A 230,686-nucleotide genomic window follows, 5' to 3' on the forward strand; every position below is an offset into this window, starting at 1 on the left:
GCGGTACGCGAGCTGGGTTTAAAACGTCGTGAGACAGTTTGGTCCCTATCTGCCGTGGGCGCAGGATACTTGAGAAGAGCTGTCCTTAGTACGAGAGGACCGGGATGGACGTACCTCTAGTGTTCCAGTTGTTCCGCCAGGAGCATTCGCTGGGTAGCTATGTACGGAAAGGATAACCGCTGAAAGCATCTAAGCGGGAAGCCTCCTTCAAGATTAGGTATCCCCGGGACGCAAGTCCCCTGAAGGCCCGTTGTAGACCACAACGTTGATAGGCCGGGTGTGTAAGCGCAGCAATGCGTTCAGCTGACCGGTACTAATCGGCCGTGAGGCTTGACCATAATTTATTTCCGAGCTTTATTCATACGGGGGTGGTAACCCCACCCCCACTATCTACCCCTACTCAATCTCGATCAATGCAATTGACTTAGATACATTTATACCGTTTCTCGGTGGCTATGCCGAGGGGGTCACACCCGTTCCCATCTCGAACACGGAAGTTAAGCCCCTCTGGGCCGATGATACTGCACGGGTAGCTGTGTGGGAAAGTAGGTCGCCGCCGGGATTTTTTCCAACCCCCCTGGTCCTCTACGGATCAGGGGGGTTCTTTCGTTCGGTCATCCGATCCCCACCCCTTCTGCCCAAACACCGCCACCGCACAACCCCCTCCCCCTACTCCCCGCATGCTCCACAGCCGGCACGCCGGCCAACACCGATCTCACGAAATCGCAGCGACAGGCTGTCATACGTGAGCAAACGCCCCGTCAGCAATTCTCCGACTCCCAGCAGGTGCTTCAATGCCTCTGTCGCCTGCAACGAGCCAATCACCCCTGGTAATACCCCCAAAACTCCGGCGCGGGAACAACTGGTCGCTATCTCTGGCGGGGGCTCTTCCTCGAAGAGGCATCGATAGCATGGCGATCTGTGGGGATGAACCGTCATGGTCTGCCCCGTGTAGCGCAGGATCCCGCCGTGCGAGAAGGGAGTGCCCGCATGGACGCATGCATCGTTGATCAGGAACTTTGAGGCAAAGTTGTCGGTGGCATCGATGACAAAGTCATAGTCTGCAAGGATGGTCCGGAGAGTTGCCTCGTCTACTCTTACCGGGTACGTGCGGACCTGGACGTCTGGGTTCAGTTCATGCACGGCGTCACGGGCTGATTCGACTTTGAGGCGGTCTATACCGGCAGTAGAGTGAAGGATCTGGCGCTGGAGATTGGAGAGTTCAACCCGGTCCGAATCGGCGATTCCGATGGTTCCGACGCCGGCGGCTGCCAGGTAATAGGCCGCCGGTGAGCCGAGGCCGCCTGCGCCAATGATGAGCACCTTACCGTTAAGGAGTTTTTCTTGTCCCTCCGGGCCGACTCCTTCCAGAATGAGATGCCGAGCATATCGCTCCTGTTGGGTACTTGTGAGCATACGGTCACCTTGAATGTGATGTAAAAAAAGCCCCACCCGTTCAGAGGTGGGGCCTTGAGTGCTGACGAAGCGGTCAGGCCGGTCGCGTCTCTGCCATAATGGGGACAAGGTATGACTTTATCTTGCGGAGAGCGGCCTCTTCGATTTGGCGAACCCGCTCGCGGGAGATCGAGAAGCGATCAGCGATATCTTGAAGGGTGAGCGGAGAATCCGCTGTCACTCGCTGCTCGATGATAAAGCGCTCCTTCTCGTTGAGCTTGTCGAGAGCTCCGGCAATATGCTGCTTGAGCAGTTCGGACTCCTGAAGCTCAGCCAGGGAGTCCTCCTGGTTCTGCCGCTCGTCGGCCAGTGTTTCGAGGATGGTGAGCCCGTCGCCGTCCTTGATTTCTGCGTCGAGGTAAAAGTCGCCGCGCATCCTCTGGTCCATTTCTAGAATCTCGGATTCTTTTACGTGGAGCGAGGCAGCCGTTGCTTCGATGTCGTCCGTACCCGTGAGTCCCTTGATCGCGTTTTTGGCTTGATTCAATTTGAAGAACAGTTTTTTTTGTGCCTGGGTCGTGCCTATCTTCAGAAGGCTCCATGCCGAAATGATGTGGTTCTGAATATATGCGCGAATCCACCAGACCGCATAGGAGATGAGACGTATCCCTTTGTATGGATTGAATTTGCGCACTGCCATCATCAGGCCGATGTTGCCTTCCTGAATGAGGTCGAGCATTTTCAAACCATAGGAGCGATACTCGAAGGCAACCTTGACAACGAACCGAAGATTCGAGGTGATGAGGGTATGGGCTGCCTCCAGATCTTTCTCCTCGTAAAATTTAACCGCAAACCGGTATTCCTCATCGGGAGTGAGGACGGGAAATTTTCTGAGTTCTCTCAGGTAGACGGTCAGGCTGTCCGCAACAACAGGCAAGCTCATTGACATGTAACGCGCCTCCCAGGGTGATTATTTTAGCACTCAGTGTGCCCGAGTGCTAATAATGTAACAAGGAGGGTGCCAAAAATCAAGCTGGTAGCGACCCATTTCTCTTTCTATGCGTGATATTCCCGTTGGTGAACGATGGGGTGCTGGATGCCTCCGGTGGAAATGCCGTGAGCGATCAGCCTCATGGCTGACAGCGCAAAACATCTTGCCGCGCCTGGGATGCTGTGATAAACCGATTTATATAAACTGAGCCGACGCTTGGCGCCGGCTAACGGAGGTCCTGAGGATGGAAATCAGAGTTGCACCACTTCCCGCTGAGCAGAAGAAGCAAAAGGCCACCGACGAAACAGCTCTTGGCTTTGGTCGTCTATTTACCGACCGGATGCTTGTTGCCGAATGGAAGGTCGGGCAGGGCTGGGTCGATGCGCGCATTGAGCCCTATGCTCCGTTTTCGCTGGATCCTGCCTGTGCGGTATTTCACTATGCCCAGGAAATTTTCGAGGGACTCAAGGCCTATAAGTGGTCCGATGGTTCCATTGCGCTTTTCCGCCCCGAAATGAATGCCCGGCGCTTCAACCATTCTGCGGAAAGGCTCTGCATGCCCGAGGTGCCGGAAGATCTCTTCGTCGGCGGCATCGAGCAACTGGTGGCACTCGAGCGTGACTGGATTCCGGCGTCTGAGGGAACCTCCCTGTATATCCGCCCCACCATGATAGCCGTGGAGCCGGTACTTGGCGTAAAGCCTTCCGACCATTACTACTTCTATGTGATTCTGTCGCCGGTGGGAGCTTACTATGCTGCGGGATTCAACCCGGTAAAGATCATGGTGGAAGACACGTATGTGCGCGCCGTGCCCGGCGGCACCGGTGAAGCCAAGACCGGCGGCAACTACGCATCGTCGCTCAAGGCCGGCCTCGAAGCGAAGAAGAAGGGATTCGACCAAGTCCTCTGGCTCGACGGCGTCCACCGCCGCTATATCGAAGAGGTGGGGGCCATGAACATGCTGTTTGCCTACGGCAAGACCATAGTCACCTCTCCTCTCACGGGCACCATTCTGAACGGCATAACCCGCGATTCGGTTCTGAAGCTGGCCGCGAGCCGCGGTTACACCATCGAAGAGCGGTTGATCGACGTGAACGATCTCATGGCCGATATCCGAGCCGGCAAGGTGACCGAGGCCTTTGGCAGCGGCACTGCCGCTGTCGTCAGCCCCGTCGGCATCCTGGCGTACAAGGACGAGAGCGTGACTGTGGGCGACGGTGGCGTCGGGCCGATCACCCGGGAACTCTATGATGCTCTCACCGGCATCCAGACGGGTCGAATCCCCGACACCTTCGGCTGGATCCGCAAGATTTCCTGATTGTGCCAGGGAAGGCGGAGGGCGGCGGTAACGCGCCTTCCGCCTTTTCATAACATTCATGTTGCCATGGCGAATGAGGAGATTGCTCCGGACACCCCAGCAAAGGTCACCATGAAACGGAAGCCCGAAGCCAACAAGCTCTGTCTTTCCTGTCGCCGCCCGTGCAAGCAGGCCGCCGCGGTCGTCATCTCCTCCTGCCCCCGCTACTATCCCGGCCCCAAGATCAAGCGGGAGAACTGGAAGCAGTTGGAGTTCGATCTCATTTCTTCCCTCTAGCGTTCCATGTGGCGGGTTCCTGCTCGAAGCTGCCGCCCTTGTAGTCACTGCCGGCAGGGCGGCCTCTTGACAGGGCTTGGCTCTGCCCGCGTCGCCGCGCCTTGGCGATGGCCACGATCCCCCGCAATTCCTTCGCAGGACTAACCGTACGGGATACGAGCGGTCTCTCGGCTTTCTCCCCTGAAAACCCTTCCTTCCCTTCCTTGACATCCTCCCGGTGCGTGCCTATGTTTTTCCTGAAGCAGGAAAGGAGAGCGCCCAATGATCAGACCCGAGAAAATGACCATAAAGACCCAGGAGGCCCTGGCCGGAGCCCAGCAACTGGCCGCACGCCAGGGTAACGGCTCCATCGAGCCGGAGCACCTTCTGGTCTCGCTCCTTGAGCAGGAAGGGGGGCTCATTGCCCCGATCATCCAGAAAGTGGGAGGGGCGCCGGCCGCGCTGCGGAGCACGGTGGATGCGCTGGTGAAAAAGCTTCCCCAGGTGAGCGGGGCCACGGCCCAGGCCTATCTTTCGCCTGCTCTCAACCGGATACTCGATGCGGCCCAGCGTGAAGCCGATGCCATGAAGGATGAATTCGTTTCCACCGAGCATCTTCTCCTCGGCTTCTTTGCCGAGCGGCAGTGCGCGGCTGCCCGGGCGCTCCTTGATGCCGGAGTCAGTCGGGATAACGTTCTGGCGGCCCTGGTGGAGATTCGCGGCGGCGAGCGGGTTACCGACCAGAATCCCGAGGATACCTATCAGGCCTTGACCAAGTATGCCCGCGATCTGACCGACCTGGCCCGTCAGGGAAAGCTGGATCCGGTTATCGGCCGCGACGACGAGATCCGGCGGGTGCTCCAGGTGTTGTCGCGGAGGACAAAGAACAATCCGGTCCTGATCGGCGAGCCCGGGGTGGGCAAGACCGCCATCGTGGAGGGGCTTGCCCAGCGGATCGTCTCCGGTGATGTGCCCGAGACCCTCAAGGATAAACGGCTCGTTGCCCTCGACATGGGGGCGCTCATTGCCGGTGCCAAGTATCGCGGCGAATTCGAGGAGCGCCTCAAGGCGGTCATCAAGGAGGTTGCCAAGTCCGAGGGCAGGGTCATCCTGTTTATCGACGAGCTTCACACCCTGGTCGGGGCCGGTGCAGCCGAGGGGGCAATGGATGCGTCCAACATGCTCAAGCCGGCGCTTGCCCGGGGAGAGCTCCACTGCATCGGCGCCACGACGCTCAATGAATATCGCAAGTACATCGAGAAGGATGCGGCCCTTGAGCGGCGGTTCCAGCAGGTCTATACCGGCGAACCGTCGGTGGAGGACACTATCGCGATCCTGCGAGGGCTCAAGGAAAAGTACGAGAACTATCACGGCATCCGGATCAAGGACAGCGCCATCGTCGCGGCCGCTACCCTGTCGGACCGCTACATCACCGACCGCTTTCTCCCCGACAAGGCAATCGACCTTATCGATGAGGCTGCCTCGCGCTTGAGGATAGAAATCGATTCCATGCCCACGGAAATCGATGAGGTGGAGCGGAGAATCATTCAGCTGGAGATCGAAAAACAGGCCCTGCTGCGGGAGAGCCAGGATCCCCACGCCCAGGAGCGGCTGAAAAAACTCGCCGACGAACTGGAGGAGCTCAAGGCCAAGTCGGCCGAGCTCAAGGGACACTGGCAGCGGGAAAAGGACATCATCGGCCGGGTAAGCTCGCTCAGGCAGCGCCTCGAAGAGAAAAGGGACGAGGCGAAGAAAGCCGAGCGTGAAGGCAACTTGGCCCGGACGCCGAGATCCGCTACGGCGAGATCCCGGCCATCGAGAGGGAGATCGACGACAGAAGTGCGGAGTTGGAGGATATCCGCAAGGAAGGAAAGATGCTGCCGGAAGAGGTGGATGGCGAGCTGGTGGCCGAGATTGTCGCCCGGTGGACCGGCATTCCGGTTTCCCGCATGATGGAAGGCGAGGCGGACAAGCTGGTGCACATGGAGGACCGGCTGAAAACCCGAGTCGTCGGCCAGGATGAGGCACTCGTGCTGGTGGCAAACGCCATTCGCCGGGCCCGGTCCGGTCTCTCGGACCCCAACCGGCCCATCGGCTCGTTCCTGTTTCTGGGGCCCACCGGCGTCGGCAAGACCGAAACCGCCAAGGCCCTGGCGGAGTTCCTGTTCAACGACGACCAGGCCATCGTTCGCATCGACATGAGCGAATACCAGGAAAAGCACACCGTTGCCCGGCTCATCGGCGCCCCGCCGGGCTACGTGGGATACGAAGAGGGGGGGCAGCTTACCGAGGCGGTCAGACGGCGACCCTATTCCATCGTCCTCTTCGACGAGATCGAGAAGGCACATCCGGAGGTTTTCAACGTGCTCCTTCAGGTACTGGACGACGGGCGGCTCACCGACGGACAGGGGCGCACGGTCGACTTCCGCAACACGGTCATCATCATGACGAGCAACCTTGGTTCCCAATGGATTCAGCAGTACGGTTCCAGTGACTACGCGCGCATGAAGGCCATGGTCACCGAGACGCTCAAGGAGGGATTCAAGCCCGAATTCCTCAACCGGATCGACGAGGTCGTGATCTACCACGCGCTTCCCCTTGAGCAGATCAAGAAGATCGTCACTATCCAACTGGAATACCTGAAGCGGCGGCTCGCTGACCGGCACATCTCCCTTGAAATGAGCGACAAGGCCCGGGAATACCTGAGCCGCGAGGGATATGACCCGGCTTACGGCGCCCGGCCCCTCAAGCGGACGATCCAGCGGAAGATTCAGGACCCGCTGGCCCTGGCACTCCTGGAGGGAAAATTCCAGGAGGGGGATACGGTCAGGGTCGACCTTTCCGTGTCAGGAGAAGAGCTTGTCATCACAAAGAAATAGCATTGCCACCGATTATGGCGTGTCGGCGGGCTTCGTTCCTGAAGCCCGCTTTTTTTGTTTCCGGGAACTGTGTAAGGCGTTACTATGGTCGGTATCTGATTCGGCGAGGTGATGAGCGTGGCCGCACGACGGATATGCAGGGCGGCAGGGATCTTTGCGGCAGTCGTTGTTCTGCTTTCCGTGAGTCGGCCGGTGGTGGCAGGCGGCGCCGGAGAGGGGGGCGGTGAGGGGTATGCCGCCCTGCGGCAGCGTGTGGTTCAACGCTTTGCCGGACGGATGCCGACCCAGTGGGGGGAGGCGGTTACTGGTGTCATTACGCATCTTCGGCCTGGCAAGAGGGAGGTCGCCCTTACCCTGGACGCCTGCGGAACCGCCCGGGGCAAAGGGATCGACAACCGCCTCATCGCCTTGCTGGAACGGGAGGGAATCCCGGCAACCCTGTTCGTCAGCGGCCGCTGGATCGAGGCGAATCCCGGCGAGTTCAGGCGACTGGCCGCGAACCCCCTGTTCGAGATCGCCAATCATGGCGACCGGCATCGCCCCGCCTCGGTAGTGGGACGGTCGGCCTACGGCATCGCCGGCACGGCCGGCATCGCCGAACTGGTTGACGAAATTGAGCTCAATGCCCGGCGCATCCAGGATGTGACCGGTCGGAGACCCGGGTTCTTCCGTTCCGGGACCGCCTACTATGACGAGGTTGCCGTGGAGGTCGCCGGTGTTCTGGGGCACCGAGTGGCTGGCTTTTCGATTCTAGGGGATGCCGGGGCAACCTTCTCTTCCGAGCAGGTCCGGCAGGCATTGCTGGCAGTCGCTCCCGGCGATGTGGTCATTCTCCATATGAACCATCCGGAGGGCGGAACCGCCGCCGGCGTTGAGGCTGCGCTCCCCCTGCTGCGGGCCAGGGGGGTGCGGTTCGTGACCCTCTCGGAAGGCACGGGTGACTGAGGCGGTTTCTCCTTGTGTTGACCGTACGTTTGTCTTACAAAAAACTTTTCATTTCCCCACAGGCGGAGACGACATGAAGAAACTGACGCTCAAGGCCCCGGCCAAGGTCAATTACCGCCTCGATGTTCTGAGGCGGCGCCCCGACGGCTACCATGACCTGCGGATGATCATGCAGCGGATAGATCTCTGTGACGTTATAGAGATTTGCCTTTCGGACAAACCCGGTATCCGCGTTGTCTGCGGACGGAACGGGGTGCCCGACGGCCCCGGCAACATTGCCTGGCGTGCCGCTGACGCCCTGCTCGCCCTGTCCGCCGACAAGCCAGGTATTGATATTGCCATAACCAAAAGGATCCCGGTGGCGGCCGGTCTCGGTGGCGGAAGCAGTGACGCGGCGACGGTGCTCATGGGGGTGAACGAGCTGCTGGGACTGGATCTGCCCGAGAGCCGCCTACGGGAGATCGGCGTCGCGCTCGGCGCGGACGTGCCGTTTTTCATCTTCGGCCGGACAGCGCTTGCCGAAGGGATCGGCGAAGAGTTGACCGCCATCGACCAGGTGCCTGCCGCCTGGATCGTGGTGGTCAATCCCAATGTTCCCGTCTCGACGGCATGGGTCTACCAAAATTTGCAATTGACAGGGGAAGCCGCCAGGGTTACAATTCCTCGCTTCTTTGAGAATGTCGCGGATGTCTGCGCGATCCTCTCCAATGACCTTGAGTCGGTCACTATCCCCCGCTACCCGGTTATCGGCGAGATCAAACGGGAACTCCTCGTTGCCGGGGCGCTCGGCTCGCTCATGTCGGGGAGCGGGCCAACGGTTTTCGCCCTCTTCGATGATGAGGGCGCAGCCGTCCGCACGGCCGAGGCGATGCGCGCGCGGGGATGGTTCGCCGAAGCGGTCAGGACAATCTGAGCGGAGCCGTGCCGGGTACGTGCAAGCCCGACAGGCACGGCGCATACGACACAGTGGGGTGTCGCCAAGCGGTAAGGCACCGGATTTTGATTCCGGCATTCCAAGGTTCGAATCCTTGCACCCCAGCCACGTTACCCACTCATTTCCATCCGGCGTCCGGTGGAAATTATTTTTTGTGGCAAGGCAACGGTCATGAATCAGAAAATCAGGGTGTTCAGCGGCAATTCCAACCGGGGCCTGGCGGAAAGCATCTGCGCCAACCTGGGTCTTCCCCTCGGCAAGGCCAACGTCAAGACCTTTTCTGACGGCGAGGTCATGGTGGAAATCGGCGAAAATGTCCGTGGACGTGATACCTATGTGGTGCAGTCCACCTGCGCCCCCACCAATAACAATCTCATGGAGCTCCTCATCATGATGGATGCTCTGAAGCGTGCTTCTGCGGCCACCATCACGGCGGTGGTCCCCTATTACGGCTATGCCCGGCAGGATCGCAAGGTCGCTCCCCGCACCCCCATCACCTCGAAGCTGGTGGCCGACCTGATCACCACCGCCGGCGCGGACCGGGTGGTAACCGTTGATCTCCACGCGGGGCAGATCCAGGGATTCTTCAATATCCCCGTAGACAACCTCTATGCCGCTCCGGTCATCCTCGAGCACCTCAAGCAGCGCTTTCCCGAGAACTCCATCGTGATGGTTTCCCCCGATGCCGGCGGAACCGAGCGGGCACGGGCCTTTGCCAAGCGTCTCGGCTGCACGTTGGCGGTCATCGACAAGCGCCGGACCGGGCCCAACGTGGCCGAAGTGATGCATCTCATCGGCGATGTGGCGGATAAGACGGCCATTATTCTCGACGACATGATCGACACGGCGGGAACGCTTACCCAGCTGCCCGCGCGCTCAAGGAGCACGGCGCCAAGACCATTTATGCCTGCGCCACCCACGGTGTTCTCTCCGGCCCGGCCATAGAGAGGATCAATAATTCCGACATCGAAGCGGTAGTGATAACCGACACGATTCCCCTCGGCGACAAGGAGCAGCAGACCAGCAAGGTAAAGGTGCTGTCCGTGGCCAATCTCCTGGCCGAGGCAATCCGGCGGATCCATGAGGATGAATCCGTAAGTTCGCTGTTTGTGTAATCTGGCGATCGTAACGTAACGACTGATACTGGAGGATGTATGGAACAGAAAACGATGAGCATAGAACTGAGGGAGGGGAGCGGCAAGGGCGTCGCCCGCAAGCTCAGGGCCCAAGGCGTCGTGCCCGGCGTGGTTTACGGCAAGGGTATCGATCCGGTTTCCGTCAAGGTCGCGGCCAAGGACCTCGCTGCAGCCATCGCCGGTGAGGGAGGCGTCAACAGCCTTATTACCCTGGCGGGAGGAGGCAGCCTCAGCGGAAGCACCGTCATCGTTGCCGACATGCAGCGCAATCCTTTGCGGGGCGATTTCCTGCACGTGGACTTCCTCCGCGTTTCGCTTGACGAAAAGGTGAAGGTGCATGTGCCCGTAGTCGCGGTCGGAACCTGCGCCGGCGTCAAGGAGGGCGGCATGCTCGAAGTGGTGACCTACTCCCTTGATGTTGAGTGCCTTCCCGCTGCGATTCCCGAGGCCATCAACGTCGACGTCACCAATCTTGCCATTGGCCACACCATTCACGTGAGCGGGCTCGTCCTGCCCGCAGGGGTCAAGGTGCTCAACGACCCCGAGACACCAGTGGTGAGCATTCACGGAAAGGCAAAGGAAGAAGCTCCTGCGGCGGAGTAAACCCGCCGCAGGGCTTCACGCCTCGTCGACCACATGGCAACAAAGCTGATCGTCGGGCTGGGGAATCCCGGCCCGAAATACCTATGGACCCGCCACAACGCGGGTTTCATGGTTTTAGACCGCCTTGCCCACGCCATCGGCGCATCGGTTGCCAGGAAGAGTTTCTCCGGCGTCTTCGGCGAGGCGGCCTGGCACGGCGAGCGGCTTCTCCTGCTCAAGCCCCAGACCTACATGAATCTCTCCGGGCGCTCGGTGGCCGAGGCGCTCCGTTTTCACAAGCTTCCGCTTACCGACACCATCGTGATTCATGACGACCTCGACATCCCCTTCGGCCGCGTCAAGGTCAAGGAGGGGGGTGGGCACGGCGGGCACAACGGCCTTCGTTCCCTTGTGCAGGAGCTTGGCGGAGCAGGCTTTGTCCGGGTGAGAGTCGGGATCGGCAGGCCGGTCCATGGTGATGTGGTTAATTACGTCCTGACCAATTTCAGCCAGGGAGAAATGGCGGATCTTGCCCACCTGCTCGACGGCACCCTCGACCTCCTGGAGTCGCTCTTGACTGCCGGGCTCCCCAAGACCATGAGTCTGTACAACAACAAGGATCTTCTGGCCCCCTGACAGCCAGGGGTGCGGACCTCCTCCCCAAGGAAGGATACACATGGGTTTCAACTGCGGTATCGTGGGACTGCCCAACGTGGGAAAGTCGACCATCTTCAATGCCCTCACCTCGGCGGGAGCCGAGTCGGCCAACTACCCCTTCTGCACCATCGACCCCAACGTCGGCATCGTGCAGGTGCCGGATGTGCGGCTCGACCGGTTGGCGGAGATCGTCAACCCCGAGCGCATCCTGCCGACCACCATCGAGTTCGTCGACATCGCCGGCCTGGTCAAGGGTGCCAGTCAGGGGGAGGGTCTCGGCAACCAGTTTCTCGGCCATATCCGCTCCGTGGATGCCATTGTCCACGTGGTGCGCTGTTTTGAGGACGAGAACGTGGTGCACGTGAGCGGCAGCGTCGATCCCCTGAGAGATATCGACATCATCCAGACCGAGCTGGCTCTTGCCGACCTGGACAGTGTCGACAAAAAGCTACAGCGTGTCGAAAAGCAGGCAAAAGGCGGCGACAAACGGCTCAAGGAAGAAAGTGAATTCTACGCCCGCCTCAAGGCGGCCCTGGAACAGGGGGTCCCCGCGCGCCACGCCCAGGTGGCCGACGAAGAACTCCCCTGGCTGCGGGACCTCCATCTGCTGACCGACAAGCCGGTGCTCTACGTGGCCAATGTGGCCGAGGACGACCTTGACGGCGCGCACCCGGCGGTGGCCAAGGTGCGGGAGCTGGCCGAGCGGGAGGGGGCGCGGGTAGTCACCATCTGTGGCCGGATCGAGCTGAGATCGCCGAGCTGGACGGGGATGAAAAAAGGGTGTTTCTCGGGGAGATGGGGCTTGCGGAGTCGGGGCTCGACCGCCTGATCCGCATGGGCTACGAACTGCTCGGGCTCATCACCTATTTTACCGCAGGCAAGAAAGAGGTCAGGGCGTGGACCATCCCGGTCGGCACCAAGGCGCCCCAGGCGGCAGGCGTTATCCATACCGATTTCGAAAAAGGGTTCATTCGGGCCGAAGTCATTGCCTACGCCGACTACATCGCGGCGGGCGGCGAGTCCGGGGCCAAGGAAAAAGGGCTCATGCGGCTCGAAGGAAAGGAATACGTGGTTCAGGATGGCGATGTCATGCATTTCCGGTTCAACGTCTGACCGGCGCGCGATTGCGGTGATGCGGGAAATTCTCCTTGAACTTCAAGGCGTTTTGTAGTACACAATTACTTTTCCACTGCAGCTCAGGCTGCAACTCCTTGCTCCGGCTGAAGCCGGGGCTACCAAACCGTGAGGAGGAAGTAGAATGGTCAGGATGTATGAAACAATCGTGATCGTCCAGCCGGAACTCGGCGACGACGAGCTCAAGGGGCTCACTGCCAAGGTGACGGACATCATCGGCTCCTTCAAAGGGGTTCTTCACCGCCTTGAGGACTGGGGTGTCAGAAAGCTTGCCTATCCGGTGAAAAAGAGTGCGCGGGGTCGGTATTACTACATCCGTTTCGACGGCGACGCACCTCTTATCGCCGAACTGGAACGGCGCCTGCGTCTTGATGACAAGGTGCTGCGCTATCAGAGCGTGAAGCTTGAAAAAGAGGCCACCGCTCCCGCACCGAAGGCCGCGCCCGTCGAGAGCGCTCCTGCAGTCGAAGCCGAATAAGCATACGGAGGATCACATAGATGAGCGAAGAAAGAACCGAAAGACCTGAAAGAACCGAGCGGCCCGAAAGACCTCAGCAGCGGAGCGGCGGCCCGAGGAAGAGAAGACCGTTCCAGCGCAGGAAGGTATGCCGCTTCTGCGCGGACAAGACCCTGGTGATCGACTATAAGGACCCCCGCGTCCTCCGTTCGTTCATTACCGAGCGCGGCAAGATCGTTCCCCGCCGCATCTCCGGCAACTGTTCAGCCCACCAGCGGGAGGTCACCGAGGCGATCAAGCGGGCCAGGAACATCGCCCTGATCCCGATCGCGTCGACCCACGTCATCGCCTAAGCGTCACGGGAGATGGAGAACAGTCTCAGGGGCACCCTGCTCGATATCGTCAAAGGGTGCATCGCAACGGCGGCGCTCTTCATCGCCTACCTGGAACTTCCGGTCATCGGCATGCTTGCGGGGGCGGCCGTACCGCTCCCGCCCTGCTCTATGATCTCAAGCGGGGCAGATGGCCCGGCATGGCTGTCGTGCTGGCCTCGGCGCTCATATTCATGCTGATTGCCGGCCCTGCGGGAGCCCTCCTGTATGTATTGCAGGCGGGCATTTTTTCCCTGGCATTGCCGCGTTTCCTCGCCATGGGCGGGGGGGCCGCGCGGGCTCTCGCATCGGCCGTGGCCGTAACGGTGGCGGTCATTACCGTCGCAGCGGTCGGCTACGGGATCACCCGCGGTGTCACCATCGAGGGGCAGGTCGCCGAGTCGTTGCAAACCAGCATATCCCAAGCGGTCCAGCTCTATGAGAAGAGCGGCGTGAGCGGCACCGATCTCGACGAACTGCGCGAGGGGATGGATCGGGCCGCCAAAACGCTTGCGCAACTCTATCCATCGCTCTTTATCGTGGGGATTACCCTGGCCGGGGGGCTGAACCTGCTGCTGCTGCAGCGGTTCGGGCGCCGGCTGGGCTTTGCGGTGCCCGGGGGCTCCTTCGGAACATACCGGAACCCCGACCATCTGGTCTGGCTGCCGATTTGTGCGGGGTTTGCCCTGCTGGCCGGCCACGATGTGGTGACGGCCGTAGCGCTGAACGTGCTGGTCCTGACCGGTTTTCTCTACTTCATTCAAGGGATGGCGATCATCATTCATCTGTTCGACCGCCATGCCGTACCGGCATTTTTGAGGTATCTGCTGTATTTCCTGCTCTTCGTGCAGGCGTATCTGGTCGTAGCGGTGGCGTTGTTCGGGCTGTTGGATCTCTGGGGCAACTTCCGCAGACCGCGAATCCCAACAAACCTGTAAAACAGGCTAGGAGGAAAGACATGCAAGTCATTCTGAAAGAAAACGTAGAAAATCTCGGCCACATCGGCGACATTGTCAAGGTTGCACCCGGTTATGCCCGCAACTATCTGATACCCCGCAATTTTGCCATCGAAGCAACCGAAAAGAACGCCAAAGCCCTTGAGCACGCCAAACGTCAGCTGGAGTACAAGCGCAACAAGGTCCTCGAACAGGCCCGGGTGCTTGTCGCCAAGATCGAGGGGGTGAGCCTGAGTATTTCGCACCAGGCAGGGGAAGAGGGCAAGCTCTTCGGTTCGGTCACGAATATGGAGCTCGCTGAACTGCTCAAGGCCCAGGGCGTCGAAATCGACCGGAAGAAGATCGTGCTTGCCGAACCGATCAAGCATGTGGGTGAATTCATTGCCGTGGTAAAGGTCCACCCGGAGGTTACCGCCAACCTGAAGGTCGTGGTGACCAAGGCTGAGTAGCAACCACACCTGATAACGCAGCCGACGAAACGGTCTCCCCTGGGAGACCGTTTTTTTTGTGTTCCCTTGCACGCAGTAGTCATGCGGTTGCCCGTGCCGTGAGGTGCCGACTGAACGAGAGACGCATGGAGTGGGGCGGCCTCCCTGCCCGTCACGATCATACGCAAAGAGGGCCTGCACCCTGTTCGGATGCAGGCCCTCTTTGCGTTCTACTTCAGGCGAGAGTTACTTCTTTTTCTTGTCTTTCGCCGGAGCTGCCTTGGCGGGCTCCCCCTTTGCCGGGGCTGACCAGCGGTTCAGGTCGTGGGCGATGCTGTGGCAGTCGCCGCAGGTGCCGAATTTGGCCATCATCGGCGCGGGGTGCGGAGTGCCGTGGCAGCTCTGGCAGGTCGGCACCATCTTATGCTTCTCCTGGTGGCAGTACACGCAGGCGAGGGACTTGTGCTTGGCGGTGCTGGCGCTCAGGAGGTCGACGGCTTTTTTGTGACAGGCGCCGCAATCCTTGTTGGGCACTTCCTTGCCATAGACGACGTTCTTGGGCATGTGAGCCTTGTGGCACTTCTTGCAGTCTGCCTGGGTCTGCTCGGCATAGTGCGGCTTGTGGCACTGGGTGCAGGCCGGGATTTTGCCGTGGACGTTGTGGCAGGTGGAGCAGTAGAGGTTGGTGTGCTTGCTCTTGAATTCCTTGAGCTGCGTGATCTGCTGGGAGTGGCAGGTCAGGCAGGGGTCGGTGATGTTGCCCGACAGAACGATGTTAAGCGGCGTGTGGGGATTCGTGTGGCACCCCATACAGTTTGCCAGTTCGTAGTGCTTTTTGCCGCTGTGGCACTGGCTGCACTGGGGAATGTTGTTCTTGGACTGGGGACGGTGGCCGGCATGGCAGTCGAAGCAGGTGATCTTCTTGTGACCGGCACCGGCGCTGGCCACATCTGCCGGGGGCTGGGTGTGGCACTTGACGCAATCGTCCTGCACCAGTTTGGCGGTGGCCTGAGCAGCCTGGGAGTCGGGTGTCCCCAGGCAGAGCATTGCAGCCAGGGCCAGGGCCGACACGGCAATGAGCCTGATACGTCGTACAGCGTTCATCGTTCCTCCTTTGTGCGTTTGGCACGAATAGTATGTGCTCCGCTTCCGGGCGGAAGAGAGCGTGAATCGCGGGACAAACCCGGAGCAAGCCAAGAGAAAAGCGGGGAGATTATGCCATTTCTGGGGGGCACAGTCAATTAGAAAAAGGTAATTCTGAGAGGGGTGAACCCATTGAAATCGCAAAGAAATAACGCTATGAGGTCTTTATGGTTACACTGAGGGCTGTGTTTCGGTTGAAAAAGGGGTGCGTGGGCGGGCGTATCCGGCCGCGTGCGGTTCAGTCGGGACTGCAGGCAATGTCACGAAGGAGATCATGCCACGAAAGAGGTGCCATGGTCGGCAGGTGCAGGATGAAAGCAGGCGGAAGAGGCGCATGAACGATCAGCTTCCGGCCGGTGGCGGGATGGATGAGGGAGACCCGAAAGGCGTGGAGAAGGTGGCCCGGATACCCCGTCAACAGGGTTCCCCGGTAACGGCGGTCGCCCCGCACCGGGTGGCCGCTGGCGGAAAGATGCTTGCGGATCTGGTGCATCCGTCCGCTGGTGGGGGTGACGAGGACGAATGAGGCAGCCGTATCGCGGGCAAGGGTGCGGAAGGCCGTGTGCGCGTCCTTGCCGTCAAGGGGGGTGTCGATGGCGCCCGCGTCGGGCAGGTTGCCGTCGGCCACTGCCAGGTAAAGCTTGCCGAGGCCGTCTTCCTTGACATAGCGTCCCAGCATGCCGGCGCTGGAGGAGCTTTTCGCCAGGATCGTCGCTCCGGACGTGCCGCGGTCCAGGCGGTTGACCGGCCGCAGTTTCACCGGGGTGCCGCGCCCAGCCATGAAGTGTTCGGCCAGTTCGACCAGGTTTGCCTCGCCGGCCTCGGCCGTGCGATGGACCGGCAGACCGGCAGACTTGTTGACGATGACGCAGTAGTCGTCTTCCCACAGGATGTCGAGTTGGGGTCTGGCGGCGGCAAGGAACTGGCGGGTGCGGTCGCTTTCCTTGAGGGTTGCCGTATTGCCGGTGGCAAGGATGGTGTCGGGAGCGACGGTTCCGCCACTGATCTTCAGGTGCCCGGCTGAAATGAGTTTCCTGATATAGGAGGAGGGGGCCGCAGGCAGGAGGTTGCGCAGAAAACTCTCGGCGCTGCGGCAATGATCGATGTCCGTTATCTGATAGGTGAGCATGGGGCGAGTATACATGGGCCATGTACGAGCATGCAAGGTAAACGGCAGCCGGGGGCGGTCGCCCGCCCCCGGTTCGACGGGTGGTTCAGTTGCCCTTCTTGGCGGCAAGATAGTCGACAATGGTCCGGGCGATGAGGTCCGAGGAGTTCCGGTCATTGTTGAAGGCCAAGTGGTAGAGGCTCAGGTCGCTGATGTCGCGGTCGAGGAAGTCGCGGATGAAGCGGTCGCGTTCTTTCTGTTTCCGCTCCACCAGGTGTTCCGCCTCCTGGAGCGGCAGTTTCGCCCTGCGGGCGATGGAGCGGACTTTGTACTCATGGGAGGCATAGATGCGGAAGTGGAAGCAGTTCGCCATGCTCTGGGTGATGACGGTGCTTCCGCGTCCGATGAGAATCACGTTGCCGGCGTCAGCCAGCGAGACGATCTGGTCGCAGAGGATGCGGAAGTAGTCCCGCTCGCTTTTCCACTGGGGCGAGAGCGTGGCGATCATGTCGTCCAGGAAGCGGGGACGATGGCCGAGGGAGCTGAAAACCTCAGTGGAAACATCGAGGTGTTTCGCCGCCTCCTCCAGCAGCCCTTTGTCCATGATTATCCATGGTTCCCCCGACTGCCGGTCCAGTATCTCCTTCAGGCGCTCGGCCATGGGAAAGGCTTCGCAGCCGAACTCCCGGGAAATGGTGACCGTCGGCCGGGTTCTCCCTTTTTTTCTCCCCTCCGATTCGTCCTTCATGCGGCGTGTGACTTCCAGCATTCCGGCGATTCTCTGTTCGATGGACGGCACAAGTAGTTTTTCCGGCATGGCCTCCTCCTTTCGGGCGCCGATTCGGTGACGCCGCTCCAACAATCACGGCCCTCTGGTACTAATTGTGCCCTTGCCCGGAACGGAGTCAAGGGGTTGAGTCGACGTCTTATTGTGGGATACTTGAATGCCATGGGCGGGCAGGAGCGATCCGGCCCGCTGATGCCGGCCGAAGAGGGGGGGACCGTTAATGCGTTACAGTGGTTGGGGAATGAGGGTTCATGCTGTCCTTGCCGCGGCAGTCGTGGTTCTGTGTGTGGGCTCGGTGGCCGGGGCAGCGCCGAAGGTTCCCGAAAAGCTCGTGTACGAGTTGTCGTGGGCCGGCGTCCCGGTCGGCACGGCCACCCAGGAGGTTGCGGATGAGGGGGATGTCCGCACAATCGTCTCCACGGCCCGGTCCAACGACTGGTTGTCGGTCTTTTTCCCCGTGGAGGACCGGATCGTGAGCAGCTACGACCGGCATCGGGCGCCCTTCCCCGGCCTGGCCCGCCACTACCGGCTCCAGACCCGGGAGGGGAACCGGCGGCGGGACCGGGAGATCGTGTTCGAACAGGAGCGCGGAGTGGCCCGGTTTACCGATCACAAAACCGGAGAAAAGGTGAATATCCCTATTCCGCTCGACACCATCGACGTGTACGGCAGTTTTTACTACGTGCGCTACCTGCCCCTTGAGGTGGGCACGTCCCACCACCTGAATATCCTTGACAGCAAGCGCCAGCGACTTATCGAGGTGCGGGTCCTGCGCAAGGAAAAGCTCAAAACCGTGCTCGGCGAAGTGGAAACCATCGTCATCCAGCCACTGGTCTATTCGGAGGGTGTGTTCGAGGGAAAGGGGACGGTGCACATCTGGCTCACCGATGATGAGCGGCGCATTCCGGTGCGGGCGCGAACCAGGGTCACGGTGGGGAGCGTGACGGCAACGCTGGTGGAGAGGACTCCTGGAAAGTAAGAGACAGGGAGGAAGCACCGGGAAGGCAACCGGGATCAGTCCACGGGGCTGAGGGGGAGAGGGCCGAGGATGTCTGCCGGGAGTTCGGGCGGGTAAGCCATCCGGGCAGCTCTGTGGTGATGACGGATTGCGCGATAACAGTTGATGGCGTTGCAGTTCGCAGGCAAACTCTCAACGGAGAATAGAGGCCAAGGACTGGAGACGCTTGAGCCAGCCAGGGCATGGAGAAGCGCCAATACACGTCCCGGCCGGCCTGGGGAGCCCGGAAAGCTCCGGACGGTGCCGGAGGCGGAACGCAAGCCCCTGGATGAGATCGTCCACGACGGGAAGTATCAGGTGTCGGTTCAACGCCGCACCGCAGCGGGCGAAGAAAAGGCGTGGAGGACAATCTCCACGCCTTTGTCTTCCATGGTTGTCGATGAGGATGATCAACCCATGCGGAAATGGCCCACCATCTGTTTGAGCTCTTCGGAAAGCGCCCGGAGGCGGTTTGCCGCCTCGGCTGATTCCTGGGCTTCCCTGGCCGTTTCTCCCACCACCTGGGTTATCGCGTGGATGTTGTTGCTGATCTCCGTCGTGGTTGCGGTCTGCTGTTCGGCCGCGGTGGCGATCTGGCTCACCTGCTGGGCGACGGAATCGATCTGGGCCTTGATCTCGGCAAGGACGGCTCCCGACTCGCCCGCCTTCTGGGTACTGTCCTGCACTATGGTGACACCGTGGTTCATGGACGACACTGCCGCCGAAGTCTCCTGCTGGATGGACTTGATCATCTGGCTGATCTCTTTGGTGGCCCTGGTTGTCCTTTCCGCCAGGGCGCGAACCTCGTCGGCCACCACGGCAAACCCGCGCCCCTGCTCACCGGCCCGGGCCGCCTCGATGGCGGCGTTCAGCGCAAGGAGATTGGTCTGGTCGGCAATGTCCTCGATGGTTCCCACGATCTCTCCTATCTGGTCGCTTCGGGTGCCGAGGTTCGCCACGCTCTGGGCCACATCCCGGACCTGGCCGTATATGGCGTCCATTGCTTCAACCGTTGCCATGACCACGGACGCGCCGGAATCGGCGGATCCATTGGCCTTGCCGGCACTTCCGGCCGCCAGGGCGCAGTTGTGGGCGATTTCGAGGGACGTGGCAGCCATCTCCTCACTGGCCGTTGCCACGGTACCGGCCTGTGACGCCACCTCTTCCGCCCCGGTGGCGATCTGGATCGCCACTCCCTGCAACTGACCGGCGGCAGCGGCCACCTGGTTCGATGCGGCAATGACGTGTACCAGGGTGGCGCCCATCCCTTCGAGCATCGTGTTGACCGAGCCGGTCAGAAGGTCGATTTCATCCTTTCCGCCTCCCTTTTGCAACCGTACGCCGAGATTGCCGCCAGCCGCCTGGGCAAGGACCTCCACCGCCTGCTCAAGTCGTGCCAGGGAGCGCGTGACAAGGATTTTGATCAATGCCGCCGACAGGGCGATGAATATGAATACCAGGCCGCCGACAATCCAGGCGAGGCGGTTGAAGGAACTCATGAACTCACTTTCCTTGACACCGACGTAGAGTACGCCGATGGTCTTGCCGCTGGCATCCTTGATGGGATCATAGGCCGTGAAATAGGGGGTGCCGAGGATTTCCGCCTTTCCCCGGTACGGCTTCCCTTCCTTGAAGATGGCATCATGGGCCGGCCCCTGCAGGGCCGTCCCGACGGCCCTGCTTCCATCGGCCTTGAGCACGTTCGTGGAAACCCGCTTGTCTCCCATGAAGATGGTTGCCGTTCCTCCGCACAGCTCTTTCAGTTTGTCGGGGAGCTCGAAGTTGCCGCTGACCCCGTAGTCGCCAACCTTCAGGGTACCGCCCACCACGGTCCACTCCTTGCCCTTGTGCTCGAGCAGCTCCCAGAAGGTCTTCATCCGGCTTTCCTGGGACTCCGTTGCCAGTTTCGACATGTCCCGGTGAAGGATCGACATAACGACGACACTGGTGATTACTACCGATACGGCGAGAAGAGATGCGCAGATGAGGGAAATTTTCGTGCTGAGTTTCATGGCAAGCCTCCCGATCGTATCCCGTGGAGTCGTTTTGAGCCTGCTCTGATGGTCCGGGAAGGGGGAGCCGTGCATTCTCCAACGGTTTATGCATACTTATCGGCACGGCTTGCAATGCCTTGAGGGTTTTTTATGAAAGATTTTTTATATTGTTTTGTGTGTGAATTAGGGGGACAAAAGGAAAAAGGCGCGGAGAGCGGGCTCCGCGCCTTTTCTGCTGGTGATTCGTGACGGTGCTACTGACCCAGGGCTGCCTTGAGGTCGGCTTCCACCGTGGTGATGGGGCCCAGGTTGAAGTTCTCAACCAGGAAGTTGAGGACGTTCGGGGTGACAAAGGCCGGGAGGCTGGGGCCGATCTTGATGTTCCTGATCCCCAGGTGGAGCAGCGACAGGAGGATGACCACCGCCTTCTGCTCGTACCAGGAGAGGATCATGGACAGGGGCAGATCGTTCACGCCGCAGTTGAAGGCGTTGGCCAGAGCCAGGGCGATCTGGAGAGCCGAGTAGGCATCGTTGCACTGGCCGATGTCCAAGAGCCGCGGAATGCCGCCGATGTCGCCGAACTCGAGCTTGTTGAAGCGGTACTTGCCGCAGGCCAGGGTCAGAATGACGCAGTCCTGGGGCACCTTCTCGGCCAGTTCGGTGTAGTAGTTGCGGCCCGGCTTGGCGCCGTCGCAGCCGCCGATGAGGAAGAAGTGCTTGATGGCGCCTGCCTTCACTCCTTCGATGACCTTGTCGGCAACGCCGAGGACGGCGTTGTGGCCGAAGCCGGTGAGGATTTCCTTCTCCGGCGCATCCGCCAGCTCGGGGCACTCAAGTGCCTTGTTGACGACCTCGGAGAAGTCCCAGCCGGAGATGTGCTTTACGCCGGGCCATCCCACCTGGCCCCAGGAGAAGAGGCGGTCCTTGTAGGAGTCGGCCGGCCGCTGGATGCAGTTGGTGTTGAAGATGATGGCGCCGGGGAAGTGGGGGAATTCCCTGGCCTGATCCTGCCAGGCGCCGCCGAAGTTGCCGTAGAGGTGCGGATACTTCTGCTTCAGGCCCGGATAACCGTGTGCCGGGAGCATCTCGCCGTGGGTGTAGATGTCGATCCCCTTGCCGGCGGTCTGCTTGAGGAGTTCTTCGAGCATGCGCAGGTCGTGGCCCGACACGAGAATCCCCTTGTTCCTCCGGGTGCCGGTGGGCACCTTGGTGGGGACCGGATGGCCGTAGTTATCCACGTGCCCCTCGTTCAGCATGCCCATTACCGTGATGTTGAGCTTGCCGCACTCCATGGAGAGTCCGACGAAGTCCATGAGCCCCTTGGCGGGGTCGGCGGTGGCTGCCATGGCCTTGTGGAAGAAGGCGAAGACCTCTTCGTTCTTCTTGCCGAGGATGTAGGCGTGGTCGGCGTAGGCCGCCATTCCCTTGAGGCCGTAGATGAGGATCTCGATGGCGGAGCGCACGTCGGCGTCGGTATGGTGGGTGTTGATGCCGTGCTCGAGTCCCTGCTTCACGAGCCCTTCGAGATCGCCGGCGATGACCCAGGCGGCGGGACCGTCAGCGACCGCCGGGGCGTGGCCGCCGTTCTTCTCGCGGTAGGCGGTCTCATAGAGGGACTTGGCCTTTTCCTTCATGTCGTAGCAGGTGCGGAGCTTGCCCGCGAGGCTGACCGGATCGAAGTCCACGTTGGTGACGGTGGTGAAGAGCCCCTCGATCATGAAGAGGTCGATGGCCTCGTCCCTGGCGCCCAGCTCGCGGGCCTTGTCCGCGTAAATGGCGAGCCCCTTGAGCCCGTAGAGCATCAGATCCTGCAACGCCGCGACTTCGGGATTTTTCCCGCAGACTCCCATGATCTCGCAGCCGACGCCCTTGGCGGCTTGTTCGCACTGGTTACAGAACATTCCCATTTGTGTTTCCTCCTTGGTAGTTGGTTGTGTTCAACGGATCGGTACTGGGTAACTATAGCCGCGATCCGCCGGTTTTCAATGGTGCGTGTTTCTTTGATATCCCAGCGGCAGGCTGATCTCCTTGACGTGGGTCAAGGTTTGCATCTTTGACGGGCACGCGGCCGCGGCGTTTTCGGGTTGACAAGGACACCGCGAACTTCATAAAGTTAAGCCATGTGTTCGGGAATTATTCGCATCGTCTCTCTCCTCATCCTTGTGGCGGCCTTGCTCGTCTGTTCCGGCATTGCCGAGAGCAGCGTGTTCGCCACGGACATGCCGATTGCGGATACGTGCTGCCCCGTGCAGCCCCAGGAGCAGGACACGGACCGGGACACCATGCCGGTGCCCTGCTCCGATGCCGCGTGCGCCTGCCCGTCGTGCCTTGTGGCCGACGAGCCGACGCGGCACATTCCTTCGATTCCCCATACAGAGGGATGCTGCGGCGCCGTTGCCGTGCGCTCCCTGCCGCCGTCTCCCGTTGCGCCCCCCATAGAGTATCCCCCCGAATCGGTCTGATTTCCTCCCTTCTCTGGTAGTGCCGTCAGTACTATCGCCGGGCCGCCGTCCGTCGTTTCGTCCGTTCGTTCGCGCACGGTTCGGGGCGGTGGCGCGTCCGGGGCGCCATGGTGCGTCCGACTTTCATGTCCATTCAAGGAGATCAGAAAATGCGCAAGAACATGCTTATGGCTGTGACGATGCTCGTACTGGCGCTGGGTGCCCTTACCCTCACCGGCTGCAACGAGCAGATATTCAACGTGAACGACGTGGCCTCGGACCCCACGGCCTATACGGGCACCATCACCATCGCCGGGGTCATGGGGGGGACGTCGCAGGAGGACCGGACCGTCTTCGGCATCATGGATCTGAAGGAACTGGCCTGCACCACGCCGGGCTGTAACAAGATTTTCATCCCGATCCGCGCCAACGGAACGGTTCCCGCCCTGGGCGACGAGGTGCGGGTGACCGGCAGCTTCCGGACCGAGCCGGGCGGTCTCATCTTTGTGGCCGAAAAGATGAAGGTGGTGAAGAACCACAAGATCGGAGGGTAGATGAACATCACGAAACTGGTGGTTAAGAACATCACCCGCCGGCGGGGGAGGTTCGTGTTCACCCTCCTGGGCATCACCATCGGCATCGCCTCCTTTGTGGCATTTCTGGCCCTGGGGGGCGGGCTCAAGGAGGAGGTGCGGCGCGAGGCGGCCGCCCTGGGGGCGAACCTGGTGGTGACCCCCAAAGGGTCGTGCGCCTATGAGCAGGTATCGATTCTCACCGGCGAGCAGCTTCCCTCAACCATCACCATGGAGGAGGTGGGCCGGGTCGCCGCCATCCAGGGGCTCACGGCGGTGCCGGTCCTGACCGAGAAGACCGCCATCCGGAATCGTCCCGTGGGGGTGGCCGGCGTTCTTCCCGACGCCATGAAGCCGTTCAAGGGGTGGGAGGTGCGCAGCGGAGAGTATTTCGCGAACAACGACGAGCGGGTCGTCGTGGTCGGCGCGGCCGCGGCTGAATCCTTCGGCCTCAAGCCCGGCGACGAGGTGACCATCCGCGGGACGCGGCTGCCGGTAAAAGGCGTGCTGAAGGAGACCGGCAGCAAGGATGACACCACCCTGTTCCTGGCCCTCTCCGTGACCCAGGAGCTCTTCAAGGCCCCCGACAAGGCGTCGTTCGTGGCGGTGAAGGTGGACGACCTCTCCCGGACCGACGACTACATCATGAAGATCAAGGAAACGGTGAACGCGGGGGTCGTGTCGGACAAGCAGATGCTCAAGTCGGTCCTGGGCATCATCGGCACGGTGAACGTGACGCTCCAGTTGATCGCCGCGATATCGGTGCTGGCCGCGGCTTTCGGCATCGTCAATACCATGATGACCGCAACGTACGAGCGGCGGCGCGAGATCGGCATCCTCCAGGCCATCGGGGCGCGGCGCAGGGAAATATTCGCCATTTTTCTCATGGAGTCCGGATTCTACGGCCTCCTGGGCGGCATCTGCGGCGTCGCGGGCGGCCTGGCGGCGTCGGTCCTGGTCGGACCCATGGTAAATCAGAATGCCTTCCTGGCCTTTGTGAAGGGCAATGACCCTGCGGCGGTCCTGGACCCGAAGCTCATGGTCGGCTCCGTGGCCTTCTCGGTGGCGGTTGCCTGGTGGCCGGACTCTATCCCGCGTGGCGCGCCGCGCGGCTCACCCCAGTGGAGGCGATCAGCATGAGTGACGCAATCATCCGGACGGAAAACCTGACCAAAACGTACGGCTCCGGCCAGGTCACCACCCATGCCCTGCGAGGGGTGAGCCTGGAGATCCCGCGCGGCGCGTTCTGCGCTATCGTGGGGCCTTCGGGGCACGGCAAGAGCACCCTCATGCACCTGGTGGGAGGGCTCGATCGACCCTCGGCCGGCCAGGTGGCCGTGGACGGCATCGAGCTGACCGGTCTTGCCAACAGTGACCTGGCGCGGTTGCGGGCCGAAAAGATCGGCTTCGTGTTTCAGTTCTTCAACCTGTTGGGCAGCCTCACGGCCGAGGAGAACGTGGCGGCGGCCATGATGTTTGCGGGCATCCCGGAAAAGCGGCAAAAGGAACGAGCCCGGGAATTGCTGGAACTGGTGGGGCTCGAGGAGAAGCTGGGCGCGCTGCCCCGCCAGCTCTCCGGGGGGCAGCAGCAGCGCGTGGCCATTGCCCGTGCCTTGGCCAACGACCCCGACATCCTCCTCATGGACGAGCCCACGGGCAACCTGGATTCGGCCGCAGAGGCCGAGGTGCTGGCGGCCGTGGCTGAGCTCCACCGTCAGGGGAAGACGGTGGTGATCGTTACCCACAACCCGGAGATCGCCCGCCAGGCCCAGATGGTGGTGGAGATCAGGGACGGCCGGCTGGCCTCGGCCTGATGGAACGTGTGCCGCATGACCGTGCGGACGGCCCGCCCCCGAGAGGAGGCGGGCTTTTTTTATGCCTCAAGGTATGGTAGTTGTGCTTGGTAGGACATGAATCGCGCCTGTCCCGGAACGGCATCCCGGGGCAGACGGTGGTCAGGGGAGGGGCGGAATGGGTGAAGAGCAGGAGCGGTGGGACCAGCGCTACCTTTCGGATGAGTGTCTGCTGGGGGAGCGGCCGTCGCGGCTTCTTGCCGAGTGGATCGATGAACTGAAGCGGCTCTGTCCCGGCCGGCGTGCCCTGGACATCGCCTGCGGCGAGGGGCGGAACAGCATCTTCCTGGCCCGGCACGGGTTTGCCGTCACCGGCCTCGATATCTCACCCGTGGGGCTGGACAAGGCCCGGCGCTGGGCGGGGCGGGAGCGGCTCTCCATCGATTTTCGGCTGACGGATCTTGAGGGGTATCGGATCACCGGAACCTACGATCTGATCATCAACTTCAATTTCCTCCTTCGGGACTTGATTCCCCACGAGGTGGCGTCCCTTGCGCCGGGCGGGATGCTCATCTTCGACACCATCCTCCAGTCGCCCACGGCGCCGGTGCCCCACAAAAAGGAGTATCTGCTGCAGCCCGGCGAACTGGCGCGGCTGTTCGCCCCCTTCCCGGGGACCGTTCTCTACCACGCAGAATTTCCCGACGATGCCACGCCCACGGCAAAGCTCATCTTCCGGAATACGCCGGGCGTGCAGGCTGACGGGTAACGGGAGGGCGGTGCGGTGCGGCTTTTGACATGGCAGAGCTTTCTGCCACAATTATCAGTATGCGGTGACTTCAAAGGGGTGTGAACAGCTCATGAAACTGTGGCACAAGGTGGCAATCGGCGCAGGCGCATGCAGTATCCTTCTGATCGGCTTCATCGGCCTCATCCTGCCTGGAATCGTGAAAACACGGGCCATGGAGGGAGTAGAGGCGGCCACCGGCCGAAAGCTCCTAGTGGGAGACGTTTCCATCAACCCGTTCACCTGGACGGTGGAGGTGCGCGATGTCAGCTTTACCGAGCCCGACAAGACCACGGTCTTCGCCTCTTTCAGCAGCGCGCGGGTCCAGGTGAGCCCCGCCTCGATCTTCCGGATGGCTCCCGTGGTCCGCGAAGCCCGGCTTTCGTCCCCCCATGTCCGGCTCGTGCGCGTGGGGCCCAACACCTACAACTTCTCCGACCTGCTCGGGAAAAAGAAGGCCGAGCCCAAGAAGGACGAGGGGCTGCCCCGCGTTTCCCTCAACAATATCACCATCGCCAACGGCTCCCTTGATTTTCTGGACCAGGGGGAGCGGATCATGCGGCGCCACGAAGTGCGGCGGCTCGATCTGGGCATTCCGTTTCTCAGCACTATCCCCTATTTTGCCGACCGCTACATAACCCCCCGCTTCAGCGCCCTGGTCAATGATGCCCCGGTGCGGGCCGAGGGAAAGCTGCGCCCCTTTGCCAAGGCGGCCGAGTACGATCTCAACGTGGACCTGCGCGACCTGGCCATCAAGCGCTTTGCATCCTATATCCCGGCCGAACTGCCGATTCTGGTGCAGGACGGAACCCTGTCCACCACCCTCGGCATCACCTACCGGGTTGCCGAGGGAAAAGATCCGGACCTGATGGTTTCGGGCTCGGCGCGGCTGGTCGGGGTCAAGGTCGCCGAGCACGGCGATGTGCCGCTCCTGGCCCTGGCCGGGCTGGAGGCCCGCCTGAACCGCGCCCGGGTGCTGGCCGGGGAGTTTCCCCTGTCGCTGGTGACCCTGGAGCGTCCCGAGATCCATCTGGCGCGGGACGCAGCAGGGACATGGAACCTGCAGCGCCTGGCCGGGAAAAAGAAGGCGGTACCGGCCGCCGCGGAAAAGCCTGCGCCGCCGGGCCGCAAGCCGCTCGTGTCCGTGGCCGAGTTCCGTCTGGCAGACGGTGCGGTGCACCTGGACGACCGCCTTCCCGCCGGCGGCTTTGCCGCCCGGGTGGAAAAGATCGCCATGACCGTCAAGGGTTTCTCCACCGCGCCGGGCACGGCTGCCGACTGCACGCTCTCTCTTGCCACCGGCCGGGGAGAAGAGGCGCGGGTGGAGGGGCGCGTCACCCCCGACCCGCTGGCGCTGACCGGCACCGTCCAGGTGGCCGGCATCGACCTGGGGGCCTACTATCCCTATCTGAGCCCCTACCTGACGGCCCCGGTGACGGGGAAGCTCGACGCGGGCGCGGATATCGGCTTCAGCACGCCCGACGGAGTCCGGGTGGACAAGGGACGCATCCGCCTCGCCTCGCTCAGGGTGCCTTTCGAGGGCAAGGATGGAGCCCGTCTGGCCGAGGTGGCCGGTGAGAATATCGCGTTCGTGCAGAAGGACGCCACCCTGACGGTGGGCGCGGTGCGGCTGCGTGACGGTGAGGTCCGGTTCTCCCGCAACGGGAAGGGAGAGTGGTCTCCCCTCACGCTGGTGCGGCGGCCCGGGCCGGCGCAGACCCGGCCGGCGGCCCGGCCGAAGGAAGGCACTGCCGCTCCGTTCCGCTATCGCATCGGTGCGGTGAGCCTTGCGGGCCTCACTGCCTCGTTCACCGACGGCACCATCGAGGATCGTCCCACCTTTACCCTGCGGAGGATCGCGGCGGGAGTGGAAAACCTCACCGGTCCGAAATTCGGCCAGATACCCTTCCGCTTTGCCGCCCGTTACGGCAAGGAGGGCGAACTCAGGACAACGGGCAGGGTCCGGCCCGAGCCCCTCGCCCTCAACGGCAACGTGACCATCAGGCAGCTTCCCCTGACCGATTTCGATTACTATCTGCCAAAGAATCTTCTCGCCATCCTGGCCGACGGCACCCTCGACACCGCCATGGCGGTCAGCCTTGCCCGCAGCGGCGGCAAGCTGACCGGGAGCTTCGCCGGCGGGCTGGGGGTCCGCTCTTTCTACCTGCTGGACGGTGACGGCGAAGACCTGCTCCGCTGGGAAAGCCTCCAGCTCGACAAGGTCAAGGGGAGCATCGACCCCTTCACCCTCGACATCCGCGAGGTGGCCCTCAACCAGTTCTACTCCAAGATCGTCATCGATCCGGATGGCCGCCTCAACCTCCAGAAACTCTTCACCCCCGCACCGGAACCGGCTGAGGGGGCGGCAAAGCCGGAAGCCGTCGCGGCAGCGGCGCAGCCGGCTCCGGCTCCGGAGACGCCGGCCCGGCAGCGGGCCATCACCATCGGTGCGGTCACCATGCAGGCGGGGACCCTCGACTTCAGCGACAGGCACATGCCGAAACCCTACGCCACCACCTTCTACAACCTGGGCGGCCGGGTGAGCGGCCTCACGTCGGAGGAGAGCAAATTTGCCGACGTGGACCTGCGGGGGAACCTGGAGAATCACTCCCCGATCAGCATCACCGGCAGGATCAACCCCCTGCGCGACGATCTCTACGCCGACATCAAGGTGCGGTTCACCGACATCGAGCTCTCGCCCATGACCCCTTACTCCGGCACCTACCTGGGGTATGCCGTGGACAAGGGGAAACTCTTCCTGGACCTCCAGTACACGATCCAGAACAAGCAACTCAATTCCGAGAACAAGGTCTTCATCGACCAGCTTACCTTCGGCAACCGGATCGAGAGTGACAAGGCCACGGGCCTGCCGGTGCGTCTGGCAGTGGCATTGCTGAAGGATCGCAAGGGTGAGATCCACCTGGACCTGCCGGTCACCGGCCGCACGGACGATCCCCAGTTCAGTGTCTGGCGGGTGGTGCTCCAGATCCTGAAAAACCTGCTGGTGAAGGCGGCCACATCCCCCTTCGCGCTCCTGCAGTCCGCCTTCGGCGGCGGCGCCGACCTGAGCGTCATCTCCTTCGGCTACGGTTCGGCGGAGCTTGCCCCGGCGGAGCAGGACAAGCTCCGAAAAATCGCCCAGGCCCTGGCCGATCGCCCCGCCATCAAGGTGGAAGTGGCCGGCTACGTGGAGCGGGACAAGGACGCCGAGGGATACCGGTCCGAGTTGTTGAGGCGGAAGGTGCGGGCGGAGAAGTTCCTGGAGATGGTGAAGAAGAAGCAGAACAAGCCGGGCGATTCGGCCGAGGCGATGGCCGTGGCGCCGGAAGAGTACGAGCGGTTGCTCACGGCGGTCTACAAGAAGGAGAAGTTCCCCAAGCCGCGCACCATCATCGGTACGGTGAAGGAACTCCCCGAGGCGGAGATGACCAAGCTGATCCTGGCCAATACGGTGGTGGGCGATGCCGAGCTCAAGACCCTTGCCGACGAACGGGCCGCCGTGGTCCGCACTTTCCTGGTGGAGCAGGGCAAGCTCGATTCGGCCCGGGTCTTCCAGAAGAGCGGCGACATCTTCAAGCGCCCCGATAAGCAGGGCGAACGGGGCGCCCGGGTGGAATTCAGCGCAACCGTTGACTGAGGGGCAACGAGGGGGTGGCCGGGGATACGGCCGCCCCCTTTGTTGTCGAGCCCGGCAAGGCCGCAACCTGCTTCGATGGATCTCTTTCATTGGGCCCGCCGCACCTGATAGGGGAATTCCGGGGTGAGGGGTAGATGGTGATGGGGATAACGGGCTGATGTTAATGATGCCTTTGCGGCGCTGGGGAGCGTTGTCTCTCCCTGTTTTCCCGTTTTCGTCTGTCGCCCGTTGGCACGAAACTATTTTCTCTCTTCGTATTTGGATGATTTACGGCCAGGAGTGTGTTGTTTCATAGTTACGCTGTTGACAATAGTAAAATTTATGGTAGCGCGAGGAGCGCACGAAGCCGATGATGTCAGTGCTCCGAGAAAACATGTTCAACCTGTTCATGCAGCATCTTCCCGGGATCTCCTTTATCAAAGACCTTGCCGGACACTACCTCTATGTCAATGACCAGTGGAAGCGGCTTGTGTCGCCGGACCCCGCCGAAGCGCAACCAGGAGGGGCTGACGGGAATGCGTGCGCACGGCAGTTCGAAGAGAACGGCCAACGGGCCATTGCGGAAGCGGCCGGCATCCAGACCGTGGAAACGGTGCAGGCCGAGGACGGTGCTCACCACTGGATCATGAGCGAGTTCCCGATCCGTGACGAGCAGGGCGAGGTCGTTCTGCTGGGCGGGATCGGTTTCGACATTACGCGTCGTTTGCGTCTAGAGGAAGAGCTGAATATCTACCGGGAGCAGCTAGCGTCCCTTGCGGTGGAGCTTGCCGTTGCCGAGGACCGGGAGCGCAGCCGCATCGCGGGCGAACTTCATGACCAAGTGGGCCAGAATCTCTTCCTGGCGGGGCTCAAGCTCGGTTCGTTGAGGAGCGCCTCTCTTGCCGAGGATGACCGCCGCGTGCTGGAAGAGATCAGGCAACTCGTCAGCGGCGCCCTGCAGGATATCCGCTCGCTGACCTGCCAGCTCCGGCCGCCGCTCCTTGCCCATGGGGGGCTGGTTGCTGCCCTTTGCTGGCTGGGGGAACAGTTTCGGGAGGATTTCGGGCTGCAGGTGGAGGTATTCGATGACCAGCAAGAGAAGCCACTCTCCCATGAGGTCAGTTCCACGGTCTTCCAGGTCGTCAGGGAGTTGCTGCTGAACATTGCAAAGCATGCTTCGGCCCCGCGGGCGGCCATATCCGTCACGACGGAGAGCGGTGCCATCACCATAACCGTTGAAGACGGGGGCGTAGGGTTCGACGTTTCCTCCGTGAGCCGTAACTGCGGCAAGAGCGGCGGCTTCGGCCTCTTCAACGCCCGGCAGAAGATCGAATACCTGGGCGGGGTGCTGACGGTGCAATCGGAACCGGGCCGTGGCACCCGTACCGTCATCCGTCTGCCGCTGAGGGGAGAGGGTGGCAGCACCACGCTGGGCGCCCAGAGAGGGGCACCGTGATGCTGCGGGTACTGTTGGTCGATGATCACCGGATCGTGCTGGAGGGGCTGCGGGCTCTCGTGAGCGAGCATTCCGATCTGGAGGTCGTCGGGGTTGCGTGCGACGGGGCAACGGCCATCGAGCTCACCCGGAAACTTCGGCCTGACGTGGTGGTGATGGACATAGCGATGCCCGGCATGAACGGTATCGAGGCCACCCGCCGTATCGTGGCGGAATTCTCCCGCACCCGGGTTCTTGTCCTGTCCATGGAGTCGGAGCGGCGGTTTGTCCTGGATGTTCTCAGGGCCGGCGCCCAAGGCTATCTGCTCAAGGACTGCAGCCAGGACGAACTGGTTTCGGCCATCCGCCACGTGGCCGCGGGCGAGCCCTACCTTGGGCCCCGGATCACCGAGATGATCATACGGGCCTACATGGAACGGATTCCCGATGATTCCCTCCTGACCCATACCCTTCTATCCCTCCGCGAGCGGGAGGTGCTGCAACTGATTGCCGCCGGCAAAAGCACAAAAGAGATCGCCTTTGCCTTCGGGGTGAGTCTCAAGACCATCGAGACCCAGCGCCATAGCATCATGAAAAAGCTCAATCTTTACAGTGTCGCGGAACTGACCAAGTACGCCATTCGCGAAGGGCTCACCCCGCTCCGCTGACCAGAGCCGCACCGTTCCCATCCCTGCTTTGGGGTTTTTCGAAATCCCACCTCGCAATCCGCTGATAGAGAAATCATCCCTCCAATCCGAATACAACATACAGAGAATGTGCGACGCCCCGGCCGACACGGGGCATTCCCATGATGTGACCACGTGTGGCTTGCCAAGCCTGCCCATGGTCCGGCCCCGGCACCCGCTCATCTTCTTCGCTCCCCCATTCCGGAGGGGAGATGGTGTGACGGCGTGTGCACCCGGCGCCATCGGGAACAACGCGGATCCCGCAACAACACCCAACAAGGAGGCAGCGCATGAAGTGGTTCGAGGACCTCAAGGTTTCAAGCAAACTGGCCGTATCATTCATGGTGGTCGTACTCCTGGCGGCTTTTCTTGGAATCTTTTCCATATTCGAGCTGTCACGAGTCAATGAGACGGGAACTGACATGGCTGAGAACTGGATCCCCAGCCTTAACGCAATATCGGCCATGCAGTTGGATTTCGCCAGCTACCGCCGTCTTGAGCTGCAGCACATCGTTGAGATGGAGAGTGCCGGGCAGAAAGCGTACGAAGAGAGAATGGCAGGGCTCGTCAAGAGTATTGCCGAGCACCAGAAGGAATACGAACCATTGCTGGCAACGCCGGAAGAGAAGCAAATGCTTCAGGAGTTCAGCACAAAATGGCAGGAATACCTGAATGAAGGCAAACCGATCATCGAACTGTCCCGGCAGAATAAAGCCCAGGAAGCAGCCGCCCTCCTGAATGCAAACTCGCGCAAACTGTACAACGAAGCCGGAGCCCTGATCGACAAGCTCAAGACGCTGAATACGCAGGAGGCCAAAGATGCCAGCGCGCGTGGCGATAAACTCTATGCTTCGGCGCGCATCATGATCGCCGGCGCTCTGATTGCCTGTATCGTCCTTGCGGTAGTCATGGGGCTGGTCATTACGCGGGTGCTCCTCAGGCAGCTTGGCGGTGAGCCGACGGCGATTTCCGATATTGCCAACCGGCTTGCGGATGGCGATTTGCGCATCGCTTTCGATACCACCGGCAAGGCGGAAACAGGCGTGTATGCGGCCATGCACAACATGGTCGAGAAGCTGAAGGGAGTGGTAGCTGACGTGAAGAGCGCAGCGGACAACGTGGCCGCCGGCAGCCAGGAGCTCTCCTCCAGCTCCGAGGAAATGAGCCAGGGTGCCACCGAGCAGGCTGCTGCTGCCGAAGAAGCCTCCAGCTCCATGGAACAGATGAGCTCCAACATCCGGCAGAACGCCGACAACGCCACCCAGACCGAAAAGATCGCCCTCAAGAGCGCCGCCGACGCCAAACAGGGTGGCACGGCCGTGGCCGAAACCGTCGTGGCCATGAAGGAAATCGCCTCCAAGATCTCGATCATCGAAGAGATCGCCCGCCAGACGAACCTGCTGGCCCTGAACGCGGCCATCGAAGCGGCCCGTGCCGGCGAACACGGCAAAGGGTTCGCCGTGGTAGCGGCCGAAGTCAGAAAGCTTGCCGAGCGGAGCCAGAAGGCGGCGGGCGAGATCAGCGAGCTGTCTGCCTCAAGCGTTCAGGTAGCGGAAGAAGCCGGCGAGATGCTGACGCGGATCGTGCCGGACATCCAGCGGACCGCGGAACTGGTGCAGGAGATCAGCGCCGCGTGCAAAGAGCAGGACACGGGCGCTGAGCAGATCAACAAAGCGATCCAGCAGCTTGACCAGGTGATCCAGCAGAACGCCAGCGCCAGCGAAGAGATGGCCTCCACCAGCGAAGAACTGGCCAGCCAGGCCGAACAACTGCAGGCAACCATTTCATTCTTCCGGACCGATGATCGTGGCGCGTCGAGCCGGAGTGCGGCCCGTCGGCCCGTTGCCAAGAAAAAGGCAGCAATCCCTCATCTGGGTCACGGCACATCCAACGGCTACCATGCCGAGCCAGCGCCGCCGCGAAAAGTAGCGGTAGGCGGCGGGGTGGATCTGAACCTGGACACCGATCACCTGGACGACCAGTTCGAGAAATTCTAGGAGAGAGCGATGGCACACGCAGACACAACAGAAACGCAGCAGTACCTGACCTTCACCCTTGCCGGGGAAGTATTTGCGGTGGACGTGGCCAAGGTACGGGAGATACTGGAATGGAGCAGCATCACCAAGGTTCCGCAGACGCCCGGATTCATGCGCGGGGTGATCAACCTGCGCGGGAGCGTAGTGCCGGTAATCGACTTGCGGCAGAAGTTCGGGATGCCCGAAACCGAGCGCAGCATCGACACGTGCATCATCGTAGTCGAGGTGGAGACGGCAATGGAGACGCTGGTACTGGGGATGCTTGCCGACTCGGTGCAGGAGGTGTTCGAACTGGAGGGAGGGAACATCGAGCCTGCGCCCCGTATCGGGACGAAGCTTGACACCTCGTTCCTGAAGGGCATGGGGAAACACGGCGATGCGTTTCTCATGATCCTGGACATCGACCGGGTGTTCGGGGAGGACGATCTGGCCGGGCTGGCCGCGGCAGGGGAGGCGGCTGCCTGAAAGACATCGGGACGCCACGACTGCCGAGCAGGCTGTGTTGATGGGCAACGTCAAAGCCGGCACCGCTTCGAACGGTGCCGGCTTTGACGTTGGTGTGGCAATGATCTCTGGGAATCTTCATCGGCCTTTGGCCGGCCGGATTCACGTCATGTTCCAGATCGTCATTTCCAGAATATCCTTCCAGCTCTTGCCGATTTCCGAGACCACCGTCGGCTCGAAGCCGCAGTGCATCATGCACTGGGCGCAGCGGGGATCCTTGCCCACGCCGTAGCGGTCCCACTCGGTCTTTTCCATCATCTCCCGGAAGGTGGGGTGATGGGTGTCGGTGATGAGGTAGCAGGGCGCCTTCCACCCCAGGGGGTTGCGCGTGGGATTGCCCCAGGGGGTGCACTCAAGCTGTTTCTCCCCCTTGAGGAAGCGCAGGTACATGGGGGTCGACCAGAAGCGAAACCGCTTGCTCATCCGGTAGACTTCCTCGAACTTCTTCTGGATCTCGCGCCGCTGGAGGAAGAGGTCTTCACCCACGGCCTCGTAGTCGAAGCCCGGCGCCACGAGGATGCCGTCCACCCCTAGTTCGGTCAGGAGCGAGAAGAGCATTTCGATCTCCACCAGGTCCGTGTCCTTGAAGATGGTGGTGTTGGTGCAGACCCGGAACCCCATGGCCTTTGCCTTTCGAATCCCCTCGATGGCCACCTTGAAGGTCCCCTTGCGTTCCAGGATCCGGTCGTGGGTCTCTTCCAGGCCGTCCATGTGGACGTTCAGGTAGAAGTTGGGGTGAACCTTGATGTTTTCCAGGGCCTTTTCCAGCAGCAGGCCGTTGGTGCAGAGGTAGACGTGCTTGCCCCGGTCGAGCACCTCCGGGATCAGTTCGTAGATGTGGGTGTAGAGGAACGGTTCGCCCCCGGTGATGGTGACCACGGGGGCCGGGCATTCGTCCACGGAGCGGAGGCATTCCTCCAGGCTCATCATCTGCTGGATGGTGTCGGCATACTCGCGGATGCGGCCGCAGCCGGAGCAGGCCAGGTTGCAGAGGTGGGTCGGCTCCAGCATGAGGACCAGGGGAAACTTCTCCACCTTGTTGAGCTTGTTGCTGATGATGTATCGGGTCAGGTCGTAGTTGAGTCGCCAGGGAAAGCGCATTGAACGGCAATTCCTTTCACATGTATGTCTGTTTCGTCATGGTCGGGGCAGGCTGGAGGCCAGGGGCCTCGTGAAAAGCCGGATCATTTGACCATCGAGAGAGCGGGCGCCGAGGCCCCCTTTGCCGCCAGGAATGCCTCGGTCGCAGCGGCGATGCCGGCGGCGTCGATGCCCAAGTCGGCACGGAGCTGCGGCTGGGGACCCTGCTCCACGAACCGGTCGGGGATGCCGAGCCGCTTCACCCGCACGCCGGTCATCCCCTCGTCGGCGAGGAGTTCGAGCACTGCGCTGCCGAAGCCTCCCTGCAGGGCGTTTTCCTCAGCGGTGATGATGCAGCCGGTCCGGCGGGCCGCCCGGAGGATCAGGTCCCGGTCCAGGGGCTTGACGAAGCGGGCGTTGATCACCATGGCCCGGATTCCTTTCTCCGCCAGGGTCCGTGCCGCCTCAAGGGCGGGCAGGACCGTGATGCCAATGGCAATGATGGCGACGTCGTCTCCTTCCGCCAGGGTTTCGCCTGTGCCGATGGGAATCTCCCGGAGCTCCTGGTCCAGGGGGATGCCATAGCCGGCACCGCGGGGGTAGCGCAGGGCGATGGGGCCGTCGTGGGACACGGCGGTCTTGAGCATGTGGCGCAGTTCGTTCTCGTCTTTGGGCGCCATCAGGGTCATGCCGGGCAGGTGCCGCAGGTACGACAGGTCGAAGACCCCGTGGTGGGTGGGGCCGTCGTCGCCCACGACCCCCCCCCGGTCCAGGGCGAAGACGACCGGCAGGTTCTGGAGGCAGACGTCGTGGAACACCTGGTCGTAGGCCCGCTGGAGGAAGGTGGAGTAGATGGCGGTCACGGGACGGAAGCCTTCGGCCGCCAGCCCCGCCGCAAAGGTGACGGCGTGCTGCTCCGCGATCCCCACGTCGAAGAAGCGCTCGGGGAACTCTTTCGCGAAGCCCGTAAGGCCGGTGCCGTCGGGCATGGCCGCGGTGATGGCGACGATTTTTCCGTTTTCCCGGGCCAGTTGCGCCAGGGTATCCCCGAAGATGCCGGTATAGGAGGCTGCCCCCGGTTTGCCGCCGGTGGTTTTGCCGGTGGCCACGTCAAAGGGGCCGACCCCGTGGAATGCGGACGGGTTCGTCTCCGCCGGGGCATACCCCTTGCCTTTGGTGGTCATGACGTGGACCACCACCGGGCCATCCAGTCCCCGGGCATTCTCGAACACCTCCAGAAGCTGGGGCAGGTTGTGGCCCTGGATGGGGCCGATGTAGTCGAAGCCCAGGGCCTCGAAGAGCATCCCCGGGGTCAGGAACCCCTTGAGGGAGTTCTCGGCCCGGCGGGCGAACTGGAGGATGTCCTTGCCGATGGCCGGGATGTTCTGCAGCAGCCCCTGGACCTCCTTCTTCAACTCGCGGAAGTAGCTGCCCGTGAGCTTGCGGGAGACAAAGGAGGAAAAGGCCCCCACGTTGGGGGAGATGGACATCTCGTTGTCGTTGAGCACGACGATGAGGTTTTTCTTCAGGTGCCCCGCCTGGTTGAGGGCCTCGAAGGCGATGCCGCCGGTCATGGAGCCATCGCCGATGACGGCTACCACCTTGTTGCTTCCACCCCGCAGCTCCCGGGCCATGGCCATGCCGAGCCCCGCCGAGATGGAGGTGGAGGAGTGCCCGGTGTCAAAGGCATCGTGGGACGATTCACTCCGCTTGGGGAAGCCGCTGATGCCGTGGTACTGGCGCTGGGTGTGGAAGCGGTCGCGGCGGCCGGTGAGGATCTTGTGGGTGTAGGCCTGGTGTCCCACGTCCCAGACGAACCGGTCCGTTGGCGAGTCGAAACAGTAGTGGAGGGCAATGGAGAGTTCGACCACCCCCAGGTTCGAGGCCAGGTGGCCACCGGTGCGGGATACGGTTTCCAGAAGAAAGGCGCGGATCTCCTCGGCCAGAGCCGGGAGTTGGTCCCGCGGGATCTTTTTCAGATCGGCGGGGCAGGTGATTGTGTCGAGCAGCGTGGACATGCGTTACCTCCCGGCCGAGGGCAAAGGGAATCCTTCGCCTTCGGCCTCAGTTCACCGGGCATACCCGTTGGCGCGGAACCACTCCACGGCCCTGCGCAGGCATCCACGGCGGGACGGCGTTGGAGCCCCAGCTCCTCCGTCGCCTTGGACGATTCGAAGAACATGAATTTTTTGGCCATCTGCACCCCTGCCAGCGGGATGAGCGGCTCTTTACCCGTGAGCCTGGCCAGGGCCTCGTTCACGTAAGCGGCCATGAGGATCGGGGCGTGGGGGAGACGCACCCTGGGCGCCGGAATCCCCGTGAGCGTGGCCAGCAGGGCGAAGATCTCCCGCAGGGTCAGGTTCTCGTGCCCCAGGATGTACTTTTCGCCGACCCGGCCGTGCCGCGCCGCCAGCAGGTGTCCCCGGGCACAGTCCTCCACGTCGATGATATTGAGGCCGGTGTCCAGGTAGGCGGGCATCTTCCGGTTCAGGAAGTCGACGATGATCTTGCCCGTGGGGGTCGGTTTCACGTCGTGGGGGCCCACCGGCGTGGAGGGATTCACGATCACCAGCGGGAGGCCCCGGGCGATGAACGCCTCCGCTTCCCGCTCGGCCAGGAACTTGCTCTTTTTATAGTGGCCGACCATGTCGGCGAAGGTGACCGGCGTCGTCTCGGTGCCGGGGGTGCCGTTGCCGGGGTTGCCGAGGGTCCCCACGCTGCTGGTGTAGACCACCCTGGCGATGCCGCGCCGCAGGGCCGCCTCCAGGATGTTGCGGGTGCCGTCCACGTTGGCCGCATACATGGCTGCCGGCGTGCGGGTCCAGAGCCGGTAGTCGGCGGCGGCGTGATAGAGAACCTCGCAGCCGGCAAGACCGTGTTCCAGCGCCTGCCGGTCCCGGAGATCCCCTTCGCAGATCTCCACGTCGAGCCCCGCGAGGTTTCGGCGGTCGGAACCCGGGCGGGCAAGCACCCGCACGTGGCAGCCGTCCTTCAGCAATTCCCGGACGATGCTCGCCCCTATGAAACCGGTCGCGCCGGTGACGAAAACCTTCATAGTGCCTTCAAAACTGATGTAGGGGCGGTTGGTGAACCGCCCCTACGCGTAATCCACTTACTTGTCGAGGCTGTCAGAGCCCTTTGTCCGCAAGCGCCCGGTAGCGTCCCAGCGCCATGAGCGGGAAACAGTTCCGGTAGATGTGGTACTTGATCATAAAAAACTTCGGGAAGCCCGTGCCGGTGAAGGCGTCCTCGTCCCAGGTCCCGTCGGGCTTCTGGGTGTCGAGGAGGTACTGGACGCCCCGCACCACGGACGAGCTTGCCACCTCGCCTGCGGCAAGGAGCGTGAGAAGGCCCATCCGGTCTGTGACGCCGTGCTGGGGCCGGTGCCGGCCAACCGGGGATCGATGTACGACTCGCAGCATTCGCCCCAGCCGCCGTCCTCGTTCTGGTGCGACATGAGCCATTCCACTGCCTTGCGGATCCAGGGCTGGCTCATGTCTTCGCCAAAGGCGGCAAGGCCGGACATGACCGACCAGGTCCCGTAGATGTAGTTGACCCCCCAGCGTCCCCACCAGGGGCCCTCCGGTTCCTGGGTCTCGCGGATGAACTTCAGCGCCCTGACCCCTGCGGGGTGGTCCTTGGGGTAGCCGTAGGTCCCCATGAGCTCCAGCATGCGGCCGGTCAGGTCTGCCGTGGGGGGGTCGATGAGGGCCTCCAGGTCGGCAAAGGGGATCTTGTTGAGGATGTGCTTGGTGTTGTCCTTGTCAAAGGCCCCCCAGCCGCCGTTCTTGCTCTGCATGCCCAGGCACCAGGCAATGCCGCGGGTGATGGTATCCTCCTTGGCCCGCTGGTCCTTTACCTTCACGTTTTTGATGGCCATCATGACGATGCCCGAGTCGTCCACGTCCGGGTACCAGTCGTTCATGAACTCGAAGGCCCAGCCGCCCGGCTCCAGATCGGGGCTCTTGATCTTCCAGTCGCCCGGCCTGCGGACTTCGCGGTCCAGAAGCCACTGGGCCGCCTTGGAGAGGGAGGGGTGATCGGTGGGAACTCCCGAGTCGACCATGGCCATGAGGCCCAGGGCCGTATCCCATACCGGCGAGACGCAGGACTGGAGGACCAGTTCGTCGTCACCCTCGATGCAGAAGTTGGCCAGGGCCTGAAGCCTCTGGCCACGGCCGGATGGTCGTTGGCGTAGCCGAGCACGTGGAGCGCCAGCACCGAGTTGAGCATGGCGGGCTGGATGCCCCCCCAGTCGCCGGTGGGCTCCTGGTGCTCCAGCACCCACTTCTCGGCGATGGCCATGGCCTTTTTCCGGCCCGGTCGGATGGGGCTCGCCTCGTATACCTTCAGCACGTGGTCGATGCCGATGAAGATGTTCTTCCAGGTGAGGATGCCGTCTTCCTTGGTAAAGGTATAGTCCGTGGGCCGCGGGGGGCGCACGTAGAGCTCCTGCACCCGGGCCCAGGGGGGCAGTTTGCGCACCGGCCGCTCCGCCATGACGATGGCGAGGGGGATGATGGTTGCCCGCGACCAACTGGAAAACTCGTACATGTTGAAGGTGAAGCCGGTGGGGAGCAGCATCATCTCGATGGGCATGGAGGGAACCCCCAGCCAGGAGAACTCGCCGAACAGGGCAAGGAATATCTTGGTGAAGACCCGCGCCTTGAGGATGCCGCCATGCTCCAGGATGAACGCCCGGGCCTTGCTCATGGCCGGATGGTCGGCCGGGTAGCCGGCGAGCTTCAGGGCGAAGTAGGCCTCGATGGTGGTGGAAAGGTCGCCGGGGCCGCCGTGCCACAGGGTCCAGTAGCCCGCCGTGGTCTGCTGGCGGAGAAGGTAGTTGGCCATCTTCCGCTCTTTTTCACGGTTCACCAGCCCCATGAAGTGGAACAGCATGATGTATTCGGCGGTTATGGTGACGTTGGACTCCAGCTCGGCCCACCAGTAGCCGGCAGGGAGCTGCTCGCGGAAGAAGAATTCCTGGGTCCGCTCGATGGCGATATCGAGGGGGCTCGATACCGTTGATTCCTTTTTTTTCCAAATGGTAGCGGGGAGGTGATGTATTTTCCCCGACTTGCGTGCGGCGATAGTGCCGACTGTTTCCCGTGCTGCATCATTGAACGACGTGAGTGCATGCGAAATGGGATTTTTTGAAATTTTCATCCCGGCTCTGCTCCTTGGGCAATGCATCTGGATATCGGCCCGCCAACCGTGGGCAGCCAACAACAATCGGTGTTTAATATCACAGATTTAACATAAAATACACCGTTTTCAATGCTTACTGGCCTCCGTGCTGGCGAGGCTGCCGCCCCGGGCCCTACGGCACGAGACGATTGCGCCCGTCGGGTGGGCTATGGTATCGTGCCGAGGTTTTGGCATGTGGGGAGGAGTTCATGCAGCACACAAACGACAGAAAACGTTTTACAGGGCTTTTTGGCTTCGTCGCACGCCATCCGCGCCTCGTTCTCGGGGTGTCGCTCCTGCTGGCGGCGCTCTCGGTGCTCTACACCTGGCAGGAGATGCGCTTCCTGACCGGCCGCGACGACCTGATGCCGAAGAACGCGCCGTTCCAGCAGGATTACCGCGCCAACCGGGCGGAATTCGGCGACCGGGAAGAGATCGTCGTGGTCATCGAGAGTGACGATCAGGCCGGGGCCTCGGCCTTTGCCGAACGCTTGGCCGCAGACCTCTCGGCCGACCGGACGCGCTTCCGTGACGTCTTTCACCCCAACGGCCTCCCCTTTTTCCGGGAGCACGGCCTGCTGCTCCTTCCCCTGAACGAGCTGCGGTCGCTCCGCGAAAACCTCGCCCTGGCCGAGCCGGTGCTGAAGGACCTCGCCGCGGCGCCGTCGGTCCAGACCCTCTTTACCCATCTTACCACACGCATGGACGTTTACACGGCGGCGGCCGATTCTTCCGCCGGCCACGACCGGGAACGGGCGGGACTCGTCTTCATGCTCGACAAGCTGGGAGGCGGCATTGCCTCCTTTGGCGGCGGCAAAGGCTCTTTTTCCCTTGAAGAGGTCTTCCTCGGGGGAGACTCGGCACTGGCCCGGGCCCAGCGGATGCAGATCGTGACGGTCAGGCCGGTGCGGGATGTCGCAAGCTTCGTTCCGGCCGAAGAGGCGATCCGCGTGGTCCGCGCCCGGGTGGCGGAACTCAAGGCCCTCCCCGAGTTCGCCGGCGTGACCGTGGGGCTCACCGGCACGCCGGTCCTGGAGTACGAGGAGATGGCCACCAGCGAGCGGGACATCACTCTGGCAACGGGTCTCTCACTGGCCCTGACCGTGGTCCTCCTGCTGGCGGCTTTCCGGGGGGTGTTGAACGTGGCGGCCGCCATGGTTTCCCTGGTGGTGGCCATCTGCGTCTCCTTCGGCGTGGCGACCCTGGTGGTCGGGCACCTGAACATCCTTTCCATGGTCTTTGCGATCATGCTGATCGGCATCGGCATCGAGTACGGCATCCAGGTAGTGCTCCGCTACCAGGAAGAGCTGGGGCTCGGCGCCGCTGAACTGGATGCCGTGAACACGGGGCTCGGCCGGAACATGCTCGCCATTGTCATGGCCGCCGCCACCACGGCCGCGGCGTTTTTCACCTTTACCTTCACCGATTTCCGGGGAATTGCGGAGCTGGGGATCATCGCCTCCCTCGGCATTGCGGTCTGCGTGGCCGTCACCTTCACCACCCTGCCCGCGGCCCTGGTCCTTCTCGTGCCGCTGCGCAAAACGAGGGAGGCCGAGCGGGAGATGCGCGCCGCCAGCCTGCTGAGGCGCTCGCCCCGGTTCGCGCGGCTGGAGGCGTTTCTCTTCGGCCATCCGCGGATCATCGTGGGGATCACCGTTTTGCTCTGCCTCGCTTCGCTCTATCCGCTGGCCGATACCCGCTTCGACTACAACCTCCTTAACCTGCAGGCCCGGGGGCTCGAGTCGGTGGAGTATGCCTACAAGCTTATGAGGAGCAGGGAGAACGCGGGCTACTTCGCCGAAGTGACCGCTGCGACGCCGGCCGAGGCCAGGATGCTCACGGCCCGCCTGGAGCAGTTGCCGACGGTCGACCACGTGGTGAGCCTCCTTACGTTCGTTCCCGACGATCAGGATGCCAAGCTCCGGGAACTGGCCGCGCTGCGGGAAGAACTGGCCGATGTGAAACCGGTTCCCTACGAGGAGGATCTGCGGGTCATGGAACTCCCCACGGTGTTCGAGAAGTTCCGCACATCCGTGGAGCGGTTCAAGGGACGGCTCGACGCGGAAAAGAGACCCGAGGCCGCCCGGGTGGGGGCCTTCCTCGCCACCCTTGACCGGTTCTTTGCCACCCTTGAGAAGGAAAAGGACCGCAATGCCCTCGGCATGCTCCGGGATTTCCAGGGGGGGATGCTCGCCTCGTTCCCGGAACAGATCCAGCAGCTCACGGCAAGCCTCGCCGCCCGGCCGGTAACCGAGGCAGACGTGCCTCCGCAACTCAGGGAACGCTTCGTGGGGAAAAACGGCACCTATCTGCTCCAGGTGGCGCCCCGGCAGGAGATTTTCGAGCGCGAGCCCCTGAAGCGGTTCCTGGACCAGGTGCGCAGCGTGGCTCCCCGGGCCAACGGCGAGCCGGTCATGGTCTACGAATCCATGACCATCATGCGCGACGCCTACCTGCGGGCGTTCGTCTATGCCTTCGGCGCAATCGTACTGATCCTGTTCATTACCTTCCGCAGCCTGGTCTATACCCTGGTGGGGCTCGTGCCGCTGGTGGTGGGGATGCTCCTCATGGTGGGGGGCATGTGGCTGGCCGGCATTCCCTTCAACTCTGCCAACATCATCGTGCTGCCGCTCATCCTCGGCATTGCCGTGGACTCGGGGATATACATCATCAACCGCTTCCGCCGGGAAGAGGGGGACGCCGCCTCGGTCATCATGAGCAGCACCGGCCTGGGCGTCATCTACAATACACTCACCATCATGGCGAGCTTCGGCGCGCTCATGGTGGCCCGCCACCAGGGGGTCTTCAGCATCGGGGCAGTCATGAGCCTGGGCATGGTGGCCTGCCAGACCGCGTTCATCCTGGTGTTGCCGGCGGTGCTGACTCTGGTGGGGAAGCGTAGTGGCTAGGGGGCTCAGCGGTGCGGTCCCGCTGGCGCACTTCTTCCTGCGCGAGCGGGTGAAGCCGGGGGACCGGGTGGTCGACGCAACCTGCGGCAACGGCCATGATACCCTCTTTCTCGCTGCGCTGGTGGGGCCGGTGGGGCGGGTCTGGGCGTTGGATATCCAGGACGCGGCCCTGGCCGCCACGGCGCAGCGGCTGGAAGCGGCCGGATGCGGGGCGCGGGTGGAGCTGGTCAACGGCGGTCACGAGCGGCTGGCGGAACTGGTGCCCGGCCCGGTGACCGCCGTGGTGTTCAACCTGGGATTTCTGCCCGGCGCGGAGAACGGCACGATCACCACCCCGGCGACCACCGGGGCGGCCCTGGGCCAGGCGGCGGAGTTGCTCCTGCCCGGCGGCATCGTTACGGTGGCGGTCTATACCGGTCATCCCGGCGGGCCGGAAGAGGAGGCGGTCGTGGACGCCTGGGCCGCATCCCTGCCGCCGGCGTGCTTCAATGTCTGGCGTTGCCGCCAGGGCAACCGTTCGTCAGCCGCACCCTATCTGGTGGTGGCGGAACGCCGCGCCTGAGCGGCCGTCCCTTCATCCTCCCGCCCGCTTGACGGTGAACCCCCGCCGCGTGAGCTCGGCTACCAGGAGGTCGGCATGATCGCCCTGGATCTCCATGCCCCCCTCCTTCACGGTGCCGCCGGTGCCGCAGCGGCGCTTGAGCTCACCGGCAAGCTCCCTGACCCCCGCCTCGTCCAGGGGAACTCCCGTGATCACGGTTACCGTCTTGCCGCCCCGCCCCTTTGTTTCGCGTCTGACCCGCACAATGCCGTCTCCGGCCGGTGCCGCGCCCTTTTTCCGGCAGGAGCAGGCTGCAACCGGCTTGCCGCAGCCCGGACAGATCCGGCCATGCTCAGACGACCAGACAAGGGTGGCGCCGGACGAGCTTTTCCCTTTCATTGTCCCCTCCTCCCCGAAACACGCCGGCCCAGGTCCCGGCCAGCCTTGAAGCCCAGCAGCGCCAGGGGCCAGGCATGCCAGAACAGATCGAAGATGTCGATGGGACGCGACAGGGTCCCGGCCGACAGCATCCGGATCTTCTCGACCAGGTGCGGCTCCGGCAGGAAGGGGGCCATGCCCAGGATCAGGGCGAGAGGGATCAGGACAGGGTACGTCATGAGGTGTTTCATGGATTGACCTCGTTCATGTGGTGTTGTGTCCCGCTTCAGGCAGACGGCACGGAAATGCCCCGGTCGGCGAGGAACCGACTAACCTCGTCCAGCCGGGGCGCTCCCCGCTGGGCACCCAGGTGAAGGCATGAAAGGGCAGCGGCGGCCGATGCGAAGACCACCGTCTCCCGCAACGGCCATCCCTTGATGAGCCCGAACAGGTAGCCTCCGTGAAAGACATCGCCAGCACCCGTGGTGTCCAGGGCTGCAACGGGAAACGCCGGCACGTGGCAGGTCGTCCCGCCGTGCCGGGTGAGGCTTCCCCGGTCGCCCCGGGTGACGGTGACCGCCGGCGGGCCGAGGCCGTCGGCCAGCCGCGCGAAGTGCTCCTCAGACCCGTTCCAGCCCAGGTCGAGAAAGAACTGTTCCGCTGCCACCAGGTAATCGCAGAGTCCCGCCAGCTCCCGCATCCCCGGGCGCATCCGGCCCGCGTCCACCATGATCGGAATTCCCCGGCGCCGGGCCTCCCGGGCCCCATGGAGGGACGCCTCTTCCATGAGCCCGTCCAGGTGGAGGAAGGCGCTGCCGGACCAGAACTGCTCCTCAAGTTCCGCAGGGGACAGGGGAGCGCCGGTGGGGCGCTGCCAGACGATGGTCCGCCGCCCGCCGGTCCGTTCGACCATGATGAAGGCCCGCTGGGAGGCGGCTCCCGGCCGGGTCAGCAGGCCGGACACATCGATTCCTTCCTGGCTGAGTCCGTTGCGGATCAGCGTACCCGCGGCATCGTCCCCCACCACCCCGGCAAAGCGGCACCGCAGGCCCAGCCGGGCCAAGGCCACCAGGGCCGTGGCCGCCGGTCCACCCCCCTGTTCCTCCCACCGGAGGGTCTCCGTCTTGCTGTCGGGCAGGGGGAACTCCCCCACCTCGGTCAGCGTGTCCCAGCAGCATTGTCCCAGTCCTGTCACCACCATTTTGCCGCTCCGTGAGTAGGCGTCCATTGGATAGAAGAAAATAACCCTTAAAGATTAAAACTGTTTACAGCCTTGTCGCGAATAATTTACAGTTGCAAACTTATGCTATTTAGACGTGGTAAAACCTCTTTTTTCGGAGCACGGAATGAATTGCGAACGCCTTGCCCTGATCCTTGAAACCGCCACCGACGGTTTCTGGGATTGGGACCTGCGCGCGGACCGGCTGGAGCTGAGTGAGGGATACCGCACCCTTATCGGCTACCCTTCGGGCCATACCGTTTTCAACAGCGCATTTATCGAATCGATCGTTCATCCTGACGATCGGCCCGCATGTGTGCCGGTCATCAGGGAGCTCATGGATGGGAGCCGCATCTCGGCCACCCTGGAATACCGCATCCTGCGGGGTGACGGCGCCACCGTGTGGGTCCAGGCGAGGGGGACCGCCGTGGACCACGATGACGCCGGCCGCCCGGCCCGGATGGTGGGGACCATCTTCGACATTACCGCCCGCAAGCGGAGTGAGGAACAGCTCGTCCTGATGGGGGCGGTGGTTGATGATGCCACCGACGAAATTTTCTGGGTGGACCGCCAGGGGCGCCTGGTGTACGCCAACCGGGCCGCATGCGGGAATCTCGGCTATTCCCGGGAGGAACTCCTTGCCATGAGCATCAGCGACGTGGACCCCCTGGTCCCTCCCGGCCGCTGGCCCACCATGTGGGAGACGGTGAGGCTCCAGGGCGGGTTCGTCATGGATTCGTTCCACCGGACACGGGACGGCCGCGACATTCCCAAGGAGGTGTCCGTCAAATACGCGAACGTCAGCGGCCGCGAGATCGTCTACGGCTTTGCCCGGGACATCAGCGAGCGGAAACGGGTGGAAAAGGCCCTGCGCACCAGCGAGCACCGGCTACGGATCATGGTGGAGCACCTGCCGGCCGGTGCTGCCCACCGGGAGGAGAACCGGCTCCTGGTCAACCGGGCCGTGGAAGAGATAACCGGCTACCGCCGCCATGAACTTGACACTCTGGACAAGTGGTTCACGACCCTCCACGGCGAGCAGGCCGCAGAGGTCCGCGCCGTCTATGAGGCGGACCGCGCGGCGGGCATGCGCTTCCCCCGCATCATGCCGCTCAGGCGCAAGGACGGCACGATCCGCCACATTGAATTTTTCGGCTACCAGTACGAATCGGGCGAGGTCTGGCTCCTGCACGACGTCACCGACCGCCGGGCCGCCGAGGAGGAAATCCGCCGCTTAACGCCGACCTGGAAGCGCGGGTCCGGGAGCGCACCGCCGACCTGGAGTCGTTCTGCCACTCGGTCTCCCACGATCTGCGGGCGCCGTTGCGGCATATCGCCGGTTACGTGCGGATTCTCCAGGACGACTACCGGGACCGCCTCGACGACACCGGCCGCCACTGCCTGGCGCGCATCGGTCGGGCCGCGGTGAACATGGGTGAACTGGTGGATGGGCTCCTGAGTCTCTCCCACGTCTCGCGGGAGGACATCCAGCGGCGCAGCATCAGCCTGAGCGCGCTGGCACGCGCGGTGGCGCGCGATCTGGCCGAGCGGGAGCCGGACCGGAAGGTGGACCTTGCGGTTGCCGACGGGATCAATGGTTCCGGCGATCCGCGCCTGCTCAGGGTTCTGCTCGAAAATCTCCTGGGCAATGCCTGGAAGTTCACGGCGCGGGTCGAACGGCCCAGGATCGAGTTCGGTGCGGAGTCACGCAACGGGCAGAACGTCTATTTTGTCCGCGATAACGGTGCCGGCTTCGATATGCGCTATGTTCACAGGCTGTTCGGCTCCTTCGAGCGGCTCCACGGCCCCGATGAGTTCTCCGGCACCGGCATGGGGCTGGCCATCGTCCGCCGGATCGTGGAGCGCCACGGCGGCATGGTCTGGGCCGAGAGCGAGATCGGCCGGGGGGCCACCTTCTCGTTCACCCTCGGCTGACGCCCCGTTCCACCAGTTCGGCCAGTTCTTCCAGGCTTGCCACTGCCAGGTCGGTGAACTGGGGCCAGTGGAACGCGCGCGTCCGGTCCACGTGCACCGTGAGCGCCCCCGCCGACCGGCCGCACTGGAGGTCGAAGAGGTAATCCCCCACCATAACCGCGGACCGCCCGGTGGTCCCCCAGGAGTCTGTCAGGCGGAGGATGCCGTCCGGTTCGGGTTTGGGAAGGGCGTCATGGCGTCCAAGGATCCGGTCGGCGGGAAAGTACCCCCCCACGCCGATGCTTTCCAGCACCCGCAGTGCCACCTGCCGCGTATTACGGGTTACGATCCCCATGCGCACACCGCGCCGGTCCAGGGCCTCCACCAGGCGCCGGGCCCCGGCGGACGCCTCGGCCCGGCCCGCCAACTCGATCTCGATTTCGTCCAGAGCTCTGTGGAGGCGCCGCGACTCCTCCTCGGGCAGAGCATCAAGGTGGCCGAGGATGTCGCATCCCTCCGGCACCCCCAGGGCGGCCCGGATGGCGGCAAAGTCGTGCACCGGCTCCGTCAGGGTGCCGTCCATGTCGAATATCCAGTAGGGGCGCGCCAGAAGGTCCGGCACGACCTGCTCGGATCGCCGCTCGTCAGTCATCGCCCATCCCCCGGCTGCTGAACCCGGTCAAGCACTGCCTCCAGCAGGGCCGCGCTCTGGGCGAGCTGGCCATAGGCCTCCTCCGGGGTCATGTCTCGGTTCTCCCGCCGCATCCGTTCCGCCAGCCGGCGGGAGCCTTCGGCGACCCGCGCAATCTCCCGGGCCAGGTCCGCTTCGAAACTCTCCCTGCCCAAGGCCACCGGCGCCATGAGCCGCTGGATGCGCCCCACGTTCCGGAGCGCGGTTTTCTCCACGATGCCGTCGTTTCGTTCGTGGCGCTTCCGGTTGAAGTCGTCGTAGGGGGTGTTGTGGAGGGGCATGGAAAGGTCCGCCAGGTAGTGGGCCGCGTAGGCCAGGTGGTATTCGGCGTATTTCCCCTCGCGGCTGGCGCGCTCGTATCCCCGGAGCGCGGCGATGATGGCGCCGTAGAGATGGCCCTCTTCATCGGAGGGATCGTTGTAGCGGGCAATCTGGCCGAGGACCGTCCCGGCGGTCACCGTCTCGCCCCGGTTGCAGTAGTGGTTGCGCTGCTCGATGTTTCCCCCCTTCTGCTTGGCGATATCCGGCCCGGCCGCGTTGTACCACTTGTGGTAGCCGGCCGCCCGGGCGACTGCCAGGTGGGTTTCGTCGTGCCAGGCATGGGCCGCGCCCGCGGCGGCGGCCAGATGCCCGGCAAGCGCCGCGGCGATGATGCAATGATGACGTCCCATTATTCTTCCTCCGGCGGCATCCGGTCCGCCGCCCGGTCAATGGTAGCAGAAGATCGGGGAAAAACAGAGGGCCAAAATGGGGTACACTTGTCAGGCGATGGAACGTGGATACCAGTGCGAGGAGGTTGTCATGCCGCTCAGGGGAAAGGTTGCCGTGGTCACCGGGGGAGCCCAGGGTATCGGCAAGGCGGTCGTGAAGACACTGATGGACAAGGGGTGTGCCGTGATCATGGCCGACACCGATTGGGAGGCCGGGGAGGAAACGGCCGCCGGGTTCGCCGGGCTCGGCCGGGTGCTGTTCGTTCCCGCGGACGTGGCCCGGGAGGATGATGTGCGCATGCTCGTGGAACGGGCGGCGTCGCGCTTCGGCAGGCTGGACATCCTGGTCTGCAATGCCGGCGTCTTCCGGAGCGTTCCCCTGGAGCACTGCTCTCTGGACGAATGGCAGCGGGTGATCGCCACCAACCTGACCGGCGCCTTTCTCTGCGCGAAACATGCCGCCCCGCACCTGGCCTGCCACGGCGGCAGCATCGTCACCATTGCCTCCACCAGGGCGCTCATGTCCGAGCCCGACACCGAGGCCTACGCCGCCTCCAAGGGGGGGCTGGTGGCGCTCACCCATGCCCTGGCCGTCTCCCTCGGCCCCGGCGTGCGGGTGAACTGCATCTCTCCCGGCTGGATCGAGACCTGCGAATGGCAGAAGGCGAGCCGTCGCCGGCCCGCGGCACATTCGGAGGAGGATCGGAGCCAGCACCCCGCCGGCCGGGTCGGCACGCCGGAGGACGTGGCATCCCTGGCGGCATGGCTGGTCTCGCCCGAGGCGGGATTCGTCACCGGCGCCAATTTCGTGGTGGACGGGGGCATGACGCGGAAGATGGTGTACGTGTAGGTCTCAGCCGATCTCCACGATCTTCCCCCCGGGCAGGAGCCGGAAGAGGTGACCGCGCCAGCGGACCCGGTTGCCGGCGAAGGAGAGGGCCCAGGTGGCGAAGGAGAGGACGTCGCGCAGGGGGAGGAGCCAGAGCCAGCGGGGGAAGATGCCGTCCCGCAGGTACCGGCGGCTGAAGGCGAGGGCTACCAGGGCGCGGGTCAGGTAGAGGAGGAGCACCGCCCCCCAGCCGGTGGCGGAACAGCCCGACACCAGGAGCGCCAGGCAGGCCAGGGGGACGGGCTGGGTGATGCCCGAGCCCAGGTAGCCGCCGGGGCGCGAGACCCGCATGGTGCGGCACCAGCGGAGCTGGCGGGAGAGGATCGTGGACAGGTCCTCCCGGTGCATGACGCTCTCCACGAAACAGTCCGACAACTCCAGCCGCCAGCCGGCCCGGTGGATCTTGTTGCCCAACTGGTAGTCGTCGGCCAGGTAGTGGACCAGGGCCGGGAATCCGCCGATGGACTCCAGGGCCGCCCGCCGCACCGCCATGGAGGCGCCCAGGGCGAAGGAGAGTCCTTCCAGCCGCTGGGCGACCATGACGTTCGGCACCATCTCCACCGTGAACCCCATGGCCTCCAGGGCCGTGGCGGCGCCCCGCACGCCGGGGCTCCGGTACAGGGAGGTGACGAGCCCCACCGCCGGGTCGGCGAACGGCGCGATCACCTCCCCCAGGTAGGCGGGGGAGACGCGGATGTCGCTGTCGCAGACGATGAGGATGTCGTGCCTTGCCCGGGGGAAGGCGTTGATCAGGTTGGAGACCTTGTAGTTGGGGCCATGGATGGTGCCGTCCACCACCAGATCGATGTCACGGTCCGGAAACTCGGCCATGAGGCGACGGATCACCGGAATGACCGGGTCGTCGGCCGAGGCGCAGGCAAAGAGCATCTGCCACTGCCCGCCGTACTCCTGGCGGCAGAAGGAGGCGAAGTTCTCGAAGCTCTCCGCGTCCGTCCCCTTCACCGGCTTGAGGATGGTCACCGGCGGGGTGTGCCCCGGCCGGGGACGCTGCCGGCCGAACCAGACCCGGGCGCAGGCGAGGGCCAGGAGCCCGTAGGCCAGGGGCGGGAGAACGGCGAGGAGGGGAAGCAGGGTGTCGGGCGTCACGGGAACCTCTCTGCTGCGCGCCAGTAGCGTCCGGCGCGGCAGGGCTATTCTCTCCATCTGGGCCGATTATGCAACCCCTTTTTCCCCTGCGGAGCGGTTTCGACGGCATACGTTGCACGGTATGCCGTTTTCGTTTACGATGCACCGGCAATGAGCCGGACCCGGCAGTCGCGGGAACGGTGTCACGGGAGCGGTCACGGTTGACTGATACGAACTCAGACATACGCATTGCCGGCATCGAGCCGGGTATCCTCTCCTCGTTCATCATCGAGCTGAATATCCTGAGGCGGGCGGTCTCGGCCTACCCGAAGGGGCATCCGGCCATCCGCTCCGCGGCGGAGAAGGTCGCCGGCCAGACGGATCTGCTCCTCGCCGGCGAGGAACGCGCCACCGTGGGCATCGCGCGCGACACCATCCTCTTCGCTGGCCACCCCCTGGATCGCCGGAACCTCGTGTTCCGCGACCTGGCCCGGTTTCTCTCCGAGCGGGGGCTCACCCTGCTTACGGTGAAACGGGGCGTCTCCGCCGACGAGTTGATCCGGTTCTGCACACTGCTCGGTCTCCGGCGCGACGAGATCCGCCAGCGGGGCGGCCTGGGGCGGCTGATGAGCGAGGATGCCATCCTGGGGCTCGAGGTGACGGGGCTCGATTACGGCCTGTTCCACGTGACCGAGGACGAGCGTATTGCGGCCCCCGCGGCCGATCAGGACGACCTCTCGCTCTGGGAGCGGTACGTGCGGGGGATGCTCGACGGCACCCTCGACCCCTTCGGCACGGTGACCGGGCATCACGGCACCCTGGCGCCTGAGGAACTGGCCCGGCTCATGAACGGCTGTCTCGGCGGCGCAGCGGAGAGCCGGCAGAAGAGCTACGATGCGGTCATTACCGCGTTTCTCCGCAACGTGCGGGAGGCCGAGCAGGGGCCGGGATGCGACGAGAGCCAGACGGCCCGCCTGGCCGAACTGGCCGAGTTGCTCACCCCCGAGTTGCGCCGCCAGTTCCTGGGCAGTGCCTTTGCGGCCCTGGCGCGCCATCCCGCCATGGCGGAACGGGTTGCCGCGGCCCTGTCCGACGGGGCGGTCATGGAGGCCTTCACGGGCCTGACCGAGCGCGGCTCATCCATCCCTCCCGTACTGCTCGATCTCTTTCAGCGTTTCGGCCTGGCCGATCCCTCTCCGGCCGCCGGCGCGGCCCCGCCGTCCCACCCGGCCGGGGCGACGGAGATGGCGCGCCGGCTGGAAACCGTTCTGCGGGAAGGGGACAGCCGGTCCTTCGTTCCCCAGCCCTATGAGGACGACCTCTCCCGCTTGACGCGGGCAGGGGCGCAACGGGTTGTGCTCCCCGAACTGGAGCCCCTGCGGCTGGAGCTGGAATCGGAAAACGCGGCGGTCAAGACGGGAGAAGTCATCATGGAAATCATCCGCCTGGAGCCCGGCGGAGCCGACCCCTTTGCGTCGAACCTGGCAGAGCTTGCCGAGTACTACCTGGCCACCGGAGACTTCGGTTCCCTGGGGGGGCTGTTCCTGCGCATCCACGTTCTGGAAAAGGCCGGTGCAGGCGCTGCCCTGCGGGAGGCGATCGGCGCTCCCGCCTTTGTGGCGGCCCTGATCGACGCGCCCGCCATCTGGGGGAAAGTGCGCCACGGCGAGATCCGGCAGATCATCTCGCAGATCGGTCCGCCCTGCGTGACGCCTCTGCTGGACCGGCTGGCGGTGGAGGAGTCCATAACGCTCCGGCGCTGGTACATGGACTGCCTGGTGGGGCTCGGCGCCGCGGCCGGCGCTGCCGCCGTCGCCCTCCTGGAAGACGGCCGGTGGTACTTCGTGCGAAACCTCCTGGTACTTCTCCGGCAGCTCGATTACTCGGCCGGCGCGGCATCCGCCAGAAAACTGCTTGCGCATCCCCATCCCAAGGTGCGCCAGGAGGCGGCCCGCACCCTGCTCGGATTCCGCGATCCCCAGGCGGAGCAGTGGCTTCTCCGCGGGCTGGAAAGCTCCGACCGCGGGACCCTGCTCATGGCGGTGCCGTTGGTGGACGGTAATGCGAGCCGGCGGGTCCGGGCACAGGTGATCGAACTCCTGCGGCGCGGCGGCGCTGCCGCCGATCCAGAGGTGCGCTGCGCCACGGTCCGGGCACTGGCCGAGACGGGGGATCCCGCAGCCCTGCCGGAGCTGGCGCGCATTCTGGGCAGCAGGAGCCTGCTGCGCGCCGCGGCCCTCAATCAGGTGAAGCTGGAGGTGGTCCGCTCGCTCCCCCGTTTCCCGGGCCAGGAGCCCCTGCGCCTGCTGCGCGAGGCTGCGGCTGCGGTCGGGGGCGAGATCGCCGGTGCAGCGCGGGCCGCGCTCAGGCTCGCCGAAGCGAGGGACCGATGAACGAAGCGACGCGCCAACGACTGCTCGGGGCACTCAGGTCGCTGGTTACGGCCATTTCCGGCGCCGCCCTCTACGCGGCGCAGCATCCCCGCGTCACCCTTCTGCGCTCCGAGGCGTTCGCAGAACTGTCAGCGGCCCTCGAAGCGGAGGAGTCCCTGTCGCTGGTGGTCATTGACGGCGAGATCCTGATGGAGGGAACGCCCCTCGATGGGGGGCTGTTTCTGCAGCGCCTCGCAGGGATGCTCACGTCCCGGGGGATCGGGCACCTCAAGTTCCTGCGCGGCGTGACTGAAGAGGAACTGGCGGTCCTGGCAGCGGTTCTCGCCGGGGCGGGGGCTGCGGGCGGCGAACTCCGTTCGTCCCCCCACGTGCGGTTCGGCCGGGTCGAGGTCCGTTATTCCGGGGGCACGGACGGCGACGGCTCCGTCTCGGGCCTGCCCGCCTTGGAGATCGGCCGTTTCATGGAACTGTACGAAGGGGTCGTCCGCCACCGGCGCAGTCATGTGGCCGGCCTGGCCGACCTGGTGGCGGGCTTCATCACCGCCCTGCGCGAGCAGGCCAGCCCCCTGGCGGCCCTGGCCCCTTTGCGGGACGTTGACGAATATACCTTCACCCACTCGGTGAACGTCTGCGTCCTCAACCTGGCTCAGGCCATGGCCCTGGGCATCGAGGGGCCGCTTCTGCAGGAAATCGGCATTGCCGGCCTGCTCCACGACATCGGCAAGATGTTCGTCCCCCCCGAGATACTCACCAAGCCGGGACAACTGGATGATGACGAGTGGGCCGTCATGCGCCGCCATCCCCTCATGGGGGCCCGCTGTCTGGCTGAAACACCCGGCGTGCCGCGGCTTGCGGTGGTTGCCACCTTCGAGCACCACCTGAAGCACGACCTCTCCGGCTATCCGTCCGTTGCAGACGGCTGGCGCCAGAGCCTCTGCAGCGAGATGACGACCCTTTCGGACTTTTTCGATGCCCTGCGCACCCGCCGCGCCTACCGCGATTCCATGGAACTCCGTCAGATAGCCGGCCTCCTGCTGGAGAAGCGGGGCCGGGAGTTCCATCCCCTCCTCACCCGCAACTTTCTGCTGGTCCTGAGCCGGCTTGCCGGCTAATCCCCCACCTTCAGCAGCGCCATGCAGATGTCGTCGCCGGACGGCACCCCCCCCGTGAACATCCGCAGCCGTGCCAGGATGGCGTCGAGGAACTCCTCCGGCTCGCGTTCGCGTTCCTCCTCCACTGCCCGGGCGAGTCTGGCCGTGCCGAATAATTCCCCGCCCGGACCGGTCGCCTCGGTGATGCCGTCGGTGTAGAGCAGCAGGATGTCTCCGGCGGCCATGGGGACTTCCTGCTGCTCGTACTCCACAAGGGGGTGGACGCCGAGGATCAGACCCTCCGCGTCGATCTGGCGGCATTCCCCCCGGCGGCGGCAGACCAGGGGAGGGCTGTGGCCGGCGCTGGCAAAGGCGAGGGTGCGGGTGGCGGGGGAGTAGGAGGCATAGAAGAGGGTGATGATGAGCTCTGCCCGGGACAGGTCTTCATGGAGCAGCGCGTTGAGCGAGCCGACGATCCGGGCGGGTGTTCCCCCCGCATGGACCAGGGAGCGGATGACGCTCCGCAGTTCGGTCATGATGAGGGCCGCGCCGACGCTGTGGCCGGACACGTCGGCGATGACCAGGTCGAGGGAGCCGTCCTCCCGGGGAAAGAAGTCGTAGTAGTCGCCCCCCACGTGGGCTGCCGGCACCCAGCGCCCCGCGCACCGGCAGCCCGGCACGGGCGGCGGTATCTCCGGCAGCAGCGACCGCTGGATCTGGCGGGCCAACTGCATGTCGCAGGCGAGGCGGGCGTTCTCCAGCAGCGCCTCCTGGGCCTGTTTCCGCTCGGCAATGTCCTGCTTGATGGCAATGAAGCAGCGGATGGCTCCCCGCTCGTCCCGCACCGGCGTGATGGTCTGTTCTTCCGGGTAGAGGGAGCCGTCCCGGCGCCGGTTGATCATCTCGCCGTGCCAGACCGTGCCCGCGCGGATGGTGTGCCACAGGTCGCGGTAGAACTCCTCGCCGTGCACGCCGGAGTTGAGGATGCCGATGCCGCGGCCCGCCACCTCGTCCAGAAGGTAGCCGGTCAGGCGGGTAAAGGCGGGGTTGGCCCAGATGATCCTCCCTCCGGGTCGCAGATGACGATGGCATTGGCAGCCGCCTTCAGGGCCACGGTCTGGATCTGGCGGGTCAGTTCCCCTTCCTTGCGCTCGGTTATGTCGGCGATGAGTCCGTCGTAAGCCGTGAGCCGGCCCGCGTCGTCCCAGGTGGGGACGATGGTGTTGCGCACCCAGCGGACTTCGCCGTCTTTGCGGACGATCCGGTGCTCGAGGGTCACCACTCCCTTCCTGGCCTCCAGTCGGGCGATGCTGGCCAGCACCCGGTCCCGGTCCTCATCGTGGATCATCTCGTACCAGAGGGTGGGGCGGGTATCGTATTCGTCGCACGTGTAGCCGGTCACGGGCAGGCATCCCTGGCCGTGGGAGGTGCGGGTCACGTGCCCCTCCGCCAGTTCCACGGTGTAGGTGTAGTTGGACACGGCAGCCACCAGCCGCCGGTAGCGCTCCTCGCTCCGGGCCAGGGCCTGTTCGGCCTCCCGGCGTTTGCGGCGCACTTCCGCCTCCTGCAGCTCGCGGGCGATGGCCGGCACCAGCCGGGAGGTGCTTCCCTTGATGAGATAGTCGTTGGCCCCCGCCTTCATGGCGGCCACCGCCGTTTCCTCGCCGATCTTGCCCGACACCACGATGAACGGCAGATCCTCCTCCCGCTCGCGCCAGAGCCGCAGCGCGTCCATGCCGCTGAAGCGGGGGAGGACGTAGTCCGAGAGGGCCAGATCCCAGTCCCGCGCCGCCATGGCCGCAACCATCTCGGCGGCGGTCTCCACCCGCACATGATCGGGCTCGTATCCCCCCTTGCGGAGTTCCCGCAGCACCAACAGCATGTCGTCTTCGGAGTCTTCGATGATCAGAACGCGGAGTGGAATGCCCATGGCGCGCCTCCTGGTGCCCTGTCCCGGAGATAAGGTCCCGGTTTCATAGTGTACTACGGGTTGCAGGGGGGGCAAGGGGGCGTCGACGGGCAAAAATAATCAGTGCCACCACAAATGCGTTCAAGAAAATTTCCGTTGTGCCGAAAAGAGTTACATGAGTTGAGACTATGTTATCGGCATTGGAGAACATCATGAAATCATTGCAGGCGGGGTGTGTATCTGCGGTACTGGCAGCCATCTGCATTGCGACGCCGGCCGGAGCCTTCCATTCGGGCGGTGCGGCCCAGTGCGAGGGGTGCCACACCATGCACAACACGAGCGAAGGCGCCGCCATGACCGGTTCGAGCGCCCGCTTTCAGAGCGGCCCGTTCCTTCTCAGGGGATCGGACCAGAGCTCTGCCTGCCTCAACTGCCATCAGCAGGCCGGAGACACCGGTCCCACCTCCTATCACGTCTCCACTGCCGAGAACGACATGCCCGTGGGGTCGCCGCCGCTGCAGCTCACCCCGGGTGGCGATTTCGGCTGGCTGAAAAAATCCTATTCCTGGGCTCCCGCGCCGGGCTCAGCCTCGGTGGGGATTCGCGGCGAACAGCATGGCCACAACATTGTCGCCCTCGACTTCAACTATGTGGCAGACACCACCAATATCAACGCTCCGGGAAGCTCCACCCCCTATCCGTCCGACAGCCTCCACTGTTCCAGTTGCCACGATCCGCACGGTACGTACCGCATAGTGGAGAACGGGGTCCAGGCCACGAGCGGCAAGCCGATCAGGGGGTCCGGCTCCTACGGTTCCCTCCCCGACGCGGGGTCCGCCGTGGGTACCTACCGGCTCCTGGCGGGGGTCGGCTACAAACCCAAATCCCTGGCCGGCGGCCCGGCCTTTGCCCACGCAGCGCCTTTTGCGGTGGCGCCCGTCGATTACAACCGGTCCGAAGAATCCAGCGACACCCGCGTTTCCTACGGCAAGGGGACCTCTGCCTGGTGCACCAACTGCCATGCCCTCATGCATTCTGCCCCCGGTTCTTCGCTTCACCCGGCCGACAAGCAGCTCGGCGACGTGGCCCAGACCTACAACGCCTACCGCAAGACGGGCAGTCTGGACGGCACCGTTGCCACGGCCTATCTCTCCCTCGTCCCGTTCGAGCTGGGGGATGTGACCGACCTCACGGCCCTCAAGGAGGCAACCGCCACCACCGCCGGCCCGGCCGCCACGGACAAGGTGTCGTGTCTTTCCTGCCACCGTGCCCATGCCTCCGGCTTCAGCCATATGACGCGGTTCGCCATCGACTCCAACCACATCACCGTGGCCGATGCCTCCGGCAATGCCATCTGGCCCGATCCGGTCATGAACCCCTCCCAGGCCCAGGGCCGGACCGTGGCCGAGACCCGGCAGGCATACTACGGGAGGCATCCGCAGGCGTTCTCCCCCTACCAGCGTGTGCTCTGCAACAAGTGCCACGCCAGGGACTGATATTGAGTGTCCGCACCACACTGGAAAACGCGAAAGCGGTTGAGTCAAGGGGCTGGCCAGTAATGGCCGGCCCCTTTTTCTGTCGCTGGCGCACCTCCGGAAGGTGGCCTTTCCCTCCTGTCCGACCCTCCTTCTGAACCCTCCGTTCCCCCGTATCTGTTTAACGTGCAAGGAAAATAAACAAAGCCAGTGCAATTGAAGCGAGATGGATATTAAACTACAGTGTTTGCGGTTATTTGGTTATTATTAAATTTTTATCACATGTTGGTATCCAATTTGCTATTTTATGAATGACCTTACTGCGTGCGTGGGGTGTTGGCAAAGGGGGTGTCGTGTAACGCATTGATTTTGCTCAAGTCCCTGCGTTTGAAAGTTATTGTCAATCGGTATGTTGTCGTAATTTTGACTTTCCGTGCAGTAGGTGTCAGTTATTTAGCGTAGCGTTCACATAGTATTACGGTAGTTGTGGGTAGTGAGGTTACTGTGAATACGCGATCTTGGAAAATAGCGATGATGTGGTGCTCGGTGGTGTTTGCGGGTATTTCACCGGTCCTGACCGGCGTGGGCGAAGTCCGGGCCGCCATCCAATGCTACCAGTGCCACGGAACTGCGGCAACCAGTGACTATCGCCCGGAAGACAGCGCGTTCCGGACTATCTCCACCGGAGGATTCAAGGGAAATCACCGGACTCACATGGCAAGCAGCGCCACGGCAGACAGTTGCACGGTCTGCCACGGCACGAGCGGCTACCAGGCAAGCCATCGCGACGGTACCATTGCCATCGCTTCCAACATTAATGCGTCACCGGCCGTCGGCACCTACAGCCGCGGCACGTCCTTCGCCCAGAGCGCCTCGGCGGTGCCGGGCACCTGCAGCAACGTCAACTGCCATTTTGAAACCGTAACGCCGGTCTGGGGCAGCCCGCCCCTTGCCTCCACCGCCGATTGCGGCACGTGCCACGGAAGTGCGCCGGCCACCGGCAGCCATCCCGTCGGGGGGAGCAGGCACGGGGCCTATTACGGTACCGGTACCTCTTCATGTGGTAAATGCCATCCCGACCATGGGGCCAAGGAGGGGGCGGCCCGTTTTGCCCATGCCACCAGCGCCGGCCGGGACCTGCAGGTCAGCTTCGCTGCCGCGCCGAACAATGGCAGCGGCAGCTATTCCGGGCCGGTAAACGATTACCTGCCGAGTCAGAGCACTGTCTTCGGCACCTGCTCCGGCACATACTGTCACAGCCCCGGCACCAAGTCGTCGGCATTCGACGCCCCGAACCAGGCCGCAGCCTGGGGGGGAAACCTTGCCTGCAACGGATGCCACAAGTCCGACCGCTCTTCGGGCTCGGCCATGGCCAGCGGCAGCCACCGGGCCCATGTGGACGGCTTCGGGCTGGGCTATACCACGGTCAGGTGCGTCAGGTGTCACGCTGCCACCGTCACCCCGGCCATGGCCATCGGCACCTACGGCAATCATGTGAACAAGCTGGTCAACGTGGCGTTCGACAGCACCACAACGGCGGTGAACGGCACCTACGGCGGGGTGCCGTCTCCCATGGCCAAGGCCCCGGGCAGCGCCTACGGCAGTTGCACCAACGTCTACTGCCACTCCAGCGGCCAGGGAAACAGCGGCACCTGGCCGCCGACCTATACGACTCCCACCTGGGGATCCGCCGCAACGGGGCAGTGCGGCACCTGTCACGGCATCAACGGCGCAACCCACAGCGGTTACGGCACGCCGACCATCATGAACTCGGGCAGCCACAGCAGGCACCTGGCCTATACCTTTGGCATTGCCAGCAGCGAAACCCGCTGCGCGGCCTGTCACGCCACCACCCTGACCGGATTCAACCCCACGGCCTGCAGTTCAGCGGTCTGCCACAACCGGATCAGCCAGAAACACGCCAATTATGAAGTCAATGTGGGATTCCCCGACTACTACGGCGCCACCGCTGCCTACGGCGGCACACCGAAGCCGGGTGACGGCTACGGCTCGTGCACGAATATCTACTGTCACAGCGATGGCCGGGACACCCCCCACTACGCCCAGACCCCCCTGGCCTGGGGCGGCGCGTCCCTGGGCTGCACCGGCTGCCACGGAAGCGCCACGGCACCCCAGGACGGCAGCGGCGGCACCACCCTGTCGGGCAAGCATGCCGCCCACGTGAACAATGCGGCGATCTTTGGCACCAATAACAGCCTGGGGTGCGTCAAGTGCCACAACAGGACCGTCAGCGGCAACAGCACGCTCCATGGGACCACCGGCACCCAGTACCATGTCAACAAGACCCGCGACTACTATGGGACCATGGCCGGCAGCTACAACTCCGGCACAAAGGTCTGCAGTAACGTGTACTGCCACAGTTCGGGCCAGGCCACACCGGTCTACCGGGCCGTGGCCGCCTGGACCAGCGCCACCGGCTACGGCTGCAACGGCTGCCACGGAGCCGACAGCGCCTTCGCGGCAGCGGCAGGCGAGCCCAACTACGCCAACGGCGGCGCCGGAACGGCCACGGCCAACAGCCACCAGCGCCACGTGGCAAGCCTCGGCATTACCGCCACCACGGGCTGCGCCGCCTGCCACTGCCGGACCGTGGACGCAGCCGTTGCCAACAAGCTGCGCAACTACTCGACCCTGCACCTGAACCAGGCGCGCAACGTGGCCATGAAGGCCATCAACGGCAAGTCCGGCACCTATGACAGCACCGCCAAGACCTGTTCGGCCACCTACTGCCACGGTACCTCCCCGTCGCCGGCCTGGGGGGGATCCACCGCCTGCAATTCCTGCCACAGCGCCCGGGCCACCGATGCCCACTGGGCAGCCAATTCCGCCCACAAGATCCACTGGGAGGGGGCCAATCTGCCCTCTTCCTATGCCATGGCGCCCGGCAACGGCACCGGCGACGCGGCCACCTACCGGTTTGCCTGCTCGTCCTGCCATTCCCCCGCCGGCGGCTCGGCCCATGCAGGCGGCGCTCTGGCGGCAAGCCAGGCGGCCCAGGTCTATTTCGGCTATTCCGCGGCAGGCGTGCGCGGCAGCTACTCGGGAACCGGCACGGTCTACAGCAATGACAACGGGTTCAACTGGACCGCCGGTTCCTCCGGCTGCACCGCCACCTACTGTCACTCCGGCGGCGCCGGCCAGGCCGGCCGTTCGGCAGTTGCCTGGAGCACCGCCAACAAGAGTTCCTACAGTTGCAACCTGTGCCACGGCAATGCCGCTGCGCCCGCCAATGACTGGCGGCGCGGCGCCCCCCTCTATGCCTCCGGCTCCATCACCTACAGGGGACAGGCAAAGGGGAACGCCCATGGCGTCCACATCACCGCAAAGACCAGCCTCCCTGCCGTCTCCATGCAGTGCGCCAACTGCCACGCGGCCACGACCGCCTCCAGTACCTCGATCTCCGACAAGCGCAAACACCTGAACAAATCCTACGATGTGTCTCCCGGCGGCACCTTCCGGGACGGTGACAACACCGCCAACTCGACAGTGGTCACTGTCGCCTACAGTTACAACGCCGCGGGGAGCAGATGCTCCAACGTCTCCTGCCATCCGGTGGGACTCGACGTGACCACCACGCCGTCCACGCCGCTGGAGCGGGCCACCAGCACGGTCACGTGGAACACTTCCTACAAATGCACCGACTGCCACAACATCCCCATGCAGGATACCGATACCTACCATCATGCCATGTATGATTACGGCCGGACCTATCCGACCACCATCCCCGACGGCAGCGCCACCGGCGGCACCAACTACACCAGCCGGACCTGCACCATGTGCCATGTGGATCACACGATCTTCAGCCCCGATCTCAACACCAACAGTGCCGGCCGGTCCTACAACCTGAGGACCGCCATCGGCTCAACGCCCACCACGACGGCAAACTTCACCAATTCCGACTACAGCGCCTCCGGCGGCGGTATCTGCATCAGTTGCCATGCCACGGAGCGAACCAAGTCCACGGTACGGCGCAAGCAGGAAACCAATGCCACCAGAACGCCGCCCGTCACCCTGGCCAACTACTCCGGGTCAGCCCACCAGTACAACGTACCGGCCAGCTTTTTCAGCGACGGCAGCCGGTTCCAGGGCAACTGCTCCAAGTGCCACAACGCCCTGGTCAACGAGACGTCGGTATTCATGAGCTATACCGGCTCCGGCGATTCCTTCGGCAATCACAACAGCGGCATCCGGCGGCTCCAGGGCTCCCTCGGCGCAACAGGGGGCGAGGTGGCCGAAGAGCAGATCTGCTACCGCTGCCACAGCCTGTCCGGCGATGCCGACCCGGGGGGTGGTCCTCCCAAGGCGGTTGCCGACAAGGACTACTACGGGGTGGCGTCCATGAGCCTGGCGTCCCAGGACATCTTTGCCGCCAACCGCGATTTCCGGGCCGCGAACCCGACCTACAGCCTCACCAGCAAGCTGTACTTCAAGCCGGCCGCGGCCGAGACGCCTGCTGAGGCCATGCCGAATCAGCACAATACCGGCGATTCCTTCAGCGGAGGCACCTGGATCGGCCGCGCCATGTCCCCCTGGGAAACCACGGTCGCCTACGAAACCAAGGACCAGGGCACCACCCTGGAGGGCACCAGCTACTGGCGCATGGTCACCTTTACCTCGCCCGCGGTCTACAGCACCACCACCGTCCCCGCCGGCACCTGGATCATCAACCTCTACTGCCGCGAGTCATCAACGGCCCAGAACGCCAGGATCAGGTACATGGTCTACAAGTGGAACAACCCTGCCGATACCATGGGAGCCACCATCATCGCCAGGGGGACCTATGCCACCGAGCTTTCCACTGCCAGAGCCCCCGGCACCGTGCGCCAGATACCGGTGAACGTGGGCGCCCTCACCCTCAACGCAGGGGAGAAGATCGTGGTCGATCTTTCGTTGGAGACGACAACCACGAGCACCAACGGCTACACCGCCTCATTTTACTTCGGCAGTCACGCGCCCAGCGAGCTGACGCTGCCCGGCAGCGTGGCCTGGAGCTACGCCGACCCCGGCGCCCCTGGCTACGGCCACGCGACCCAGCACTATTCCGGCATCCATCTCCCCTCGCGCCAGAATGAAACCCTGGCCTACATCGCCCGGAACAGGCACATCGAGTGCGTGGACTGCCACAATCCCCACGCGACCCGCAACGGGCTCCACGGCGATTACGGCATTGCCACGGGCGGAAGTTCCACTACCCTGGTCAACAGCGACAAGAACTGGGTGCCCAACCAGTGGGTCGATGCCTACATCAATATCATCTCGGGCTCCGGCGCCGGCCAGACGGTCACCATCAGCGGCAATACCGCCACCACCATCACCGTGTCCGGGTGGACCGCGCCGGCCAGCGGCAGCGTCTACCGGATCATCACCAACAACAATGCCGTGTCCCGGAGCCAGCGCGGCGTGTCCGGCGCCAGTGTCAGCTATTCCGGGAGCTGGACCAACGGCACCTATACCATGGTGAGCGAGGCCGCCTACGAGTACCAGATCTGCTTCAAGTGCCACGCCGCCACCGATCCGGCCACCAATACCCTGCGCTACTGGAACGTGACGTCGCCGTCGCTGGGGGCGGCCCGCTGGACCAACATCGGCCTGGAGTTCAATCCCAACAACGCCTCGTACCATCCGGTGATCCAGCCATTGCCGTCCACCGGCAACCGGCGGCTGACGACGGCAGCCCTGACCGGCGGCTGGCAGCCGGGCGAGGTGATGACCTGCTCCGACTGCCACGGCAGGGATACCAGCACCTCGGCCACGGCCCAGGCCCCCACGGTTCGACCGTCAAGTGGCTGTTGACGGGCATGTACCAGAACTGGCCCTTCACGTCTGCGGCGGCCAACGGCACCTCCTCCGGCGGGACCCTGCTGGCCGGAACGGGCACGGCCACGCCACCGGCCAACAACTTCTGCTTCAACTGCCACACCTGGGCCGCGGGCGGCTACGGTCACACCAAGTCGTTGGGCGGACACAGCAGGCCCTGCGTCAACTGCCACATCAGGGTCCCCCACGGGGGCAAGGTGCCGCGTCTCCTGACCGGGGGCAACGCTCCCTCGCGGTACAAGCCCGACGGCAACGGCGGCGCCTTCTCCGGCTCCTACCTGACCAGCGCCGTCCTGCCGGCCAGTGGTTATATGGGGGCCAACAATGTCAGCTGTTCCTCCATCTGCGGGGGCAAGCACACCGACAACAGCACAAAGGCCTATTCCTGGTGATGGGGAGTGGGTTCGGCGGATACCCCGGCGGGGCAACGTCCGGGGCGCGCGGCAGGAGCGCCGCCAGCTCCGGGCGGGTGCGTCCCGGCATGGTCCTGCTGGCGGTTGTGCTGGCAGTTTGCTCTGCCTGCACCATGGGCGATACCGGCGAGATCGAGGCGGCCATCCGCCGCTACAATGACCTGCTGGTCCAGGGCTACCGGACCCAGAACATGAATCTCCTCATGGAAGTCACCACCCACGAGCACGCGCTGAAGCTCTATCACCACATGGCCGCCCTCGGCGAGGGCCAGTTGCGGATGGAGTCGAAGCTCAAGAGAATCAGGTTCCTGAATGTCGAACGGCGCGGCAGTTCCGAGACAATGGTGGAAACGGAGGAAACCTGGGACTTCACCCATTACCGGATGGCCACCAACGAAAAATACGCCGAGGAAAAGGATTTCATCTACCGCATGGGATATGTCCTGAACAAAGAGAACGGCCGCTGGCTCATCACCGGGGTGAACACCATCAGCGGCACCAGCACCAATAATGTGGTCCCCTGGCCGGTGCTGGACCGCAAGGGGAGGGTCGTCAATCAGGCGCCCGGCGGCGCCCAGGGACGGCACCCCTGACCATGGAGCGGATCGAGCGGTTTTTCCTGGCACGCGGCACCGTCATCAGCCTCATTCTCCTGGCGCTCTGCGCCATTGCCCTGGCAGCGTTCATTCCTCAGCGCTTTCTGACCCCGCCCGAAGAAATGCAGGCGTGGCAGTCGGCCCACCCGCTGCTCTGCCGTTGGAGCAACCTGCTGGGCCTGCACCGCATCTACACGCATCCCGGCTTCGCCTTATCCTTGCCGGCGGAACGATCTCCCTTGCCCTGTCCACCCGGCATCAGGCGCTCGCCGCATGGCAGCGCACCGTGCTTCCCGCCGGCGGCATGGCCGGGGACCGGCGCTTTTCCGTTGCCCGTACGCCGGAGGAGGTTTCCCGCCTCCTCATGGCCAACGGGTTCATCGGCCAGGGCACATTCGATGGGGAAATCCGGCTGGTGCGCCATCCCTGGGGGTACTGGGGCAATACCCTGCTCCATTTCGGCATGGTGCTCACCATTGTCGCTTCGCTGTGCATCGCCCTGACCCAGCAGCAGGGAGTGATACATCTGGCCGAGGGAGCCATCCACTACCCGTCCCAGCCCCTGCTGCGAGAGGAGCATGGGCTCCTGGCCGGTCCGCTGCACCTGCCGGACGCCGTGCGGCTCGACCGGGTCGCGTACCGCTTCGGCCCGGACCTCGCCGTACGGGAGCTGGCCTCGACCCTGACCTTTCTGTCCGATAACGGCGTTGCCGAAACAGAGACCGTTGCCATCAACCGTATTCTCAACCACCGGGGCATCCGCTTCTATCAAGGGGTGGAGTTCGGCCATGCCTTTTTCGTGGAGGTGACCGGGCCGACAGGAGAGCAGAAGGTGTTCCAGCTCCAGTTCATGCATCCCGACACGCCTGACCTGCCGAGCTATAACGATTTCCGGAACCTGCTGGGCGACGGTTTCCTGGTGCGGGCCAAGTACCTGGTGGATGGGGAGGGAAAGGGCTTCGACCGGGTCAGCCCCCTGCTCACCCTGCGCCTGGACCGGGACGGACGGGAGGTGGGCCGGCTTCCCCTGCAGCCGGGCGGTGAGGGGGCCATCGGGCAGTATCGCTTCCGGTTGCTGGGCTTCGCCCCCTGGTCGCGGCTGATCATGGTGAACGTAACCGGAATGCCCCTGATATTTGCGGGTTTCTTTGTCATCTGTCTGGGCGGTGTCCTCCACTATTTCACCCCGCCCCGCCAGGTATCGCTTGCAGGAGGGGCCGCCGGCGGCACGGCGGTGTCCTGGCGGGCGGCGAGATTTTCCGGATTCTACCGGGATGAACCGGATTCGTTGAAACGGATGGTGAACGGCGGGGGAGCGCATGGCTGACCAGGCATCGGTATACGTGGCAATGAACTGGCTGGCGGTCTGCTGCTACGTGGCGGCGACCGTCCTCAATGCAAGCGGCATCATCTTCCGGAAGGCCGTGGTGGAGCGCCGCAGCTACTGGCCCCTGTGGCTGGGGCTGGCCCTGCATTCGGCCTCACTGGTCTACTGGTGGCGGGTTGTCGGTCACGGCCCCTACATGGCCCCCAGCGAGGTGCTGCTGTCGGACGCATGGATCGCCATGGTGCTGTTCCTGGGCTTCCAGCGGGCTTTCCCGCGCATCCGGCCGGCCAGCCTCATTGTCGTGCCGCTGGTGTTCCTGATGGTGGCGTTGGCCAATTTCTACAACCCCGGCATCCGCTCGCTGCCGCCCACCTTCAGCAGCATCTGGCTCGTACTGCACATCTCGTTCTACAAAATCGCCCTCGGCGCCCTGATCATCGCCCTGGCCTTTTCCATTTTCTACCTGCTCAAGGCCCGGCCCACCCCTCCGGACTGGCTCAAGCGCCTGCCGGACCTGGAGGATCTCGACCTCCACGCCTACCGCTTTGCCGGCTTCGGCTTCATCTTCTGGGCGATCGGCATGCTGGCCGGGTCCATCTGGGCCTACCGGTCGTGGGGGCGGTACTGGGGGTGGGATCCGGTGGAGACGTGGTCACTCATGACCTGGCTGATCTTCGGGACCTATCTGCACCTGCGTCGGTTTTTCCGCATGAGCGGCCGGATGGCGGCCTGGTTTTTCATCTTCGGTTTTGCCGTGGCCGTGGTCGCCCAGTTCGCCTCGTCCCACATGGGGACCTCCATCCATTCCGAGTATTTTCAGTAGGGGAGCAACGGTTGGCTGGGGGGCCGCCGCCGCGGGCATCCTCAGGCCGGCGAAGAGAGCTTGAGCCCGATGATGCCGGCGACGATCAGTGCAACACTGATCAATCGGGCCGGGTTGGCCGGTTCCCCGAACAGCACGATCCCCAGGAGCACGGTGCCAACGGCGCCCACCCCCACCCAGACGCTGTACGCCGTGCCCACCGGTAGCGTCCTCATGGCGATTTCCAGCAGCCAGAAACTGGCGACCATTGCCAGCACCGTCAGCACCGTCGGCCAGAGCCGGGTGAACCCCTCCGTGAATTTCAGCCCGATGGCCCAGCCCACCTCCAGCAGCCCAGCGAGAACAAGGATTACCCACGTCATGATGTCGTCCTTTCCGATTCGTGGGGTCGTCCCCGTGGATGTTCGGGCGGCGGGGCCGTCCCCGCCGCCGGTCAGTCAGTGCGTCGCCGATGTGGAGCAGAGATTGAGGACCAGCACGCCGGCAATGATCAGCAGAATGCCGAAGACCGCCGGCAGATCGAGCCGCTGCCCCATGAAAGCCCAGGCAACCACAGCGACCAGCGCCGTTCCCAGGCCGGACCAGATCGCATAGGCAATGCCGACCGGGATTGATTTCAGCGTGAGCGACAGGAAGTAGAAGGCAGAGGCATATCCCGCGACAACCACGCACGACGGCCAGAGCCTGGTGAACCCTTCGGCCGACTTGAGCGCGGATGTCCCGGCAACCTCACTGATGATCGCCACCAGCAGATACAGCCATTTGTGCATGGGGTCGAGACCTCTTTCTCATGGTTCAGGGAAGGACTGGCGGGGCCATGGCGGGCCTCCCGGAGTGCGCTAGTGCTTCCTGCGGCCACCTGCCATGTCGATAGAAATATGAGCCGCCGGCCCTCTCACGCTGAACACCTTGTAGCACACCCTCCGGCGTGCCGCAAGGCTCCGGTCCCCCGGCGGCGGGAAGGGCTTGTTGTGCTGCCTGTCACGGCTTTTTTCAGTGGGGGCGCGCGGTGAAGGAGTAGCGCCGGGCCACGGAGGCGGTGTTGTGGAGGGTGGCCAGGAGCGCGGGGTCGTTGCCGAGCCCCTGGGGTGCGACGCTGTCGCGCAGGATCTGGAGCGCACCCAGGAGCGGGGCGGCTTCGGTGCTGGCAGTCACGCGGTCGTCTTCGCCCAGGGCGGCGATCAGGTCGGCCAGTCCCTTGTACTCCCTGGCTTCGGCGAGGTTGCCAGCGGCCAGGGCGGCCAGGTGGTCGAAGTAGACGGGGGCGATGGCCGGTGCGCCCGTGACGATGGCCAACTGGGTCAGGAGGGCCCGGTAGGCGGTCTGTTCCCCCTCTCCGCCCACCAGGGTCTCGTGCTCGTGGAGCGGCAGGCTGGTGCGGATGAGGCGGTAGACGTTGACGAAGCGCAGCCCCCGGCGCGGGGTGGCGCCGGCATGGGGGGCCAGTTCGGCCATGAAGGCGGTTTCGTGGGAGGTGAGGGCCATGGTGCGGGCCTCGTGCTCGTGGAAGGACTCCTCGCCGGTGTCGGGCTGCAATGTCGCTTCGGGGAGCGGAGTTTCCACCGGTGCCGCGGTGGTGGTTGCTTCAGTCACGGCGGGCGTCTGCTCTGTCGATGGTTGGGGCGAAGACGCCGGCGGGGCGGCGTCCGGGGCCGGTTCGGGCGGCACGGCTGCCCGGTCGGCCTGGGCTGCGGACTCGGCCGCCACGATCCCCTTGATATAGTTCCGGCAGGCGTCGGCATCCATGGCGCGCACCCAGTAGGGGAGCTGGAAGATCTTTTCCAGGTAATCCTGGGACGAGGCGGCCCGTTCCCGGTCGGAGTTGTTGGGGGCGGTGCGCCGGTCGGCGGTGTCGTGCCGCGCCTCGCCGGCGGGAGCGCCGGCACGGACGGGGGCCGTGGCGCCGGTGCCGGGGATGATGACGGTTTCGGCCAGGAGCTCCGGGTAGACCTCCTTGAGGGAGCGGGAGACCCAGCGGGCATCCACGGCCACGACCACCACGAAGAGGGGGAAGCAGAGGAGCAGGTGGATGGCCTGGAGAACCTCCACGACCTTTTCGGGGGGGCAGCGGTCCAGGTCGTCGATGTAGAGGATGATCCGCTCGAACAGGCGCAGGGATCGACGTCGAAGGTGGTGGAGGCCCGGAGGCAGCGGTTTCCTCATCGGTCAGCACGTCGCCGGAGCGGGCGATGAGTTCTTCCACCCTGCGGACGTAGTCGAGCCGGGCGCGCTCGTATTCCTCGGCCAGCTCCCGGTCGTGCTCGGCGTCGGCCATGAGCTGGGCCAGTTGGCCGAAGTCCTTGCGGATGGTGGCGATGATCCCCAGGTGCTTGGCGTAGTCCCCGCTGACGACCTTGTCGCGGATAAAGGCATTGAGCCGCCCCCGGGCCGTGGCCCCCTGGAAGTCGCGGGCCGCGTCGGCGGCGCGGCGGTCGGCCTCGGCCAGACGGCGCTCGGCCTGCTCCACATCGCTCCTGAGCCGGGCTGCCTCGCGCTCGGCATCGGTGAGCAGGGCCGCTTCATTGCTGTTCTTCCTGAATTCCTCGGTCCGTTCGGCAATGGCCGTTTCCAGGTTGGCGCGGAAGCCTTCAAGGGTGTCCAGGGCGGTGGCGGTCCGTTTGAGGGCCGTGCCCGCGAACCCGGCCACGGAGGCCATGACCGAGGAGAGTCCCAGAACGGCGCTGTTCACCTCTTTCAGCCAGGAGAGCACCTCTGTCCGCCCCAGGATGTCCCGGAACCAGACCACGCTGACCGGCGCCGCAACGAGGACCAGGGCCAGGGCCGCCAGCCACCGGGGACGGCCGAGCATGGCCACGGCGTTCCGCCCCAGGGTCCGGGCCCGTCCGGCCTGGGTGGCGGTTTCCTGGAGCACTTCGCTCAACTGCCGGGCCGAAGCGGAGAGTTCCGGCACTCCCAGGGCCTTGCCGGCGCGGTCGATGGTCTCGCGCGTCTCCGGGTCCCTGCCCAGGGTCGCGCCCACGGCGGTCCAGAATTCGCCTGTCGTTGCCACGGCCTGGCGGGCCAGGGCCGTCTCGAATCGGGCCCGGACGGTTTTAAGGTTTTCTTCGGCCTCCTGGCGCTGGCGGCGGCGGAGCACCAGTTCGTCCATGGCCTCCAGCCTGAGGGTGCGGGAGGTGGAGAGGTGGTCGAAGAGGAGGTCCACGGTCTCGTTGGGGTTTTCGGGGCGTTCCTTGAGCCAGCGATCCAGTTCGGTGAAGATGTAGTCCACCAGGCTGGCCCACAGGTTGGATTCCACGTAGTGCCAGGCATTGAAGCGGATCTGGACGATGTTGCCGTGGAAAGGTCCGTCGCTGTCCGCGTCCCGGGAAATCCGGGCCACGTGCTCGTGCATCAGCTTCATGAAGAAGGTTTTGCCCGAGCCCCATTCGCCGAATACCCCGATGGAGAGGGGCGGGCGGATGGCGCGGCCCGCGGCGAGGCGGGCAAAGGCCCGGGCCTCCTGCCGCACGTCCATGAGGTCCGTGGCCGAGGTGGGGTCGTCGGCAGTGAACCGGGCGATGAGGACGTCGGGTCCGGCGCTGACGGGCGGGACGGGGGCCGCGGCGGCAAAGCTCTTGAAGGTGGTGCCGGCGAGGGGCGGCTCCGAGGAAGGCGCCTCCGTTGCCTGTTCCAGGGCCAGGGAGACCCAGGTGGAATCTTCGGACGGGAAGGTCCGCTGGAGGAAGTCGAGGGTGCTGCGCTGCCAGGCGGCGATGTCGGCTCCCCAGCCGATGAGCTGCTTTCTGTGGTCGTCGGAGAGGCGGAAGGCGAGGGCCGCCAGCAGGTGGCGCGTACCCATCCGGCGGGGCTCGGCGCCGTCGCGGGTGGCGATGCCCAGCGCCGACGCGAGGATGTCGCGCACCGACGAGGAGTAGAACTCCCTTGCTTCGGGCAGGGTGCCGGTGGCTGCCTGCTCCTCAATCTTGGGGCGCACCTCCTCGGCGGTGCGTACCAGGTCGGCGATGGCCTCGGCCCGTTCCCCCGTCTCCCGGGCGTAGCGCGAGAACCAGGCGCCGGTTTCGTCCTCCACCAGGATGGCCCCCACGAGGATGGACGTGAAGTTCACCGGCGTGCCGTCCCCCCTGATGGCGCCGGCCCATGCGGCAAGGCGCATGAGCCGGTCAAGGGACGGTTCGTAGGTCGCACTGGGAGGGAACGGCGTCAGAGAGGCTGATTCGGGCCTGTCCATGGGACGCTTTAGCGGTGCCGGTCGAGGTCAGCGATTCCTGCCGCCGCCGGCTCCCATCCCCTTGCCGGCAGGTCCCATGCCCGCCGGGCCCATGCCTCCGCCCGGCACCGGCGGCTCGTCGGGAAGGGTCAGTCCCCGCTCCCTGGCCCGCTCTTTCATCCGCTCATGGTGCTCTTTCCGGATCTTGTCGCGCTCCTCCGCGGTCTTTGCGGCGTGCACCCGGGCCCGGTACTCGGCCCGTTCCTTCTTGGTCATGAGCTGGCTGCCGTAAATCCGTTCCTGCTCCTTTGCCTCGGTCCGGACGTTCTCCTTGATCCGCTCCCGGACGCGCTCCTGGTCCGTTGCCGGCGCCACACCGGCGGAAAGCGACAGTGCCCCCCCCACAACGGCTACGATCAGAGATTGTTTGTTCATGGCTGACTCCTTTCCTTCAGTGCTTTGGCTCAGCGGAAACCAGGAGCGGAATCGCCCCAACCACAAGGCCGACGCTCTTCAGTACTTCAAGAATGGCGGTCAGGTCGACCCGTGGGGAAGTTTGGTCTGACTGTTGCGTCTTTCAGTGCATGGGCATGCTCGTATTGCACCGGAATGCCGGGCGCCCCCACTAAGTTGCCGGAGGGGCGCCCGGCGGTTCAAGCCGGCTTCAGGTCGTTGCATATCCTCACCGGCCACAGGGCTTCGCGCCAGTGGGGGCCGCCCGGCGTGTAGGTCCTGTCCTGGACGCGGAGCTTGAAGACGTACACGCAGCACTCGCCCCGGGGCAGGAGCAGGTCGGCCGGGACCGGGTAGCCCACCGATGCGCTGCAGAGCGGATCGATTGCCCGCAGGTCGAACTGGGCCAGGGTGCCGAAGACCGCAGCGGGGAGCGGGTTGGCAGGGTCGCAGGGGGTGCAGGAGGTGCCCGGATCGCCTACGCGGTTCGTGCCGAAGAAGCAGGGGCTTCCCATGCTCCAGGAAACGGGGATCTGGACTTCGGTTCCCCCCTGCTTGCTCACCTTGACCCAGTAGAAGTCGAAGTTGTCGTTGGGCCGGGTGAGGGGGAGGGCAGGGTCAATGTACTCGTCCCATGCGATGCCCGAGAGCGGCAGGTTCCAGGGGACTCCGCAGTCGGGCGGGGTGGCGAAGCTGCTGACGCGGATATCGGCGCAGCGGGGCACCGCGTCGATCCGGATCATGGCGCAGATGGGCTTGTTGTCGATCCAGACCTTCTGGGTGTCGTAGTAGAGGGTGCCCCCCGTGTCCTCCACCACAAGGCGCAGGGTGACCAGCCCGCTCAGGCCGCAGGTGGAGACGTGGGTCTGCCAGCAGGAGGGTGCGAGCCGTGCCTCGGGGACGTTCATCAGGCAGTAGGGGGGGAAGGGGACCGGCACCACGCAGTCGGTGACCCAGGAGGCGGTCAGCACCGAGGTGTCCTTGCGCATGTTCATGTCCCGGTACTGCCAGACCGTGTTGTACTCCACCTTCCAGATGTTGATCCAGCCGCCGGTGGTGGGGTCGGTCTCGAAGCCGGGCTTGTAGTCGATGAGGTAGCGCTTGATCTTCCGCCCTTCGCACCCGCCCACGAAGGCGCTTCCCCAGATGGAGAGGCATTCGCCGAAGGATATCTCGTGGACCCCCGAGGGGCGCGTGCAGAGAGCCGGCACGGTTTCCACGAACATGGCCGCGGGGTCGTAGGCTGTGGTGTCAAGGGTGAAGGCTCCGTCAAAGCCCAGGATGCGGACATCCTGCTTGAACAGGGAGAAGGTGATGGTCCTGACGCAGGTGGTTCCCTGGACCCCGTACACGGTGAGGCGGATGGTGTAGACCCCCTCGTCCCGTGCCGTGGTGTCGAAATAGGCCAGGAGCCCGCCCGCCACGGGGGAGTTCCCCTGGGTGCCGCCGCCCGGGGGGATCGGGGGATAGTGGAAGTCCGAAGCGTGCCAGGCAATGCCGTCGCGGGACCACTCCAGCACGTAGCGCAGGAACCCGCCCCCCGTGGCCGTCCCCTTCACGGCCACCACCAGAGCCTTCAGGTCCGCGTTGACCTCTTCGGCCACGCAGCCGGCGGGGTCGGTCAGCTCGCAGACCAGGGGCTGGAAGCAGCGGCGTAGGCAGCGGAAGTAGGCCACCAGGCAGCGGACCAGGTCGATGAGCGAACGGGAGCGCCCCAGGCACCAGCCGAAGCGGAAGGCGCAGATGCACCAGCAGCGGCAGAGCCAGAAGCGCGGGTCTTTGCTCAATTTCTCGAAGAGTTCGGCCCCCATGAGGAGCCGGGCGTTGTCCACCGTGAGGAACTTCTCGAACAGGGCCTCGGCCGCGTCGCCCCCCGAGTGGCAGTCAACCTGGCCCGACACGGCCCCGTCGGCCAGTTCCATGGAGTGATCCATGGCCTTGGCCTCCTGCTCCAGCCAGGGCCTGAAGACCTCGGCAAAGCCTGCCGTGAGCTTGCGGAAGTCGGCCCGCTCCTCCGGCGTGGGCTGGCGGCCGGTGGGATCGTTCTGGAAGAGGCGGCGGATGCAGAGCCAGTAACGGTAGAGGTAATAGACCGACACCGGGAAGGTGCGGGAGCGGGAGAGAAGCCAGCCGAAGCGGAGGCAGCAGAGGATCTTGCGCAGGCACCACTGCCACTGGTCGATGGGTCCCAGGGCCTCCCGGGCCTGGGGGGTGAGGGTGCGCAGGGCCACGTCGGCGGTGGCCAGGGGGGCGAAAAGCCGGTCGGCGAGAAGCTGCTCGTCCTCGCAGCTGTGGGGTTGCTTTTCCGCCACGGCCACGAGCCGCTCGGCGGATTCGCTCAGTTTGAGTTCTTCTTCGAGAATGGGACGCCAGGCGTCCAGGAGTTGTTGGAGGACGAACTGGAAGTCCTCCCGGTTAATGTCCCCGTTCAGGAGCGCCTTGACGGTCTCCGCCGTCAGTTTCGTGTCCTTTTCCATCCGTGGACTCTCCTTCCATCCGCATCCGTGCGGACATACGCGCATCCGGCGCGTCAGGCGTACCGCAGGTACCGCTCTGCCACCCACTGCTGCTCGGCGGGGTGGATACGGACCCAGCCGTCAGCCGTTTCGAATACGTTGACCCGTACCCCCCGCTTAAGCCCCTTGACCACGGGGAACTCCGTCCCCCTGCCGGCCCGGACGTTGAGGCTCGAGGCCACAACCTCGCCGCTCTTGAGCGGAACCGGCGCACTGGGCGCGGTCCCCCCCGTGAGCTGGGCCAGGGTCTGGGCCACCAGGGGGATGAAGCCGGCCGTGGCCGCATCCATGGAGTTGCCGCCGAAGAAGGCGGTGCCCGGGCAGGTCTTTGTGGTGCCGGATCCGCCCGTGCGCTTGCCGGAGTTCAGATCATACCAGTGGTGATACACGATGGAGTCGGTGTCGGGCGTCAGGTTGAACTCCCTGCAGAGCAGGGCGTTGATCTTCACGATGGCGTCCCGGTGGGCCGGGGTCATGGCGTCTCCGCCCGCATCGAAGTTGCCCAGGTTCTCCAGGCAGATCCCCTCCTGGTTTGCCCCCTTGACGCCGCAGGGGACCTTGTCGATGGAGCGGCAGGCCGCCACGGTGCCGTCGGGGAACGAGGTCAGGTTCTGGGCAATCTCCGAGAATCCCCGTTCGGCCATGTGGAAATGCTCCATCCCTTCCAGCAGGCCGAAGTGGTTGCCCCCCGTGAACTGGGCGTAGCCGGGCAGGTAGGTGTGGTGGTTCTGGACAAGCTTGACGGAGCGGCTGAACCGGGTCTCCAACAGCCACTGGTCGAACTCGTCCATGGTGAAGAGGAGGAACTTGCCCTTCTTCTTCATGGGGTCTCCTCCCTCAGATGGTGAACGGCCGCTGCTTGAGAAACGCCGGATCGGGCGTCCCCGCGGTGAAGAAGTTGGGGGTCTGGTCCGGCGGCATCCGCTTGACGATTGCCTTGTGGAAGGAGCGGTAGCTCCCCTTGTAGAGGCCGTTTTTCCAGACCCGGAGCAGTTGGCCCGTGAAGGCGCCGTTGAAGGCCCCGTCCTGGGAGAGCTGGTTGTCCTGGCAGCCGGAGATGAGCAGGATGGACGCTTTCACGTCGGCCAGATCCACCTGTTTCGTCTCCTTTTGGATCCTGTCGTAGAACTCCCTGTTGGCCCGGTAGGTCCGCATGGCTACGCTCTGGGGCATGGCCCGGTAGCGGATTTCTCCCTCGTCCGGACCGATGGAACGGGCTGCGGTGGTACCGTTGTAGTAGGCCATCTTGACCACGGTTCCGCTGTGGCAACTGTCGGAAAAGACCAGGACCCTGACCCCGGCGGTGAACGTGCCGAGCAGGGCGTAGAGCTCGTCGTCGATCAGTTCGCCGTCGAAGAGGCACCAGGTTTCGTCGACGCCGTCCGGCTCGTCGTTGGACGTGTCCGGCACCTGCCCCCCGTGGCCCGAGTAGCTGAGCATGAATATGTCGCCCTTGCCGAGCGCCTTGGCGGCTTTGCCGATGGCTTCGATGACCTTGGCCCGGGTGGCTGCCTTGGTCATGAGGGGCGTGACGGCAAAGCCCTTGTCCGCAGCGACGGCCGCCATGTCCTCGGCGTCGGCCTCGCAGGCGTTGAGCTTGCCGGACCAGCCGCCGTAGTGTTTCGGGTCAACGGCGTTGAGTCCAATGGCGAGTGCTATTCCCTTTGGCATGGGTGATGATCTCCTTTTTAGTGAAGTGTCAGCGTTTTTTCGCATACCAGCCGAACGGTATCTTGGACCACCAGGTGTAGCCGCCCATGACGTTGCGGGTCCAGGTGGTGACATAGCCGGTGAACTGCTGGCTGTTCCCCGGGAAGGCGATGGTGAAGCTCACCCTGTGGTCCGAGCGCTTGCAGCCGGGGTTGCCGTTGTTGGCATCCTGGCCGCCGATGGTTCCGGTCATGGCGTAGGCCTTGCCGTCCTGGCCGGTGTAGGTGCCGGAGATGCTCCAGACCGGGTAGCCGCAGGAGCCGATCTTGACGACCCGCGACTGCCAGATCCGGTTGATGACCAGAGTCCCCTTCCAACCGTCGTGGTCCATGTCCCAGGTGCCGCGCAGGAATTCCGCGGTGCTCGCCACCCTGGCGGTGGGGTCGCCGAAGAGCATGTACATGACCACGTCCTGCTGGTGGGAGGTGGAGGTGCCGTGGTTCTGAACCATGAGGGCCTTGGCCCGCTGGAAGATGCCGCCGGGGGTCACCTCGCCGTGGTCAATGATCGCCCTCCAGAGGTATTTGTCGAAGTCGTTGTTGGCGTAGGTGGGGGAGTTGCGCGATGCACCCAGGACCGCCACGCACTTGCCGTCGCGCAGGAAGGCCTCCACCACCGTTTCGGTGGCCTGATCGTCGATCCAGGCGTTCTGACAGCAGATGCAGAAGACCAGTGGCGGCATGGCTCCGTTATTGAGGGCCTTGATCTCGGCCACGCGCAGTCCGTTGGCCGATGACCAGGCAGTCTTGGAGCCGTGGCCCCGATAGTTGGCGACCAGTACTCCGGCGTTCATCTTGTTCACCACCTGCTGGCGGGTGCTGCTGTCGCCGTAGAGCTTGGCAACGGTGAAGCGGGGAGCGATCATGGTGGCGATCTCGTCGGAGCAGGTCTTGTAGACCCCGTCCTCGTAGGCCACCAGCGCCACCTGATTGGGCCAGCCTCCCCAGTCGGGACCCCGGCGGACAGCATAGGCGGCCAGGTTCTGGCAGATCTGCTGCATCTTGACGGCGTCGGAAGTAGGGAGGCGGGAAACCACGATCTCGGGGCTCAGGTTGCCGCGGATGTCGGCGTAGTAGTGGTCGGAGGCGTAGGTGCCGCCGCCGATGGTCCAGGAGTGTGTGGGGATGGCGTCCACGTCGCCCGCCAGGACCACGAAGCGGGGCGGGCAGCTCCAGTTGTCCCAGGCCCAGGAGAGGCAGGCCCGGATCGATTCCTTGATGTCGGCGGCAGGGAATTCTGCGGTGATGGTCTGGGTGGTGGCCACCCGGGCGTAGTGGGGCCAGCCGGTCTTGGCGGCGAGCAGGGGCTGCACTGCCGTGGAAAGGGCCTGAGTGGTGATGATGAGGTACTCGCAGACGATGCCGGTCTGCTTCAGCACCGGACCGGCATCGGTGGGGCCCCGGCTCCCCATGGCAGGCTCGGGGGTGAGACCGCCGACGATTCCGCCCGGCTCCGGCGGTTCCTCGCGGAAGACCGAGGCGTTCAGTCCCCGAAACTCTCCTCCCACGTTCTCGATATCAAGGATCATGTCCGAGAGCAGGGGGGTGACGGCCCGGGAGCGGGGGACCGCGTCGCGGGTGGCGGGGATGTCGTAGCTCACCTCTATGGTCATGCTCTTCACGAGGGATATCCTGCCCGATTTTGGCTTGTACTGGGCCAGGTAGACCAGCACGTGGGCCACCGGCACCCCCTCGACGCTCCTGAGTCCCAAAAACTCAACGTCTTTGCCCGGAAACTCCTTGTCCGAGCCGTAGACCTCAGCCTTCGGCTTGAACTCGTCCTTGCCCGCCAGGTGCTCTTCCTCTGTCACTGGCTTGGGCGCTGGCCGCAGATTCCAGGTGCCCGGGACCTCCTGCATGGTCTTTTTGACCACGGTCACCGTGATGTTTTTCGCCCCCAGGGGGACCGCCACGAAGATCCCCTCCTGGGGTATTTCGGGGTATCCCTCCTGGGCCGCGCTGCCGGCACCCGGCACGTACAGGGTGTCGTATTGTTTCGATCCCGCCGCAAAGGTCCCTTTCCACGCCCCGCCCAACTCGTACACCACCTTCGTCGAGCCACGCCGCGCCCGGGCCACCGTCCGGTCCCGCACCGCCGCGATGCCCGACTTCTGGACCTTCTTGGCTGAGGGGGCATCTTCCTTTGCTCCTTTTCTCACGGATATCCACTGCTGGTCTGCCATGTTTCTTCCTCCTGAACATGTGGTTTAAGCAACCGTCTAAACGTTCCTGACCCGCGGAACCATCGGTCGCGCCGTTTTCCGGGAGCATCTCCTCTTCTGGCGGGTCATCCCCCCGGCCATCATTCGTTTCTTGAAAGTGAATAGGGGCGGATGACGGGCCGGTGTCCGGCCTGTTCCAGAGACGGAGCCATGGAGCGGCCCCCGGGGGTTTTCTCCAACTCCGCACCGACGCGCGCGGCGATCATGGGCATTGCTTCCAGCGGGGACGCTGGTTGGTGCGGAATGCGGGGCGCGGTCGTTTACGGTATGGGAATGGGGCGTGGCATGACAGTGCTGCCGGCGCTGTCGGGGGACATTGTGCCGTGGAGGGGGTGTTTCCGGAAGATATGCGGATACTGGAGACGGAGACATGGAGCCCTCCCTGGCTCGCGTGGCGCGTCCCTGCGCGGCTTTCTCCCCAAGAGGGTGCCGCTGTGGTGTTCATAATGCCGTTTGCCCGTGGGCAGGTCCTGCCCGGGCAGTCGGAACTCATGACACCAGTGATCGATTTCCACCAAGTATATCCCGATAGTTACCGTATGCAAGCCGTTATGAAAAAAATCACATCGTGCAACAGTCCGTAATGACTAGTGTTATGTCTCTGCGGGCATGTGCCAGGTCCTGCTTGTCGGCCAGCGGATTTGTCCCGGGTGAGACAGTCCCCGTTTCTGGTATACTCATCAGGACGCCGGGATGGTACCCCCGCGAAAGGAGTCTGCCGATGATGAAGCCGGTCTACCTCTTTTTTCTCCTGGTGTTCGTCGTGCCTGGGGTAACGGGGGGGATTCTGGCCGCGAACCGGGCGAGAAGCGTCATTGTGTGGAGCCTGCTGAGCGCCGTCTTCCCCATCTTCCTGCTGGTCATTTACTTCCACAAGCCCCTGCGGGAGGTTGAGGGCAAATTCCGCCGCTGCGGCGGTTGCGGCGAGTTCATCCCCTGGCGCGAGACGGCCTGCAGATACTGCGGGCAGGAGCAGCCGGCGCACCGCTGACACCCAGTGCGCTGAAGCGCGCCTGTTCCCGCCATAAATTCCGATTTCATCCGAGGAGGCACGGAACGTGAAGATTCTTCTTGCCGAGGACGACCCCATTACCCGCAAGTTCATGGAGATCATGCTGGAGCGGCGCAACTTCGAATTCGTATCCGCGAGCGACGGCCATGACGCGGTTGAAAAGTGGGAAGCGGGGGAGTTCGACGTGGTGCTCATGGATGTGCAGATGCCCCGTCTCGACGGCTACGAGGCCACGGGCCTGATCCGCGAGAGGGAGCGCGACCGGGGGCGGCGCACTCCCATCATCGCCCTCACCGCCCATGCCCTGCGCAAGGATGAGGACCGATGTCTCGCCGCCGGTATGGATGGTTATCTTTCCAAGCCCATTGACTTCACTAAGCTCATGGAGTGCCTCGGCGAGATTCAGGCCCGGCAGGGGCGGGAGTAGTGTCCGTCTCTCAGGTCCGGTCCCGCTCCTGCAGGATCGCCGACACCGCCTGCCAGAGCCGGAAGGCGTCCGACAGCTTCGGCTTCAGCTCCACGTGCATGAGGTCGTCCAGAACGAAGAGCCGTCGCCGGTCGCGGGGCACAGCCCGGGCCAGGGCCTCGCTCTCGGCGGCGGGGATGATGTCGTCATCCCGGCCGTGGATGATGATCAGCCGGGTCGCGAGTCCGCGCAGATCATGACGTGAGGGATCAAGGTCCGCCATGTCCCGGCGGATCGGCTCCGGCAGCCTCGCCATGAGTGCCGGCACCTGCCGGGGATCGGTGTTGGCGAAGAAATCGTAGAGGCTTTTCCCCTCGGGGCCGAGCCCCCGGGCCAGATCGTCGGTCCGGGCCGCAGGGTCGTCCATCTTGCGACGCGCCAGTTTTTCAAGGGCCGCCCGGTCCCGGGCGTTTTCGATCCGGCCCGCGTTGGCCAGGACGAACACCCATTTGCCGTAGTCGTTGGGCGTGCCCCGCCGCCACCGCTCCCCGTCCCGGTACCAGCCGGTGGTGAAAAAAGTCAGGACGTTCCGCAGATCGTAGTATCCCCCCACCGTAACCAGGAACCGGACCCGCTGCCCGGCCCGCGGCTCCAGCGCCGCCAGCAGCGCCGGGCCGGCGGCGTAGCTCAGGGCTGCCACGCCGCATTTCCCGCCGGGCGAAAGTTCGGGGCGGGAAGAAAGCCAGACGATGGCATCGGCGGTTTCACCGATGTCGCGACTCCCCGCCCGCAGGCTCCGGAAACCCGCCAGGTCGGGGACGAGGACGGCGAAGCGTGCCCGGGCCAGGGTGGCGGCGAAGGCCTGCAACCGCGGATCGTCAGTGCCCTCCCCGGCTGCTCCGGGCAGGAGCACGAGCCCCGCCCTGATCCGTTCGCCGGGCAGATAGAGATCGCCCCGGTAGTTCCGCCCCTCCACCGCATAGGGAACCATCAGCCGTCGGGGAGGCGGGGTCTGCTCCGTGAGGCCGGATGGGCCCCGGCCCGCCGTCAGGTCGGTCAGGATCAGGACCGCTTCCCAGCCGCGCGGCATCGAGCATCCCCACAGGCAGAGGATGAGGGCCGGCAGCACCGCCATCCGCGCCATGGGGCCGCACCTCAGCCGGTCACGGCGATGTCGATGCTTCCCTCCCAGTAACCATGAAGATTGCACCGTTCATTGACCACCAGGGTGATTTTCCCCTCCGGCGCCGCCTCCTTGGGGATGGTCACGGTGAAGGTCGCCTTGGGCGACAGGAACCCGCGCGGCTGCATATCCACCCTGCCTGCCGGCTCGTTGCCCACGTTGAGTTCGATGACCTGAATCCAGTGGGTAGGTCCCATGGGGTGGATCACCTCGCCCACCGCCACCTCCACGGTGAACGGTTCGCCCGCCTTGACCGTTTTGGGGGCAGTGATGACCGGAACGTGCTTCTGCTCCAGGGGGCTCTTCTTGGCCGGATCCTTGGCGCGGTTAATGGTCTCGAACAGGGATTGGTCCGCCTTGACCGGGTAGTATCTGCCGGCCGCGACCGCCTCGCGGGCGATGCCGGCCGCCACGGCGCCAAGTGCGGCGGTCTTCAGAAAGGTTCTTCGATCCATGGCCCCTCCTGTGGTACCATAGCTCCGTTCCTGGGGACCGGAGCGGGTGAGAGAAACGCGTGCTCTCAAGTGTAAAGCCGGTGCCGTGAATGTCAACGCGACCAACGGAACCATCCTCTGTCAACCGGGAAGCGGCCCGGACGTTATAAAGAACAAATGTCGCGGGCAAGGAGAAGTGACGCTGGATACAACAGACGCATTGAACCGATTCCTGGCCGGCGTAGAGCGCAGGGCGTTCCGCATGGCGCGGCTCGCCACCTCCGACGATGACGAGGCCCTGGACGTGGTCCAGGACGCCATGCTCGGCTTTGTCAGAAACTATGCGCGGAAGCCCGAGGCGGAGTGGCCGCCGCTGTTCCACCGGACGCTCCAGAGCCGGATTGTGGACTGGCACCGGCGCTCGACCCTGCGGAGTCGGTTCCGGGCCTGGCTCGGCAGAAACGATGACAAAGACGGCGGCGATCCCCTGGACGAGATCGCGGACGTGAATTCGCCCGATCCGGCACGGCAGTTGTTGCGCCGGGACCTGGGGAGCGCCATTGAAACGGCCCTGCGCAAGCTGCCGACGCGACAGCGGCAGGCGTTCCTCCTGCGCAACTGGGAAGGGCTCGATACGGCGGAAACCGCCTTTGCCATGGGATGCTCCGAGGGGAGCGTCAAGACCCATCTTTCGCGGGCGGTGCATGCGCTTCGCGGCATGCTTGAGGAGTACGGACCATGAGACAGGACGAGCGTGACGAGCGGATGATTCAATCGGTCAGGCGCGAACTCGACCGGAGCACCGGCGACCTGGATGGCGCCATTGCGGGCCGGCTGGCGGAGATCCGGGGCAGGGCCGTGGCGGAGGCGGGACGCCGGCACTTCCCGTTCATCCCCCGTTGGATGACGGTCGGCGGCATCGCCACCCTGGCTGCGGCGGCGGTGGCCGGCATCATCTGGTTTGCACCGCCTTCGGTCGAACCGGTGCCCGTGGCCGTCCAGGACGACCCGGAACAGATGGAGATGATTGCCGCCAATGACCATATCCAACTGTACGAGGATATCGAATTCTATCATTGGTTGGCAGCCCAGGAGAAACAGTGACGTCAGACGGTCAGGGCCGAATATGGGGGAGCGTGATGGGTAGCTGGCGAGTGGTGGTGGTCTGCATGGTGCTGGGCATGGCGGGCACGCCCGCATGGGGCGAGGGAGACGGGGTGCCGTGGGAAAGGTTGACCCCCGAGCAGCGCGAGGTCCTCCACTCCTTTGCCGAGCGCTGGAACTCCTTTCCCTCGGACCGCCAGGAACGCCTGCTGCAAAGCGCCGAACGGTGGCGCGCCATGGCTCCTGACGAGCGCCGGGTCGCCCGTGAGCGTTACCGTCACTGGCGTGACTTGGCCCCGGAGCAGCGCGAACAGATCCTCAGGCGGATCAGGGAGTTTCACAGCCTTGACCCCGCCGAACAGGAGCGCATCCGGCGGACGTTCAACCGGTTCCAGAACCTCCCTCCCCAGGAGCGCGAAGCCATCAAGGGGAAGTGGCGTTCGCTGCCGCCGGAGGAGAGGCGGCAGCTCAAGGAGCGGTGGCGCACCATGACTGACGAGCAGCGGCAGGAGTTTTTGCGGGAGAGGGCAACCGGCGATGCCGCCACGCGTTAACCCATCCAAGAATGCAGCCATATCAAAAGCGCTGGAGGTTGTGAGGTAAACCAAATGGTTCCGCGGATGGTGCTGGCCCTGGGGAGCTCGACCGGCTCCACCGCCTGCAGGGCAATGCCGGCCGCGATACCTATCGCAGCACAACCGGCGCGTGCGGTGGCACTGCCGTCCCCCCCTTGCCGACCAGAGCCCCGGAGTGTTCCTCCGGGGTTGTCGTTTCTCGCCCCCTTCTGGGACAGTCACGTCTGCGCCACATGAATGGCAGGAAGCCGCCAGCGGATTCTCCGGCTCCGTGACCCCGTGCGCCCGAAAAAAATCTGCCCCGGTGAGCACGACGAGGGGGAAAGCTTCAGGATTCCGGGAGGGTGATCAATCTGCCAGCCAGGAATTCGTCAGCGAGCCGCGGCTCGTTCAGGAAACGGGCAACCGTGCCCACCAGCTCACGTCCCGCCGAGTCCATCCCCCGCCGTTCAAGGGCGGCGGCGACGGCCCGGTAGGCCTGTTCCATGAGGTACTTCTGGAACAGGTTGCACTCCAGCGCCACGTCTTCGTCCGAGGTGCGCGACTCCAGGGCACGGCGGCACTGGGCCGCGTCTATGGAGGTGAGGGCGCGGCACATGAGGGGCCGGACCGGATGGATGGAGCACCAGCCCCGCCCGTCGAGGAAGGGGCACGTCACTGCGCCCCTGATCCGGTCGGCATCGTCGAGCCAGCGGATGGCGCGTGCCGCAGCAGCGAGCCGCTCCGCCAGGCGGTCCGCCTCCCCGGTGCCGAGGCGCTGCCGAAGCCAGGCGGCGATGGTCCATGCCTCGGGCACGAGAACCGACACGTTTACGATGCAGCAGGTCATGCAGCCGGGGCCGCAGGCGATCCGGACGTCGTGGCCCCTGTTAGGCCGTGCCGAGAGGAGTGCTTCGGCGCGGGCCACGATGCGGGTTGTGGCCGGGGCGATGCCGGCCGGGTCCGTGACCCCGTCGAACTGGACGGCTGCCAGGTCAGCCAGCTCTTCACCCATGCGCAGGATTGCCAGAACGTTGTCCACCATGGTCCGAAGCCTCCGGCTCAATCACGGCAGGGCGCCTGCCTCAGGCTCTAATTTTAAACGAGAACAAAAAGGTGTCAAAGGGCGGACGTCGGGCGGGGCGCGTGGACAAAGGGGGCACGCAACCCGTGACATGGAAAGGAGTCTCCACCGGCCTGCGCGTTGGCACGGGACATGAGGCCGCAGGGGCAGAGAGACATCAACGGGAGGTCATGCCATGAAAGCGAATGGCATGGCGCTGATTCACGATGCGGCCCGCGGACTCGGCACCGCCCGTCTGTGCCTTCTGCTGCCGGCTACGCAGGAAATCTTGGCCTGAGCACAGGTTGCGGGCATACGGGATACACCTATTCTGCTATACTGTAACAATGCGTCATCAACGCCTTGAAGGCCGTCACATTGTCCGCATCGCTCCCGGCGAATATCACGTCACCACAGGCGGGGGAGTCATTTCGACGCTCCTCGGTTCGTGCGTGGCCGCCTGCCTGTTCGACCCGGAAAACGGCGTGGCAGGGATGAACCATTTTCTGCTCAGCAATCGCCGCTACTCCCGCACCATGCCGTTCTGCTTCACCGAGGCGGGGCGCTACGGCATCCACTCCATGGAGTTACTCATCAACTCCCTCATGCGCCACGGCGCACGGCGGGAGAACCTCCGCGCCAAGGCCTTCGGCGGTGCCTCAATTCTGGTCAATCGCGCCGAGGTTGGCAACTTTTCCTGCGTCGGCAGCGTCAATGCCCGGTTCGTCCGGGAGTTTCTCGCCAATGAGGGGATTCCGCTCCTCTCGGCCGACTTGGAAGGGGAGCGGGGCCGTGTGATCTATTTCGATACAGCGGATTTTTCCGTGTTCGTCCGCAAGATCCGGTTCCAGCGGAGTCTCGTGGTGGCCAAGCGCGACCGGAGCGTGTGGGAGCACGGGGTCCGTGCCCATGATGAGGAACCGGCCTCGGTCGACCTCTGGCTGCCGGGGTAGGTCGAGGCCTCACCATGCCGGGAACGTGCCGTAGACCGGGTTCGACAGGTTGCCGTAACGGTCGGTGAGATAGATGGTAAAGGTGTAGGTCCCTGGCGGATAGGTGAGGTAGTCGATCGAGAACGAAACCGTGCCGCCGGTGTAGCCCACGTAGTCATCCAGGCCGGCAACCGTCCGCGCCACGACCCGACCGAGGCTGTCGCTCACGACGATGGTCATGGTACCGGTGTCCGCGTCCGGGTCGGTGAAGTCGATGGACCCCAGCACGAAGTAGCGGTCCGCATCCTTCCAGAAACTGAGCCAGGTGATGGAAGGGGCGTAGTCGACCGGGTACGCCACGGGGATTTCCGCCGAGATGCGGACCTCCCCCCCGCCACATCCCCCGAGCAGCAGTGCCAGACCCAGAAGCAGAGCTCCCGCCGTCCGTTTCATCCGTTCCATGGTTCCCTCCCGTTGCATCCCGAAATGTTCCGCATGTCTCCACTCTAGGGGGAACCGGGCCGCGAAGCCATCGACATCGCAGGGCATGCGACCCGATGTCGGGTCGTTTCCGGGGCGCAGGGGGGGCGTTGTCCCGGGGAGCAGACCCGGCGAGGCTACCGTTCCGGTCCCGTCTTTCCTGTGGTATCCTTTTTTCCGGATGTACACCCGACAGGGGAGGGCGCAATGTTCGAATCGGCCGAACTGGACCATGCCATGGACAAGAAAACCTGGAGGGCCCGGGTTCCTCCCCTGCGGGAGGCCCTGCTCGATGCCCAGTACGATCTGCTCGAAGCCCGCGGTTTTCCGGTCGTGATCCTCATCAGCGGCGTGGACGGCGCCGGCAAGGGGGAGACGGTCAACATCCTGAACGAGTGGCTCGATCCGCGCCATGTGGAAACCAACGCGCCTGGCGACGCCTCTGACGAGGAGCGGGAGCGTCCCCCCATGTGGCGGTTCTGGCGCTCCCTCCCGCCGCGGGGGAAGATCGGCATCTTTTTCGGGTCCTGGTACAGCGGGGCGCTTTCGGCCCACATGGAGGGACGGAGCAAACAGGCGAAGCTCGACCAGGCCCTGGAGCGGGTCAGGCGCTTCGAGCGGATGCTGGCGGACGAGGGGGCCCTGGTTCTCAAGTTCTGGCTCCATCTGTCCCGGGACCAGCAGGAGCGGCGTCTCAAGGCCCTGGAGAAAAACCCCCGGACCCGCTGGCGGGTCACGGCCCGGGACTGGAAGAATTTCAAGGTGTACGAGCGGTTCCGCGACCTCGCCACCCATGTCCTGAGGGCAACGAGCACTGCCGAGGCTCCCTGGACCGTGGTGTCGGGCGTCGATCCCCGCTACCGCTCCCTGACGGTGGGGAGCGCGATTCTCTCCGCCCTGCGCGCCCGGCTCGACACCCCCGAAACGCCCCATCAGCCCCGCACGGCGCTCCCCGCCTCCCCCGCAACGGACGCGGTAATGCTGCTCCGCTCCCTGGACCTCTCCCGCACGATAACGAAGAAGCGCTACGAAGAAGAGCTGGAGGAGCTCCAGGGGCGGCTCAGCCTGCTGACCCGCGAGCCCAAGTTCAGCAAGCGGGCGGTGGTGGCGGTGTTCGAGGGGAGCGACGCGGCCGGCAAGGGGGGCGCCATCCGGCGGATCACCCAGGCCCTCGACGCCAAGATTTACCGGGTGGTGCCCATTGCCGCCCCCTCGGAGGACGAACTGGCCCAGCCCTACCTGTGGCGCTTCTGGCGTAATGTCCCACGCCTGGGGCGTTTCGCGATCTTCGATCGTTCCTGGTACGGCCGGGTGCTGGTGGAGCGGGTGGAGGGCCTCTGCTCCAGTGGGGACTGGATGCGGGCCTACAGCGAGATCAATGATTTCGAGGAGCAACTGGTGGAGAGCAGGATCGTGGTGGCCAAGTTCTGGCTGGCCATCAGCCCGGAGGAACAGTTGCGGCGCTTCAGGGAACGGGAGGAGACCGGGTTCAAGCGCTTCAAGCTAACGGAGGACGATTGGCGCAACCGGGAAAAATGGGGCGAGTACGAGGCGGCCGCCTGCGACATGATCGACCGCACGAGCACGGAAATCGCGCCCTGGACCCTTGTGGAGGCCGAGAACAAGCTGTATGCCCGGATCAAGGTGCTGCGGACGCTCTGCGAGCGGATCGAGGCGGTTTTATAGCGGCCATCCCCTTTTCAGGACGGCCAGTCGAGGGCGTTTTGGGGACAGGCGTCCACGCAGGAAGAGCACTTGAGACAGTCCCGGTGGGGGAGAGTCCCCTCCTGCCGGTGGGCCGCGATGGTCAGCCCCATGGGACAGTGACGCTCACAGGAGCCGCAGCCGACGCACGATTCCGCGATGGTCATCTGCCAGTTTCCGCCGCCGATGGCGTTCGCCATGGTACCCACCGGGCAGACCAGGCACCAGGTGCGGGCCCGGAAGGCGAGGCCCAGGACGATGCCGATGCCGGTGGTCAGGGCACAGGCCATCCAGAAAACGAAGCCCCAGTGGGCCGGGTCGGCGGGGTTGCGGGAGATCTGCCACCCAAGGAATCCCATGAGGAGCGCGAGAAAGGCCCAGCGGAAGGCTGAGCCGCGCAGGAGCGCCGGGACGTCGCGGGGCCCCCACCAGCCGGAACAGGGTGTCGAAGAAACTGCCCCGCGGGCAGAAATTGCCGCACACGTACCGCCCCCTGAAGAAGCTGCCGGCGATGGAGGCCGCCATGGCAGCGGGAACGACGAATCCCACGAGGGGATAGCGCCAGCCGACGGCGATGGTGAGGACCATGATCAGGGCCAGCACCCAGCGATGGGTGGCTGCAACCGGTTTCTGAAAGGGAAGGGAGATGGCGCCGTTCATGTGCTCCATGGGATTGTCGTCCTCCGTGCCTGCGTCAGAATTCATTGTCATCATAGTGCCGCCCGCGTATTCTGTCAATAATATATATTGAATATATTATATTTTAATATTTAGGTTGTCTTGCGGCACTTCTTTTTTCTTTTTCCGGCGCAGAATTTGTGATACGCACAAGGGACCATGAACAAACGACAAACAACCATCAACCGGATTTTCAAGCTGAGCGGCATCGGTCTCCATACGGGACGGGAAGTAACCCTGGAATTCATTCCCCGCCGGGAGTTCGGCATCGCCTTCGTCTACCAGGGACAACTTATCCCGGCCCGCTACGACATGGTGGCGGATACCCGGCTTTCGACCCAGATCGCGGCGGACGGGAAGTCGGTATCCACCATCGAGCACCTGATGGCGGCCTTCTACTACTCGGGGATCACCAACTGCCTCGTCTACATCGACGGCCCCGAGGTGCCGATCATGGACGGCTCGGCCTGGGAGTTCTACCACGAGATCTGGCGGGCCGGGGTCTACGAGTTTCCGGAAACGGGGGTCTACCTGAAGGTGCTCCGCCCCGTGGAGGCGCGCCATAACGACGCCTGGGTGCGGGTGAAACCCCTCAACACCCTCGACATCACCATGACCATCGAGTTCCGCCCGCCGGTGGGGAAGCAGCGGAAGCGGCTCATGGACGTGGAGAACGCCGTCTCCATCATCAACTCGCGCACCTTTGTCCTCCACGAGGAGATCGAGGCGATCCGCAAGGCGGGCCTTGCCAAGGGGGGGTCCCTGGACAACGCCGTGGTCATCGGCGGCGACGAGATCCTGAACCCCAACGGTCTCCGCTACAAGAAGGAGCTGGTGAACCACAAGATACTCGACCTCATCGGCGACCTGTTTACCTGCGGCTACCGCATGCTGGGCAAGGTGGAGGCAAACAAGACCGGCCACTACCTGAACAACCGGCTGCTGCGCGAGATTTTCGCCGACCCCGACAATTACGCCATTTACTGACGGCGCCGGTTTGACCGGCCCGGAAAACGAAAAAGCCCGCCAAGAGCGGGCTTTTTCGTTTCGGAAACCAGGCGTGCCGGTTAGCGATGAAAATCCCCCGCCGCTTCCGGCTGGTAGAGAATCTTGGTGATCTTGATCTTTCTGGTGCCCCCCGGAACTTTCCAGGAGATGGTGTCCCCGGCCCGGTACCCGAGCAGGGCAGTGCCGACAGGGGCCAGGATGGATATCCTGTTCTCTTCCAGCCGCGCATCGGAGGGAAAGACGAGCTCGTACACCATCTCCTCTCCCGTGGCCAGGTCCTTCAGGGCAATCCGCGAATTCATGGTGACCACGTCGGCCGGAATCTGCCGCGGGTCCACCACCTCGGCGCGCAACAGCTCGTCCTCCAGCTCCTGCAGGTGCCTGCTGTCCCGCGAACTCTCCGTGTCGATTTTGTCCAGCAGCTCTTCAAGCCTGGTCAAATCGAATTCGGTGATATAGATCGATCGCTCTTCCGCTTTCTTTTTCATGATGTCACTCCCGGTCGGTAAGAGGGGCACGTCCGGTTCCCCTCCGGATAAATGCTTTCAATAATACACATCGCTGGCAAGTATTCAATGGTTACGGTTTAACCGCACGTAATGTTGTATAAAAAAACGTTTCGTGTACACTGGCTGCCAGTGATCCGCGGCTCGATTCAAGGGGCCCGGCGTTCCGACCGGGGGGAGAGGATGGCATCGTTGAGAGAGGATATATTCGGGCAGGCGTCCGGAGACTTTGCCGTTGACCTGGGAACGACCACCACCAGGGTTTACCGGAGGGGGGCGGGCATTGTGCTGTCCCAGCCTTCCATGGTGGCGTTCCGGCGCGGTGACGGCGGCATGGCGCGGTTGCTGGACGCGGGGAGCGGCGCCCACCGGATGTTCGGCCGGACCCCGGCGGGCATCGACGTGATCAGGCCCCTGCGCGAGGGGGTGGTCGTGGACCTGGCAGCCGGGGCGCGCATGCTGCGCTCGTTTTTCGACAGCATTTCCCGCTCCGCCCATGGCCCCCTGCGGATCATCATGGGGGTGCCGGCGGGGGGGAGCGTCCGTGACCGGGACAACGCCCGTGCCGTGGCCCGCATGGCCGGGGCCGACGAGGTTTACCTGATGGAAGAGCCCCTGGCCCTGGCCATCGGTGCCGGTGCCGATGCGGCAGACCTGTGGGGAACCCTCGTGGTGGATGTGGGGGGCGGTACTACCGAAGTGGCCCTGGTGGCGTCCGGGGGCATCCAGTGCCTCCGGACGGTGCCCGTGGGGGGGGATGCCATGGATGCGGCCATTGCCGGTTATCTGGAGCGGGAGCGGGGGGTGCTCGTGGGGGAGCGGACAGCCGAGGATCTCAAGATCCGGCTCGGCGCGGCCGCGGACGACGGCCCTCCCGAACGGGCCCGGGTGCGCGGGCGCGGCGTGGCGCGGGGGCTACCGATGGAGATTTCGGTGAGCAGCAGGGAGGTGTGCGCCGCCCTGCGGGAGCCGGTGGCCGCCATTGCGGCGGCGGTGCGATCATGCCTCGACGGGATTCCATCGACCGTGTCCCTGGATCTCCTGGACCGGGGCATCCTGATGGGCGGCGGCGGGTCCCTGCTGCGCGGCATGGACCGGGTCCTGGAGCGGGAGGTGCTGCTGCCGGTCACGCGGGTGCGCGACCCCCTTTCCTGCGTGGCCCGGGGCTCGGCCGCAGGACTCGATTATCTGGGGGTGCTCCGGAAAGTCGAACGGGGATAGCCGGGCGGTCACATGCCGAACAGCAGGAGCGTCACCAGGGTGATCAGGGTGTAGAGGATGTAAAGGTGCAACCGGCCGTGCTGGAGCCTCCGGATCGGGGCGAGCCTGCCGTTCGCCCACGTGATGAACGGGAGGTAGAGGTGTTCGAGCACCGTTTCGGGGACATGGGTGTGAAACTCCGCCGGCGCCGGCGCACAGGAGCGGATGCCGGGCCGGGTGCCGTGGGGGCGGAGGATGCCGCCGAAGAGCCGGACCAACATGTCGGCAAAGGATGACGCGGTGTACTGCATCCGGGGGGTGGGGGCCAGGTAGCCGCAGCCCCAGGTGGGCGAGGCGCCCCGGGGCGCGGCGGCCAACCGCCGGGCGTAGAGGAGGGCGATGACGGCCACGGTCGCGAGGGCTCCGGCGGCAACGGCCATGAGCCATCCCAGGGGCACCAGGTCGGCCAGGGCCGGGGCCGTGAGGGCCAGTTCCGGGCGCCAGGCGTGCACCGCGGCGTCAAGCAGCGGCGCTACGGCCGCCGGTGCCAGGCCGACCACGACGCAGACCGCGCCCAGCACGGCCATGGGCGCGAGCATGGGGCGTCCTGCCTCGTGGGCGCGGGCAGCCTCTTCGCTCCGGGGGAGCCCCAGGAAGACCACGCCGAAGACCTTGACGAAGCAGGCAACCGCCAGCCCCCCCACCAGGGCCAGGGCCGGCGCGGCCAGTGATGTGACGGCCGCGGCCGCGCCGGTGCCGTGGACCGCCTCCCGGAAGACCCCCAGGTAGATGAGGAACTCGCTCACGAAGCCGTTCAGGGGCGGCAGCCCGCAGATTGCCACGGCCCCGGTCAGGAAGAGGAGGGCGGTCCGGGGCATGGCGCGGGCAATGCCTCCCATCCGGTCGATCTCCCGGGTGCCCACCGCATGGATCACCGTGCCGGCGCCGAGAAAGAGGAGCGCCTTGAAGGTGGCGTGGTTCAGCACGTGGAGCAGCGCCCCTGCCATGCCGAGGAGTGCCAGGGAGGGAACCCCCATGGCCGCGCCCACCAGGGCCGTGCCGAGCCCCATGGCGATGATGCCGATGTTTTCGATGCTGTGGTAGGCCAGGAGCCGCTTGAGGTCATGCTGGCCCAGGGCGAAGGCTACCCCGGCGATCCCCGACGCCATTCCCGCCACCAGCAGGACGATCCCCCACCAGAGCGGAATCTGGGCAAAGAAGGAAACCGTCCGGACCATGCCGTAGATGCCGAGCTTCAGGATTACCCCGGACATGATGGCTGAGATGTGGCTCGGGGCGTTGGCGTGGGCCGACGGGAGCCAGACGTGGAGCGGCATGAGCCCGGCCTTGAGGCCGAAGCCCAGGAGCGCGGTCAGGAAGATGCCGGCGCCGACCCCTCCGCCGGTTGCCAGCGAAGCCGGTGCCGGGAAGAGGTATGACCCCGCCGTCCCCTTGAGGAGCGAGAACAGGGCGAACAGGGCCAGGGTGCCGATGTGGGTGGTGATCAGGTAGAGGGTGCCGGCATCCCGCACCTCGGGCTTCCCGTGGTCGGCGGTGAGGACGAAATAGGCGGAGAGGGCCATGATCTCCCACGCCACGAGGAAGAGGACCCCGTTGCGCGCCACGATCACCCCGATCAGGGCGGCTACGAGGAGGCCGAAGAAGAAGGTCAGGCGTCGTACCGTGCGAGGATTGTTCCGTGCCGGCCAGTAGCCGAGGCCATAGACCGAACAACAGGCGGCAACGAGGAGGATCGGCAGGGCGAAAAAGGCGGAGAGGGGGTCCACGGCCATTTCGGCGGGGCCGAAGGGGAGTCCCCAGGAGAGGAGAAAGGTATCGGTCCGGCCGGCGACGAGGGTGGTGGCGGCGCCGCCCAGGCCGGTCGCGGCGGCCAGGAGCATGAGCGCCGTGGCCATCTTCTGGCCGGCGGCAGGGGAAAGGCTTCTGACGAGCAGCGGCACCCCCGACAGGGCGGCAAGGGCCGAGGCGCAGAGCAGGAGCATGCCGGGCGAGACCATTCCCCCTCCATCAGTCATCGGCTCATCCTCCCAGGGATCGTTCGATTTCGGCCACGGCGGCCAGGATGCCCGCCGGGTCGCAGGGACGTTTCAGGGCCTCCCGCAGCCGCGGGTCGCGCAGGGCATGGGCCAGCCTCGACAGCAGGTGAAGGTGGGCCTTCACGGTGGGACTGGTGAGGGTGAAGAGGATCTGCACCGGCTTGCCGTCCAGGGCGCCAAAGTCCACGGGCGCAGCCAGGTGGCAGAGCGTGATGCTCGAGCCGGCCACCTGGAGCAGGATCGGGTTGCGCACATGGGGGATGGCGATGCCGTCGCCGATGGCGGTGGTGCCCAGGGCTTCCCGGGCCAGGAGCACCTGGAGCACGAATTCGGGGTCCACCTGCGGGGGGAGGGGAAGGAGGTCCACCACGTTGCGCAGGACGGTCAGCTTGTCGTCCCCCGGCACGTTGCAATGGATGCCCCCTGCCTGCAGGGCCGAGGAGAGGGACGGGAAGAGCCCCGGCTCGTCTCCGGCGCCGGCATAGGCCTCGGGCAGGACCTTGATTCCCCGCTCCGTGGCCCACTCCAGCAGGTCGATACGGTTGATCCGGGGCTCGCCGTCCACCGGCGTGGCCGGGAGCCCGTCCCGCCTGATCCAGCGCTTGACGGTCTTTTCGTCGGTTGAAAGAAGTCGGGCCGCTTCCGCAGCGTTCAACAACATGGATTCACCTCGTGGGCGTTCAGTTCCTTCGATCGTTCCGCCGGGTGGTTTCTTGCGGGATATGTTCTCCGCGGAATCCCCGTCCTGCTAGAGCTCCAACTGAAACCGGAGCGCCTTCTCCACCTGCTCCATGAGCGTCTTGCTCAGGAACCCCAATCGTTCCCCCACCACCTTGGCCTTGTCGATGGTGATGATAATGTGGGAGCTGAGCTTGGCGTCGGCGGCCAGACCGGTCTTGGCGGCCGGCAGAAACGTCTCGAATTCGTAGATCTTCTCCAGGTTCCGGAAGGAGAGGGGGATGATGGTGACCACCGGCGAAAATTCGTTGCTGATGTTGTTGCTCACCACTACGCAGGGACAGGTTTCCGGCGTGCCGTTCCCCTCCGGGGCCAGGTTGACCGAATAGATCCCCCCCCGCTTAAACATCCCGCTCCTCCGTCACTGCCGCTTCGAGTTTTTTCAGGACCTCCACCGTCTCGTCCGCGGTTGAGCGGTACCCCTCAATGAGTCCCTTGAAGGCCTCCCGCTTCACGGCGGCCAGCTTCTCCTGGGCCGCCTCCTCCAGGAACTGGCTCAGCCCCCGGGGGCCGTAGAGCGCCTTGATGTCGTCCACGATGTGGGTCGGCAGCGAGATGTTCAGTCGGGTGTTCGGCATCTTCGTCTCCTTAGAAGTCTTTCGACCTCTATACGTCATAAAATGTTATTGACGCATAAAAAATAGTACCATATAGTTTTGTAAGGTGTTAGCGTTTTTTGTGTGTTTTGCTGTTTCTATGTGTCGTTAGTGGGTGGAGAACCATGGAATCCGCGTTAGAAGGGGCGGACCCCGCCTCTCAGATCCTCGTCGCCATAGTCCTGGCGGCCCTTTCCGGCGTTCCGGGCGTGCTGGCGCGCAAATTCGTGCCGGGTCAGATTCTGGCCGCCGTCATGGCTGCGGCCGCGTCTCTCCTGGGCTTGACCGGTGCGGTGCGGACGCTGCTGGAACACCGGACAACGGCCTTCAGCCTTGCCTGGACCCTCCCCTTCGGCCCGGCCGACCTGGCCGTCGACCCCCTGTCGGCCCTCTTCCTGATCCCCGTCTTCCTCGTCTTCGGCTGCGGCTCCCTCTACGCTCTCGGCTACTGGCCCGCCGCCGAGAACCGTTCCACCGAGCCGGCCCTTACGTTCTTCTACGGGATTCTGGCCGCGGCCATGGCGGGCCTGGTGGTGGCCCGCAACGGCGTCCTCTTCCTCATGGCGTGGGAGGCCATGGCCCTGTCGGCCTGGTTCCTCCTCGCCACCGAGCACCGTGACCCGGCCGTGCGCCAGGCGGGGATCGTCTATCTGGCGGCGACCCATGCCGGCACGGCGGCGCTCTTCGTTCTCTTCTGCATCCTGCGGGGCGCCACCGGCTCCTTCGTGTTTCCGGCGCCCCACAGCCTCGACCCGGCCCTGGTGCCGGCCACGGTCCTGTTCCTGGCCGCCCTTGCGGGGTTCGGCGCCAAGGCCGGGATCATGCCGCTCCACATCTGGCTGCCCGCGGCCCATGCCAGCGCGCCGAGCCACGTCTCCGCCCTCATGTCGGGCGTCATGTTGAAGATGGGTATCTACGGGCTGGTGCGGACCATCTCGTTCTTCGCGCCGGTGCCCCTCTGGTGGGGCGGCCTCATCCTGGTGCTCGGGGTGGTCTCGGCCCTGGCCGGCATCGTCCTGGCGGCATCCCAGCGCGACCTGAAACGGCTGCTGGCCTGCAGCAGCATCGAGAACATCGGCATCATCGCCCTGGGCATCGGCACGGCCCTGGTGGGGGAGGCCACCGGCAACGTCCCCCTCTACACCCTCGGCATGACCGGGGCGCTGCTCCACCTGCTCAACCACAGCCTGTTCAAGCCGCTCCTCTTTTTCGGGGCCGGCGCGGTGATCCATGCCACCGGCACCCGGGAGATGGACCGGATGGGGGGGCTCGCCCGCCTCATGCCCCGGAGCGCGCTCTTCTTCCTGGTGGGGGCCCTGGCCATTTGCGGCCTGCCGCCCCTGAACGGCTTCGTGGGGGAATTCCTGCTCTATGCCGCTTCTTCGGCGAGGCCGTGGCTGACCCGGTGCCGCTCCTGGCCCTGCCGGCGCCGCTCCTGGCCGTGGTGGGGGGGATTGCGGTGGTCTCCTTCGTGAAGCTCTACGGCGTGGTCTTCCTGGGGGTTCCCCGGTGCGGCGCGCATCATCATCCCCACCTGCCCGACTGGCGGATGGGCGTGCCCATGGGGCTGCTGGCCCTGCTCTGCCTGGCGGCGGGGATCGCGCCCGGACCGGTGCTCTGCCTGGTGGAACCGGCCGTGGCGGCCTTCGGCATGGTTCCCCCGGCAGCCCTCGAAACCCTCGTTCCTCTGGGGTGGCTCACCCTGGGGGCGGGCATGCTGGGCGCTGCGGTGATCCTTGCGGGGCTGCTCCTGATGTACCGGCTGAAGCGGACCCCGGCCGTGCGGGGCACTACCTGGGGGTGCGGCTATCCGGTCCCGTCGCCGCGGATGCAATACACGGGAGTCTCCTTTGCCGGTTCCCTGGTGAGGCAGTTCGAGGGGGTCGTCGCCCCCCGCCGGGAAGGTCCGGCCGTGGCGGGATTCTTCCCGGCACCGGCGCTGTTCCGGTTCGTGCCCACCGAAACGATCCTGGAGCGGGTGATCATGCCGCTGTTCCGGGCCGCGGGCTTTTCCTTCGCCTTCCTGCGGCGGCTGCAGCACGGCCGGCTGCACCTCTACATGCTCTACATCCTGACCACGCTCTTTCTGTTGATGGTCTGGGCCCACTGACGGGGAGGGCGCGCCGTGCTCGACATCATCATCCATCTGCTGCTGGCGATCCTGATGCCCCCCCTGCTCCTGGGGGTGATCGTCAAGACCAAGGCCGCCTTTGCCGGCCGGGTCGGGGCGCCGTTTCTGCAACCATACTATGACATCGGTCGACTGCTGCGCAAGGGGAGCGTGTTCAGCGATACCACCACCTGGGTGTTCCGCGCCGGGCCGGTGGTGACCCTGGCCGCCACCGCCGTGGCGGCGCTGCTGGTTCCCCTGGGCAACCACCCGGCGCCGGTCTCCTTTGCCGGGGACATGATCCTCTTTGCCTACCTCTTCGGCCTGGCCCGGTTCTTCACCGCCGCGGCCGCCTTGGACACCGGTTCCAGCTTCGAGGGGATGGGGGCGGCCCGGGAGGTGACCTTCTCCTGTCTGGCCGAGCCGACCCTCTTCTTTGCCCTGATCACCCTGGCCCGCATGAGCGGCAGCCTGTCCCTCACCCCCATGCTCACCCACGCCACCGTGGGGGACTGGCTCACCGCCGGTGCCTCCCTGCTGCTCCTGGTGGGGGCGCTGTTCCTGGTGCTCCTGGTGGAGAACTGCCGCATCCCCTTCGACGATCCCACCACCCACCTGGAACTGACCATGATCCACGAGGTGATGGTGCTGGACCACAGCGGCCCGGCCTTCGGCCTGATCCTCTACGGCGCCGCCCTCAAGCTCTTCGTGCTCGGGGCCTTATTCATGAACGTGGCCCTTCCCGTGCGGACCGGCAACGCCCTGGCCGACTGGGGGATCTTCGTGGCATCCATGCTGGTGCTGGCGGTGGCCGTGGGGGTGGTGGAATCGGTCATGGCCCGGCTGCGCCTGATCCGTATCCCGCAACTGCTGGTGGCGGCGACGATTCTCTCCGCCTTTGCCATGCTCCTGATCCTGAGGTAACCCATGGTTTCCCTTGCCGACCAACTGCTGGTGCTGGTCATGCTGATCAACTTCGTCGTCCTGGGGTCGAGCCGGATGGCCTTCTGCATCCGGGCCGCCGCCGTGCAGGGGGTGATCCTGGGGGTGCTCCCCGGCATCATCCACTCCTTCTCCTGGCACCTGGTGGCCATCTCCGGCGGGATCATCCTGGCCAAGGGACTGGTGATCCCCTGGCTGATCAGCGATGCCGTGCGCAAGGCCCGGATCAAGCGGGAGGTGGAGCCCTTCATCGGCTACGTGCCGACCCTGATCCTGGGCGCCGTGGCCACGGCCCTGGCCTTTGTCTTCTCGGAGCGGCTCCCCCTGGCCCCGGAGCACCAGGACCTGCTCTTCGTGCCCGCGGCCATCGCCACCCTGATGACCGGCTTCCTGGTCCTGACCACCCGGCGCAAGGCCATCTCCCAGGTGATCGGCTACCTGGTTCTGGAAAACGGCATCTTCATCTTCAGCCTGCTGCTGACTACCGCCATGCCGGTCATGGTGGAGGCCGGCGTGCTCCTGGACCTCCTGGTGGGGATCTTTGTCATGGGAATCGTCATCAACCACATCAGCCGCGAGTTCTCCTCCGTCGACACCTCGCGCCTGAGCGCCCTGAAGGAGGAATAGGCCCATGCTGACCGCCGCCGTTCTCCTGCCGCTCGCGGGCGCCCTCGCGGCCTGGATCGTCCCGGACAACCGGCTTCGCCCCCTGGTGCTGCCGGCCGTGGCCGTCCCGCATTTCCTCCTGACCCTGGCGCTCATGGTGTGGACCCCGCCGCCGTCACCCCAGGGGTGGATCTTCCTGGACCCCCTCGGAAAGATCGTGCTCCTCTGCATCAGCACCCTGTTCCTGGTCTGCGCCGTCTACGCGGTGGGCTACCTGGCCTACCGCCGGGACCGCTCAAACCGGGTCCTCTGCATGGGGCTGCTGGCGTGCCTCTCGGCCATGACCCTGGTGACCTCCTCCCAGCACCTGGGGCTCCTCTGGGTGGCGGTGGAGACCACCACCGTGACCATGGCGCCCCTGATCTACTTCAACCGCAACGCCCGCTCCATCGAGGCCACCTGGAAGTACCTCCTGATTTGCTCCGTGGGGATCGCCCTGGCGCTATTGGGGCTTTTCTTCCTGGCCTACGCGACGCTTGTCGCCCACCGGGACGCCACCCTGCTCCTGGGGCCGATCCTTGCCTCGGCCCGGGAGCTGAACCCGGGCTGGCTCCACGCCTCCTTCATCTTCATGCTGGTGGGATTCGGCTCCAAGATGGGGATCGCCCCGCTCCACTCCTGGAAGCCCGATGCCTACGGCGAGGCTCCGGGGCTCGTGGGGGCGCTCCTGGCCGGGGGGCTGGTCAACTGCGCGTTTCTGGCCATCCTGCGGGTCTATCAGATCAGCCTTGCCTCGGGCGGGGAATACCTCTTCTTCCAGAAGGCACTCCTGACCATGGGGCTCATCTCCATGGGGCTGGCAGCGGTCTTCATGGCGCGCCAGGCCGATTTCAAGCGGATGCTGGCCTATTCAAGCGTGGAGCACGTGGGCATCCTGGCGGTGGCCCTGGGGCTCGGCAAGGGGGCCCTGTTCGGGGCGCTCTTCCACCTGCTGAACAACGGCCTCACCAAGGGGGTTCTCTTCCTCTCCTCGGGCAACATCCACCGCAGCTTCAACAGCAAGAGCACCGAGGTGGTGCGCGGCGCCCTGGCCCGGCTCCCCTGGTCCGCCGGCCTCTTCCTGGCCGGGTTCATCGCCATAACCGGCTCGCCGCCGTTCTCCCCCTTCGTGAGCGAGTTCTCCATCGTGAGCAGCGCCTTCGTGGAGGGGCGCTACCTGGTGGGGGGCCTGTTCCTTTTCTTCCTGGCCGTGATCTTCATCGGCATGGCCCTCACGGTGCTGCCCCTGGTCATGGGCGAGCCCCCGGCCGACGCGGAGCGGACCGACTACCGGGACCGGCTCCTGACCGTGGGGCCGCCCCTGGCCCTGCTGGGGATGATCCTGATGCTGGGGGTCTGGCTGCCGGAACCGCTCCTGCGGCTTCTGGGCGAAGGGGCCGCCCTGCTGGAGGCAACGCCATGAGCGCCCGGTTCCTCATCCTGCACAACGGTTCAGCCGTCCCCTTCCACGAGGTGCCGCGCCTGGAGTTGACCGCCTTCCTCCAGCAGATGATCGACGCCGTGGACCGGGGCTGGCGCGTCTCCTCCTACTTCGGCATCCCCACGGAGGCCGGAGCCACCCTCTGCTGCGCCCTTACCTCCGCGTCCGACGGCAGCATCGCCCTGGCAACGGCAGACGCGGCCGGTTCGTTCCCGTCCATCGCCCGTTTCTGTCCCCAGGTGCAGCTCTTCGAGCGGGAGATCGCCGAGCAGTGCGGCCTTCCCGCCGAGGATCACCCCTGGTTCAAGCCGGTCCGGTTCCACCGCTCCTTCGTTCCCGGCCGGGACGCCTGGGGGCGCGCCGTTGGCGAGCCCATCCCCGTGGGGGTCATGGAGTACTACCGGGTGGAAGGGGACGAGGTCCACGAGGTGGCGGTGGGCCCGGTCCACGCCGGGATCATCGAGCCGGGCCACTTCCGGTTCCAGTGCCACGGGGAAGAGGTCTTCCACCTGGAGATATCCCTGGGCTACCAGCACCGGGGAATCGAGCCGGGGCTCATGGGCGGTCCCGACCCCCGCGCCCCCTTCCGCATGGAAGCCATTGCCGGCGACACCACCATCGGCCACATGCAGGCATACTGCATGGCTCTGGAGGCCCTGGCGGCCACCCGGGTCCCGGCCCGGGCCGAGGCCCTGCGCGGCATCGCCCTGGAGCTGGAGCGGCTGGCGAACCACACCGGCGACCTGGGGGCCATTGCCGGCGACGTGGGCTACCTCCCCACCGCCTCCTTCTGCGGCCGGATCAGGGGCGATTTCCTCAACATGAGCGCGGTCCTCTGCGGCAGCCGCTTCGGCCGGGGGCTGGTGCGTCCCGGCGGGGTCCTCTTCGACCTGGGGCCGGCCGAACGCGACGACCTCCTGGCCCGCCTCGACGCCGCCCAGTCGGACCTGCAGGGTGCCGTGGAAATCCTCTGGGACGCGCCGTCGGTCATGAGCAGGCTGGAGAACACCGGCACCGTGCCGGCCGACACCGCCCGGGAGCTGGGCCTGGTGGGACCTGCGGCAAGGGCCTGCGGCCTCAACCGCGACGTGCGGCGCGACCACCCCTACGGCATCTACCGCATGGCCCAGATCCCGGTGGTCACCGCCCACCATGCGACGTCTGCGCCCGGTCCACGGTGCGCTGGCTGGAGGCGGGGAAATCCCTCGACTTCATCCGGGAGCAGCTCAAGCAACTCCCCGGAGGCGGCTGCCGGAACGAGGCGGGCCCCCTGCAGCCGGACCGGATCGCCGTGGCTCTCACCGAAGGATGGCGGGGCGAGGTCTGCCACGTGGCGATTACCGGCGCTGACGGTCGCTTCCTGCGCTACAAGGTGACCGACCCCTCCTTCCACAACTGGCCGGGGCTCGCCATGGCACTGCGGGGAGAGCAGATCTCCGACTTCCCCCTCTGCAACAAGAGTTTCAACCTGTCGTACTGCGGGTTCGATCTGTAGGCGTTCGAAAGGGATTCGATGTGTTGAGAGAGATCATCGCACGGCTGAAGCAGGGACACCGGACCATGGCCTATCCGAAGGAGCCGGTGAGCCTTCCCCAACGGTTCCGTGGCTACCCGGCGTTTCCCGCCACGGTGGGGCGCGCCGACGCCGAGGCCTGCGCCGCAGCCTGCCCCCACGGCGCCATCGTCTGCGACAACGGCATGGCCCTGGACACCGGCCGCTGCCTCTTCTGCCCCGAGTGCGCCGCCGGCGGGCTCGTCAGCTTCACCACCGACCACCGGCTGGCCGCCACGAAACGCGAGCACCTGATCGTCCGCCCCGGCGGCGAGCACCACCTGGCCCGGCCCCTGGAGCCGTCGCTCCGCTCCCTGCTGGGCCGCTCCCTCAAGTTCCGCGAGGTGAGCGCCGGCGGCTGCAACGCCTGCGAGGCCGACACCAACGTCCTCTCCACCATCGGCTGGGACCTGGGGCGCTTCGGCATCCAGTTCGTCGCCTCCCCCCGCCACGCCGACGGCCTCTGGGTCACCGGCCCGGTCACGGAAAACATGCGCGAGGCCCTGCTCATGACCTGGGAGGCGATCCCCGCGCCCAAGATCGTCGTGGCCTGCGGCGCCTGCGCCATCGGCGGCGGCCCGTTCGCCGGCTCGCCCGAGGCCCACAACGGCGTGGCCGACATCCTGCCGGTGGACCTCTTCATCCCCGGCTGCCCGCCCCATCCGGCCACCATCCTGGACGGACTGCTGCGGCTGATCGGCAGGATCGAGGGGGCGTAACGGCACTAGTTCGAAACAAGAGGGAAGAGAGACGGGGGGGCCGCTGCGGCGGCTCCCCCGTCGTGCGTTCAGGGGATGGTGGCCAGGTGGGTGAAGACGAAGTCGTTGTCTTTCACGGGGGTGTGGCAGCCGAAGCACTCCTGGACAAAGGAGGCATCCTTGCCGTAGGGTTTCAGCTCCTGCCCCACGAAACGGGCAAAGCCCCAGCCGCCGGTGGGCTTGAACTTTTCCCCGTCCTTTACCATGAATTCAACCTGCGCGAAGGCGTCCGGCACCGTGGCAAGCGGGAACTTCGGGTGTTTTTTCGCGCTCCAGGCCAGCTTGGCAAAGGTCGAGCCGTCCGGAAAGGGGCGGGTTCCGCTCCGCAGGGCCTTCATGGCCGTGGGGTTGCCGAGGATCACCCGGATCTGTCCCCGGTCGTCGCGCCAGGACGGGGCCACCGCTTCCCAGGCGCGGTAGTCGGTGAGACAGGCGATCCCGTTGGGCGCCACCGGAAGCTCCCCGGCGCCGCTTACGGCCGCGCCGGCCAGGGTCAGGGCAAGGGCTGCGAACATCTGTTTCATGGGGTACCTCCTTTGTGGGGCTGCCATACCTGATCAATTGTACCGCAGAGCCCCGGCGTGCAAAGGGTAACCGTGGCCCATCGAAGCAGGGCGCTGAGTCAAGTGGTCAGTTTTCCACGAGACATGAATGTGAATCCCCCGCCCGCAAGCATCATGTGGGGTGCATGTCATCTGTGCCACCCGGCAGGCGGGCACAGCTACATGTCAGCGCCAGCATCCCGGTGTTGGCTCAGCAGCAAGCAAAACTCCTGCAACAACCTCGTCTTGTATCCACATGTCCTTGTCTGGATTGAAAGGGTCCTTCTCAGGTCCAGTGGACATTCGATCTCTACCAGCCAGCCATGTTCCAGTTCTCTCCCGACGGCGATTCTCGAAAGGCATCCCACTCCCAACCCTGCTTCAGTCGCTTTTTTAATGGCTTCAGAGTGTCCCAGTTCCAAAGAAATTGAGAACTCGATGTTTCTGCTGGCCATTGCGGCCTCAAACACTTCCCTCGTTCCGGATCCCTTTTCCCGCATGATCCATGGGGCTGTTCTCAGCATCTCCACGGACGCGGACCTATCACATGCCCATGGATGTCCTTTGCCGACCACGACGACAAGCTCATCGTGTTTCCAGGCAGTTGTATCGAGAACGCCGGAGTGCGGAATCCCTTCAATCAACCCAAGGTCGAGGTCGCCATTTTCCAGGGCGTTCTCTATCTGCCGGGCATTCCCGATGGTCAACAATACCTTTGCCTTGGGATATTCCCGCGAAAATTCTGCAACGATGCCAGGCAGGATATAGTTTCCAATGGTGGTACTTGCCCCGACATTAAGAGTTCCCCTCGGCTCACCGACAGAATCATTCAAAAACTGCTCTATCTCTCCGGTTTTCCTGATCACCTCTTCTGCTCCCGGCAGTATTTTCCGCCCCCGATCATTCAGGATCAGACGCTTTCCGTGCCGTTCAAAGAGGGGGGCCCCTGCCAATCGCTCCAGCTCGGCAATAGCCATACTTACTGCTGACTGCGTTATAAAGAGCTGCTTGCTTGCCTGGGTCACGTGTCCGCATTTTGCTACTTTCTCAAAGATTTCCAGTTGCCTCAGGGTTATCGCCATTGTGTCAGTCCTTATAACGTGTATTGAACAAAATAATGCATATTACTCATTTTTTATTATATACAAGGTGGCGTATGATGCAATTGACTATGTAGATGAGGCTCTTGAAAAACGTTATGGGGAGGCCGGGGTGCCGGGCGCAAGCGAGCGAGGACGCGAAGCGTAGCCGTCGGTACGGTGGGCTTTCGAGTGACCGGCCCCACCGGAGACCGGCCCCGCAGTAGTTTTGCAAGAGCCTCTGATCACAGGAGTATGCCATGGACATCGATCGGTTACGCAAGACGCTATTCGTCATCCTGCTGGTACTGTGTGCAACCCCTTGGGTTGGTACTGCCCCGGCTCTGGCCATGGGGGTGCTTTTCAGCCTGTCAGTGGGGAACCCGTGGCCGCAACAGACCGCACATTATAGTAAAATGCTTCTGCAGATTTCAGTCGTCGGACTTGGGTTCGGGCTAGGCCTGGGTGAGGTGATACAAACCGGGAAGGACTCCATTTGGTACAGCGCGGTTGGCATCGTTTGCACCCTGCTCCTCGGGAGCGTCCTTGGTAAGCTGTTCCGGACAGACAAAAACACATCCGCCCTTATCTCGTTCGGCACCGCAATCTGCGGCGGCAGCGCAATCGCAGCCATGGCACCGGTCCTGAAAGCAAAGGATGACGAAATTGCGGTAGCTTGGCAACGGTCTTTACCCTTAACTCCGTGGCTCTCCTGCTGTTCCCGCTGATCGGGCGCTGGCTGCAACTTGACCAGAACATGTTCGGCGTCTGGTCGGGGCTTGCCATTCACGACACCAGCAGCGTCGTTGGCGCTACATCGGCATATGGCGCCCTGGCATTGACTGTCGGAACTACCGTCAAGCTTACCAGGGCCGTCTGGATCGCACCGGTCGTAATGGTAGTGTCTCTGATCAAGGGCGGGGAGCAAAAAGTCAGCATTCCCCTGTTCATTGTCGGGTTTATGGCGGCGGCAACACTCAGGACACTGTTGCCGATGTATGAGCATTACTGGGGAGAGTTGGCTGCCATCGCAAGGCAATGCCTTGTCATGACCCTTTTTATGGTTGGCGCGGGACTGAGCAGGGAGGTGTTGAGAACAGTCGGAATAAGACCTCTGGTTCAGGCGGCTATCCTGTGGGTGCTGGTGAGCGCACTGACTCTCGCTGCCTTGAAAGAGCTGGGGGTGGCGTGAACCTGAAGCGCGGGTTGCCAGTCCGTGCGGACAGTACGTGCCTCTAGGCATAATGCCTGTCAGTGGAAAGTAAACGGCCTGCCCCTTGCAAGCGCGGGTTATGTGAAACAGGCCGGCAACGGCTGCGGTAGCAGAAAAACCAGATGCTTCCATGGGGGCAATATTTTGTGATAGCGGGATCACTTGCTGAAAAAGCGTTTTGCCGGCAAGCGGGCGTGTGCTAAGTTTTTTTGTGTTGCCCTTGCCGTGCTGGGAAGAGTGCCCCGGACGCCCAGTCGGCTACCCGGCGGACCAGGGCGGTAACGAGTCCGACGGCACGTGCGCCACCGGGGCAGAGCCGGCCGATGGCCCGCGAATGCCGATGCCGTGGCGATCGCTACATCTACATGCCCGCGCCAGCGTGACAGTGGGCGGTACGGGCAAAGGAAGGATACATGAAGCGCATTTGCGTGTTTTGCGGTTCCAGTCCGGGCGCGCGGCCGGCTTATGCCGAGGCGGCGCGGGAGCTCGGGCGACTGCTGGCGGCAACGGGGACCGAGCTGGTCTACGGCGGGGCAAGCATCGGCCTCATGGGGGTCCTGGCCCGGACCGTGCTGGAGGGCGGCGGCCGGGTCACCGGCGTCATCCCCCGGCTGCTGGTGGACAAAGAGGTTGCCCTGACCAGCCTGAGCGACCTGCACGTGGTGGAAACCATGCATGAGCGCAAGGCTCTCATGGCGGAGCTGTCGGACGGCTTCATGGCCCTGCCCGGCGGGATCGGCACCATTGAGGAGTTCGTGGAGGTGCTCTCCTGGTCGCAATTGGGCATTCACGCCAAACCCTGCGGCCTGCTGAACAGTGCCGGCTACTATGACCGGTTGCTGGATTTTTTCGATCGCATGGCCGAAGAAGGGTTTGTCCGGTCGCGCTGCCGCGAGGCACTGCTGGTGGACCGGGACCCGGCCGGACTGCTGGAGACGATGCGCCTCTGCCGTCCACCCGCTCCGGACAAGGCAGAATGGGCATTGAAGCTGAACAATGTGTGAGCCGCAAGAGGCCTGCTGCCGCGGATCCCGTGTGGCTGGCCCATGGGCGGACCGGCGGCTTCTCCCGGTGGTCGCCGCGGGCATGGGGCGGCACGGACCCAATGAAATGGGGCAGGCCGTGCGCCAGAACTTTGCGGAAGACGATGAGTTCCTCAAAACCGCTGCGGCCAATCGCGGGTTTGAGCTCCGTGCGTTCGACTCGATCGACAAGGCCGTCGCATGGCTTGCGAGAGGTACCTGAGAACCGTTATCCCCGCCCAAGGAGGTCCCCATGCACCGCCCCGTTTTCCCGGCACCCTATCGGCACGAGCACGCGCCGGTAAAGAACGTCAATGAAGTCGTCCGGGAGCAGTTGACGGCAGGGCAGAGGGCGGCCGACTGGATCGCATCCAGGGTCGGCTCCTGGCAGTTCATCATCGGTCAGTCGGTGCTTCTCACCCTGTGGGTGATCCTGAACATCACCGCGTGGATCAGGCACTGGGACCCGTACCCCTTCATCCTGATGAACCTCGTCCTGTCCCTGCAGGCGGCCTACACCGCGCCCATGATCATGATGAGCCAGAACCGGCAGGCCGCCCGCGACCGGATCGAGGCCCACAACGATTATGAAGTCAACCAGAAGGCCGAGGCGGAAATCAGGGCCATTCTCGACAACCTCGCCGCCCAGAACGCCGCGATCGCCGAGGTGCACGCCATGCTCGAAGAGCTGCGCGGGCGGCTGGCGGACAGGGGGCAGCCCAACGCCTGAGACGGCGCCCCCGCCTCATTCATCCGGCAAAGGAGCCCTGCCATGAGCTTCATCCTTGCGCTCGACCAGGGGACGACCAGTTCCCGCGCCCTGGTGTTCGACCATGACGGGAACGTGCTCGGGCTCGCCCAAAAGGAGTTCCGCCAGATATTTCCCCAGCCCGGCTGGTGGAGCACGATGCCGAGGAGATCTGGGCCTCCCAGTTGGGGGTGGTGGTCGAGGCCATTGCCCGGGCCGGGATTACCGCTGCGGACATTGCCGCCATCGGCATCACCAATCAGCGGGAGACCACGGTGGTCTGGGACCGCCGTACCGGTCGGCCGATCCACCACGCCATCGTCTGGCAGGACCGGCGCACGGCCGGCGAGTGCGACCGGCTCAGGGCCAAGGGGCTGGAGCCGACCTTCCGCACCAGGACCGGGTTGGTGCTGGACCCTTATTTCTCAGGCACCAAGCTGGCCTGGCTGCTCGATAACGTGCCCGGGGCCCGGGCCAGGGCCGAGGCGGGTGAACTGGCCTTCGGCACGGTCGATTCCTGGCTGGTCTGGAACCTGACCGGCGGTGAGCGGCACCTGACCGATGCCAGCAACTCCTCCCGGACGCTCCTGTTCAACATCCACGACGGCGCCTGGGACCCGGAACTGCTGGAGTTGCTCCGGATCCCGCCCGCGATCCTGCCCGAAGTGGTGGCCTCCAGCGAGGTCTACGGCGAGACTGCCGCCCGCTTCCTGGCGGCGCGCATCCCCATCTGCGGCATCGCGGGGGACCAGCAGGCCGCGCTGTTCGGCCAGCTCTGCGACCGGCCCGGGATGGTGAAAAACACGTACGGCACCGGCTGCTTCATGCTGATGCAGACCGGCGAGCGGCCGGTGCTCTCGGGGCGGAACCTCCTGACCACCGTGGCCTGCCGCCTGGGCAGCCGCACGGAGTACGCCCTGGAGGGGAGCGTGTTCGTGGCCGGCGCGGCGGTGCAGTGGCTGCGGGACGGGCTCGGCATCATCCGTTCCTCGGCGGAGGTGGAGACCCTGGCCGCCTCGGTCCCGGACAATGGCGGGGTCTACCTGGTGCCGGCCTTTGCGGGGCTGGGCGCTCCCCATTGGGATCCCTACGCCCGGGGCGCCCTGCTGGGCATCACCCGCGGCACCACCGCCGGTCACATCGCCCGGGCCACCCTGGAGAGCATCGCCTTCCAGACGGCCGATCTGCTGGAGGCCATGGAGGCCGATGCGGCTACCCCCCTGGCCGAGCTGCGGGTGGACGGCGGCGCCACGGCCAACAACATGCTGATGCAGTTCCAGGCCGACCTCCTTGGCGTGCCGGTGGTGCGGCCCCGGGTGCGCGAAACCACGGCCCTGGGGGCGGCCTACCTGGCCGGGCTGGCGGCGGGCTACTGGCGGGACCGGGCCGAGATCGGCCGGCTCTGGCAGGCGGAGCACACCTTTGAGCCGGCCATGGATCGGGGCCGGGCGGCTGAGCTGCGCTCCACCTGGAGCAGGGCCCTGGAGCGGTCCCAAGGGTGGGTTCAGCCATGAAGCGCGAGGATCTGCTGCGATACCTGACCGAGACCGAGGTCTGGGACATGATCGTGATCGGCGGGGGCGCCACGGGCCTCGGCACGGCGGTGGAGGCGGCCGGCCGCGGCTACCGGACCCTTCTTCTGGAGCAGGGGGATTTTGCCCAGGGGACCTCCAGCCGGAGCACCAAGCTGATCCACGGCGGGGTTCGCTACCTGCAGCAGGGGAACCTTTCGCTGGTGCTGGAGGCACTGCGGGAGCGGGGTCTGCTCATCCGCAACGCCCCGCATCTGGTGCACAACCTCTCCTTTGTGGTGCCGCTCTACGACTGGTGGGAGGGGCCCTTCTACGGGATCGGGCTCAAGCTGTACGACGTCCTGGCCGGCACGCTGGGGCTGGGGCCGTCCCGCCTGCTGTCCCGGGAAGAGACCCTGGATCACATCCCCACCGTGGAGCCCCGTGGCCTGCGCGGCGGGGTGATTTACCACGACGGCCAGTTCGACGACGCGCGCCTCGCGATCAGCCTGGCCCTGACCCTGGCCGACCTGGGCGGGGTGGCGCTCAATCACTTCCCGGTGACCGGCATCATCAGCCATGACGGTCTCGTGGCCGGGGTGGAGGCGCGGGACCGGGAGACCGGCCGCGCCTTCAGGATCATGGGGCGGGCGGTGATCAATGCCGCCGGTCCGTTCGTGGACGGGGTGCGGCGGCTTGCCGACCCGGCGGCCCGGGACCTCATTGCCCCGAGCCAGGGGGTGCACCTGGTGCTGGACGGCTCGTTCCTGCCCGGCGACAGCGCGATCATGGTTCCCCACACCGATGACGGGCGCGTCCTGTTCGCGGTCCCCTGGCACGGCCGGACCGTGGTGGGCACCACCGATACACCCATCCCGGCGGCCGGGCTGGAGCCGCGCCCCCTGCCGGAAGAGATCGACTTTCTCCTGTCCCATGCGGCCCGCTACCTGACCCGCCATCCCGAGCGTCGGGACGTGCTGAGCACCTTCGCCGGCATCCGGCCCCTGGTCCGTAGCGACGGCGGCGGCACCACCGCCTCCCTTTCCCGGGACCACACCCTGCTGGTGGAGGGAAGCGGCCTGGTCACCATTGCCGGCGGCAAGTGGACCACCTACCGGAAGATGGGGGAGGACACGGTTACCGCCGCTGCCCAGGTGGCCGGCCTGGATCATCGGCCGTCGGTCACGGAGACGCTGCGGATTCATGGCTGGCAGGAGGGTACGGCGGACGGGCCGTTGCAGGTCTACGGCTGCGATGCCGCAGCCCTGGAGCAACTCCTGGCTGAAAACTCCGCCTGGCGTGAGCCCCTGCATCCGGCGCTCCCCTACCGAGCCGGGGAGGTCGTCTGGGGGGTGCGCCACGAGTGGGCCCGCACGGTGGAGGATGTCCTGGCCCGCCGCACCAGGGCGCTGCTGCTGGATGCCCGCGCCGCCGTGGCCGCGGCCCCGCGGGTGGCGGAGCTGATGGCCCGCGAGCTGGGGCGGGACAGCGCCTGGCAGGCGGCGCAGGTTGCCGCGTTCACCACGTTGGCCGGGGGCTACCTGCCGGAGTGAGGCCCCTTTTGCCCGAACCGGGAACGGAGCTTTCGCGCCGGCGCGGTACCCCGTAGCCTGAACCCGTGCCGGCTGGGGTTCAAGGTTTTCTACGGGGACGCGACCGGGCTCCAGGAGCAGTTGCTGGCCGGCGACCGCACCGCCAACCATGCGCATCATGACCACGCCTGGGGCACGCGCACGCCGGTCACGGCGGCAGAAGGGGAGGCACCGTCCTGACACCGTCGCGTCGGTATTCGGTGTCCCCATCGTTTCCATCGCGTTGCACCCGTTTGCCTGTTATACTCTCTCCCCATGGCCCACGAATCGATCTCCATCCGCAACGCCCGCCAGAATAACCTGAAGAATCTCGATCTCGACCTTCCCCTGGGCGAGTTGATTGTCGTCACCGGCGTTTCCGGTTCGGGGAAGTCGTCGCTCGCCTTCGATACGGTCTACGCCGAGGGGCAGCGCCGCTACGTGGAGACCTTTTCCCCCTATGCCCGTCAGTTCCTGGAGCGGATGGACCGCCCGGCCGTGGACCGGATCGACGGGATTCCTCCGGCCATCGCCATCGACCAGACCAACCCGGTGCGCACCTCCCGCTCCACCGTGGGGACCATGACGGAGCTGAACGACCACCTGAAGCTCCTGTTCGCCCGGGCCGCGCGGCTCTTCTGCCGCGGCTGCGGCCGGTCGGTGCGGCGGGACACGCCCGAGAGCATCGCGGATGAGCTGCTGGCGCGGGATGCCGGCGCCGGGACCGCCGTGCTGGTTACCTTCCCGGTGCCGGTGCCGGCCAATTTTTCCACCGACGAGGTGAAGGGGTTTCTGGCCGGTCAGGGATACACCCGCATCCACCGGGAGGAGGAAGGCATCCTGGAGGTGATCCAGGACCGCACCCGCCTGGCACCGGCGAACCGTTCCCGCCTGGTGGAGGGGATGGAGGCGGCGCTGCGCGTCGGGCACGGGCGGGTGTTCGTCCGTCCCGCCGGCGAAGGTTCCGTGGCGGAACCGTGGCGCTTTTCCAGCGACCTCCACTGCCCGGACTGCGACATCTCCTACCAGGACCCGGCGCCCCACCTCTTCTCCTTCAACTCGCCGGTGGGGGCCTGCGCCACCTGCCGGGGGTTCGGCCGGGTGATCGGCATCGACCCGGGTCTGGTGATTCCGGACGAATCCAGGTCCCTGGCGGACGGGGCCGTGAAGCCGTGGCAGACCGAGAGCTACCGGGAATGCCGGGACGACCTGATCTCCTTTGCCGCTCAACGGGGGATTCCCGTGAACGTGCCCTGGCGGGAGCTGACAGCGGAGCAGCGCCAGTGGGTGATCGAGGGGGAGGGCTCCTGGGAGGACGGGCTCTGGTACGGTGTGCGACGCTTTTTCGACTGGCTCGAAACCAAGAGCTACAAGATGCACATCCGGGTCCTCCTCTCCAAGTACCGGGCCTACACCCTCTGCCCCGCCTGCGGGGGGGCGCGGCTCTCCCCCGATGCGCTCCTGTGGCGGCTCGGGACAAAGGATGAGGCCGACCGGGTCCTGCCGCCGGAAGCGCGGTTCCGCCCCCGGGGGCTGGCGTTGCCCGATGAGGTTCTACGCCACCTCCCCGGCCTCACCATCCACGATGTCATGCTCCTGCCCCTGGAACGCTGCTCGTCGTTTTTCGGCGGCCTGGCGCTGCCGGCCCCCCTGGACGAGGCGGCGGAGCTCCTTCTGCGGGAGATTCGCGCCCGCCTCGGCTACCTGGGGGAGGTGGGGCTCGGCTACCTCACCCTGGACCGCCAGTCGCGTACCCTGTCCGGGGGCGAGGTTCAGCGGATCAACCTGACCACGGCCCTGGGGACCTCCCTCGTCAATACCCTCTTCGTGCTGGATGAACCCTCCATCGGCCTCCACCCCCGGGACATGGGGCGGGTGATCGGCGTGCTGCGGCAGTTGCGGGACGCGGGCAACACGCTCCTGGTGGTGGAGCACGACCCCCAGGTGATGCTTGCGGCCGACCGGCTGCTGGACATGGGTCCGGGGCCGGGGGAGCGGGGGGGAGAGGTGGTTTTCTTTGGGACGCCGGGGGCGATCCTGGGGGAGAAGCGGTCGCTGACCGGCCAGTATCTGGCGGGGGAGCGACGGGTTGCAGAAAGTCCCCCTTTGCGAACGGCGGATTCAGGGGGATTTGAAGTGGGAACGAAATCCCCCCCGGCTCCCCTTTCGCAAAGGGGGGAGTCGACCGGCCACTCCGCCCTCGAAGTCCTCGGCGCCGCCGCTCACAACCTCACGGGGATCGACGTCCGCATTCCCCTGAACCGTCTCGTCTGCATCACCGGCGTTTCCGGCTCGGGCAAGTCGACCCTGGTGCAGGATGTGCTCCACCGGGGGCTTCTGAAGCTGAAAGGGAAACCGACCGAGCCGCCGGGGGCGCACACTGCCATCCGTGGTGCGGAGCTGATCGGCGACGTCGTATTGGTCGACCAGTCCCCCATCGGCAAAACGACGCGATCGAATCCGGCCAGCTACGTGGGGGCCTTCGACGCCATCCGCAAGCTCTTCGCCGCCGAGCCCCTGGCCAAGGAGCGGGGCTATACCACCGGCACGTTCAGCTTCAACGCCGGCACCGGCCGCTGCCCTTCCTGCGGCGGCAACGGCTTCGAGCACGTGGAGATGCAGTTCCTCTCCGACGTCTACCTGCGCTGCCCCGACTGCGACGGCCGTCGCTACCGGCCCGAGGTGCTGGAGGTGCGGCTCGTGCCGGGAGGGGGCGGGCGCCCCCTGTCCATCGCGGATGTGCTGGAGATGACCGTGACCGAGGCGGTGGCCTTCTTCGCCGATCAGCGGGAGGTACTCCGGCGCCTGGAGCCCCTGGAGGCCGTGGGGCTCGGCTACCTCCGCCTGGGCCAGCCGGTGCCGACCCTTTCCGGCGGTGAGGCCCAGCGCCTGAAGCTCGCCGGCCACCTGGCCGAAGTGGGGGGACGGAAACGCACGGGGGCGGGGAACCTCTTCCTGTTCGACGAGCCCACCACCGGCCTCCATTTCGAGGACATCGCCCGGCTCCTGGCCGCCTTTCGCCGGCTGCTGGAGGCCGGGGACTCCCTGGTGGTGATCGAGCACAACCTGGACGTGATCAGCGCCGCGGACTGGCTGATCGACCTGGGCCCCGAGGGGGGCGATGCCGGGGGGCGGGTGGTCTGCGCCGGGACACCGGCCCAGGTGATGGCGTGCCCGGAAAGCCATACCGGTCGAGCCTGCAGGAGTACGGGGAGGAACTGGCCGCCCTGGTGCGGGTATCGACGCAGCCGACGGCGGAGGCGCTCCCCGCCGTGGTGCCGGACCGGTCCATCCGCATCGTCCATGCCCGGGAGCACAACCTGAAGAATGTCACCATCGCCGTGCCCCGTGACCGCTTCACGGTCATCACCGGCATCTCGGGGAGCGGCAAGTCCACTGTGGCCTTCGACATCCTCTTTGCCGAGGGGCAGCGGCGCTACCTGGAATCCCTCAACGCCTACGCCCGCCAGTTCGTCCAGCCCGCTGCCCGCCCCGACGTGGACGCGGTCCTCGGCATCCCGCCCACGGTGGCCATCGAGCAGCGGACGAGCCGGGGCGGGCGCAAGAGCACCGTGGCAACCATGACGGAGATCTACCACTTCCTCCGGCTCCTCTTTGTGAAGCTCGGGGTCCAGCACTGCCCCGACTGCGGCATTCCCATCACCCCCCAGACCCCGGACGCCATCGCGGCCCGGCTCCTGCGGGAGTTCAGGGGGAAGCGGGTGGCGCTCCTGGCAACGCTGGTAACGGCCCGGAAGGGGTACTACACCGACCTGGCCACGTGGGCCGCGGGCAAGGGCTTCACGCACCTGCGGGTGGATGGCGTCATGACCCCGGTGGAGCCCTGGCCACGCCTCGACCGGTTCCGGGAGCACGACATCGACCTGCCGGTGGGGGAGATCACCGTGTCGGCCAAAGGGGAGGGGGAACTGCGGCAGCTTCTCGACCGGGCCCTGGCCTTCGGCAAGGGGGTGGTGCGGGTGGCGGTGGCGCACGCCGACGCCGGCAGCCAATCGAAAGCGGAGTTACTCTTTTCGACGCTCAGGGCCTGCACCTCCTGCGGCCAGAGCTTCCCCGAGCCCGACCCGCGCCTCTTCTCCTACAACTCCCGCCACGGCTGGTGCCCCCGTTGCTTCGGCACGGGGCTGGAGATTCCCGGCTTCGACGCGGAGCAGACCGGCGAGGAGATCTGGTGGAACGAGTGGTTCGAGGGGGAGGAGCGGACCTGCTCCGCCTGCCGCGGCGCCCGGCTCAACCCCGAGGCCCTGTCGGTCCGTTTCCGAGACCGGAATATTGCCGAGCTGACGGCCCTCACCGTGATCCAGGCTGCCACCTTTATCGCCGAACTGGGTCTTGAGGGGCGGGAGGCGGCCATCGCCCGCGATATCGTGGCCGAGATCACGACGCGGCTTGCCTTCCTGGGCGAGGTGGGGCTCGGGTACCTGTCGCTCGATCGGGCGGCCCCGACCCTTTCCGGCGGCGAGGCCCAGCGGATCAGGCTGGCGGCCCAGCTGGGCTCGAACCTGCGGGGGGTCTGCTACATCCTGGACGAGCCCACCATCGGCCTCCACCCCCGGGACAACCGGATGCTGCTGGACACCCTGAGGAAGCTGGAGGGGAAGGGGAACACCATCGTGGTGGTGGAGCATGACGAGGAAACCATCCGCCGGGCCGAGCACGTCATCGACCTGGGCCCCGGCGCCGGCGTCAACGGCGGCCTGGTGGTGGCCGAAGGGACCCTGGACCAGATCATGGCGGCCCCGGACTCCCTCACGGGGCGCTACCTGGCCGAACCCCTGCGCCATCCCCTGGTGGAGCGGCGACCTGCGCCGCCGCCGGAGGAACCGGCCATCCAGGTGCTGGGGGCCACCCTTCACAACCTGCGGGAGATCGACGTGTCCTTCCCGCTCCGGCGTCTGGTCTGCGTGACCGGCGTCTCGGGGAGCGGCAAGAGCACCCTGGTGCGCAACGTTCTCCACGCCGGGCTCCAGGGGCTTCTGGCCCACGGCAGGGGAGCCCATGCCGCCGCGGGGTGCCGGGAGATCCGGGGCTGGGACCAGCTCAGCCGCGTGCTGGAGGTGGACCAGACCCCCATCGGCAAGACGCCCCGCTCCTGCCCCGCCACCTACGTGGGGTTCTGGGACGCCATCCGGAAACTCTACGCCGGCACCACCGAGGCGCGGCTGCGGGGGTACGGCCCCTCCCGCTTTTCCTTCAACGTGAAGGGGGGGCGGTGCGACGAGTGCGAAGGGCAGGGGGTGAAGACCATCGAGATGAGCTTCCTCCCCGACGTGAAGGTGGCGTGCGAGGTGTGCGGGGGGCTGCGCTTCACCCCCGAGACCCTCATGGTCCGCCACCGGGGTAAATCCATTGGCGACCTCCTGGCCATGAGCGTGGACGAGGCAGTGGAATTCTTCGCCGCCCACCGGTCGATCCTCCACCCGCTCCAGCTCCTGCAGGACGTGGGGCTCGGCTACCTGACCCTGGGCCAGCAGAGCCCGACCCTTTCCGGCGGCGAGGCCCAGCGGATCAAGCTCGTTACCGAGCTGGCCAAGGCAAAGCCGGTGAAGGATGCGCTCCGGGCGCCCCGCACCGCCCCCCACTCCCTCTACATCCTGGACGAACCCACCATCGGCCTCCACATGGCCGACGTGGAGAAGCTGGTCCGGGTCCTGCACCGGCTGGTGGAGGCGGGGAACTCGGTCATTGTCATCGAGCACAACCTGGACGTGATCGCCGAGGCCGACTGGCTCATGGACCTGGGGCCCGAGGGGGGTGACGGCGGCGGGAGGATCGTGGCCCGGGGAACGCCGGAGGAAGTGGCCCGCATGGGGGATGTGTCCCATACGGGGAGGATTCTCGGGGAGTTTTTGCGGGAGCGGCGGCGCGCCGGTCCATCAGCGTAGCGGTAATGTCATGGGGAGGCCGGGCCGTCCGGCGGTTCCGCCCCCCTGTTTTTTCATGGTCAGGGAGGTGTGCGATGGATGTTCGGGTGATGCTGGTGGACGACGAGGCAATGGTCAGGGCCGCCGTGGAAGACATGTTCCGGGTGAAGGGGGGCGCCATCACGACCGCTGCCGGCGGCGAAGATTGCCTCGCCCAGCTTGAGGCGGGATTCCGGGGGGTCATCCTGATGGATGTGATGATGCCGCGCATGAATGGCTGGGCCACGATCCGCGAGATCGTGCGGCGGGGGCTCTACGAGGGGAACGTCATCATCATGCTCACGGGCATCGGGGAGCCGGACAGCCAGATGGAGGGGCTCCAGGAATATGTCAGCGATTTCCTGGCCAAACCCATCGACCCCCGGCATCTGTACGAGGCCGTCCAGCACTACCGCCTGCTCCTGGCGGAGGAAGCCGCTCCCCATGTTTAACGGCAATATCGTTGTCATCGGAGTTTCCACAGGCGGCCCCATCACCCTCAAGACGCTGTTTTCCACGCTGCCCCGGCTGGAAGCCGCCGTTATCGTGGTTCTTCACATCCAGCCCGGCATGGACGAGCGGGTGGCCCTGAGCCTGGCCAAGGTGTCCGTCATGCCGGTCAGCCTGGCCAAAGACGGTGAATACCTCCGGACGGGCCATGTCTACCTGGCCCCGGGCGGATGCCATCTGGCCCTGGAGGGAAACCGCCGGATCATGCTGGTCAGCGGCCCACGGGTGAACTATGTCCAGCCGTCCGCCGACGTGACCATGAAATCGCTGCAGCGGTCCCGCAGCAACGTGTTCGTGGGGATCGTGCTCACCGGCATGGGGAACGACGGGGCCGAGGGGATCCGTCACATCAAGTCGATCGGGGGGATCACCATCGCCCAGGACCGGGAAACGGCGTCGGTGTACGGGATGCCCCGCTCCGCCATCGCCACCGGGGCGGTGGATTACGTGCTCCCCGACGTGAAGATGGGCAAGCTGATCGAACGTCTGGTGAACGGGGAGTAGCGGTCAGGGCCGCTTGAGCGAGGGGCTTGCCGGCCTCGGGGAGGCAGGCCGGTGTCGGTCATGGGGTTCCCGCCTCCTCATCGCCCATCTCCTCTTCCAGGGTCTCCGGGTCTTCGTCCGCCTCCAGGCGCCCCATGGCCTCATCGAATGCCGGGCCCAGGTTCATGCCCGTGGCCTCCTGGAATTTCCGCATGAAGCGGGCCATCTGGCGCGGATCATCCTCGTTCAGTCCCTCCATTTCGTCGGCAAGGCTCCTCATGGCCCGTTCCAACTGTTCCTCGTCCAGGTCGGGCATCCCGTCCAGGGGCTCGTCCGGCCGGTTCCGGGATATGGCGAAGCGCGATACCCGCCGGTCGAGCCCCGGTCGGCCGCACCGGGGGCAGGCCGGGCTCGCCGTGGTGTCCACCCGCCGGGCAAGGAAGTTGAAAACGGTATGGCAGTCGGCACAGTAGAATTCGTAGACCGGCATGACGGGCCTCCTGGTTGCGGGCTCCATGATCGCCCAGCACGAACGCTAATGATTTCCGGCCGCCAGATCAAGGGGGCATGAATGGCCAATCCGGTGGTATACTTAACGAAGAGGACGATGCCTGGAAGGGAGGTTTGCCATGACCATCGAGACGATCAAAGCATGGTGCACGGTGGAAGAGGCCGTAGCGAAGTTCGGCGTGGAGCGGGCGAAGCTCCTGGGATGGGTGGAGGACGGGCTCGTCCGGGCCGAGGAGGAAAAGGGCAAGGTGGTCCGGCTCAACATGGACGATGTGGAGCTGAAGGTTGAGGAGATGACCGGCCTCTGAAGCCGGTGGTCCGGTCCGGCAGCATAGAGAAGGGGCGCCGTCCTCCCGGGAGCGGCGCCCCTCGTGCGTTGGGCCGGAGCAGGCTACACCGCCAGGTCGATCTGCTGCACGGTGCCGACAAATCCCTTCCCGCCCACGAAGATGCCGGTGCTTCGCACCGAGCCGAGGAGTTGGTTGTCGCCGTCTTTCAGGTCGAAGGGGGTCGATTGGTTGCCGAGATAGATGGCCCCGATCCCGGCCCGGGCCAGGCCGGTCAGGGTGCCGGCCGAGGTGGCGGATGCGCCGGTCCATACCGTGAGCTGGCTGAAGACGGCGTCCCGCTCGTCGATCCAGCCATTGCCGTCATCGTCGTAGGCGGCCAGTTCGGCGAATCCCTCGCCGGTGGTGGGGCCGAAGAGTTCGCTCCCGTTGTTCACGACGCCGTCGCCGTTGCGGTCCAGGGCCAGGTAGCCGCTGCCGGAGCCCAGGGAGGCGATCCGGTCCGCGGTGCCGTCCGCATCCAGGTCGAAGGAGAAACGGAGATCAGTCAGTTCCGCTGCCGTGCCGTTGAAATTGATGACCAGGGGGTCCTTTTTCACCGCATCGCCCGCTCTCAGGCTCACGCTTGTTTCGCTGAAGTGCTCGCGCTCCATGAGCATTCCCAGGTCGAAGCGGATTTCCTGGCCGTCGGCGGTCCGGATCACTCCCGACGCGGCAAAGGCGGTGCTTTCGAATTCGTAGCGCGATTCGTAGAAATCGTACTCGATGCCGAAGCCGGCTCGCCCGTCATCCCCGGTGCCGGCCGGGGCGGTTCCTTTTCCGTCAGTCGCGTTGGCGGCCTTTTTCGCCTCTTCCATGTCGAAGACCCTGATCGAGCGGCCGGTCAATTGTTCGATCAGGTCTTTCAGCAGTCGCAGGCGGGGCTCCAGGGTGTCCTCGGCGCAGCCGCACCCCGTTTCTTCGGTATCTTCCGCGGCCTGCTTCTTCTCCGCGTTGCGGGCATGCGCCTCCGCCGCCCTGCTTCGCTCCGAGAGATCGACTCGGTCCGGGCCGAGGCCGATCCCCCGCCCTTCTCCTTCGAAATCCGGCCGCTCGTCGCCGACCCACATCTTCAGCGACTCCTTCCGCTCGTACCGTTCGATGGATACGCGGCTGCTGCCCATGGTGACGTCCGATCCCGCAATGACCATCCCTGCCTCCTTTCGTCCCTGGGGCGCGGCTGCCTGCCGCGCCGTTCCGTTCCCGCCGCCCGTCCGGGCCTGCCGAAACCCTGTCCCGCTCCCTGGCATACTGCCTCGCATTGAACGTATCGGACAAATGCCGCCGGACTTGAGAAATCATTTACGGGGCGGTATGGTACGGTACACTTGAATGGCCGCTGCCGTCCTGACGCGCACGGCTGCGGGGAGGGCACATGGAACAGTTGAGCGTACAGGGGCTCGTGCGGCTCATGGGGGCAGGGGCAAATCTGGTGTGCGTGGTGACCGACAACGAGCGGCGCACCGAGGCCATCGTGGGGCAGGCGACGGCCCGGCTCAAGGGGGCGGGTTCACCGCTGGTCTGGACCTGCACCGACGGCTTCACCCGCGACGGCACGGTGGTGCCCGGCACCGTGGACCCCGTGGCGGCCCTGGATCATGCCTTGGCTCACCCGGCACCGCTGATGATCCTGTTCAAGGACCTTTCCTGGTTCTGGAGCGACAATCCCTACGTCATCCGCAAGCTGAAGGAATTCGCCGTCCGTGCCCGGGGGAAGGCGGCCGTGGTCCTGGCCAGGGATGAGTCGGTGCCGGCGGAGCTGCGGGAGGATATCGTCGTGCTCGGCCAGGGCCTGCCGGGGATCGGGGAGATCACCGCGTTCCTGGAGCAGCTCAAGGGACGCGAGCAGGTGCTGGCCGCGGCTTGCTCCGGCCATCCCGGGCTTATGGATCACCTGGTGGTGGCGGCCCAGGGGCTCGACCTCGTCGACATCGAGCGGGGCGTGCGGGCCCTGCGGAACGTCCCCGATGCTGCCGGTCACGAGATGGTGCGCTCCCTGTTCGAGACCAAGCAGGCCGTGATCCGCCGTAGCGGCATCATGGAGTTCGTGGCCAACGATACCGCGCCGGAGCAGGTGGGGGGGATGGAGAACCTGAAGGCCTGGATGGAGCGGCGCGAGCGGGCCTTCGGCCTGGAGAGCATCGCCTCGGGCGCGGCCCTGCCCAAGGGAATCCTCATGATGGGGATTGCCGGCTGCGGCAAGTCCCTGTTCGTGAAGGCCATTGCGGCCCGGTGGCGGCTGCCGCTCATCAGGCTCGACATGGCCGCGGTCTACGACGGCAGTTTCGGCACCCCTGAATCGAGCCTGCGCAAGGCATTCCGCACCGCCGAGGCCGTTGCCCCCTGCGTGCTCTGGATCGACGAGATCGAATCGGGGATCTCCGTGCAGGGGTTCAAGGCCGAGGGCGGGCCGGCATCGCGGCTGCTGGGGTCATTCCTCACCTGGATGCAGGAGAAGAGGGCGCCCGTCTTCGTGGCGGCCACGGCCAATGCCATCGAAATGCTGCCGGCCGAGATCATCCGCAAGGGGCGCTTCGACGAGATCTTCTACGTGGGGCTCCCGGACGCCGGCGCCCGGGAGGATATCTTCCGCATTCACCTGGCACGGCAGAAGGCGGATAGTGCGCGGTTCGACGTGCCGCTCCTGGCCGGCTCCACCAAGGGGTTCTCCGGCGCCGAGATCGAACAGGCGGTGCTCTCCGCCGCCTTCGAGGCCCGGGCGGACCGGCGCACCCTGACCCAGCAGGACGTCATCGTTACCGTGAGCCGCACCGTGCCGCTCTCGGTCACCATGGCCGAGCAGATCAAGAAGATCGAGGCGTGGGCCTTCAAGCGGGCCGTGCCGGCGGCGGGCAAGTTCTAATCTTCAATTTCGGGGCGTTTCATGCTTTCAGGCATCTCCGGCAACGTGCTCATCCTGGGGATGGTCAGCTTTCTGACCGACGTCTCCAGTGAGATGATCTATCCGCTGCTCCCCCTCTTCCTGACCACCGTGCTCGGGGCAGGCCCTGCGTTTCTCGGGGTGATCGAAGGGGTGGCCGAATCGACCGCGGCGCTGCTGAAGCTCGTCTCCGGCATCGTGTCCGACCGGACCAGAAGCCGCAAGGGGCTGGTCCTGGCCGGGTACGCCCTGTCGAGCCTGGCACGTCCCCTGGTGGCCGCGGCCACGGGGCCGGCCGCGGTGCTGGCCGTCCGTTTCGCCGACCGGGTGGGGAAGGGGGTGCGGACCTCGCCCCGGGATGCCCTCATCGCCGATTCATCCGATTCCACGGTCCGGGGGAAGGCCTACGGCTTTCACCGGGCCATGGACCATGCCGGAGCCCTCGTGGGGCCCCTGCTCGCCACCCTGCTCCTGGCCGGCGCCGCCCTGGACCTGCGGACCGTGTTCTGGCTCTCGGCCGTGCCGGGGCTCCTGGCCGTGCTCCTCATCATCCTGCGGGTCCGCGACGTGGAGCGGAAACGGACCAGCGACGGAAGCATTCTGGGGGCGGTGCCCCGGGGCGGGCTCCGCCGGTACCTGGCCGTCCTCGTCCTGTTCACGCTGGGCAATTCCTCCGATGCCTTCCTGCTGCTGCGGGCGGGCCAGTTGGGGGTTCCACCGGCGCGCATCCCGCTGCTGTGGGCCTTCTTCCACCTGGTGAAGATGCTGGCGTCCACCCCCTTCGGCGCCCTGTCGGACCGGATCGGCCGCAGGCGGGTCATCGTTGCCGGCTGGGCAGTCTACGCCCTCTCCTACCTGGGGTTTGCCGCAGCCGCATCCGAGCCGGCCTGCTGGCTGCTCTTCGCCGTCTACGGCACCTTCTACGGCATGACCGAAGGGACCGAAAAGGCGTTCGTGGCCGATCTCGTCCCCGCCGAGGCCCGGGGCGGCGCCTTCGGCTGGTACCATTTCGCCGTGGGCGTGGGGGCGCTGCCGGCCAGCGTGCTCTTCGGCCTGATCTGGGAGAGGGCCGGGCAGGGGGCGGCATTCCTTTTTGGCGCGGGGCTGGCTGCCCTGGCGGCGGTCCTGCTGCTCGCCCTGGTGAGGGAGGCTCTGCCTGAGGAGCGGAATTCGCGGGCCTTCTGACCGCGCACCCCGCTTGACAACGGGCGCGGGCAATCTATCATGTTCAAATATTCAGATGCACTTCCCGCATGGCATCGCGGAAGGCACAATTCAACTGGAAACGAGGTCCCGACATGAAACATTCGATCGCAGTAGTCGCCGCCGTGGTGGCGGTTGGTCTGTCGTTCGGCGTGGCGTCCGCAAAGGGTAAAGGCGACAAGGACCTGAAGCGCGGCGAAGAACTGTTCAAGCAGCACTGTGCCGTGTGCCATCCGAGGGGGGCAATATCGTGAATCCCCAGAAGCCCCTTGGCAAAGAGGCCCTGAAGGCCAACAAGATCACGTCCTGGAAGGATATCGTCAAGACCATGAGGAATCCGGGGCCGGGCATGAGCGCCTTCGATGCCAAGGCGATCCCTGACAAGGATGCCAAGCTCGTGGCCGAGTATATCCTCAAGACCTTCAAGTAACCGGGAAGCCAGGGAAAGGATACTGACATGACGATCACCGGACGTCTGCTGTCAGCCGTCGCTGCCCTTGCGTTGACGGCGGGAAGCGTGCTGGCCGCCGAGTGGGTGGTGCTCGACGAAGACCCCATGCTCTCCACCTTCTACTATGACTCGTCCTCTGTGAGCCGGGACAAGGAGGGGATGGTGTCCGTCTGGACCAGGGCCATCTATTCCGAGGAGGGCAAGGCCGACGCCCTCGACACCATGGGCAATCCTCCGGCGTTCAAGGACCTGAGCCATACCCACTTCCTCTACACCATCGACTGCCAGGCAGCGAAATCCCGCCTGGAAAAGGTCATGCACTTCGACGACAAGGCTGAACCCATCAAAGAGTACAACCTCTCGGGCAAGACCGACTGGGAGGCGATCGATGAATTCACCCGCCTGGGGCTTCTACAGGAAGCCGTCTGCCGATAGCTGACAACGGAAGCGGAGCCGGCCTGTCCGGGCCGGCTCCGCTTCGCGCCTCTTCCGTAGCTTCCCCCCTCACTTCGTGGTCCGCTTTCGTGTTGCCAGTTTTTGGCACCACTCTCGCCAATTCGCCATTTGACGATATCCTGGGCCAATATTTTGACTTTGTCGTTTTTCGGCAGTACGGGGTGACGTTGTTCTGTGACGGTTTGCCGCTGGTTGTGACCATTCTTTGTTTCTTCGCAGTTTCAGCGCGTTATTTCCCTGGTGTAAAAATATCTAAAGTTGTCACCATGCCCGCCGATATCAACTTCTAGTAGTTGATTGTCCCGGTATGGAATTGGCCCGTCTTTTGCTCCTTAGGGCTGAAACCTTGTATATGAAGTTTTTTTTTGACCCGAAAATGTAAGCAAGCGCTTACATAATCAGCCCACCGGGAGGGGCAATGGGAGTTGTCAAAGGCGGCAAGCCGTTTGATTCGTGCAATGCGACCCATGAGCGGATTCTCGAAACGGCCCTTGGTCTGTTTTCGACCAGGGGGTACCTGGGCGCCACGACCCGCGAGATCGCCCGTCAGGCGGGCATCGCGGAGGTGACGCTGTTCCGCCATTTTCCCTCCAAAGTAAAGCTTCTCGAAGAAGCGATCACCCGTTACTCCATGTTGCCGTCGCTGCGCGCATTCGTACCCAAAGCGCTCGCCATGCCCTACGAAGAGGCGCTGACCGCCATGGCAGAGATCCTTCTGGACACTCTGGTTCAGTTGAAGGACTGGCTGCGGATCATGCACGCCGAGGTGCAGCGTTCGCCGGAGAAACTGCTGGGCATCTACCACACGTTTTTGGACGAGCTGTTCGAAGTGATCGCGTCCTACTTCCGTGAGCTGCAGAAGACGGGCTCCATCGGCAGCTTCGACCCGGAGCTTGGTGCGCGGGTTTTTCACGCCATGTTCTACTGTTTTTTCAATATCGAAGAGGTACTGCTGCGCAAGCAGTACCGGCCCACGGACCGAGAGAAGGCCGTGCGGGAATTCGTACGGATGTTCGTCCACGGCACGGGCGGTATCGGCCGTACGGACTATGCCAGGGCATCGTAACCGCGCTGATCAGACGCGCCAAAAGTGATCAACGGTTGTGATAGGGACAGGAGACGGCCGAAGGAGGTGACGCCAGCAGCCGCCGTGATCCTGCCGGAACAAAGCTTCGAGTTGCAGATAGAATGGAGAAAGGAGGTCCACTTAATGGGAATCAAAGGGTTCACTCGACTGCTCCTGCTCGGTTCCGTGCTGACCGCGTCCACGGCCTGGTCCGCAGAGATCCACGGCAGGAGCTCGACCCAGTTGCTCTGGTTCAACAACTACTTCACCGACCAGAGACAGGTAGAACTGGGTGAGTACCTGCGGCTGTCGGTCACGAACCTGGACAAGGCGGGCAAGGCCTCTTTGTTCGGCTACGGTCGGATGACGCAGGACCTGAACAACGGAGAAGGGTTCAACAGCAGGCTCTACTACCTGTACGGCGAGTACCGGGGACTGTTCGACAAACTGGACATCCGCCTGGGCCGTCAGTTCGTCAACCTTTCTGCAGGCACGGCCATCATCGACGGCGGCCAGGTTGACCTGAACAACGCCGGCCCTGTCGGGCTGACGGTCTTCGGGGGCCGGAACGTTATTTTCTCCCTGGATGAGGAAAACGGCCATGGCGGCGACCTTGCCCTGGGGGTATCGGCCTACCTGAACGGGTTCAAGTCAACGGACCTGGAAGTAAGCTGGTTCCGCAAATGGGACGACTGGAACATCGCCCGTGACACCTTGGGTGCCAGCTTCAAGCAGTACCTGTTCAACAACCTGCGGGTTTACGGCAACACGCGTTACGACGTGATATCCGAGACCTTCAGCGAAGTGTTGGCCGGAGCCAAGTACTACCCCACCTCGAACCTGATTCTGACGGGAGAATGGTACCAGAGCTACCCGGTATTCGACGCCACCTCGATCTACTCCGTGTTCGCGGTAGACCGGTACCAGGAAGCCGTATTCCGGGCCGACTACACCATCACCGACCAGATCGCGGTGCACGGCGGCTACACCCGCCAGTGGTTCGAAGGGGGCGCCAACGGCAACATCTACCAGGCAGGGCTGAGCGTGCGTCCGGTAGAGCCCCTGCAGCTCAACTTCGAGTACGACAACAACCAGGGCTACAACGGCAAGACCCACGGCTTCATTGCCGATGCGTACTATGACGTGACCAAGAACCTGCAACTGTCCGGCGGCATCGCCTACGACACCTACCAGCGCGACGTGATGTCCGACGACGAAATAGCGCGCCTGTACTGGGGCGGCTGCAAATACCGGCTGGCAAAGAACATGTCGGCGTCCCTGCGCGTCGAAAACAACGTCAACGCCGCCTATGACAACGACGTACAAGGTCGTTTCGTCTTTGACTACGACTTCTAGAAAGGGGGGGAATCCGTGAAGAAATGGTTTATCGCACTCTTGCTCCTGACGGTGTCGGCCTTTACGGTCCAGATGGCACTGGCCGACAAGATGTCGCACAAGGAGTACGCCACCACCCCCATCGGCGAATGCAACGCATGCCACAAGGGTGAAGGCATCGCCCCCAACCATGACGCCGACTGGGTTCGTGGTCACCGGGTAGTTGCCAGCCGTGCGGGAAAGAACTGCGCCGACTGCCACGTCCAGCAATTCTGCCTCGACTGTCACCAGGGGGGCGGGATCGAAGCCGACCTGTCGACGCGGACCTTCATGAGGGACTACGTACCGAAGAGCCACCGGAGCAACTTCCTGAGCATTCACCCGACCAAGGCCCTGGACAACCCTCAGAGCTGCACGCGTTGCCACGACCAGTCTTACTGCAACGAGTGCCACGCCCGGTACCCGAAGGGGTCCCTGCGGATCAAGTCACACCTGATGCTGGGACCGAACGGTCAGAAGTACAGCCCCGGGCTGGGCGAGCACGCCATCGAAGCACGCCGCAACCTGCAGTCGTGCCAGACCTGTCACCCTGAAGGGGATGTGTGCATCCAGTGCCACTCCAGCGGGAAGACGAACCCGCACCCCAGGGGTTGGAACAGCATCAAGAACAACTACAAAGACCGGGCCGGCAGCAGAACGTGCACCAAGTGCCACCTGCCGGGCACGTACTAATTGAGAGCACCACACACCACAAGGAGGAAATGGCATGAGTAGAAAAGCAACAAGGTATTCTGCTGTGCTTGCGGCTTCGTTGTTCGCAGCGGCGCTTGCCGGCTGCGGCTCCGAAAACAAGGAGGGTTCGATCGGAACCGGCCCCGGCGGCGTGGCAACCGTGGGCGACACCGCCTGCGTCCAGTGTCACAGCGCCGTAACCGAAGCACTGACCGGCGAGAGCATCATTACGCAATATCAGAAGAGCTCCCCCCACAACAGGGCAGACCTGGGCTGCGAAAGCTGTCACGGCGGCGGTGCCCAGCATAACGGCGTAGGTCCGATTCCGTTCGCCCATCCCGACGCCAACCGTTGCGCCGACTGCCACGACGGCACCACTGCCGTGGCCACCAACTCGAACACCGCATTCGCCGGGTCGCGGCACAACACCCAGTCTGTCCGGGACAGTGCGAACTGCAAGCGCTGCCACTCCCACGAAGGTGCGATCCTGTCCAACATCTATGGCCTGACCGGCGACAACGCCACCATTACGAATGTGGACTACATAAACAGGGTGCCCCTGGCGTCCAACTACACCCAGATTTCCTGCGCCACCTGCCACGAGCACGGCGGCGGCCTGCGCACCATCAAGGCAATCGACGGGTCAGGCAACCTTGTGAACTGGGACCCCAACAACAACCGCCGGATTGACCAGTTCGACCTGTGCACCAGTTGCCACACCCTGTACAACTACAACGGCACGCAACTCCTGGCCGGCGGTAATCCCCTCAACGGCGTTGCAACGGGAGTCAGCCTGCATGCCGCCACCAGCGCCAGGTGGTACGGAGTTCTTGCCACGACCCACTTCGACAACTATTCGACCGGTCCCCAGGCCGGTGCCGGCGCCAGTGGCACCAACACCAAGGTTGAAGGTTACGTCCTCCGTCGCACCGGCGCCAACCCCTGCTTCGACTGCCACGGTCACGAATCGAAGACCAACACCAGAAACGAAGCGTCCCGCGGTCCGACGATCCATACCGACTGGGCCCAGTCTGGCCACGGCGGCGGCCTGCTGACCGCCAAGTACGCCGCAGTCGCCGGCAAGAGCGGCACCGCAGCCGTCACCGCCGCCTTGAACGCCTATGTGGACGACGCCACCGCCGTCGCCTGGACCCACTACAACTGGGATGCGAGCAGCCGCGGTTCCTGCCAGCGCTGCCACACCGCCACCGGCGCAGCCAACTTCATGAGCAATCCGGCCACCTACAAAGCGGACGGCTCCGGCAACAACTTCTCGCACCTGCAGGGCTGGAACGCCACCAACGGCTCCAAGCAGAACGAGCTGCTCTACTGCTGGGGCTGCCACACCAACGCCGGCACCGGCGAGCTGCGTAACCCGGGTGCCATCACCGAGACCTATTCCCCGGGTACTCCTGGCGACCCGGCAACGGTGGTTGCCTACCCGAACATCGGCAAATCAAATACCTGCATGACCTGCCACCTCGGCCGCGAAGTCGGCGACGTCATCAAGAACGACCAGGATGCCGACGGCGTCCGCGGCTTCATCAACTCCCACTACCTGGCAGCCGGCGGCACAGTGTTCGGCAAAACCGGCTACACCTTTGGGAACAGGGATTATGATTCAACCCCCAAAGGCTTTGTGCACGATAAGCTCGGCGTTTCCGCAACCGGTAACGCAGCCGCGGATGCCTATATCGCCCAGAACGGACTCAGCACCAGTGGTCCTTGTGCGGCCTGCCACCTGGGCAGTGAGAAGCTTGGCGCAAAGACTTCTCACACCTACAGCCCGTTCAGTGAGTATGCGGCCGGCGACGTCGCGCTCAATCCGCTTTGCGTAACCTGCCACACCAGCCGCGGCGCCGGCAGCAATGCCAAGTCCGCATGGTTCGAGGCCACCTGGAAGACTCGCTCCGATGCAGCCCTCGAAGCCCTGAGAGCTCAGTTGGACAATCGGGGAATGTACTTCTTCAATGCCCATCCGTACTTCTATCAGGGAGCCGGCGGTTCCGGCGGCGCCTTCACCAACTGGGCCGGCGTGTTCGGGTTTGCCGAATGGAAAGATGCCATGGGCACCGCCTTCAACTACAACCTGCTGGCTCACGATCCGGGCGCCGTTGCCCACAACCGCTACTATGTAAGACGGCTTGTATACGATTCGATCGACAAGCTCGACGACGGCATTCTGAACTACAGTGTCTCGGCAACACTCAATGCTCTTGATGGAGCGGTAGCAACGTACAAAAACGACGCTATTGCTTTCCTCATTAACAGCGCGGGTACTGCTGGCACTGCCTCCGAGCGCTATTGATCGGAAGGCAGGGATAGCATTGTAGCGGTAGCACAGGAAGGCCCCGGCGACGTACTGCCGGGGCCTTTTCTTATGTGGCCACAACCGCGCCTACAGCAAACGGCTGATCTGGGCTGCATCGACTTTCCCCTCGATATATCAGGATGAGCACATTGGATAAGAAACTGTCCGACTGAGAACAGTTGTCGGCCGTTTTTCTCATTATCGTATTCTCATGCAGTTTTTTTAGACTAATTTACTGTGAAAATTTGACAAAATGGCAACCCGCTTTAAACTCATTCCCATTAGCTCATGAGTTGCTCCGGCTGACTGCCTTTACCGCCTGTTCCGGCTTCCAGCCGCAGGAGCCTTGCTAGCTTCCCCCTCTTCCGAGTGTTTAGTGCATTATGGAGACGCGGCCTTCCATGAGTGAAGGTTGTGCGCAGGTCCCACAGATGGGACGACGGACAAGGAGGTTGCCTTGCCGTGCTCGGTTGCCAAAGGTGAAGGTCCATTCGATCCGTTTACCGCGACCCATGAGCGGATCCTCGAAACGGCCCTTGGTCTGTTTTCGACCAGGGGGTACCTGGGCGCCACGACCCGCGAGATCGCCCGTCAGGCGGGCATCGCGGAGGTGACGCTGTTCCGCCATTTTCCCTCCAAAGTAAAGCTTCTCGAAGAAGCGATCACCCGTTACTCCATGTTGCCGTCGCTGCGCGCATTCGTACCCAAAGCGCTCGCCATGCCCTACGAAGAGGCGCTGACCGCCATGGCAGAGATCCTTCTGGACACTCTGGTTCAGTTGAAGGACTGGCTGCGGATCATGCACGCCGAGGTGCAGCGTTCGCCGGAGAAACTGCTGGGCATCTACCACACGTTTTTGGACGAGCTGTTCGAAGTGATCGCGTCCTACTTCCGTGAGCTGCAGAAGACGGGCTCCATCGGCAGCTTCGACCCGGAGCTTGGTGCGCGGGTTTTTCACGCCATGTTCTACTGTTTTTTCAATATCGAAGAGGTACTGCTGCGCAAGCAGTACCGGCCCACGGACCGAGAGAAGGCCGTGCGGGAATTCGTACGGATGTTCGTCCACGGCACGGGCGGTATCGGCCGTACGGACTATGCCAGGGCATCGTAACCGCGCTGATCAGACGCGCCAAAAGTGATCAACGGTTGTGATAGGGACAGGAGACGGCCGAAGGAGGTGACGCCAGCAGCCGCCGTGATCCTGCCGGAACAAAGCTTCGAGTTGCAGATAGAATGGAGAAAGGAGGTCCACTTAATGGGAATCAAAGGGTTCACTCGACTGCTCCTGCTCGGTTCCGTGCTGACCGCGTCCACGGCCTGGTCCGCAGAGATCCACGGCAGGAGCTCGACCCAGTTGCTCTGGTTCAACAACTACTTCACCGACCAGAGACAGGTAGAACTGGGTGAGTACCTGCGGCTGTCGGTCACGAACCTGGACAAGGCGGGCAAGGCCTCTTTGTTCGGCTACGGTCGGATGACGCAGGACCTGAACAACGGAGAAGGGTTCAACAGCAGGCTCTACTACCTGTACGGCGAGTACCGGGGACTGTTCGACAAACTGGACATCCGCCTGGGCCGTCAGTTCGTCAACCTTTCTGCAGGCACGGCCATCATCGACGGCGGCCAGGTTGACCTGAACAACGCCGGCCCTGTCGGGCTGACGGTCTTCGGGGGCCGGAACGTTATTTTCTCCCTGGATGAGGAAAACGGCCATGGCGGCGACCTTGCCCTGGGGGTATCGGCCTACCTGAACGGGTTCAAGTCAACGGACCTGGAAGTAAGCTGGTTCCGCAAATGGGACGACTGGAACATCGCCCGTGACACCTTGGGTGCCAGCTTCAAGCAGTACCTGTTCAACAACCTGCGGGTTTACGGCAACACGCGTTACGACGTGATATCCGAGACCTTCAGCGAAGTGTTGGCCGGAGCCAAGTACTACCCCACCTCGAACCTGATTCTGACGGGAGAATGGTACCAGAGCTACCCGGTATTCGACGCCACCTCGATCTACTCCGTGTTCGCGGTAGACCGGTACCAGGAAGCCGTATTCCGGGCCGACTACACCATCACCGACCAGATCGCGGTGCACGGCGGCTACACCCGCCAGTGGTTCGAAGGGGGCGCCAACGGCAACATCTACCAGGCAGGGCTGAGCGTGCGTCCGGTAGAGCCCCTGCAGCTCAACTTCGAGTACGACAACAACCAGGGCTACAACGGCAAGACCCACGGCTTCATTGCCGATGCGTACTATGACGTGACCAAGAACCTGCAACTGTCCGGCGGCATCGCCTACGACACCTACCAGCGCGACGTGATGTCCGACGACGAAATAGCGCGCCTGTACTGGGGCGGCTGCAAATACCGGCTGGCAAAGAACATGTCGGCGTCCCTGCGCGTCGAAAACAACGTCAACGCCGCCTATGACAACGACGTACAAGGTCGTTTCGTCTTTGACTACGACTTCTAGAAAGGGGGGGAATCCGTGAAGAAATGGTTTATCGCACTCTTGCTCCTGACGGTGTCGGCCTTTACGGTCCAGATGGCACTGGCCGACAAGATGTCGCACAAGGAGTACGCCACCACCCCCATCGGCGAATGCAACGCATGCCACAAGGGTGAAGGCATCGCCCCCAACCATGACGCCGACTGGGTTCGTGGTCACCGGGTAGTTGCCAGCCGTGCGGGAAAGAACTGCGCCGACTGCCACGTCCAGCAATTCTGCCTCGACTGTCACCAGGGGGGCGGGATCGAAGCCGACCTGTCGACGCGGACCTTCATGAGGGACTACGTACCGAAGAGCCACCGGAGCAACTTCCTGAGCATTCACCCGACCAAGGCCCTGGACAACCCTCAGAGCTGCACGCGTTGCCACGACCAGTCTTACTGCAACGAGTGCCACGCCCGGTACCCGAAGGGGTCCCTGCGGATCAAGTCACACCTGATGCTGGGACCGAACGGTCAGAAGTACAGCCCCGGGCTGGGCGAGCACGCCATCGAAGCACGCCGCAACCTGCAGTCGTGCCAGACCTGTCACCCTGAAGGGGATGTGTGCATCCAGTGCCACTCCAGCGGGAAGACGAACCCGCACCCCAGGGGTTGGAACAGCATCAAGAACAACTACAAAGACCGGGCCGGCAGCAGAACGTGCACCAAGTGCCACCTGCCGGGCACGTACTAATTGAGAGCACCACACACCACAAGGAGGAAATGGCATGAGTAGAAAAGCAACAAGGTATTCTGCTGTGCTTGCGGCTTCGTTGTTCGCAGCGGCGCTTGCCGGCTGCGGCTCCGAAAACAAGGAGGGTTCGATCGGAACCGGCCCCGGCGGCGTGGCAACCGTGGGCGACACCGCCTGCGTCCAGTGTCACAGCGCCGTAACCGAAGCACTGACCGGCGAGAGCATCATTACGCAATATCAGAAGAGCTCCCCCCACAACAGGGCAGACCTGGGCTGCGAAAGCTGTCACGGCGGCGGTGCCCAGCATAACGGCGTAGGTCCGATTCCGTTCGCCCATCCCGACGCCAACCGTTGCGCCGACTGCCACGACGGCACCACTGCCGTGGCCACCAACTCGAACACCGCATTCGCCGGGTCGCGGCACAACACCCAGTCTGTCCGGGACAGTGCGAACTGCAAGCGCTGCCACTCCCACGAAGGTGCGATCCTGTCCAACATCTATGGCCTGACCGGCGACAACGCCACCATTACGAATGTGGACTACATAAACAGGGTGCCCCTGGCGTCCAACTACACCCAGATTTCCTGCGCCACCTGCCACGAGCACGGCGGCGGCCTGCGCACCATCAAGGCAATCGACGGGTCAGGCAACCTTGTGAACTGGGACCCCAACAACAACCGCCGGATTGACCAGTTCGACCTGTGCACCAGTTGCCACACCCTGTACAACTACAACGGCACGCAACTCCTGGCCGGCGGTAATCCCCTCAACGGCGTTGCAACGGGAGTCAGCCTGCATGCCGCCACCAGCGCCAGGTGGTACGGAGTTCTTGCCACGACCCACTTCGACAACTATTCGACCGGTCCCCAGGCCGGTGCCGGCGCCAGTGGCACCAACACCAAGGTTGAAGGTTACGTCCTCCGTCGCACCGGCGCCAACCCCTGCTTCGACTGCCACGGTCACGAATCGAAGACCAACACCAGAAACGAAGCGTCCCGCGGTCCGACGATCCATACCGACTGGGCCCAGTCTGGCCACGGCGGCGGCCTGCTGACCGCCAAGTACGCCGCAGTCGCCGGCAAGAGCGGCACCGCAGCCGTCACCGCCGCCTTGAACGCCTATGTGGACGACGCCACCGCCGTCGCCTGGACCCACTACAACTGGGATGCGAGCAGCCGCGGTTCCTGCCAGCGCTGCCACACCGCCACCGGCGCAGCCAACTTCATGAGCAATCCGGCCACCTACAAAGCGGACGGCTCCGGCAACAACTTCTCGCACCTGCAGGGCTGGAACGCCACCAACGGCTCCAAGCAGAACGAACTGCTCTACTGCTGGGGCTGCCACACCAACGCCGGCACCGGCGAACTGCGTAACCCGGGTGCCATCACAGAAAACTACGCAGGTGTTAACAATGCTGGCACTGGAACTACAGGTACATCTGTGACCGTGTCTTATCCGGATATAGCCGGTTCCAACGTCTGCATGACCTGCCACCTCGGCCGCCAAATCGGTGAAAACATCAAGACCATTACTGATGCTGACGGTGTTCTTGGCTTCGTGAACTCCCATTACCTAGCAGCCGGCGGCCAGCTTTTCGGCAAAACCGGCTACGAGTACGCAACCCGCAGCTACGCCAATCCGGCCTTCTTCGCCCATGACAAGATCGGCACAGCCGCTGCCCCCGGCACCGGCTCCAACGGCCCCTGCGCCGGCTGCCACATGAGCACCCCGAATTCGCACTCCTTCCTGCCGGTAACCAAGGACAGCGCGGGCGCCGTCACCGCCATCACCAGCACCGCCTGCGCCACCTGCCATTCCGGCACCTTTGCGCTCACCCCCGAAGGCCTGACCGCCGAGGAAGAAGAGTACGTGGCATCCCTTGAAGCCCTCAAAGCGGCCCTGGCCGGCAAGGGTATCCTCTTCTTCAACGCCCATCCGTATTTCTACATAGATACGAATTCCAACGGCATTGCCGATCCTGGGGAGATTGTTTCCTCTAACGCCTTCACCAACTGGGCCGGCGTGTACGGGCTTGCCCTCTGGAAAGATGTCATGGGCGCGGCATTCAACGCCAACCTGCTGATCCACGATCCGGGCGGGTATGCCCACAACCGGTTCTACAGCAAGCGGCTGATCTGGGATTCCATCGACTTCATCTATGACGGCGTGCTGAACAACGACGTCGCTGCCGCGATCGATGCCCAGGTAACGGCGACTCGACTGGACAGCGCCACGGCAACGGCCGCCAAGGCCTACCTCGGTACGACCCGTCCGTAATCGCGGACGCGGCGTTCCGGCGCGTCATCCGATGCACAATCGCAAGGCCGGTCTCTCTCTTGGGGCCGGCCTTGCCTTTTACCTGGCTATGTGCACTTCCGATGATACGCGAGCACACGTGCCGGTGGATGGCGGTGGCGCCTGCAATCCCGTCGCGATCCGGAAAAAGTATCTTGCCGGAGCGACCTGAAAAGGAGAAAATACGCCATGCAACGATTCCTTGCAGTACTATTTGCGATGATCTTCATCTGTTCGGCGGCAGTGGCCGCCGGCGGTCTCGACGGTTTCCTGGGCAACCTCAATGTTGAGGCGAGGGCCGATCCGACCGGCTTTGCCGGCAGACTGAGCACCCAGTTCGGCGTGCCCGGCGCACAGGTAAGCGTCGTGCTGGGGTCTGTCCGGGAGCCTGCGGACGCCTTTATGGTCTACCAATTGGGGCAGATGACCCACAAGCCGTACGAAACGGTGCTCCAGAGCTATCAGGCCAATCAGGGCAAGGGATGGGGGGTGATTGCCAAGCGTCTCGGCATCAAGCCCGGCTCCACCGAGTTCCATGCCCTCAAGCGGGGTGACTTTGCCCTTACCGGAAAGCCGTCCCACGCGTCGCATGATGATCATCATCACGGCAGGGAAAAAGCCAAAGGAAAAGGCAAGGGGAAGGGATACTAAGTAACGGTCGAGTCAGCGGAGTTGCGCCGGATCGCGCCGGGCTTCATGGCATCGGGCAGGGCAGGACTGCGTCGAGGATGACGTGCGATTGACGGCCGGTCAGCGAGGCGTGACGTCGGCATGCGGGGCAGGGATGCCCGGTTGCCGACAGGATTTATAGATGCGGCGCAGAGGGGGCGCTTCGGTGCCCCCCCTCTGCGCTTCGGACCATACATGGATTTGCCGGTTACATCATATCGATTCGCTGTGTTTGTCGTGCTCTCCGGACTGGTGCACGTGGCGGGGCTGTGCGTTCTCACGAGCGGCGGCATTCTCGACCTGGGTGCACCGGTTCTGCCCATGGCAGCCGTCAGCATTTCGCTCCGGGATCCGGAGACGTCTGTTCCGTCCCTCCCTGAAGGGCAGTCGTCGCGTGAGAGTGTCGGCGCAGGGGAACAGGAACGGCCTGGCGAGCGGAGCGTCGTTGCTGCTCCGGAGCGCGCGGACCAGCCGACCGCCCTACCAGTCGTCCGCGAAGCCACGCCGGCCACTGAGCCGCTGCCGCCGGAGGCAGTGGCGGTAGCTGCCCCCGTGCCCGCCGCATCTACGGAGGTCGTGGCTGAGGCAGACCCTGCCGCCCGGTCGCCGCACCCGGAGGTCATGCCGCCGTTACGCAAGGCGGATGAGTTTCTCGCGGCGGGCCGGGAGAAACTCTCCTACCGGATCAGCATGTTCGGTATCCCCGTGGGCGAGGCAATGATCGAGGCGGTTCGGGAACGGGAGCGCGAGGAAGTAACCATCACCACGCGCGTCAGGTCGTATCCGGTCATCTCGGCGGTATACCCGGTGGACGATGTGATAGAAACCCGGCTCGTTGCCGGCAACTACCTGATCACCAGGATCAGGCAGCGGGAAGGAACCTTTACGGGGGACAGCGGTTTTACCCTGATGATGCGCGAGAAAAAGGCCTTCTGGGCCGACCGCCTGCGGAACCGGTACGCTACCCATTCCCTGCCGCGGGAGGATGTGACCGATATCGTCTCGGGGTTCTATTTTCTCAGAAACAAGCGGCTTGAGGTGGGGCAGCCGGTGGTGCTCCACCTGTTCGACAGCAACGAGTACGCTCCCACCACCGTCGAGGTGCTGCGGCGGGAGGGGGTAACGCTGCCGGGGGGACGGACCGTTGATACGCTGGTTGTCCATCCGCTTCTGAAGACCGCCGGTATCTTCAGGAGGACCGGCGACATGATGATCTGGGTCACCGACGACGCATACAAGGTTCCCGTGAGGATGGAAACGGCCATTTCCCTCGGTCGGGTGCGGGCGGAACTGGTTGCTGCGGAGTCGGAACAGTGAAAGGGGCCGTCTTCTCATGATGAGTCCCCATGGTTAAAGGCTGCTCGTCCGGAGCGAAGAGATTGAGCACGCGCGCAGCTTTGAACTCATAAGGCTTCACACATATTCCACGGTCTGCTAAAATGCACGATCATCATCGCCCATTGCCCCGTTGCGGCAGAGGAGAACAGCGTGAACCCCACGGATAACTCGCCAGGGAAGGGCACGCCCGACGGGCTTGCCGCCGATCCGCGCTTCAAGGTGGTCGAGCGGACCCTTAAACAGTATCAGTACCGGGCCGATGCTCTCCTGGAGGTTCTTCACGTGGCCCAGGAGACCTTCGGCTGTCTCAGCGACGAGCTGATGAACCACGTGGCCCGGCAACTCCGTGTCCCACCAAGCCGCGTCTACGGCGTCGCCACTTTTTATCACTTCTTTACCCTTGAGGCCCGGGGCGAGCACTCCTGCGTGGTCTGCACCGGCACTGCCTGTTACGTGAAACGCTCGGCCGAGATCGTGGCGCGCCTCGAAAACGAGTTCGGCGTGAAGGCCGGCAAAACCACGGCCGACGGCAAGCTCACCCTGTCGACGGTCCGCTGCCTCGGCAGTTGCGGGCTGGCCCCCATCGTGGTGCTCGACGGGGAAACCATGGGACGCTGTACCCCTGATTCGGCCGCCACCGCCGTCCGGGTCATGCTGACGGAAAAGGGGCCGGCGCGTGAGGAAGCGGCCCGGACGGGCCACCGCCGCAAGGGGGAAGAGCCATGAATCCCGCCGATCTCCATGCAATGGCCCGGGAAGAGCGTGCCCGCCAGGAGGCGCTGCGGTGCCGCATCATGGTCTGTGCCGGCACCCCATGCCTGTCCGCAGGCGCGCTGGCGGTGCTGGACGCACTGCGCCAGGCAGTGGCGGAAAGCCGGCTCGACGCGGAGATCGAGGCCACCGGCACCGGCTGCATGGGGCCGTGCAGCCGCGGCCCCCTCGTCAAAGTGGCTGTCCAGGGTAAACCCGAGACCGTCTACGAGCGCGTTACACCTGAACTGGGCCGCCAGATCCTCTACTCGGTGGTGAAGGGGCGCCGGCCGCCCACGGCCTCGCCGCTGCCGCCGGATCATCCCTACTTTACCCGCCAGATGAAGATCGTCCTGGCCAACTGCGGCTCCATCGATCCCGAGCGGATCGAAGGGTATGTGGCAGCGGGGGGCTACGATGCCCTGGCCCATGCCCTGCACGAGATGACCCCCGAGGATGTCTGCCGCGAGATATCCACGTCGGGACTGCGGGGGCGGGGCGGCGCCGGCTATCCGGCCGGCGTCAAGTGGAACCTGGCCCGCAAGGCGCCGGGCGAGCGGAAATACGTGGTGGCCAACGGCGACGAGGGGGATCCGGGTGCCTACATGGACCGCTCCGTCATGGAGTCGGACCCCCACCGCATCCTGGAAGGGATGGCCATTGCCGGCTATGCCGTCGGCGCAGATCAGGGCTACATTTACGTCCGGGGCGAGTACTACCTGGCCGGAAGGCGGCTCGAGGCCGCCATCCGCGACGCCGAGCGCAAGGGACTCCTGGGAAGCCGGGTGCTCGGCAGCAACTTCAGCTTCCGCATCGACATCCGGACCGGGGCCGGCGCCTTTGTCTGCGGCGAGGAAACGTCGCTCATGGCCTCCATCATGGGGCGGCGCGGACAACCCTGGCACCGGCCCCCCTATCCGGCCCAGCGAGGGCTCTGGGGGTGTCCGACCCTCATCAACAACGTTGAGACTCTTGCCACCGTTCCGGCCATAATCGGGCGCGGGGCCGCCTGGTATGCCGGCATCGGCGCGGCCCGGAGCCCGGGGACCAAGGTCTATGCCCTGGCCGGCCAGGTGGAGACCGCCGGCCTGATCGAAGTCCCCATGGGCACTACGTTGCGGGAGGTGGTGTTCGACATCGGCGGCGGCATCCCCGGCGGCAAGCGCTTCAAGGCTGCCCAGTCGGGCGGCCCCTCGGGCGGCTGCATCCCTGCCGAGCATCTGGACACTCCCCTCGATTACGAAAGCATGGAGCGGATCGGCACCATCATGGGTTCCGGCGGGCTCATCATCATGGACGAGACGAGTTGCATGCCCGATGTGGCTTCCTTTTTCCTCGACTTCTGCCGGGACGAGAGCTGCGGCAAGTGCATTCCGTGCCGCGTGGGGAGCATGGAGATGCACCGTCTGCTGCAGCGCATAACCTCCGGCACCGCCCTGCCCGACGATCTGCGCCGACTGGAGGAACTCTGCGATCTGGTGGGCACCACGAGCCTCTGCGGCCTCGGCCAGACCGCGCCCAATCCGGTGGTGAGCACCCTGCGCTACTTCCGGCACGAATACGAGGCCCACATCCGTGAACGCCGCTGTCCGGCGGACCGCTGCACCATGGCCGTCGAACAGGAGCCCGGACCCGACGGCGAGGCCCTCATGCACGCCCTCGGCGCCCCGGGGGAGGTCCGCTGATGCCGGTCATCACCCTGACCATTGACAACGAACTGATCAGCGGACGCGAGGGGGAAACCCTGCTTACGGTGATCAAGGAACACGGCATATCGCTCCCCACCCTCTGCCACATGGAAGGGCTCTCCGAGCGAGGCGGCTGCCGGCTCTGCATCGTGGAGGTGGAGGGCAGCTCCCGACCCCTCCCCGCCTGCACCACGCCGGCGCGCGAGGGGATGGTGGTGCGGACCCGGAGCGAGCGGCTGGAGAACTACCGGCGGATGCTCGTGGAGCTCATGCTCGCCGAGCGCAACCACTACTGCGCCGTCTGTGTCTCCATCGGCCACTGCGAACTGCAGCGGGTGGCCGCCGAGCTGGGGGTCGACCATGTCCGCTACGAATACCTTTCGCCCAAGCTGACCATGGATCTCTCCCACGAGCGCTTCGGCCTGGACCACAGTCGCTGCATCCTCTGCACCAGATGTGTCCGGGTCTGTGACGAGATCGAAGGGGTGCACACCTGGGACATCTCCGGGCGTGGAGTGAAAAGCCGCATCATTGCCGATCTGAACCGCCCCTGGCGTGACAGTGGCACCTGCACCAGTTGCGGCAAGTGCGTCCAGGTCTGTCCCACCGGCGCCTGTTCCTCAAGGGGGCGGTGGTTGGCGAGATGGTCAAGGACCCGACCATGCTCGCCCGGGTGCTGGAAGGGCGGGAGAAAAAGGAGTGGGAAGGATGACGCCGTCGGCGGGAACAATGCGGGGTGCGCCCGGAGGAGTGGAACTGATCGGCAGCGGCCGGCTCCGGCTCGCCACGGCCTGGCTGGGAGGCTGCTCCGGGTGCCACATGAGCTTCCTCGACCTGGACGAGTATCTCCTGGAGCTGTCCCAGGTGGCCGACCTGGTCTACGGGCCGTTCGTGGATGCCAAGGAATTCCCCACGGGCGTGGATGTGGCGCTGGTGGAGGGAGCGGTAACCAACCGTGCGAACCTGGCCATGGCCGGCATCATCCGGCAACGGAGCCGGACCGTGATCAGTTTCGGCGACTGTGCCATCACCGGCAACGTCACTGCCATGCGCAACCATCTCACGGTGACCGAAACCCTGGATCCCTTCCGCTGCGGCAGCGAGGCCCCTCCTGTCTTCGATTACGCGGCAGTGCCCCAGCTTCTGCCGCGGGCCCTGCCGCTCCACCAGGTGATCCCGGTGGACGGTTACATTCCCGGCTGCCCGCCTGGCCCGGACCGGATCCGGGCAGCCATTGAATGCCTGCTGCGGGGAGAGCCGGTACACGTTTGGATAGGTATCTCCATGTCCCGCACCATAACCATAGATCCCGTCACCCGCATCGAAGGGCACGCGACCATCACCATCCGGCTCGACGATGCCGGTGCCGTGGCCGATGCCAGGTTTCACGTGACCGAATTCCGCGGATTCGAGCGGATATGCATCGGCCGCAGCATCTGGGAGATGCCCGGCATCACCGCCCGCATCTGCGGCATCTGCCCCGTGAGCCACTCCATCTCCGCTGCCCGTGCCGGCGATGCCATCCTCGGCGTGGAGATTCCCCCGGTCGCAGTCCACCTGCGCCGGATCGCCAATCTGGCCTCTCTCATCCAGAGCCATGCCCTGAGCTTCTTCCACCTCTCCGCCGCCGATCTTCTCATGGGGATGGACGAGGAGCCCTCCCGCCGCAACCTCTGGGGCCTGGTGGCGCACCACCCGGAGGTGGCCCGCGGCGGCATCCGTCTCCGTCAGATCGGCCAGAAGATCGTAAGCGCCGTTGCCGGAGAGAGCATCCATCCCTCCTGGGCGGTGCCGGGCGGAGTCCGTGAGCCGCTCTCCCCGGAAGGCCGGGACCGGATCGCCGCGCTTCTGCCCGAGGGGCTCGCCATCGTCCGGGGCGCCCTGGGCATGCTTGACGGTATCTACGCCCGCCACGAAGCCGAGATAACCGCGTATGGGGACTTTCCCTCGCTCTTTGCGGGGTTGACGGCATCTGACGGCGGTCTGGAGCACTACGACGGCTCCCTCCGCTTCACCGATTCGGCAGGCGTCCACGTGGATGAGCTTTCCCCGGAGCACTACGCCCAGGCCATAACCGAGCGGGCCGAGCCCTGGAGCTACATGACCTTCCCCTACTACCAGCCCCATGGTGACCGGGAAGGGGAGGGGATGTTCCGGGTGGGGCCCTGGCCCGTTTGAACATCTGCGACCACGCCGGGACCCCCGAGGCCGACCGCGAACTTGCCGCGTTCCGGCAGGTGCGCGGCGCCGGCGGCATGGTCACCGGCAGTTTCCACTACCACCATGCCCGGCTCATCGAGATCCTCCACGCCCTGGAGCGGATCGGGATGCTCCTGGACGAGCCGGACATCCTGGATCGCCACGTCCGGAGCGAGGCCGGAGTGAACCGGCCGGCCGGCGTCGGCTTCTGCGAAGCGCCCCGCGGCACCCTCTTTCATGACTACGAGGTGGATGACGACGGCATTGTCAGCCGTGTGAACCTGCTTATCGCCACCGGCATGAACAATCTGGCCATGAACCGGACCATCCGGCAGGTGGCGGCGGAGTTCATCAGGGGAGGGGAGTTCACGGAAGGGATTCTCAACCGGATCGAGCACGGCGTGCGGGCCTATGATCCGTGCCTTTCCTGCGCCACCCATGCCTACGGCAGGATGCCGCTGCGGGTGATGCTCCTGGGGCCGGACGGGACGGTGCTGGATGAGGCGAAACGGGGAAGATAGCGAGAGGGGCAGGTCATGGTCCTGCTGATCGGCTACGGCAATCGCCTGCGGCGCGACGATGGAGCCGGGGCGGTCCTTCCTGCGATGGTGGAGGGGGGCTCCCCTCTGGGCAGCGTGCGTTCCGTCGAAGCCCATCAGCTCCTGCCCGAGATGGCCGAGGAGATCGCCGCCCCGGAGGTGACCGGCGTCATCTTTTTTGACGCCTGCCCGGCCGCCGGCGGCATGAGTTCGGTGGCTGCCCTCCCTTTGACGGCCTCATCCGGCGAGGGCGCCCTGGGACATCACCTGGCTCCCGAGCTGCTTCTGGCCTATGCCGGGAAACTCTACGGCCGGACCCCGCCGGCATGGCTCGTGACCGTGCCGGGAGAAGATTTCAGCCACGGGGAAGGGTTCAGCGACAGGGCCCGCGCCAACCTGGCCGAGGCCGGCCGTGTGGCCCGCGACCTGGTGCGGAGGCTGTCCGGAGGGTGAGGGATCATTCCCCGGCAAGCACCGGCAGCCGTTCCGTGAGCCGGATTTCCTCCGGCGTTACGAGCGCCCGGTAGGCCAGGGCTTCTACCCCGGCAGTCACGGCCTGCCGCAGAAGCCGGCCGTACACCGGGTCAATGGCGTCTGCCGGAGCCACGGCAGACCCGTCGCCACGCTGGACCACGAAGAAGATCACTCCCCGGTCCCCCTGCCGCACCACCTCCATCAACTCCCGCAGGTGTTTTTGCCCCCGTTCCGTCACGGCGTCGGGGAAGAGGGCCGTTCCCCCTTCCACGAGGGTCACGTTTTTCACCTCGACCCAGCAGCGGCCCGGCCCTTCCAGCAGCAGGTCCACCCGGCTGTTGGTGCCGTAGCGGACTTCGGGCCGGATGCGCTCATACCCCAGGAGTTCCGCGACGGTGCCGTTTTCAATCCCCTCCCGGACGAGCCGGTTGGGGAGGCCCGTGTTTATCCCCGCCCAGTAGCCGTCAGCCATGACCAGTTCCCAGGTGTAGGCGAGGCGCCGCTTCGGATTGTCGCTGAGAGAAAGGAACACGGCGCTTCCCGGCTGGCTGCATCCTTTCATGCTCCCCGAGTTCGGGCAGTGGGCGGTGACCACCGTCCCGTCGTCGAGGCGTACGTCGGCCAGGAACCGCTGGTAGCGCCGGATCAGGGTGCCGGAGTAAAGGGGGCGTGGCAGAATCATGCCTGACAGATAGCACGGCGGGGCAGCAATGGCAACAGCCTGTCGAGAGGATGCCTCGGGCTTGTGGAAATGATGTCTGGAAAATTAGGACGATCACAGGTAAAATGTCTCCCTGGGTGTCAGCAAACGGAGGGGCAAGATGATTGAACTGATGATTCGGATTGCAGGGTTGCTTGGCCGATGCGCTCGTCTCCTGCCGGCAACTGCCGGCATGGTGCTCGTGCTGCAGGTAGCCGCCGGCGCACAGGTCCTGACCATCAACGGCGGCGCGAAGTTCACCAACTATCCCATGGTGACGCTCGGCATCGATGCCGCCCTGCACGGGGGAACCGTGCAGGCGATGCGTTTCGGTATCGACGGCATTCTCAAAACAGATTGGGAGCCGGTGGCGGCATCACGGCGTTTGACGTTAGCCAAACCATTTGATTATTCCTTTTACGACGTATTCCTCCAGTTCCTGCAAGACGGGATGACGGTCCCCGATCCCCCCTATACCGCTTCGATTGTCTATGATGACCTCATCGATACCGGCTTTTTCGGCGGCCAGGGGGTGGCCCTTTTCGGCGGCACGGGAAACGACCGGGGCAAGGGGATCGCGGTGCAGCCGGACGGCAAGCTGCTGGTGGTCGGCACCGTGGAGCAGTCGGCGGGCAACACCGACATCGTCCTCTGGCGCCTCACGGCGCAGGGTGAGCCGGATACCGGCTTCGGGAACCAGGGTTCAGTCGTGATCGACGTGGGCACGGCTGACCGTGCCGCCGGCGTGGCGTTGCAGAGCGACGGCAAAATTCTCGTTCTCGGCAGCGTGGGGAGTGCCACTACCGCCTGGGAGGTTCGACGCTACGATTCTGCCGGCGTACTTGATACCTCTTTCGGCACGGGCGGGAAGTACCAGGAGGGGGGCTCCGGCGCCAACGAGGCCGGAAATCTGCTGGTTCAGCCCGACGGCAGGATCGTGATTGTCGGCACCAGGGATGTTAGCGGAGCGAAAGAAATCCAGGTGATCCGTCTTACGGCGACCGGAGTGCTCGACAGCGCCTTCAACGGCAACACCGGCTACTACCGGCCCAACCTTCCCGGCAACAGTTTCGGGAATGGACTCGCGCTCCAGGCGGACGGGAAGATCCTGCTCGTCGGCACCTATGCGAACCCGAGCGGCGAAACCGATCTCTTCGTGCAGCGACTCAAAACCGACGGCACCCTCGACAACTTTAATGACGGATTGAATAATTTCTTCGTGGCCGGCGATGCCGGCAACGACGAAGGCCTGGGGATAGCCGTCCAGCCTGACGGCAAAATCGTGGTGGTAGGGGCCTACCAGTGGGGTGCGGGTGACACGGATATCTGGGTGCTCCGCCTCAATGAGAACGGTACGCCGGACAATGGTTTCAATGCCCCGGTCGGGGATTACAAGGACGGCGACGTGTATAACGACAGGGCCGAAGCACTGGTGATCCAGCCTGACGGCAAGATCGTTGTGGTGGGGTCCTTCGGTTACGCGACCGACACCGATATCCTTGTGTTCCGACTCAATGCCGACGGAACTACAGACAACACCATCTACAATTTCTACGGGTTCTATACCATCAATTCGGGCGATGACGAAGGACAGGGCGTAGCGCTCCAACCCGATGGGAACATTGTCCTGGTGAGCACCTTCACCAGGGAGGAAGGCGATACCGACATCCACGTCCACCGGATCTTTGGCCGGAAAGAGACCCTCAGCGTTTCGACCACGGGTGGGGGCAGCGTTGCCGATGATCTGGGCGCCTTTACCTGGGTGGACCTGTCGGGAGAAGGCGACTACATCACGGGCGATTCGGTGACCCTCACCGCCGCTCCTGCAACCGGCTACGTCTTTACGGGGTGGGGCGGCGCCTGCGCCGGCACCTCTCCCGTCTGCACGGTAACCATGGATGGTGCGAAGAACGTGACGGCATCCTTCTCCCTGGATAAGCCGGCTGCGCCGACAGGTCTCTCCGGCGTGCCGGGCAACGGCACGGCAGGCATTTCCTGGACCGCCAGCCAGGAGCCGGGCATTACCGGTTACAAGGTCTACCACGGCAGTACGTCGGGAAATTATGCGACCCCCGACCAGGTCGGCACCACCCCGGCCCATGTGATTTCCGGCCTGATGAACGGCGTTACCTACTACATTGCCGTATCGGCACTCAAAAACGGTGTGGAAGGGCCTAAATCGGCCGAGATCACTGTGACGCCCGGCATCAGCCTCAGTGTGACCGTCATCGGCACGGGGGGGGGGACGGTGTCGAGTTCGCCCTCAGGCATTTCTTGCCTTGACGGTACGGGGTGCAGTGCGATTTTCAGTGCAGTGCCGGTGATCCTTATTGCAACGCCGAGTGCCGGCTGGGTTTTTGATGGCTGGTCGGGTGCCTGTGCCGGTATCGGTGACTGCACGGTCAGCCAGTACGGGCCCGTGGCCGTGACGGCCACGTTCAAGAAAACACTGCCCGTGAAGCTTACAACGGGAACCACGAGCTATTATTCAACAATCGCGGACGCCTATGCCGCGTGCGTCGGGGTCCCCTCGTGCACCATCGAGGCCCAGGCGACCGATTTCACCGGCAACCTGACGTTGGCAAATTCCATCGCCGTGCTCCTCAAGGGAGGGTATGACGCGACCTTCTCGTCCAATCCCGGTCTGACGACGCTTCAGGGCGTTGTCACGGTGGGCAGGGGTTCTCTCACGGCCCAGAATGTGGTTATCCGCTGACCGGGAACCACGGCCAACGAAAAAACCCCGCCGAGCTCCATGTCGGCGGGGTTTTTTGCAAGCGAATACGCTTAGTTCATGTAAATGGCGGGCGATACTGGATTCGAACCAGCGACCTCAGGCTTCGGAGGCCTGCGCTCTATCCAACTGAGCTAACCGCCCGCGAATTTCTATTGATACACCATCATCGATGAATTCTCAAGAGGAAAGTTTGCCCGATGCCGTCACCTGAGTCCAAGCCGCGGTTGTGTTCCAGCATCACCATTTGCTACACTGGTCGAAAATCTCAAGGTTCGAGGGCCATGAAGAACGTACCGGTCATCCTTTTTGTCGTGTTCTGCCTCTTTGTCGGCTTCACCCCGGCCCTGGCCGCCCATTACGAAGTAAAGCAGGTGGAGGAGGGGGTGTACGCGGCCATTGCCCTGCCGGAGGGGAAAGCGGCCAGTAACGCCATGATCGTAGTTACCCCCTATCAGGTGATCCTGGCGGGTGCCCATTTCATTCCCGAAGGGATCCGCGAACTGGTCGACGCCATTGCCGAGATCACCCCCGTTCCCCTGCGCTACGTGATCCTTACTCACCATCATCCCGGTTACAATCATGTGGATTTCGACTTTCCCGCCAACGTGGAGATCATAACCTCGTGGCAGACCTGGCAGGCGCTCAGGGGTGAGTCGCGCCAGCTCCGCAATCATGTGACCTTCTTCGATAAAGGGCTGACGCTCATCCGGGGGAAAACGGTCCTGGTCCTGAACAGTACCGAGTTCGGCCACCGGGAGGGGGACATCATCCTCTACCTGCCGAACGAAGGGGTGCTCTTTACGTCGGATCTCTTTTACAACGACGTGGTGGGGTACATGGGGGAAGGGAAAATGCGGGATTGGGTCGTCACCCTGGAGAGCCTGGAGGCGGTAGGGGCAAAACATGTGCTCCCCGGCCTGGGTGATGTGTCCGACCGTGCGGGGCTCAGGCGGTTCAGGCTCTTCTTCAAGGAGTTCCTCACCGAGGTCCTGCGCCACATCGAAGCAGGCAGGAGTCTTGCCGAGGCCAAGGCCCGGTTCCGGCTGCCGCGCTACGATGCCATGCCCGGCTTCCGCACGTTTTTCGACGTGAACGTGGAACGGGCCTATCTTGATCTCAAGGAAGACCTGGAGGCCGCCGCTACTTCGACACAGAGCCGTACACCGGCACGGTGATTTCGGGTTTGCCTGGCATGTCGGTCTTGATGATGATGAATCCGCTCAGGAACCGATCTTCCGGCCGCGGTGCCACCGATATGGTGATGGGAGTGCTCTCGCCGGGCTTGATGCTCTGTTTGCCGGCTGTCACTTTCACCTGGGGCATGGGGGTGGTGACGGAGAGTATCTTCACGGGCCGGGCCCCCCTGTTGTCCACCGTAACGGTGAATACCCCGCTCGTTCCCGCCTTTATCTGTCCCAGGTTCAGTTGACGGGGCGCCACAACCAGTATTTCGCTGACAATGCCCGTGAGGGTGAGCGTGTAATTAGGGTTTGCCGGGTCATTGGTTTCGACGGTTATGGTCTTGGTGACCTTGCCGCCGAACGTGGTCGAGTCGAACGTTGTCTTAAGCTCGACGTTTCCTCCCGGCTCGATGGTTGTGCGGGGGAGGTTGACCACGGTACAGCCGCAGGACGATTTGGTCCTGTGGATCGACAGGGGGGCGTCCCCCTTGTTCCTCAGCGTAAAGACATGGTCGAGCTTTTTCCCTTGCGGTATGGTCCCGAAATCAAAGAACGGCTTGTCCACTGACAGGGTGGGGGCGGCAAATGCCGCGGCGGCGCACTGGAGGAACAGCACGATGGTCAGTAATGGGGTGAGCAGGTGGCGCATGCGTATTCTCCGATTGCTGAAAGTTTCCCGGGGCCGTGGCGGCTTCCGGTCCAACAGATATACCATAAAGGATGGGCCGGTGGCCATATTGAATTGACACTAAGTGCCTTTATCTGCTATAGAAAAGTCCGAAATGACCGGCTCGGCGCCGTTTTTCGCCAGGCGGCCGTTATCCGCTGCCCCACCTCTCCCCGTGGAGTGACCAATGATCATCCAGTGTGCGCAATGCAGCAGCAAGTTCCGGCTTGACGACTCCAAAGTTACGGCCGCCGGCATCAAGGTCCGTTGCTCCAAGTGCCGGCACATTTTCGTCATAAAAAAAGAGGCCCCGGCGGAAGAGACGGATTTCGACTCGATCCTGCAGGGGCTGGATGCACGTGAGGGCAGGGGCGCTGCCGGTACTGCCGCGGCAGAGGATTCGGTGCCAGAGAAAGAGGTCGAGCCGCCCCAGGCGCCCCAGCAGGAGCCGGCTCCGTCATTTCCTCCCGCAGGCTCTGGTGTCGAGACAACCGCTGACAGCCTGCCGGCACCCTTTGACGTTCCTTCAGGAGCCATTGCCGCTGATGAGGATTTTTCGTTCGGCTTCGGCGGAGGACCGGCGGCAGGCAGTGAAGAACATCCGGCGCAGCCAGTTGCTTCTGAGCCGGAGGCATTCGATTTCGGCGAGCCCGTCGCAGAGGAGCGGCCGCGTCCCGCTGGGCCTCTAGTTGCGCCTGCCGTTGGCGGATTCGGGGACGAGATCGCCTTTGGCGAGGTGAGCCCCGAGGCCTTTGCCGCCGCAACCGGTGCCGGGGAGAGAGAAGGAGGTTCCGCGGGGGGCTTTACCCTTGATTTCGAGGAGGGGGCGGCGAAGGAAGGCGTTTCTCAGGGGGCTGAATCCGGGGAAGAAGCCGAGCCTTTCGATTTCGGTGAACTGGATCTGGGCATCGATGAAACCGTACCGGAGCCCGAGTCCCGAGATCGCATCCGGGCGGCAGCCGATACGGCTCCGGAGCAGCCTGTGGCCGAACCCGCCGAGGCGGCACCACCGCCGTCCCCCCTGTCCGTTCCCTTCGGAGAAGAGGAGGCTCCCCCTCTTGTCATCTCGTCGCGCCGCAAGGGGCGTTCCCTGCTTCCCCTTGTCGCCATTGTGGTGTCGGTCCTGGTGATCGTTGCCCTTGCCGGATTCGGATTCTACTTCTTCAAAGAGGGTCCTGCCGCCTTCAATAAGCTCGGCATCGGTTTTGTGGCTGAATGGCTCGGGTTCGAAGCGCGGGAGGAGGGGGGGGTCGGTCTTGACAAGGTCAGAGGGGGATATCTGGTCAATGCTGAGGTGGGAGAGGTTTTCGTCATTCGAGGTGAAGCCGTCAACAACTACCGCAAGCCCCGGGCGTCCATCCAGGTGAAGGGAGCGCTCGTGGGGCCGGGAGGCCAGACGGTGATGCAGAAAGTTGCCTACTGCGGCAACAGCCTGAGCGACGAACAGATAGCCTCGCTCCCCATGGCAAAGATCGAGGCTGCCATGAATAACCAGTTCGGCGACTCCCTGTCGAATCTGGGAGTCCAGCCGGGCAACCGGATTCCCTTTGTGATCGTTCTGGCCCGGATTCCCGGCGAGGCCACCGATTTCACCGTGGAGGTGACCGGTTCCACTGTTGCGACTCAGTGAGCATTACGCCCGATAACGAGGCCTGAAAACATGAGGCGGGGGAGAGGGACCGGCCCTCCTGCCGCGTGGATTCGGGTGGCAGAGAATACAATGAAACGGGCCGGCAATGGAGCCGGCCCGTTTCATTGTCAGGGCAAAAAAATACCGGCACGACGTACGTCATGCCGGTATTGGCTGGTGCGACCTGTCGGTTAGGCTGCGCTGATGGCGCTTACCGGGCAGGTGTCGACGCAAGCGCCGCAATCGATACAGGTATCTGCATCAATCTTGTGCTTGTCGTCGGCCGGTGCAATAGCGTTGACCGGACAAGAATCGACACAGGCGCCGCAATTGGTGCAGTCGTCGGAAATAACGTGGGCCACGGAATACCTCCTTATAAAATATTTTCTGAAAGCAGCGTAAACATATCACAGGGTTTCTGCAAAGTCTAGAGGAAAGGTTTTGCCGGTCCACCCCCTCCACTTAAAAAAACTTGAATTCAACTTTTCCGTATTGTATATGTAAAAAACAGTTTTATTTTTCGGTCCCCATCTGTATCATCTCTCATAAATCATCTTGAAATTGCTTGTTTTATTCGTGTTGAACAATTTTTATTTTCGCTCAATCAGGAGGAATGATGATCATACTTGCCCTCAATTGCGGCAGCTCATCGGTGAAGTACCAGTTATTCGACTGGGAGAGAAAAGAGGTCGTTGCCAAGGGCATGGTGGAGCGGGTCATCATCGGAGACTCCTTCATCATGCACGAGGTGCCCGGCCGGGAAACCTACCGGAAGGAGTACGAGTGTCCCGACCACCAGGTGGCCATTGACCTGATCATCAGGACCGTGGTGGATGCCGAGCAGGGCGTTCTGGGAGATATCAACGAGATATCAGCGGTCGGTCACCGGGTCGTCCACGGGGGGGAAATGTTCACCCGCTCGGTGCTCATCGACGAAAAGGTGCTGGACGCGGTCAAGGATGTCCAGCATCTGGCCCCCCTGCACAATCCCCCCAACATCGCAGGCATCGAGGCTGCTCAGGCGGTTCTCCCCCACGTTCCCCATGTGGCCATTTTCGATACGGCGTTCCATCAGACCATGCCCGAGCATGCCTACCTCTATCCGCTTCCCTACGAGTGGTACGAGAAGTACGGCGTGCGCCGCTACGGCTTCCACGGTACGTCCCATCTCTACGTATCGAAGCGGGCAGCGGTTCTTATCGGCAAGAAGCTTCCGAGAGCAACATCATCACCATGCATATCGGCAACGGGGTGTCTCACTGTGCCATCAAGGGTGGTGTCTCCGTCGATACGAGCATGGGGCTCACCCCGCTTGAGGGTGCCGTCATGGGGACCCGCTGCGGCGACATCGACCCTGCCATCCCCGCGTTCATGATGCAGAAGGAAAATCTTTCCGCCAAGGAGATCGACAGCATCCTCAACAAGAAGAGCGGGGTGCTCGGCGTGACCGGCCGCTTCACCGACCGCCGCGACGTGATCGAAAACGCGGCCAACGGCGATCACCGTTGCAAGGTTGCCCTCGATATCGAGGCCTACCGCCTGAGAAAATATATCGGCACCTATATGGCCGTGCTCGGCCGTCTTGATGCGGTGGTCTTCACCGCCGGCGTGGGGGAGATGGGGTGGCCCATCCGGGAGAAGACCATCGAAGGGCTTGAGGGAATCGGCATCAAGCTCGACCGTGAGCGGAACAAGGGGGCCATGACCCGCAAGCGGGAGAGCCTCATCACCACCGACGACTCACCTATCAAGGTATTCGTCATCCCCACGGACGAAGAACTCGTCTTTACCGAGGACGTGGTGGCAATCCTCAATGGTACCTACACCGACCACATGAACTTTGACTATTCGTTTGCGCGGCCCGATTTCGTGAGGAAGTAGCGGCCACAAAAAGATCATGACGCACCGAAGGCCGCCGGGAATATCTCTGGCGGCCTTCGTCTTTGCTGATCCCGTGAAGCCGGAGAGCCGGTTGAATCGAATGTGCCTGAAGAGGCAGAATCAAAGTGCTCTGCGCTGAGGGTGGACCTTTGGTTTCAAGGGTTCGGGTTTGGCAAGGAGGGAGGAGTTCGGAGAACAAAAGGCCGCCGGCTGATGCTGGCGGCCTTTTGTCGTGCAGGTGGTTGTGGTTCGTTTATCCCTGGGCCTGAACCGCGGTAATGGCGGCCACGTTGACGATGTCGTCCACGGAGCAGCCCCGGGAGAGGTCATTCACCGGTTTTGCCAGACCCTGGATGATGGGGCCTATGGCCTCTGCGCCGGCGACCCGCTCCACGAGCTTGTAGGCGATATTGCCGGCGTCCAGGTCCGGGAAGACGAGGACGTTGGCCTTGCCGGCCACGGGGCTGCCGGGTGCCTTGCGCTCGCCCACCTTGGGAAGAAGGGCGGCGTCGGCCTGGAGCTCGCCGTCGATATGAAGTGCCGGGTCAATGGCTTTGGCCAGTTCCATTGCCTTGAGGACCTTGTCCACGTCGGCATGGGAAGCGCTTCCCTTGGTGGAGAAGGAGAGCATGGCCACCCGGGCGTCCACGTCGAGGAAGGCCTTGCAGTTGCGGGCGGTGGCCACGGCGATGTCGGCCAGGGCCTGGGCATCGGGGTTGGGGTTTACGGCGCAGTCGGCAAAGAAGATGATGCCGTTTTCGCCGAAGGACGGGGTTTTGGTGACCATGAAGAAAAACGAGGAAACCGTTTTGATCCCCATGGCAGGGCCCACGGTCTGAAAGGCTGCCCGAAGCACGTCGCCGGTGGTGCCGGTGGCGCCGGCCACCTCGCCCCCGGCGTCGCCCTGGCGGACCATCATGCCGGCATAGTAGAGGTTGTCTGACGCGGTAAGGAGCTTCAGGGCCTCATCCTTGGTAAGTCCCTTGCTCTTGCGGAGTTCCGCGAAGGCGTCGGCATATTCGTTGAGCTTGGGAGACGTGGCCGGATCGATCAGCTCGACCCCGGAGATGGCGGCGCCGAGATCGGCCGCTTTCCTGGCGATGGCGTCGGCATTGCCAAGCATGACGACTTTTGCCAAACCCTGTTCCACGATCTGTTGGGCGGCGGCATACATCCGGTCATCATAGCTCTCCGGGAGCACGATTGTTTGCAGGTTGTTCCGGGCTTTAGCTTGATTTGGTCCATCAGACCCATGGTCGATCCTCCTTGGTCTAAAATTAAAACGGAATTCTAGTGTATAGCCCATACCAGGGACCCGGTCAACAAAAAACCCGGCGTGGGCCGGGTTTCGGGATGGTTGGAAGAGCGGTTGTTTCAGTGTGCCGGGGCGCAGTCGCGGGTGTTGCCCTGGATTTTTTCAACGGCGTGCGGCACGGCCGGCCAGACCGCTTCCAGGTTTTCAACGGCGCCACGGGGACTGCCGGGGAGGTTGATGATGAGGGCGGTTCCCCTGATCCCGGCCACGGCCCGGGAGATCATGGCGTTGGGGGTCTTCTGGAGGCTCCTCATCCGCATCACCTCGCCGAAGCCGGGGATGAGGCGATCAAGGATCGTCATGGTGGCATCGGGGGTAACGTCCCGGGGGGAGACTCCGGTGCCGCCCGTGGTGAGGATCAGGTCCGCATCTCCCGCGTCGGCCCATGCGGCGAGGCGGGCGGAGATAAGGTCCGCCTCGTCGGGGATGATCTCCGTGCGCACCGTTTCGACGCCCCGTTCCGCCAGCCATGCGACGAGGGCCGGGCCGCTGGCGTCGGCCCGTTCGCCCCGGGAGCCCTTGTCGCTCAGGGTCAGAATCGCCGCCTTCATTGTGCTTCCTCCCTCTGCCAGGTGCCGCTCTTGCCCCCCTCTTTGAAGAGAAGGCGGATCTGGCTGATGGTGATTCCCTTGTCGGCACCCTTGCACATGTCGTAGATGGTGAGGGCGGCCACGGCCGCCGAGGCCATGGCTTCCATCTCCACACCGGTCCGCTCGAAGGCCCGCACCGTGGCTCTGACGGTGACGGTGCCGCAGGCCTGGTCGGTATCGAAATCGATTGCCGCATGGTGGATGGCCAGCGGGTGGGAGAGGGGGATCAGCTCCGGTGTTTTTTTGGCGGCGGCGATGCCGGCGATCCGTGCCACGCCCAGGACATCGCCCTTGGTGGTCCGGCCGGCCAGCAGGCCGGCCAGGGTGTCCGGCTGCATTGACACCGTGGCGGCGGCCGTAGCGGTGCGCAGGGTCGGCTGCTTGCCACTCACGTCCACCATGATGGCCTGGCCCTGGTCGTCAAAATGGTTGAAAGACATACGTGATTCCCCCTAGCGTTCCAGCATCGTAACGTCATCCCGCAGGATCATCATCTCCACCTCGCTTCCGGCCGGGACGAACGAGGCCTCCCGGGGAAGCAGCACCAGGGCGTTTGCGTTGACCATGGTCCTGAGAATGCCGGTGTGCTGCTCACCGGCGGTGGATGCCACCAGTCGGCCGTCCCGTTCCGTTGCCCGTACCCGGAGGAAGTTTACCTTGCCCGGCTTCTTGCGCGCCTCCTCCAACAGGGTGGCCTTGACAAAGGGGCGCACCACGCGGGAGTGTCCCATCATCCGCAGGAGCGCCGGACGGACGAATATCTCGAAGGTGATCATGGTGGAGACCGGGTTGCCGGGGAGGGAGAAGACCGGTACGGCGCCATGCATGCTGAAGGCGGTGGGACCGCCGGGTTTCATGTCGACCTTCCAGAAGAGCTGCTCGGCCCCCAGTTCGGCCAGGACGTCACGGACCACGTCCCGGTCGCCGGCCGACACGCCTGCCGAGGTGATGAGGGCGTCGGCCCTGAGCCCTTCGGCAAGTTTTTCCCGATGGCTTTCCCGGTTGTCGCGGGCGATGCCGATGATGACCGGTTCGGCGCCGCACTGGCGTACCGCGGCTGCCAGGGACAGGGCATTGGAGTTGATGATCGTGCCCGGCGCGGGGGACTCGCCCAACTCGGCCAGTTCGTCTCCGGTGGACAGGATGGCGACCCGGGCCCTGCGGAATACCGGCACCAGTGCCTTGCCAAAGGAGGCGAGCATGCTGATTTCTGGCGGCTGGAGCAGGGTGCCGCGGGAGACGACGATATCGCCCGTGGCGACATCCTCTCCCTTGAAGCGGATGTGCTGGCGGCGAGCGACCGTGGCCATGATCCGGACCGCACCGCCTTCATTTTCGGTTTCTTCCACCGGCACCACCGCGTCGCAGCCGGGCGGGACCGGTGCGCCGGTCATGATCCTGATGGCGCACCCGGGCTCCACCGGCCGCCGGCGGGGATATAGCCCGTAACCTTCAGGGATGCGGGAATTTCACCACAGTCGTCGGCGCGCACAGCAAAGCCGTCCATGGCGGAGTTGTCGCAGAGGGGCATCTCCCAGGGGGCAATCAGGTCTTCGGCAAGGATCCGGCCGACGGCCTCCAGGATGCCCACCCGTTCGATGCCGAGCGGCGCTACGCGATCGAGAATAATGCTGCGGGCTTCGGTGAAAGACGGCACAATTCGTCTCCTTCGTTGCTGGATAATTTGACCCCCGTCAGCGGGTTGGCCAGTTCGCCCGCCACCAGGTGAATGCGATCTCCGCCCAACCGCTCCGCATGCTCCGGGTCGTGGGTGGTCATGACGACCGTGGTCCCCGCGCCGGGGAGGCCGGCAATGACGGCGGTGAGGAGATCGCTCGTTGTCCGGTCCACGTTGGCAAGCGGCTCGTCCAGGAGCAGGACGCGCGTGTTGAGCGCCAGCGCCCTGGCCAGGGCGATCCGCTGGGCCTCGCCGCCGGAAAGCTCACGGGAGCGGCGATGGCCGAATCCTCCGAGCCCCACGAGGTTGAGGGCACTCTCGACGCGCCGCTTCAACTCATCACCGTGGACGCCGCGAAGTTTCAGTCCGTAGGCCACGTTGGCGAAGACGCTGCCGGTGAAGAGGTACGGAGACTGGTGCACCAGGGTGACCTGGCGCCGCAGGTGCCGGAGTGAGCCGTTGTTCCAGCTCACTGTCCGGTCGCCGAAAATGATTTCACCGCTCGTGGGGGGGGTGAGGAGCGCCAGGTGGGAGAGGAGGGTGCTCTTCCCCGCACCGTTGGCGCCGGTGAGGGTATAGATTCTGCCGCTGTGCAGCGTGAGCCGGTCGATGGCAAGGACGGTCCGGCCGGTGTAGGTAGTGCGTATGTTGGTGAGCCGGATGCATTCGCTCATGGTGCTGTCACCTCTGCTGCAGGGCATTGAGGGCCATGTTGACGATCAGGCGACCGCCATGAGGATGAGTCCCAGGGCAAGTCCCAGCGCGAATTCGCCCTTGCCGGTCTCCATGGCGATGGCGGTGGTCATGGTCCGGGTATGGCCCCGGATGTTGCCGCCGAGCATCATGGCAACCCCCACCTCGGCAATGACCCGGCCAAAGGCGGCGATGAGCGCGGCCATGATGCCGAAGCGCATCTCCAGCACCAGCCGTCGGATGCTTTCGAACGGCCCGGCGCCCAGGGTGAGGGCCGTTGGGACGATGCGGGGATCGGCACCCTTGATGGCGCTCATGGTCAGGTTCGCCACGATGGGGATGGCCAGGAGCGTCTGGCCCGCGACCATGGCCCAGGGTGTGAAGAGAATGCCGAATTCGCCCAGGGGACCCTGGCGGCTGACGAGGCTGTAGACGAAGAGGCCCACAACGACCGTGGGCAGGGCCATGAGGGTGTTGAGCAGCGTCACCACGGCCCGCTTGCCGGGAAATTCCGTCACCGCCACCGCCACTCCCGTCGGCACGCCGGCCAGGGATGCGAACAGGGTCGACCAGAGCGATACGACGATCGACACGGTCACCGCGCTGACCACGTCCGGGTCGCGGGAAGCAATGAGCTGGAGAGCAGTCGTGAGGGATTCGGAATAAAAGTCCATGGCTGCGGATGAGAGCGAGCCGCTGACCGGCAACGGATGCCCCCGGTCAGCGGTTCAATGCTATGATCGATTTCTATTTTTTGTAAATAAAGAAGACCGGCTCGCCGTGGGCCTTGTAGTCGGCGATGATCTTCAGCCCCTCCGGACCGGTGATGTAGTCGATGAGTTTCATGGCCAGGTCATATTTGACGTGGGGGAATTTTTTCGGATTGACGGCCATGATTCCGTAGGGGTTGAAGAGCCCTTTCTCACCCTGGAACAGAATCACAAGGTCGGTTTTGGCGCCCTTGAAGGCGTTGTAGGTCCCCCGGTCGGTCAGGGTGTAGGCGCGCCGCTCGGTGGCCATGGTGATGACGGGTCCCATGCCCTGGCCCGCTTCCACATACCAATTCCCCTTGGGCTCAATGCCGCCGGACTTCCAGAGATCGAGCTCTTTGGTGTGGGTGCCTGACTTGTCGCCCCGGGAAATGAAAGAGGCCTCTTTCGCCGCGATCAGCTTCAGGGCCTCTGCGGCGGTCTTCGCCTTGGCGATGCCGGCCGGGTCGTTCTTCGGTCCGATGATGACAAAGTCGTTGTACATGACGTCCTTGCGGTTCACGCCGAATCCGTCGGCCACGAACTTGTCCTCCAGTTTGCGGGCATGGACGAAGACCACATCAACGTCGCCCGCTTCGCCCAGCTTCAGGGCCTGGCCGGTACCCACGGCGATCACGTCGACCTTGACGTCGTTCCTCTTCTCGAACGGGGGAAGAAGAACTTTGAGCAGTCCCGAGTCCTGGGTGGAGGTTGTGGTGGACATCTTGAGCCGCTCCTCGGCAACGGCAACGGTAACAAGCATGAGGAGCGCAACAAGGGCTGCCGCGAACGAGCGATACATTTTCATGGGCGAGTCTCCTGTGGGTGGATTGGTTCTACTCTGCAAGCGGCTCACGCTTGTGAACGGTAGACATCTTCATGGGCCGGGCGATGACGGCCATGGAAACGCGTCCTCCCTGGATTGATGGGTGCGTAAGACATAAAAACCCCTTTCCTGGCGGAAAGGGGTCCTGGGCGCGTGTGGCCGGGAATCTCCTTTCCAGTGGGGAGGCATTGCCGTTTCCAGCAACACCCGTCGGCCGGCGCCGTGGGAACGTTCCTGGTAGGCGGATGGGCTCGGAGATAACGCATATAAACCACAAGATGATGCATGGCATGCCGGCGTATGTCAATGTATACGTTTGGTCCCCGTGCTGGTGTCGAATAAGCCGTCCGGCAGAAGACCCCGTTGGGGCCTGAGGGCAGTCGTGTCCCGATTGATCAGTTGCTTCCCGTAATGGTGGTCCTTGTGGCCGCTGCCGGCGTTACGGTTCTTGGCTTAGCCGGGCCGGTCCTGCGCCGCCGCGCCTTGGCAGCAGCCACAATGCCTCACAATTACTTCCAAGGACGTACCGAGCGAGGCACTGGGTGGTAGACAAAAAAAGTCTGGACGCCGGGGTTCAAAAAAGATAATTTGGAATGAACGTTCATTCTGTTGACAGGGAAGAGGTATACTATGGCCAAGCCGGAAAAACGAGACGAGATCGTCCGTGCGGCCCTCGAACTCATCGCCGAGCATGGTTTTCATGGCGCCCCCATGGCGCTCATCGCCGAGCGGGCAGGGGTGGGGGCCGGCACGATCTATCGGTATTTCGAGAACAAGGACGTGCTGATCAACGACCTGTATCGCGAGCTGGAAGCCAGGATCTTTCCGGTCATTACGGAAGGGTACGTGGAATTGAAGGCATTTCGGGAACGGTTTCTCCATCTCGGCACGGCGCTGCTCCGGTACTTTATTCACAATCCCCTCGATTTCCGTTATCTGGAGCAGTTTCACAACTCTCCCTACGGGGTGGCGTTCCGTCGGGAACGCCTCCTGAGGGTGCGGGAGGAATGCGATATCTATCACAATCTGTTCGAAGAAGGGATTGCCCAGCAGGTCTTGAAGGATGTTCCGTTGCCCATCCTCTTTGCCCTGTCCTTTGGTCCGCTCCTGGCCGTGGCGCGGGATAACATCCTCGGGTTCATCGAGCTGGACGATGCCCTCATTGCCCGTACCATTGAGGCGTGCTGGGACGCTGTGAGGAGATAGGAATCGCGTCGATCTCCTGCTGTTTGGATAGCCGAGGAATGAATGTTCATTCTTGATGCGGTGGATACTGCCTGGCTGTGGGTGAATCCGCCGAGAGGGAATGGCGCTGATGACACTGTTTATCATGGTAACCATGGCGATCTGGGCGTTGACAGCCATAATCGCCTTGTTCGGGAAGCACAAGTAACTGGCCGTGCGGCCGGCAATTTACAGTATCGAGGTGTGTATGCAACCCATGTACAGAGCACGACTGATTACCGTAGCAGGGCTCCTGGCTGTCGGGATGATAACGGCCGGTTGCGGCAAGAAGAACGCGGCAGCTCCTCCGGCCAGCGGACCGCCTGAAGTGGGGGTTGTCGTTGTCAAGCCGGAGCGCGTTGCTCTGACCACGGAGCTGCCGGGGCGGACGTCGCCCCTTCTGATTGCCGAAGTCCGGCCCCAGGTGAGCGGGATCATCCAGAAGCGCCTGTTCACCGAGGGATCCGACGTGAAGGCGGGGCAGGTCCTCTACCAGATTGACCCGGCAACGTATCAGGCGGCCTTTGCCAGTGCCAAGGCCGCCCTTGCCCGGGCCGAGGCCAATCTCATCCCGGCCCGGCTCAAGGAAGAGCGCTTCCGGGACCTGGTCAAGATCAAGGCCGTGAGCCAGCAGGATTATGACGACGCCACTGCCTCACTCCAGCAGGCCGAGGCCGATGTGGCCTCCGCCAAGGCGGCGGTGGAGACGGCCCGGATCAATCTGGCCTATACGAAGGTAACCGCCCCCATCTCCGGCCGCATCGGCCGTTCCGCCGTAACCGACGGGGCGTTGGTTACGGCCAATCAGCCCGCGGCCCTGGCCACCATTCAGCAGATCAGCCCCATATATGTGGATGTCACCCAGTCCAGCGCGGAGTTGCTGAAGCTGAAGCAGAACCTGGCCAGCGGCATTATGAAGGACAATGCCGCCACCCAGGCCCGGGTCAAGCTTCTGCTGGAAGACGGCAGCCCCTATCCGTTGCCGGGAACTCTTAAGTTCTCGGAAGTGACCGTGGACCAGAGCACCGGCTCCATCACCCTGCGTGCGGTCTTCCCGAATCCGAAGCAGACCCTGCTTCCCGGTATGTTCGTGCGCGCCATTGTGGAGGAAGGGGTGAGCGACCAGGCGATGCTGGTCCCGCAGCGGGGCGTGACCCGCACTCCCCAGGGGGAGGCCATGGTCCTGGTGGTGGGGGCCGAGGAGAAGGTGGAACCGCGGATCATCAAGGTCGTCCGGACCGTGGGGGAACGCTGGCTGGTGAGCGACGGCCTGAAAGCCGGCGATCGGGTCATCCTGGAGGGAATCCAGAAGGCCCGGCCGGGCACGCAGGTGAAAGCCGTGCCCTTCGGGGCCCAGCCGGAAACTGCTGCCACCCCGGCAGCGAATCAGGCGGCGAGTACCAAAAAATAGGCTGAAGAGTTGCGTCCGTAAGGCCCCGCTCCCCTGTCTCCTCGGGGGGAATACGTATTAAGGAGCTCCTTTCATGTCCCGCTTTTTCATAAACAGACCAATTTTTGCCTGGGTAATCGCCATTATGGTCATGCTGGGGGGGCTGCTGGCGATCAAGACCCTGCCGGTCTCCCAGTATCCGCCCATCGCGCCGCCCCAGATCACCATCAACGCCATGTATCCGGGCGCTTCGGCCCAGACCGTGCAGGACACGGTCACCCAGGTCATCGAGCAGAAGCTGAACGGCATCGACAACCTGATCTACATGTCGTCCACCAGCGACTCGGCCGGGGCCGTGGCCATCAACCTGACTTTCAAGGCCGGTACCGATCCCAACATCGCCCAGGTGCAGGTGCAGAACAAGCTGCAACTGGCCACGCCGCTCCTCCCCCAGATCGTTCAGCGGCAGGGGATCCAGGTGGTGAAATCCACCAAGAACTTCCTGTTGATCGTCGGCCTGGTGTCGGAGGACGGGTCCCTGGACCGAAACGCCCTCAACGACTATCTGGTCTCCAACGTTCAGGACATCATCAGCCGCGTGGAAGGGGTAGGGGAGCTGCAACTGTTCGGTTCACAGAACGCCATGCGGATCTGGCTGGATCCTGCCAGGCTGAACAATTTCCACCTGACCACCAATGATGTGATTGCCGCGATCCAGGCGCAGAACGCCCAGGTTTCGGCCGGCCAGTTCGGCGGCAGCCCGGCTGTTCACGGGCAGCAGTTGAACGCGACCATCACTGCCCGCACCCTGCTCCAGACGCCGGAGCAATTCAACAACATCATCCTGCGCACGAACCCCGACGGTTCCACGGTCAAGCTGAAAGACGTGGCAGAGGCCAAGATCGGCACCGAGAACTATGATATCGAGGCCCGCTACAAGGGGAAACCGCTGGGCGGCATGGCGATCAGGCTGGCGGCAGGTGCCAACGCGCTGGATACCGGCGAGCGGGTCAAGGCCAAGATGGAGGAGCTCTCCCGCTACTTCCCGGCTGGCATGGAGGTGGTCTATCCCTACGACACCACCCCCTTTGTGAAGATATCCATCAAAGAGGTGGTCAAGACCCTGATCGAGGCCGTCTGCCTGGTCTTCATCATCATGTTCCTGTTCCTCCAGAACATCCGGGCCACCCTGATCCCGACCATCGCCGTGCCGGTTGTTCTCCTGGGGACCATGGGGGTGCTGTCGGCCGCCGGCTTCTCCATCAACACCCTGACCATGTTCGCCCTGGTCATCGTCATCGGCCTGCTGGTGGACGATGCCATCGTCGTGGTGGAGAACGTGGAGCGGATCATGTCGGAGGAGGGGCTCTCTCCCCATGACGCCACCATCAAGTCCATGGGGCAGATCACCAGCGCCTCTGGGGGATCGCCACCGTGCTGTCGGCCGTATTCCTTCCCATGGCCTTCTTCGGCGGTTCTACCGGCGTCATCTACCGCCAGTTTTCGATCACCATCATCTCGGCCATGATCCTGTCGGTGCTGGTGGCCCAGATCTTGACCCCGGCCCTCTGCTCAACCCTGCTCAAGCCGGTCGAAAAGGGGCACACGGCAGGGGAGTGCGGCTGGTTCTGCCAGTTCTTCCGCCACTTCAACAGGGGGTTCGACTGGGCACGGGAGAAATACGAAGGGCTCGTTGGTCGCTCCTTCGGCAAGCCGGTCCGGTACCTGCTGGTCTACGGCGGCATCGTGGCGGCCATGGTGTTCTTCTTCCTGCGGCTGCCGACGGCCTTCCTGCCGGACGAGGACCAGGGGTTCATCGTCTGCCAGGTCCAGTTGCCCGCCGGAGCCACCAAGGAACGGACCATCAAGGTCATCGAGGAGCTTGAGCACCATTTCCTGGAACAGGAGAAAAAAGCCGTGGAGGCCATCATTACCGTGGCAGGCTTCAGCTTTGCCGGCCGTGGCCAGAACATGGGCCTCGCCTTTGTCAAGCTGAAGGACTGGGATCTGCGCCCGACCCCCGACCTGAAGGCGCCGGCCGTTGCCGGCAGGGCCATGGCGGTCTTTTCTAAGATCAAGGACGGCCTGGCCTTTGCCTTTTCACCGCCGGCAGTGGTGGAACTGGGACAGGCCAACGGCTTTGACTTCATGCTGCAGGACCGCAGCGGCCTTGGTCATGAAAAACTGATGGAGGCGCGCAACCAGTTGCTGGGCATGGCCATGAAGAATCCGAAGCTGATCGCGGTGCGTCCCAACGGCCAGGACGACTCCCCCCAGTTCAAGCTGGATATCGATGACGTGCGAGCCGGGGCACTGGGCGTGTCTCAAACCAGCATCAACGAGGTTCTTTCCACTGCCTGGGGCAGTTCCTACGTGAACGACTTCATCGAGAACGGGCGGGTCAAGAAGGTCTATCTCCAGGCCGATGCCAGGTACCGCATGCTGCCGGAGGATATCGGCACCTGGTATGTGCGCAATAACAACGGGGAGATGGTGCCGTTCTCGGCCTTTGCCACCGCCCACTGGCAGTACGGCTCGCCCCGCCTGGAGCGCTACAACGGCATCTCGTCCGTGGAGATCATGGGGCAGGCTGCGCCGGGGGTGAGCACCGGCGAGGCCATGGCCGAAATGGAGAAGATGGCGGCCCAACTGCCTGCCGGCATCGGCTATGAATGGACAGGCCTCTCCTATGAGGAAAAGCATGCAGGAGCTCAGGCTCCGGCCCTCTATGCCATCTCCCTGCTGGTGGTGTTCCTGGCCGTGGCCGCCCTGTACGAGAGCTGGACGATTCCCTTCGTCAACCTGCTGATGCTTCCCCTCGGCCTGGTGGGCGCGGTGACAGCCGTTACCATGCGGGGACTGCCGAACGACGTCTATCTCCAGATCGGCCTTCTGACCACCGTGGGCCTTTCCACCAAAAACGCCATTCTGATCATCCAGTTCATCAAGGACCAGTTGCATCACGGGCATGATCTGGTGGAGGCTACCCTCCTGGCGGTGAAGATTCGGTTGCGGCCGGTCATCATGACCTCGCTGGCGTTCTTCTTCGGCACCCTGCCGCTGGCCCTCACCAAGGGGGCCGGGGCTGCGGCCCAGAACGCCATCGGTACCGCCGTGACCGGCGGTCTTCTTTCGGCCACCTTTATCGACCTGATTTTCATTCCGTTCTTCTTCGTGATGGTGTCGAAACTGTTCGCCAAAAAACAGACCGCCGTACAGCCGCCCGCTGAAACAGCGTCGGAGGTGAATTGAGATGAGTATGTTCGGAATAACGCAGGGTAACAGAGCAACAGGGAAACAGTCTGATCCCGCTGCCACCGTTTGCCGTGCAGCCAGCAAGCGATCGCAGAGAGTCTCCGGTTTTGCGCCGAAGTCTTTCTCTGTTGTTCAGGTGCTCTGTGTTTCAATTATGACATTGACCCTGGCCGGCTGTGCCACCATGGCCCCCAGATACGAGCGACCCGCTGCCCCCGTTCCGGCCGCGTGGCCCGAGGGCTCGGCCTACCAGGAGGCGGCCACGGCTGAGAAGCCCCTTGCCGACATCCCCTGGCAGGAGTTTTTCGTGGACGAAAAACTGCGGAAGCTGATCGCCCTGGCCCTGGAGAACAACCGGGACCTGAGAGCCGCGGCCCTCTCTATCGAGCGTTCCCGGGCCCAGTACCAGATCCGGCGCGCGGATCTCTTCCCGCAGGTGGATGCCAGCGCCGACGCCATGTTCAAGCGGCAGCCCGAAGGCCTGTCGGCCACGGGCCGGGCCGATACCATCGATCAGTACAGTGTTGGCCTCGGGGTCAGCTCCTACGAGCTGGACCTCTTCGGCCGGGTGCGCAGCCTCAAGGATCAGGCCCTGGAACAGTACCTGGCCACGGAGCAGGCCCGGCGCAGCGTCCAGATCAGCCTCGTGTCGGAGGTGGCCGTCAACTACCTCTCCCTTGCCGCCGATCGCGAACGGTTGAAACTGGCGCAGGAAACCCTGGTGAACCAGCAGCAGTCCTACCAGCTTACCAAGAGCCGCTTCGACGCCGGCGTTTCCTCAGCCCTTGATCTGCATCAGGCCCAGACCAGCGTCGACGCCGCACGGGTCGACATCGCCCGTTTCACCACCCTGGTGGCCCAGGATGCAAACGCCCTGAGCCTGGTGGTGGGATCGCCGGTTCCGGCGGAGCTCCTCCCTGCGGCCCTCTCCGAGAACCTCACCGCCATGAAGGACGTGGCGCCGGGGCTGCCGTCAGACGTGCTGCTGCGGCGTCCCGACATCCTCCAGGCCGAAAGCCTCCTGAAAGGGGCCAACGCCAATATCGGTGCCGCCCGGGCCAATTTCTTCCCCCGCATCACCCTGGTTTCAAACGTGGGCTTCGGCAGCGACGACCTGGCCGGGCTCTTCACGGGGGATGCCTTCACCTGGAGTTTTGCGCCCCGCATCACGCTTCCCGTGTTCACCGCCGGAGCCAACCAGGCCACGCTGGAGGTGGCGGAGAAGGACCGGGACATTGCCGTGGCCCAGTACGAGAAGGCGATCCAGACCGCCTTCCGCGAAGTGGCCGATGCCCTGGCCCAGCGTGGTACCATTGACGACCAGTTGGCGGCCCAGCAGTCCCTCACCGACGCCACGGCCGAGAGTCACAAGCTCTCCCAGGCCCGCTACGAAAGGGGGGTGGACAACTACCTGCAAGTCCTGGATGCCCAGCGGGCTCTCTACAGTGCCCAGCAGAACCTGATCGGCGTCCGCCTTGTCCGGCTGCTCAACCTGACAACCCTTTACCGGGTGCTGGGCGGCGGGAGCGAATAGCCGCGCAGATACCGTGCGGGCAAGAACGGGCATGAGTGGTCTTGAACCGGCAGCACCGCACAAGAACTGCATCCGGACCTTTCCATCTGCTGATCACCTGCGATGGGACGTCAGCTCCCCTTGCCGGGGCTTCAGGTGCCGGCATCTGCCGGATAGCCGGTACACCGGTCGATGCGGGCCGGCTTCTGGCGGGCATCCGGCACTTTTCCCAGGGAAAAGGTCGGCATGCCTCAGCCTGGCCGGCCATATGCCGCTAATGTTTCACTGGATACGTTCCCGCCGAACAAATGCCGAAAACGATGCTATAATTGTTCGGTGAAGTAAGCCCCATTGTATCCAGCATTCATCCTCCGGGCCAGAGGAGGACGTGACCGATGATCCGCTTCTCCAGACTCATGTGGTGGCACCTGACGGTGCCGGTAGCAATGGCGATTCTGCTGACGCCTGCAGCCCTGCCCGCATTTCCGCAGCCCTCGCTCTCAATCGGCTCCGGGAACACCACAGGGTCTTACTATGTGTTTTCCAGTGCCATAGCAAAGATATTCAATCGCCGAAGCGCGGAATACGGAGTGCGGCTCACCACCGTTTCATCACAGGGGGCAGTGGCCAATGTCGAGAGCGTCTTGGAGGGGAAAACGGCCTTTGGGATAGCCCAGGCCGATGTGCTGCGAGATGCGGCGAAGGGAACCGGCAGATGGGCAGGAAAGAGCCAGCCGGGCCTGCGTGCCGTTCTCGGGCTCCCGGTAGAAGCCGTGACCGTTGTCGCAGCCGTTGATGCCGGGATCAGCCGGATGAGCGACCTCAGGGGGAAGCGGGTCAATATCGGCGCCGAAGGATCCTTTGATCATGACTATGCCGTGAGGCTGCTCCGTCTCTCCGGACTACATCCGTCAGACGTGATCATTTCGGCCCATCCTGCCGCCCTCGCCTCCGAACTGCTGCAGAGCAACCATATTGACGCCTACATTTATACGGTGGCGCACCCGAATCTTGCGGTGATGGAGGCCAGCACCGGCCGCCGGAAGGTTCTTCTGGTTCCCCTCGACACACCACTCATCGCACAGGTGACGGCGGAAAACCCGCTCCTGCTCCCTGCGGTGGTTCCCACCAATTTTTACCCGGGGCTGGAGCGTGCCGGAGTGGTGCCTACCATCGGCATCCGGTCGATACTTTTCACCCGGTCCGACATGGCTGAGGAAACCGTCTATCGCCTGGTGCGGGAGGTCATGACCTCCTTCGATCTTTTCAGGCGCCAGCACCCGGTCCTGCAGGTCCTTTCCTCCCGCGAGGCTGCCGATGCCGCGGTCATTCCCCTTCATCCGGGAGCCGACCGCTTTTTCCGGCAGGCCGGCATCGTTCCCTGAACCATGTGTGGTGCGGCCATCAACCGTTTCTTCGGAGGATACAATGAGGCGGTCCATTGTTCTGCTTTGCCTGGCGTGGTGCGTTTCCCTCACTCCTGACGCAACGGCCGCAGTTCAAGCCTATTTTTACCCTTTTGTAAACCCCTACGAGGCAACGATCATGGAGTTGCCGAAACACCTCGAGGTCAGGCTCCCCGAAAAGGTCCCGGCCCGGGAGTTCACCCTGCGGGTGTTCCCTGACCGCGAGATTCCCCCGGTCTTTTGGTATGAGGACGGTCTCGCCTGCACCCTGGCCTATCAGGATCATCGCGCTCCCCTTGTCTTTGTCATTGCCGGAACCGGCGCCGGCCATAACACCCCGCGCATGGTAAAGCTCCGGAACGCCCTGTACCAGGGAGGGTTCCACGTCATCTCCCTGACGTCGCCAAGCCATATGGATTTCGTGGTAAATGCCTCATCGGGTCTTCCCGGGGACCCCTTCGACGATGCCCGTGATCTCTACCGGGTCATGGAGATGGCCTATGATGCGGTGCGGGATACCATAGACGTTTCGGGCTTCGATCTTGCCGGCTACAGCCTTGGCGCGTTCAACGCGGCGTTTGTCGCGCGGCTCGACGAAGAGGAAAAACGATTCAATTTCAGCAAGGTTCTTCTCATCAACCCTCCGGTCAGCCTGTATGAGTCAGTGGCGGCCCTGGATCAACTGCTGGTGGAGAACGTCCCGCAGGGGATGGAGCAGTTCGACGCCTGGTTTCGCAGCGTTTTTGCCGAATTCTCCCACGTCAGCAGGGAGGTGGGGCCGGGAAGTCTCAGCGGGGATTTCATCTACAGCGCCTATAAGCGGTTTCCTCCCAATGAGGAGAATCTCGCCGCACTCATCGGACTTTCTTTCCGCATGAGTGCGGCCAACATGATTTTCACCGCCGACGTCATGAACGGTGGCGGCTATATCGTCCCCAGAAATGCGAGGCTCACCGCCACCTCGTCCCTCACCCGCTACGCCACGGTCTCGTTGCACACGCGCTTCACCGACTATTTCGACGAATGGTTCTTTCCCAACCGCCGGCACCGCGAACCGTCCCTGACCCGTCAGGCCCTGCTGGCGCGCATGAGCCTCCGTTCCCAGGAGGCCTACCTGCGGAACGCGGACAAAGTCGGGCTGATCCATAACGAGGACGATATCATTCTCGCTCCGGGAGACATCGACTACCTCCAGGGAGTCTTTGGCGGACGAGCCCGGTTGTTCCCCACCGGTGGCCACATGGGAAACATGTTCCACCCCGACGTGGTCTCATTCATGATCGATTTTCTGGCCGGGAAGGAGAGGTGAGGCATGGGCACCGTCCTTACGCGAATCAGGCTCCTGCCGTTGGTCCTTGCGGCCCTTCTGCCGGCGGCAGGATGCAGTAGCCTTCCCCAGGCGGTTCCCGCTGACGCCTTGCCCCTGCGTACCTACGAGGATGTGGTCAAGGAGGGGATGCCACCGATGTTTGAAGTGGACGACTCCCTGGAAGGTTTCAACCGGGGTGTATACCGGTTCAACTATTATTTCGACGAGTACCTGTTCCGTCCCGTTGTCCGCACCTACGAAACCATCATGCCCGATTACGCCGAAGACCGGGTTTCCAGTGCCATCGACAACATCGGCGAAGTGGGCAACCTCGCCAATAACCTCATGCAGCTCAAGTTCAAGGCCGCCGGTATCACCGTGAGCCGCTTCGTCATCAACTCCACTGTCGGCGTCGCCGGGCTCTGGGATCCGGCCGGCGCCTGGGGCCTCAGGCGCCAGCCGGAGGATTTCGGCCAAACCCTCGGCCGCTACGGGGTAGGGCACGGCTCATATCTCGTCCTTCCGGTCCTGGGGCCATCCAATGTCCGGGACACAACCGGCCTTGCCGTGGACTCGGCAGCCTTCAATCTGGTTGGTCCCGCGGCCTGGGTCGACAATGCCGCCATTACCACGGCCTACACCGGCACATCCGCCGTGGACAGACGGCACCGGATACCGTTCCGCTATCGCCAGACCGGTTCGCCGTTCGAGTACGAATTGCTCCGGATGCTGTACACCATGAAGCGGGAGGACGACGTGGCCAACTGACGGAGCTGGGGGGAGGCCGTCACCCGTGCCGGCCTGACCCGGCGGATTGCAGCGGGAATCGGAACCGTGGGTGATGCGTGGGGACGTGGCAGCGGCGATTGGAGATGCCCGGTACTACCTGAAGACACGAAAGGAGATGCCGTGAAACCAGCCAGGATAGCCCTCTATGTGCTTGTCGCGCTGCTCGCCATGATGGCGGCCCTGTATGTGTTAACCAGAGAGCCGCACCCGGATTGGCCCATCAACCTGATCCACCTTCTGTTCAAGCACTGAGCCGTCTGTGTTCCGGGAGCAGAGAACGGGGGAGCCATGACCGGTCAATGGAGAAGATTGCTGATTCGGATCGCCGTGGTGCTGGCGCTGGCGGCCCTGGGTTTTGCCGCGTGGCAGAAATTCGGCGGGAGCAACAGGGACAAGGGGCTGGTCGGCGGCAACGGTCGCATCGAGGCGGTGGAGATTGACGTGGCCGCCAAGGCTGCCGGCCGGGTCAGGGAGATACTGGTGCGCGAGGGGGATTTCGTCACCGCCGGCCAAGTGGTGGCGGTCATGGACACGGAAGTCCTTGAAGCCCAGCTCCGGGAGGCCGAGGCATACTACCGCCAGACGCAGACCGCCATCGCCACGGAGCGCAGCCAACTGGCCCAGCGGGAAAGCGAGAAGGCGGCGACGGTGGCGGCGGTCGGGCAGCGGGAGGCAGAGCTCGTCAATGCCCGCAAACGGTGGGAGCGTTCTGCTGAGCTTGCAGCAAAAGGAGCCATGTCCCAACAGGAAACCGATGATGACTATACGGGATTCCAAAGCGCCGCAGCCGCCATAAGTTCGGCCCGGGCCCAGGTTGCCGCCGCCGAGGCTGCCATTGCCACGGCCCGCACCCGGGTGGTGGGGGCGGGGTCCATGGTCGACGCCGCCCGGGCCACCATTGAGCGGATCCAGGCGGATATCAGGGACAGCGCCCTCAAGGCCCCCCGCGATGGCCGGGTCCAGTATAAGGTCGCCCAGGTGGGCGAGGTGGTCGGCGCCGGCGGACGGGTTCTCAGTCTTGTCGATCTGAGCGACGTTTACATGACGTTTTTTCTGCCCACTGCTGCGGCAGGCAAGGTTGCGCTTGGAACCGAGGTGCGGCTGGTACTGGATGCCGCTCCCCGGTACGTGATTCCCGCCAGGGTGTCGTTTGTTTCCGACGTGGCCCAGTTCACCCCCAAGACCGTGGAAACGGCCAGTGAACGGGAGAAGCTGATGTTCCGCGTCCGGGCCCAGATCCCTGTGGAGCTCCTCAAAAAGCACATCACCCGGGTTAAGACCGGCCTCCCCGGCATGGCCTACGTGCGGCTCGACACCGCTACCCCGTGGCCGGAACGCCTGACAACGGGGCTCGTACAATGAACGCGCGGGAACCGGCAGCCGCCGAACCGCCCCCCGTGGTCCGGCTGAAGGGGGTCGGCCTCCGCTACGGCAAGACCCCGGCGCTTGAGAATATCTCCCTTGATCTCCCCGCCGGCTGCATGGTCGGATTCATCGGCCCCGACGGGGTGGGGAAATCGAGCCTCTTCTCGCTCATCGCCGGTTCCCGGGCGGTCCAGTCCGGTGCCGTGGAGGTGCTCGGGGGGAGCATGGCCGACCGCGGCCACCGGCGCACAGTCTGCCCCCGGGTGGCCTTCATGCCCCAGGGGCTCGGCAGGAATCTCTATCCCACCCTGTCGGTCTTCGAGAATGCCGAGTTCTTCGCCCGCCTCTTCGGCCACGGCCGCCGGGAGCGGGAGCGCCGCATCCTTGAGCTGTTGCGGGCAACGGGCCTTGAGCCCTTTTCCGACCGGCCGGCGGGCAAACTGTCCGGTGGCATGAAGCAGAAGCTGGGCCTGTGCTGCGCCCTGATTCACGACCCCGACCTTCTGGTCCTGGACGAGCCCACCACAGGCGTCGATCCCCTGTCGCGCCGCCAATTCTGGGAGCTCATCGACCGCATCCGCGCCAAGCGGCCAGGGATGAGCGTGCTGGTGGCCACCGCCTACATGGAAGAAGCGGCACGTTTCGACTGGCTGGTGGCCATGAACGGGGGGCGAGTCCTGGCCACGGGCTCTCCGGCCGAACTCCTGTCCCAGACCGGCACCGCCGCCCTGGAAGAGGCGTTCATCGCCCTTCTTCCCCCATCCCAGCGGGAAGGTCATCGGCCGGTAGAGGTTTTTCCCCGGGAAACCGACGTTTCCGCCGAGGCAGCCATCGAGGCCCATGGCCTTACCATGCGCTTTGGCGAGTTCACGGCCGTCGACCACGTGAGCTTCCGCATCGGGCGGGGGGAGATCTTCGGCTTCCTGGGTTCCAACGGCTGCGGCAAAACGACCACCATGAAGATGCTGACCGGCCTCCTGCCGGCCAGCGAAGGGGAGGCGTGGCTCTTCGGCCGTCCCGTGGACTCCCAGGACATCGATACCCGCCGTCGGGTCGGCTACATGACCCAGTCTTTCTCCCTTTACGGCGAACTGACGGTGCGGCAGAACCTGGTGCTCCACGCCCGTCTCTTCAGGCTGCCGGAAAAGGGGATTCCGGCCCGGGTGAAGGAGATGGCGGAGCGATTCGGTTTGGTGGAGGTGATGGAGAGCCTCCCCGATGCCCTGCCCCTGGGGCAGCGCCAGCGGCTTTCCCTGGCGGTGGCCATGATCCACGGCCCGGAGATGCTGATTCTGGACGAACCCACCTCGGGGGTCGATCCGGTGGCCCGCGATGCGTTCTGGCAGATCATGATCGGTCTGGCGCGCCGGGACGGGGTCACCATCTTCATCTCAACCCACTTCATGAACGAGGCCGAGCGTTGCGACCGGATCTCGCTGATGCACGCGGGGCGGGTGCTGGTGAGCGACGCGCCAGCGGCCCTGATCGAAAAGCGGGGGGTAGAGACACTGGAGGAGGCGTTCATCGGCTACCTGGAGGAGGCGGCCACGGACTCCGATGCCATGGCGCCGCCTCTGCAAGAGCATGCTCTTTCCCCTCAACCGCGCGCTCCCTCTGACCTCGGTCCGGCCAGGGAGGGAGAACCCGAGGGGGGCGGCTTCTTCAGCCTGCGCCGCCTGTTCAGCTACACCCGGCGCGAGGCATTGGAACTGCGCCGGGATCCGATCCGCCTGACCCTGGCGCTCCTGGGGAGCGTTATCCTCATGCTCGTCATAGGATACGGCATCAACCTGGACGTGGAGAATCTTTCCTTCGCGGTCCTCGACCGGGACCAGACCACCCTCAGCCGCGATTACGCCCTTAATCTCGCCGGTTCCCGTTACTTCAACGAACGTCCTCCCATCATCGACTATGGCGACCTGGACCGGCGCATGCGGGCCGGCGAGATCAGCCTGGCCATCGAGATCCCCCCCGGCTTCGGCCGTGACCTGCGCAGGGGGGCTCCGGTGACGGTGGGGGCCTGGATCGACGGTGCCATGCCCACCCGTGCCGAGACGGTGCGCGGCTACGTGCAGGGGATGCATGCGCAGTGGCTGTCGGTCCTGGCCCGGGAGCATATCACGGCTCTCTCCGGGGCCGGGGCTGCCACCATTGAGACGCGCTTCCGCTACAACCCCGACGTGAAAAGCCTGCCGGCCATGGTGCCGGCGGTCATTCCGCTGCTGCTCATGATGATTCCGGCCATGCTGACCGCTCTGTCCGTGGTGCGGGAAAAGGAGCTGGGCTCCATCGTCAATCTCTACGTCACTCCGGTCACCCGGCTGGAATTCCTCCTCGGCAAGCAGGGGCCATACGTGGCACTGGCCATGCTCAACTTTTTCCTCCTTACCGCCCTGGCCGTCTTCGTGTTTCGGGTTCCCCTGAAGGGGAGCTTCCCAACCCTTGCCGCGGCCGCGTTCCTCTACGTAACCGCCGCCACCGCCCTGGGGCTGGTGATCTCCACCTTCATGCGGAGCCAGATCGCGGCCCTCTTCGGAACGGCGCTCCTGACCCTCCTGCCTGCGGTCCAGTTCTCAGGCATGATCGACCCGGTTTCCTCCCTCGAAGGGGCAGGAGCCATGATCGGCAGGGCGTACCCCACCACCCATTTCCTGACCATCGCCCGGGGCACCTTTTCAAAAGGGCTCGATTTCCACGACCTCCACTCCTCATTCCTTTCCCTGGCACTGGCCGTCCCCATCCTGACCGGCCTCGGGGGAGCACTGCTCAGGAAACAGGAGCACTGACCATGCGGCCTGCAAACATTCTCCATCTCGGCATCAAAGAGCTCCGCAGCCTGCTGCGGGATCCCATCATGCTCGTCCTGATCGTCTATGCCTTTACCTTTGCCATCTACTCCGGTGCCACGGCCATGCCCGAAACCCTCCACAACGCTCCCATCGCCATTGTGGACGAGGACCACTCCCAACTCTCGCGGCGCATCGTCGATGCGTTCTATCCCCCCCAGTTCGTCCCGCCTGTCCTCATCGGCCGAGCCGAGATGGACGCCCGGATGGATGCCGGTATCGATACCTTTGCCGTTGATATTCCACCGGATTTCCAGCGCGACGTGCTGGCCGGCCGCTCCCCCGCGATCCAACTCAACGTGGATGCCACCCGCATGAGCCAGGCCTTTACCGGCAGCGGCCACATTCAGACCATTGTCAACGGCGAGATCGCGAGTTTCCTCCAAAGATACCGCTCGAACCATGCCCCTGTGGTGGATCTGGCACTGCGGGCGCGGTTTAACCCGGAGTTGAACAAATCGTGGTTCGGGGGGGTCATGAAGGTCATCGACAACGTGACCATGCTTTCGATAATTCTCACCGGGGCGGCGCTCCTCCGCGAGCGGGAGCACGGCACGGTCGAGCACCTCCTGGCCATGCCGGTAACTCCCTTCGAGATCATGACGGGCAAGGTGTGGGCCATGGCCCTGGTGGTACTCGCCGCAACGGCCTGTTCACTCCTGTTCGTGGTCCAGGGGCTCCTGAAGGTTCCTGTCGAGGGCTCCATCCTCCTGTTCCTGGCCGGTACGGCCCTGCACCTGTTCGCCACCACTTCCCTGGGGATTTTCCTCGGCACCCTGGCCCGCTCCATGCCCCAGTTCGGGCTCCTGGTGATGCTGATCCTGCTGCCGCTGCAGATCCTTTCGGGTGGGACGACCCCCCGGGAGAGCATGCCCGGCTTTGTTCAGGCCGTGATGCTGGCAGCCCCCAATACCCATTTCGTCATGCTTGCCCAGGCAATCCTCTCCCGGGGTGCCGGGATTTCCGTGGTCTGGCCCCAGTTCGTCTCCCTTGCCCTGATTGGCGCGGTGCTGTTTGCCGTGTCTCTGGCACGCTTCCGCAAGACCATCGGGACGATGGCGTAAGCCTGCCGGGCGCGCCAAGCTGCACGATATGATGTACCATCGAATCATATGTGATGCCGATCCCGGGTGGCGTCCTGGGGAAAGCAACCGGCACATCCACGGATCCCGCCTTGAACGCCGCTACCAGGATGGCCCGTGCGGCAGAGCCGGCGACCCGCCGCACGGGCAGGGCCGTGGCTGCGGCGGCCCTTTCCGCGCCTCTGCTACGGAGTTGTTTCCATGGCGGCGTTTATGTGGCACTCTACCCGATGCCTGACGAGTAAGAAAAAAGGACTTTCACCTAAGTCTTTGGTGGCAAAGCGCCCAGGATTGGTCATATTGGACTACCGTGCATGGGGGCTTGAGGGCGATTGGCGTCACTGGGGAGGGTTTGATCAACTGGCATCATCTGCAACGGGTATGGCAATTAAGGAGTGCGGAAAAGATCATCCGAAACTGCCACCTTCCTATTTATTGAACGATTCTCTGGCGGCCGTATTGGGTACAGCAGGCGTAATGGAGGCGTTGCGCAGAAGAACGATTGATGGCGGCAGCTATCATGTGCATGTCGATCTGGCAAGGATATCCATGTGGACACAGGATATTGGCCTTTATTCTGAGAGTGATATACAGGGCTTACCTTTGCCTCCCAAATCAGTTGATGCTTCTGAGCTTGGGCATCTTGACAGTGATTTTGGCAAAACGGTTTATTTTTCCACCCCCATTCGCTATTCTGCTTTCAAACCAAATCTGAAATATGGGGCTACGCCATTAGGGAAAGAAAACATCGTAACTTGGATTAGGGAAAATTCTTGAAGATCATGAAAAAGCGATTCCCCGTACTGGCTGTTGCCATCTCAATGACAATGGCTTCCCACGTGTTGGCACAGACTGATGCGCCAACTCAAAAAGAGAAACACATGATAGAAGCTTACGACACATTGAACTATATTGGCTTAGACAAAGCCAAAAGTGAAACAGATTCCTTCAAGAAAAAAAGTAAGGTTATCTATGATAACTATCTGTTGAAAAAAAATATTCCGTATGGACTTGGCGTTAGAGAAACATTTGATCATTTTCATAATCCAAAATTCAGTGAAGCAGATACTCAAGGTTTTTTTATTTTCATTCATGGCGGCTACTGGCAAGGGGAAGTCAAAGATTCTTATGCTTTTGTCGGCGAAAAATTGCTTGAGCAGAATATTGACCTGATCTTGATTGAATATGACCTGACCAAAGAAAATACAGTGGATGGTAAAACCATTCCACGCGTTGGCATGACTGCTCTGGTCAACGAAGTTGGCAGGGCATTGGATGCTGTACAAAAATATTTGCAGACTAACGCTGCATCTGAAAAACCTGTCTATTTGGCTGGGCACTCTGCAGGGGGGCATCTTGCGGCAGTCTGGAAAGACCATCCTGTGGTCAATAAGGCAGTTTTCCCTATCAGCGGTCTGTTTGATCTGGCACCTATTGCTCCGACGAAGAAAATTGGCACGGCCTTGCAGTTGAATGCGAACGAAATCATCAATTTAAGCCCTGTCAATAATATTCACACTGCAAACGCTGCCTCGTTGCCGCTTTATCTCTATTACGGCGGTAATGAGCAGCCTGAGCTTAAAGAGCAATCTCAGCATTACAGTGCCAGGCTGCAGGACTGCCACCACAAAGTTTCCATGAAAGAGATTCCGGGTGTCAATCATTTTGAGATTCTCAATGCACTTTTTGCGGACCCAGACAGTGATCTATTACGACGCATCGCAAAGTGATGAAGTGGGCAGAGAAAAATAAAGTCCGATAATATTCTCGTAATTTATTGACCCTGCCTGGTAGATTTAGAGTGTAGCTAGATCATTAAGGCGTCACGATAAGCAGCAGACGCATATTTTCCCGATCCAAATCAATAAAGACATGTTGACCGCTATGCCCAAAAAGACTTTGCTCGAAACAATTTGAGGAGATATTTCTTATGCATGCATCTGTATACCATCAATTCGGTGAGCCTTCTCAGGTTATTAACGTGGAAGAGGCTTCGCTCCCTGTTCCGGATTTTAATCAGGTTCGAGTCAAAACAATTATGTCTCCTATCCACAACCACGATATATGGACAATACGTGGAACTTATGGATACAAGCCAAATTTACCCGCGATTGGGGGGAGTGAGGCGCTGGGTATCGTTGATGCTGTTGGGGAGGGCGTGCAGAATCTGAAGCCAGGCCAGCGTGTAGTAGGTTCTCCAATAATGGGCGTGTGGGCGGAGTATTTCCTGGCTCCGGAGGATATATTGACGGTTGTTCCCGACTCTATTGATGATGAAGTCGGGGCACAGCTGAGTTCCATGCCATTTAGTGCGCTCATGTTACTCGAGTTTTTGGATGCTAAACCAGGACAATGGATCATTCAAAATGCAGCGGGAGGGGCTATTGGAAAAGCCTTATCCGCTCTTGCAAAAGAACATGGAGTCAAAACCATCAGTCTTGTACGCAGTGAAGCATCTGAAAAAGAACTGAAGGCACTCGGAATTGAAAATGTAGTTTCTACTTCCAATCAGAACTGGCCACAATACGTACGTGATTTGACAGGCAAAATCTCCATTAGCTATGCGATTGATTCAATTGGTGGAGCAGCCAGTCAGGCATTGCTCTCTGTATTGGGAGAAAACGGTTTGCTGATTTCCTTTGGATCGATGTCTGGGGAGCCGATGCACATCCCTGCTGGGGATATCGCTTTCAAGCAGATTACAGTAAAGGGTTTTTGGCAAAAGAAAATCAATCAGTCTATGGTCAGAGATAAAAGAGAACATATGATGAAGGAACTAATTAGTTTGGCAGAGGAACAGAAATTGAGGTTACCAGTAGAAGCTATCTATCCAATGACAGAAGTAAAAACAGCTATAGCAGCAAGCCTTCAGTCAGCACGCAAGGGGAAAATTCTGCTTCGCCCGTGAATTAATGTCAATTTGAGCTACACCCTAACCTGATGTCAGGATCGATGATCTCGCAATGTCAGAATGTCTTTCTATGCGGTTATTGAATTCGTTTGGGAATGTTGGAAAAAATCGTTCAATATTGGAATTTCCCAGTAGATTACTGGCCATCTGCGGACCATTGGCCGCCGTGCCCGACAAACCCGTTTCCTGGAGTCGTTCTGATGAAAATAGCCATTGTCGGCGCCGGAGCCTGGGGCTCTACTACGGCGCGCTGCTGCAGCGGGCGGGGGAAGACGTGCATTTCCTTCTCCGCCGCGATTTCGAGGCAATCGTTCGCAACGGCCTCAACGTATTCTCCACTGACGGTGATTTTGCCCTCCCCCGCGTGAAAGGATACCGGACTCCTGATGAGATCGGCCCCGCAGACCTGGTTCTGGTGGGACTCAAGACCTTTGCCAACGACCGGTATGAGGAGTTGATCCGTCCCCTCGTGGGGGCGGAAACCCGGATCCTGACCCTTCAGAACGGGTTGGGGAACGAAGAGGCACTGGCCGCCCTGTTCGGCCCTGAGCGGGTCATCGGCGGGGTGGCCTTTCTCTGTTCCAACCGGGGTGAGCCGGGAGAGGTGCACCACCTTGGTGCGGGCCGGATTACCCTGGGCGACTTTCTTCCCCGCGACCGGGAATGGACCGAGGCGCTGGCCGCCCTGTTCGTGCGGGCAGGAGTGGAGTGCCGTGCAACCGGCGACCTGAAGCGGGCCCGCTGGGAGAAGCTGGTCTGGAACATTCCGTTCAACGGCCTGTGCGCCCTGCTGCAGCAGCCGGTCAACTTGCTCCTGGCGCGGGATGCGAGCCGCACACTAGTGCGGGAGATCATGCATGAGGTGATCGCCGCGGCCAATGCCCAGGGGTTGACCGTGCCCATAGCCCCGGCATACGCGGACAGCATGCTGGAATTCACCGACAGGATGGGCGAATACAAACCCTCCATGCAGATCGACCGGGAAGAGGGGAGGCCCCTGGAGATCGGGGCCATCTTCCGGACGCCCCTTGCCTACGGCAGCCAACGGGGCATCGCCATGCCCCGGGTGGAGATGCTGGCAACGCTGCTGGAGCAGTCTGCCGGCTAGTTTTTCCTGGAGCGCTGCCGTCTCTATGGTATCCTTGGAAAGCGTGAATTCTATGTCAAGCCGGGGAGGAAACCATGGAACGACGCACGTTTCTGAAGCTCGTGGGACTGTCGTCCCTCTTTGCCGAAGGGGCATTCCGGCGGCTGTTCGCGGCGCCGCAGCCGACGGTGGCGGTGGCGCGGGGAAAGGACTATGCCCGCACGACCCGGAGCGCCCTTGCGCTTCTGGGCGGTATGAAGCGGTTCGTGAAACCGGGGGATGTGGTGGTCCTGAAGCCCAACATGGGGTGGGACCGGACCCCTGCCCAGGCAGCCAATACCCACCCGCTGGTGGTGCGCGCCCTGGCCGAGGAGGCCCTGGCCGCCGGAGCGAAGCGGGTCAAGGTCTTTGACCGGACCTGCAACGACGAGCGCCGCTGCTATGTCCAGAGCGGCATCAGCGATGCCTCAAGGGGATGAAGGGGGTGGAGCTGAAATTCATCGAAAACGAGCGGTTCCGGCGGGTCCCCATCAAGGGGGCCGTGCTCCCGGCGTGGGAGCTTTACGACGAAGCGCTCTCGGCCGATGTCTTCATCAACGTGCCGGTGGCCAAGCACCACGGCCTGTCCCGCCTGACCCTGGGGCTCAAGAACGTGATGGGGGTCATGGGGGGAAACCGGGGAAGCATTCATCGCCACCTGGATGATGCCCTGGCCGACATCAACAGCGTGCTCAAAAGCCACCTGACGGTCATCGACGCCACCCGCATCCTGACCGATCACGGACCCCAGGGGGGGAGCCCGGCCGACGTGAAGGTGATGGATACGGTCATCGCCTCCACGGACATCGTGGCCGCCGATGCCTACGCCACCACCCTGTTCGGTCTCAAGCCCGAGGATATTCCGGTCACCGTGGCGGCCCACAAGCGGGGGCTCGGCGAGATGAACCTGAAGCGGGTCCGCATCGTCACGGCCTGAGACATGAGACTCCCATGAAACGGATCACCTCGGCGCGGATCAGCCAGCTCCTGTTTCTGCTCCTCTTCCTGGTCCTCTTCGTCAACACCGAATACCGGGGCAGGGACGAGATCAATGGGGCGGTGAACGCCTTGTTCCGGGCTGACCCGTTGGTGGCGGCAACGTATCTCCTGGCGGCAAAGACATTCACTTGGCTGCTGCTTCCGGCGGTGCTGCTCCTGGTTGCCACGGCGCTTCTGGGGCGCTTTTTCTGCGGCTGGGTCTGTCCCCTCGGCACCATCCTCGATCTCCTCGGCAGCCGGTTCCGCCGGCGGGGCGCGCCTCCCTCCTCACGGGAAATGCCAAATACTGGGTGTTCCTTCCCCTGCTCGGCGCGGCCCTGGCCGGCATCAACCTGGCCGGGTTGCTGGATCCTCTGGCCATCCTCGTGCGGGGTCTCGCATTCTCCCTCCATCCCCTCCTGGGCGATACGACCCGCGGCGCCTGGGTCGGGCTCTACCGGGTGCTGGGGGAAGGGCGAGACCTGCTGGCTCCGGGCTATGCCCTGATCCGCGATCATGTCCTGCCGTTCCGGGAGGCCGCCTATCCCCTGGCCTTCCTTTCCGCCCTCATCCTGGCGGGAGTGATCGGGCTGGAAGCATTCGAGTCCCGCTGCTGGTGCCGCCGTCTCTGCCCCTTGGGCACCCTTCTGGGGCTTAGCGCCCGCTTTTCTCCGTTCAACCGCAGCCCCGAAAAGCTCTGCGCTGATTGCCGCGCCTGCAGTGGGCTCTGTCCCACCTCCTTCGACCGGGAGATCCTCCAGAAGGAAGAGTGCATCCTCTGCATGGAGTGCGCGGTGCGGTGCCCCTCGGCCCGGGTCCGCTTCCTGCCCGGTTCGCCCCTGGCCGGGGAGGGGCCGCTTCTGCCGCAGCGCAGGGTTCTGCTGGGAGGCGTTGTCGGCGGGCTCCTGGCGGCCAGGTTTTTCCGTTTCCGCGATCCCGCGGCACAGGCGCGCATGCTCCGTCCGCCGGGGGTGCGGGACGAGGGGGCATTCCTCGCCGCGTGCGTCCGGTGCGGGGAGTGCATGAAGGTCTGCCTGCGGAGCGCCCTCTATCCGGCGGCACTGCAGGCCGGGGTGGAGGGGGTCTACACGCCGGTACTGATCCCCAGGCTCGGCTACTGCGAATACAACTGCACCCTCTGCGGGCAGGTCTGCCCCACCGGCGCCATCCCGAACCTGCCGGTGCCGGCCAAGAAGCGCGAAGTCATCGGCAAGGCCGTGTTCGACCGCAACCATTGCCTCCCCTTTGCCAAGAAGGTCAACTGCATCGTGTGCGAGGAGCACTGTCCCATTCCCGCCAAGGCGATCCGCTCGCGCCGGGTTCTGGACACGGACGACCAGGGGCGGCAGGTGGAACTGCTGGTTCCCTACGTGGTGGATGACCTGTGCAACGGCTGCGGGATCTGCGAGAACGTCTGTCCGGTGGAGGGGAAGGCCGGAATAGATGTCTTTGCGGTGAAAGACCGGACGCCGCTCAGGGACGTTCAAGGGCCGGCACCGGTGCGGGAGGGTGGCGACCCCTACGGCTAGCGTACCATGCGTTACCTGCGTGCCCGGATTCGCGCCCGCACCAGCACGGCCACCACGATGAGGTTCACGAGGAAGGTGCCGATTTTGACGGCAGAGATGGAGACAACGAGTTCATAGACTTCGAGGGGAAGGTAGATGCCGCCCGAAACGATGCCGAGCCATTCGGCCCAGGGCCGGGCCCGCCAGAGCCCCCAGGCCTCGGTGAAGCGCAGACTGGCATAGCCGAAGGCACCCAGCGCCAGCAGCCGCAGCCGCCCGTCGCTGGCCGCGTCCGCCGCTTCCAGGAAGATGCGCGGGATCCGGCTTGCCGGGTTCAGGTGGAAAAGGGAGACGATCTCCTCGGCCAGGGCCTGGACATCGTGGTGGATCAGGGCGAGCAGACCCAGGCCCGCGGCAATGACAAGGGCTCCCTTGGCCCCCTCGAAGAGGGCGACGGTGCGGATGCCGGCAATGTCGCGGCTGTTCGGTTCCATGGCAGGGACTCCCCGGCCGGGTTTAGCGCCGGAACACCAGCGCCGCGCCGATCAGCAGGAGCACCACGCCGATGCCCCGCTTCAGGTCGAAGGGGGCTCCCTGGTAGCCGAAGAGCCGGTAGTGGTCCAGCAGCAGGCCGGTGGCCAACTGGGCGGCGATGGTGGCCGCCATGGCCGCGGCCGTGCCGATGCGGGGGACCGCGAAAATGATCAGGGTGACGTAGAAGGCTCCGCACAGCCCGCCGGTCAGCTCCCACCAGTTGGCCGAGGCAACGCCGCGCAGGCTCCCCTTTCCCACCATGGTGCTCACGACCAGGAGCGCCAGGGCCCCCACCGCGAAGGAAACGGTGGAGCTCTCGATCACGCCCGTCTTCTGGGCCAGCCGGGCGTTGATGGATGGCTGGACGGCGATGAACACGCCGCCGCACATCATGAGGAGAAAAAGGACGAGGTTCGACATGGATTCCTCCGGGGCGCTGATGGGGTGCGGAGGCATTGTACGGTCACGGGGCGGGGATGGCAAGGAAAGAGACGCGAAAAGGGGAAGCTTCGGGCTTCCCCTTTTCGCTGCGGTGGTGATGCCGGGTGGTCATTCCACGGTGATCTGCCGGACGGTGCTTTCGGTCTTCGGGATGCGGACATCCAGAATTCCGTCCCTGAAACTGGCCCTGATGTGCTCGGTATCGAGGCCATCGGGCAGTCTCAGTGTCCGCGTGAAGGAGCCGTGGTGCCGTTCGAGCCGCAGGTAGTTGCTCCGCTCGACCGTTTCCCCGGACCTCTTTTCGCCCGAAATGATCAGGTTGCCATCCACTATCCGCAGGTTCAGATCATCCCGTGGAATGCCCGGCAGTTCGGCTTTCACCACCAGGTGTTCCCCTTCTTCGAACATGTCCACGGCGGGCATCAGTTCGCCGCTATTCCCCAGGTCGTTGATCAGGTTGCGGAAGGGAACCCAGTTCATGCCGAAGAAGGGGCGGTTCAGGGATTCCTCGAACCACCGCTCCATTTCGCGGAACGGGTTCGTTACGGTTGAGGCCACGGGCATGCTCTCGCGGGGAGCTGCCATCGACATGTTTCTGCCCGTTGAGGAGCCGCTTCTGGTCGATCTTTTCACCGTCTGCATCCTGTCCGTATCACTTCTGTGAACGGTCTTGAGTTCAGTCTGGCGTCTCATGACTCAACACCCCTTTCATGGAGATCAGTGTCTTTGATTCTATTTTATTTAATTGAAATCGAATGTCAATGGCAAAATATAAAGGCAGGGTGAAGAGCCGTGGAGCCCTGTGCTCAAAATTGAGGACAGAACCGCCGCATTCGTGTACTATGCGGCATTTGCGGCCGGCCCCGCGACAGGGGGCGGCCGGGAAAGGAACAGGAACGCATGGCGTTCGAATCGTCGCACACTGCCCGGCAGGACCGCGCCAGGCACGCTCTCGCCGGCCCCCGCCTGGCCGGGGCGGCCTTTGTGGCGGCATCGGCCGTCGGGTTCGGCGCCCTGGGCATCTTCGGCAAGGTGGCGTTTGCCTCGGGCGCCTCCACCGCCGTGGTTCTCTTCCTGCGGTTCCTGGTGGCGGGGGTGCTCATGGCGGCCCTGATGCCCGTCCTGCGCCTGTCCTGGCCCCGGGGCCGCGATTTTTGGATACTGGTCGGCATGGGCGCCATCGGCTACGTGGGCCAGGCTTTCTGTTATTTCACGTCCCTGCGCCATGCATCCGCCGGGCTCACGGCGCTCCTGCTCTACCTCTACCCGGCCCTGGTGACCCTGGCCTCGGCGGCCCTGGGCCGCCAGCGGCTGACGCCCCTCAAGGTTGCGGCCGTGGCGGCCTCCCTCGTCGGCATCCTGCTGACCGTGGCCGACGGCCTGACCGGCAGCCTGTCCGGGATAGTGTTCGGCGCCGGCGCGGCAGTCATCTATACGGGCTACATCCTCGTGGGGGAGCAGGTGTCCCGCCGCACCGGCGCCATTCCGGCGGCAACCGTCATCATGCTTGCGGCGGCCACGGTCTACGGCTGTGCCGTGATCTGGCAGGGGCCCCACTGGCCCACGGGGCTGGCCGGCTGGGGAGCCGTGGCCGGAATAGCCCTTTTTTCCACCGTGGTGGCCATGGTCGGCTTCTTCGCCGGCATGCAGCGCCTGGGGGCCGCCGACGCGGCGACCCTCTCAACGCTTGAGCCGGTGGTGACCCTGGTCCTGGCGGCGCTGATCCTGGGCGAATCCCTGGGGGGCGTGCAACTGGCGGGTGCCGCCCTGGTGCTGGGCGCCGTGGTGGCCCTGGCCAGGGCAAAGTGACGCGGCACAGAGGTATGGCAGCAGACGGGAACAACAGGGAGGCATGGCATGGGCGGTAGCGGCATGGCACAAGCGGGCAGGGGAGGGGCGTGGTTCATCCTGGGGGCGGCGGTCCTGTGGGGGACCACCGGCACATCCCAGGCCCTCGCTCCGGTGGGGGCCAATCCCATGACCATCGGCGCCCTCCGGCTGGCGGTGGGGGGACTGGCACTCCTGCTCCTTGGCCGGTGGCACGAAGGGCATGCGCTGGCCCCTCATCCCCACGCTCTGCGCGGGGGGCTGCATCGCGTCCTACCAGTTGACCTTTTTCGCGGCGGTCAAGACGACAGGGGTGGCGGTGGGTACCATGGTGGGCATCGGCAGCTCGCCGGTCATGGCCGGGATTCTGGCATTCCTGGTGCTCGGCGAGCGGCCTGGGCGGCGCTGGGCCGGTGCCACCGCGCTTGCCGTGGCCGGCTGTTCCCTGCTCCTGGCCACCGGCGGAGAGGTGAGCGTCAATCCGCTGGGCATTGTCCTGGCCCTGGGCGCGGGGCTCTCCTATGCGGCCTATACCCTGGCGATCAAAGCGCTTCTGGCCGGCCGCTCCCCGGACGCGGTCATCGCCGTGGCGTTCTGTCTCGGGGCGCTGTTCCTGGCGCCGCTTCTGGTGGGGGCCGACCTCTCCTGGCTCCCTTCGGTGCGCGGCGCCGTGGTGGTCCTTCACCTGGGGCTCATTGCCACGGCCCTTTCCTACCGCCTTTTCGCCCGGGGGCTCCAAACCGTGCCGGTGGCAAGCGCCGTGACCCTCTCCCTGGCCGAACCGCTCACCGCCACCATCCTCGGCGTGACCGTGGTGGGCGAGCGTCTTACCCTTACCTCGCTCGGTGGCATCCTGCTCATTTTCGGCGGTCTCGCGCTGCTGGCCGTGGGTCCCCGGAACCGGCCCGGCCGCCCGTAAAAACAGCTCGTCCTCCTTGTCACGCTGGAAAAGTGTGGCAGACTTTCATTAGTCAAATAAGGGTGTTCCATTCCCGCCGGTGACAAGGAGGCCGCCATGCCCACGCGAGAAATCCAGGGAAGGATTTTCGACGCCCGCCCCGACCGTGTCGACTACCGTGACCGCCGCTACGCTCCGCCGCTGGTAAGTCTTCCCCCCCAGTACCCCGATCCGTCGTTCATCACCACCTTTCTGGCCGACTACACCAAGATCCACAAGCTGGTCCTCGACCAGGGGGCCGAAGGGGCCTGCACCGGTTTCGGCCTGGCCGCGGTCATCAACTACCTCAACTGGCGCAAGCACCTTGAAGAGGTGAAACAGCGCGGCCGCAAGGGGGGAAAGGTCCCCCGGGTGAGCCCGCGGATGCTCTACCACATGGCCCGGATCTATGACGAGTGGCCCGGTGAGGATTACGAGGGCTCCAGTTGCCGCGGGGCCATGAAGGGGTGGCACCGCCACGGGGTCTGCACCGACCCGCTCTGGCCCTACAGGCAGAAGTTCGTGCCTCCCAAGGAGGGGTGGCAGCAGGACGCGGCCCAGAGGCCCCTGGGCGCCTATTACCGGGTTGACAAGGACTCGGTCTCCGATCTGCAGGCGGCCATCAACGAGGTGGGGGCCGTCTACGTGTCGGCGGCGGTCCACAGGGGGTGGTTCCTGGATGCTTCCGCCACCCTGCCGGTGATCCGGACGCAACCCGGCGAGACCGGCGGCCACGCCTTCGCCCTGGTGGGCTACACCCCGGAGGGGTTCATCGTGCAGAATTCCTGGGGAGCCGACTGGGGCTACCTGGGGTTCGCCATCATGACCTACGAGGACTGGATCCAGCATGGCTCCGACGCCTGGGTGGCGGTCCTGGGCGCCCCCATGCTCGTGAGCGGCGAGGGGCGCACCAAGAGCAGCATGACCCTCCAGGAGGTGGTCAACGGCAAGGCGGCCTGGTACTGGAGTTCGGGCAGCACCTCAAAGCCCTTCACCTACGCGAATCCGGCGGTTGAACCCCTGAGCGAATCCCGGGCCTATGAGCATACCGTCGTGCTCGGCAATGACGGTTGCCCCATCAACCGGTTCCTTGACGTGGCCGATGCCGTCGGCGCCGTGAAGGAGGCCGCCTACCGCCTGCCGCTGGCCTGGCTGTCGGGCAGGAGCGCGCCGAAGCTGGCCATTTATGCCCACGGAGGGCTCAACGACGAGGAGGCTTCCCTCAAGCGGATCAGGGTCATGGCCCCCTATTTCCTGGCCAACGACATCTACCCCCTGTTCGTGACCTGGAAGACCGGCTTCGGCGAGAGCATTGCCGGCATGCTCGAAGATGCGGTGGGGAAATTCTTCAAGCCCTCGGCGCAGGACCGTCGCGGGGGTGGTGGGACGATATCAAGAACCGGCTGGAGGAGGCCCGGGACCGCTCGGTGGAGGTGGCCAGCGAGAACCTGCTCGTGAAGCCGGTCTGGATGCAGATGAAGCAGAATGCAGCGGCCGCGGCGGACCAGGAGGCGGGGCTCACGCTTCTGGCGGGTCACCTGGCCGAGCTCAAGAAACAGATTCCCTCTGTGGAGATCCATCTCGTTGGGCATTCGGCCGGCTCCATCCTCCACGGGCATCTTCTGGACCGGATGGGGCAGAAAAAGATCCCCGCGGCCAGCATTTCCCTCTACGCCCCGGCCTGCACTGTGGGCTTCGCCCTGGCCCACTACGTGCCGGCAGTCAACCGGGGGCTGGTGGATCGGAACCGCCTCTTTTTCGACATCCTGAGCGACGAGCGGGAGCGCGCCGACACCGTGGGCCCCTATGGCAAATCGCTCCTCTACCTGGTGAGCCGGGCCCTGGAGGACTATCACAAGATGCCGATCCTCGGCATGGAGGGGGCGTGGCGCCCGGTGCCCGGCCAGTCCGACCTCTGGAATCAGCGCGCAGCCGGCGAGGTGGACGCGTGGCGGAATTTCATGGGGGGAATGGGGCCCGTGCGGGTCCACGACAAGACGCGGGAAAAGGTCTCGGACGGCCAGGGGCTGATACCCCTTGCCCACGGCTCCTTCGACAATGATGTGGCGGTGGTGACCGCCACCCTGGAGCGGATCCGGGGCGCGGCCCTGGCTGCGCGGGTGGAGAGCCTGCGCGGGTTCTGAGGACGCACCGCACCCCGATGGCAGGGCCCCGCCGGCAACAGTCCGGCGAGGCCCTGTGTCATTCATTCGCCCGGTTTGCGTCGATTCCGGCGGTTTCCGCCTACCGCACGTACCAGAAGCGCCCCCGGGAGGTGCGGGAGATCCTTACCTGCCCAGCAGAATCCATGGAAACCTCTTCCGCAACCGAGGATTTTTCCTCATGCCTGATGTTTTCGGCATAGATGCTCCCCACGATCAGCAGGTCGTAGGAAACGAGGTAGCCATCGGTGCCTTTCCGCTCGATCCTCAAGCCGCTCATGGTGAGCTGAATCTGGTCGAAGACGCTGAACATGTTGCGGAAGTGGTCCTGCAGGTCGGCCAGGGTGGTTCCGTCGCCGGCGGACCAGTCGTCGTCGAGGCAGCCCATGAGCCCTGAATCGTTCTTGCTTTCGTAGGCTGCCTTGAAGGTGCCGTAGAAAGCCTCGATCCGTTCCGTGTCCCGCTGCCGGGGATCGATGGTCATCCCCTGCAATGAAGCAAGTTTTCCCTCGTGGGCGGCCAGTTGTCCGGTGAAAGTCGAATCCTGGGCGAAGGTGTCTCCGTCGTAGCGGCTCCGCAGGTCCCAGTACCGGGAGCTGATCCCGTCGTAGTCGGCTTGTTCCACTGTCTTTTGCGCCAGGTACCGCTCGGTGTCGGCGGCAATGGCATCAAACGTCTTCCGGAATTCCGCAAGACGCTCCCGGCCGCTAGCGACCTGGGTTTCCGCCAGGGACTCCTGCTCGATGAGGCGGCCTTTGCCGATGATCAGCTCCTGCACCATGATGCGCAGTGCCGCAAATTCCTTTCCCAGCTCGAAGTCGAAATGCTGCAGCCCGGCATTTTCCTTGAACCGCCCGATCGTGTGCTGAATTTCTTCGGAACGGCGTGCCTTCCTGTCGGTGGGGAGGGGGGGAAACTCGATGGTGAAGGGAAGCAGTTTCTCCACCAACTCCAGTTGCTTCCGATAGTCGCCGGAATCGGGTTTCAGCGGTTCCAGTATCCGGCGCGCCGTTGCCAGATCGCTCTTCCAGACCGGGGTGTTGCCGATCAGGAAGTTGTCTTCCTTTGCGGGGAGATAAAAGCCCTTGCTGGTGAAGAGGGTTGCCAGCATGGCCTTGGTGGCGGGCATGGAATCCTGGATGAACCGGTGGACCTTGAGCCTTTTTAGATTCTCCTCGGCCTTGGCGAGTTTCGGTTCCCTGGCGAGTTCGTCGGCCAGGGCGAAGTGCGGGTATGGGGTGTTGACGATGGCGTGGCCGGTGACGCGGTCGGGGTAGAGATCGCCGCGGGGGACGTAGTGGCCGGACTGGCTGTCCTGCACGATGACGCTGTCCCGCAACTGTTTCTCGTACCAGGCGGTGAATTCCTGCTCCAGTTCCGTGAGATGGTCGATGTCCCGCTGGCGGTTGGCGAGATCCTGCTCTATTTCCGCAATCAGTTTTCGTCCCCTGGCCTCCATGGCTGCCGGATTCATCCCTTGCAGCCCCTTGATGGAGTCCAGGTGCCTGCGGTAGTCGATTTTCCCCCAGGCGGGGTTGACAACGGAGGGGAACTTGATGTTCTCCACTTCCCTGGTGGTCCACGATTCGCCATCCCAGTTTTTTTCGGTTGTGGTGTAGGTCAGGCTCCGGGGAGGATTCGCCTTGGGATCGGTCCTCCCGGCGAAGGAGGCATCTTCGGCGGCCTGTTCCGACGGATATGCGGCCAGGTCGTTGTAGAGGGCCACGGTCTGGTCGTCAAGGGGCTTGAATCCGTCGGCACGTTTTTGCGCGTTCCGGATCCTCTCCGCCAGGACCGCAAAGGCGTTGATCCCGCTGATATGGCCGTTCAGGAGGTCGATGGGGGCCGCGATCCGGTCACGGCGCTTCCGGATCTGCCAGGCAACGGTGTTGATGGCGACGTCGGCATCATCTATTTTGCCGATGGTGGCATGACGGTTGTCCCGCAGGTATGCCTCGGCTTCGTCGATGGTCGCACCGGGCTCGAAGTCCGCCAGTGAAAAATTATCGAGGATTCTGTTCCGGTAGCTGGCGCCCGGCGACAGGGCGAGGACGTGATCGGCGATCTGGCCCTTGATGGCGCGGATTGCGGCGATGTTTTCGGTTACGGCTGTCCGGATCCGTTTGGTTTCAGTGGCGAAGTATTCAAAGACCTGGGACAGTTCCTGATGGTCCCTGCTGTACGCAAGGGAGGCGGTTCCGAAGGCGATGGTGAAGGCGTCCTCCGCCTTGGCGGCGGCATTGCGCCAGTAGGTGTCCCGCTCCCTGGTGGCATCATGAAGAACCATCTCCCGGATTCCGGGGTTCTGGTCTCCCCTACGCAGATAGCGCTGGTACATCGGTGTTTCCGTCACTGGAGGGGAGTCCCCCTGCGTAATGGCGGCAAAATCCTTGTTGAATGTTGCCTGAACCTTTTCGAAGAGCTTTCCCTGTTCAACCTGCCAGGCAACTATCCTGAGTTCCGCCTCTTCCATATTGTTTTCAGCCAGAAGCGAGCTGATCTCGCTGGGTTCCAGGGGGCGGTAGTCGTCCAGAAAGCTGATCGCATCATCCACAACCGGTTTGAACCGCTTATCCAGCGACGCCTCGTAGGCCCGGTAGTCGTCCCCCGCTCCCTCGGCAAGCGTCAGAGCTTCTTCCGTCGCGGTTTCGCGCTGGACGGACATTTCCCTGTCAATGGCGTCGATCCGCTGCATGACGGCCAAGTGGAGCGCCTCGAATTCCTTCTGAAGCGTAAAATCATTGATGATTAGGCAGAAAACCGCATGGCGGCTAGCCTCGCTCATCACCTGGTGGAGGCCGTTGCGGGCGGCCATCCGCTCGTTGAACTGGGACGGCCTGAGGGGGGCATACTGGGCTTCGAACCTGGTTCTCTTCTCCGCAAGCTCCTTCAGCGTGGCAGGGAAGCCCGCTGCCTGCTTGCGCAGGGCCGCCTGATTTGCGTAGTAGGCAAAGACCTGATCCACGTTGGCAAAGGCCTTTCCCACTTGGTCGGTGAACGCCTTGAACTTCTCCTGCTCCTGGTGGAGTCGGGTGGCGACCCATTCCTTTTTTACCTGCTCGTTCAGATCTTTCAGCAACTGCATGGTCCAGCGGCGCGAGGAGTTTTCGAATTCCTGCAGCAGCCGCACTTCATGCTCGTTTTTCTCCTCGTCCAGGGTGCCCCGGAGCCAGGCCAGGGCGCTGTCGGATGCGGGGAGTTCCGGGAATTCTTCCCCCAGCTTGTTTTTCACGTAGGTCTTGACCAGCCCCCGCGTGCTTTCGTCGGTGATCAGGTATTTGTTGAAAAAATAGGTGACCGTATCGGCGTCGACACTGAAGAGCTTGGGCCCGTCGCTGCCGGCAGTGCCCCGCAGCCGACGGTCGTAGTTGACGATGCCGTAGAGCGTTTCGATTTCCAGGGCGGCCCGGCTGTCCTGGACGAGCCTGTGGGACTGGTAGGCCAGCTTGACCGCCTCCCAGAGGCCGTTTACCATCGGATGGTTCACCATCCCCACCATGACGTCTACGCTCCCCATGAGGGCTTCATCGTAGACCCCCTCGCCCAGTTTGGCGGAAACTTCGGCGACCTTATCCAGCACCAGCTTGATTTTGAGAACATCGTCCTTCAGTTTCGGAAAGGCGTCGGGGTCGCCATTGAGCAGAACCTCTTCCCCCTTTCCCATGATGTCCCAGACCACATCGAAGGTGGCGAGCTTTTCCGCCGCCTGCCTTGCATCCATCATTTCCATGGAGTAGGTGGCCATGTTCATGCCATAGGTGGCGGCCTTGGAGAAATCCTCGCTCTTGGTCAGGAGCGAACCGCCCCAGGCGTCGGCGTGGCAGAGCAGGAAGATGAGAGTAGTCAGACAGCGTTTCATGGGATGTCCCTTGACCCCGGTTGCCTGGGAGCTCCGGGAATGCGGCAATGGCCGGACCGGGAATCCCCCGCGCCGGCCATTGCCATGGTACTGGTGTCCACAGGCCGTTGTCAGAAGTTGGGCAAACCGTTGGGTTGGTATTTGTAGCGGTAGTTCGAACGGGTTATGGCATCACCGAAATCCTGATAGCTCACAATTTCCAGCAGGGCGTATTTCCCGTCCAAAAGCCTGAAGGCGTATACGGAGCCGACTTCCATATCGACACGGATCGTGTCCTCCCATGTACGGGCCGAAACCTTGAAGCCGTCCGTGGTGATGCTGGAGATAGTGTTGATGCCCGTTACATCGAGCTTTTTGTATCCGACCCCACTCTTTATCCACAATTGGTTGATTTCAAGCACGATGTCGTCACTGCGCAGAGCTCTCGCTTCCTGGTCGACAAAGCTGAAGCTGAATGCGCTTCCGGACTCCCGGTCGAAGTTCAGTACAAAACTCCCTGATTCCACCGTATCGGCACTGGCCTGCACCACGCCGCCATTGTCGATGGTCGTGATGGCCTCGGTGAACGGCTGGGTGATGACGTCGCCGTCGCTGGTCACGACGATCACCGGTTCGTTCGTGCCGGTGTTGACCGTGCCCGTGGCCACGTTGGAGGCATCGGAGAGGCCGAAGATCAACGGGTTTTTCATGCTGAACACCAGGGGGCCCTTTTCCCCGAGGCTGAAGATGAACTCGCTGGAGCCCTTGTCGGAGAGGGTCTGGCCGCTCCGGGTGGAGGTCAGTTTGCGGCTGAAGGTGAAGCCGGCGTAGATCTTGCCGCTGGCGGCGGTGACGTTGTTCAGGGTGTAGCGGAGGTCGATGTTGTCGAATGCCGTGAAATCCCGGCGGATGGCCCGGTCGAGCACGGCGGGGTCGGCAACGAAATCCTCGCTGACGAGGGCCATGAACCGGGCCGGATCCTCGGCCATGTAGGCCGCCATCAGTTCATCCATGGCCTGGCGGATGAGGGTGGAGATGTTCTGGTCGGAGATGGTGATCTCCTTGCGGGTGGCATCCACGTCGTTGGTCTTGCCGGTGGTGTCGATGATCTTCACGTAAATGACGTACTTCTTGCCGGTTTCCGGGCGGAAGCCATACTCGAAGCTGCCGTCGGAGGTCTTGCGGGCCTTGTCCCAGCTTTCCCTGTTGGTGGTGCTCACCTGCACCGAGCCCACGGCCGACGAACTGGTGGCGGCCTTGCCCCGCAGGACCACCTGGCCGTTGTCCAGGGTCTCCCGGTAGATGGTGACCTTGTCACCCAGCTCGTCGTAGGAGACGCCGTTCAGATAAAGGTAGCGGGTGGAGATCTCATTCTCCGCCTGCCCGAAGATCCACCATTTGGCATGACCGGTGGCGGGCAGCAGGGCCAGCATGGTCAGGATGACAAAGAATCGTACTGCGTTCATGGATTCCTCCTGAATCGGTAAGGGTATCTGCTCGTTCAGTGCAGCCCGAACAGCGGCGGGACGTTCTGGCTGTAGAGCCTGTAGGTGCCGTTTTCACGGATGAACACCAGGGATGTTTCCCTGGTTTCGTTCATGGTTCTGGCGGTCTTGACGTCAGTCCAGGACCGGGTGAAGGTGATGGCCGCAAAGGCCTTGCCGCCATCGTCGAGGGTAATGTTGTTGACGGTGTAGCGGATCGCCAGGTTGTGGTTGGCGCTGAAGTCTCGCCGGACGGCGGTTTCGAGAATGGCCGCCTCGCCCGTGTATCGTTCGCTCACCAACTCGGAGAAGCCGCGACTGTCTTTTGCCTCATAGGCGGCGATGAGCCGGTCGATGGTCTGCCTCACCTGCGCGTGGCTCGTCATGGCCACCGCAGAGGGCGAATCGCCGCCTCCGCCGATCTGCAGCCCCGCGCAGGCGGGAAGAAGGGCACAGGCGAGCAGCAGGAAGAGTCCGGCGCTATAGGCTTTCATAGTGAACCTCCCGAGGGGCATCTGCTTGGCTGCGTACGGGCGCAGTGCAGTCAAGGATACACCATTTCCGTCAGAACTGGATGCTGATGCCCGCGGTGACGCTGGTCTCCCGGAAGTTCCGGCTGCCGGCGGCCAGGTTGGGATCGTAGCGGAAGTCATTGACGCTCGCCTTGGCGTAGAGCATCCCCTGCGCCTTGGCGAGCATTTCGGGCCGCCAGAAGACGTTCGCGCCGGCGAAGGTCTTTGCCGTATCGGTGCCGGCTTCCTTGAGGAGCCGGTTTTCGCCCACCCTGATGGTGGAGGTTATCTTCAGGTCGGGCACGTCCACGCCCAGGCCGGCTGAGTATTCCACGATCTGGTCGGTGTTCTCGGCCACCTCGTCGTTGTGGGTCCAGCCGCCCAGGTAGATGGAGGGCTTCAGCACGAACCGTCCCAGGGTATGCCTGCTGGAGAGGCTGGTGTTGTAGGTGAATTCCACGTCCTTGCGCTTGGCAGCGCCGTTCTGGTCGTAGACGATGATGCCGAAGGTGGAGTCGCTGTCCAGGACGCCGAAGCGGTCCCGGTATCCCATGGTGATGTAGTGGTCAAGGCTCCGCATCACGGGACTGTAGGCCCGGTCGAGCTTGTAGCTGATGTCGGCCACCGCGTACTGGCGCGCGAACGGTTTTTTCAGGGAGACTGCGATCTCGGGCTTGTAGTGATCGGTGCCGTAGGCCTTCTGCCCGTCCAGGTTGTCATGGTACCAGAGCATGGCGCTGGTGATGCTGAGGTCCTTGCTGTACTTGTAGCGCCACTTGGCTTTCACCTTCTCCCGGTCGGGAGTGGCGGACCCGATGGTGGTTCTGAACTCGGGCGAGACCCGCTCGTATTCGAGTGTTACCCGGCTGGGGCCGCCGTCGCCGATGGCCACCACCTTGTGGGCATGGCCGTGGTAGGCGTCGAAGGGAGCGCCGTCGCTCGGGCTCCTGTCGCCGTTGAGCCACGAGGACTCCCCCTGGATGGTGAGCCCGGGGATCGGGCGGTATTCCCAGTCAACGGTCCAGGTCTGGTGGTTGGTCAGCTCTCCGCCCAGGACCCGCACGTGATCGTCGGTCTGGACCCCGCTCAGGCCGATCCAGAAGTCGGGGCCGATGTTCTGCCTGATCTTGCCGCCCGCCACCTGCCGCTCCACCGCGTCCACCCCCCAGAAGTTGTCCCAGCGGGAGTAGGCGATGCCGTACAGGAGGCTCACCTGGGGAAGATGGGACTGCTCCGGGGTGAACTTGTAGGAACCGCCCTTGACCGCAGTGTTCAGGGAGTACTGGGAGAACGCCTCAAAGGTGTCGCCCAGGGTGATCGTGTGAATCTTGTTGGTGAGCCTGCCCTGGAGGTTGGTGAGTGAGAAGGTCTTCTGGTCGTTGCGCCGGTCGTCCGTGGCCTTGGTTCCCACGGTCCAGTTGTAGTCGAAGTCTCCCGCCCGGCCGTTGCCGAAGAGGTTGAGGATCTCCAGGTACCGCGTTCCCTCGGTGAGGGACGACTGGCTCCCGCCGGCACCCTGCACGTCATTGTAGGTAATGGAAAAGTCGTTGGAGCCGTGAATCTCGTGCCCGGCCGCCAGTGCCGCGGCCGGCGCCAGTGCCGCCACCGCCAGCCACGCCGCGAGCAGCCGCAGCCGTCGTGCCTTTCTCAGTCGCTTCATTGGAAATCCTCCCGATGATGTGGTATGATACGGTTCACTCTGATGGGCTGAATCCGGCAGCGGGCGGCCCTCTCCGCCCGGCCCCCGATTCCGCTGCCGGTCGTTGCGTGTCGTATACGTCAGGGCTGCTCATCCTATCGGTATTCACCATCCGCCCAATAGTCGCCCGACTGTCAACCGGGAAAATTAATGTCGACCAAACTGTCAACCGTGCTATAGTTTCGGTTAATCGCAGTGCGATATCCCAGGTTCGAGCCTGTTCATGATCCTTACAGCATCACTTCCCTTTGTCGCGTTTGTCGTCTGGCTTCTTGCCGTCCCCATGGAGGGATTCCTGCTGACCCGCCTGGGAGCGGACAACGCCATCCTCTTTTTCCTCGTCCCCCACGTCATTACGCTGGCAGTCATCGGGGGGGCCCTTCCGCGGCGGATGCTGCCGCCCCTGGCAGCCGTCGGCGGAGCGGCCGCCGTGGGCTCGACGCTTCTGATCGCGCAGGCTCCCGCCGGCGTCCCCTGGTTCCTGTCCGGGGCCGGCGTGGGGTCAGCCTTTGTCTGCGTCAAGGCGGGCAGCATCCTGAAACGCTCTCCATCGGTTGCGGCATCGGCTGCTGTCGGCCTGGTCGCGGCCAATGCCCTGCTCTTCGTGTTCATGGCTGTCCCCGTGCCCCACAGCGTGAAATTTCCGGCCGCGGCAGCCCTGCTCCTGGTCCCCATCCTTGCGCGCAGCGGAGTCCAGGATGAAGCCGACGGGGAGTCGAATCTGGCTCCCTTTCTCCCCTTCGTGTTCGTGTTCCAGATCGTGAGCGGCCTCATGTACGGGGCCCTGTTCCAGGACTACGCCGCGGCGGCCTTTCTGCCCGGCATCGAGCTCGTCTTTTACGTGGCAGCAGTCATGGCGGGGCTCGTGCTCCTGCACCGCCGGAGAGAGGGGCTGCTGGCCCTGGCGATCGTGATGGCCATGTTCGCCTTTTCCCTGGTTCTGATAGACGGGCCGGCATCGGTCAACGTGGCCCTGTTCGCCATGCAGGCAGCGGCTGGATTCCTCGACCTCTACCTGCTGGCGCTGCTCCTTGCCCAAAGGGACACGTGCCGTGCCTTCGGCATCGGTCTCGCGGTCACCTGTGCCGGCATAGCCGCGGGCAAGACAGCCTCCCTCCTGATCGGCGACGCTCCCATCTGGTCGTGGCCGTGGCGAATCTCGTCCTCACCTCGTCGGTTCTTGTGCTCTATCTGGTCATGCGGAGCGAGCGGCCCCCGGATGCGCCGGCCATCCCGGCCATGGGGGACATGGCAGGGATGGCCGAAACGGGGGCCGGCGAAGGTGGGCCGCCTTTTGAGTTCATGCTTCCGCCGGGCCTGCGCAAGCGTTTCTCCGACCAGGAAAAATCGGTCCTCGCTTGTGTCGTCCGGGGAATGACATTCAAGGAGGCGGCCCGGGAGCTGGATATCTCCGAGTCTTCGGTCAAGACCTACATGAAGCGGATTTACGATAAGATGAGCGTGTCAGGGAAAGAGGAACTGCTGACGAAGCTGGGAACGGAACAACGGGAGTAAGCGCGAAGTGAAGCCGGGGCAGGGAGTGGTGGCTGCACCGGCGTGAAGGGACGGCTGCCGGACCTGCGATGAAGGGGATGGCGGCGGGGCTAGCGCAGGGTGAAATAGAAGGTGGCCCCGTGGCCCACTGCGGCCTCGGCCCAGATCCGGCCGCCGTGGCGGGCGATGATGCGCTTGACCGTGGCAAGGCCCACCCCGGTTCCCTCGAACTGGTCCTCCCGATGGAGGCGCTGGAAGGGGATGAAGAGCTTGTCCGAGTAATCCATGCTGAATCCTGCGCCGTTGTCGCGGATAAAAAACGTCATCTGGTCGTTTTCCCTGACCGCGCTGAACTCTACGATGGCGTGTGCCGTGCCGCTCGTGTATTTCCAGGCATTGCCAAGGAGATTGACGAGCGCCACCCGCAGCAGCAGGGGATCTCCCTGGGCCCACATGCCGCCGCCGATGTGCCATTCAACGTCCCGGACCGGTGACGCCTTGTCCAGTTCAGTCGTAATTTCCCGTGCCATAACGCTCAGATCAACCTTTTGCCGATTCAGGTCGGCACGGGTCACCCGCGACAATTCCAGCAGATCATCGATCAGGCTCTCCATTTTCAGCGTGGCGTGACGTAGCCGCTCCAGATAGAGCTTGTCTTCCTCGCCCAACCGTCCCTGGAGGTCTTCCAGGAGAATCCTGCCGTACCCGTCAATATGGCGCAGGGGTGCCCGGAGATCGTGGGAAACCGAGTAGCAGAAGCTCTCCAGTTCCCGGTTGCTCGCTTCGAGCGCAGCCGTTCTCTCGGCGATCAGCGTTTCAAGATTCTCATTAATTACCCGGGTTTCCTGTTCCGCCCGGATCCGCCTCCTGATCTCCTGCTCGTTCTGCACGGAAAAGACGAAGAACAGGAAGAAGGGAATGAAGATGATTTCCAGGTAGTCTTCGTAGCGGTCAAGGTAGGGGGTGATGCCGGCATGTTCGATGATGTTCGACAGGCCCACCAGCGTGTAGAGGGACGTGCAGATGGCCAGGAAGAGTTTGGGCAATCTGCCGAGCACGTCCGGGTCGATGCGCAGGGTCGCCCATGTGGCGATGGCGAAGCCGGCAGCCGAGATGATGTCCGGCACGACCGTCGAAGTCATGGCGTCCGGTCTCCTGCGGCGTTCCCGTTACTCCGTCGGGAGATGTGCAGGCATCCGTAGGCGAACATGACGCCGGCGGCGGCACCGGCAAGGTGCTCCAGCAGGTTGAAGGCGTCCGGTGCGATGAACCCTTCCACCACCGTAAACAGGTAGCTGAGCAGCAGGCAGCCGTATGCGACGAGCAGGGAACGGGGGATGCTGAGCCGCCGGGTGCCGAAACCGGCAAAGAATATCAGGCTGATGACGCCCAGCACGAGGTTGAAAAGTTCGCTTTCCTGAAACATCGGGGGGTACTCCATCTGTTATCGGTGGTGCGTTCGAAGGAATTCTCGCGTGTCCGCCTGGTGCTTCATGTGGTTTTTGCCCCGTCGGCGTACGTGCTGGCTTGATGCACTGAATGACATCGCACGTGTTCCGGCAGCGTGAAGCGGAAGATCGCCATCCGGCCTGGTTCTCCCTCGGCCCAGACCCGGCCGCCGTGCCGCTCGATGATCCGCTTTACCGTGGCGAGCCCGATGCCGGTTCCCTCGAATTCGTCGTCCCGGTGCAGGCGCCGGAAGGTGCCGAACATCTTGTCCGCATGGGCCATGTCGAAGCCGACGCCGTTGTCCCGCACGAAAAATACCGTCTCCCCACCTGCCGTTTCAGAGCCCACCTCGATCAGGGCGTCCGGGTTCCCTGCCGTGAATTTCCAGGCGTTTTCCAGCAGATTCTGCACGGCCACCCGGACCAGGACCGGATCGCCGTGGGCCGCGAGTCCCTCGGCGACGGTGCTGGCAACGCGTCGCCCGGGCGAGGCAATGCGCAGGTCGGTGAGGATCTGCTGCGCTATGCTGCTGAGGTTGATCTCCCCGGGGGAGGGCGCGCGGCGGGCAACCCGCGCCAATTCCAGCAGGGCGTCGATGAGCTCCCCCATCCTGACCGCTGCCCGCTCGATGCGGGCCAGATGGTGCTGGCAGGACGCGGTGATCGCGGTGCAGTCCTCGCGGATGATCGAACTGTGGCCGGCAATGGCCCGCAGGGGGGTTCGCAGGTCATGGGAAACCGAGTAGCAGAATCCTTCCAGTTCCTTTGTCGATGCGGCCAGTTCTGCTGTCCGCGCGCTTACCCGCTGTTCCAGTTCGGCGTTGAGCCGCCGGATCTCCTCCTCCACCCGCATGCGTTCGGTGATGTCCTCGCCGATGGCCGTTCCTCCCACAACCCGTCCCCTTGCGTCGCACATGGTGGTGCCGTGCCACGCGATGATGAGCCGTTCCCCGCTTTTCGTCATGATCTCGTACTGGTAGTAGGCGGGGAAATTGCCCCGGGACACGTGATGCCGGTAGAGTTCCGCCAGTTGCTTGCGCTGATCGGTTGGAATGAAGGTCTCGAACCAGTTGCCGCCGACCACCTCCTCACGGCTCCAGCCGGTCAGGTCGAGCAGGTGACGGTTGCAGAACGTTATGGCGCCCCGCTCGTCGAGCATGACGGCGATCAGGCCGCTGTTGTCGAGCATTCCCCTGAGGCGCTGCTCGGATTCACGCCAGAAATACTCGGACTTCCTGATCCGTCCGAGCAGGGGCGAGAGACCGGCGACGGCCGCCACGAACAGCAGCGATATCAAAAGGCCGATTACTTCGTTGAGCAGCAGCGGCGGAGGAGTTGAGGGCGTTCCGTACCAGTGGTAGAGCGCCAACGAACGCCGACCCACCATGAGAAGCGACGCCATGGCCAGAAGCGCCCATGCGAGAGCCCCGCCGGTTACCTTGATCAGCCGGAGGGCGAGAATGGCAGCGACAAGCTGGAGGATAAACGAAAGCGCAATGATGCCGAGAATCATGGGCGCCCCGGAGCGTTGGCAGAAGTTTGATTGTGCCAGGGGCAAGTATATCCCAATCGCACTGGTACTGCCATAGTGAACTTCGTGGCCGTCTCGCCTTGGCACGGTCCGTGGGAACAGGGAGGCGTGCCCGGTGGTTGCCTGCCGGCAGATAGATTGTTCTTGACAGAGATTGGCCGTTCGTGTACCTACCGGTAGGTAGTATTCGGAGTCCGGGAGGAAATGTTCAATGGTGAAGCGGGACAAGAGGCGGGCCGACCATGGTGATTCAGTTGTGCGGGGACGTTTGCTGGCGGCGGCGACGGAGCTTTTTACCATAAAAGGGTACGCGGCCACGTCGGTGCGGGAGATCGTTGAGGCGGCAGGCGTTTCCAAGCCGGTCCTCTATTACTGGTTCGGCAACAAGGAAGGCATCTATCTGGAGCTGATGACCGAGCCGTTCGGCCGCTTTACCGCGCTGCTGGAAGAGTGTCTGGGCACTGCCGGGAGCCCGTGCGGCCGGCTCGTGGATCTGCTCGACCGTACGCTGATGCTCGTCCGGGAGAATCTGGGCGGCACGAGGCTCATGTACTCCATCTATTACGGGCCGCCCCAGGGCGCTCCCTTTGTCGACTTCGAGGGCTATCACCGCCATTTCCAGGACGCCATTCGGGAACTGGTTTCCGGCGGCATCGAGGCGGGCGAGCTGCGTTCGGAAAAGGTGGACGATATGATGTGGATTCTGCTCGGGGTCTTCAATGTTGCCCTGGAGGAGCAGTTGTGCGGGCGTCCGGACCGTCCGCCCGGCATTGACCGGGAAGGGTTGCGGCGCATGTTGACTCTTGTCCTGAACGGATTTGCGGCCCGGACGGCCGACGAGGTGGAACGATGACTTTCAGATGGATACTGTGCGTGCTTGGCGGGATGTTCTTTGTGGGGAGTCTTGCGGGATGTTCGAAGGATGGCGAGGCGCAGAACGCTCGGGTGGAAAAACCGGCGTTGGCGGTGGAAACGGTTCCCGTGACCGCCCGCGACCTGGCTGAGGGAATCGAGGTTACCGGCAGCCTTGAACCCAAATTCTCGGCCGACGTCAAAACCCAGATCCCCGGGCTGGTAAAGCAGGTCTACGTTACGGAGTGGGTACGGGTCCGCAAGGGGACCCCCCTGGCGCGCATCGACACGGCCGAGCCGGAGGCCCTGGCAAAGCGGGCGGAGGCATCGGTGGAATCTGCACGGGCCGCCCTGGCCCAGGCCCAGGTGAGTGCCACCAGGGCCGAGCGGGAGCTTGCGCGGATCATCAAGCTGAAGGAGTCGGGGCTTGCCACCCAGCAGTCGGTGGACGATGCCCGCACTGAATCGGCCGCGGCCCAGGCCAGGATCGATGCCGCCCAGGCCCAGATCCGGGTGGCCCAGGAGGAGCTCCGCCAGGCGCGGGCTCGCCTGGCCAAGGGGCTCGTGGTATCCCCGCTGGACGGAGTGGTGGCCTGCGGGACGTGAACGTGGGGGACCTGGCCGGCGACGCGGCAACGGGCAAGCCGATCTTCCGCATCGTGGACAACAGGGTGCTCAACCTGACCGTTACCATCCCGTCGGCCGACTCGGCGCGGGTCATGGTCGGCCAGCCCCTGGAGTTTTCCGTGGATGCCTGCCGGGGAGAACATTCACCGGCACGGTGATGTTCATCAATCCCGAGCTCTCTGCCGAGGACCGCTCGCTGCGGGTCATCGCGGAGGTCCGCAATGACGGGGAACTCCTCAAGGGGGGGCTCTTCGCTAAGGGAAGAATCCTTGTGGGCCGGCGGCCGGCGGTCGTTCAGGTGCCGAGGGATGCCCTGGCAGCCTGGGATACCGCGTCGAAAAAGGCGAGCGTCTTCGTCGTTGCCGGCAACGTGGCGAAGGTGAAGCAGGTGGAAACCGGAGTGGTGATCGGGGATGAAGTGGAGATCGTCAGGGGAGTCGGCCCCGGTGAGCAGCTCGTGACCAGGGGGGGCTTCAACCTGAAGGACGGCGACGTCGTGACCGTTGTCGGGAAGGGCGCTGCGCAATGATCCTGTCCGACCTGTCCATCAAGCGTCCTGTCTTCGCCACGGTGATGATGCTCGTGCTCGTCACGCTGGGGGCGTTTTCCTATCGGCTGTTGTCGGTGGAGATGTACCCCAACGTGGAGATGCCGGTCATCTCCATTGTCACCAAATACCCCGGCGCCTCGCCGGAGACCGTGGAGCGGGAAGTCTCCAAGCGTATCGAGGAAGCGGTCAACCAGATCGCCGGGGTGAAGCATGTGGTTTCCACGTCCCGCGAGAGTGTTTCCACCGTGGTCGTCGAGTTCCGCCTGGAAGAGCGGACCAACGAGGTGGCCCAGGAAGCCTGGGCCAAGGTGAACTCGGTCCGGGGACAGCTTCCCGCCGGGATCGAGGACCCCATCATCCAGAAGCTCGACTTCAATGCCTTGCCGGTGGCGGCCCTGGCGATCCAATCCAAGACCCTGTCGCAGCGTGAGCTGACGACCCTGGTGGACAAGCGGATCAGGAAGCGCTTCGAGAGCGTGGCGGGTGTCGGCAAGGTTGAAATGGTCGGCGGCGCCAAGCGGGAAGTCAACGTTCAGGTTGATCCGGTGCGGCTGGAATCCCTCGGCCTCGGGGCGAACGACGTGGTGCGGGGGCTCCAGAACGAAAACGTGAACACTCCCCTGGGCCGCATCACGCGCGAGGGGGCGGAATACCCCCTGCGGATCGACGGCAAGCCCGATCTGGTGGGGGACTACCGCTCCATGGTCGTCGCCCAGAAGGGGGGGCGCCCCATTACCCTCGGTGAAGTGGCCGCCATTTCCGACGGGGTGGAGGAGCGGCGCACCCTGGCGCTCGTCAACGGCGTGCCAGCCATCGGCATCGATATCTACAAGCAGTCCGGGGCCAACCAGGTCCAGGTGGTGGACAACGTCAGGAAGGTCATGGAGAAAATCCGCAAGGAACTGCCTCCCGAGGTGTCGCTGACCCTGGTGCGCGACTCATCGATCATGACCCGCCAGTCCCTGGCCGACGTGGAGGAGACGCTCATCATCGGCGGCATCCTCACCGTCATCATCGTGTTCCTGTTCATTAACTCCTGGCGCTCCACGGTCATCACCGGGGTGACGCTCCCCATCTCGGTCATCTCGTCCTTCATCATCATGAACGCCATGGGCATGACCCTCAACGTGATGACCCTCATGGCCCTTTCCCTCTCCATCGGGCTGCTCATCGACGACGCAATCGTGGTGCGGGAGAATATCGTCCGGCACCTGGAGATGGGCAAGGACCACATGGAGGCGTCCCGCTTCGGGACCAGCGAGATCGGTCTGGCGGTGTTCGCCACGACCCTGTCGATTCTGGCGGTGTTCGTGCCCGTGGCATTCATGCGGGGCATCGTGGGACGCTTCTTCTTCCCCTTCGGCATCACGGTTTCGTTTGCCGTGCTGGTGTCGCTCTTCGTCTCCTTCACCCTCGACCCGATGCTTTCCTCCCGCTGGCACGACCCGGCCGTTCACGCCCACGGCAAGCGCAGGGGCCTGGCTCGCTGGCTCGAATCCTTCAACGACTGGTTCGACCGTGCCGCCGACCGTTACCGCCTGGCAATAGCCTGGGCGCTCGACCATCGCCGGACGGTCATCGCCACGGCGGCCCTGACATTTTTCCTGGGCATCGCCGTCATGGGAACCCTGGAATCATCCTTCATGTCCGAAGAGGATACGAGCGAATTCCAGGTGTCCTTCACTGCCGCGCCGAACGCCAGCATCACCGAGAGCGAGGGCCGGCTGAAGGCCATGCTGGCTGCCATCGGAGACATTCCCGAAATCAGCCATACCTATTCGACCATCGGCGCCGGCGACGGGGGTACGGTGCGCGACGGCCTTCTCTACGTGAAGCTCAGGGAGAAGAAGGAGCGCGAGCGGGGGCAGTTCGAGGTCGAGCGGGTGGTCAGGCAGCGGCTGCAGCGGATCGCCGGCATTACCTTCTCCATCGAGAAGGTGGGTAATGTGGGCGGGGCGGCCAAGCCCCTCAACGTGAACCTGAAAGGCGACGACATCGGACTTCTGAAGTCGTACGCGGCCCAGCTCAAGGAAAAGATGTACACGATTCCGGGGATTGTGGACGTTTCCGCGACCCTGGAGCACGACACGCCGGAATACCGGCTGCGGGTGGACCGGGAAAAGGCCCTCTCCGCCGGCGTCACCAGCAACGACGTGGTCACGGCCCTTTCGAGGCTGGTGGGGGGCGAGGCCGTGACCACCTATGAGGACGAGGATGGCGATGCCGTGGACGTGCGGGTGAGGCTGCCCGAGGCGCTGCGCCAGGATCCGGCCCAGGTGCGCGACCTGAAGATCTCGGTGCCGGACAGTGCCGGCGGCACCAAGCTGATTCCCCTGGCCAGCGTCAGCACCGAGTCCGTGGCGGCCACCCCCTCCGAGGTAAACCGTCGCGACCTGTCCCGGCTGGTGACGGTTTCGGCCAACCTGGACGGGCTTCCCATCGGCACGGCGGTCAAGAAGGTGGAGGAGGTCTCCAAAACCATAGCCATGGCGCCGGGGTACAGCATCGGTTTTTCGGGCGAGGCGGAAGACATGGCCGAATCGTTCGGCTACATGGGGGAATCGCTCCTGCTGGCCGTTGTCTTTGTCTTTCTGATCCTGGCCGCCCAGTTCGAATCGTTTTTCGAGCCCCTGGCAATCATGCTGTCGCTGCCGCTTTCCATTGTCGGCATGGCCGGGATGCTGAAACTGACCGGCGACACTATCAATATCATGTCGCTCATCGGCCTCATCATGCTCATGGGGCTCGTCACCAAAAACGCCATCCTGCTGGTGGACTACGCCAAGGTCCTCCGGCGACGGGACGGTCTGCCGCGCCGCGAGGCGGTGATCGAGGCAGGCCGGACCAGGCTCCGTCCCATCGCCATGACGACTCTGGCCATGATCTTCGGCATGCTGCCGTTATTCCTCGGCATCGGCGCCGGCGGCGAGGGGCGGGCTCCCATGGCCCGCGCCGTGGTGGGCGGGCTCATCACGTCATCGCTCCTCACCCTGATCGTGGTTCCGGTCATGTACACCTACACGGACGACCTGGCCGTCCGGCTCAGGCGCTGGTGGCGGGGCAACGGGGAGGGGGAGCTTGCTACCGGTCCGGCCGGCGGTCCCGCGCCGGGGGGGCTGGTTGCTTCGATCCTGAAAAAGGCGCGCGGGATTTTCCTGAAGAAGTTCTTCGGCGTGTTCGCCTGCCTCATCACCCTCGGCACCGGCGCTTTCTCCGCTGAGGCAGCAGAGATCCGCGTCCTGACCCTCGACCAGGCCCTTGCCATGGCCGACGAGCGCAACCGCGACATTGCGAAGGCCCGGGAGTTCTTCCGGCAGGTGGAGGGGCGGTACGTGGAGGAGCGGAGCGCGGCGCTGCCCCAGTTCACCATCACCGGCTCGGCATCTTGGCTGGATGACCGCAGCCAGAAAGCCCTGGCCGGCGGCTTTATCCCCACGCGGCAGGATGTGCGCGCCGCCGGGGTGGAGCTTTCCCAGGCCCTGTACACCTGGGGCAAGGTGAGCGCCGCCATCCGGGCGGCCGATCTCGGCTTCAGGACCGCGGACGAGCAGCTCCGCGCGGCGCGGCAGGATGCCCGCCGGGATGTGGCGGTCGCGTTTTACGATATTCTGCTGGCTCGCGAACAGCTTGCCATCAGCAGCCAGAACCTGGAGCAAAAAGGGCGGCACCTGGATGAGGCCCAGCGCAAGTACGCCGCCGGCGTGGCCACCGACTACGATGTGCTTGCCGCCGGCGTATCGGTGGAAAACGCGCGGCCGGAGGTCATCCGGGCCGAAAACCTGACGCGGCTGGCCACGGACCGGCTTCGTTATTTTCTGGCGCTCGACCAGGAGATCGACGTGGAAGGGGCGCTGTCGTTCGAGCCTGCGGCGGTTCCTTCCCACGCCGAGGCCCTGGCCGTGGCGCGGCGCCAGCGGCCCGAGCTCGAGGAGCTGCGCCGGCGGATCGACATGGCTGGTGAGCTGGTGGCGGTAGCCGATGCGGAGGACAAGCCGCGCCTGGACCTGAAGGCGGGTTACGGCTGGCGCCAGCTCGAAGCCGGGGATGGCCGCGGCGACGGAGCTGCGTGGAACGTGGGACTGTATCTGAGCTTTCCGGTCTTTGACGGGCTTAAGGCGCGGGGCAAGGTCGCCCAGGCGGAAAGCGAACGGCGCAGCCTCAGGATCGAGGAGGCGAAGCTGATGGACTCCGTTTCCCTCGAAATACGGGATGCCGTCAACAATGTCCGGGAGGCGCGCGAAATCGTCTCGGCCCTCGAAGGGACCGTCGCCCAAGCGGAGCGTCTCCTGGCCATGGCCGAGCAGGGGTTCGAGCTGGGCGTGAAAATCCGCCTGGAGGTTGACGATGCAGAGCTGAATCTCCGACAGGCGCGGGGCAATCTGGCCAAGGCGCGCAGGGACTACCTCGTTGCCCGGGTGAACCTTGAGCGGGTCATGGGTGTCTTGGGCGAAGAGGGCGCGGACAGGAACAAGATGTAATGGATTGTTGCTAAAATGTTATCTTGTTGATGCCTGAGTGATATAATGAAGACAGGAAGGAGAAGGTTCGTTTCCCGGAAAGGAGGCAACGGTCATGAAAGGCGATCGGATGCGTCACATGGTCTGCAATGTGGAAGACAGCCAAACCCTTCACTGCCTGACGGCCAATGCCACCGTATCCTGCGCACGGTGCGGTGCCAAGGCCCATAGTCCGTCCAATGTCTGCGACCCGGTGTCGCTCACCATGGAGGGGGATTGAGGCGGCAGCCAGAGAAAAGCAGATGGAAAAGAAGCGGAAGGCCCGGTAAATCGGGCCTTTTTTCGTTTGGAGTCCGCGTCTGTCAGGCAGCCCGGGTCAGTCCCTCTGCCTCGTACCGTTCCACCACCCTTGCGTAGCGTTCGGTGAAGTCGGCCGGGGTGCGCGCTTCGGCCGACTCGTAGCCCGTCAGGATGCCGCTGCGCACCTCCTCGGGGAGCACCCGTTCGGCCAGGGGATACAGGATGTCGTCTTCCTTGGCGATGTGCTCGCGGAGCATGGTCAGGTAGCCGAGGGCGTTTTCCGCGATGTCCCCGTCACGCCCGGTGCTGCCCGCCAGGGCGGCGGTGGCCGCCTCCTCCATGGCCTTCACGTAGGCCCGGCCCCGGTCGTGCTCCATGAGCATGGCCGCCACCGGGCTGTTCTCGCGGGGCATGCCGTTGTTCACCAGGGCCTCGAAGAGGACGTCTTCCTCCTTGGCGTGGTGGAAGCGGTCGGCATAGTGGCGGATGAAGTCCACCGCGTCGAGATAGAAGCGGTAGTTGGTGTAGAGCCTTCCGCCGTCAGGGAGGCGTTGCGCTCGAGTACGTCGAGCATTCGGAGGATCAGTTTGTGCTCGTCAACCAGGGCCTGGGTGATGTTGCGCTTCATGGTCAGTTCCTCCTTTCGCCGTCGATGCCGATGATGATGGTTTCCAGCGGCACCGGGTCTCCCGCCTTGGCCAGGGCCTGCTTTACCATGATGTCGAGACCGCGGCAGCAGGGGACCTCCATGATGGCCACGGTGACGCTTTTAACATCGTTGTCGCGGAAGATGGTGGCCAGTTTGTCCACGTAGGTGCCGGTCTCGTCCAGTTTGGGGCACGCGATGGCCAGGGCCTTCCCCTTGAGCAGGTCCTGATGGAAGGAGCCCAGGGCAAAGGCGACGCAATCGGCCGAGATCAGGATGTCCGCATTCCTGAAATAGGGGGCCGAGGGGGGGACCAGGTGGAGCTGGACCGGCCACTGGCGAAGTGCCGACGGGGTCCGGGCGGTGTCGTTAGTAGTGGTTTCTTCTCGTTCGATGACGCGAGCCATGCTGCCGGGGCAGCCGCAACCGAGATGTGACATGGTGTGTTCTCCTTTTCGGGTACTGGTGTAATGGTTGATGAGTGGCCTGTGTTACGCCGCTTTGCTGGTCAGGTAGTCGTTTATTTCCGCTTCGATCCCCGCCTCGTCCTCTTTCGAAAGCCCGTGGATGGAGACCACGTCCTTGAGCAGGCAGATGCCCACCTTGCAGGTGACGCAGCCGATGTCGTAACGCTGCAGGATTTCCCCGATTTCGGGATAGGATGCAAGCACGTCCTGGATGGCCTGGCTGCCGAGATCGTTTTTCAGATTCATTGATTGTTCCTCCCTCGCGTTCAGATGATTCCACCTTACGCCCCTGAGAGAGGAATTTTTATGATGTGGGTCAAGAAATGGCGATTGTAAAAGTCCGGACAAACGGATTGATTCGGATCAGATGCTTTCGATGAACAGGAGTGCCGGATCTTCCAGGTAATTGACGACCTTGCGCAGGAACTGGGCCGCGTCGGCCCCGTCGGTGACCCGGTGGTCGAAGGTGAGGGACAGGGGGAGAATCGTGCGGATGGCGATGCGGCCGGCGTGGACCCAGGGACGGTCGGCGATGCGGCCTAAGCCGAGGATGGCCACGTCGGGCCAGTTGATGACGGGGGTGGCGAACACGCCCCCGAAGTGGCCGAAGTTGGTGAGGGTGAAGGTGCTGCCCCTCATTTCGTCCAGGGTAATGGTCCGCTCCCGGGCCTTGCGGCCCAGTTCCTGGAGCTCCGAGGCCAGTTCGATGATGCTCTTGGCGTCCACGTGGCGGATTACCGGCACCATGAGGCCGTCTGGGGTCTCCACGGCAATGCCGAAGTGATAGTGCTTTTTGAGGATGATGTCTCCGGCTGCGTCGTCAATGGCCGCGTTCAGGTAGGGGTGCTCCCGCAGCGCGTGCTGGACCGCCTTGATGAAGAAGGGGAGAACGGTGAGGTGGATGCCCCGCTGTTCCACCGCCTGCTGCTCCCGTTCCCGCAGGTGCCACAGGTCGGTGATGTCTGCCTCTTCCATTCCGGTGACAAAGGCGGTGTTCCGCTGGGAGGTCATGACGTTGCGGGCAATGGACCGCCGTACCCCCCGCAGGGGAATCCGCTCCGACGGCCCGAACTCGCCGGCATCCGGGCGGACCGGGGCGCCCGCGCCCGCCACGTCTTCGGGGGTGATGCTCCCCCGGGGGCCGCTTCCCCGCACGGTTGCCAGGTCGATGCCCCGTTCCCGGGCCAGCTTCCTGACCAGGGGGGTGGCGAGGATGTCCGGCTGCTGCGTCCCGACGGCTTCCTCCGCCTCGGGGAGTTCGCCCACGATCCCCACGGAGGGTTTTCGCACGGGGGGAGTCTCTTCCTCGACAGCGATGGTCAGGAGCGTCTCTCCGACCATGACGGTTTCGCCCTCACGCCGGGCAAGACTCTGGACCCTCCCGGCCCGGGGCGAGGGAACCTCCACCACTGCCTTGTCGGTCTCCACCTCGGCCACCGGCTGGTGCTCGGTCACGGTGTCGCCTTCCTTCACGAGCCAGCGGCGCAGTTCCGCCTCGGTTATGCCCTCGCCCAGATCGGGGAGCTTGAAGTCATACGGCATCGGTTCCTCCCGGAAGAACTCGTTGCTGCACTATGGGGCGTCCGGCGTTGGCGGTGTCGGCGGGGCTCCTGCTCCGAAAACCTCCACGCGTCACCGGCTGAATTTCATGGGAACGCAACCGCTGCTCCCGGCGCTTTCGCTTCGGCTGATCCGTTGGTGGTTGATGCGGGATCGTTTCTCCGCAGGAGTCCCGCCCCCGCCGTGAGACACCTGTGGAGAGGTCACCCGGATCAGTAGGCCAGCACTTCCTCGACGGCCGCCCGGATCCGCTCCGGAGACGGCAGGTACCGGTCCATGAGCCGGGCCAGGGGCACCGGAACGTCCGGAGCCGTAACCCGCAGCACCGGACCCCGCAGGTGGAGGATCGCCTCCTCCGCCACGGTGGCGGCGATTTCGGCCCCCAGGCCGCAGGTCAGCGGCGCCTCGTGGACAATGACGAGCCGGCCGGTCTTCCGCACCGATGCCAGCAGCGTCTCCCAGTCAAAGGGAGCCAGGGTCATGGGGTCGATCACCTCGGCATCGTATCCTTCAACGGCCTGGATGGTCCGCTGGAGCATGCTGCCCCAGGCGGCCACGGTCACCGCGCCTCCCTGCCGGACGATCCGGGCCGTGCCCAGGGGCAGGGTGTAGTCCCCCTCGGGCACTTCCTCCTTCACCAGCCGGTAGAGGCGGGTCGGCTCCAGGAAGAGCACCGGGTCCGGATCGCGGATGGCGGCCAGCAGGAGCCCCTTGGCGCTGTAAGGCCCCGAGGGGACCACCACCTTGAGCCCCGGCACGTGGCAGAACAGGGCCTCGGTGCTCTCCTCGTGGAGTTCCGGCGCCTTGATGCCGCCGCCATAGGGGGTGCGGATAACCAGCGGGCAGGTGAAGCGGCCCCGGGACCGGGTGCGGATGCGTGCCGCGTGGGCCACGAGCTGGTCGAAGGCGGCATAGATGAACCCCATGAACTGGATCTCCGCCACGGGACGCATGCCGCACACGGCCATGCCGATGGCCGCCCCGGCTATGGCCGATTCCGACAGGGGAGTGTCCATGACCCGTTCCCCGCCGAACTGCTCGAACAGCCCCTCCGTCACCCGGAACACGCCGCCGTCTCTGCCCACGTCCTCGCCGAGGACCACCAGCCGGTTGTCCCGGGCCATCTCTTCCCGCAGGGCGAGGTTTATTGCCTGGACCATATTCAGTTGAGGCATGGAGCATCCTCTCCTCTAGCGGATGTTTTCCTGTTGCCGTCTCTGCCGCCGGCTCAACTCCGCGCAGGCGCAGGTGAACATCTCTCCCGGCTCCGGCGGCGGCACCGATTCGTAGCGCCGTACCGCTTCGTCGATCTCTCCCTCGGCCTGTGCCTGCACCTCGGCCCCGTAATCCCCGTTCCAGAGGCCGCGCTTTGCCAGGAACCGCTCGAAGCGGAGCAGGGGGTCCCGGTCGCGCCACGCCTCCACGTCAGCCGGGGGACGATAGCGGCTCGCATCGTCGGCGGTGGTGTGGTCGGCCATGCGGTAGGTGAGGCATTCGATGAAGGTGGGGCCGCCCCCGTTGCGGGCTCTGGCCAGGGCCTCGCCCGTGGCGCGGAATACGGCCAGCACGTCGTTGCCGTCCACCTGAATGCCCTCGAAGCCGTAGGCCAGCGCTTTCTGGGCCAGGGTTTGGGAGGCGGTCTGGGCCGCCAGGGGCACTGAAATGGCCCACTGGTTGTTCTGGCAGATGAAGACCACCGGCAGCTTCAGGGCGCCGGCCAGGTTGAACCCTTCGTGAAAGTCCCCCTTGGAGGTGGCGCCGTCGCCGAAGTAGGCCGCCACGGCCGACCGGTCGCCCCTGGCCCTGGCCGCCAGCGCCGCCCCTGTGGCATGGGGGATGTGGGTCCCCACGGAAACGCAGATGGGAAAGAGGTTCATGCCGTCCGGTGTCCGTAGTCCCCGCTCGTCGCCGCCCCAGTACTGGAAGAGCTGGTGGACCGGGTAGCCGAGGGTGAGGTGGGCGCCCATCTCCCGGAAGGAGGGGAAGACCCAGTCGCTTGGCTGAAGGGCGAAGGCGCTCCCCACCTGGGCCGCCTCCTGGCCCAGCACCGAGGGGTAGGTGCCGATCCTGCCCTCCCGCTGGAGCGCCAGGGCGCGGCGGTCAAAGGTACGGGTCAGGAGCATCAGGTAGTGGAGCCGCCGCAACTGGTCGCCCGAAAGGCCGGGGAGGAGCGCCTCGTCCGCCGTGCCGTCCGCAGCGATGATCTCGATCCGCCGGACGCCGAATGTCTGAATCGTTGTTTCGGGCATGGGATCACTCTCGTTCAGGTTGATGATGCCGCAGGCCCGGGCACTGAGGGTGTCGCGGCCCGGTTGTCATCGCCGTGTTACGAGCAAGGATACCAGAGTGTTCCGGTTTCGCATCACTTGCCGCCGGGCGCAGGCCCCGAAGCGGCCGGCGGCCCGCTGTTGGCTGCCAGGAGGAGATCGGCCTCCGCCTCCAGTTCGCGCATGACGCGGCGGGTGTAGAGTATGGAAACGGCCGCCGCGCTCCAGGTGACGAGCGCGAACCCCCACCAGATGCCGGGCAGTCCCCAGCCGAGCCGCAGGGCCAGAAGCCAGAAGACCGGCACCGGGGCCAGAATCTGGCGGAACAGCCCGATCCAGAGGGCGAAGGCGGGGCGCTGGAGCCCCTGGAGGGCCGAGTTGTTCACGTACAGGATCACATAGGCCCCGAGCACCAGGGCCTCCACCCTCAGGAATCCCGCCCCCCGGGCAACCACTGCGGGGTCGTCGGTGAACAGGCCCACCAGGGGGGCCGCCGTGGCCATCATCAGCACCGTCCCGGCCACCATCATCAGGAGTCCGGCCCGCAGAGCCCGGGACAGGGCCTCCCGCACCCGCGCCAGCTTTCCCGCGCCGAAGTTCTGGGCCACCAGGGACAGGACCGCCACGTTCAGCCCCATGGCCGGCAGGAGCACGATCTGCTCGATGCGGGTGCCGATGCCGTAGGCGGCCACCGCTTCTTTCCCGAACCGTCCCGCGAACCAGGTGATCACGAAGATGCCCAGGGACACGGTCAGCATGTTGAGGCTTGCCGGGAATCCCTGGCCGAAGAGCCGACGGAACGCCTCCCGCCGCGGTGCCATCAGCCGCCACGACCGCCCCGACAGAAGCCCGGTCCGCCGGACCCGGCCCAGGAGGTAGAGGTTGCCCGCGGCCTGGATCATCACCGTGGCCAGGGCGATGCCGCCGATGCCCATGGCCGGGATGCCGAAGCCGCCGTACATGAACCAGGGGTCCAGGGCCAGGTTCAAGAAGAAGCCCGTCACCAGGAAGTTGCGGAAGCTTTTGGTGTCGCCCGCGGCATTGAGCATGGAGTTGAGAATATAGTTGCCCATGAAGAAGATGCTGCCGGCAAAGAGGACGTTCATGTAGCCAGGGCCAGGGCCAGGTAGTCGCCGGAGGCCCCCATGAGCCGGAAGATCGCCGGTGACGCGACGAGCCCGGCGGCCGTGAGGAGCAGGGCGTGGAGCACCCCGAAGGAAACCGCCTGGGCCGCGTAGAGTTCGGCATCCTCGCGATTGCCGCTCCCCAGCGCATGGCCGATGAGGGCCGTGGCGCCCATGGAGGTTCCCGCCCCCAGGGCCAGAACGATGAAAAAGAGGGGAAAGGAAAGGGACAGGGCCGCCAGCGCTTGGTGGAGATGAGGCCGCCGTAGAAGGTGTCCACCACGTTGAACATGGTGTTGAAGAAAAAGCCGGTCCCCACGGGCACGGCGAGCCGGACCAGGAGTTGCGGGATGGGATCGCGGATCAGGTCGACAGAGGATTTCATCCTGCTAATAGTACCATCCTTGATCCGTTTGGGGACCACGCAGCACCGGCGCGCGGAACTCACAGCTTGAATTGGCCGACCAGGCGCTGGAGCTCCTCCGACTGTCTGGAAAGGGTGGCTGCCGCCCCGGCCGTTTCCGTCGCCCCCTGGGCGGTCTGGTCAACCACGGCGGTTATCTGCTGGATGTTGTTGGATATCTCTGCGGTGGTGCTGGTCTGCTGTTCGGCCGCGGTCGCTATCTGGTTGATCTGCTGGGTGACGTCGCTGATCTGCTGGAGGATGTGCTCCAGGGACCTGGCGGATTCGCCCGAGTACTCGGTTCCCTTCTCCACTTCCGCCACGCCTTCGTCGATCGCTGAAATGGCCTCTTTCGTCTCATTCTGAACGGATTTGATCATCTGGCTGATTTCGCGGGTCGCGCGGGTGGTGCGCTCCGCCAGGGCGCGGACTTCGTCGGCCACGACGGCGAAGCCGCGGCCCTGTTCTCCCGCCCGGGCGGCCTCGATGGCGGCATTCAGGGCCAGCAGGTTGGTCTGATCGGCAATGTCCTGGATGGTTTCGATGATCTGGCCGATCTGGTCCGACCGGGAACCCAACCCCTCGACGGTCCTGGCCGCGCCCTTGACCTTGCCGGCGATGCGCTCCATGCAATCCGTTGTCCGGCGAACCACCTCGGAGCCCGAACGGGCGGTAGCGCTGGCGCGGGTGGAGTTGTCCGCCGCGCTCAGGCAATTGTCGGCTATGTCGCTGGAGGTGGCGGCCATCTCTTCGCTGGCAACGGCAACCGTGTTGGCCTGGGATGCCACATTCTCCGTTCCCGAGGCGATCCGGTCGGCGTTGGCCTGAAGCTGCCGCGACGCCAGCGCGACCTCCTCCGATGTCTGCGATATCCGGGAGATGATCTCGCGCATGGTTGACTGGAGGCCGCCGATGGAGCGGATGATGTCGCTGATCTCGTTGTTGCGTTTGGGAGCGATCGTCTCCGTCAGATCACCTCTGGTTATCCCGGCCAGATAGCCCATGATCCGCGCGAGCGCATCATTGACCGTCCAGAAGAGCAGCCAACTGAACAAAGCCCCGAGAAGCACGAATACGGATGTGGACACGATGGCCTGGGACGTCGAGAACACGCGCCCTGCAACGACCGCGACTATGATGCAGAAGCTGTAACAGACGCACAGCAGAATGATCCGCGTTCGGATCTTCAGGTGAAGGTAGAGATTCAGTAAATATGACATGACCGCCCCCCGACAGGCACTGCCCGTTCTGGATTACCATTGTTCTTATCGTCATGCCGCGCTGTTTCTCCAGAGAAATAGTTGGGGCACGGAACAAACGTGAAGATCAGGCATGGCGGGATGCGCCGGAAAACCGGGGGACGGTATCCTGCGTGAGATGGCGCCGTGGCACCGGGCCGTCCGGACGGAGAGGGCCGCCGTGCGCCGCGATCAGTACTTGAGGACCTTTGCCAGGAAGTTCCGCAGCTTGTCGCTCCGGGGATTGACGAACAGCTCCGCCGCGGGCCCCTCGTCGACGGCCATCCCGTCGCAGACGAAGAGGCAGCGGTCCGCCACGCTCCGGGCAAAGCCCATGTGGTGGGTGGCCATGATGATGTCGCGGCCTTCGCTGCGCAGCTCCATGATGATGTCCAGCACCTCGGCGGTCATTTCCGGGTCCAGGGCTGAGGTGGGCTCGTCCAGCAGGAGAAACCGGGGCCGGATGGCCATGGCCCGGGCAATGGCCACCCGCTGCTGCTGGCCGCCCGAGAGCTCGGCCGGCCTCTTGGCCGCATGGGGGGCGAGCTGGAAGCGCTCCAGGAGCGCCAGGGCCTGGTCCCTTGCCTCGGCCGGCGGGATGCCGTGCACCTTTGTCAGGGGGAGGGTGATGTTCTCGAGGGCCGAGAGGTGGGGGAAAAGGTTGTAGGCCTGGAACACCGTGCCGATCCTCCGCCGATGGGCCGGCGGGATGCCGTGCACCTTTGTCAGGGGGAGGGTGATGTTCTCGAGGGCCGAGAGGTGGGGGAAAAGGTTGTAGGCCTGGAACACCGTGCCGATCCTCCGCCGATGGGCCAGGAGGCTCCCCTCGTCGAACCCGATCCGCTCGCCGTCGATCTCCAGTTCTCCCCCGTCCGGGGCGGTGAGCCCGCCGATGACCCGCAGCAGCGTCGTCTTGCCCCCGCCGGAGGGGCCGATCACCGCCAGGGCCTTGAACTCGGCCAGATCCAGCGACAGGCCGGCCAGGGCGGCTTGGCTCCCGAACCGCTTGGTTATCCCCGCCAGCCTAAGTCGCATAGCGGAATTTCTTCTCGAGCCGGCGCGAAAGGAGCGAGATGGGCAGGGTGATGGCCAGGTAGCCGATGGCCAGGGGCAGGTAGCTTTCCAGGGTGCTGTAGGTGAAGGCGTTCACCTCCTGGGCGTTGAGGGTGAATTCGCTCACGGCGATGATTGACAGGAGCGACGAGTCCTTGACGATGGAGGCGAACTGCCCCGCCAGGGGGGGGATGGTCTGGCGGAACGCCTGGGGAAAAACCACGTACCGGTAGATCTGGGCGCGGGTGAGGCCGATGGCCCGGGCCGATTCCATCTGGGAGTCGCCCACGCTTTCGATGCCGGCCCGGATCATCTCCGAGATGTAGGCCCCGGCAAACAGCGACAGGGTGATCACTCCCACCAGGTAGCGGTCGCTTACGCCGAAAGCGTCGGCCACCACATAGAAGAACACCAGGATCTGCACCAGCAGCGGCGTTCCCCGGATCGTCTCCACGTATATCCGGCCCAGGTAGCGCAGCGGCAGCAACCGGCTCCGTTGGGCCAGGGCCGTGCAGAAACCGATCGCGAACGAGAGAAACAGCGCCGCCGCCGAGATGGCGAGGGTCATGAGCCAGCCGTTGATGAATTTCTGCCGGTAGGCGTAGACCGATTCCCACCCCCAGTGGTACTGGAGGGTGTGAAAGGCGTAGGCAAAGATGAGCGTCACCAGGAAAAAGGCGATGAGGATGCCGACGATGCGGGCCGGGAGGGGGACGGCGCCTCCCTCCCGGCAGTCATGGGGTGCGAAGAGAAGATTCATGGCGTCCTAGAGATAGAAGGGATAGCCCAGTTTCCTGAACGCTTCCTTCTGCTCCTTGAGGTACTTGTCGCCAAGCGTCTCGAAACCGCCTTTCTTGCGGAAATCGGCCAGGAAGGCGTTCACTTTCGTCCTCAGGTCATCGTTGCCCTTGCGGATGCCCACTGCCCACGATTCCTTCTGGAACGGCTCCAGGATGGCGCGGGTGGTGGCCCGGTTCTTCTGCCAGTTCTGGTAGGTGGACATCTGGTCGTAGATGAAGGCGTCGGCTTTCCCCTGCACCACTTCGAGGACGGCCGCGGCTTCCTTGTCGAGGACGAGCACCCTGGCCTTTTTCAGGTTCTTGCCGGCCCAGGCGTGGCCCGTGGTCCCCTTTTTGACCGCAACGCTGCGGCCCGGCTGGTCCAGGTCGCCGATGCCCTTTACCGGCGATTCCTTCTTGACCAGGAGGCAGAGCCCCGTGTTCAGGTAGGGGTCGGAGAAGTCGATGGACCTGGCCCGCTCCGCATTGGCGGTCATGGATGAGATGATGAGGTCGATCTTGCCGGTTTTCAGGGCAGGAATCAGACCGTCGAAGGCCATGTTCTGGATCACGATCTTCTTGCCCAGGGCCCGGCCGAGTTCCGTGGCAAGGTCGACGCTCACGCCGGTGGGCTTGCCGGTCGTGTCGGTCATCTCGAACGGCGGATAGGCCAGTTCCATGCCGACGACGAGCGAGTCCCCCGCGGCGCGGGCAAGGGAAGCGTTCAGGAGCAGAACGAAGAAGAGTCCGATAAGCCATCCCGCCGCCCGGAAGCGGAGTGTGCGTGCGATAACCATGGGGTCCTCCAGTGAGTGTGATATGGCGGCCGTGCTGAAAAAAACGGCCCGCGCATCGGTCACGGGCCGTTTTCCATGCCGCAGGGTCTGTGCTGCCGGCTACTTCAACGGCACCGGGTTACATACGTTGTCCGGCGAGTTGGCCAGTGCGCCGCAATTGCCGCATTTAACGGTGGGCGAGGCGGAGAGGCTTGCCACCTCATCGCTGCATCCCTCGGCCTTGAGGGCACACATATGCATTTTGTGGGCTGTGATGTCGCATGCCATTTGACGTTCCTCCTTGCGCGTTGTTCCCGACAGTGGAAGTCTAGCGCGGGACAGCCCCCTGTCAAGGCACGGATGGTGCTGGACGGGAGGGAGGGTTTTAGCTATCATGGCGCCACGCACCGTCCCGCGGAGGCCCCGCCGATCCATGAAAGACCGCCTGATCGAGTCGACCCGTTACATCATCCTCATCGCCGTGATCGGCTCCTTTGCCGCCGCCGTCACCCTCATCGTCTATGGCGGAATCTTCGCATTCCGCACGATCATCGAGACCCTGGCCTCCGGCTACGTGAGCAGCAAGGGGATGAAATCCCTGGTCCTGTCGTTCATCGAGGTGGTCGACACCTTTCTGCTCGGCACGGTCCTCTATATCATTTCCCTTGCCCTCTACGAGCTCTTCGTCGACGACAGCGTGCAGGTTCCCGAATGGCTTTCGATCCACAGCCTGGACGACCTCAAGTACAAACTGGTGGGGGTCGTGGTGGTGGTCATCGGCGTCCTCTTTCTCGGCCAGGTGATGACCTGGGACGGCCAGCGGGATCTCCTCGGCTACGGCGTGGCAGCCTCGCTGGTCATCGCTGCCCTTACGTACTTTCTCAGTCAGAAGGAAAAGTAGGACACAACGCTGCGTGTTGACAGTGTTTACTTCCGGATGGTAATAGGTAGGGTTCGCTGCGGAAGGGGCGTTCAGCCGGTGAACGCAGCACGGGGGGGAGCATGGAACGTTTCTTCATCGTCGGGTGCGGCGATATCGGGAAAAAGGTGGCAAGGACCGCCCTGGCAAGCGGTGCCGGGGTCGCGGCCCTGATCCGGTCTCCGGATAAGGCGGCATCCCTCCGCGAAATGGGGGTGACCGCCCTGGAGGCGAACCTGGATGAACGGGATTCCCTGGCAGGGATGCCCACCCGCGGCGCCGTGGTGTTCTATTTTGCTCCCCCGCCCGGCGGAGGGTTCACCGATCCCCGCGTGCGTGCCTTCTGCGATGCCATTGCTCCGGGCGAGGAGCCGCGGAAGATCGTTTACCTGAGCACCAGTGGCGTGTACGGCGATTGCGGCGGCGAGGTCGTGACCGAAGAGACTCCGCCGAATCCCCAGACCTCGCGGGCACGCCGCCGCTACGATGCGGAAACGGTTTTCCGCCAGTGGGGGGCCGAGCGGGGCGTCCCGGTGGTCATCCTCCGGGTGACCGGAATCTACGGGCCGGGCCGGCTTCCCCTCCAGCAGCTCACCAGCGGCCAGCCGGTGCTTGAGGACAGCCTGGCTCCCGTTACCAACCGCATCCATTCGGACGATCTGGCCCGCATCTGCCTCGCCGCTGCGGAACGCGGCGAAGACGGGGACATCTTCAACGTGAGCGATGGTCACCCCACCACCATGACCGCCTATTTCGACGCGTGCGCCGACGCCTGGGCCTGCCGCGGCCGCGCCGGGTGACCCTTGAGGAAGCCCGTCGGGTCATGACGCCGCTCATGTTTTCGTACGTGACCGAATCGCGGAAAATGGACAATCGCCTGATGCGCGAGAAGCTGCGCGTGACACTGCTCCATCCGGCCATGCAGGAGGGGGTGCGCAGCTCTGTTGAGTAGCCCGGCTGTCTGCGGAAAAAAGAAAACGCCGGACCCTGGGGGCCGGCGTCGGGGATGCGTGAAGAGATGGTGGCGCTCAGACCAGCAGCAGCGGCTTGCGCCTTCTGAGCACCTGGCAGATGAGCATGTCCTGCCGCTTTTTGCGGGGTGCTCTCTTCTTCTCGATGACGTCCCGCACAGAGAGAAGTTCCGTTCGAAGCGCTTCGCCTGCCTTTACCAGCTTGCGCGCCCGCTGGTCGCCCCGCGTATAGGGTGCAAGCAGGGTCAGGGCATCGCTGATTTTCAGGCTGACAAGAATCCGCTCCTTCAGTCCGGCATACCGGCCTTCCTGTAACCGTTCCCTGACGGCGGCGAACTCCTGCTCGAAATAGGCGAGCACCGTGTCATACATGTTTTTGTCTGCGGACATGCGTCACTTCCTGATCTGTTTCGGTGAGTGAGGGTACCGACTTGTTAAGAGTATTATTCGGCCTGGCCGGGAAATTCTTTAAGATTTTATCTAATCATGCAAAAAGTTGAATAATTGTGGGGTGTTTCGAAAAGGCAGCGGCTGCCATTTCATTGCTTGACAGGGCGGCACGTTCAGGGTTATTGGTATACGCTAATTTCTTTCGGCAATTCCTGATGGCGCCGGAAGCCGAACGAAGAAAGGAACGACTCCATGAGATGTGACAGGGGCGGTTTGAGCGGAGTGGCGGCGGTGGCGGTTCTGGTCGGGATGGTTGCCCTGTTCGGATGGATGCCGGCGGGTGACGCGAGTGAAAAGAGCGGGACCGGGAAACTGCCCGCAGGCATGGGTACCCACGCGAGCGGGCCCGTGGCCACGGTCACTATCGAGAAGCAACCGGAGCTCTTCGCGGCCGACCCGCCCCCCCTTACGGTCACCCAGTGCGGCCAGTGCCATCCCTCCGCGTTCCAGGATATCAAGAAGGACGGCGGCCGGCATACCTTCACCTGCCAGGGCTGTCACAAGAGCTTCCACAGCTTCAATCCGCGGAAGAACAACTGGGATGAAATAATGCCCAAGTGCGCCGACTGTCACTCCACGCCGTCGGTCCCCCACGTGCAGGTCTTTACCCAGTGCTCCGAATGTCATACGAATCCGCACTCCATCGCCCGGCTTCCCATGACGAAGAAGCTCACCGACTCCTGTGCCGTCTGCCACGCTGGTCCGCCGGCCGAGTTGAAGCAGTACCCGAGCAAGCACACCAGCCTGGCCTGTGCCGCCTGCCATACGGGGCACGGGGTGATTCCGTCCTGCAACATGTGTCATAAGCCCCATTACGAAGGACAGGAGTTCAAGACCTGCGCCAGCGAATGCCACCCGGTCCACAAGCCGAAGCAGGTCACCTATGCCAAGGACGTGGGCGCGCGGACCTGCGGCGCCTGCCACGGCAAGGTCTACGCCGCCTGGACGGGAACGCCGAGCCGCCACGGTACGGTCAACTGCGCCGCCTGCCACTCCAGGCACGGCTACATTCCCCAGTGCGGCGAATGCCACGGCCTGCCGCACTCCAAGCAGCTCCACGACCGTTTCCCCAAGTGCCTGACCTGCCACCAGGACGCCCACAATCCGCCGGTGCGCCAGCGCTGACAGTCCGTTGTGATGCCCCCCTCCTCCGCCAGGATGGCCGGAGAGGGGGGCCGACATGCCCACGAGGAGGGGGATGCATTGACGCGTTCCTGGTGGATGACCGCACAACTGATACTGTTCGCAGCCGTTCTTGCCGTGCCCGCGGTCTGCCGGGCCGTTGATCTGGGGATCAGTTCCGATACCATCGTCAGGGTCTACGAGCGGGACGACCGCAACGGCAGGGGGCGCTCCCTTCTGCCGGTCTACGAATTCATGCGGATCGATTACGGCAGCGTAACCACGCCGGGGCTCTCGCTCCACGCCTACGGCTGGGGGCGGCTCGACCTGCGGGATTCGCACGAGGATGGCGATGCCGAGGGCGATCTCCTCTATGCCTATCTGGAATACATCGATCCCGACCGCGATCACCAGGTGCGGATCGGCCGCCAGTACCTGTTCGAGGGGGTGATGCGGGAGAGTTTCGATGGCCTCTATGCCAGAACGGAGCTCGTGCCGACGGTGGCCCTCTCGGCATTCGCCGGCATGCCGGTCGGTGCGGGCAGCGCGGCGGGCCGCAGCGGCGACCTGATCTACGGAGCCCGGATCGTCCAGGGACAGCGCGGCCGTTATGACGCGGGGATCTCATACAAGTACGTGGCCAATGACGGCTCCCGGAGCGAGGAGCTCCTGGGCGCCGACCTCTCCCTGATCCTGCCGGCCGGTATCTCGCTGTTCGGCCATTCGACCCTCAACCTCCTGACGGGCGGGTGGGGAGAACATTCCTACGAAGCCCGGATACCGTTTGCCTCCATGGAGTTCCGCCCCTTTTACCAACGGTACCGGTATTCCGACTATCTCAACGACCGCTCCGGGGCCTCACGGCCGTTCCGTTTCCAGACGGCACTCGGCGACCGGGTGGAGATTGCGGGCGCCGAAGGATTCTGGTATCCGGCCGAGAGCGTGGAGTTTGGCGGGAGGTACAAGTACCTCACCTATGACCGCCGGTTCGGCAACGCCCACATGGCCACCGCCCTGGCAACGGTGCGGCGGGGCATTTTTTCGGAAGCAGGCCTGGAATTCGGCCGCGTTCAGGGCGACCTGGCAGAAAACCGCTACTACCTGGGGCGCGGCTATCTCTACGGAGATTTCACCCCCTGGTTCGCCACCGGCGATGTCACCTACGTCCGCTACGACCGGGCCATCTACGGAGAGAACAGTGCGCTCTTCGTTTCCGCCGGCCTGGGGAGAAAGATGCCGGACCCGGCGCTTTCCCTCAAGCTTTCGGTGGACTACAGCAATGATCCCTATTTCCACAAGGATTACCGCGGCACCCTTGCCGTGACCTATGCGTTTCGCAGGTAAGAGCGTAATGGACCGGTCAGCGGAAAAGAAATGGAATCAGGCATATGAATCGTAGAGCCGTTTTCATGGCAGGGGGGTACATGCTCCTCGCCCTTGTTGTTTCCTGCACGCAGCAGGCGCACTACCGGCTGCCCGTCAAGCATCCGCCGATTTTCGAGCTGGGCGAGCGGCGGGAGTTCTGCACCAAGTGCCACGGCTACCGGAAGGAGCCGGTGGACTTTGAGCGCTACAATCACACGCCGTTGTTCACCGATTCGCACCGGATGGTTGCATACCAGAACCAGAACATCTGCGCCCTGTGCCACGAACAGAGCTTCTGCAACGATTGCCATGCGAGCCGGACCGAACTCAAGCCGTCGGAGAAGAACCCGACAGAGACCTTCCGCAGGATGCAGCACCGGGGCGACTATCTTTCCCGCCACCGGATAGACGGGCGGCTCGACCCGTCCTCCTGCTTCCGCTGTCACGGCAACCCCCGCGCAGCCGCCACCTGTCGGCCGTGTCATGGTTGACGGCGATATCACGGATCGGAGCACGCTGGCCATGAAGAGGCTCATCGCACTCGCGGGACTCGTTGCGCTCGCCCTTGCCGGTTGCGGCGGCGGGTCAAATGCCGGCAACGGCATTTCTCCGGCTGCCACGGCGGCCCACACCCCCATCTGGGTGACCTATCACCGCTTCCCGACCACCGAAAGCTTTTCGAGCAGTGGGGCCGAGGCCCTCAACCAGTGCAAGGTCTGCCACGGAGCCAACCTGCTCGGCGCCGCGGACGGGGCGGGCGCGCCGGCATGCCTGAGCTGTCACGTGGTCGACCCGGTACCGTACCCTGAGCGCTGCTATTCATGCCACGGCAGCGACCCGGTCAAGCCCTTCTTTTCCTGGTATTCCACCATGCGCGCCACGCGCAACGGCATGCCGATCGACCCTGCGTTCGTCCAGCGGGTGCGTAACGGCAGCCTCCGCCACCTGAAGCACGACGCCGTCCCTCCCGCCGAAATGGAGAATCCCGACGCGTGTCTGCGGTGCCACGCCCCGCAGACGGAGTTTCCGGACCGTCCCCTGCCCGAAATCCACCACAAGCTGGTATTCACCTTCCGCGACATCAACAATGATGGCATTCCGGAATTCGTGGAGTGCACCTCGTGCCACGTGTACGCCATTGATCCGGAACTGAACATCCCGATCCGGGCGGTACGCGACTGCATCATCTGTCATCCGACAATCATCCGTTAACACCGTCCGCTACGGTGCGGGTCCATCCCTGAGCGCAATCTCCTGCCAGTGCTTTGCATTGGCGAATGCTGCCATATGGCGTTGCGTCTAACCTTAAATTGACACGGTACCCTATGCAGGGCTATCCGTTCATGTCTGGTAGCGGCCTGATTTGTACGCCATGCAGTGCTGGAGGATACCACGTGAAAAGACAGGCATGGAAAATGCTTTAAATTGGTTCGGGTCCAGTGGGTCAGAAAGGAGGAGAAGCGATGGCTGAAGCTCTGCAACGGGAAAATCCGAGTGGTTTCGAAGGGTCCGTCGCCGGTCTCCCCCTGACTGATGTCATTCAGCTCAAGGGGCACAACCGGTTTTCCGGCTGCATTGCCGTGGAGTATCGGGAGCGGCAGGGAATGATCTTTTTCCGCGACGGCGACATCATTCATGCCGAGCAGGGAAAAATGATGGGGGAGATGGCTCTCTACGAGATCATCCGCTGGCCGGAAGGGCGGTTCACTATCCAGCCGAAGGTGACCACCACGAGCCGCACCATCCAGCAGAGCATCAGCTTCCTGCTGCTGGAGGCCCATCGCCTGATGGATGAGGAACAGGCCGCCCTGCGCGCCGATGGGGGGACACGGCGAGAGGATGAGGCGGCTCCGGCTGCCGTGCAAACCCGTATGAGCGCTGTCGCGGAACGCATCGTCAAAATTGCGGGTGTCTCCTATGCTGTTTTGATGAAAAAGGACGGAACTCCCCTTGATGATGACAGTTTCGAGGCCGAGGTTCTCTCCGCCAAGGGCCTGAGCCTCGCGGGCATTGGTTCGCGCCTGGGAGGGCTGTTCGGCCTGGGCGAGGTGAAGTCGGCGGCGGTCCATGCCCGCGGCAAGCAGATCCTTCTGTTCGAAGCAAAAAATCACTACGTCTCCATCGCGGTTCGCGGCGACAGTTCCCTGGCCCACGTGGAAAACGAGATCCGCTCCACGTTTGCCGGTCGCAAGTAGCGTGCCGCGGGCAGACCGGCGGAGGCTGACGGGTGGGAGAGGATATGCGCGAGGTTCTTACTCAGTTGAATGCGGTTCCGGGGGTTGTCGGCAGCCTTGTCTGCGGCAGCGGCGGGGAGCTCATGGTTCACGCCTTTCCCCCGCTGTTTGACGAATCCATTGTCAGACAGGCATCCGCTGCAGTGGCGGATCGCAACAGCGGCGTGCGCACCGCGGTCGGCTCCTTCGACCTGCTCGACTTCCGGTACAATGACGGGCGGATCGTCGTCAAGCCCCTGAGCGAGGCATTTCTGCTCCTGCTCTGCACCAGGGCCATCAACCTGCAGGTGCTCAACATCTCCCTGAACGTGGCCAAGGGAAAGCTTGACGCGCTCATTGCCGCAGCCACAGACCAGGTTTTCGCAAGGCCGGCGGTCGCGCAGGCGCCCGTGGCAGAGGCCGCCGCCGGCATTCTGGTCCTGCCGGCCTGCCACATCGCTGATTCCACCGTGGGGAGCTCCTTCGAGCAGTTGGGCATGGGAGCTCTCAACCAGGTCACGGCCCAGCAGGTCGGCAACTTCTACAAGACCGGAGCGGTCAAGAAACTCAAGCTCACCAGCAGCGCCAACGGCATCTCGGCGATCTTCCCCTTCATGGTGGTCAACGAGAACGATGCGGCCTATGACGGCAAAATCATCCTTTGCAGGGCCATCGAGAAGAAGCTCAAGGTCGGTCCCGGCGATCTCCTGATGGTCGAAATCCCCTGACCGGGAAGTCGTCCTGCCACTGATCCTTTCAGCGCCATCGGGCCGCTCCACTGTTGACCAGTGCGCGGTCCGATGCCGTTTGGCCGTCCCTGCGCCGCTGTTCCCGGCATGCGGACATCCGGTTTGCCTTATGCCCAAAATGGGGTAGAGTGTAGCTCATGTTTGTTCCCGACAGTGCACGAACCGCCATTGAAGCCGACGAGTCAGGGGTCATCGAGATCCACCGCTCGGTGGAACCGGTCACCACCGCATGCGGCGATCGCCCCCCCTCTCCCTGCCTGGCCTTTGTCTGTGTCGTCCGAGAGGGTGAACGGGCCCGGGTTTATGTGGCCCTCGAGCAGACGGACCGCCGCTGTATGGCCTTGTACCGTCCTGACCGCGAGCCGGCCGAGGGGGAATCGCACGATGCCCTCGTGGCTGAAGCCATAGCCTTTGCCGAATCCCTCGGCTTTGTCATGCAGGAGGTCAATCTCCGCTACAGCAAGGCCATGCGCGAGGTGGTCATCCGGGAAATCCGGGTGATTCGCCGTCCTGCGGCTCCTCCCATGACCGGGACGGTGGAGCCGGCGGGAAAACGTCCCGCCGCCAAGCGCCCTGAAAAGGAGGCCACGCCGGCAGAGGCCCCACGACCGCCTGCGGAACCGGCCCCGAAGAAGGCGTCGTCTGCCCCCGATGTGAAGGCCCAGGAGGCGGAGGCGCGCCGAATGGAGGCCGAAAACGCGGCCCAGGAGCGCGAGGGGAACGCCCGGCTGGAGGAGCTCAACGCCCGCATTGCCGAACTGGGCCGCGAACGTGAGGAAATCCGGCGGGCCCTTGCCGGGAAGGAAAAGTCGCTCGAAGCCGAGATCGCACAACTGGAGCGCCGAAAGGCGGAAGACGAACGGGAGCTGACCGCGCGGACCGCCGCCCATGGTGCCGAGGTGGCTCGCCTGAGGGCGGACATCGAGCACCTCGGCGCGGAGCTGGCGCGGCTCGGATCCGGCGAGTCGACCGAGGTGGCGGAACTCACCGCGGAGCTCAGCCGGCTGACGGCGGAGCGGGAACGGGCCGAGTCCTCGGCCGGGAGCGCCGAATCCGAGCTCCGCGACCGGCTGGCGCGTCTGTCGGCCGAGTGGGAAGAGGCCCGGAAGGCTTCTGAAGCGCGCCAGGAGATCCTTGAGCGCGATATCGCCCGCATGGCACGGGAGAAGGAAGAGGCTGAACGGCTCGGGGCCGAGCGGGTCCGGGAGCTGGAACAGGCGGTCCGGCGGGGGGAGGAGGAACGCGAAGCCGCCGGCGCCGTTGCCGCCAGGGATATTGAATCGCTGGAGGAGTCGCTCCGGCAGCAGGCCTCTGAGCGGGAAGCGGAGCGGAACGGGGCTGTTGCGCGCCTGGCCGCGCTGGTCGCCGAAGAGGCGGTGGTTGCGGCCGAGCGGGAAGCGGTCCGCCGGCTGGTGCTCCGCACGGGCGAAGGGGGCGCCGTGGAGGCGCTGGCAGCCGCAGAGGCGGAAGCGGCAGCGCTCCGATCCGAGCTGGAACGGCTTGCAGCCGCCAAGGCGCTGGCCGAGCAGACGGCCGCCGCGAGAATCGCCGCGCTGCAGACGGAGGTGGAGCGCCTGGGCGCGGCGCGGGAACCGGTCCGTCCCGTCCGTCGCGAGACTGCTCCCCGACCGGCGGAGTTGCCGTCGCTGCCGGTTTCACCGCCTCCCGTGCCGTCCGCCGCGTCCTCCGAATCCGGCTGGAGTGCCGGCGTAGCTGCCACGGTCGACGAGCTGCTTTCCGGTGGAGAAAACGCATCAGACGACTTTTCATTCGGGGATGGGGCGAATTCCGGCTTATCCGGCGGCGGGGCCTTCCGTCTCGACCCGTCCCTGTCCTGCGTCGAATACCACGATCCCGCCGATGTGGTGGAACTCCACCTGCCCCTCAACTACGTGAACGTGTCGCCGCCGGGGCATGTGCCCCAGACCTGCGGCGCGTACATCTGCGTCCTGAAACGGCGGGAAGCCGTCCGGGTCTACGTGGCCTGGAGCCTGACCGCCGACCGCAAGACCCTGGTCTACGTCCCCGAGCATCCCTCCTCCGGGGAGGCGGACAGCGCCGGTGTGGTACGTGATGCCTTCGCCTTCGTGGAAACCGTTGGATTCATGATGGACAGGCTGCGGCTCCCCGATGATCCCGCCAAACGGGCCAAGGCGCTGGCCACGGTGCCGGTCCTCTGCCGCAGGGGATAGCGGGCCGTTACCACCGTCCTCTGGCTTCTCGCCGTGGTCCCCGTCCTGATCGGCATTGCCGGAGCGCTGTTGCCGGCCCGGGCCATGGTGGCGTTCTTCGTGGCGGCTACCTTCTTCTGACGGGAAAGCGCCGGAGTCGGGCTCACTCTGGATTTTGTGTTTACAGAACGCTGTTTGTTGGCTAGAGTGTCGGGATTAATTCCGTGACTTTTCCACTCAAGGAGGAACAGCTATGAAAGCAGTACTGCTCGACGGCTTTGGCGGGCTTGATGTTCTCAAGGTAGGGGAGGCGGAGAGGCCGAAACCGGCGGAAGGGCAGGTGCTCGTCAAAGTGGTGGCCACCTCCGTCAATCGTCCCGACCTCGTTCAGCGGGAGGGAAAGTATCCGCCTCCGCCGGGTGATTCGGAAATCCTCGGCCTGGAGGTTTCGGGCACCATCGAGGAGCTGGGCCCGGGCGTCACCGGCTGGCAGGTGGGCGACCGGGTCATGTCCCTGGTCGGAGGGGGCGGCTACGCGGAGTACGCGGTGGCCTACGCGAGCCACCTCATGCGGATTCCCGAAAGCATGAGCTTCGAGGAGGCGGCCTGCGTCTGCGAGTCCTACATTACGGCATTCCTGAACGTCTTCATGATCGGCGGGCTCAAGGACAACAACAGCGTCATCCTCCACGGCGGCGGCGGCGGGGTGAACACTGCCGGCATCCAGCTCTGCAAGGCCCTGGTTCCCAACACGAAGATCGTTGTCACCGCCCATCCGTCAAAGATGGACCGGGTCAAGGCCCTGGGCGCCGACCTGGTCGTCGACTTCACCCAGACCCCTGACTTCTCCGAGGCGGTGAAGGAGTTCACCGGCAAGAAGGGGGTCGACGTGATCCTCGATCACGTGGGCGCCAAGTACCTGGTCCCCAACATGAATTCTCTGGCCTACGCCGGGCGGCTCGTCATCATCGGCGTCATCAGCGGCATCAAGGCTGAGCTCAATCTGGCGCTCATGATGGTGAAGCGGCAACAGATCATCGGCTCCGTGCTCCGCTCCCGTCCCGTGAAGGACAAGGGGGAGATCGTGGCCGAGTTCACAAGGACGGCTCTGCCGAAGTTCGCCGACCGAACCATAGTACCGATCATCGAGAAGGTCTTCCCCATGGACCAGGTGGAAGAAGACAAGCACTTCGGAAGATCGTGCTGAAGATCAGCTAGCGTTCGATTCAGCGGTTGTTTCAGGCCCTCTCCCCTTGCCGGGAGAGGGCTTTTCTCTTTCAGCGGAAAAAGGAGGATCACGCCATGACGGCACCGCAATCGATCAGGGACCTGGATCTGGAACGCCTCTGCAACCGCATCTTTCACCCTTCCCCGTCAGCCTGGGAGGACGAGGTGCTCTACTTCCTGCTGCTCGACCGCTTTTCCGACGGCAACGAAACGGGCTACCGGGACAACCGGGGACGGCGCACGAGCCGGGGGGACACCCCGCCGTACCGCCCGGCCGATGCGGGCAACGCCATCGCCACCGAGCCCGAGGCCGCGGCCTGGCGCGAGGCCGGCACCCGCTGGTGCGGCGGGAATCTGAAGGGCCTCATGGGCAAGATGGGGTATCTCCGGCGATTGGGGGTGACCGCGGTCTGGGTCAGCCCCCTGTTCAAGCAGTGCTCCTTCGTCCCCACCTACCACGGTTACGGTATCCAGAACTTCCTGGACGTGGACCCCCACTTCGGCACTCGCGACGACCTGCGGGAACTGGTCCGCGTGGCCCACGCCAACGGCATTTACGTCATCCTCGACATCATCCTCAATCATGCGGGCAACGTGTTCGCCTACGACCGGGGATACACCCCCTACGACGGCGGCACCTGCTACCCGGTGACGGGATTCCGCACGGCCGACGGCACGCCGTCGCTCCCCTTCGGCCCGTCCCCCGCCGGGGCCTGGCCAGACGGTGCGGTCTGGCCCCGGGAGCTGCAGGCGCCGGAGTGCTTCACGCGCAAGGGATACATCCGGGACTGGGACCGTTACCACGAGTACCTGGATGGTGATTTCTTCGACCTGAAGGACATCCATCTGGGAGACGGGGACGTGGATACGTTCAGTCCGTCCCCGGCGCTCCTGGCGCTCTGCGAGGCGTACAAGTACTGGATCGCCTACGCCGACCTGGACGGCTATCGGATCGACACCGTAAAGCATATGGGGCCCGGGGCCACCCGCTTTTTCGCTTCAGCCATCCACGAATTCGCCCAGAGGATCGGCAAGGAGAATTTCTATCTCATCGGCGAGATCACCGGCGGCCGGGTCAACGCCTTTGACACCCTGGAGACCACCGGCCTCAACGCCGCGCTGGGGGTGGACGACATTCCGCTGCGCCTGGAGGATCTGGTGAAGGGAAAGGCCAATCCGGCCGACTACTTCGATCTCTTCCGCAACTCCCTGCTGGTGCGCAAGGAGTCCCACGCCTGGTTCCGCGACAAGGTGGTGACGGTCATCGACGATCACGACCAGGTCTGCCGCGGCGCCAAGAAAGAGCGGTTCTGTGCCGGCGATCCCTCGTGGCGCCGGCTGGTGCTGAATGCCCTGGCGCTCAATGCCACCACCCTCGGCATCCCCTGCATCTACTACGGTACCGAGCAGGCCTTCGACGGCGAAGGGGGGGACGACCGCTACCTGCGCGAATGCATGTTCGGCGGCCCCTTTGGCGCCTTCCGCAGCCGCGGGGTCCACTTCTTCGACGAGGATAACCCGGTCTACCGGGAGTGTGCCAAGGTCCTCGCCCTGCGGCGGGACATCATCGCCCTGCGCCGGGGGCGCCAGTATCTGCGGGAGATCTCCGGCGACGGGGTGAACTTCGGGCTTCCCTACGCCATCGGTGGCGAGATCCGCTCCGTGGTGGCCTGGTCGCGGATCTTCGACACCGAAGAGATAGTCCTCGCCATCAACACCGATCCTGACCATCCGCGCACCGCCCTGGTGCTCGTGGACGGCTCCCTCCACCGGGCAGGGGACGCTTTCGTCTGCCGCTACTCCACCGATCCGGACCAGGTGCGCCGCAGGGTGGTGGTGCGGGATGCCGGTCCCGCCATTCGGGCCGTAGAGCTCAGGGTGCCGGCAGCCGGTTTCGTCATGTTCCAGAAACGATACTACACTCGGGATGCTGGCCCCGCTTTTGCTTAGAATGACATGGAACTATTCATCTTTCAGGAGGACGGGCCATGTGGACCGATGATTTGACAGTGGGCATCTGGGAAATTGACACCCAGCACCGGGCGCTCTTCGTTCAACTGGAAAAGCTCCTCGACGCCTGCATGGTGGGGCGCGAACTGGACGAGGTCGTGGAAATGATGGTGTTCCTGGACGATTACGTTGATAGCCATTTCGAAGCCGAGGAACGGCTTCAGCGGGAAGCCGGGTATCCCGAGTATGAACGGCATCGGGCCGAGCACCTCATTTTTCGTGCTACCCTGGAGCGGTTGAAGGCCGAGCTGGTGGAGTCGGGAGTCACGCGGGACTTTGTGCTGAGGGTGAACCAGACGCTCATTGACTGGCTCAAGACACACATCCGCAGCGTGGATGCCGCAATGAGCGAGTTTCTGCTCAAGAAAACAGGGCAACCTGCCGATATGAGACTGTAAGGAAACCTGACATACTACACGCTACCGGGGGAAGCAATGCCTGAGTTTTACGATGTGCCCAGCGATATGGACGTCCATGAGTCGATCCTGTCCAAAGAAACCAAAAACGGGTTCCTGGTGGATGTGCGGATGGTGAAGCGCCACCGGCAGTACGAGGCGGCCCTCTTTCTGAACGGCCGCTACAAGCCGGGGCCCCCCCTGCCGCGCCCTCTGGATAACCCGTCGGGCGATACCACCCACTGGATGGGGGTGCGTCCGAGCGTCGGCTTCACCGATGAGGAAGCCCAGACGATCCTTGACGATGTCAAGTCCCAGAACGATCTGCACCACATCACCTTCAGGGACACCTGGGGGCGCGAATACGGCGACTGACCGGCCAGCCGCGTGACGGAGACGAAAAAGCGGGACCCGGCGCCGTCTGCTGCCGGGTCCCGCTTTTTTGCGTGGATGGGGGGAATGCCGCTGGGTCCTACCGCACCGTGAAGGATGTTTCCCGCGTGTCCTTTCCCGAGTCGGTCTTGACGGTGGTGATCACCTTGTAGTTTCCCTTCTTTGCGTCCGCCGGCAGGATGATCGGGATGGTGGAGGTGTAGGTGCCTCCCGTGTGGGCCACGGTGGCTTCGGGATTGCCGACGAGATCGCCGCCGTAGCGGATCTCGACCGACTCGGTCACATTGGTCTGGTCAGAGGCGGAAGGGGTCAGCAGGGCATAGGTGGTCTGGATTTCCACTTTTTCGCCGGCGTTGACGCTCGTGGGCGTGGTGGAGACATTCTCTATCCGCACCATGGTGCCCGAGGCGGGCTGGTAGTTGTACCGGGCCGCGGTCTGCTCCGCGGTGGACTTGCGGTCGATGGTGTAGTTGCCGATGAGTCCCCCGATGAGTGCGCCCGCCAGACCGCCGAAGACCGCCCCCTTGGTGCGCGACCCTTCACCGGCGAGCACTGCGCCTGCGATGGCGCCCGCCGCCGCTCCGTAGCCGGCCCCTTTTGCCGCGCCCTTGTGCTCTTCGGAAACCGTTACGCACCCGGTAAGCGAAGTGATGGTGAATGCCGCCAGGGTGAACGCCGCTATGAATCCGTGTTTCATGGAGTGCCTCCTTGCCGTTTCCGGGCGATGGTGTGGGATGACAAGAAAAAAGTATAGCGGTCGGTCGGAAGAATGCAATCGGAGGAGGAATGGGATGTGCGGGGAGAGGGCACCCCTGCCGGATCAGGTGCTTACCTGGTTGCGGCCGCGCCCCTTGGCGCGGTAGAGGGCGTCGTCCGCCGCCTTGATGACGTCGGCGGGGCGGCGGAGCTCGCCGCTGCTCTCGGCCACGCCGATGCTGATGGTGACCGAGACGCAGCCGCGTCCCTGGGGCATCCCGGAGCGATGCCTCTTTCCCTCCCTGCTGGAGGCGGGCCGGTCCGAGGAGCGCAGGCGCATCCGGTAATCGGCGATGGCCCGCCGCAGCTCTTCCAGACGGCCAAGGACCTCTTCCCTCGTCCGGTTGGGGAAGAGGATGGTGAACTCTTCGCCGCCGTAGCGGTAGGCCTTGCCCCCGCCTCCCACGCCGCGCAGTTTTGCCGCCACCAGCCGGAGCACCTGATCCCCCACGTCGTGTCCGTAGGTGTCGTTGAACTTCTTGAAGTGGTCGACGTCGACCATGGCAACGCTGTAGCGCCGGCCCAGCCAGGTGAGCTGCTCGCTGAGCGCCCGGCGGGACGGGAGTCCCGTCAGCTCGTCCCGGAACGCCATGTTGTAGGAATCCTTGAGCACGCCGAGCGACAGGATGACCGCCGCGGCAGTCATGAAAACAGGCGTGACGTGGGGGTGGGCGATGCCGTTGCCCGCCGCGGCAAAGGCCACCAGCACCCCCAGGAACGCACTGTCCACGGGTGACTGCTTCAGGCCTGCCCGCGCCGCCACCAGCAGCCCCGAAAGGACGATTGCCGGAATGGCCGGTGGAGGAAGAGGAGACCCGGCAACCATGCCGGCGCCGGTAAAATGGCCCGCCAGCAGTTGCTGGCCCGCCACGTGCCCCGGTGTCATGGCCCACCAGACGAGCAGGGCCTGGAACCCCAGGAACGCGAAGCGGACCCGCCCCGCTACCGTGATGATCCCGCGTTCCCGCATGAGCGAGAACAGGGCGATGTTGAGCGGCACGAGCAGGGTGACGGCCTGGAAGAGCACCGTGGCCTCGATCCCCCGGGGGAGTTCCGCCGCATTCCCCTGAAAGCTCCAGTGCGAGACCGCCAGCAGGAAGAAGACGAACAGCGCCCGTCCCCGGTGGAAGTGGATGGAGAGGATGGCGCCAAGGGCAATCGCCGGGTAGGGGAGGTGGGCGAGCAGTTCAAGTCGTGCCGGGGGCAGCTCCGGCACCCGGGGCACGAACCAGAAGGTTGCCGCCAGAAGCGCAGCGGGAATCACGAAGATGGTGAAATGTCTTGCCGTCAGGGTGTTCACCCGGGCGCTGCTCCTTGGACAGGTGGTCAGTGGGATCGGTCTGGATGAGAAATATGCAATCTTTCGGCCGACGCAAGGTCACTCGCCGATAATTTTTACCAGGACACGTTTGCGGCGCTTGCCGTCGAACTCTCCGTAAAAGATCCGTTCCCACGGTCCCAGGTCCAGTTCCCCGGCCGTGACCGCAACTACGACCTCCCGGCCCATGACCGTCCGCTTCAGGTGGGCGTCGGCGTTATCCTCATAACCGTTGTGACGGTAGCGTTCATAGGGTCTTTCAGGGGCAAGCCCCTCAAGCCAGACCTCCAAGTCGTGGTGGAGCCCCGACTCGTCGTCGTTGATGAAGACGCTTGCCGTGATGTGCATGGCATTGCAGAGGAGCAGCCCCTCGCGGATGCCGCTTTCCCGCAGGCATTCCCGCACCGTGGGGGTAATGTTGATGAACTGGCGGCGCTGGCGCGTCTCGAACCAGAGTTCCTTGCGGAAGTGTTTCATCGGTCGATGTTCTCCTGGAAATGGAGCGTCATGCCGTCGAGCTCCAGGGCCGCCAGGGACCCCATGCCCGGCCGCTCCGGGTAGACGCAGCCGTTGTCGAGGACGATCCGGTCCGTGGCCAGCCCCTGTTCGATCTCCTGCCGGGTCATGGGGGTGTGGCCGCCGATGACCCGGCGCCCGCCGAGCCGTTCCCTGCGCACCTCCAGGGAGCGGCTCCAGAGCATCGCCTCCCGGTTGGCGAAGGGGTCGGGGAGCGAGAGGTCGAGGCTTGCGTGGACGAGCACAAAGTCCGGCAGCACCAGGTAGCACGGCATCTGCTCCATGAAGCGGCGATAGTGGGCAGGCACCTCGCAGGCGTCCTCAACGCCGAAGCTTCCGAGGGTGGCGAGGCCGCCGTTCAGGGTCCAGAGCCTGAAGGCGTTCCGGTCCCGGCAGCCGTTCAGGAACATTTCCTCGTGGTTGCCCCGCAGCGCGCGAACCCGGTAGCCCTTGAGCGACAGGGAGATGAGCAGGTCCATGACCTCCCGGCTCCGGGGACCCCGGTCGATGTAGTCCCCCAGCAGGTAGAGATCGTCCCGGCGCGTCAGGCCCAGGACCCGGAACAGCAGCCGGTCGAGGGTCAGGGCGCACCCATGGATGTCGGGGATGACGAAACGGCGGGAATGGGTCGAGTGATGTACCATGGCTCCTGACCGGGAGATAACGGATTTGGTACATTTTTTATACCATGGGGGAATCCGGGGAGTAAAGCCATGACCGTTGTCAACCTCTGTTCTCGGCTTGGTTGACGATCCGGGTGCCACTGTGCTAAAAAATTACTCTTGGGACAGACGCCGGGAGGAGAGCGTGACGCGAAGCATTGCCGGGGAATTGCAGCAACTCAGGGAGCAGGGCCTTCACCGGAGCCTGCGGACCGTGGCGGGGAGCCAAGGGAGCCGGGTGGTGGTGGAGGGGAGGGAGGTAATGCTCCTCTGCTCCAACAACTACCTGGGGCTGGCCGATCACCCCGCCCTCAAACGGGCGGCCGTGGAGGCCGTGGAGCGCTACGGCACGGGCAGCGGCGCCTCGCGGCTCGTCTCCGGCACCATGGAGCTCCACGCGGCTCTGGAGGAGCGGCTCGCCCGGTTCAAGGGAACCGAGGCGGCCCTGGTCTTCAATTCGGGGTACGCGGCCAACAGCGGCATCATCCCCGCCCTGGCCGGCCGGGGCGACGTGGTGTTCTCGGACCGGCTCAACCATGCAAGCATCGTGGACGGCTGCCTGCTCTCCCGGGCCCGGTTCGTCCGCTACCCCCACAACGACATGAACGCCCTGGAGCGCCTCCTGGCCGAGCACCGGGGCGCCGGCCGCATGCTCATCGTCACCGACGGCGTCTTCAGCATGGACGGTGACCTGGCACCGCTCCCCGCCCTGGCGGCCCTCAAGCGGCAGTACGGCGCCCTGCTCATGGTGGACGACGCCCACGGCACCGGGGTGCTGGGGGAGAGCGGGCGGGGAACCGCCGAACAATTCGGGGTGACGGCCGACATCGATCTCCAGATGGGGACCCTCGGCAAGGCCCTTGGCGGCTTCGGCGCCTATGTCGCCGCCTCCGCCGAGGTGGTGGAACTGCTCGTAAACCGGGCCCGCAGCTTCATCTTTTCCACGTCGCTCCCCCCGGCGGTCCTGGCCGCGGCCCGGGCCGCCCTGGACCTGGTCGATTCCCCCGAAGGGACGCGCTACGCCGCCGCCTGGCCCGTTCCGCCGCTCTGTTCCGGGACGCGCTCCAGGGGGCCGGCTTCGACACCATGGGGAGCGAAACCCAGATCGTTCC

161 protein-coding genes, 2 tRNA genes, 2 rRNA genes, 39 pseudogenes and 1 other annotated feature (2 of these 205 only partly in view) are annotated in these 230,686 nt (G+C 64.0%); of the genes and pseudogenes, 126 read left to right on the forward strand and 78 right to left on the reverse strand.

All coding sequences use genetic code 11. From position 1 onward, the window contains the following. Both A2G06_03410 and rrf read left to right on the forward strand, forming a co-directional pair. Nucleotides 1-339, forward strand: a 23S ribosomal RNA gene (locus A2G06_03410) (it extends 2,621 nt beyond the left edge of the window). A 106-nt stretch (nucleotides 340-445) separates the two neighbouring features. Continuing rightward, nucleotides 446-562 (forward strand): 5S ribosomal RNA (gene rrf, locus A2G06_03415). A gap of 107 nt (nucleotides 563-669) precedes the next feature. Here rrf and A2G06_03420 read toward each other — a convergent pair. Continuing rightward, nucleotides 670-1,416 (reverse strand): adenylyltransferase, encoded by a 747-nt coding sequence (locus A2G06_03420; protein ID ANA39575.1) that lies wholly within the window; start codon nucleotides 1,414-1,416, stop codon nucleotides 670-672. 73 nt (nucleotides 1,417-1,489) lie between these two features. Next, nucleotides 1,490-2,344, reverse strand: coding sequence for an RNA polymerase subunit sigma-70 (locus A2G06_03425; GenBank protein ID ANA39576.1), 855 nt, complete (start codon nucleotides 2,342-2,344; stop codon nucleotides 1,490-1,492). A gap of 286 nt (nucleotides 2,345-2,630) precedes the next feature. Here A2G06_03425 and A2G06_03430 point away from each other — a divergent pair, with 286 nt between their 5' ends. From A2G06_03430 to A2G06_03495, 14 genes and pseudogenes are all read left to right on the forward strand, one after another. After that, entirely contained in the window at nucleotides 2,631-3,704 is a 1,074-nt protein-coding gene (locus tag A2G06_03430; protein ANA39577.1) for a branched chain amino acid aminotransferase, read from the forward strand. 111 nt (nucleotides 3,705-3,815) lie between these two features. Next, nucleotides 3,816-3,980: a hypothetical protein gene (locus tag A2G06_03435; protein ID ANA39578.1), complete on the forward strand. Its 165-nt coding sequence runs from the start codon at nucleotides 3,816-3,818 to the stop codon at nucleotides 3,978-3,980. Between the two features lie 261 nt (nucleotides 3,981-4,241). Beyond that, nucleotides 4,242-6,838 (forward strand): annotated as a pseudogene (locus A2G06_03440) (ATP-dependent chaperone ClpB). A gap of 117 nt (nucleotides 6,839-6,955) precedes the next feature. Further along, nucleotides 6,956-7,783 (forward strand): polysaccharide deacetylase, encoded by an 828-nt coding sequence (locus tag A2G06_03445; GenBank protein ID ANA41584.1) that lies wholly within the window; start codon nucleotides 6,956-6,958, stop codon nucleotides 7,781-7,783. 73 nt (nucleotides 7,784-7,856) lie between these two features. Further along, entirely contained in the window at nucleotides 7,857-8,696 is an 840-nt protein-coding gene (locus tag A2G06_03450) for a 4-diphosphocytidyl-2C-methyl-D-erythritol kinase (protein ANA39579.1), read from the forward strand. Nucleotides 8,697-8,750: 54 nt separating this feature from the next. After that, nucleotides 8,751-8,825 (forward strand) — tRNA-Gln (locus A2G06_03455). Between the two features lie 63 nt (nucleotides 8,826-8,888). Further along, nucleotides 8,889-9,832 (forward strand): annotated as a pseudogene (locus A2G06_03460) (phosphoribosylpyrophosphate synthetase). A gap of 39 nt (nucleotides 9,833-9,871) precedes the next feature. Beyond that, a complete protein-coding gene (locus A2G06_03465) occupies nucleotides 9,872-10,456 on the forward strand; it encodes a 50S ribosomal protein L25/general stress protein Ctc (GenBank protein ID ANA39580.1) in 585 nt (194 codons plus the stop codon). A gap of 33 nt (nucleotides 10,457-10,489) precedes the next feature. Further along, nucleotides 10,490-11,071, forward strand: a complete 582-nt coding sequence (locus tag A2G06_03470) for a peptidyl-tRNA hydrolase (GenBank protein ANA39581.1) — start codon at nucleotides 10,490-10,492, stop codon at nucleotides 11,069-11,071. Between the two features lie 40 nt (nucleotides 11,072-11,111). Then, nucleotides 11,112-12,205 (forward strand): annotated as a pseudogene (locus A2G06_03475) (GTP-binding protein YchF). Between the two features lie 145 nt (nucleotides 12,206-12,350). Further along, the gene (locus A2G06_03480; protein ANA39582.1) at nucleotides 12,351-12,704 is read left to right on the forward strand and encodes a 30S ribosomal protein S6; all 354 of its coding nucleotides are present in this window, start codon (nucleotides 12,351-12,353) and stop codon (nucleotides 12,702-12,704) included. A gap of 20 nt (nucleotides 12,705-12,724) precedes the next feature. Next, a complete protein-coding gene (locus A2G06_03485) occupies nucleotides 12,725-13,036 on the forward strand; it encodes a 30S ribosomal protein S18 (protein ID ANA39583.1) in 312 nt (103 codons plus the stop codon). 12 nt (nucleotides 13,037-13,048) lie between these two features. Further along, nucleotides 13,049-13,992, forward strand: a pseudogene (locus A2G06_03490) (hypothetical protein). Nucleotides 13,993-14,012: 20 nt separating this feature from the next. Then, on the forward strand, nucleotides 14,013-14,459 hold the full coding sequence (locus A2G06_03495) for a 50S ribosomal protein L9 (protein ANA39584.1): 447 nt from the start codon (nucleotides 14,013-14,015) through the stop codon (nucleotides 14,457-14,459). Nucleotides 14,460-14,684: 225 nt separating this feature from the next. Here the strand turns inward: A2G06_03495 and A2G06_03500 are convergent, their stop codons facing one another. The 3 genes from A2G06_03500 to A2G06_03510 form a co-directional block, all read right to left on the reverse strand. Further along, a complete protein-coding gene (locus A2G06_03500; protein ID ANA39585.1) occupies nucleotides 14,685-15,542 on the reverse strand; it encodes a cytochrome C in 858 nt (285 codons plus the stop codon). Nucleotides 15,543-15,819: 277 nt separating this feature from the next. After that, nucleotides 15,820-16,710, reverse strand: a complete 891-nt coding sequence (locus A2G06_03505) for an RNA pseudouridine synthase (protein ANA39586.1) — start codon at nucleotides 16,708-16,710, stop codon at nucleotides 15,820-15,822. A gap of 85 nt (nucleotides 16,711-16,795) precedes the next feature. After that, entirely contained in the window at nucleotides 16,796-17,506 is a 711-nt protein-coding gene (locus tag A2G06_03510; protein ANA39587.1) for a cytidylate kinase, read from the reverse strand. Between the two features lie 211 nt (nucleotides 17,507-17,717). Here A2G06_03510 and A2G06_03515 point away from each other — a divergent pair, with 211 nt between their 5' ends. Continuing rightward, nucleotides 17,718-18,455 carry a hypothetical protein gene (locus tag A2G06_03515; protein ANA39588.1) on the forward strand — a complete coding sequence of 246 codons (738 nt, stop codon included), beginning with the start codon at nucleotides 17,718-17,720 and terminating at the stop codon, nucleotides 18,453-18,455. A gap of 428 nt (nucleotides 18,456-18,883) precedes the next feature. On the opposite strand, the gene A2G06_03520 is transcribed toward A2G06_03515, so the two are convergent. Beyond that, nucleotides 18,884-20,485: a chemotaxis protein gene (locus tag A2G06_03520; protein ANA39589.1), complete on the reverse strand. Its 1,602-nt coding sequence runs from the start codon at nucleotides 20,483-20,485 to the stop codon at nucleotides 18,884-18,886. Between the two features lie 236 nt (nucleotides 20,486-20,721). Beyond that, a complete protein-coding gene (locus A2G06_03525; GenBank protein ID ANA39590.1) occupies nucleotides 20,722-22,374 on the reverse strand; it encodes a hydroxylamine reductase in 1,653 nt (550 codons plus the stop codon). 213 nt (nucleotides 22,375-22,587) lie between these two features. Here A2G06_03525 and A2G06_03530 point away from each other — a divergent pair, with 213 nt between their 5' ends. From A2G06_03530 to A2G06_03575, 10 genes and pseudogenes are all read left to right on the forward strand, one after another. Further along, complete coding sequence (locus tag A2G06_03530; GenBank protein ID ANA39591.1) at nucleotides 22,588-22,929, forward strand: hypothetical protein; 342 nt, start codon at nucleotides 22,588-22,590, stop codon at nucleotides 22,927-22,929. Nucleotides 22,930-23,078: 149 nt separating this feature from the next. Then, nucleotides 23,079-23,462, forward strand: a complete 384-nt coding sequence (locus A2G06_03535; protein ID ANA39592.1) for a hypothetical protein — start codon at nucleotides 23,079-23,081, stop codon at nucleotides 23,460-23,462. Beyond that, nucleotides 23,463-24,616 (forward strand): annotated as a pseudogene (locus tag A2G06_03540) (ABC transporter permease). Next, complete coding sequence (locus A2G06_03545; protein ID ANA41585.1) at nucleotides 24,617-25,294, forward strand: ABC transporter ATP-binding protein; 678 nt, start codon at nucleotides 24,617-24,619, stop codon at nucleotides 25,292-25,294. Between the two features lie 157 nt (nucleotides 25,295-25,451). Beyond that, nucleotides 25,452-26,042: an SAM-dependent methyltransferase gene (locus A2G06_03550; protein ANA39593.1), complete on the forward strand. Its 591-nt coding sequence runs from the start codon at nucleotides 25,452-25,454 to the stop codon at nucleotides 26,040-26,042. Nucleotides 26,043-26,133: 91 nt separating this feature from the next. Further along, a complete protein-coding gene (locus tag A2G06_03555; GenBank protein ANA39594.1) occupies nucleotides 26,134-29,697 on the forward strand; it encodes a flagellar motor protein MotB in 3,564 nt (1,187 codons plus the stop codon). Between the two features lie 349 nt (nucleotides 29,698-30,046). Further along, nucleotides 30,047-31,132, forward strand: a complete 1,086-nt coding sequence (locus tag A2G06_03560) for a two-component sensor histidine kinase (GenBank protein ID ANA39595.1) — start codon at nucleotides 30,047-30,049, stop codon at nucleotides 31,130-31,132. After that, the gene (locus tag A2G06_03565; protein ID ANA39596.1) at nucleotides 31,132-31,779 is read left to right on the forward strand and encodes a DNA-binding response regulator; all 648 of its coding nucleotides are present in this window, start codon (nucleotides 31,132-31,134) and stop codon (nucleotides 31,777-31,779) included. Before A2G06_03560 ends, A2G06_03565 begins: the two co-directional genes overlap by 1 nt. Before the next feature lie 308 nt (nucleotides 31,780-32,087). Beyond that, a complete protein-coding gene (locus A2G06_03570; protein ID ANA39597.1) occupies nucleotides 32,088-33,794 on the forward strand; it encodes a chemotaxis protein in 1,707 nt (568 codons plus the stop codon). Between the two features lie 9 nt (nucleotides 33,795-33,803). Continuing rightward, a complete protein-coding gene (locus A2G06_03575; GenBank protein ANA39598.1) occupies nucleotides 33,804-34,298 on the forward strand; it encodes a chemotaxis protein CheW in 495 nt (164 codons plus the stop codon). Nucleotides 34,299-34,439: 141 nt separating this feature from the next. On the opposite strand, the gene A2G06_03580 is transcribed toward A2G06_03575, so the two are convergent. The 4 genes and pseudogenes from A2G06_03580 to A2G06_03595 form a co-directional block, all read right to left on the reverse strand. Continuing rightward, a complete protein-coding gene (locus A2G06_03580; protein ANA39599.1) occupies nucleotides 34,440-35,438 on the reverse strand; it encodes a hopanoid biosynthesis associated radical SAM protein HpnH in 999 nt (332 codons plus the stop codon). Between the two features lie 83 nt (nucleotides 35,439-35,521). Next, nucleotides 35,522-37,435: a 1-deoxy-D-xylulose-5-phosphate synthase gene (locus tag A2G06_03585; protein ANA39600.1), complete on the reverse strand. Its 1,914-nt coding sequence runs from the start codon at nucleotides 37,433-37,435 to the stop codon at nucleotides 35,522-35,524. Between the two features lie 51 nt (nucleotides 37,436-37,486). Then, nucleotides 37,487-38,472, reverse strand: a pseudogene (locus tag A2G06_03590) (NAD-dependent dehydratase). A 73-nt stretch (nucleotides 38,473-38,545) separates the two neighbouring features. Beyond that, nucleotides 38,546-40,583 (reverse strand): annotated as a pseudogene (locus A2G06_03595) (squalene-hopene cyclase). A 230-nt stretch (nucleotides 40,584-40,813) separates the two neighbouring features. On the opposite strand from A2G06_03595, the gene A2G06_03600 reads away from it, so the two are divergent. Together A2G06_03600 and A2G06_03605 are read left to right on the forward strand one after the other, a co-directional pair. Next, on the forward strand, nucleotides 40,814-43,513 hold the full coding sequence (locus A2G06_03600; protein ANA39601.1) for a transporter: 2,700 nt from the start codon (nucleotides 40,814-40,816) through the stop codon (nucleotides 43,511-43,513). Then, nucleotides 43,506-44,075 (forward strand): rRNA methyltransferase, encoded by a 570-nt coding sequence (locus A2G06_03605; GenBank protein ANA39602.1) that lies wholly within the window; start codon nucleotides 43,506-43,508, stop codon nucleotides 44,073-44,075. The genes A2G06_03600 and A2G06_03605 overlap by 8 nt, the downstream gene beginning before the upstream one ends. A gap of 12 nt (nucleotides 44,076-44,087) precedes the next feature. Here A2G06_03605 and A2G06_03610 read toward each other — a convergent pair whose 3' ends face one another. Genes A2G06_03610 through A2G06_03620 form a run of 3 tightly spaced genes read right to left on the reverse strand, consistent with a single transcriptional unit; the run spans nucleotide 44,088 to nucleotide 45,633 of the window. Beyond that, nucleotides 44,088-44,453 (reverse strand): translation initiation factor SUI1, encoded by a 366-nt coding sequence (locus A2G06_03610; GenBank protein ID ANA39603.1) that lies wholly within the window; start codon nucleotides 44,451-44,453, stop codon nucleotides 44,088-44,090. After that, entirely contained in the window at nucleotides 44,450-44,683 is a 234-nt protein-coding gene (locus A2G06_03615; protein ID ANA39604.1) for a hypothetical protein, read from the reverse strand. The genes A2G06_03610 and A2G06_03615 overlap by 4 nt, the downstream gene beginning before the upstream one ends. Nucleotides 44,684-44,718: 35 nt before the next feature. Beyond that, nucleotides 44,719-45,633, reverse strand: a complete 915-nt coding sequence (locus A2G06_03620) for a carbohydrate kinase (GenBank protein ANA39605.1) — start codon at nucleotides 45,631-45,633, stop codon at nucleotides 44,719-44,721. A gap of 145 nt (nucleotides 45,634-45,778) precedes the next feature. Here A2G06_03620 and A2G06_03625 point away from each other — a divergent pair. Further along, nucleotides 45,779-47,586 (forward strand): annotated as a pseudogene (locus A2G06_03625) (PAS domain-containing sensor histidine kinase). On the opposite strand, the gene A2G06_03630 reads toward A2G06_03625, so the two are convergent. Both A2G06_03630 and A2G06_03635 read right to left on the reverse strand, forming a co-directional pair. After that, entirely contained in the window at nucleotides 47,573-48,217 is a 645-nt protein-coding gene (locus tag A2G06_03630) for an HAD family hydrolase (GenBank protein ID ANA39606.1), read from the reverse strand. The pseudogene A2G06_03625 and the gene A2G06_03630 sit on opposite strands and share 14 nt — an antisense overlap. Continuing rightward, nucleotides 48,214-48,927 (reverse strand): hypothetical protein, encoded by a 714-nt coding sequence (locus A2G06_03635; GenBank protein ANA39607.1) that lies wholly within the window; start codon nucleotides 48,925-48,927, stop codon nucleotides 48,214-48,216. Before A2G06_03635 ends, A2G06_03630 begins: the two co-directional genes overlap by 4 nt. Nucleotides 48,928-49,057: 130 nt before the next feature. Here A2G06_03635 and A2G06_03640 point away from each other — a divergent pair, with 130 nt between their 5' ends. Next, the gene (locus tag A2G06_03640) at nucleotides 49,058-49,816 is read left to right on the forward strand and encodes an oxidoreductase (protein ANA39608.1); all 759 of its coding nucleotides are present in this window, start codon (nucleotides 49,058-49,060) and stop codon (nucleotides 49,814-49,816) included. A 3-nt stretch (nucleotides 49,817-49,819) separates the two neighbouring features. Here the strand turns inward: A2G06_03640 and A2G06_03645 are convergent, their stop codons facing one another. Beyond that, nucleotides 49,820-50,962 (reverse strand): ceramide glucosyltransferase, encoded by a 1,143-nt coding sequence (locus A2G06_03645; GenBank protein ID ANA39609.1) that lies wholly within the window; start codon nucleotides 50,960-50,962, stop codon nucleotides 49,820-49,822. A gap of 200 nt (nucleotides 50,963-51,162) precedes the next feature. Between A2G06_03645 and A2G06_03650 the strand changes: the two genes are divergently transcribed. Beyond that, nucleotides 51,163-53,334: a PBS lyase gene (locus A2G06_03650; GenBank protein ID ANA39610.1), complete on the forward strand. Its 2,172-nt coding sequence runs from the start codon at nucleotides 51,163-51,165 to the stop codon at nucleotides 53,332-53,334. Continuing rightward, nucleotides 53,331-54,446: an HD family phosphohydrolase gene (locus tag A2G06_03655; protein ID ANA39611.1), complete on the forward strand. Its 1,116-nt coding sequence runs from the start codon at nucleotides 53,331-53,333 to the stop codon at nucleotides 54,444-54,446. The genes A2G06_03650 and A2G06_03655 overlap by 4 nt, the downstream gene beginning before the upstream one ends. On the opposite strand, the pseudogene A2G06_03660 reads toward A2G06_03655, so the two are convergent. Beyond that, a pseudogene (locus A2G06_03660) lies at nucleotides 54,443-56,355 on the reverse strand (histidine kinase). The gene A2G06_03655 and the pseudogene A2G06_03660 sit on opposite strands and share 4 nt — an antisense overlap. A 191-nt stretch (nucleotides 56,356-56,546) precedes the next feature. On the opposite strand from A2G06_03660, the gene A2G06_03665 reads away from it, so the two are divergent. From A2G06_03665 to A2G06_03685, 5 genes and pseudogenes are all read left to right on the forward strand, one after another. Next, on the forward strand, nucleotides 56,547-57,830 hold the full coding sequence (locus A2G06_03665; protein ANA41586.1) for a cytochrome C: 1,284 nt from the start codon (nucleotides 56,547-56,549) through the stop codon (nucleotides 57,828-57,830). A gap of 510 nt (nucleotides 57,831-58,340) precedes the next feature. Next, a pseudogene (locus tag A2G06_03670) lies at nucleotides 58,341-64,039 on the forward strand (cytochrome C). A gap of 89 nt (nucleotides 64,040-64,128) precedes the next feature. Next, nucleotides 64,129-64,653 (forward strand): hypothetical protein, encoded by a 525-nt coding sequence (locus A2G06_03675; GenBank protein ID ANA39612.1) that lies wholly within the window; start codon nucleotides 64,129-64,131, stop codon nucleotides 64,651-64,653. Nucleotides 64,654-64,655: 2 nt separating this feature from the next. After that, a pseudogene (locus A2G06_03680) lies at nucleotides 64,656-65,983 on the forward strand (ResB-like family cytochrome C biogenesis protein). Beyond that, nucleotides 65,976-66,806, forward strand: a complete 831-nt coding sequence (locus A2G06_03685) for a cytochrome C biogenesis protein ResC (GenBank protein ID ANA39613.1) — start codon at nucleotides 65,976-65,978, stop codon at nucleotides 66,804-66,806. Before A2G06_03680 ends, A2G06_03685 begins: the two are co-directional and overlap by 8 nt. Nucleotides 66,807-66,847: 41 nt before the next feature. On the opposite strand, the gene A2G06_03690 is transcribed toward A2G06_03685, so the two are convergent. From A2G06_03690 to A2G06_03725, 8 genes and pseudogenes are all read right to left on the reverse strand, one after another. Further along, a complete protein-coding gene (locus tag A2G06_03690; protein ID ANA39614.1) occupies nucleotides 66,848-67,168 on the reverse strand; it encodes a molecular chaperone in 321 nt (106 codons plus the stop codon). 75 nt (nucleotides 67,169-67,243) lie between these two features. Continuing rightward, the gene (locus A2G06_03695; protein ID ANA39615.1) at nucleotides 67,244-67,576 is read right to left on the reverse strand and encodes a multidrug transporter; all 333 of its coding nucleotides are present in this window, start codon (nucleotides 67,574-67,576) and stop codon (nucleotides 67,244-67,246) included. Between the two features lie 223 nt (nucleotides 67,577-67,799). Further along, nucleotides 67,800-70,995: pseudogene (locus tag A2G06_03700) on the reverse strand (hypothetical protein). 27 nt (nucleotides 70,996-71,022) lie between these two features. Beyond that, complete coding sequence (locus A2G06_03705; protein ANA39616.1) at nucleotides 71,023-71,409, reverse strand: hypothetical protein; 387 nt, start codon at nucleotides 71,407-71,409, stop codon at nucleotides 71,023-71,025. 218 nt (nucleotides 71,410-71,627) lie between these two features. Then, nucleotides 71,628-73,904: a hypothetical protein gene (locus A2G06_03710; protein ID ANA39617.1), complete on the reverse strand. Its 2,277-nt coding sequence runs from the start codon at nucleotides 73,902-73,904 to the stop codon at nucleotides 71,628-71,630. Nucleotides 73,905-73,957: 53 nt separating this feature from the next. Then, nucleotides 73,958-74,767 carry a hypothetical protein gene (locus tag A2G06_03715; GenBank protein ANA39618.1) on the reverse strand — a complete coding sequence of 270 codons (810 nt, stop codon included), beginning with the start codon at nucleotides 74,765-74,767 and terminating at the stop codon, nucleotides 73,958-73,960. A gap of 13 nt (nucleotides 74,768-74,780) precedes the next feature. Continuing rightward, a complete protein-coding gene (locus A2G06_03720; GenBank protein ANA39619.1) occupies nucleotides 74,781-75,614 on the reverse strand; it encodes a peptidase C14 in 834 nt (277 codons plus the stop codon). Nucleotides 75,615-75,642: 28 nt separating this feature from the next. Further along, nucleotides 75,643-77,835, reverse strand: a complete 2,193-nt coding sequence (locus tag A2G06_03725; GenBank protein ID ANA39620.1) for a hypothetical protein — start codon at nucleotides 77,833-77,835, stop codon at nucleotides 75,643-75,645. 362 nt (nucleotides 77,836-78,197) lie between these two features. Here A2G06_03725 and A2G06_03730 point away from each other — a divergent pair, with 362 nt between their 5' ends. From A2G06_03730 to A2G06_03740, 3 genes are all read left to right on the forward strand, one after another. Continuing rightward, entirely contained in the window at nucleotides 78,198-78,458 is a 261-nt protein-coding gene (locus A2G06_03730; protein ID ANA39621.1) for a hypothetical protein, read from the forward strand. 137 nt (nucleotides 78,459-78,595) lie between these two features. Next, complete coding sequence (locus tag A2G06_03735) at nucleotides 78,596-78,865, forward strand: hypothetical protein (protein ANA39622.1); 270 nt, start codon at nucleotides 78,596-78,598, stop codon at nucleotides 78,863-78,865. A gap of 67 nt (nucleotides 78,866-78,932) precedes the next feature. Beyond that, a complete protein-coding gene (locus A2G06_03740; protein ANA39623.1) occupies nucleotides 78,933-79,313 on the forward strand; it encodes a hypothetical protein in 381 nt (126 codons plus the stop codon). Between the two features lie 10 nt (nucleotides 79,314-79,323). On the opposite strand, the gene A2G06_03745 is transcribed toward A2G06_03740, so the two are convergent. After that, on the reverse strand, nucleotides 79,324-80,436 hold the full coding sequence (locus tag A2G06_03745) for a hypothetical protein (protein ID ANA39624.1): 1,113 nt from the start codon (nucleotides 80,434-80,436) through the stop codon (nucleotides 79,324-79,326). Between the two features lie 11 nt (nucleotides 80,437-80,447). Then, nucleotides 80,448-80,930: a desulfoferrodoxin gene (locus tag A2G06_03750; GenBank protein ID ANA39625.1), complete on the reverse strand. Its 483-nt coding sequence runs from the start codon at nucleotides 80,928-80,930 to the stop codon at nucleotides 80,448-80,450. Nucleotides 80,931-81,105: 175 nt separating this feature from the next. Here A2G06_03750 and A2G06_03755 point away from each other — a divergent pair, with 175 nt between their 5' ends. From A2G06_03755 to A2G06_03765, 3 genes are read left to right on the forward strand one after another with little or no spacing between them, the layout of a single operon-like run. Next, nucleotides 81,106-81,651, forward strand: coding sequence for an RNA polymerase subunit sigma-70 (locus A2G06_03755; GenBank protein ID ANA39626.1), 546 nt, complete (start codon nucleotides 81,106-81,108; stop codon nucleotides 81,649-81,651). Further along, a complete protein-coding gene (locus tag A2G06_03760) occupies nucleotides 81,648-82,013 on the forward strand; it encodes a hypothetical protein (protein ANA39627.1) in 366 nt (121 codons plus the stop codon). Before A2G06_03755 ends, A2G06_03760 begins: the two co-directional genes overlap by 4 nt. Beyond that, a complete protein-coding gene (locus tag A2G06_03765) occupies nucleotides 82,010-82,567 on the forward strand; it encodes a hypothetical protein (GenBank protein ANA39628.1) in 558 nt (185 codons plus the stop codon). The genes A2G06_03760 and A2G06_03765 overlap by 4 nt, the downstream gene beginning before the upstream one ends. Nucleotides 82,568-82,916: 349 nt before the next feature. On the opposite strand, the gene A2G06_03770 is transcribed toward A2G06_03765, so the two are convergent. Then, nucleotides 82,917-83,612 (reverse strand): hypothetical protein, encoded by a 696-nt coding sequence (locus tag A2G06_03770; protein ANA39629.1) that lies wholly within the window; start codon nucleotides 83,610-83,612, stop codon nucleotides 82,917-82,919. A gap of 365 nt (nucleotides 83,613-83,977) precedes the next feature. Here A2G06_03770 and A2G06_03775 point away from each other — a divergent pair, with 365 nt between their 5' ends. Continuing rightward, on the forward strand, nucleotides 83,978-84,583 hold the full coding sequence (locus A2G06_03775) for a chemotaxis protein CheD (GenBank protein ANA39630.1): 606 nt from the start codon (nucleotides 83,978-83,980) through the stop codon (nucleotides 84,581-84,583). A 9-nt stretch (nucleotides 84,584-84,592) separates the two neighbouring features. On the opposite strand, the gene A2G06_03780 is transcribed toward A2G06_03775, so the two are convergent. Continuing rightward, on the reverse strand, nucleotides 84,593-85,024 hold the full coding sequence (locus A2G06_03780) for a hypothetical protein (protein ANA39631.1): 432 nt from the start codon (nucleotides 85,022-85,024) through the stop codon (nucleotides 84,593-84,595). A gap of 225 nt (nucleotides 85,025-85,249) precedes the next feature. Between A2G06_03780 and A2G06_03785 the strand changes: the two genes are divergently transcribed. Next, complete coding sequence (locus A2G06_03785; protein ANA39632.1) at nucleotides 85,250-86,728, forward strand: polyphosphate kinase 2; 1,479 nt, start codon at nucleotides 85,250-85,252, stop codon at nucleotides 86,726-86,728. A 14-nt stretch (nucleotides 86,729-86,742) separates the two neighbouring features. On the opposite strand, the pseudogene A2G06_03790 reads toward A2G06_03785, so the two are convergent. Further along, nucleotides 86,743-87,415, reverse strand: a pseudogene (locus tag A2G06_03790) (FeS-binding protein). A 168-nt stretch (nucleotides 87,416-87,583) separates the two neighbouring features. On the opposite strand from A2G06_03790, the gene A2G06_03795 reads away from it, so the two are divergent. Then, nucleotides 87,584-88,411, forward strand: coding sequence for a UDP-3-O-[3-hydroxymyristoyl] N-acetylglucosamine deacetylase (locus tag A2G06_03795; GenBank protein ID ANA39633.1), 828 nt, complete (start codon nucleotides 87,584-87,586; stop codon nucleotides 88,409-88,411). An 80-nt stretch (nucleotides 88,412-88,491) separates the two neighbouring features. Here A2G06_03795 and A2G06_03800 read toward each other — a convergent pair whose 3' ends face one another. Then, the gene (locus A2G06_03800; GenBank protein ID ANA39634.1) at nucleotides 88,492-88,920 is read right to left on the reverse strand and encodes a transcription elongation factor GreAB; all 429 of its coding nucleotides are present in this window, start codon (nucleotides 88,918-88,920) and stop codon (nucleotides 88,492-88,494) included. 201 nt (nucleotides 88,921-89,121) lie between these two features. Between A2G06_03800 and A2G06_03805 the strand changes: the two genes are divergently transcribed. Next, entirely contained in the window at nucleotides 89,122-90,159 is a 1,038-nt protein-coding gene (locus A2G06_03805; GenBank protein ANA39635.1) for a rod shape-determining protein MreB, read from the forward strand. Between the two features lie 8 nt (nucleotides 90,160-90,167). Here A2G06_03805 and A2G06_03810 read toward each other — a convergent pair whose 3' ends face one another. The 4 genes from A2G06_03810 to A2G06_03825 form a co-directional block, all read right to left on the reverse strand. Then, on the reverse strand, nucleotides 90,168-92,174 hold the full coding sequence (locus A2G06_03810; GenBank protein ID ANA39636.1) for a hydrogenase: 2,007 nt from the start codon (nucleotides 92,172-92,174) through the stop codon (nucleotides 90,168-90,170). Nucleotides 92,175-92,178: 4 nt separating this feature from the next. Further along, entirely contained in the window at nucleotides 92,179-92,856 is a 678-nt protein-coding gene (locus A2G06_03815) for a PTS fructose transporter subunit IIA (protein ANA39637.1), read from the reverse strand. A gap of 87 nt (nucleotides 92,857-92,943) precedes the next feature. Further along, the gene (locus A2G06_03820) at nucleotides 92,944-93,282 is read right to left on the reverse strand and encodes a toxin, MazF family protein (GenBank protein ANA39638.1); all 339 of its coding nucleotides are present in this window, start codon (nucleotides 93,280-93,282) and stop codon (nucleotides 92,944-92,946) included. Further along, on the reverse strand, nucleotides 93,275-93,511 hold the full coding sequence (locus A2G06_03825; GenBank protein ID ANA39639.1) for an antitoxin: 237 nt from the start codon (nucleotides 93,509-93,511) through the stop codon (nucleotides 93,275-93,277). Before A2G06_03825 ends, A2G06_03820 begins: the two co-directional genes overlap by 8 nt. Before the next feature lie 143 nt (nucleotides 93,512-93,654). On the opposite strand from A2G06_03825, the pseudogene A2G06_03830 reads away from it, so the two are divergent. The 6 genes and pseudogenes from A2G06_03830 (at nucleotide 93,655) to A2G06_03855 (ending at nucleotide 100,938) form a co-directional block, all read left to right on the forward strand. Next, a pseudogene (locus A2G06_03830) lies at nucleotides 93,655-95,639 on the forward strand (hydrogenase). A 15-nt stretch (nucleotides 95,640-95,654) separates the two neighbouring features. After that, nucleotides 95,655-96,563 carry a hydrogenase gene (locus A2G06_03835; GenBank protein ID ANA39640.1) on the forward strand — a complete coding sequence of 303 codons (909 nt, stop codon included), beginning with the start codon at nucleotides 95,655-95,657 and terminating at the stop codon, nucleotides 96,561-96,563. A gap of 3 nt (nucleotides 96,564-96,566) precedes the next feature. Then, nucleotides 96,567-97,208 (forward strand): hydrogenase, encoded by a 642-nt coding sequence (locus A2G06_03840; GenBank protein ID ANA39641.1) that lies wholly within the window; start codon nucleotides 96,567-96,569, stop codon nucleotides 97,206-97,208. A 4-nt stretch (nucleotides 97,209-97,212) separates the two neighbouring features. Continuing rightward, on the forward strand, nucleotides 97,213-98,649 hold the full coding sequence (locus A2G06_03845; protein ANA39642.1) for a hydrogenase: 1,437 nt from the start codon (nucleotides 97,213-97,215) through the stop codon (nucleotides 98,647-98,649). Beyond that, nucleotides 98,646-100,162: pseudogene (locus A2G06_03850) on the forward strand (hydrogenase). The gene A2G06_03845 and the pseudogene A2G06_03850 overlap by 4 nt, the downstream one beginning before the upstream one ends. A 20-nt stretch (nucleotides 100,163-100,182) precedes the next feature. Continuing rightward, the gene (locus tag A2G06_03855; GenBank protein ANA39643.1) at nucleotides 100,183-100,938 is read left to right on the forward strand and encodes a hydrogenase; all 756 of its coding nucleotides are present in this window, start codon (nucleotides 100,183-100,185) and stop codon (nucleotides 100,936-100,938) included. Nucleotides 100,939-101,006: 68 nt separating this feature from the next. On the opposite strand, the gene A2G06_03860 is transcribed toward A2G06_03855, so the two are convergent. Further along, entirely contained in the window at nucleotides 101,007-101,501 is a 495-nt protein-coding gene (locus A2G06_03860) for a cytochrome P460 (GenBank protein ID ANA39644.1), read from the reverse strand. Nucleotides 101,502-101,698: 197 nt separating this feature from the next. Beyond that, nucleotides 101,699-102,601, reverse strand: a complete 903-nt coding sequence (locus A2G06_03865) for a LysR family transcriptional regulator (protein ANA39645.1) — start codon at nucleotides 102,599-102,601, stop codon at nucleotides 101,699-101,701. A gap of 257 nt (nucleotides 102,602-102,858) precedes the next feature. Here A2G06_03865 and A2G06_03870 point away from each other — a divergent pair. The 9 genes and pseudogenes from A2G06_03870 to A2G06_03910 all read left to right on the forward strand — a co-directional run bounded on the left by A2G06_03870 (nucleotide 102,859) and on the right by A2G06_03910 (nucleotide 115,601). After that, nucleotides 102,859-103,790, forward strand: a pseudogene (locus tag A2G06_03870) (hypothetical protein). A gap of 434 nt (nucleotides 103,791-104,224) precedes the next feature. Next, the gene (locus A2G06_03875) at nucleotides 104,225-104,815 is read left to right on the forward strand and encodes a Rossman fold protein, TIGR00730 family (protein ANA39646.1); all 591 of its coding nucleotides are present in this window, start codon (nucleotides 104,225-104,227) and stop codon (nucleotides 104,813-104,815) included. Between the two features lie 31 nt (nucleotides 104,816-104,846). Further along, a complete protein-coding gene (locus A2G06_03880; protein ID ANA39647.1) occupies nucleotides 104,847-105,056 on the forward strand; it encodes a hypothetical protein in 210 nt (69 codons plus the stop codon). 30 nt (nucleotides 105,057-105,086) lie between these two features. Next, nucleotides 105,087-105,563, forward strand: coding sequence for a hypothetical protein (locus tag A2G06_03885; protein ID ANA39648.1), 477 nt, complete (start codon nucleotides 105,087-105,089; stop codon nucleotides 105,561-105,563). A gap of 42 nt (nucleotides 105,564-105,605) precedes the next feature. After that, nucleotides 105,606-107,095, forward strand: a pseudogene (gene glpK / locus A2G06_03890) (glycerol kinase). Further along, complete coding sequence (locus A2G06_03895) at nucleotides 107,092-108,645, forward strand: FAD-dependent oxidoreductase (GenBank protein ANA39649.1); 1,554 nt, start codon at nucleotides 107,092-107,094, stop codon at nucleotides 108,643-108,645. Before glpK ends, A2G06_03895 begins: the two are co-directional and overlap by 4 nt. A gap of 294 nt (nucleotides 108,646-108,939) precedes the next feature. After that, nucleotides 108,940-114,569 (forward strand): annotated as a pseudogene (locus tag A2G06_03900) (excinuclease ABC subunit A). Between the two features lie 74 nt (nucleotides 114,570-114,643). Next, a complete protein-coding gene (locus A2G06_03905; GenBank protein ANA39650.1) occupies nucleotides 114,644-115,039 on the forward strand; it encodes a histidine kinase in 396 nt (131 codons plus the stop codon). Further along, nucleotides 115,032-115,601, forward strand: a complete 570-nt coding sequence (locus A2G06_03910; protein ID ANA39651.1) for a chemotaxis protein CheB — start codon at nucleotides 115,032-115,034, stop codon at nucleotides 115,599-115,601. The genes A2G06_03905 and A2G06_03910 overlap by 8 nt, the downstream gene beginning before the upstream one ends. 79 nt (nucleotides 115,602-115,680) lie before the next feature. Here A2G06_03910 and A2G06_03915 read toward each other — a convergent pair. Beyond that, nucleotides 115,681-116,070: pseudogene (locus A2G06_03915) on the reverse strand (hypothetical protein). A 139-nt stretch (nucleotides 116,071-116,209) separates the two neighbouring features. On the opposite strand from A2G06_03915, the gene A2G06_03920 reads away from it, so the two are divergent. Then, a complete protein-coding gene (locus A2G06_03920) occupies nucleotides 116,210-116,398 on the forward strand; it encodes a MerR family transcriptional regulator (GenBank protein ANA39652.1) in 189 nt (62 codons plus the stop codon). An 83-nt stretch (nucleotides 116,399-116,481) separates the two neighbouring features. Here the strand turns inward: A2G06_03920 and A2G06_03925 are convergent, their stop codons facing one another. Continuing rightward, nucleotides 116,482-117,567 (reverse strand): hypothetical protein, encoded by a 1,086-nt coding sequence (locus A2G06_03925; GenBank protein ANA39653.1) that lies wholly within the window; start codon nucleotides 117,565-117,567, stop codon nucleotides 116,482-116,484. A 224-nt stretch (nucleotides 117,568-117,791) separates the two neighbouring features. On the opposite strand from A2G06_03925, the gene A2G06_03930 reads away from it, so the two are divergent. From A2G06_03930 to A2G06_04025, 20 genes and pseudogenes are all read left to right on the forward strand, one after another. Continuing rightward, nucleotides 117,792-119,279: an AAA family ATPase gene (locus A2G06_03930; protein ANA39654.1), complete on the forward strand. Its 1,488-nt coding sequence runs from the start codon at nucleotides 117,792-117,794 to the stop codon at nucleotides 119,277-119,279. A gap of 21 nt (nucleotides 119,280-119,300) precedes the next feature. Further along, nucleotides 119,301-120,482: an MFS transporter gene (locus A2G06_03935; protein ANA39655.1), complete on the forward strand. Its 1,182-nt coding sequence runs from the start codon at nucleotides 119,301-119,303 to the stop codon at nucleotides 120,480-120,482. A gap of 113 nt (nucleotides 120,483-120,595) precedes the next feature. After that, nucleotides 120,596-120,930: pseudogene (locus tag A2G06_03940) on the forward strand (cytochrome C). A gap of 27 nt (nucleotides 120,931-120,957) precedes the next feature. Beyond that, the gene (locus A2G06_03945) at nucleotides 120,958-121,386 is read left to right on the forward strand and encodes a hypothetical protein (protein ID ANA39656.1); all 429 of its coding nucleotides are present in this window, start codon (nucleotides 120,958-120,960) and stop codon (nucleotides 121,384-121,386) included. 439 nt (nucleotides 121,387-121,825) lie between these two features. Beyond that, nucleotides 121,826-122,473: a TetR family transcriptional regulator gene (locus A2G06_03950; protein ID ANA39657.1), complete on the forward strand. Its 648-nt coding sequence runs from the start codon at nucleotides 121,826-121,828 to the stop codon at nucleotides 122,471-122,473. Nucleotides 122,474-122,617: 144 nt separating this feature from the next. Then, entirely contained in the window at nucleotides 122,618-123,829 is a 1,212-nt protein-coding gene (locus A2G06_03955; GenBank protein ANA39658.1) for a hypothetical protein, read from the forward strand. A 15-nt stretch (nucleotides 123,830-123,844) separates the two neighbouring features. Next, nucleotides 123,845-124,540 (forward strand): cytochrome C, encoded by a 696-nt coding sequence (locus tag A2G06_03960; GenBank protein ANA39659.1) that lies wholly within the window; start codon nucleotides 123,845-123,847, stop codon nucleotides 124,538-124,540. A 34-nt stretch (nucleotides 124,541-124,574) separates the two neighbouring features. Beyond that, complete coding sequence (locus A2G06_03965; GenBank protein ID ANA39660.1) at nucleotides 124,575-126,848, forward strand: C-type polyheme cytochrome OmcB; 2,274 nt, start codon at nucleotides 124,575-124,577, stop codon at nucleotides 126,846-126,848. A gap of 460 nt (nucleotides 126,849-127,308) precedes the next feature. Further along, on the forward strand, nucleotides 127,309-127,962 hold the full coding sequence (locus A2G06_03970) for a TetR family transcriptional regulator (protein ANA39661.1): 654 nt from the start codon (nucleotides 127,309-127,311) through the stop codon (nucleotides 127,960-127,962). 144 nt (nucleotides 127,963-128,106) lie between these two features. Next, nucleotides 128,107-129,318 carry a hypothetical protein gene (locus A2G06_03975; protein ID ANA39662.1) on the forward strand — a complete coding sequence of 404 codons (1,212 nt, stop codon included), beginning with the start codon at nucleotides 128,107-128,109 and terminating at the stop codon, nucleotides 129,316-129,318. A gap of 15 nt (nucleotides 129,319-129,333) precedes the next feature. Continuing rightward, entirely contained in the window at nucleotides 129,334-130,029 is a 696-nt protein-coding gene (locus tag A2G06_03980) for a cytochrome C (protein ANA39663.1), read from the forward strand. A 34-nt stretch (nucleotides 130,030-130,063) separates the two neighbouring features. Beyond that, nucleotides 130,064-132,307: a C-type polyheme cytochrome OmcB gene (locus tag A2G06_03985; protein ANA39664.1), complete on the forward strand. Its 2,244-nt coding sequence runs from the start codon at nucleotides 130,064-130,066 to the stop codon at nucleotides 132,305-132,307. A gap of 207 nt (nucleotides 132,308-132,514) precedes the next feature. Continuing rightward, nucleotides 132,515-132,976: a hypothetical protein gene (locus A2G06_03990; protein ANA39665.1), complete on the forward strand. Its 462-nt coding sequence runs from the start codon at nucleotides 132,515-132,517 to the stop codon at nucleotides 132,974-132,976. A gap of 213 nt (nucleotides 132,977-133,189) precedes the next feature. Beyond that, on the forward strand, nucleotides 133,190-134,311 hold the full coding sequence (locus A2G06_03995; GenBank protein ANA39666.1) for a hypothetical protein: 1,122 nt from the start codon (nucleotides 133,190-133,192) through the stop codon (nucleotides 134,309-134,311). A gap of 171 nt (nucleotides 134,312-134,482) precedes the next feature. Continuing rightward, a complete protein-coding gene (locus A2G06_04000) occupies nucleotides 134,483-135,058 on the forward strand; it encodes a hydrogenase HoxE (GenBank protein ANA39667.1) in 576 nt (191 codons plus the stop codon). Next, nucleotides 135,055-136,767: an NADH dehydrogenase gene (locus A2G06_04005; GenBank protein ID ANA39668.1), complete on the forward strand. Its 1,713-nt coding sequence runs from the start codon at nucleotides 135,055-135,057 to the stop codon at nucleotides 136,765-136,767. Before A2G06_04000 ends, A2G06_04005 begins: the two co-directional genes overlap by 4 nt. After that, nucleotides 136,767-137,482, forward strand: a pseudogene (locus A2G06_04010) (bidirectional hydrogenase complex protein HoxU). Before A2G06_04005 ends, A2G06_04010 begins: the two are co-directional and overlap by 1 nt. A 17-nt stretch (nucleotides 137,483-137,499) precedes the next feature. Then, a pseudogene (locus A2G06_04015) lies at nucleotides 137,500-138,039 on the forward strand (NADP oxidoreductase). A 15-nt stretch (nucleotides 138,040-138,054) separates the two neighbouring features. After that, nucleotides 138,055-139,490, forward strand: a pseudogene (locus A2G06_04020) (NADP oxidoreductase). Nucleotides 139,491-139,505: 15 nt separating this feature from the next. Next, a complete protein-coding gene (locus tag A2G06_04025) occupies nucleotides 139,506-139,961 on the forward strand; it encodes a hydrogenase (GenBank protein ANA39669.1) in 456 nt (151 codons plus the stop codon). A gap of 4 nt (nucleotides 139,962-139,965) precedes the next feature. On the opposite strand, the gene A2G06_04030 is transcribed toward A2G06_04025, so the two are convergent. Next, nucleotides 139,966-140,664: a sugar fermentation stimulation protein SfsA gene (locus tag A2G06_04030; GenBank protein ANA39670.1), complete on the reverse strand. Its 699-nt coding sequence runs from the start codon at nucleotides 140,662-140,664 to the stop codon at nucleotides 139,966-139,968. A 139-nt stretch (nucleotides 140,665-140,803) separates the two neighbouring features. On the opposite strand from A2G06_04030, the gene A2G06_04035 reads away from it, so the two are divergent. Continuing rightward, a complete protein-coding gene (locus A2G06_04035; protein ANA39671.1) occupies nucleotides 140,804-143,398 on the forward strand; it encodes a hypothetical protein in 2,595 nt (864 codons plus the stop codon). Nucleotides 143,399-143,483: 85 nt separating this feature from the next. Here A2G06_04035 and A2G06_04040 read toward each other — a convergent pair. Then, nucleotides 143,484-143,560, reverse strand: a tRNA-Arg gene (locus tag A2G06_04040). 140 nt (nucleotides 143,561-143,700) lie between these two features. Between A2G06_04040 and A2G06_04045 the strand changes: the two genes are divergently transcribed. Beyond that, entirely contained in the window at nucleotides 143,701-144,594 is an 894-nt protein-coding gene (locus A2G06_04045; GenBank protein ANA39672.1) for an MBL fold metallo-hydrolase, read from the forward strand. On the opposite strand, the gene A2G06_04050 is transcribed toward A2G06_04045, so the two are convergent. Further along, nucleotides 144,560-145,249: a hypothetical protein gene (locus A2G06_04050; protein ANA39673.1), complete on the reverse strand. Its 690-nt coding sequence runs from the start codon at nucleotides 145,247-145,249 to the stop codon at nucleotides 144,560-144,562. The two genes, A2G06_04045 and A2G06_04050, sit on opposite strands and share 35 nt — an antisense overlap. Before the next feature lie 205 nt (nucleotides 145,250-145,454). Here A2G06_04050 and A2G06_04055 point away from each other — a divergent pair, with 205 nt between their 5' ends. Continuing rightward, nucleotides 145,455-146,897, forward strand: coding sequence for a hypothetical protein (locus A2G06_04055; GenBank protein ANA39674.1), 1,443 nt, complete (start codon nucleotides 145,455-145,457; stop codon nucleotides 146,895-146,897). Between the two features lie 191 nt (nucleotides 146,898-147,088). Here A2G06_04055 and A2G06_04060 read toward each other — a convergent pair whose 3' ends face one another. After that, entirely contained in the window at nucleotides 147,089-147,259 is a 171-nt protein-coding gene (locus A2G06_04060) for a ferredoxin (protein ANA39675.1), read from the reverse strand. Between the two features lie 254 nt (nucleotides 147,260-147,513). On the opposite strand from A2G06_04060, the pseudogene A2G06_04065 reads away from it, so the two are divergent. After that, nucleotides 147,514-148,778: pseudogene (locus A2G06_04065) on the forward strand (propionate kinase). 253 nt (nucleotides 148,779-149,031) lie between these two features. On the opposite strand, the gene A2G06_04070 reads toward A2G06_04065, so the two are convergent. From A2G06_04070 to A2G06_04100, 7 genes and pseudogenes are all read right to left on the reverse strand, one after another. Further along, nucleotides 149,032-150,039, reverse strand: coding sequence for a phosphate acetyltransferase (locus A2G06_04070; protein ID ANA41587.1), 1,008 nt, complete (start codon nucleotides 150,037-150,039; stop codon nucleotides 149,032-149,034). Nucleotides 150,040-150,152: 113 nt separating this feature from the next. Continuing rightward, nucleotides 150,153-150,644, reverse strand: coding sequence for a molybdenum cofactor biosynthesis protein (locus A2G06_04075; GenBank protein ID ANA39676.1), 492 nt, complete (start codon nucleotides 150,642-150,644; stop codon nucleotides 150,153-150,155). Then, nucleotides 150,641-151,123 carry a cyclic pyranopterin monophosphate synthase accessory protein gene (locus A2G06_04080; GenBank protein ANA39677.1) on the reverse strand — a complete coding sequence of 161 codons (483 nt, stop codon included), beginning with the start codon at nucleotides 151,121-151,123 and terminating at the stop codon, nucleotides 150,641-150,643. Before A2G06_04080 ends, A2G06_04075 begins: the two co-directional genes overlap by 4 nt. A gap of 12 nt (nucleotides 151,124-151,135) precedes the next feature. Next, nucleotides 151,136-152,340 (reverse strand): annotated as a pseudogene (locus A2G06_04085) (molybdopterin molybdenumtransferase MoeA). Beyond that, a complete protein-coding gene (locus A2G06_04090; GenBank protein ANA39678.1) occupies nucleotides 152,295-153,035 on the reverse strand; it encodes an ABC transporter ATP-binding protein in 741 nt (246 codons plus the stop codon). The pseudogene A2G06_04085 and the gene A2G06_04090 overlap by 46 nt, the downstream one beginning before the upstream one ends. A gap of 7 nt (nucleotides 153,036-153,042) precedes the next feature. Beyond that, nucleotides 153,043-153,728: pseudogene (locus A2G06_04095) on the reverse strand (ABC transporter permease). Nucleotides 153,729-153,801: 73 nt separating this feature from the next. Continuing rightward, the gene (locus A2G06_04100) at nucleotides 153,802-154,611 is read right to left on the reverse strand and encodes a tungsten ABC transporter substrate-binding protein (GenBank protein ID ANA39679.1); all 810 of its coding nucleotides are present in this window, start codon (nucleotides 154,609-154,611) and stop codon (nucleotides 153,802-153,804) included. Between the two features lie 169 nt (nucleotides 154,612-154,780). Further along, nucleotides 154,781-154,898 (reverse strand) — a binding site (molybdenum cofactor riboswitch). A gap of 361 nt (nucleotides 154,899-155,259) precedes the next feature. On the opposite strand from A2G06_04100, the gene A2G06_04105 reads away from it, so the two are divergent. The 16 genes and pseudogenes from A2G06_04105 (at nucleotide 155,260) to A2G06_04180 (ending at nucleotide 177,352) form a co-directional block, all read left to right on the forward strand. Further along, on the forward strand, nucleotides 155,260-155,835 hold the full coding sequence (locus tag A2G06_04105; GenBank protein ID ANA39680.1) for a TetR family transcriptional regulator: 576 nt from the start codon (nucleotides 155,260-155,262) through the stop codon (nucleotides 155,833-155,835). A 226-nt stretch (nucleotides 155,836-156,061) separates the two neighbouring features. Next, entirely contained in the window at nucleotides 156,062-157,264 is a 1,203-nt protein-coding gene (locus tag A2G06_04110) for an efflux transporter periplasmic adaptor subunit (protein ANA39681.1), read from the forward strand. Between the two features lie 73 nt (nucleotides 157,265-157,337). Next, nucleotides 157,338-160,495 (forward strand): annotated as a pseudogene (locus A2G06_04115) (multidrug efflux RND transporter permease subunit). Nucleotide 160,496: 1 nt separating this feature from the next. Continuing rightward, complete coding sequence (locus A2G06_04120) at nucleotides 160,497-162,032, forward strand: multidrug transporter (protein ID ANA39682.1); 1,536 nt, start codon at nucleotides 160,497-160,499, stop codon at nucleotides 162,030-162,032. 374 nt (nucleotides 162,033-162,406) lie between these two features. Next, nucleotides 162,407-163,396 carry an ABC transporter substrate-binding protein gene (locus A2G06_04125; protein ID ANA39683.1) on the forward strand — a complete coding sequence of 330 codons (990 nt, stop codon included), beginning with the start codon at nucleotides 162,407-162,409 and terminating at the stop codon, nucleotides 163,394-163,396. Between the two features lie 43 nt (nucleotides 163,397-163,439). Then, nucleotides 163,440-164,726, forward strand: a complete 1,287-nt coding sequence (locus tag A2G06_04130; protein ID ANA39684.1) for a hypothetical protein — start codon at nucleotides 163,440-163,442, stop codon at nucleotides 164,724-164,726. A 3-nt stretch (nucleotides 164,727-164,729) separates the two neighbouring features. Further along, the gene (locus tag A2G06_04135) at nucleotides 164,730-165,494 is read left to right on the forward strand and encodes a hypothetical protein (protein ANA39685.1); all 765 of its coding nucleotides are present in this window, start codon (nucleotides 164,730-164,732) and stop codon (nucleotides 165,492-165,494) included. Nucleotides 165,495-165,635: 141 nt separating this feature from the next. After that, the gene (locus A2G06_04140) at nucleotides 165,636-165,767 is read left to right on the forward strand and encodes a hypothetical protein (protein ANA39686.1); all 132 of its coding nucleotides are present in this window, start codon (nucleotides 165,636-165,638) and stop codon (nucleotides 165,765-165,767) included. Between the two features lie 36 nt (nucleotides 165,768-165,803). Further along, nucleotides 165,804-166,877, forward strand: coding sequence for a glycoside hydrolase family 43 (locus tag A2G06_04145; GenBank protein ID ANA39687.1), 1,074 nt, complete (start codon nucleotides 165,804-165,806; stop codon nucleotides 166,875-166,877). Beyond that, the gene (locus A2G06_04150) at nucleotides 166,874-169,666 is read left to right on the forward strand and encodes a multidrug ABC transporter ATP-binding protein (protein ID ANA39688.1); all 2,793 of its coding nucleotides are present in this window, start codon (nucleotides 166,874-166,876) and stop codon (nucleotides 169,664-169,666) included. Before A2G06_04145 ends, A2G06_04150 begins: the two co-directional genes overlap by 4 nt. Nucleotides 169,667-169,668: 2 nt before the next feature. Then, nucleotides 169,669-170,790: a hypothetical protein gene (locus A2G06_04155; protein ANA39689.1), complete on the forward strand. Its 1,122-nt coding sequence runs from the start codon at nucleotides 169,669-169,671 to the stop codon at nucleotides 170,788-170,790. 791 nt (nucleotides 170,791-171,581) lie between these two features. After that, nucleotides 171,582-172,538: a hypothetical protein gene (locus A2G06_04160; protein ID ANA39690.1), complete on the forward strand. Its 957-nt coding sequence runs from the start codon at nucleotides 171,582-171,584 to the stop codon at nucleotides 172,536-172,538. 200 nt (nucleotides 172,539-172,738) lie between these two features. Further along, entirely contained in the window at nucleotides 172,739-173,716 is a 978-nt protein-coding gene (locus A2G06_04165; protein ID ANA39691.1) for an alcohol dehydrogenase, read from the forward strand. Between the two features lie 203 nt (nucleotides 173,717-173,919). Beyond that, nucleotides 173,920-174,827, forward strand: a pseudogene (locus tag A2G06_04170) (2-dehydropantoate 2-reductase). A 74-nt stretch (nucleotides 174,828-174,901) separates the two neighbouring features. Beyond that, a pseudogene (locus tag A2G06_04175) lies at nucleotides 174,902-175,782 on the forward strand (cytoplasmic protein). 14 nt (nucleotides 175,783-175,796) lie between these two features. Beyond that, a pseudogene (locus tag A2G06_04180) lies at nucleotides 175,797-177,352 on the forward strand ((4Fe-4S)-binding protein). An 11-nt stretch (nucleotides 177,353-177,363) separates the two neighbouring features. On the opposite strand, the gene A2G06_04185 reads toward A2G06_04180, so the two are convergent. The 3 genes from A2G06_04185 to A2G06_04195 all read right to left on the reverse strand — a co-directional run bounded on the left by A2G06_04185 (nucleotide 177,364) and on the right by A2G06_04195 (nucleotide 178,999). Beyond that, complete coding sequence (locus A2G06_04185) at nucleotides 177,364-177,825, reverse strand: hypothetical protein (protein ID ANA39692.1); 462 nt, start codon at nucleotides 177,823-177,825, stop codon at nucleotides 177,364-177,366. Nucleotides 177,826-177,847: 22 nt separating this feature from the next. Beyond that, nucleotides 177,848-178,285: a hypothetical protein gene (locus A2G06_04190; GenBank protein ID ANA39693.1), complete on the reverse strand. Its 438-nt coding sequence runs from the start codon at nucleotides 178,283-178,285 to the stop codon at nucleotides 177,848-177,850. Between the two features lie 129 nt (nucleotides 178,286-178,414). Continuing rightward, nucleotides 178,415-178,999, reverse strand: coding sequence for a molecular chaperone (locus A2G06_04195; GenBank protein ANA39694.1), 585 nt, complete (start codon nucleotides 178,997-178,999; stop codon nucleotides 178,415-178,417). A gap of 207 nt (nucleotides 179,000-179,206) precedes the next feature. Here A2G06_04195 and A2G06_04200 point away from each other — a divergent pair, with 207 nt between their 5' ends. The 3 genes and pseudogenes from A2G06_04200 to A2G06_04210 all read left to right on the forward strand — a co-directional run bounded on the left by A2G06_04200 (nucleotide 179,207) and on the right by A2G06_04210 (nucleotide 183,214). Beyond that, nucleotides 179,207-180,115, forward strand: coding sequence for a permease (locus A2G06_04200; protein ID ANA39695.1), 909 nt, complete (start codon nucleotides 179,207-179,209; stop codon nucleotides 180,113-180,115). A 48-nt stretch (nucleotides 180,116-180,163) separates the two neighbouring features. After that, a pseudogene (locus tag A2G06_04205) lies at nucleotides 180,164-181,052 on the forward strand (transporter). A gap of 96 nt (nucleotides 181,053-181,148) precedes the next feature. Continuing rightward, nucleotides 181,149-183,214, forward strand: a pseudogene (locus A2G06_04210) (peptidase C1). 100 nt (nucleotides 183,215-183,314) lie between these two features. Here A2G06_04210 and A2G06_04215 read toward each other — a convergent pair. The 4 genes from A2G06_04215 to A2G06_04230 form a co-directional block, all read right to left on the reverse strand. After that, nucleotides 183,315-187,091, reverse strand: coding sequence for a hypothetical protein (locus A2G06_04215; GenBank protein ANA39696.1), 3,777 nt, complete (start codon nucleotides 187,089-187,091; stop codon nucleotides 183,315-183,317). Nucleotides 187,092-187,201: 110 nt separating this feature from the next. Next, nucleotides 187,202-188,536: a hypothetical protein gene (locus A2G06_04220; GenBank protein ID ANA39697.1), complete on the reverse strand. Its 1,335-nt coding sequence runs from the start codon at nucleotides 188,534-188,536 to the stop codon at nucleotides 187,202-187,204. A gap of 35 nt (nucleotides 188,537-188,571) precedes the next feature. Next, nucleotides 188,572-189,048: a hypothetical protein gene (locus A2G06_04225; GenBank protein ID ANA39698.1), complete on the reverse strand. Its 477-nt coding sequence runs from the start codon at nucleotides 189,046-189,048 to the stop codon at nucleotides 188,572-188,574. Between the two features lie 70 nt (nucleotides 189,049-189,118). Then, nucleotides 189,119-190,726: a hypothetical protein gene (locus tag A2G06_04230; protein ID ANA39699.1), complete on the reverse strand. Its 1,608-nt coding sequence runs from the start codon at nucleotides 190,724-190,726 to the stop codon at nucleotides 189,119-189,121. Between the two features lie 262 nt (nucleotides 190,727-190,988). Between A2G06_04230 and A2G06_04235 the strand changes: the two are divergent. Continuing rightward, nucleotides 190,989-192,280 (forward strand): annotated as a pseudogene (locus A2G06_04235) (helix-turn-helix transcriptional regulator). An 89-nt stretch (nucleotides 192,281-192,369) separates the two neighbouring features. Here A2G06_04235 and A2G06_04240 read toward each other — a convergent pair. The 3 genes and pseudogenes from A2G06_04240 to A2G06_04250 form a co-directional block, all read right to left on the reverse strand. Next, nucleotides 192,370-193,401 (reverse strand): histidine kinase, encoded by a 1,032-nt coding sequence (locus A2G06_04240; GenBank protein ANA39700.1) that lies wholly within the window; start codon nucleotides 193,399-193,401, stop codon nucleotides 192,370-192,372. After that, nucleotides 193,398-193,685 (reverse strand): hypothetical protein, encoded by a 288-nt coding sequence (locus A2G06_04245; protein ID ANA39701.1) that lies wholly within the window; start codon nucleotides 193,683-193,685, stop codon nucleotides 193,398-193,400. The genes A2G06_04240 and A2G06_04245 overlap by 4 nt, the downstream gene beginning before the upstream one ends. Nucleotides 193,686-193,816: 131 nt before the next feature. Further along, nucleotides 193,817-195,259: pseudogene (locus A2G06_04250) on the reverse strand (PAS domain-containing sensor histidine kinase). Between the two features lie 190 nt (nucleotides 195,260-195,449). Here A2G06_04250 and A2G06_04255 point away from each other — a divergent pair. The 4 genes and pseudogenes from A2G06_04255 (at nucleotide 195,450) to A2G06_04270 (ending at nucleotide 202,004) form a co-directional block, all read left to right on the forward strand. Further along, nucleotides 195,450-196,091: a TetR family transcriptional regulator gene (locus tag A2G06_04255; protein ID ANA39702.1), complete on the forward strand. Its 642-nt coding sequence runs from the start codon at nucleotides 195,450-195,452 to the stop codon at nucleotides 196,089-196,091. Further along, a pseudogene (locus A2G06_04260) lies at nucleotides 196,088-197,246 on the forward strand (efflux transporter periplasmic adaptor subunit). The gene A2G06_04255 and the pseudogene A2G06_04260 overlap by 4 nt, the downstream one beginning before the upstream one ends. Beyond that, complete coding sequence (locus A2G06_04265; GenBank protein ID ANA39703.1) at nucleotides 197,243-201,745, forward strand: RND transporter; 4,503 nt, start codon at nucleotides 197,243-197,245, stop codon at nucleotides 201,743-201,745. The pseudogene A2G06_04260 and the gene A2G06_04265 overlap by 4 nt, the downstream one beginning before the upstream one ends. 94 nt (nucleotides 201,746-201,839) lie before the next feature. After that, nucleotides 201,840-202,004 (forward strand): hypothetical protein, encoded by a 165-nt coding sequence (locus tag A2G06_04270; GenBank protein ID ANA39704.1) that lies wholly within the window; start codon nucleotides 201,840-201,842, stop codon nucleotides 202,002-202,004. Nucleotides 202,005-202,086: 82 nt separating this feature from the next. On the opposite strand, the pseudogene A2G06_04275 reads toward A2G06_04270, so the two are convergent. The 12 genes and pseudogenes from A2G06_04275 to A2G06_04330 all read right to left on the reverse strand — a co-directional run bounded on the left by A2G06_04275 (nucleotide 202,087) and on the right by A2G06_04330 (nucleotide 212,625). After that, nucleotides 202,087-202,652 (reverse strand): annotated as a pseudogene (locus tag A2G06_04275) (cation-binding protein). A 2-nt stretch (nucleotides 202,653-202,654) separates the two neighbouring features. Then, nucleotides 202,655-203,110, reverse strand: coding sequence for a hypothetical protein (locus A2G06_04280; GenBank protein ANA39705.1), 456 nt, complete (start codon nucleotides 203,108-203,110; stop codon nucleotides 202,655-202,657). A gap of 51 nt (nucleotides 203,111-203,161) precedes the next feature. Then, nucleotides 203,162-203,383 carry a hypothetical protein gene (locus tag A2G06_04285; GenBank protein ID ANA39706.1) on the reverse strand — a complete coding sequence of 74 codons (222 nt, stop codon included), beginning with the start codon at nucleotides 203,381-203,383 and terminating at the stop codon, nucleotides 203,162-203,164. A gap of 117 nt (nucleotides 203,384-203,500) precedes the next feature. Beyond that, a complete protein-coding gene (locus A2G06_04290; GenBank protein ANA39707.1) occupies nucleotides 203,501-204,679 on the reverse strand; it encodes a branched-chain alpha-keto acid dehydrogenase subunit E2 in 1,179 nt (392 codons plus the stop codon). Between the two features lie 230 nt (nucleotides 204,680-204,909). Next, complete coding sequence (locus A2G06_04295) at nucleotides 204,910-205,872, reverse strand: 2-oxoisovalerate dehydrogenase (protein ANA39708.1); 963 nt, start codon at nucleotides 205,870-205,872, stop codon at nucleotides 204,910-204,912. Nucleotides 205,873-205,887: 15 nt separating this feature from the next. Next, on the reverse strand, nucleotides 205,888-206,946 hold the full coding sequence (locus A2G06_04300) for a pyruvate dehydrogenase (acetyl-transferring) E1 component subunit alpha (protein ID ANA39709.1): 1,059 nt from the start codon (nucleotides 206,944-206,946) through the stop codon (nucleotides 205,888-205,890). Between the two features lie 113 nt (nucleotides 206,947-207,059). Then, a pseudogene (locus tag A2G06_04305) lies at nucleotides 207,060-208,473 on the reverse strand (MATE family efflux transporter). Nucleotides 208,474-208,532: 59 nt separating this feature from the next. Beyond that, nucleotides 208,533-209,711, reverse strand: a complete 1,179-nt coding sequence (locus A2G06_04310; protein ID ANA39710.1) for a chemotaxis protein — start codon at nucleotides 209,709-209,711, stop codon at nucleotides 208,533-208,535. 210 nt (nucleotides 209,712-209,921) lie between these two features. Continuing rightward, on the reverse strand, nucleotides 209,922-210,764 hold the full coding sequence (glnQ, locus tag A2G06_04315) for a glutamine ABC transporter ATP-binding protein (protein ANA39711.1): 843 nt from the start codon (nucleotides 210,762-210,764) through the stop codon (nucleotides 209,922-209,924). Then, the gene (locus A2G06_04320; protein ID ANA39712.1) at nucleotides 210,754-211,542 is read right to left on the reverse strand and encodes an amino acid ABC transporter permease; all 789 of its coding nucleotides are present in this window, start codon (nucleotides 211,540-211,542) and stop codon (nucleotides 210,754-210,756) included. Before A2G06_04320 ends, glnQ begins: the two co-directional genes overlap by 11 nt. Nucleotides 211,543-211,548: 6 nt before the next feature. Continuing rightward, nucleotides 211,549-212,358 carry an amino acid ABC transporter substrate-binding protein gene (locus A2G06_04325; protein ANA41588.1) on the reverse strand — a complete coding sequence of 270 codons (810 nt, stop codon included), beginning with the start codon at nucleotides 212,356-212,358 and terminating at the stop codon, nucleotides 211,549-211,551. 99 nt (nucleotides 212,359-212,457) lie between these two features. Further along, complete coding sequence (locus A2G06_04330; GenBank protein ID ANA39713.1) at nucleotides 212,458-212,625, reverse strand: hypothetical protein; 168 nt, start codon at nucleotides 212,623-212,625, stop codon at nucleotides 212,458-212,460. Between the two features lie 145 nt (nucleotides 212,626-212,770). Here A2G06_04330 and A2G06_04335 point away from each other — a divergent pair, with 145 nt between their 5' ends. Further along, the gene (locus A2G06_04335) at nucleotides 212,771-213,238 is read left to right on the forward strand and encodes a hypothetical protein (protein ANA39714.1); all 468 of its coding nucleotides are present in this window, start codon (nucleotides 212,771-212,773) and stop codon (nucleotides 213,236-213,238) included. Between the two features lie 101 nt (nucleotides 213,239-213,339). After that, a pseudogene (locus A2G06_04340) lies at nucleotides 213,340-214,208 on the forward strand (NAD(P)-dependent oxidoreductase). 76 nt (nucleotides 214,209-214,284) lie between these two features. Here A2G06_04340 and A2G06_04345 read toward each other — a convergent pair. Further along, nucleotides 214,285-214,617 (reverse strand): hypothetical protein, encoded by a 333-nt coding sequence (locus A2G06_04345; GenBank protein ID ANA39715.1) that lies wholly within the window; start codon nucleotides 214,615-214,617, stop codon nucleotides 214,285-214,287. Between the two features lie 252 nt (nucleotides 214,618-214,869). Between A2G06_04345 and A2G06_04350 the strand changes: the two genes are divergently transcribed. From A2G06_04350 to A2G06_04400, 11 genes are all read left to right on the forward strand, one after another. Next, entirely contained in the window at nucleotides 214,870-215,802 is a 933-nt protein-coding gene (locus A2G06_04350) for a cytochrome C (GenBank protein ANA39716.1), read from the forward strand. 78 nt (nucleotides 215,803-215,880) lie between these two features. Beyond that, nucleotides 215,881-217,143 carry a hypothetical protein gene (locus tag A2G06_04355; protein ID ANA39717.1) on the forward strand — a complete coding sequence of 421 codons (1,263 nt, stop codon included), beginning with the start codon at nucleotides 215,881-215,883 and terminating at the stop codon, nucleotides 217,141-217,143. Nucleotides 217,144-217,187: 44 nt separating this feature from the next. Then, nucleotides 217,188-217,655 (forward strand): cytochrome C, encoded by a 468-nt coding sequence (locus A2G06_04360; GenBank protein ID ANA39718.1) that lies wholly within the window; start codon nucleotides 217,188-217,190, stop codon nucleotides 217,653-217,655. A gap of 31 nt (nucleotides 217,656-217,686) precedes the next feature. Continuing rightward, nucleotides 217,687-218,376 carry a cytochrome C gene (locus A2G06_04365; GenBank protein ANA41589.1) on the forward strand — a complete coding sequence of 230 codons (690 nt, stop codon included), beginning with the start codon at nucleotides 217,687-217,689 and terminating at the stop codon, nucleotides 218,374-218,376. A 251-nt stretch (nucleotides 218,377-218,627) separates the two neighbouring features. Beyond that, nucleotides 218,628-219,359 carry a GTPase-activating protein gene (locus A2G06_04370; protein ANA39719.1) on the forward strand — a complete coding sequence of 244 codons (732 nt, stop codon included), beginning with the start codon at nucleotides 218,628-218,630 and terminating at the stop codon, nucleotides 219,357-219,359. A gap of 44 nt (nucleotides 219,360-219,403) precedes the next feature. Then, nucleotides 219,404-220,105, forward strand: coding sequence for a hypothetical protein (locus A2G06_04375; protein ID ANA41590.1), 702 nt, complete (start codon nucleotides 219,404-219,406; stop codon nucleotides 220,103-220,105). Between the two features lie 158 nt (nucleotides 220,106-220,263). Then, nucleotides 220,264-222,318, forward strand: coding sequence for a hypothetical protein (locus A2G06_04380; GenBank protein ID ANA39720.1), 2,055 nt, complete (start codon nucleotides 220,264-220,266; stop codon nucleotides 222,316-222,318). A 232-nt stretch (nucleotides 222,319-222,550) separates the two neighbouring features. Continuing rightward, the gene (locus tag A2G06_04385) at nucleotides 222,551-223,504 is read left to right on the forward strand and encodes an NADPH:quinone oxidoreductase (protein ANA39721.1); all 954 of its coding nucleotides are present in this window, start codon (nucleotides 222,551-222,553) and stop codon (nucleotides 223,502-223,504) included. A 95-nt stretch (nucleotides 223,505-223,599) separates the two neighbouring features. Next, the gene (locus tag A2G06_04390; protein ANA39722.1) at nucleotides 223,600-225,474 is read left to right on the forward strand and encodes an alpha-amylase; all 1,875 of its coding nucleotides are present in this window, start codon (nucleotides 223,600-223,602) and stop codon (nucleotides 225,472-225,474) included. 38 nt (nucleotides 225,475-225,512) lie between these two features. After that, nucleotides 225,513-225,932: a hemerythrin gene (locus A2G06_04395; protein ANA39723.1), complete on the forward strand. Its 420-nt coding sequence runs from the start codon at nucleotides 225,513-225,515 to the stop codon at nucleotides 225,930-225,932. 36 nt (nucleotides 225,933-225,968) lie between these two features. Continuing rightward, on the forward strand, nucleotides 225,969-226,304 hold the full coding sequence (locus A2G06_04400; GenBank protein ANA39724.1) for a hypothetical protein: 336 nt from the start codon (nucleotides 225,969-225,971) through the stop codon (nucleotides 226,302-226,304). 97 nt (nucleotides 226,305-226,401) lie between these two features. Here A2G06_04400 and A2G06_04405 read toward each other — a convergent pair whose 3' ends face one another. From A2G06_04405 to A2G06_04420, 4 genes are all read right to left on the reverse strand, one after another. Further along, complete coding sequence (locus tag A2G06_04405; GenBank protein ANA39725.1) at nucleotides 226,402-227,019, reverse strand: hypothetical protein; 618 nt, start codon at nucleotides 227,017-227,019, stop codon at nucleotides 226,402-226,404. Nucleotides 227,020-227,142: 123 nt separating this feature from the next. After that, a complete protein-coding gene (locus tag A2G06_04410) occupies nucleotides 227,143-228,378 on the reverse strand; it encodes a diguanylate cyclase (protein ANA39726.1) in 1,236 nt (411 codons plus the stop codon). A gap of 78 nt (nucleotides 228,379-228,456) precedes the next feature. Continuing rightward, complete coding sequence (locus tag A2G06_04415) at nucleotides 228,457-228,873, reverse strand: secondary thiamine-phosphate synthase enzyme (protein ID ANA39727.1); 417 nt, start codon at nucleotides 228,871-228,873, stop codon at nucleotides 228,457-228,459. Then, nucleotides 228,870-229,556 carry a serine/threonine protein phosphatase gene (locus tag A2G06_04420; protein ID ANA39728.1) on the reverse strand — a complete coding sequence of 229 codons (687 nt, stop codon included), beginning with the start codon at nucleotides 229,554-229,556 and terminating at the stop codon, nucleotides 228,870-228,872. Before A2G06_04420 ends, A2G06_04415 begins: the two co-directional genes overlap by 4 nt. Before the next feature lie 163 nt (nucleotides 229,557-229,719). Between A2G06_04420 and A2G06_04425 the strand changes: the two are divergent. Further along, nucleotides 229,720-230,686, forward strand: a pseudogene (locus A2G06_04425) (8-amino-7-oxononanoate synthase) (it continues 208 nt past the right edge of the window).

It is taken from the genome of Geobacter anodireducens (genome assembly GCA_001628815.1).
GTDB classification, from domain to species: domain Bacteria; phylum Desulfobacterota; class Desulfuromonadia; order Geobacterales; family Geobacteraceae; genus Geobacter; species Geobacter anodireducens.

Coding starts and splice junctions, on each gene's coding strand:
- A2G06_03420 (ANA39575.1), bottom strand. CDS start 1,416: ATGCTCACAAGTACCCAACAGGAGCGATATGCTCGGCATCTCATTCTG.
- A2G06_03425 (ANA39576.1), bottom strand. CDS start 2,344: ATGTCAATGAGCTTGCCTGTTGTTGCGGACAGCCTGACCGTCTACCTG.
- A2G06_03430 (ANA39577.1), top strand. CDS start 2,631: ATGGAAATCAGAGTTGCACCACTTCCCGCTGAGCAGAAGAAGCAAAAG.
- A2G06_03435 (ANA39578.1), top strand. CDS start 3,816: ATGAAACGGAAGCCCGAAGCCAACAAGCTCTGTCTTTCCTGTCGCCGC.
- A2G06_03450 (ANA39579.1), top strand. CDS start 7,857: ATGAAGAAACTGACGCTCAAGGCCCCGGCCAAGGTCAATTACCGCCTC.
- A2G06_03465 (ANA39580.1), top strand. CDS start 9,872: ATGGAACAGAAAACGATGAGCATAGAACTGAGGGAGGGGAGCGGCAAG.
- A2G06_03470 (ANA39581.1), top strand. CDS start 10,490: ATGGCAACAAAGCTGATCGTCGGGCTGGGGAATCCCGGCCCGAAATAC.
- A2G06_03480 (ANA39582.1), top strand. CDS start 12,351: ATGGTCAGGATGTATGAAACAATCGTGATCGTCCAGCCGGAACTCGGC.
- A2G06_03485 (ANA39583.1), top strand. CDS start 12,725: ATGAGCGAAGAAAGAACCGAAAGACCTGAAAGAACCGAGCGGCCCGAA.
- A2G06_03495 (ANA39584.1), top strand. CDS start 14,013: ATGCAAGTCATTCTGAAAGAAAACGTAGAAAATCTCGGCCACATCGGC.
- A2G06_03500 (ANA39585.1), bottom strand. CDS start 15,542: ATGAACGCTGTACGACGTATCAGGCTCATTGCCGTGTCGGCCCTGGCC.
- A2G06_03505 (ANA39586.1), bottom strand. CDS start 16,710: ATGCTCACCTATCAGATAACGGACATCGATCATTGCCGCAGCGCCGAG.
- A2G06_03510 (ANA39587.1), bottom strand. CDS start 17,506: ATGCCGGAAAAACTACTTGTGCCGTCCATCGAACAGAGAATCGCCGGA.
- A2G06_03515 (ANA39588.1), top strand. CDS start 17,718: ATGAGGGTTCATGCTGTCCTTGCCGCGGCAGTCGTGGTTCTGTGTGTG.
- A2G06_03520 (ANA39589.1), bottom strand. CDS start 20,485: ATGAAACTCAGCACGAAAATTTCCCTCATCTGCGCATCTCTTCTCGCC.
- A2G06_03525 (ANA39590.1), bottom strand. CDS start 22,374: ATGGGAATGTTCTGTAACCAGTGCGAACAAGCCGCCAAGGGCGTCGGC.
- A2G06_03530 (ANA39591.1), top strand. CDS start 22,588: ATGTGTTCGGGAATTATTCGCATCGTCTCTCTCCTCATCCTTGTGGCG.
- A2G06_03535 (ANA39592.1), top strand. CDS start 23,079: ATGCGCAAGAACATGCTTATGGCTGTGACGATGCTCGTACTGGCGCTG.
- A2G06_03545 (ANA41585.1), top strand. CDS start 24,617: ATGAGTGACGCAATCATCCGGACGGAAAACCTGACCAAAACGTACGGC.
- A2G06_03550 (ANA39593.1), top strand. CDS start 25,452: ATGGGTGAAGAGCAGGAGCGGTGGGACCAGCGCTACCTTTCGGATGAG.
- A2G06_03555 (ANA39594.1), top strand. CDS start 26,134: ATGAAACTGTGGCACAAGGTGGCAATCGGCGCAGGCGCATGCAGTATC.
- A2G06_03560 (ANA39595.1), top strand. CDS start 30,047: ATGATGTCAGTGCTCCGAGAAAACATGTTCAACCTGTTCATGCAGCAT.
- A2G06_03565 (ANA39596.1), top strand. CDS start 31,132: ATGCTGCGGGTACTGTTGGTCGATGATCACCGGATCGTGCTGGAGGGG.
- A2G06_03570 (ANA39597.1), top strand. CDS start 32,088: ATGAAGTGGTTCGAGGACCTCAAGGTTTCAAGCAAACTGGCCGTATCA.
- A2G06_03575 (ANA39598.1), top strand. CDS start 33,804: ATGGCACACGCAGACACAACAGAAACGCAGCAGTACCTGACCTTCACC.
- A2G06_03580 (ANA39599.1), bottom strand. CDS start 35,438: ATGCGCTTTCCCTGGCGACTCAACTACGACCTGACCCGATACATCATC.
- A2G06_03585 (ANA39600.1), bottom strand. CDS start 37,435: ATGTCCACGCTGCTCGACACAATCACCTGCCCCGCCGATCTGAAAAAG.
- A2G06_03600 (ANA39601.1), top strand. CDS start 40,814: ATGCAGCACACAAACGACAGAAAACGTTTTACAGGGCTTTTTGGCTTC.
- A2G06_03610 (ANA39603.1), bottom strand. CDS start 44,453: ATGAAAGGGAAAAGCTCGTCCGGCGCCACCCTTGTCTGGTCGTCTGAG.
- A2G06_03615 (ANA39604.1), bottom strand. CDS start 44,683: ATGAAACACCTCATGACGTACCCTGTCCTGATCCCTCTCGCCCTGATC.
- A2G06_03620 (ANA39605.1), bottom strand. CDS start 45,633: ATGGTGGTGACAGGACTGGGACAATGCTGCTGGGACACGCTGACCGAG.
- A2G06_03630 (ANA39606.1), bottom strand. CDS start 48,217: ATGACTGACGAGCGGCGATCCGAGCAGGTCGTGCCGGACCTTCTGGCG.
- A2G06_03635 (ANA39607.1), bottom strand. CDS start 48,927: ATGGGACGTCATCATTGCATCATCGCCGCGGCGCTTGCCGGGCATCTG.
- A2G06_03640 (ANA39608.1), top strand. CDS start 49,058: ATGCCGCTCAGGGGAAAGGTTGCCGTGGTCACCGGGGGAGCCCAGGGT.
- A2G06_03655 (ANA39611.1), top strand. CDS start 53,331: ATGAACGAAGCGACGCGCCAACGACTGCTCGGGGCACTCAGGTCGCTG.
- A2G06_03665 (ANA41586.1), top strand. CDS start 56,547: ATGAAATCATTGCAGGCGGGGTGTGTATCTGCGGTACTGGCAGCCATC.
- A2G06_03675 (ANA39612.1), top strand. CDS start 64,129: ATGGTCCTGCTGGCGGTTGTGCTGGCAGTTTGCTCTGCCTGCACCATG.
- A2G06_03685 (ANA39613.1), top strand. CDS start 65,976: ATGGCTGACCAGGCATCGGTATACGTGGCAATGAACTGGCTGGCGGTC.
- A2G06_03690 (ANA39614.1), bottom strand. CDS start 67,168: ATGACGTGGGTAATCCTTGTTCTCGCTGGGCTGCTGGAGGTGGGCTGG.
- A2G06_03695 (ANA39615.1), bottom strand. CDS start 67,576: ATGCACAAATGGCTGTATCTGCTGGTGGCGATCATCAGTGAGGTTGCC.
- A2G06_03705 (ANA39616.1), bottom strand. CDS start 71,409: ATGAACAAACAATCTCTGATCGTAGCCGTTGTGGGGGGGGCACTGTCG.
- A2G06_03710 (ANA39617.1), bottom strand. CDS start 73,904: ATGGAAAAGGACACGAAACTGACGGCGGAGACCGTCAAGGCGCTCCTG.
- A2G06_03715 (ANA39618.1), bottom strand. CDS start 74,767: ATGAAGAAGAAGGGCAAGTTCCTCCTCTTCACCATGGACGAGTTCGAC.
- A2G06_03720 (ANA39619.1), bottom strand. CDS start 75,614: ATGCCAAAGGGAATAGCACTCGCCATTGGACTCAACGCCGTTGACCCG.
- A2G06_03725 (ANA39620.1), bottom strand. CDS start 77,835: ATGGCAGACCAGCAGTGGATATCCGTGAGAAAAGGAGCAAAGGAAGAT.
- A2G06_03735 (ANA39622.1), top strand. CDS start 78,596: ATGATGAAGCCGGTCTACCTCTTTTTTCTCCTGGTGTTCGTCGTGCCT.
- A2G06_03745 (ANA39624.1), bottom strand. CDS start 80,436: ATGGCGCGGATGGCGGTGCTGCCGGCCCTCATCCTCTGCCTGTGGGGA.
- A2G06_03750 (ANA39625.1), bottom strand. CDS start 80,930: ATGGATCGAAGAACCTTTCTGAAGACCGCCGCACTTGGCGCCGTGGCG.
- A2G06_03760 (ANA39627.1), top strand. CDS start 81,648: ATGAGACAGGACGAGCGTGACGAGCGGATGATTCAATCGGTCAGGCGC.
- A2G06_03770 (ANA39629.1), bottom strand. CDS start 83,612: ATGGTGGACAACGTTCTGGCAATCCTGCGCATGGGTGAAGAGCTGGCT.
- A2G06_03775 (ANA39630.1), top strand. CDS start 83,978: ATGCGTCATCAACGCCTTGAAGGCCGTCACATTGTCCGCATCGCTCCC.
- A2G06_03780 (ANA39631.1), bottom strand. CDS start 85,024: ATGGAACGGATGAAACGGACGGCGGGAGCTCTGCTTCTGGGTCTGGCA.
- A2G06_03785 (ANA39632.1), top strand. CDS start 85,250: ATGTTCGAATCGGCCGAACTGGACCATGCCATGGACAAGAAAACCTGG.
- A2G06_03795 (ANA39633.1), top strand. CDS start 87,584: ATGAACAAACGACAAACAACCATCAACCGGATTTTCAAGCTGAGCGGC.
- A2G06_03800 (ANA39634.1), bottom strand. CDS start 88,920: ATGAAAAAGAAAGCGGAAGAGCGATCGATCTATATCACCGAATTCGAT.
- A2G06_03805 (ANA39635.1), top strand. CDS start 89,122: ATGGCATCGTTGAGAGAGGATATATTCGGGCAGGCGTCCGGAGACTTT.
- A2G06_03810 (ANA39636.1), bottom strand. CDS start 92,174: ATGACTGATGGAGGGGGAATGGTCTCGCCCGGCATGCTCCTGCTCTGC.
- A2G06_03815 (ANA39637.1), bottom strand. CDS start 92,856: ATGTTGTTGAACGCTGCGGAAGCGGCCCGACTTCTTTCAACCGACGAA.
- A2G06_03820 (ANA39638.1), bottom strand. CDS start 93,282: ATGTTTAAGCGGGGGGGGATCTATTCGGTCAACCTGGCCCCGGAGGGG.
- A2G06_03825 (ANA39639.1), bottom strand. CDS start 93,511: ATGCCGAACACCCGACTGAACATCTCGCTGCCGACCCACATCGTGGAC.
- A2G06_03840 (ANA39641.1), top strand. CDS start 96,567: ATGGTTTCCCTTGCCGACCAACTGCTGGTGCTGGTCATGCTGATCAAC.
- A2G06_03845 (ANA39642.1), top strand. CDS start 97,213: ATGCTGACCGCCGCCGTTCTCCTGCCGCTCGCGGGCGCCCTCGCGGCC.
- A2G06_03860 (ANA39644.1), bottom strand. CDS start 101,501: ATGAAACAGATGTTCGCAGCCCTTGCCCTGACCCTGGCCGGCGCGGCC.
- A2G06_03865 (ANA39645.1), bottom strand. CDS start 102,601: ATGGCGATAACCCTGAGGCAACTGGAAATCTTTGAGAAAGTAGCAAAA.
- A2G06_03875 (ANA39646.1), top strand. CDS start 104,225: ATGAAGCGCATTTGCGTGTTTTGCGGTTCCAGTCCGGGCGCGCGGCCG.
- A2G06_03885 (ANA39648.1), top strand. CDS start 105,087: ATGCACCGCCCCGTTTTCCCGGCACCCTATCGGCACGAGCACGCGCCG.
- A2G06_03895 (ANA39649.1), top strand. CDS start 107,092: ATGAAGCGCGAGGATCTGCTGCGATACCTGACCGAGACCGAGGTCTGG.
- A2G06_03905 (ANA39650.1), top strand. CDS start 114,644: ATGGATGTTCGGGTGATGCTGGTGGACGACGAGGCAATGGTCAGGGCC.
- A2G06_03910 (ANA39651.1), top strand. CDS start 115,032: ATGTTTAACGGCAATATCGTTGTCATCGGAGTTTCCACAGGCGGCCCC.
- A2G06_03920 (ANA39652.1), top strand. CDS start 116,210: ATGACCATCGAGACGATCAAAGCATGGTGCACGGTGGAAGAGGCCGTA.
- A2G06_03925 (ANA39653.1), bottom strand. CDS start 117,567: ATGGTCATTGCGGGATCGGACGTCACCATGGGCAGCAGCCGCGTATCC.
- A2G06_03930 (ANA39654.1), top strand. CDS start 117,792: ATGGAACAGTTGAGCGTACAGGGGCTCGTGCGGCTCATGGGGGCAGGG.
- A2G06_03935 (ANA39655.1), top strand. CDS start 119,301: ATGCTTTCAGGCATCTCCGGCAACGTGCTCATCCTGGGGATGGTCAGC.
- A2G06_03945 (ANA39656.1), top strand. CDS start 120,958: ATGACGATCACCGGACGTCTGCTGTCAGCCGTCGCTGCCCTTGCGTTG.
- A2G06_03950 (ANA39657.1), top strand. CDS start 121,826: ATGGGAGTTGTCAAAGGCGGCAAGCCGTTTGATTCGTGCAATGCGACC.
- A2G06_03955 (ANA39658.1), top strand. CDS start 122,618: ATGGGAATCAAAGGGTTCACTCGACTGCTCCTGCTCGGTTCCGTGCTG.
- A2G06_03965 (ANA39660.1), top strand. CDS start 124,575: ATGAGTAGAAAAGCAACAAGGTATTCTGCTGTGCTTGCGGCTTCGTTG.
- A2G06_03975 (ANA39662.1), top strand. CDS start 128,107: ATGGGAATCAAAGGGTTCACTCGACTGCTCCTGCTCGGTTCCGTGCTG.
- A2G06_03985 (ANA39664.1), top strand. CDS start 130,064: ATGAGTAGAAAAGCAACAAGGTATTCTGCTGTGCTTGCGGCTTCGTTG.
- A2G06_03990 (ANA39665.1), top strand. CDS start 132,515: ATGCAACGATTCCTTGCAGTACTATTTGCGATGATCTTCATCTGTTCG.
- A2G06_03995 (ANA39666.1), top strand. CDS start 133,190: ATGGATTTGCCGGTTACATCATATCGATTCGCTGTGTTTGTCGTGCTC.
- A2G06_04005 (ANA39668.1), top strand. CDS start 135,055: ATGAATCCCGCCGATCTCCATGCAATGGCCCGGGAAGAGCGTGCCCGC.
- A2G06_04025 (ANA39669.1), top strand. CDS start 139,506: ATGGTCCTGCTGATCGGCTACGGCAATCGCCTGCGGCGCGACGATGGA.
- A2G06_04030 (ANA39670.1), bottom strand. CDS start 140,664: ATGATTCTGCCACGCCCCCTTTACTCCGGCACCCTGATCCGGCGCTAC.
- A2G06_04035 (ANA39671.1), top strand. CDS start 140,804: ATGATTGAACTGATGATTCGGATTGCAGGGTTGCTTGGCCGATGCGCT.
- A2G06_04045 (ANA39672.1), top strand. CDS start 143,701: ATGAAGAACGTACCGGTCATCCTTTTTGTCGTGTTCTGCCTCTTTGTC.
- A2G06_04050 (ANA39673.1), bottom strand. CDS start 145,249: ATGCGCCACCTGCTCACCCCATTACTGACCATCGTGCTGTTCCTCCAG.
- A2G06_04055 (ANA39674.1), top strand. CDS start 145,455: ATGATCATCCAGTGTGCGCAATGCAGCAGCAAGTTCCGGCTTGACGAC.
- A2G06_04075 (ANA39676.1), bottom strand. CDS start 150,644: ATGAAGGCGGCGATTCTGACCCTGAGCGACAAGGGCTCCCGGGGCGAA.
- A2G06_04080 (ANA39677.1), bottom strand. CDS start 151,123: ATGTCTTTCAACCATTTTGACGACCAGGGCCAGGCCATCATGGTGGAC.
- A2G06_04090 (ANA39678.1), bottom strand. CDS start 153,035: ATGAGCGAATGCATCCGGCTCACCAACATACGCACTACCTACACCGGC.
- A2G06_04100 (ANA39679.1), bottom strand. CDS start 154,611: ATGAAAATGTATCGCTCGTTCGCGGCAGCCCTTGTTGCGCTCCTCATG.
- A2G06_04105 (ANA39680.1), top strand. CDS start 155,260: ATGGCCAAGCCGGAAAAACGAGACGAGATCGTCCGTGCGGCCCTCGAA.
- A2G06_04110 (ANA39681.1), top strand. CDS start 156,062: ATGCAACCCATGTACAGAGCACGACTGATTACCGTAGCAGGGCTCCTG.
- A2G06_04120 (ANA39682.1), top strand. CDS start 160,497: ATGAGTATGTTCGGAATAACGCAGGGTAACAGAGCAACAGGGAAACAG.
- A2G06_04125 (ANA39683.1), top strand. CDS start 162,407: ATGATCCGCTTCTCCAGACTCATGTGGTGGCACCTGACGGTGCCGGTA.
- A2G06_04130 (ANA39684.1), top strand. CDS start 163,440: ATGAGGCGGTCCATTGTTCTGCTTTGCCTGGCGTGGTGCGTTTCCCTC.
- A2G06_04135 (ANA39685.1), top strand. CDS start 164,730: ATGGGCACCGTCCTTACGCGAATCAGGCTCCTGCCGTTGGTCCTTGCG.
- A2G06_04145 (ANA39687.1), top strand. CDS start 165,804: ATGACCGGTCAATGGAGAAGATTGCTGATTCGGATCGCCGTGGTGCTG.
- A2G06_04150 (ANA39688.1), top strand. CDS start 166,874: ATGAACGCGCGGGAACCGGCAGCCGCCGAACCGCCCCCCGTGGTCCGG.
- A2G06_04155 (ANA39689.1), top strand. CDS start 169,669: ATGCGGCCTGCAAACATTCTCCATCTCGGCATCAAAGAGCTCCGCAGC.
- A2G06_04165 (ANA39691.1), top strand. CDS start 172,739: ATGCATGCATCTGTATACCATCAATTCGGTGAGCCTTCTCAGGTTATT.
- A2G06_04185 (ANA39692.1), bottom strand. CDS start 177,825: ATGGAACCGAACAGCCGCGACATTGCCGGCATCCGCACCGTCGCCCTC.
- A2G06_04190 (ANA39693.1), bottom strand. CDS start 178,285: ATGTCGAACCTCGTCCTTTTTCTCCTCATGATGTGCGGCGGCGTGTTC.
- A2G06_04195 (ANA39694.1), bottom strand. CDS start 178,999: ATGAGACGCCAGACTGAACTCAAGACCGTTCACAGAAGTGATACGGAC.
- A2G06_04200 (ANA39695.1), top strand. CDS start 179,207: ATGGCGTTCGAATCGTCGCACACTGCCCGGCAGGACCGCGCCAGGCAC.
- A2G06_04215 (ANA39696.1), bottom strand. CDS start 187,091: ATGAAACGCTGTCTGACTACTCTCATCTTCCTGCTCTGCCACGCCGAC.
- A2G06_04220 (ANA39697.1), bottom strand. CDS start 188,536: ATGAACGCAGTACGATTCTTTGTCATCCTGACCATGCTGGCCCTGCTG.
- A2G06_04225 (ANA39698.1), bottom strand. CDS start 189,048: ATGAAAGCCTATAGCGCCGGACTCTTCCTGCTGCTCGCCTGTGCCCTT.
- A2G06_04230 (ANA39699.1), bottom strand. CDS start 190,726: ATGAAGCGACTGAGAAAGGCACGACGGCTGCGGCTGCTCGCGGCGTGG.
- A2G06_04240 (ANA39700.1), bottom strand. CDS start 193,401: ATGACTTCGACGGTCGTGCCGGACATCATCTCGGCTGCCGGCTTCGCC.
- A2G06_04245 (ANA39701.1), bottom strand. CDS start 193,685: ATGTTTCAGGAAAGCGAACTTTTCAACCTCGTGCTGGGCGTCATCAGC.
- A2G06_04255 (ANA39702.1), top strand. CDS start 195,450: ATGGTGAAGCGGGACAAGAGGCGGGCCGACCATGGTGATTCAGTTGTG.
- A2G06_04265 (ANA39703.1), top strand. CDS start 197,243: ATGATCCTGTCCGACCTGTCCATCAAGCGTCCTGTCTTCGCCACGGTG.
- A2G06_04270 (ANA39704.1), top strand. CDS start 201,840: ATGAAAGGCGATCGGATGCGTCACATGGTCTGCAATGTGGAAGACAGC.
- A2G06_04280 (ANA39705.1), bottom strand. CDS start 203,110: ATGTCACATCTCGGTTGCGGCTGCCCCGGCAGCATGGCTCGCGTCATC.
- A2G06_04285 (ANA39706.1), bottom strand. CDS start 203,383: ATGAATCTGAAAAACGATCTCGGCAGCCAGGCCATCCAGGACGTGCTT.
- A2G06_04290 (ANA39707.1), bottom strand. CDS start 204,679: ATGCCGTATGACTTCAAGCTCCCCGATCTGGGCGAGGGCATAACCGAG.
- A2G06_04295 (ANA39708.1), bottom strand. CDS start 205,872: ATGCCTCAACTGAATATGGTCCAGGCAATAAACCTCGCCCTGCGGGAA.
- A2G06_04300 (ANA39709.1), bottom strand. CDS start 206,946: ATGCCCGAAACAACGATTCAGACATTCGGCGTCCGGCGGATCGAGATC.
- A2G06_04310 (ANA39710.1), bottom strand. CDS start 209,711: ATGTCATATTTACTGAATCTCTACCTTCACCTGAAGATCCGAACGCGG.
- glnQ (ANA39711.1), bottom strand. CDS start 210,764: ATGCGACTTAGGCTGGCGGGGATAACCAAGCGGTTCGGGAGCCAAGCC.
- A2G06_04320 (ANA39712.1), bottom strand. CDS start 211,542: ATGAATCTTCTCTTCGCACCCCATGACTGCCGGGAGGGAGGCGCCGTC.
- A2G06_04325 (ANA41588.1), bottom strand. CDS start 212,358: ATGGTTATCGCACGCACACTCCGCTTCCGGGCGGCGGGATGGCTTATC.
- A2G06_04330 (ANA39713.1), bottom strand. CDS start 212,625: ATGGCATGCGACATCACAGCCCACAAAATGCATATGTGTGCCCTCAAG.
- A2G06_04335 (ANA39714.1), top strand. CDS start 212,771: ATGAAAGACCGCCTGATCGAGTCGACCCGTTACATCATCCTCATCGCC.
- A2G06_04345 (ANA39715.1), bottom strand. CDS start 214,617: ATGTCCGCAGACAAAAACATGTATGACACGGTGCTCGCCTATTTCGAG.
- A2G06_04350 (ANA39716.1), top strand. CDS start 214,870: ATGAGATGTGACAGGGGCGGTTTGAGCGGAGTGGCGGCGGTGGCGGTT.
- A2G06_04360 (ANA39718.1), top strand. CDS start 217,188: ATGAATCGTAGAGCCGTTTTCATGGCAGGGGGGTACATGCTCCTCGCC.
- A2G06_04365 (ANA41589.1), top strand. CDS start 217,687: ATGAAGAGGCTCATCGCACTCGCGGGACTCGTTGCGCTCGCCCTTGCC.
- A2G06_04370 (ANA39719.1), top strand. CDS start 218,628: ATGGCTGAAGCTCTGCAACGGGAAAATCCGAGTGGTTTCGAAGGGTCC.
- A2G06_04375 (ANA41590.1), top strand. CDS start 219,404: ATGCGCGAGGTTCTTACTCAGTTGAATGCGGTTCCGGGGGTTGTCGGC.
- A2G06_04380 (ANA39720.1), top strand. CDS start 220,264: ATGTTTGTTCCCGACAGTGCACGAACCGCCATTGAAGCCGACGAGTCA.
- A2G06_04385 (ANA39721.1), top strand. CDS start 222,551: ATGAAAGCAGTACTGCTCGACGGCTTTGGCGGGCTTGATGTTCTCAAG.
- A2G06_04390 (ANA39722.1), top strand. CDS start 223,600: ATGACGGCACCGCAATCGATCAGGGACCTGGATCTGGAACGCCTCTGC.
- A2G06_04395 (ANA39723.1), top strand. CDS start 225,513: ATGTGGACCGATGATTTGACAGTGGGCATCTGGGAAATTGACACCCAG.
- A2G06_04400 (ANA39724.1), top strand. CDS start 225,969: ATGCCTGAGTTTTACGATGTGCCCAGCGATATGGACGTCCATGAGTCG.
- A2G06_04405 (ANA39725.1), bottom strand. CDS start 227,019: ATGAAACACGGATTCATAGCGGCGTTCACCCTGGCGGCATTCACCATC.
- A2G06_04415 (ANA39727.1), bottom strand. CDS start 228,873: ATGAAACACTTCCGCAAGGAACTCTGGTTCGAGACGCGCCAGCGCCGC.
- A2G06_04420 (ANA39728.1), bottom strand. CDS start 229,556: ATGGTACATCACTCGACCCATTCCCGCCGTTTCGTCATCCCCGACATC.